This window comes from Brevibacillus sp. HD3.3A (assembly GCF_013284375.2).
Taxonomy (GTDB): Bacteria; Bacillota; Bacilli; order Brevibacillales; family Brevibacillaceae; genus Brevibacillus; species Brevibacillus parabrevis.
The window spans coordinates 1,340,858-1,571,543 of record NZ_CP085874.1 but is presented as its reverse complement, the minus strand read 5'-3'; the positions used below and the strand labels follow the sequence as shown (position 1 = coordinate 1,571,543).

The 230,686-nt window shown below is 52.5% G+C and carries 201 protein-coding genes, 1 tRNA gene, 4 pseudogenes, 1 CRISPR repeat array, 3 riboswitches and 1 other annotated feature (1 of these 211 only partly in view); of the genes and pseudogenes, 57 read left to right on the top strand and 149 right to left on the bottom strand.

Features of this window, described 5'->3' with window-relative positions; all coding sequences use genetic code 11:
* From HP435_RS07730 to HP435_RS07720, 3 genes are all read right to left on the bottom strand, one after another.
* Positions 1-467: the 5' portion of a transporter substrate-binding domain-containing protein gene (locus tag HP435_RS07730; RefSeq protein ID WP_173596165.1), read on the bottom strand. 1,480 nt of this gene lie to the left of the window's left edge; 467 of the gene's 1,947 nt are visible here — the first part of the coding sequence; its start codon is at positions 465-467; its stop codon lies off the left edge, out of view.
* A gap of 233 nt (positions 468-700) precedes the next feature.
* Positions 701-1,078 (bottom strand): VOC family protein, encoded by a 378-nt coding sequence (locus HP435_RS07725; RefSeq protein ID WP_173596164.1) that lies wholly within the window; start codon positions 1,076-1,078, stop codon positions 701-703.
* Between the two features lie 90 nt (positions 1,079-1,168).
* Entirely contained in the window at positions 1,169-2,095 is a 927-nt protein-coding gene (locus tag HP435_RS07720) for a helix-turn-helix transcriptional regulator (RefSeq protein ID WP_173598387.1), read from the bottom strand.
* A 181-nt stretch (positions 2,096-2,276) separates the two neighbouring features.
* On the opposite strand from HP435_RS07720, the gene HP435_RS07715 reads away from it, so the two are divergent.
* The 4 genes from HP435_RS07715 to HP435_RS07700 all read left to right on the top strand — a co-directional run bounded on the left by HP435_RS07715 (position 2,277) and on the right by HP435_RS07700 (position 7,241).
* A complete protein-coding gene (locus HP435_RS07715; protein ID WP_173596279.1) occupies positions 2,277-3,047 on the top strand; it encodes a YheC/YheD family protein in 771 nt (256 codons plus the stop codon).
* A gap of 180 nt (positions 3,048-3,227) precedes the next feature.
* Complete coding sequence (locus HP435_RS07710; protein ID WP_173596162.1) at positions 3,228-4,205, top strand: LacI family DNA-binding transcriptional regulator; 978 nt, start codon at positions 3,228-3,230, stop codon at positions 4,203-4,205.
* Positions 4,206-4,541: 336 nt separating this feature from the next.
* A complete protein-coding gene (locus tag HP435_RS07705; protein WP_122963049.1) occupies positions 4,542-6,269 on the top strand; it encodes an amidohydrolase family protein in 1,728 nt (575 codons plus the stop codon).
* A 270-nt stretch (positions 6,270-6,539) separates the two neighbouring features.
* Positions 6,540-7,241, top strand: a complete 702-nt coding sequence (locus HP435_RS07700) for a YczE/YyaS/YitT family protein (protein WP_173598388.1) — start codon at positions 6,540-6,542, stop codon at positions 7,239-7,241.
* Positions 7,242-7,372: 131 nt separating this feature from the next.
* Here the strand turns inward: HP435_RS07700 and mscL are convergent, their stop codons facing one another.
* The 3 genes from mscL to HP435_RS07685 are packed head-to-tail and all read right to left on the bottom strand — an operon-like array spanning position 7,373 to position 9,627.
* On the bottom strand, positions 7,373-7,837 hold the full coding sequence (gene mscL, locus HP435_RS07695) for a large-conductance mechanosensitive channel protein MscL (protein WP_063228617.1): 465 nt from the start codon (positions 7,835-7,837) through the stop codon (positions 7,373-7,375).
* A gap of 12 nt (positions 7,838-7,849) precedes the next feature.
* A complete protein-coding gene (locus HP435_RS07690) occupies positions 7,850-8,782 on the bottom strand; it encodes a nucleoside hydrolase (RefSeq protein ID WP_122963047.1) in 933 nt (310 codons plus the stop codon).
* Complete coding sequence (locus HP435_RS07685) at positions 8,779-9,627, bottom strand: nucleoside hydrolase (protein ID WP_173598389.1); 849 nt, start codon at positions 9,625-9,627, stop codon at positions 8,779-8,781. The genes HP435_RS07690 and HP435_RS07685 overlap by 4 nt, the downstream gene beginning before the upstream one ends.
* A gap of 235 nt (positions 9,628-9,862) precedes the next feature.
* Here HP435_RS07685 and HP435_RS07680 point away from each other — a divergent pair, with 235 nt between their 5' ends.
* Positions 9,863-10,195 carry a protein kinase family protein gene (locus HP435_RS07680; RefSeq protein ID WP_173596155.1) on the top strand — a complete coding sequence of 111 codons (333 nt, stop codon included), beginning with the start codon at positions 9,863-9,865 and terminating at the stop codon, positions 10,193-10,195.
* 405 nt (positions 10,196-10,600) lie between these two features.
* Here HP435_RS07680 and HP435_RS07675 read toward each other — a convergent pair whose 3' ends face one another.
* From HP435_RS07675 to HP435_RS07650, 6 genes are all read right to left on the bottom strand, one after another.
* Positions 10,601-10,816, bottom strand: coding sequence for a hypothetical protein (locus HP435_RS07675; RefSeq protein WP_063228613.1), 216 nt, complete (start codon positions 10,814-10,816; stop codon positions 10,601-10,603).
* Between the two features lie 53 nt (positions 10,817-10,869).
* Positions 10,870-12,087, bottom strand: coding sequence for an ABC transporter permease (locus HP435_RS07670; protein WP_122963044.1), 1,218 nt, complete (start codon positions 12,085-12,087; stop codon positions 10,870-10,872).
* Positions 12,084-12,806, bottom strand: a complete 723-nt coding sequence (locus tag HP435_RS07665) for an ABC transporter ATP-binding protein (RefSeq protein ID WP_122963043.1) — start codon at positions 12,804-12,806, stop codon at positions 12,084-12,086. The genes HP435_RS07670 and HP435_RS07665 overlap by 4 nt, the downstream gene beginning before the upstream one ends.
* A 3-nt stretch (positions 12,807-12,809) precedes the next feature.
* Complete coding sequence (locus HP435_RS07660; RefSeq protein ID WP_173598390.1) at positions 12,810-14,447, bottom strand: efflux RND transporter periplasmic adaptor subunit; 1,638 nt, start codon at positions 14,445-14,447, stop codon at positions 12,810-12,812.
* A 159-nt stretch (positions 14,448-14,606) separates the two neighbouring features.
* Entirely contained in the window at positions 14,607-16,013 is a 1,407-nt protein-coding gene (locus HP435_RS07655) for a HAMP domain-containing sensor histidine kinase (protein ID WP_122963041.1), read from the bottom strand.
* Positions 16,006-16,689 carry a response regulator transcription factor gene (locus tag HP435_RS07650; protein WP_122963040.1) on the bottom strand — a complete coding sequence of 228 codons (684 nt, stop codon included), beginning with the start codon at positions 16,687-16,689 and terminating at the stop codon, positions 16,006-16,008. The genes HP435_RS07655 and HP435_RS07650 overlap by 8 nt, the downstream gene beginning before the upstream one ends.
* 139 nt (positions 16,690-16,828) lie before the next feature.
* Here HP435_RS07650 and bluB point away from each other — a divergent pair, with 139 nt between their 5' ends.
* Positions 16,829-17,512, top strand: a complete 684-nt coding sequence (gene bluB / locus HP435_RS07645; RefSeq protein ID WP_063228607.1) for a 5,6-dimethylbenzimidazole synthase — start codon at positions 16,829-16,831, stop codon at positions 17,510-17,512.
* A gap of 156 nt (positions 17,513-17,668) precedes the next feature.
* Here bluB and hrpB read toward each other — a convergent pair whose 3' ends face one another.
* Positions 17,669-20,191 (bottom strand): ATP-dependent helicase HrpB, encoded by a 2,523-nt coding sequence (hrpB, locus tag HP435_RS07640; RefSeq protein WP_173598391.1) that lies wholly within the window; start codon positions 20,189-20,191, stop codon positions 17,669-17,671.
* A 174-nt stretch (positions 20,192-20,365) separates the two neighbouring features.
* Between hrpB and HP435_RS07635 the strand changes: the two genes are divergently transcribed.
* Positions 20,366-21,187 carry an MBL fold metallo-hydrolase gene (locus HP435_RS07635; RefSeq protein WP_122963038.1) on the top strand — a complete coding sequence of 274 codons (822 nt, stop codon included), beginning with the start codon at positions 20,366-20,368 and terminating at the stop codon, positions 21,185-21,187.
* Here HP435_RS07635 and HP435_RS07630 read toward each other — a convergent pair.
* Positions 21,184-21,633 (bottom strand): DinB family protein, encoded by a 450-nt coding sequence (locus HP435_RS07630; protein WP_173596151.1) that lies wholly within the window; start codon positions 21,631-21,633, stop codon positions 21,184-21,186. The genes HP435_RS07635 and HP435_RS07630 overlap by 4 nt on opposite strands.
* 187 nt (positions 21,634-21,820) lie before the next feature.
* Here HP435_RS07630 and HP435_RS07625 point away from each other — a divergent pair, with 187 nt between their 5' ends.
* Both HP435_RS07625 and HP435_RS07620 read left to right on the top strand, forming a co-directional pair.
* Positions 21,821-22,684, top strand: coding sequence for an S-layer homology domain-containing protein (locus tag HP435_RS07625; RefSeq protein WP_173598392.1), 864 nt, complete (start codon positions 21,821-21,823; stop codon positions 22,682-22,684).
* A 20-nt stretch (positions 22,685-22,704) separates the two neighbouring features.
* Positions 22,705-23,094, top strand: a complete 390-nt coding sequence (locus HP435_RS07620; RefSeq protein WP_063228603.1) for a VOC family protein — start codon at positions 22,705-22,707, stop codon at positions 23,092-23,094.
* A 68-nt stretch (positions 23,095-23,162) separates the two neighbouring features.
* Here the strand turns inward: HP435_RS07620 and HP435_RS07615 are convergent, their stop codons facing one another.
* The 3 genes from HP435_RS07615 to HP435_RS07605 all read right to left on the bottom strand — a co-directional run bounded on the left by HP435_RS07615 (position 23,163) and on the right by HP435_RS07605 (position 26,126).
* Entirely contained in the window at positions 23,163-23,993 is an 831-nt protein-coding gene (locus HP435_RS07615) for a prohibitin family protein (protein ID WP_122963035.1), read from the bottom strand.
* A gap of 65 nt (positions 23,994-24,058) precedes the next feature.
* Positions 24,059-24,274 (bottom strand): hypothetical protein, encoded by a 216-nt coding sequence (locus HP435_RS07610; protein ID WP_173596149.1) that lies wholly within the window; start codon positions 24,272-24,274, stop codon positions 24,059-24,061.
* A gap of 619 nt (positions 24,275-24,893) precedes the next feature.
* Positions 24,894-26,126, bottom strand: a complete 1,233-nt coding sequence (locus HP435_RS07605; RefSeq protein ID WP_122963032.1) for an MFS transporter — start codon at positions 26,124-26,126, stop codon at positions 24,894-24,896.
* A 147-nt stretch (positions 26,127-26,273) separates the two neighbouring features.
* Here HP435_RS07605 and HP435_RS07600 point away from each other — a divergent pair, with 147 nt between their 5' ends.
* A complete protein-coding gene (locus HP435_RS07600) occupies positions 26,274-27,155 on the top strand; it encodes a LysR family transcriptional regulator (protein ID WP_122963031.1) in 882 nt (293 codons plus the stop codon).
* Between the two features lie 60 nt (positions 27,156-27,215).
* On the opposite strand, the gene HP435_RS07595 is transcribed toward HP435_RS07600, so the two are convergent.
* Positions 27,216-28,067: an ABC transporter substrate-binding protein gene (locus HP435_RS07595; RefSeq protein WP_229049849.1), complete on the bottom strand. Its 852-nt coding sequence runs from the start codon at positions 28,065-28,067 to the stop codon at positions 27,216-27,218.
* A gap of 287 nt (positions 28,068-28,354) precedes the next feature.
* On the opposite strand from HP435_RS07595, the gene HP435_RS07590 reads away from it, so the two are divergent.
* A complete protein-coding gene (locus HP435_RS07590; protein ID WP_122963030.1) occupies positions 28,355-28,621 on the top strand; it encodes a CD3324 family protein in 267 nt (88 codons plus the stop codon).
* 83 nt (positions 28,622-28,704) lie between these two features.
* Complete coding sequence (locus tag HP435_RS07585) at positions 28,705-29,445, top strand: MBL fold metallo-hydrolase (RefSeq protein WP_173598393.1); 741 nt, start codon at positions 28,705-28,707, stop codon at positions 29,443-29,445.
* Positions 29,446-29,846: 401 nt separating this feature from the next.
* Here HP435_RS07585 and HP435_RS07580 read toward each other — a convergent pair whose 3' ends face one another.
* From HP435_RS07580 to HP435_RS07570, 3 genes are all read right to left on the bottom strand, one after another.
* Complete coding sequence (locus HP435_RS07580) at positions 29,847-31,694, bottom strand: ABC transporter ATP-binding protein (protein ID WP_173598394.1); 1,848 nt, start codon at positions 31,692-31,694, stop codon at positions 29,847-29,849.
* Between the two features lies 1 nt (position 31,695).
* Positions 31,696-33,432: an ABC transporter ATP-binding protein gene (locus HP435_RS07575; protein WP_122963026.1), complete on the bottom strand. Its 1,737-nt coding sequence runs from the start codon at positions 33,430-33,432 to the stop codon at positions 31,696-31,698.
* Between the two features lie 295 nt (positions 33,433-33,727).
* Complete coding sequence (locus HP435_RS07570; RefSeq protein ID WP_229049848.1) at positions 33,728-34,888, bottom strand: M24 family metallopeptidase; 1,161 nt, start codon at positions 34,886-34,888, stop codon at positions 33,728-33,730.
* A 200-nt stretch (positions 34,889-35,088) separates the two neighbouring features.
* Here HP435_RS07570 and HP435_RS07565 point away from each other — a divergent pair, with 200 nt between their 5' ends.
* Together HP435_RS07565 and def are read left to right on the top strand one after the other, a co-directional pair.
* Positions 35,089-35,331, top strand: a complete 243-nt coding sequence (locus tag HP435_RS07565) for a helix-turn-helix domain-containing protein (protein ID WP_122963024.1) — start codon at positions 35,089-35,091, stop codon at positions 35,329-35,331.
* Between the two features lie 26 nt (positions 35,332-35,357).
* Complete coding sequence (gene def, locus HP435_RS07560; RefSeq protein ID WP_122963023.1) at positions 35,358-35,876, top strand: peptide deformylase; 519 nt, start codon at positions 35,358-35,360, stop codon at positions 35,874-35,876.
* A 68-nt stretch (positions 35,877-35,944) separates the two neighbouring features.
* On the opposite strand, the gene HP435_RS07555 is transcribed toward def, so the two are convergent.
* The 18 genes from HP435_RS07555 to HP435_RS07470 all read right to left on the bottom strand — a co-directional run bounded on the left by HP435_RS07555 (position 35,945) and on the right by HP435_RS07470 (position 56,139).
* Positions 35,945-37,270 (bottom strand): hypothetical protein, encoded by a 1,326-nt coding sequence (locus HP435_RS07555; RefSeq protein ID WP_173598395.1) that lies wholly within the window; start codon positions 37,268-37,270, stop codon positions 35,945-35,947.
* A gap of 15 nt (positions 37,271-37,285) precedes the next feature.
* Positions 37,286-37,723: a hypothetical protein gene (locus HP435_RS07550; protein ID WP_063228592.1), complete on the bottom strand. Its 438-nt coding sequence runs from the start codon at positions 37,721-37,723 to the stop codon at positions 37,286-37,288.
* A 429-nt stretch (positions 37,724-38,152) separates the two neighbouring features.
* Positions 38,153-39,859, bottom strand: a complete 1,707-nt coding sequence (locus HP435_RS07545; protein WP_173598396.1) for a GmrSD restriction endonuclease domain-containing protein — start codon at positions 39,857-39,859, stop codon at positions 38,153-38,155.
* Positions 39,860-40,330: 471 nt separating this feature from the next.
* Complete coding sequence (gene purU, locus HP435_RS07540; RefSeq protein ID WP_122963020.1) at positions 40,331-41,206, bottom strand: formyltetrahydrofolate deformylase; 876 nt, start codon at positions 41,204-41,206, stop codon at positions 40,331-40,333.
* Between the two features lie 162 nt (positions 41,207-41,368).
* Positions 41,369-42,247: a lipoyl synthase gene (gene lipA, locus HP435_RS07535; protein ID WP_173598397.1), complete on the bottom strand. Its 879-nt coding sequence runs from the start codon at positions 42,245-42,247 to the stop codon at positions 41,369-41,371.
* A complete protein-coding gene (gene gcvPB / locus HP435_RS07530) occupies positions 42,228-43,712 on the bottom strand; it encodes an aminomethyl-transferring glycine dehydrogenase subunit GcvPB (protein WP_229049940.1) in 1,485 nt (494 codons plus the stop codon). The genes lipA and gcvPB overlap by 20 nt, the downstream gene beginning before the upstream one ends.
* Positions 43,713-43,737: 25 nt before the next feature.
* Positions 43,738-45,072 carry an aminomethyl-transferring glycine dehydrogenase subunit GcvPA gene (gene gcvPA, locus HP435_RS07525; RefSeq protein ID WP_217365621.1) on the bottom strand — a complete coding sequence of 445 codons (1,335 nt, stop codon included), beginning with the start codon at positions 45,070-45,072 and terminating at the stop codon, positions 43,738-43,740.
* Between the two features lie 23 nt (positions 45,073-45,095).
* The gene (gene gcvH / locus HP435_RS07520; protein WP_122963016.1) at positions 45,096-45,485 is read right to left on the bottom strand and encodes a glycine cleavage system protein GcvH; all 390 of its coding nucleotides are present in this window, start codon (positions 45,483-45,485) and stop codon (positions 45,096-45,098) included.
* A 53-nt stretch (positions 45,486-45,538) separates the two neighbouring features.
* Positions 45,539-46,654 carry a glycine cleavage system aminomethyltransferase GcvT gene (gcvT, locus tag HP435_RS07515; RefSeq protein WP_173598398.1) on the bottom strand — a complete coding sequence of 372 codons (1,116 nt, stop codon included), beginning with the start codon at positions 46,652-46,654 and terminating at the stop codon, positions 45,539-45,541.
* Between the two features lie 20 nt (positions 46,655-46,674).
* Positions 46,675-47,547, bottom strand: a complete 873-nt coding sequence (sdaAA, locus tag HP435_RS07510) for an L-serine ammonia-lyase, iron-sulfur-dependent, subunit alpha (RefSeq protein WP_173596138.1) — start codon at positions 47,545-47,547, stop codon at positions 46,675-46,677.
* A 1-nt stretch (position 47,548) separates the two neighbouring features.
* On the bottom strand, positions 47,549-48,067 hold the full coding sequence (locus HP435_RS07505; RefSeq protein ID WP_122963013.1) for a serine dehydratase beta chain: 519 nt from the start codon (positions 48,065-48,067) through the stop codon (positions 47,549-47,551).
* Between the two features lie 15 nt (positions 48,068-48,082).
* Positions 48,083-49,336, bottom strand: a complete 1,254-nt coding sequence (gene glyA, locus HP435_RS07500; protein WP_173596276.1) for a serine hydroxymethyltransferase — start codon at positions 49,334-49,336, stop codon at positions 48,083-48,085.
* Positions 49,337-49,522: 186 nt separating this feature from the next.
* Positions 49,523-49,626, bottom strand: a riboswitch (glycine riboswitch).
* Between the two features lie 14 nt (positions 49,627-49,640).
* The gene (gene lpdA, locus HP435_RS07495) at positions 49,641-51,053 is read right to left on the bottom strand and encodes a dihydrolipoyl dehydrogenase (protein WP_173596136.1); all 1,413 of its coding nucleotides are present in this window, start codon (positions 51,051-51,053) and stop codon (positions 49,641-49,643) included.
* A 123-nt stretch (positions 51,054-51,176) separates the two neighbouring features.
* Positions 51,177-51,515 carry an iron-sulfur cluster biosynthesis family protein gene (locus HP435_RS07490; protein WP_173598399.1) on the bottom strand — a complete coding sequence of 113 codons (339 nt, stop codon included), beginning with the start codon at positions 51,513-51,515 and terminating at the stop codon, positions 51,177-51,179.
* A gap of 229 nt (positions 51,516-51,744) precedes the next feature.
* A riboswitch (glycine riboswitch) is annotated at positions 51,745-51,849 on the bottom strand.
* Positions 51,850-52,038: 189 nt separating this feature from the next.
* Entirely contained in the window at positions 52,039-52,455 is a 417-nt protein-coding gene (locus HP435_RS07485; protein ID WP_122963009.1) for a VOC family protein, read from the bottom strand.
* A 106-nt stretch (positions 52,456-52,561) separates the two neighbouring features.
* On the bottom strand, positions 52,562-53,671 hold the full coding sequence (locus HP435_RS07480) for a mandelate racemase/muconate lactonizing enzyme family protein (protein ID WP_173596134.1): 1,110 nt from the start codon (positions 53,669-53,671) through the stop codon (positions 52,562-52,564).
* 31 nt (positions 53,672-53,702) lie between these two features.
* Positions 53,703-55,109 carry a YfcC family protein gene (locus HP435_RS07475; RefSeq protein ID WP_173598400.1) on the bottom strand — a complete coding sequence of 469 codons (1,407 nt, stop codon included), beginning with the start codon at positions 55,107-55,109 and terminating at the stop codon, positions 53,703-53,705.
* Between the two features lie 163 nt (positions 55,110-55,272).
* Entirely contained in the window at positions 55,273-56,139 is an 867-nt protein-coding gene (locus HP435_RS07470) for a LysR family transcriptional regulator (RefSeq protein WP_173598401.1), read from the bottom strand.
* A 315-nt stretch (positions 56,140-56,454) separates the two neighbouring features.
* On the opposite strand from HP435_RS07470, the gene HP435_RS07465 reads away from it, so the two are divergent.
* On the top strand, positions 56,455-57,405 hold the full coding sequence (locus HP435_RS07465) for an ABC transporter substrate-binding protein (RefSeq protein WP_173598402.1): 951 nt from the start codon (positions 56,455-56,457) through the stop codon (positions 57,403-57,405).
* 314 nt (positions 57,406-57,719) lie between these two features.
* On the opposite strand, the gene HP435_RS07460 is transcribed toward HP435_RS07465, so the two are convergent.
* From HP435_RS07460 to HP435_RS07430, 7 genes are all read right to left on the bottom strand, one after another.
* The gene (locus HP435_RS07460) at positions 57,720-58,439 is read right to left on the bottom strand and encodes a YebC/PmpR family DNA-binding transcriptional regulator (protein ID WP_122963004.1); all 720 of its coding nucleotides are present in this window, start codon (positions 58,437-58,439) and stop codon (positions 57,720-57,722) included.
* A 211-nt stretch (positions 58,440-58,650) separates the two neighbouring features.
* The gene (locus HP435_RS07455; RefSeq protein WP_173596131.1) at positions 58,651-59,595 is read right to left on the bottom strand and encodes a metal ABC transporter substrate-binding protein; all 945 of its coding nucleotides are present in this window, start codon (positions 59,593-59,595) and stop codon (positions 58,651-58,653) included.
* A gap of 18 nt (positions 59,596-59,613) precedes the next feature.
* Positions 59,614-60,474, bottom strand: a complete 861-nt coding sequence (locus tag HP435_RS07450; protein ID WP_173598403.1) for a metal ABC transporter permease — start codon at positions 60,472-60,474, stop codon at positions 59,614-59,616.
* Positions 60,474-61,217, bottom strand: coding sequence for a metal ABC transporter ATP-binding protein (locus HP435_RS07445; protein WP_122963002.1), 744 nt, complete (start codon positions 61,215-61,217; stop codon positions 60,474-60,476). Before HP435_RS07445 ends, HP435_RS07450 begins: the two co-directional genes overlap by 1 nt.
* 294 nt (positions 61,218-61,511) lie before the next feature.
* Positions 61,512-62,951: an NAD-dependent succinate-semialdehyde dehydrogenase gene (locus HP435_RS07440; protein ID WP_122963001.1), complete on the bottom strand. Its 1,440-nt coding sequence runs from the start codon at positions 62,949-62,951 to the stop codon at positions 61,512-61,514.
* Complete coding sequence (locus tag HP435_RS07435) at positions 62,948-64,330, bottom strand: hypothetical protein (protein ID WP_122963000.1); 1,383 nt, start codon at positions 64,328-64,330, stop codon at positions 62,948-62,950. Before HP435_RS07435 ends, HP435_RS07440 begins: the two co-directional genes overlap by 4 nt.
* A gap of 14 nt (positions 64,331-64,344) precedes the next feature.
* Complete coding sequence (locus HP435_RS07430) at positions 64,345-65,490, bottom strand: iron-containing alcohol dehydrogenase (protein WP_122962999.1); 1,146 nt, start codon at positions 65,488-65,490, stop codon at positions 64,345-64,347.
* Between the two features lie 405 nt (positions 65,491-65,895).
* A riboswitch (glycine riboswitch) is annotated at positions 65,896-65,995 on the top strand.
* A 400-nt stretch (positions 65,996-66,395) separates the two neighbouring features.
* Between HP435_RS07430 and HP435_RS07425 the strand changes: the two genes are divergently transcribed.
* Positions 66,396-67,769, top strand: coding sequence for an amino acid permease (locus HP435_RS07425; protein WP_122962998.1), 1,374 nt, complete (start codon positions 66,396-66,398; stop codon positions 67,767-67,769).
* A gap of 101 nt (positions 67,770-67,870) precedes the next feature.
* Here HP435_RS07425 and HP435_RS07420 read toward each other — a convergent pair whose 3' ends face one another.
* Both HP435_RS07420 and HP435_RS07415 read right to left on the bottom strand, forming a co-directional pair.
* A complete protein-coding gene (locus HP435_RS07420; protein ID WP_173598404.1) occupies positions 67,871-69,472 on the bottom strand; it encodes a sigma-54 interaction domain-containing protein in 1,602 nt (533 codons plus the stop codon).
* Between the two features lie 20 nt (positions 69,473-69,492).
* Positions 69,493-69,831, bottom strand: a complete 339-nt coding sequence (locus HP435_RS07415) for a hypothetical protein (RefSeq protein WP_122962996.1) — start codon at positions 69,829-69,831, stop codon at positions 69,493-69,495.
* A gap of 124 nt (positions 69,832-69,955) precedes the next feature.
* Between HP435_RS07415 and HP435_RS07410 the strand changes: the two genes are divergently transcribed.
* The 3 genes from HP435_RS07410 (at position 69,956) to HP435_RS07400 (ending at position 74,750) form a co-directional block, all read left to right on the top strand.
* Positions 69,956-72,898, top strand: a complete 2,943-nt coding sequence (locus HP435_RS07410; protein ID WP_173598405.1) for a response regulator — start codon at positions 69,956-69,958, stop codon at positions 72,896-72,898.
* A gap of 146 nt (positions 72,899-73,044) precedes the next feature.
* A complete protein-coding gene (locus HP435_RS07405) occupies positions 73,045-73,761 on the top strand; it encodes a response regulator transcription factor (RefSeq protein ID WP_122962994.1) in 717 nt (238 codons plus the stop codon).
* 149 nt (positions 73,762-73,910) lie between these two features.
* Positions 73,911-74,750, top strand: coding sequence for a putative bifunctional diguanylate cyclase/phosphodiesterase (locus tag HP435_RS07400; protein WP_122962993.1), 840 nt, complete (start codon positions 73,911-73,913; stop codon positions 74,748-74,750).
* 39 nt (positions 74,751-74,789) lie between these two features.
* Here HP435_RS07400 and HP435_RS07395 read toward each other — a convergent pair whose 3' ends face one another.
* The gene (locus HP435_RS07395) at positions 74,790-75,494 is read right to left on the bottom strand and encodes a MerR family DNA-binding transcriptional regulator (protein WP_122962992.1); all 705 of its coding nucleotides are present in this window, start codon (positions 75,492-75,494) and stop codon (positions 74,790-74,792) included.
* 139 nt (positions 75,495-75,633) lie between these two features.
* Between HP435_RS07395 and HP435_RS07390 the strand changes: the two genes are divergently transcribed.
* Positions 75,634-76,380 carry a DUF5701 family protein gene (locus HP435_RS07390; protein ID WP_229049847.1) on the top strand — a complete coding sequence of 249 codons (747 nt, stop codon included), beginning with the start codon at positions 75,634-75,636 and terminating at the stop codon, positions 76,378-76,380.
* Positions 76,381-76,716: 336 nt separating this feature from the next.
* Here the strand turns inward: HP435_RS07390 and htpG are convergent, their stop codons facing one another.
* The 4 genes from htpG to HP435_RS07370 all read right to left on the bottom strand — a co-directional run bounded on the left by htpG (position 76,717) and on the right by HP435_RS07370 (position 82,861).
* A complete protein-coding gene (gene htpG / locus HP435_RS07385) occupies positions 76,717-78,597 on the bottom strand; it encodes a molecular chaperone HtpG (RefSeq protein ID WP_173598406.1) in 1,881 nt (626 codons plus the stop codon).
* 211 nt (positions 78,598-78,808) lie between these two features.
* The gene (locus HP435_RS07380; protein WP_173598407.1) at positions 78,809-79,567 is read right to left on the bottom strand and encodes a MerR family transcriptional regulator; all 759 of its coding nucleotides are present in this window, start codon (positions 79,565-79,567) and stop codon (positions 78,809-78,811) included.
* Between the two features lie 370 nt (positions 79,568-79,937).
* Positions 79,938-81,473, bottom strand: a complete 1,536-nt coding sequence (locus tag HP435_RS07375) for a 2-isopropylmalate synthase (protein WP_122962989.1) — start codon at positions 81,471-81,473, stop codon at positions 79,938-79,940.
* A 182-nt stretch (positions 81,474-81,655) separates the two neighbouring features.
* Positions 81,656-81,890 (bottom strand) — a binding site (T-box leader).
* Positions 81,891-82,054: 164 nt separating this feature from the next.
* On the bottom strand, positions 82,055-82,861 hold the full coding sequence (locus HP435_RS07370) for an alpha/beta hydrolase (RefSeq protein WP_173598408.1): 807 nt from the start codon (positions 82,859-82,861) through the stop codon (positions 82,055-82,057).
* A 402-nt stretch (positions 82,862-83,263) separates the two neighbouring features.
* Between HP435_RS07370 and HP435_RS07365 the strand changes: the two genes are divergently transcribed.
* The gene (locus HP435_RS07365; RefSeq protein WP_122962987.1) at positions 83,264-84,001 is read left to right on the top strand and encodes a cyclase family protein; all 738 of its coding nucleotides are present in this window, start codon (positions 83,264-83,266) and stop codon (positions 83,999-84,001) included.
* Between the two features lie 72 nt (positions 84,002-84,073).
* On the opposite strand, the gene HP435_RS07360 is transcribed toward HP435_RS07365, so the two are convergent.
* Both HP435_RS07360 and HP435_RS07355 read right to left on the bottom strand, forming a co-directional pair.
* The gene (locus HP435_RS07360; protein ID WP_173598409.1) at positions 84,074-84,964 is read right to left on the bottom strand and encodes a hypothetical protein; all 891 of its coding nucleotides are present in this window, start codon (positions 84,962-84,964) and stop codon (positions 84,074-84,076) included.
* Positions 84,965-85,106: 142 nt separating this feature from the next.
* Positions 85,107-85,829, bottom strand: coding sequence for an SDR family oxidoreductase (locus HP435_RS07355; RefSeq protein WP_173598410.1), 723 nt, complete (start codon positions 85,827-85,829; stop codon positions 85,107-85,109).
* Positions 85,830-85,955: 126 nt separating this feature from the next.
* On the opposite strand from HP435_RS07355, the gene HP435_RS07350 reads away from it, so the two are divergent.
* Positions 85,956-86,315 carry a winged helix-turn-helix transcriptional regulator gene (locus tag HP435_RS07350; RefSeq protein WP_122962985.1) on the top strand — a complete coding sequence of 120 codons (360 nt, stop codon included), beginning with the start codon at positions 85,956-85,958 and terminating at the stop codon, positions 86,313-86,315.
* Positions 86,316-86,339: 24 nt separating this feature from the next.
* Here the strand turns inward: HP435_RS07350 and HP435_RS07345 are convergent, their stop codons facing one another.
* The 6 genes from HP435_RS07345 to HP435_RS07320 form a co-directional block, all read right to left on the bottom strand.
* Positions 86,340-87,179 carry an alpha/beta fold macrolide esterase gene (locus HP435_RS07345; protein ID WP_173598411.1) on the bottom strand — a complete coding sequence of 280 codons (840 nt, stop codon included), beginning with the start codon at positions 87,177-87,179 and terminating at the stop codon, positions 86,340-86,342.
* 639 nt (positions 87,180-87,818) lie between these two features.
* Positions 87,819-89,558 carry an ABC transporter ATP-binding protein gene (locus tag HP435_RS07340; RefSeq protein WP_173598412.1) on the bottom strand — a complete coding sequence of 580 codons (1,740 nt, stop codon included), beginning with the start codon at positions 89,556-89,558 and terminating at the stop codon, positions 87,819-87,821.
* Positions 89,558-91,369, bottom strand: a complete 1,812-nt coding sequence (locus tag HP435_RS07335) for an ABC transporter ATP-binding protein (protein WP_173598413.1) — start codon at positions 91,367-91,369, stop codon at positions 89,558-89,560. The genes HP435_RS07340 and HP435_RS07335 overlap by 1 nt, the downstream gene beginning before the upstream one ends.
* Positions 91,359-92,828, bottom strand: coding sequence for an ABC transporter ATP-binding protein (locus HP435_RS07330; protein ID WP_173598414.1), 1,470 nt, complete (start codon positions 92,826-92,828; stop codon positions 91,359-91,361). The genes HP435_RS07335 and HP435_RS07330 overlap by 11 nt, the downstream gene beginning before the upstream one ends.
* Complete coding sequence (locus HP435_RS07325) at positions 92,825-93,502, bottom strand: energy-coupling factor transporter transmembrane component T family protein (RefSeq protein WP_173598415.1); 678 nt, start codon at positions 93,500-93,502, stop codon at positions 92,825-92,827. The genes HP435_RS07330 and HP435_RS07325 overlap by 4 nt, the downstream gene beginning before the upstream one ends.
* On the bottom strand, positions 93,499-94,101 hold the full coding sequence (locus HP435_RS07320; protein ID WP_122962978.1) for an MptD family putative ECF transporter S component: 603 nt from the start codon (positions 94,099-94,101) through the stop codon (positions 93,499-93,501). The genes HP435_RS07325 and HP435_RS07320 overlap by 4 nt, the downstream gene beginning before the upstream one ends.
* A gap of 180 nt (positions 94,102-94,281) precedes the next feature.
* On the opposite strand from HP435_RS07320, the gene HP435_RS07315 reads away from it, so the two are divergent.
* Complete coding sequence (locus HP435_RS07315; RefSeq protein WP_122962977.1) at positions 94,282-95,274, top strand: helix-turn-helix domain-containing protein; 993 nt, start codon at positions 94,282-94,284, stop codon at positions 95,272-95,274.
* A 37-nt stretch (positions 95,275-95,311) separates the two neighbouring features.
* On the opposite strand, the gene HP435_RS07310 is transcribed toward HP435_RS07315, so the two are convergent.
* The 4 genes from HP435_RS07310 to HP435_RS07295 all read right to left on the bottom strand — a co-directional run bounded on the left by HP435_RS07310 (position 95,312) and on the right by HP435_RS07295 (position 99,066).
* On the bottom strand, positions 95,312-95,746 hold the full coding sequence (locus tag HP435_RS07310) for an SRPBCC family protein (RefSeq protein ID WP_173598416.1): 435 nt from the start codon (positions 95,744-95,746) through the stop codon (positions 95,312-95,314).
* Between the two features lie 88 nt (positions 95,747-95,834).
* On the bottom strand, positions 95,835-96,227 hold the full coding sequence (locus HP435_RS07305) for a DoxX family protein (protein ID WP_122962975.1): 393 nt from the start codon (positions 96,225-96,227) through the stop codon (positions 95,835-95,837).
* A 245-nt stretch (positions 96,228-96,472) separates the two neighbouring features.
* Positions 96,473-97,861 carry a TraB/GumN family protein gene (locus tag HP435_RS07300; protein ID WP_173598417.1) on the bottom strand — a complete coding sequence of 463 codons (1,389 nt, stop codon included), beginning with the start codon at positions 97,859-97,861 and terminating at the stop codon, positions 96,473-96,475.
* Positions 97,862-98,028: 167 nt separating this feature from the next.
* Complete coding sequence (locus tag HP435_RS07295; RefSeq protein ID WP_229049846.1) at positions 98,029-99,066, bottom strand: Gfo/Idh/MocA family protein; 1,038 nt, start codon at positions 99,064-99,066, stop codon at positions 98,029-98,031.
* A gap of 124 nt (positions 99,067-99,190) precedes the next feature.
* Between HP435_RS07295 and HP435_RS07290 the strand changes: the two genes are divergently transcribed.
* Complete coding sequence (locus tag HP435_RS07290) at positions 99,191-100,039, top strand: LysR family transcriptional regulator (protein ID WP_173598418.1); 849 nt, start codon at positions 99,191-99,193, stop codon at positions 100,037-100,039.
* A gap of 115 nt (positions 100,040-100,154) precedes the next feature.
* On the opposite strand, the gene HP435_RS07285 is transcribed toward HP435_RS07290, so the two are convergent.
* From HP435_RS07285 to HP435_RS07270, 4 genes are all read right to left on the bottom strand, one after another.
* Positions 100,155-100,397: a DUF2798 domain-containing protein gene (locus tag HP435_RS07285; RefSeq protein WP_217365623.1), complete on the bottom strand. Its 243-nt coding sequence runs from the start codon at positions 100,395-100,397 to the stop codon at positions 100,155-100,157.
* A gap of 174 nt (positions 100,398-100,571) precedes the next feature.
* Positions 100,572-101,012 (bottom strand): SRPBCC family protein, encoded by a 441-nt coding sequence (locus tag HP435_RS07280; protein ID WP_122962971.1) that lies wholly within the window; start codon positions 101,010-101,012, stop codon positions 100,572-100,574.
* Positions 101,013-101,123: 111 nt separating this feature from the next.
* Positions 101,124-102,689, bottom strand: a complete 1,566-nt coding sequence (locus HP435_RS07275; RefSeq protein WP_173598419.1) for a class I adenylate-forming enzyme family protein — start codon at positions 102,687-102,689, stop codon at positions 101,124-101,126.
* A gap of 2 nt (positions 102,690-102,691) precedes the next feature.
* Positions 102,692-103,537: an SDR family NAD(P)-dependent oxidoreductase gene (locus HP435_RS07270; protein ID WP_173598420.1), complete on the bottom strand. Its 846-nt coding sequence runs from the start codon at positions 103,535-103,537 to the stop codon at positions 102,692-102,694.
* 391 nt (positions 103,538-103,928) lie between these two features.
* Between HP435_RS07270 and HP435_RS07265 the strand changes: the two genes are divergently transcribed.
* The 9 genes from HP435_RS07265 to HP435_RS07225 all read left to right on the top strand — a co-directional run bounded on the left by HP435_RS07265 (position 103,929) and on the right by HP435_RS07225 (position 112,565).
* Positions 103,929-104,714: a Crp/Fnr family transcriptional regulator gene (locus HP435_RS07265; protein ID WP_173598421.1), complete on the top strand. Its 786-nt coding sequence runs from the start codon at positions 103,929-103,931 to the stop codon at positions 104,712-104,714.
* Between the two features lie 29 nt (positions 104,715-104,743).
* Positions 104,744-105,523, top strand: coding sequence for a class I SAM-dependent methyltransferase (locus HP435_RS07260; RefSeq protein WP_122962968.1), 780 nt, complete (start codon positions 104,744-104,746; stop codon positions 105,521-105,523).
* A 20-nt stretch (positions 105,524-105,543) separates the two neighbouring features.
* Positions 105,544-106,263 carry an ABC transporter ATP-binding protein gene (locus tag HP435_RS07255; protein WP_173598422.1) on the top strand — a complete coding sequence of 240 codons (720 nt, stop codon included), beginning with the start codon at positions 105,544-105,546 and terminating at the stop codon, positions 106,261-106,263.
* Between the two features lie 4 nt (positions 106,264-106,267).
* Positions 106,268-107,089 carry a substrate-binding domain-containing protein gene (locus tag HP435_RS07250; RefSeq protein ID WP_229049845.1) on the top strand — a complete coding sequence of 274 codons (822 nt, stop codon included), beginning with the start codon at positions 106,268-106,270 and terminating at the stop codon, positions 107,087-107,089.
* A complete protein-coding gene (locus HP435_RS07245) occupies positions 106,989-107,357 on the top strand; it encodes a substrate-binding domain-containing protein (protein ID WP_367304787.1) in 369 nt (122 codons plus the stop codon). Before HP435_RS07250 ends, HP435_RS07245 begins: the two co-directional genes overlap by 101 nt.
* Positions 107,332-108,102: an ABC transporter permease gene (locus HP435_RS07240; RefSeq protein ID WP_173598424.1), complete on the top strand. Its 771-nt coding sequence runs from the start codon at positions 107,332-107,334 to the stop codon at positions 108,100-108,102. The genes HP435_RS07245 and HP435_RS07240 overlap by 26 nt, the downstream gene beginning before the upstream one ends.
* Before the next feature lie 6 nt (positions 108,103-108,108).
* Entirely contained in the window at positions 108,109-108,414 is a 306-nt protein-coding gene (locus tag HP435_RS07235) for an AraC family ligand binding domain-containing protein (RefSeq protein WP_173598425.1), read from the top strand.
* A gap of 181 nt (positions 108,415-108,595) precedes the next feature.
* Complete coding sequence (locus HP435_RS07230; protein WP_173598426.1) at positions 108,596-111,721, top strand: GNAT family N-acetyltransferase; 3,126 nt, start codon at positions 108,596-108,598, stop codon at positions 111,719-111,721.
* Entirely contained in the window at positions 111,708-112,565 is an 858-nt protein-coding gene (locus HP435_RS07225; RefSeq protein WP_122962962.1) for an amidohydrolase family protein, read from the top strand. The genes HP435_RS07230 and HP435_RS07225 overlap by 14 nt, the downstream gene beginning before the upstream one ends.
* Positions 112,566-112,760: 195 nt before the next feature.
* Here HP435_RS07225 and HP435_RS07220 read toward each other — a convergent pair whose 3' ends face one another.
* The 10 genes and pseudogenes from HP435_RS07220 to HP435_RS07175 all read right to left on the bottom strand — a co-directional run bounded on the left by HP435_RS07220 (position 112,761) and on the right by HP435_RS07175 (position 123,519).
* Complete coding sequence (locus HP435_RS07220; protein WP_122962961.1) at positions 112,761-113,738, bottom strand: iron-hydroxamate ABC transporter substrate-binding protein; 978 nt, start codon at positions 113,736-113,738, stop codon at positions 112,761-112,763.
* Between the two features lie 260 nt (positions 113,739-113,998).
* The gene (locus HP435_RS07215) at positions 113,999-114,937 is read right to left on the bottom strand and encodes an NAD(P)-dependent alcohol dehydrogenase (protein ID WP_173596106.1); all 939 of its coding nucleotides are present in this window, start codon (positions 114,935-114,937) and stop codon (positions 113,999-114,001) included.
* 111 nt (positions 114,938-115,048) lie between these two features.
* Positions 115,049-117,694 (bottom strand): winged helix-turn-helix domain-containing protein, encoded by a 2,646-nt coding sequence (locus HP435_RS07210; RefSeq protein ID WP_173598494.1) that lies wholly within the window; start codon positions 117,692-117,694, stop codon positions 115,049-115,051.
* On the bottom strand, positions 117,685-118,455 hold the full coding sequence (locus HP435_RS07205; RefSeq protein WP_122962959.1) for a DUF4253 domain-containing protein: 771 nt from the start codon (positions 118,453-118,455) through the stop codon (positions 117,685-117,687). The genes HP435_RS07210 and HP435_RS07205 overlap by 10 nt, the downstream gene beginning before the upstream one ends.
* 195 nt (positions 118,456-118,650) lie before the next feature.
* The gene (gene tyrS, locus HP435_RS07200) at positions 118,651-119,910 is read right to left on the bottom strand and encodes a tyrosine--tRNA ligase (RefSeq protein WP_122963254.1); all 1,260 of its coding nucleotides are present in this window, start codon (positions 119,908-119,910) and stop codon (positions 118,651-118,653) included.
* Between the two features lie 382 nt (positions 119,911-120,292).
* A pseudogene (locus HP435_RS07195) lies at positions 120,293-120,397 on the bottom strand (formylglycine-generating enzyme family protein); the annotation flags it as partial.
* 38 nt (positions 120,398-120,435) lie between these two features.
* Positions 120,436-120,804 (bottom strand): DUF4180 domain-containing protein, encoded by a 369-nt coding sequence (locus HP435_RS07190; RefSeq protein ID WP_122962957.1) that lies wholly within the window; start codon positions 120,802-120,804, stop codon positions 120,436-120,438.
* A 27-nt stretch (positions 120,805-120,831) separates the two neighbouring features.
* Positions 120,832-120,993, bottom strand: a pseudogene (locus HP435_RS07185) (TetR/AcrR family transcriptional regulator); the annotation flags it as partial.
* Positions 120,994-121,080: 87 nt separating this feature from the next.
* On the bottom strand, positions 121,081-122,388 hold the full coding sequence (locus HP435_RS07180) for an NtaA/DmoA family FMN-dependent monooxygenase (protein WP_122962956.1): 1,308 nt from the start codon (positions 122,386-122,388) through the stop codon (positions 121,081-121,083).
* Between the two features lie 288 nt (positions 122,389-122,676).
* Positions 122,677-123,519, bottom strand: a complete 843-nt coding sequence (locus HP435_RS07175; protein WP_122962955.1) for an AraC family transcriptional regulator — start codon at positions 123,517-123,519, stop codon at positions 122,677-122,679.
* Between the two features lie 210 nt (positions 123,520-123,729).
* Here HP435_RS07175 and HP435_RS07170 point away from each other — a divergent pair, with 210 nt between their 5' ends.
* From HP435_RS07170 to HP435_RS07155, 4 genes and pseudogenes are all read left to right on the top strand, one after another.
* Positions 123,730-124,260, top strand: a complete 531-nt coding sequence (locus HP435_RS07170; RefSeq protein WP_063229229.1) for an ECF transporter S component — start codon at positions 123,730-123,732, stop codon at positions 124,258-124,260.
* A 251-nt stretch (positions 124,261-124,511) separates the two neighbouring features.
* Positions 124,512-124,703, top strand: a pseudogene (locus tag HP435_RS29240) (IS30 family transposase); the annotation flags it as partial.
* 289 nt (positions 124,704-124,992) lie between these two features.
* Positions 124,993-125,946, top strand: coding sequence for a hypothetical protein (locus HP435_RS07160; protein ID WP_148040610.1), 954 nt, complete (start codon positions 124,993-124,995; stop codon positions 125,944-125,946).
* A gap of 125 nt (positions 125,947-126,071) precedes the next feature.
* On the top strand, positions 126,072-126,488 hold the full coding sequence (locus tag HP435_RS07155) for a hypothetical protein (RefSeq protein ID WP_063229227.1): 417 nt from the start codon (positions 126,072-126,074) through the stop codon (positions 126,486-126,488).
* Positions 126,489-126,759: 271 nt separating this feature from the next.
* On the opposite strand, the gene HP435_RS07150 is transcribed toward HP435_RS07155, so the two are convergent.
* Positions 126,760-127,035 carry a hypothetical protein gene (locus tag HP435_RS07150; RefSeq protein ID WP_122962953.1) on the bottom strand — a complete coding sequence of 92 codons (276 nt, stop codon included), beginning with the start codon at positions 127,033-127,035 and terminating at the stop codon, positions 126,760-126,762.
* 122 nt (positions 127,036-127,157) lie between these two features.
* Here HP435_RS07150 and HP435_RS07145 point away from each other — a divergent pair, with 122 nt between their 5' ends.
* The 3 genes from HP435_RS07145 (at position 127,158) to HP435_RS07135 (ending at position 129,246) form a co-directional block, all read left to right on the top strand.
* A complete protein-coding gene (locus tag HP435_RS07145) occupies positions 127,158-127,610 on the top strand; it encodes an Lrp/AsnC family transcriptional regulator (protein ID WP_122962952.1) in 453 nt (150 codons plus the stop codon).
* Positions 127,611-127,632: 22 nt separating this feature from the next.
* Positions 127,633-128,538, top strand: coding sequence for an EamA family transporter (locus HP435_RS07140; RefSeq protein WP_229049844.1), 906 nt, complete (start codon positions 127,633-127,635; stop codon positions 128,536-128,538).
* Between the two features lie 180 nt (positions 128,539-128,718).
* Positions 128,719-129,246, top strand: a complete 528-nt coding sequence (locus HP435_RS07135) for a hypothetical protein (RefSeq protein WP_122962951.1) — start codon at positions 128,719-128,721, stop codon at positions 129,244-129,246.
* Between the two features lie 76 nt (positions 129,247-129,322).
* Here HP435_RS07135 and HP435_RS07130 read toward each other — a convergent pair whose 3' ends face one another.
* From HP435_RS07130 to HP435_RS07035, 20 genes are all read right to left on the bottom strand, one after another.
* Entirely contained in the window at positions 129,323-131,461 is a 2,139-nt protein-coding gene (locus HP435_RS07130; RefSeq protein ID WP_173598427.1) for an AraC family transcriptional regulator, read from the bottom strand.
* A 196-nt stretch (positions 131,462-131,657) separates the two neighbouring features.
* On the bottom strand, positions 131,658-132,473 hold the full coding sequence (locus tag HP435_RS07125; RefSeq protein WP_063229219.1) for an ABC transporter permease: 816 nt from the start codon (positions 132,471-132,473) through the stop codon (positions 131,658-131,660).
* A complete protein-coding gene (locus HP435_RS07120; protein ID WP_173598428.1) occupies positions 132,470-133,480 on the bottom strand; it encodes an ATP-binding cassette domain-containing protein in 1,011 nt (336 codons plus the stop codon). Before HP435_RS07120 ends, HP435_RS07125 begins: the two co-directional genes overlap by 4 nt.
* 361 nt (positions 133,481-133,841) lie before the next feature.
* Complete coding sequence (locus HP435_RS07115; RefSeq protein ID WP_122962948.1) at positions 133,842-134,312, bottom strand: PDDEXK family nuclease; 471 nt, start codon at positions 134,310-134,312, stop codon at positions 133,842-133,844.
* 97 nt (positions 134,313-134,409) lie between these two features.
* Positions 134,410-135,105, bottom strand: a complete 696-nt coding sequence (locus HP435_RS07110) for a hypothetical protein (RefSeq protein ID WP_173598429.1) — start codon at positions 135,103-135,105, stop codon at positions 134,410-134,412.
* Between the two features lie 347 nt (positions 135,106-135,452).
* On the bottom strand, positions 135,453-137,495 hold the full coding sequence (locus HP435_RS07105; protein ID WP_229049843.1) for a helix-turn-helix domain-containing protein: 2,043 nt from the start codon (positions 137,493-137,495) through the stop codon (positions 135,453-135,455).
* Positions 137,496-138,135: 640 nt separating this feature from the next.
* A complete protein-coding gene (locus HP435_RS07100; RefSeq protein WP_173598430.1) occupies positions 138,136-139,335 on the bottom strand; it encodes an MFS transporter in 1,200 nt (399 codons plus the stop codon).
* Between the two features lie 30 nt (positions 139,336-139,365).
* Complete coding sequence (locus HP435_RS07095) at positions 139,366-140,181, bottom strand: MerR family transcriptional regulator (protein WP_173598431.1); 816 nt, start codon at positions 140,179-140,181, stop codon at positions 139,366-139,368.
* 482 nt (positions 140,182-140,663) lie between these two features.
* Entirely contained in the window at positions 140,664-141,503 is an 840-nt protein-coding gene (locus HP435_RS07090) for an Ig-like domain-containing protein (RefSeq protein ID WP_122962945.1), read from the bottom strand.
* Positions 141,504-142,317: 814 nt separating this feature from the next.
* Positions 142,318-143,469: a CRISPR direct-repeat array (repeat unit 32 nt; unit sequence GTTTCAATCCACGCCTGCCTACGACAGGCGAC).
* Positions 143,470-143,654: 185 nt separating this feature from the next.
* Positions 143,655-143,945, bottom strand: a complete 291-nt coding sequence (gene cas2, locus HP435_RS07085; RefSeq protein WP_122962944.1) for a CRISPR-associated endonuclease Cas2 — start codon at positions 143,943-143,945, stop codon at positions 143,655-143,657.
* A 12-nt stretch (positions 143,946-143,957) separates the two neighbouring features.
* Positions 143,958-144,989, bottom strand: a complete 1,032-nt coding sequence (cas1c, locus tag HP435_RS07080) for a type I-C CRISPR-associated endonuclease Cas1c (protein WP_063229213.1) — start codon at positions 144,987-144,989, stop codon at positions 143,958-143,960.
* Entirely contained in the window at positions 144,986-145,678 is a 693-nt protein-coding gene (gene cas4 / locus HP435_RS07075) for a CRISPR-associated protein Cas4 (RefSeq protein WP_217364958.1), read from the bottom strand. The genes cas1c and cas4 overlap by 4 nt, the downstream gene beginning before the upstream one ends.
* A gap of 6 nt (positions 145,679-145,684) precedes the next feature.
* Positions 145,685-146,566: a type I-C CRISPR-associated protein Cas7/Csd2 gene (gene cas7c / locus HP435_RS07070; protein WP_122962943.1), complete on the bottom strand. Its 882-nt coding sequence runs from the start codon at positions 146,564-146,566 to the stop codon at positions 145,685-145,687.
* Positions 146,567-146,598: 32 nt separating this feature from the next.
* A complete protein-coding gene (cas8c, locus tag HP435_RS07065; RefSeq protein ID WP_173598432.1) occupies positions 146,599-148,455 on the bottom strand; it encodes a type I-C CRISPR-associated protein Cas8c/Csd1 in 1,857 nt (618 codons plus the stop codon).
* Positions 148,452-149,099: a type I-C CRISPR-associated protein Cas5c gene (gene cas5c, locus HP435_RS07060; protein WP_122962941.1), complete on the bottom strand. Its 648-nt coding sequence runs from the start codon at positions 149,097-149,099 to the stop codon at positions 148,452-148,454. Before cas5c ends, cas8c begins: the two co-directional genes overlap by 4 nt.
* 15 nt (positions 149,100-149,114) lie before the next feature.
* Positions 149,115-151,373 (bottom strand): CRISPR-associated helicase Cas3', encoded by a 2,259-nt coding sequence (gene cas3 / locus HP435_RS07055; RefSeq protein WP_122962940.1) that lies wholly within the window; start codon positions 151,371-151,373, stop codon positions 149,115-149,117.
* A 445-nt stretch (positions 151,374-151,818) separates the two neighbouring features.
* Positions 151,819-152,253: a DoxX family protein gene (locus HP435_RS07050; protein WP_173596103.1), complete on the bottom strand. Its 435-nt coding sequence runs from the start codon at positions 152,251-152,253 to the stop codon at positions 151,819-151,821.
* 513 nt (positions 152,254-152,766) lie between these two features.
* Positions 152,767-152,842 (bottom strand) — tRNA-Ala (locus HP435_RS07045).
* A 427-nt stretch (positions 152,843-153,269) separates the two neighbouring features.
* Complete coding sequence (locus HP435_RS07040) at positions 153,270-154,355, bottom strand: ankyrin repeat domain-containing protein (protein WP_173598433.1); 1,086 nt, start codon at positions 154,353-154,355, stop codon at positions 153,270-153,272.
* Positions 154,356-154,460: 105 nt separating this feature from the next.
* Entirely contained in the window at positions 154,461-157,085 is a 2,625-nt protein-coding gene (locus HP435_RS07035) for an Ig-like domain-containing protein (RefSeq protein WP_122962937.1), read from the bottom strand.
* 19 nt (positions 157,086-157,104) lie between these two features.
* Here HP435_RS07035 and HP435_RS07030 point away from each other — a divergent pair.
* Positions 157,105-157,824: pseudogene (locus tag HP435_RS07030) on the top strand (YdcF family protein); the annotation flags it as partial.
* Positions 157,825-157,902: 78 nt separating this feature from the next.
* Here the strand turns inward: HP435_RS07030 and dnaI are convergent.
* The 3 genes from dnaI to nrdR form a co-directional block, all read right to left on the bottom strand.
* The gene (gene dnaI, locus HP435_RS07025; protein WP_122962936.1) at positions 157,903-158,841 is read right to left on the bottom strand and encodes a primosomal protein DnaI; all 939 of its coding nucleotides are present in this window, start codon (positions 158,839-158,841) and stop codon (positions 157,903-157,905) included.
* 15 nt (positions 158,842-158,856) lie between these two features.
* Entirely contained in the window at positions 158,857-160,296 is a 1,440-nt protein-coding gene (locus HP435_RS07020) for a replication initiation and membrane attachment family protein (protein WP_122962935.1), read from the bottom strand.
* A 151-nt stretch (positions 160,297-160,447) separates the two neighbouring features.
* Positions 160,448-160,936, bottom strand: coding sequence for a transcriptional regulator NrdR (gene nrdR, locus HP435_RS07015; RefSeq protein ID WP_122962934.1), 489 nt, complete (start codon positions 160,934-160,936; stop codon positions 160,448-160,450).
* A 137-nt stretch (positions 160,937-161,073) separates the two neighbouring features.
* On the opposite strand from nrdR, the gene HP435_RS07010 reads away from it, so the two are divergent.
* Positions 161,074-162,204, top strand: coding sequence for an HD-GYP domain-containing protein (locus tag HP435_RS07010; protein ID WP_122962933.1), 1,131 nt, complete (start codon positions 161,074-161,076; stop codon positions 162,202-162,204).
* Positions 162,205-162,325: 121 nt separating this feature from the next.
* Here the strand turns inward: HP435_RS07010 and HP435_RS07005 are convergent, their stop codons facing one another.
* The 5 genes from HP435_RS07005 to polA all read right to left on the bottom strand — a co-directional run bounded on the left by HP435_RS07005 (position 162,326) and on the right by polA (position 168,291).
* Positions 162,326-163,372 carry a glyceraldehyde-3-phosphate dehydrogenase gene (locus tag HP435_RS07005; RefSeq protein ID WP_122962932.1) on the bottom strand — a complete coding sequence of 349 codons (1,047 nt, stop codon included), beginning with the start codon at positions 163,370-163,372 and terminating at the stop codon, positions 162,326-162,328.
* 193 nt (positions 163,373-163,565) lie between these two features.
* On the bottom strand, positions 163,566-164,129 hold the full coding sequence (locus HP435_RS07000; RefSeq protein ID WP_122962931.1) for a lytic transglycosylase domain-containing protein: 564 nt from the start codon (positions 164,127-164,129) through the stop codon (positions 163,566-163,568).
* On the bottom strand, positions 164,126-164,734 hold the full coding sequence (gene coaE / locus HP435_RS06995) for a dephospho-CoA kinase (RefSeq protein ID WP_122962930.1): 609 nt from the start codon (positions 164,732-164,734) through the stop codon (positions 164,126-164,128). The genes HP435_RS07000 and coaE overlap by 4 nt, the downstream gene beginning before the upstream one ends.
* 21 nt (positions 164,735-164,755) lie before the next feature.
* A complete protein-coding gene (mutM, locus tag HP435_RS06990) occupies positions 164,756-165,583 on the bottom strand; it encodes a DNA-formamidopyrimidine glycosylase (RefSeq protein ID WP_173596101.1) in 828 nt (275 codons plus the stop codon).
* 59 nt (positions 165,584-165,642) lie between these two features.
* Positions 165,643-168,291 carry a DNA polymerase I gene (polA, locus tag HP435_RS06985; RefSeq protein WP_173596100.1) on the bottom strand — a complete coding sequence of 883 codons (2,649 nt, stop codon included), beginning with the start codon at positions 168,289-168,291 and terminating at the stop codon, positions 165,643-165,645.
* Between the two features lie 140 nt (positions 168,292-168,431).
* On the opposite strand from polA, the gene HP435_RS06980 reads away from it, so the two are divergent.
* Complete coding sequence (locus HP435_RS06980) at positions 168,432-169,229, top strand: divergent polysaccharide deacetylase family protein (RefSeq protein WP_122962927.1); 798 nt, start codon at positions 168,432-168,434, stop codon at positions 169,227-169,229.
* On the opposite strand, the gene HP435_RS06975 is transcribed toward HP435_RS06980, so the two are convergent.
* Positions 169,207-169,965, bottom strand: a complete 759-nt coding sequence (locus HP435_RS06975) for an N-acetylmuramoyl-L-alanine amidase family protein (RefSeq protein WP_122962926.1) — start codon at positions 169,963-169,965, stop codon at positions 169,207-169,209. The genes HP435_RS06980 and HP435_RS06975 overlap by 23 nt on opposite strands.
* A 128-nt stretch (positions 169,966-170,093) precedes the next feature.
* On the opposite strand from HP435_RS06975, the gene HP435_RS06970 reads away from it, so the two are divergent.
* Positions 170,094-171,038 (top strand): DMT family transporter, encoded by a 945-nt coding sequence (locus HP435_RS06970; RefSeq protein WP_122962925.1) that lies wholly within the window; start codon positions 170,094-170,096, stop codon positions 171,036-171,038.
* Positions 171,001-171,141 carry a hypothetical protein gene (locus HP435_RS06965; RefSeq protein ID WP_167470232.1) on the top strand — a complete coding sequence of 47 codons (141 nt, stop codon included), beginning with the start codon at positions 171,001-171,003 and terminating at the stop codon, positions 171,139-171,141. The genes HP435_RS06970 and HP435_RS06965 overlap by 38 nt, the downstream gene beginning before the upstream one ends.
* 63 nt (positions 171,142-171,204) lie before the next feature.
* Here HP435_RS06965 and HP435_RS06960 read toward each other — a convergent pair whose 3' ends face one another.
* From HP435_RS06960 to citZ, 12 genes are all read right to left on the bottom strand, one after another.
* Positions 171,205-172,779 (bottom strand): DHA2 family efflux MFS transporter permease subunit, encoded by a 1,575-nt coding sequence (locus HP435_RS06960; RefSeq protein ID WP_122962924.1) that lies wholly within the window; start codon positions 172,777-172,779, stop codon positions 171,205-171,207.
* Between the two features lie 13 nt (positions 172,780-172,792).
* Positions 172,793-174,022 carry an efflux RND transporter periplasmic adaptor subunit gene (locus HP435_RS06955; RefSeq protein WP_173598434.1) on the bottom strand — a complete coding sequence of 410 codons (1,230 nt, stop codon included), beginning with the start codon at positions 174,020-174,022 and terminating at the stop codon, positions 172,793-172,795.
* A gap of 6 nt (positions 174,023-174,028) precedes the next feature.
* Entirely contained in the window at positions 174,029-174,688 is a 660-nt protein-coding gene (locus tag HP435_RS06950) for an efflux RND transporter periplasmic adaptor subunit (protein ID WP_122962922.1), read from the bottom strand.
* Positions 174,689-174,697: 9 nt separating this feature from the next.
* Positions 174,698-175,126 (bottom strand): MarR family winged helix-turn-helix transcriptional regulator, encoded by a 429-nt coding sequence (locus HP435_RS06945; protein WP_122962921.1) that lies wholly within the window; start codon positions 175,124-175,126, stop codon positions 174,698-174,700.
* A gap of 142 nt (positions 175,127-175,268) precedes the next feature.
* The gene (locus HP435_RS06940; protein ID WP_122962920.1) at positions 175,269-176,207 is read right to left on the bottom strand and encodes a VanW family protein; all 939 of its coding nucleotides are present in this window, start codon (positions 176,205-176,207) and stop codon (positions 175,269-175,271) included.
* A 65-nt stretch (positions 176,208-176,272) separates the two neighbouring features.
* Positions 176,273-177,361 (bottom strand): PRK06851 family protein, encoded by a 1,089-nt coding sequence (locus HP435_RS06935; RefSeq protein ID WP_122962919.1) that lies wholly within the window; start codon positions 177,359-177,361, stop codon positions 176,273-176,275.
* A 188-nt stretch (positions 177,362-177,549) separates the two neighbouring features.
* Positions 177,550-178,206, bottom strand: a complete 657-nt coding sequence (gene phoU, locus HP435_RS06930) for a phosphate signaling complex protein PhoU (protein ID WP_063229184.1) — start codon at positions 178,204-178,206, stop codon at positions 177,550-177,552.
* Positions 178,207-178,299: 93 nt separating this feature from the next.
* Complete coding sequence (gene pnpS, locus HP435_RS06925) at positions 178,300-180,063, bottom strand: two-component system histidine kinase PnpS (RefSeq protein WP_173598435.1); 1,764 nt, start codon at positions 180,061-180,063, stop codon at positions 178,300-178,302.
* A gap of 14 nt (positions 180,064-180,077) precedes the next feature.
* Positions 180,078-180,773 carry a response regulator transcription factor gene (locus HP435_RS06920; RefSeq protein ID WP_122962916.1) on the bottom strand — a complete coding sequence of 232 codons (696 nt, stop codon included), beginning with the start codon at positions 180,771-180,773 and terminating at the stop codon, positions 180,078-180,080.
* 263 nt (positions 180,774-181,036) lie between these two features.
* Positions 181,037-181,975, bottom strand: a complete 939-nt coding sequence (mdh, locus tag HP435_RS06915) for a malate dehydrogenase (protein WP_122962915.1) — start codon at positions 181,973-181,975, stop codon at positions 181,037-181,039.
* 54 nt (positions 181,976-182,029) lie between these two features.
* Complete coding sequence (gene icd / locus HP435_RS06910; protein WP_122962914.1) at positions 182,030-183,313, bottom strand: NADP-dependent isocitrate dehydrogenase; 1,284 nt, start codon at positions 183,311-183,313, stop codon at positions 182,030-182,032.
* Between the two features lie 150 nt (positions 183,314-183,463).
* The gene (citZ, locus tag HP435_RS06905) at positions 183,464-184,576 is read right to left on the bottom strand and encodes a citrate synthase (protein WP_063229179.1); all 1,113 of its coding nucleotides are present in this window, start codon (positions 184,574-184,576) and stop codon (positions 183,464-183,466) included.
* Between the two features lie 369 nt (positions 184,577-184,945).
* On the opposite strand from citZ, the gene ytvI reads away from it, so the two are divergent.
* Positions 184,946-186,076 carry a sporulation integral membrane protein YtvI gene (gene ytvI, locus HP435_RS06900; RefSeq protein ID WP_122962913.1) on the top strand — a complete coding sequence of 377 codons (1,131 nt, stop codon included), beginning with the start codon at positions 184,946-184,948 and terminating at the stop codon, positions 186,074-186,076.
* A gap of 88 nt (positions 186,077-186,164) precedes the next feature.
* On the opposite strand, the gene HP435_RS06895 is transcribed toward ytvI, so the two are convergent.
* Positions 186,165-186,560, bottom strand: coding sequence for an FxsA family protein (locus HP435_RS06895; RefSeq protein WP_122962912.1), 396 nt, complete (start codon positions 186,558-186,560; stop codon positions 186,165-186,167).
* Between the two features lies 1 nt (position 186,561).
* Positions 186,562-186,993 (bottom strand): acyl-CoA thioesterase, encoded by a 432-nt coding sequence (locus HP435_RS06890; RefSeq protein ID WP_173598436.1) that lies wholly within the window; start codon positions 186,991-186,993, stop codon positions 186,562-186,564.
* A gap of 138 nt (positions 186,994-187,131) precedes the next feature.
* Here HP435_RS06890 and HP435_RS06885 point away from each other — a divergent pair, with 138 nt between their 5' ends.
* Entirely contained in the window at positions 187,132-187,365 is a 234-nt protein-coding gene (locus tag HP435_RS06885) for a hypothetical protein (RefSeq protein ID WP_122962910.1), read from the top strand.
* Positions 187,366-187,376: 11 nt separating this feature from the next.
* The gene (locus HP435_RS06880; RefSeq protein WP_122962909.1) at positions 187,377-188,489 is read left to right on the top strand and encodes a GerAB/ArcD/ProY family transporter; all 1,113 of its coding nucleotides are present in this window, start codon (positions 187,377-187,379) and stop codon (positions 188,487-188,489) included.
* A 30-nt stretch (positions 188,490-188,519) separates the two neighbouring features.
* Here the strand turns inward: HP435_RS06880 and nrdJ are convergent, their stop codons facing one another.
* The 9 genes from nrdJ to HP435_RS06835 all read right to left on the bottom strand — a co-directional run bounded on the left by nrdJ (position 188,520) and on the right by HP435_RS06835 (position 202,028).
* A complete protein-coding gene (gene nrdJ, locus HP435_RS06875; RefSeq protein ID WP_122962908.1) occupies positions 188,520-190,781 on the bottom strand; it encodes a ribonucleoside-triphosphate reductase, adenosylcobalamin-dependent in 2,262 nt (753 codons plus the stop codon).
* 410 nt (positions 190,782-191,191) lie between these two features.
* On the bottom strand, positions 191,192-192,946 hold the full coding sequence (pyk, locus tag HP435_RS06870) for a pyruvate kinase (protein WP_122962907.1): 1,755 nt from the start codon (positions 192,944-192,946) through the stop codon (positions 191,192-191,194).
* A gap of 45 nt (positions 192,947-192,991) precedes the next feature.
* A complete protein-coding gene (gene pfkA, locus HP435_RS06865; protein WP_122962906.1) occupies positions 192,992-193,951 on the bottom strand; it encodes a 6-phosphofructokinase in 960 nt (319 codons plus the stop codon).
* A gap of 311 nt (positions 193,952-194,262) precedes the next feature.
* Positions 194,263-195,219 (bottom strand): acetyl-CoA carboxylase carboxyltransferase subunit alpha, encoded by a 957-nt coding sequence (locus HP435_RS06860; RefSeq protein WP_173598437.1) that lies wholly within the window; start codon positions 195,217-195,219, stop codon positions 194,263-194,265.
* On the bottom strand, positions 195,186-196,130 hold the full coding sequence (gene accD / locus HP435_RS06855) for an acetyl-CoA carboxylase, carboxyltransferase subunit beta (RefSeq protein ID WP_122962905.1): 945 nt from the start codon (positions 196,128-196,130) through the stop codon (positions 195,186-195,188). Before accD ends, HP435_RS06860 begins: the two co-directional genes overlap by 34 nt.
* A 21-nt stretch (positions 196,131-196,151) precedes the next feature.
* A complete protein-coding gene (locus HP435_RS06850; protein WP_122962904.1) occupies positions 196,152-196,334 on the bottom strand; it encodes a glutamate decarboxylase in 183 nt (60 codons plus the stop codon).
* Positions 196,335-196,416: 82 nt separating this feature from the next.
* Entirely contained in the window at positions 196,417-197,088 is a 672-nt protein-coding gene (locus HP435_RS06845) for a FadR/GntR family transcriptional regulator (RefSeq protein WP_122962903.1), read from the bottom strand.
* 98 nt (positions 197,089-197,186) lie between these two features.
* Positions 197,187-198,431 (bottom strand): NADP-dependent malic enzyme, encoded by a 1,245-nt coding sequence (locus HP435_RS06840; protein ID WP_122962902.1) that lies wholly within the window; start codon positions 198,429-198,431, stop codon positions 197,187-197,189.
* A 168-nt stretch (positions 198,432-198,599) separates the two neighbouring features.
* Entirely contained in the window at positions 198,600-202,028 is a 3,429-nt protein-coding gene (locus HP435_RS06835; protein WP_173598438.1) for a DNA polymerase III subunit alpha, read from the bottom strand.
* 177 nt (positions 202,029-202,205) lie between these two features.
* Between HP435_RS06835 and HP435_RS06830 the strand changes: the two genes are divergently transcribed.
* The gene (locus tag HP435_RS06830) at positions 202,206-202,517 is read left to right on the top strand and encodes a YtpI family protein (protein ID WP_173596094.1); all 312 of its coding nucleotides are present in this window, start codon (positions 202,206-202,208) and stop codon (positions 202,515-202,517) included.
* 220 nt (positions 202,518-202,737) lie between these two features.
* Positions 202,738-203,064, top strand: a complete 327-nt coding sequence (locus HP435_RS06825; protein ID WP_122962899.1) for a hypothetical protein — start codon at positions 202,738-202,740, stop codon at positions 203,062-203,064.
* A gap of 175 nt (positions 203,065-203,239) precedes the next feature.
* On the opposite strand, the gene HP435_RS06820 is transcribed toward HP435_RS06825, so the two are convergent.
* The 3 genes from HP435_RS06820 to HP435_RS06810 all read right to left on the bottom strand — a co-directional run bounded on the left by HP435_RS06820 (position 203,240) and on the right by HP435_RS06810 (position 206,771).
* Positions 203,240-203,878 (bottom strand): DUF2087 domain-containing protein, encoded by a 639-nt coding sequence (locus HP435_RS06820; RefSeq protein WP_122962898.1) that lies wholly within the window; start codon positions 203,876-203,878, stop codon positions 203,240-203,242.
* 210 nt (positions 203,879-204,088) lie between these two features.
* Positions 204,089-205,399, bottom strand: coding sequence for a DRTGG domain-containing protein (locus tag HP435_RS06815; protein WP_063229161.1), 1,311 nt, complete (start codon positions 205,397-205,399; stop codon positions 204,089-204,091).
* A 214-nt stretch (positions 205,400-205,613) separates the two neighbouring features.
* Complete coding sequence (locus tag HP435_RS06810; protein ID WP_122962897.1) at positions 205,614-206,771, bottom strand: DUF445 domain-containing protein; 1,158 nt, start codon at positions 206,769-206,771, stop codon at positions 205,614-205,616.
* Between the two features lie 93 nt (positions 206,772-206,864).
* Between HP435_RS06810 and HP435_RS06805 the strand changes: the two genes are divergently transcribed.
* The 7 genes from HP435_RS06805 (at position 206,865) to HP435_RS06775 (ending at position 214,649) form a co-directional block, all read left to right on the top strand.
* On the top strand, positions 206,865-208,298 hold the full coding sequence (locus HP435_RS06805; RefSeq protein WP_122962896.1) for a YheC/YheD family endospore coat-associated protein: 1,434 nt from the start codon (positions 206,865-206,867) through the stop codon (positions 208,296-208,298).
* A gap of 5 nt (positions 208,299-208,303) precedes the next feature.
* The gene (locus HP435_RS06800) at positions 208,304-209,395 is read left to right on the top strand and encodes a YheC/YheD family endospore coat-associated protein (protein ID WP_122962895.1); all 1,092 of its coding nucleotides are present in this window, start codon (positions 208,304-208,306) and stop codon (positions 209,393-209,395) included.
* A 2-nt stretch (positions 209,396-209,397) separates the two neighbouring features.
* Positions 209,398-210,774: a YheC/YheD family endospore coat-associated protein gene (locus tag HP435_RS06795; RefSeq protein WP_122962894.1), complete on the top strand. Its 1,377-nt coding sequence runs from the start codon at positions 209,398-209,400 to the stop codon at positions 210,772-210,774.
* Positions 210,775-210,816: 42 nt separating this feature from the next.
* On the top strand, positions 210,817-212,130 hold the full coding sequence (locus tag HP435_RS06790) for a YheC/YheD family endospore coat-associated protein (protein ID WP_173596093.1): 1,314 nt from the start codon (positions 210,817-210,819) through the stop codon (positions 212,128-212,130).
* 5 nt (positions 212,131-212,135) lie between these two features.
* Positions 212,136-212,618, top strand: coding sequence for a GNAT family N-acetyltransferase (locus tag HP435_RS06785; RefSeq protein WP_173598439.1), 483 nt, complete (start codon positions 212,136-212,138; stop codon positions 212,616-212,618).
* 105 nt (positions 212,619-212,723) lie between these two features.
* Complete coding sequence (locus tag HP435_RS06780) at positions 212,724-213,569, top strand: hypothetical protein (RefSeq protein ID WP_173598440.1); 846 nt, start codon at positions 212,724-212,726, stop codon at positions 213,567-213,569.
* Positions 213,570-213,980: 411 nt separating this feature from the next.
* Positions 213,981-214,649: a hypothetical protein gene (locus tag HP435_RS06775; RefSeq protein WP_173598441.1), complete on the top strand. Its 669-nt coding sequence runs from the start codon at positions 213,981-213,983 to the stop codon at positions 214,647-214,649.
* 203 nt (positions 214,650-214,852) lie between these two features.
* Here the strand turns inward: HP435_RS06775 and HP435_RS06770 are convergent, their stop codons facing one another.
* The 14 genes from HP435_RS06770 to HP435_RS06705 form a co-directional block, all read right to left on the bottom strand.
* Complete coding sequence (locus HP435_RS06770; protein WP_173596090.1) at positions 214,853-215,395, bottom strand: hypothetical protein; 543 nt, start codon at positions 215,393-215,395, stop codon at positions 214,853-214,855.
* 81 nt (positions 215,396-215,476) lie between these two features.
* Positions 215,477-217,156 (bottom strand): hypothetical protein, encoded by a 1,680-nt coding sequence (locus tag HP435_RS06765; RefSeq protein ID WP_173598442.1) that lies wholly within the window; start codon positions 217,154-217,156, stop codon positions 215,477-215,479.
* A 5-nt stretch (positions 217,157-217,161) separates the two neighbouring features.
* Positions 217,162-218,082, bottom strand: a complete 921-nt coding sequence (locus HP435_RS06760; RefSeq protein WP_173598443.1) for a hypothetical protein — start codon at positions 218,080-218,082, stop codon at positions 217,162-217,164.
* Positions 218,082-219,104 (bottom strand): bifunctional UDP-N-acetylglucosamine diphosphorylase/glucosamine-1-phosphate N-acetyltransferase GlmU, encoded by a 1,023-nt coding sequence (glmU, locus tag HP435_RS06755; protein ID WP_122962887.1) that lies wholly within the window; start codon positions 219,102-219,104, stop codon positions 218,082-218,084. Before glmU ends, HP435_RS06760 begins: the two co-directional genes overlap by 1 nt.
* The gene (locus HP435_RS06750) at positions 219,101-219,307 is read right to left on the bottom strand and encodes a hypothetical protein (protein ID WP_122962886.1); all 207 of its coding nucleotides are present in this window, start codon (positions 219,305-219,307) and stop codon (positions 219,101-219,103) included. The genes glmU and HP435_RS06750 overlap by 4 nt, the downstream gene beginning before the upstream one ends.
* 57 nt (positions 219,308-219,364) lie before the next feature.
* Positions 219,365-221,197 carry a glutamine--fructose-6-phosphate transaminase (isomerizing) gene (glmS, locus tag HP435_RS06745; protein ID WP_122962885.1) on the bottom strand — a complete coding sequence of 611 codons (1,833 nt, stop codon included), beginning with the start codon at positions 221,195-221,197 and terminating at the stop codon, positions 219,365-219,367.
* 34 nt (positions 221,198-221,231) lie between these two features.
* Entirely contained in the window at positions 221,232-222,593 is a 1,362-nt protein-coding gene (locus tag HP435_RS06740; protein ID WP_122962884.1) for a nucleotide sugar dehydrogenase, read from the bottom strand.
* A gap of 22 nt (positions 222,594-222,615) precedes the next feature.
* On the bottom strand, positions 222,616-223,407 hold the full coding sequence (locus HP435_RS06735; protein ID WP_122962883.1) for a response regulator transcription factor: 792 nt from the start codon (positions 223,405-223,407) through the stop codon (positions 222,616-222,618).
* 2 nt (positions 223,408-223,409) lie between these two features.
* Positions 223,410-224,846 (bottom strand): glycosyltransferase family 2 protein, encoded by a 1,437-nt coding sequence (locus HP435_RS06730; protein WP_122962882.1) that lies wholly within the window; start codon positions 224,844-224,846, stop codon positions 223,410-223,412.
* A 17-nt stretch (positions 224,847-224,863) separates the two neighbouring features.
* Positions 224,864-226,051 (bottom strand): HEAT repeat domain-containing protein, encoded by a 1,188-nt coding sequence (locus HP435_RS06725; protein ID WP_173598444.1) that lies wholly within the window; start codon positions 226,049-226,051, stop codon positions 224,864-224,866.
* Positions 226,052-226,075: 24 nt separating this feature from the next.
* On the bottom strand, positions 226,076-228,310 hold the full coding sequence (locus HP435_RS06720) for a hypothetical protein (protein WP_122962880.1): 2,235 nt from the start codon (positions 228,308-228,310) through the stop codon (positions 226,076-226,078).
* A 512-nt stretch (positions 228,311-228,822) separates the two neighbouring features.
* Positions 228,823-229,377, bottom strand: a complete 555-nt coding sequence (locus HP435_RS06715) for a peroxiredoxin (RefSeq protein WP_173596084.1) — start codon at positions 229,375-229,377, stop codon at positions 228,823-228,825.
* A 72-nt stretch (positions 229,378-229,449) separates the two neighbouring features.
* On the bottom strand, positions 229,450-229,698 hold the full coding sequence (locus tag HP435_RS06710; protein WP_122962878.1) for a glutaredoxin family protein: 249 nt from the start codon (positions 229,696-229,698) through the stop codon (positions 229,450-229,452).
* A gap of 28 nt (positions 229,699-229,726) precedes the next feature.
* Positions 229,727-230,650 carry an NAD(P)/FAD-dependent oxidoreductase gene (locus tag HP435_RS06705; RefSeq protein WP_122962877.1) on the bottom strand — a complete coding sequence of 308 codons (924 nt, stop codon included), beginning with the start codon at positions 230,648-230,650 and terminating at the stop codon, positions 229,727-229,729.
* Between the last annotated feature and the right edge of the window lie 36 nt (positions 230,651-230,686).

The following is a 230,686-nucleotide window of genomic DNA, read 5'->3' as shown; positions in this document are numbered from 1 at the left end:
CCGCCGCGAATGCTCTCCAATTGCGACACGCCTGCGTCGTCGCGCTGAATTGCCACGACTTTGCCCCGCAGGTCGCTGATCGCCGCAATATCCCGCATCGCTTGCGGAATGACGAACGCGTCCGCCGCGGTCAAATACGAGTCGCTAAAGTCGAACTGCGTATCGCGCGTACTCGTGTATTTCATCCCGACAACCACGTCCAGCTGTCCTTCTCTCAGCTTGATGACCGCATCCTCCCATTCGAGCGGAACATACTCGATCTGATAGCCATGCAAGGCGTCCATGCTGCGAATCAGTTCAATATCAAACCCGGCTGCTTCCCCGTTTTTATCCACGTAAGACAGCGGCGGCAAGCTTTTGTCAAAGCCGACGCGGATGAGCCGCTCTTCCTGCGCTTTCGTATGAGCGATTGGTACGAACAAGCAAACCAAGGTGAATAAAGCGATGAGCCATGCGAACCTGCGCAAAAAACCCGCCTCCTTTCTCCTGCTCTTCGTGCCGTCCAGACGGGTTGATGCAACAAGCTTATTATGGACGAAGGAAGCATGCTTGAAAAGAATGCATGCGCCCGAACGCCAAAACTACAGTTACAGCCAAAACCAAAACCAAACAAGCCGAGTCTCCTTTTGGCATGGAGAATCGGCTTGCTTTTCTTTCCTCTGCATCTGGCGGATCGCAGAATGCCGGACGCCGCTGAATCTCAGACGAACAGGCTGATCAAGTTTCCGTCCGGGTCTTTGACGATCGCATAGCGCTGGCCCCAGACGGCATCCCACGGCTCGCGGTGGCTTTCGTAGCCGCGCTCGACGATTTTTGCATACAAAGCGTCCAAAGCGGCGGCATCCTCGCATAAAAAGGCCAGCTCGATTCGGTGGCCGCTGGCAGGCTCCCAACCGCCGTAGACGCTTTTCGCGATCTCTACCGTGTCAAAAGCCAAGCGGACGCCATCCTGCGCCACTTCTACGTGGTGCTCCCCATTCGCCTCTTCTGGAATCGCAAGTCCGAGCGTGCGGTAAAAGTCCAGCGCTTTTTTCATATCCTGTACGACAATTCCTACCATATCGAGCTTGATTGTCATGTTTAATGTCCTCCTGTCCTTGTTCACAGCTTCTCCCGCCAGAGCGATCCAGGCGTCAGCGGGGGTCTTGTTCAACCATATCAGACAAGCCTAGTTGCCGGATTGTAAAAAACGGACAGCTTCGGGCGATTGCTGCACCTGCACACCTGTACGCTGGGGCTGGGCAAAAACTCCGCTTGGCGGCTCGCCGTAAAAGCTGCGAAAGCTTTTGATCACGTGCGACTGATCGTAATAGCCGCATTGCAAAGCCGCTTCTACAAAAGGCACCGCCTGATTGCGGGACAGCATTTGCAGCAAGCTTTGGAACTGAATGATGCGCATAAGCTCTTTCGGCCCCACGCCAAAAGCTTGCTGGAACAGCCTGCGCACGTTTCTTTCGCTGTACGCCACTTTGTCCGCCAAAGCCGCGATGGACAGCGTTCCGCGCTGCTCGTACATGTACTGCATGCTGGTCAACAGCAACGAGTTTGTCGGTGGCCTGTCGCGGTTCAGGCACTGCATAAGCATTTGCTCGACACGGGCGATCCGCTCCGCCGTATTCGCCGCCTCCAAAATTCTTTCCATAGCCCAAAGCGCCTCCATCCCCCACAAATCTTGCAAAAAGACATGGGCTGCACTCACTTCGGCTACGGGAAAGCGGAAAAAACGGTCTGCCTCCTCCACGAAAAAGCGAATGCCGAACATCGACTGCGGCCCTGCCAGTGGCATGACTTCATAGGAGGTCATCAACCCGGTGACAAAAGCTCCGCTGGCAAACGTCCCGGCTTGCAGATCGAAAATGATGTCGACGCAGCCATCCGGTATGACCCGGTGCAAGTGCGGCGTGCTCTGCCCGTGAAACTGCGGCGTGCTCTGCCCGTGAAACTGCGGCGTGCTCTGCCCGTGAAACTGCGACGTCCAATAGCAAGCCACATAGTTCGCCAGACGCTCGCTCGGCAAGTATTCGTGATAATGGTAACGGTCAGGCCAGTCCGGCTTTTGCAAGGTCGGCGGCTGCACAGGTCGGTATCGTCTCATCGTGTTTCTCCGTTCTTTTGGCGAGCCTGCTTCACTGGCTTTTGCGAAGCGAAGCGGGCTTCTTTGCTTCTAGAACCTATTTTCCCCACGATGGCCCAACTCCTGCTCACTTTTTCCCAATTTGTTGTATATGTTAGCAAGAATGGAACTTTGATCTTTGGAGAAAGGCGAGGTGCACGATTTGATCTCCTCATCCAAATGGAGTCTTCATCAGTTCTTTTCCAAAAGCCCGTACGTTCGCCCGTATTTGCCCCCCACGTCGCTCTACCAGCCTGCGCTTCTCGAAGACTATCTCGGCAAGTACGGCACGGTTTATATCAAGCCGACCAGAACCCACATGGGCAAAGGCATCATGCGCGTCTGGAAAACAGCAGACGGCTTTTCGCTCGTCAAAGAACGCGGAGAGCCTGTACAGGCAGGCTCCTTGTCCGAGTTGAAGCAACAGCTCGCTCGCCAATGCACGGAAAAAAACTACGTGATTCAAAAAGGGCTGGACTTGGCGGAGCTGGACGGACGACCGTACGATATACGCGTCATGATGATGCGAAACGGCCTCGGGAAATGGCAGTATGCCGGAATGCTGGCAAAGGTGGCTGGCAGCGACAGCATAATTACGAACGTCGCCCGCGGCGGCGGATATGCGGTTACCGTTCCGTATGCCTTGACGAAGTCGAAAGCCGTGGAGCCGGAACAAGTCAAAGCCATCGTCGCGAAGCTCATCCAGGTCAGTCATCGCGTCTGTGCGCACTTCAACAAGTACCGCCACAGCGCGCAAATCGGGGTTGATTTTGCCATCGACAAGCAAGGCCAGCTCTCGATCATCGAGGTCAACTACGACTTTCCGTCGCACGCGCTTTTTGCCAAGCTCAAGGACAAAACGTACTTCCACAACATCAAGCGGCTGCACTACCAGTACAAAAACCGGGTGAGGCGCAAAAAGAAAAAAGCGTGAGCGGGCCATTTTTCGGGATAGAGCTTTCAGATCGCCTCTGGATTCTCTATCTTTGCTTTTTTCGAAAAACAACAACAGAATTTTCTTGCAATTCCACAAACACAATGCTACTATTCTCTCAACAGAACAAGTTAATCGATTAACTGATACGTTTAACTAAGCTTTGGCAAGGAGGTTCCCATGGCTACTTTAAAAGACATTGCCAAGCATGCGAATGTCAGTGCCTGCACCGTCTCCCGATATTTGAACGATGATATCGTCATCAAAAAAGAAACAGAGGAACGCATTTTGCACGCCATCAAAGAACTCGGCTACGTGCGCAACGTGGTGGCAAAATCGCTCAAGCGCAAGGAGACGTTCAACATCGCTGTCATCCTGCCGAAAATCAACAACCTTTACTATTCCGAGATTACCTCCGGCATCAGCCAAACTTTGGGGAAGCATCACTACAATCTCTATATTTATGAAGTCGACAACCTGAACCTCCAGGAAGAAGCCATCCTCCAGCTCATGCGCGAAAACATGGTAGCGGGCATCATCTTCATCGGCTTGTTCTCGGACACTTCCTTTTCCGAGAGCATCCAGAACGTCATCGACTGGAACATTCCCGTCGTCTACGCCAATCGCTGCATGCCGTTCGAAGGCTTCCCGCTGCTGTACCCCGATTTGGTCCAGGCCAGCAAGCTAGGAACCGAATATTTGCAAGCCAGCGGCAAAAACAAGCTCGCTTTTGTCCACAAAAAAGTGCCCGATCAGCTGCTCGCGCTATTTTTGGAAGGGTATCGCCAGGCGACGAACAGCGACGAGAAGCCACTGCTCCTGGAAATCTCCGATGAGCTGGAGCTTGTCAAAGACTGCATTCCGACTCTTGTCGAAAACAGCATCGAAGGCGTTTTTGTGCTGAACGAGCTAAGCGCTGTCTATTTGACGAAAGCACTCGTTGAAGCCAACATTCGGATTCCGGAAGACATGGCTGTGCTGAGCTTGGGCAATTCCTTGATGTCGCAAATATCGACCCCTGAGCTGACATGTGTGGATTTGCAGAACCGCGAGCTTGGGATCAAAAGCGCAGAAATGATTTTAAGCCAGATTCGCAAAGAAGAGTTTGAACCTGTCACTGTGCTTGCGCCGTGCATCGTCGTGCGAAAATCAGCGTGACTGGATGGCGCGACAGTTGGTAGAACAGTTGGCAGCGCAGTTGGTAGAACAGTCACCAGGCCGCAAAAGGACCACACGTCTTTTGGCCTTTCGTTCCTCTTTTAGTTAAACGATTAACTGGAAGTTCCCTTCGTTTTTGGGCTTGCATGGAAAGCTGCTTTTTTACACCCACTTGGTTAATCGTTTAACTAAGCAAATTTTCGTCCCATGCAGCCAATCTCTTTTTGTTCCCTTTTAGTTAAACGATTAACTAACGATCATCACCCTACTCCCGATAAGTGCAGAGCCTAGCTCTACTTATATAAAATTTTTGCCAAGGAAAGGAAGAACTCAGCCATGAAGCAAACAGAAATCAACCACCTTGAAAAAGTCCGTGCGATCTTCGATATTTTGCACGGGAAAAAGGAAGCCGACCTGCTCCTGAAAAACCTGAACATTTTGGATGTTCACGGAGAAACCGTCTACCATGGCTCCCTCTTGATTTACGACAAACGAATCGTTGCGCTCAACCCGGACGAATCGGTCATCCAGGTAAAAGAAGTATTTGACGGTCAAGGACTGTATGCCATTCCGGGCTTGATCGATGCCCACCTGCACTTCGAATCGCAGCTCGCTCATCCGACGGCGCTTGCGGAAGCGATGGTGCCTTGCGGGACGACGACGATTTTTGCAGAGTGTCTGGACTTGTTAAGCGCGGCTGGCGAAGATGGCGTGCGCGCGGCGCAAAACTTGTTCCGCGATTACGACAAGCTGCCGTATCGCCTGTACGCTTTTGCGCCTGGCAAAAAGACCGCAGCTTGGGTGACCAAAGAAGTGCTGGAGATGGAGCCAGTCATCGGTTTGGGCGAGTTTGAGCATTTCACCTACAGCAAAGGCGATGAGGACGATTTCCAGAAAGCAGCGTGGGTGCGGGCCAAAGGCGGCTTCATGAATGGCCACTGGGGCTTGACCGCTCTGCCAGACATGGTGCTGAACTACTTGCCAGCCATCGGGGTATCGAACAACCATGACGTCTGGAACGGAGACGACATCGAAAAAAGCATCCGCTACGGCTTCCCTACCCAAATCAAATTTGGCGTCGGCAGCAGCGAAGTCATCAAAACATTGCTCCGCTCCATCGTCGACCGCAAGTTCCCGACGGAAAACTTCATGCTCTGCACCGACAACATCTCGATTGAGCGCTTGTTGAAAATGGGACACATGGATTGGATCATCTCCCTCTGCACCCAAATGGGCATCAATCCGATCAAGGCGATCAAAATGGCTTCCTACAACACGGCGAAATCGTTTAACATGGATCATCAAATCGGCTCTTTGACACCAGGCCGTTTTGCCGATATCGTGTTGACAGATAGCTTGTCGCAAATCAACCCGCTGTACGTCTTCAAGGACGGGGAATTGATTGCCAAAGACAGAAAAATGTTGAAAAATGCCGACATCGACTACTCTGCCATGTGCACAAAAGGCGTCACCGGGCTGGACGACTTGACGCCGGAGCAGCTTGACATCGTGCCGCTGGAACTGTCCGAAGACGGGCAACAAGCCAAAGTGTACCTGTTTGACGTATACGGCCGCGGCCATGCCAAGTTTTATCAGGAAATCTGGGTGCCTGTAGTAGACGGCAAAGTCGTCGCGGAGCATGAAGGCGAAAAATTGAGCCGCCTGTCTGTCATTCGCCGCTATGCCGATGGCAAACGCCATATTGTCAACGGTTTGTTCAAAGGCGTTTACGTGGAACACGGCGCTGTGGCAACCTCCTGGCCAGCACCGATCCCGTACTTCGTCGTCGTCGGGCAAGAAAGCGAGGAAATGTGCTATTGCGCCAAAGAAGTGGACAAGTATTCCGGAGCTTGCATCGTCACCGATAACAAGACCAACAAAAGCGTGCTGCCGCTGGAAATTTACGGGGTGATGGCGAACATGACTGTCAGCGAACTGACGCAAAGCGCCGATGCCATCGACGCCGCTCTGGAAGAGATGGGCAACCGCAACGAAGGCGAACCTGTTGTAAACAAGCTGCTCAGCCTGTTTATCTCCCTGCACCGCTTCCGCTTCATGGAATAATGGCAAAGCTCGTCAAGACTGTCATTCACTGTCTGAATCATCGGAATCTTTTTTGCCTGAATCCTTTTCACAAAAAAAGAAAGCGCTTTAACGTATGGGGGGATGATCTCTCAAAAAGCCTCATCTCCCCCATGCCTGCGCACATTTCGGGGGAACATTTGCTATCTCACGCTGTATCGTATCCTGCTCGCGCTACTTTCCCTCCCCATTTTCACGCCTGGTGGTTTGCTGTCAGCATCATAAAACTTCTTTAGAAAGAGGGATTGGTATATGCACACTCACGGGGATTCGACGGAACTGCAACTGAAGGGCAGTTTGACCAAACGGTGGATCATTTACTTGGTCGGCATTTATATCCTGACTCTTGGCATCAGCCTGGCGATCCGGGCGGGAATCGGTATTTCGCCGCAGAGCAGCCTTACCCGGACGCTCACTGTCATTTATCCAAACTTGACCCAAGGCACTTATTCTTTCATGCTGGAGCTGCTCATGCTTTTGCTTGCCTTTCTCGTCATGCCAAAGGCGTTCCAGCTCCAGTATTTTGCCGGATTGATCCCGGCGCTTGCCCTCAGCCTGTTTCTCGACCTGAACTTGCTGTTGACCGGCTTCATCCAGTTGGATTTGTACGCGGCAAAAGTCATGCTGCTGATTGTCGCTGACGCGGCTCTCGCCTTTGGACTGTTTCTCATGCTCCAGGCGAACCTGGTCCTGATTCCCGTCGATTTGTTCGTCAATACGCTGTTCCAAAAAACCGGGTGGAAATGGGGGAACATCAAGACCGCATTCGACTGCTCCCTTTTGGTCGCCTCGGCATGTATCGGCCTGCTGTTCCTCGGCGAAATCAAGTTCATCCGCGAAGGAACGATTATCAACGCCATCCTCGTCGGCCAATACATCAAGCTGTACACGCACCTGTCCAAAAAATCGCAGGCCGGAAAAGTCCCGCAAAATCCGAACATTATCAAAAACTAGCTGCATCCTTTTGACGGTAAACATTCGGTTGCAAACAAAACAAAAGCAAGCCGCTCCTTTTGGTCGGCTTGCTTTTGTCGTTTCCATGATCGTTGTGATTGTGTGATTGCGCGTTTGACTTGCGCCCCCGCTTACTCGTGCGCCAGTGCAGCTTTGTTCCCGTCCAGCATGGAGGTGCAATGCGGGCAGCGGGTTGCCTTGATCGGAATGGACGTGATGCAGTGCGGGCACTCTTTGGTTGTTACCGGCGCCTGAACGACTTCCTGCTTGCGCTTGAAGCGGTTCAGCTGTTTGATCACGATGAAGATCGAGAAGGCGATAATCAGAAAATCGATGACAGAATTAAGGAAAAGTCCGTAGTTCAGCGTCGCTGCTCCGCCTTTTTTGGCTTCCGCCAGCGTAGGGAAATCTCCGCCGCTCAACGTAATAAACAGATTGGTAAAGTCAACTTTGCCCAGCAACAGACCGATTAACGGCGTAATGATGTCGTTGACGAGCGAGGTCACGATTTTTCCGAAGGCTCCCCCGATGACGACCCCGATAGCGAGATCCAGTACATTGCCTTTTAAAGCAAACTCTTTAAATTCTTTTAACATGCAAATTCCTCCTTAATGTCCCAGTACATGCTGCAAAAAATGTTCGACAAACCGCTCGTGGTCTACTTCCAGGCACACTTGCACATTCGCAGGCTTGGCCGGATTGGCCCGTCTGTCGCCAATCGTGCGGGCATCGCTCGCGCCGCCGGACGTATCCACCTCGACGTGCATCGGCACTTTTTTCACGAAAGTCGGGTCGATCACCACACCGACCGCCAGCGGATCGTGCAAGCCGCAGCCGCGCAGGTTGCCGACTGTGGCATACGCGTCCATATACACCTGGCACATATCAGCGAACACATGGGCAAGCGGTGTATCCAGCGCTCTCCATTCCCGCAGATGATCGCGGGTGAGCAACGTCTGCATCGTCACATCCAGTCCGACCATCGTCAGCGGGATGCCTGATTGAAACACAAAGGCAGCCGCTTCCGGGTCGGCGCATATATTGGCTTCCGCGACCGGAGTGCGATTGCCGGGCACACTGACCGCTCCGCCCATTACGACGACCTGCTCGATGAGTGTCACGATTTCTGGCGCCGCCATAATCGCCCGGGCGAGGTTCGTCATGCTGCCTACCGTGATCAGCGTGACTTGATGGGGATTCGCCTTGATCGTCGAAATCAGAAACTGCGTGGCGCTCTCTGGCTGCGCAGTTGCAGTCGGTTCAGGCAACACGACGTTGCCAAGCCCGTTTTCCCCGTGAAACAGCCTCGCCTTGCCCGTCAGCTCGCGCACGATCGGACGAGACGATCCCTGGTAGACAGGTATGTGGGTAGCCCCGAGCAGCTCCAGCATTTGCAGCGTATTTCTCGTCGCTTCCTCCACTGTAATGTTCCCGAAGGTCGTGTTGATGCCGCACACTTCTAAATGAGGGGAATGTACGGCGTAAGAGATCGCGAGTGCGTCATCGATTCCCGTATCTACGTCCAGAATGACCTTTTTCATGCTCTGTCCTCCCCCTCCGTCAGCTGCCAGGCCCAAGTTTCGATCGCTTCGGATTGTATCGCCATGCAGACGTCGGCATCTGTTCCTGCACTTGGCTTGGCCCGCAGGTCGGCAATAAGAGCGCCGCGAGACAGTGGGCTGTGGCAATCGATGCTCAGCTTCAGCCGCTCGGTTTCGATCTGTTCAGGCGCTACAGCCGCAATCATCGCTCCCAGCACGCTTTTTACAGTGCCTGCTTTTCCAGTGGCTGTGGTTCCCCTTACCGTTTTCGCCAACAACGCCGCCTGTTCATCCGTCAAGCCGAGCGATTCGGTCGCATCAAGCGGAACGAACAAAAGCGGCCCTTTCGCAGCGAGAACAAAAGCAGCAGCCTCCGGGTCGGCATGCAAATTGGCTTCCGCAATAGCCGTCACATCTCCCGGCACGCGGATCGCTCCCCCGCGCACGACGATTCGCTGCACAGCTTGCAGCCACTCAGGCTTTCTGGCAATCGCCTTGGCCACGGTCGTCAGACGCCCTAAAGTAACGAGCGTGAGCGGGTTGTCCGGATCGGGCACAAGCTCAGTCAAAAAGGTGACCGCTTCACTGGTCATGACGGAATCAGCCGCGCGATCGGCTTCCCCGCGAAATAGCGGCTGTTGCGTTCCTGCCATGACAGGAATCTCTTCACCTGGCCGAACCTGATCTACCAGTCTGCGTGCCAGCTGGATGCCGCGATCTGGCTCGGCATCGCTCACGATAATTCCGCTCACTTGAACCTTTGGCGACTGTAGTGCATACAACAGCCCTATCGCTTGATCGGAGTCACCGCTAAAATCGATCAGCAGCCGCTGTTTTGATGCCATGGCTCTCAACTCCCGCATTGGTCTATGTCTTTTTTTGCAAAATGTGCTGTACTTATGCTAACGAAATCGGCAGCAGTCGTCAAATGTCAGCACACTTGCGCCAGCTATCCTCTTGCATCGCGGGGCAGTCTATTTTACACTTATCTTTATATTCGACAAAGTTCGTCAACTTCCATTTTGTAGGTTATACTCATTCTCCTGCGATTCGACAATCTTCACAAAAGGAGCAAGCGACATGCCCTCTGTGGAAAACCACCCGACTGACTCGATTTCCCTCGCCAAACAGCATTTGCTTCGCGCGATTATCCAATCCAAAACAAAGCCTTATTTACCCGTGTGGGGCGAGCTTTTTACCGCTTTGCGGGACATCGCCAAAACTGGGCGGCAACGCCGGGAAAACATCCGCCTCTATCTTCTTCAGCCAACAGGCTCCCTCTGGTATTTGCACAAGGAAGACTGTTTTCACGCCGATCTTCCCGATCCCGGAATCTCTATTTCGCTCTCACAGGAGCAGTTGATTGACGCCCTGCTCAAAGGCAGCTTTTCCCCCAAGACACCCGCATCGTAACAGCCAGCCAGATGAGCAACTTCGGGTGGCTGTTTGCTGTTTTTGGACAACAAAAAACCCAGGATATGCTCCTGGGAAGGGTAGTACGGAAGTATTCACGTGAATACGATTATTGTATATCCAAGTACCTATCGGGTCTAGCTGTATGTTTAGGCAAAAAAACCTGTTCTATCCACCTGCAAAGCCACATTCGCCCGCTCTTGAAAAAAAGTAGGCGGCCCTCCTGCACAGTTTGGGTACCGCCATCCCGAACTTCCCCAAGTTCGTTCATATTGGAATTGTACTATGAAACTCTTCTATCGAAAAGTGTCAGGTTTTGTTTTATAGCGAAATAGTGGGAAAATAGATAGAAAAAGCGGAAAAATAGCGAACCCCTGACCCGACTATCCGATCAGGGATTCCCTGCTACTTCGTATCCTTGTCCATCACATCAGCAGCTCTCGGCCCAAAGATGATGTACAAATAGACGTATTGGCTGACACTGACTCGCGGAAAGACAAAGGCGACGCCCGCTTTCCCCGCATGCTGCCTGACAACATACCGCAATTTGCTCGTTTTCAGCCGTTTCAAGATGCGCACTGCTTCTCGCCACGACACGGAAAATTGGACGTTTTTCTCCATCTGTACAAACACCTCACCGAAGCTAGTATGCCCCGATTGGAAAAAATACACACTTACTCATACCGCAGCGCATCGATCGGCTTTAACTGGGCTGCCTTGCGCGCTGGATAGACACCGAAGATGACGCCGACCAATGACGAGGTCAAAAAGGCGTACAAAATCGGGGTGAGACTGATCGAGGTCGAAAGCGATCCGAGCTTGCTGATCAACAGCGCCGCCCCTACACCGAAGGCGATCCCTAAAATGCCGCCAATCAGGCTGAGAGTGACCGCCTCGATCAAAAACTGGCGCAAAATGTCTCGGCGCTTGGCTCCGATCGCCTTGCGAATGCCGATTTCCCGGGTGCGCTCCGTCACGGACACCAGCATGATGTTCATGACGCCTATCCCGCCGACAATAAGCGAGATCGCGGCAATGCCGGACAACAGCGCCGTCATGGAGCTGGACACTTCCTGCGCTGTGCTCAAAATGTCGGACTGGGAGGTAATGCGGAAATCATCTTCTTTTTGCGGCCGCAAGTTATGTTTGGCGCGCAACGTCTGGCGGATGTCTTGCTGCGCTTTGTCCATGACATCAGAGGAAGCGGCGGACACGTAGATCGTGCCGACATTTTTGCCCCCCGTCAGACGGCTCATTGCGGTCGTAATCGGAATGAGGATTCTGTCGTCATTGTTCGTCATCCCCGAGCTGCCCTGACTTTTCAACACCCCGATGATTGTAAAAGGAACCCGGTTGATTTGAACGGTTTGCCCGATCGGGTTTGTCGTCGCGTTTTTGAACAGATTGCTGACGACCTCGGTCCCGACAACCGCCACGTTGAACTGCCTCGTCACCTCGAAGTTCGAGAAAAAGCGGCCTTGCGCTACTTCCGCATTGCGGACTTGCAGGAAGTCGGCAGTCGTTCCCTCCAGTGAGCTGGAGTAGTTGTTGCTTCCCCAGACGATTTGCGCGCGTCCGTTGACGCTCGGTGCCACTCCCGCGACCGAATCGTTCTCGGCGATCGCTTCGGCATCAGCCATCGTCAGCGTATTCAGCGACCCGGCCCCGAGGCTTACCCTGCCTTGTGTCGCCTGTCCCGGCGAGACGATCAAAAGATTGCTCCCCAGTCCATTGATTTGGGAAGCGACAGAAGAAGACGTTCCTTCCCCGATCGCAACCATGGCAATAACGGCTGCCACCCCGATAATAATCCCCAGCATCGTGAGCACAGAGCGCAAGCCATTTGCCCGGATGCTGCGAAACGAAACACGTACACATTCAATCAAGCTCATGTTCTCACTTCCTCTGCCTGCGCTATTCTGCGCTCTTGTACCACTTCATTGGAAATGATCTGACCGTCGCGAAAACGGACGATCCGTTTGGCATACTCGGCAATGTCCGGCTCATGCGTGACGAGGATCACCGTCTTGCCTGCGTCATTCAGCCGCTGGAAAATTCCCATGATCTCTTCGCTCGTCTTCGTATCCAATGCACCCGTCGGTTCGTCCGCGAGCAAGATGACCGGATCGTTGACCAGTGCCCGGGCAATCGACACCCGCTGCTGCTGGCCGCCAGACAGCTCATTCGGCTTATTGTTCAGCCGCTCAGCCAGCCCTACGCTGATGAGTGCCTTGATCGCTCTCTCCCGCCGCTCTTTGGCTGACGCACCGCCGTACAGAAGCGGCAGCTCCACGTTTTCTACCGCAGTCGTGCGCGGGAGCAAGTTGAAATTTTGAAAGACAAATCCGATCTTCTGATTGCGGATTACAGCCAGCTCGTCATCGTGAGCCAAAGACACAGGCTGCCCGTCCAAATAAAACTCTCCCGAGGTCGGTTTATCGAGGCAGCCGATGACGTTCATCATCGACGACTTGCCTGAGCCGGACGGCCCCATGATCGCCACGAAGTCGCCCTCGTCAATCGTCAGGCTGACGCCCCGCAAAGCCATGATCTCCTGGTCGCCAATCTGATACTGTTTCTTCAAGTCTTCGATTTGAATGACTGGTCTCATCTTTTATCGACCCCTCATCTGGACGCCGCCTCCGCCGCTAGGGAAGCCTCCGCCCATCCCCGGGAATCCGCTTCCGCCCATGCGCATATTACCCGAGTTGGCGGACGTTGAGGTTGTGCTTGTGCTGACCGGGATGACGACCCGATCGCCTTCTTTCAAGCCTTCCAAAACCTCTACCCGATCCGCCGCAAAAAATCCGATTTTGATCGGTGTGAAATGGTACGGCATCGACGCCATTCTGTTGGCCCGCTCACTTCTCGGCTTTTCTTGCGACTTGTCGGCAGCTTCCGTTTTTGTCTCAGTCTGCGCAGCCGTTGCGGTTGCATTTGCCGCCGTACCCGAACGCTCTCCGGCCATCAGGTAGACGCCGTCCTTGCCGTTTTGCGTTTGCAGGGCAGCAGCTGGCACGTAGAGCACATCCTTGTGCGTCCCAAGCTCAATCGTCACGTTCATCGTCATTCCGATCTTCAGCTTGTTGTCTTTGTTTGCCACAGACAGCAGCACATCATAGCTCGTCACACCCGAATCGGTTTTCGCCTCGGGGTAAATCAGCTTGACCTTGCCTGTAAAAGTATCATCCGTATAAGAGCTGGTCGTAAAAGACACAGGCAGACCTTCTTTTACTTTTCCGATGTCGCTCTGGCTGATTTGCGCCAGCACCTCAAGGTCACCCGAGTTGGAATTATCCATAATAATAAAATCATTACCGGGAATTTCACCTACGTTGCCATTCAACTGAACGATCACCCCGTCCATCGGCGCTTTCAGTGTCACAGCATTCAAAGCCTTCTGCGCTTTTTGCAGCTCGGCTTTCGCCTGTTCTACCGCTGCCTTCGCTGCGAGGATCGTCGCAGAATCCGGGCCTTCGTTCGCTTCTTTCAAAGCTTCTTGCGCCGTCTGGTAGGCTGCCTCCGCCTGATCGACTTTGACGCTGGACTGCGATGTCGTCTGTCCGGCTGTCAATGTAGCGGAGTTGTAGTCGCGCTTCGCTTGCTCCAAGGAGTCGCTCGCGTTGTCGTATTCAGTCTGCGAGATGGCTCCTGCCGCAAACAGCGCTTTTTGCGAGTCAAATGTCTTCTGCGCATTTTCGAGCGCCGCTTTGGCCTTCGCTACGTCGTTTGTCGCCTTCTTCCCGTCGATGTTTTGCTTCGCCAGCTCAAGCTCGCTTTTCGCTTGAGTGACCGCCGCCTGGAGCGAAGCAATTTCCGCTGTGCTCTTGCGCTTTTGCGCATCTTCCAGCTTGGCTTGCGCGGACAACAGATTAGCCTGCGCATTCGTCACCTGGATTTTCGCCACGGAATCATCCATCGTTGCCAGCACCTGTCCCGCTTTGACCTGGTCACCGATTTTCACCTGGATGGTCGAGATGGAATCTTTGGCGTCCTCTGCATCTGAAAACGATAGCGAGGAACGCTTGGAAGCCTGAACGGTCCCGGATGCCAGCACGGTTTCGGAGACGTCGCCTTTTTGGACCGTGACAACCTGAAAAGCTGCTTGCGCCTGCTCAGGGGTCACAAACGCTTTGTATCCATACACGCCCCCTCCCGCGATCACCGCGACCGCCAGTCCGGCGATGAGCCATTTCTTCTTGCTATTTCGCGCCGCCGAAAACAACGTCCGTTTCTTCTCCGATTGCGTCACATCAAATCCTCCTGCCTTGTGCGTAATAAGCGGGAAACACCTTGTCTTCCCTGTTGCGATCAATATACGGAACGAATACGTCAGGGATAAGTCAGATGAATGGGAATGATGTGAAAAACGACCAGCCGATTTGGCATGGTCGCTTGTGGCAAGCCTATGTTATTGGTGCAAAACAAGGGTGAAGGTACTGCCGTCCTTAGAGCTTTCCGCAAGCAGCAGCTTGCCCCCGAGCGCCTGCGCGATCATTTTGCTAAAAGACAAACCCAGCCCCAGCCCGCGAACGACCTGCTTCTTTTCCTCGCCACGGTAAAACCGCTCGAAAATCAGTGGCTGCTCCGCCTCCGGGATTCCTTGCCCCGTATCTTTGACATCTACGCGAATTTCTTCGCCGACCACCGAAAGCGACACGTCGATCTTCCCTCGCGAGCCCATCGCTTGTGCCGCATTGTTCAGCAGATTGTACAAAATTTGCTGCACGCGCAACGGGTCCGTGTTCACGATGATCGGTTCGGCTGGCTTCTGGATGGACAGCTCGATCTGCTCCGCCTCCTGCATAATCTGCCACTGGTGCGTAATTTCCTGCACCAGCTCGTACATGTTTTGCTGCTCGCGGCGAATGCGGATATCCCCGACCGCAAACGAATTGAAGTCGAGCAAATCCTCCACCATTTTTTGCAGGCGTACGGTTTCCTTCGCGCATATCTCCAAAAATTCCTTGGCTTCCTCGCCGCTGACGATATCATCCTTGACCGCCTGTACCAGCCCGCTAATCGACGTGACAGGCGTCTTCAGCTCGTGCGTGACTCCTGCCAGCAATTCGGTGCGCATCAGCTCCAGCTGCCGCAAGCGATCAGCCATCTCCTTGAACGAATGAATCAGCTCGTCAATTTCCTCTTCGCGCCTGTCTTTCTCGAAGTGAATCTCGTAGTTGCCCATGACGATTTGCTTGGCCGCGTCTGCTACGTCCTTGATCGGGGTAGACAGCTTTTTCGTCAACAAATAGATGACGAGCCAGCCGAGCAGTCCGAGACTGATCAGCATGATGAACATCAACTGAAACTCGGTCGTGCTGCGCATCAAGTCTTGCTTCGGGGTAAAAAGCATGACCCAGCCGACAGTTTGCTGGTTGACCCGGATGCTTTTTTTCACGAACAGCAACTCTTCGCCGCGTTCCAGCTTCACCTGTGACATGCTTTCGTCTGCTTCCACCAGGTCTTGGGCCATCCGCCGCAGTTCAGAGTTGAGCGGATCACGCCCGCCAAACACGGCCCGATGATTGGCATCCAAAATGACCATGAACGGTTTGTAATTGACGCGCAGCGACTCTTGCCGACTGTCGAGCAGGCGGAACAAAAACGGCGAAATGACGACTTTTCCGTCCGCATCCACGACGCGGTCCGATACTTCCGCCGCCATCAAGCGCATGAAGTCGAGCCGCTTTTGCTTTTCGCTGTAGTTGATCCAGAAGCTGGAAGCGATACCGATGACCAACAGGCCGATGCAAAGCGTAATCAAATACCGGGTCGTCCAATACCGGAACAAAGTAATCCGCTTTTTCTCACTCATAGACACATAGCTTGTAACCCAAGCCGCGGTACGTGCGAATTTCCCCTTCAGAAGCCGGCCAGTTCTCCAACGATCGGCGAATCCGCTTGATGGCGAGATCGACGGCCCGGTCGCTTCCCTCGTAATCCATCCCCCACACTTGCTCGATCAGCTGCTCGCGGGTAAATGTCTGGTTTTTGTATTGGGCGAGAAACAAAAACAGGGACAAGTCTTTCGGCGTAAACGCCAGCTCAATGCCATGCAAGGTAACGGTGTACGCCTTGAAATCGACTTTGAGACTGCCAAACTGCTTGACCTGATCGCCCTCGATAATTTGCTTGGAGCGGCGAAGCACAGCCTTGACCCGCGCAACGACTTCATCCGCGATAAACGGCTTGGTAATGTAATCGTCGGCACCTTGCTCCAGCCCGGCGAGCTTGTTGTCGATATGCCCGAGTGCCGTCAGCATGATGACGGGACAAGAACTTTTGGAACGTATGTATTCTAAGAGACTCCACCCGCTTCGTCCTGGCAGCATGACGTCCAGAAGGACCAGCGCCGGGTTGAAGGCATCGAATTTGCTCTGGGCTTCGTCTCCGGTAAAAGCCTGTTCGACCTGGAACTGATGCTTCTCCAGATACGCTTTTAGTACCCGAGAGATGGGCAGTTCGTCTTCCACGATCAAGATGTTTGTCATTGCACTTTCTCTCCCCTCGAAAACGACAGGTCTTCCCTCTCTAGCGTAGGACATGAATATGTCAAGCAAATGTCTAGATCAATAGCTAGACTGGCATTAAAATGAAGAAAGCTGTAGTAGATTTGGGGAGGCTATACTTATGAAACGTTTGACCGAGGAAGAAAAAACCGGCCTGTACAAGGCGATCAGCAATCGGCGGGATATTCGCACTTTTCGCCGCGACCCGGTTCCGCCTGAAAAAGTTGCCATGATTCTCGCCGCTGCTCACCACGCTCCTTCCGTCGGCTTCATGCAGCCGTGGAATTTCATTCTCGTGGAGGATGAGCAAATCAAGCAGGAGCTGGCAGACTGTGCAGACAAAGAACGGCGGGCGCTCGCGATCCACTACGAGGGAACCGGCCGCGAATCGGCTTTTCTCGACTTGAAAATTCAAGGGATCAAAGAAGCTCCCATTACGATCTGCGTCACCTGTGATCCGACGCGGGGCGGCGACCACGTCCTCGGACGCAATTCTATCCCCGAGACAGATATCATGTCTGTCAGCTGCGCCATCCAGAACATGTGGCTGGCAGCGTATGCCGAAGACTTGGCGATGGGCTGGGTGAGCTTTTACAAAAAAGCAGACGTCCGCCGCATTTTGCACATCCCGCCGCATATCGATCCGGTTGCCTTGCTATCTATTGGCTATACAGACCACTACCCGGATCGGCCGCTTTTAGAGCTGCACAAATGGGCACAGCGGCAAGACTTGCAACAACTGATCTATCGCAACAGCTGGGGAGAAAGTGCCCGGCACGCACAAAAAGGGCTGCCGGAAAACTAGGCAGCCCCAATCAAAGTGGAGGGTAGTACGTGAATCTCGGTATGTTCCTGACGTAACTACCCTGCCCGCAAGTTTCAGCGAAAAGCCGACTTGCTCACATGGAACTACAAAATTGGGAAATATCACCCGATCGTGCTGGCAGCGCAAGCAGATGAGTTAGTTCTGCGGGCGCGTCCTGTTTGTCGGAACAGCCGTCAGCGGGTCGTCCGGCCAGTAATGCTTCGGGTAGCGCCCTTTCAAGTCTTTTTTCACTTCGAAGTACGCTTGCTGCCAAAAACTCGCCAAGTCTTTCGTCACTTGCACCGGACGCTGTGCCGGAGACAGCAGGTGAAGCGTTAGCGGCACTTTTCCACGCCCGATGCGCGGCGTGTCTTGCCAGCCGAACAGCTCCTGCAGCCGGACAAACAGACTGGGCGCAGCCGGATCGCTGTAATCGACGGGAATGTTCGATCCGCTTGGAACTCGCACATGGGTGGGCGCATACTCGTCCAGTTGTCGCCGTTCGTCCCAGCCGAGCATCCCTTCCAAAATGGCAGCCAGAGACAGCTGTTGCAGCTCGTCTCTTTTTCGCATGCCGTACACATGCGGCGCAAGCCATTCTTCCAGCGTAGCGAGCAGAGCTTCGTCATCGACGCGAGGCCATTCCGGGAACAGGTCGCTCATGAACTGCAACCTCTCCCGGAGCTGGCGGGCGTGACGGCTCCATGGCAGTATCGCCAGGCCCTCTGTCCTGATGCCGGTAAGCAAGGCGTGCAACACGGCGTCGGCATCCCGGTCTGCCGCCGTCTCTTTTAAGATGAGCGCACCGAGCTTCTTGCGGGTACGCGACCGCACAGCGCCAGCGGAACGATCCCACCAGACGGCTGTTTCCTCGCTGATCTGCCCGGCCCAGTCCTGGTGCAGTTCGCTCTCTTCGATTTGCGCTGCCAGCATGATGCGGCTGTCTACTCCCTGATCGTCAAGAAGCGGCGCTACTACATACGGGGCAAAAGCCAGTGGCTGCTCCAGCCCAAACGCTGCTCCACGGCCATTGCGCAGCAAATATCGCCCGTCGCCCCTGCGCTGCGCGATCCGATCTGGATAAGCAAATGCCAGCAGTCTGCCTGTCTGGCTGATGTCGCCGCTCACGCTTGTCTTTGGCTCCCCGCTTTTTCTCCACTGCCGCTTCAACTGCGCCGCGTCGTTCCACAGCTTGCTGCAAACGGCTTCTTCCACTTGCAGCCCATGTCCGTGAACAGAACGGCCCTCCCCGCGATTTCCTGCCACGAGCCGCAAAAGTTCGACTCGCGAGCCAATATCCGCGTCAGCCGCAGCCCCTCTCCCGCGAACGATATCCCGCTCTTCCAGCAGCACAGCCAATTCGCAAGCCAAATCGAGCAGTCCCAGCTTGCTTGCTCGCTGAATCATCTGCCCAAGCCTCGGATGCATTCCCATCCCGGCCAGCACCCGGCCATGCGCCGTTATTTGCCCATGAGCGTCCAGTGCTCCCAACTGCTGAAGCAGCTCTTGCGCCTGGGCCAGTGCCGCTTTTGGCGGGATATCCAGCCATTGCAGCTCCTCGACATCCTTCACGCCCCAAGCCGCAAGCTCCAAAGCAAGCGGCGCTAGGTCAGCGTCGATGATTTCCGGCGAATCGTGCGCGGCAAGCATCCGGTCTTCCTGCTCGGTCCACAACCGATAGCACACGCCCGTGTCCAGCCTGCCCGCCCTGCCCATGCGCTGTTCTGCGGACGATCTCGATACACGCCCTGTCTCCAGTCGCGTCATCCCGGTGCGCGAAGAGAAGCGCGGATACCTTTTCAAACCGCTATCGATGACAATCCGCACGCCTTCTACGGTCAGGCTCGTTTCCGCAATCGAAGTCGCGAGCACGATTTTGCGCTCTCCTGGCTGCCCGGGACGCAACGCCCGATCTTGCTCCTGCTGCGAAAGCGCTCCGTACAACGGACATACGCGCACCTGTGCCCCAAGCTGACTTTTCGCCAACAGAGCTTGCGTCGTGCGAATTTCTTTGGCTCCCGGCAAAAATACCAGCATGTCTCCCTCATCCTGCATAAGCGCCGCGAGCGCGAGACGGACGATCTCTTCTTCCACGGAACCATTCAGCGGTTTGGGCAAAAAGCGCGTCTCGACCGGAAAAGCCCTGCCCTCGCTGACGATGATCGGAGCGTCACCGAGCAACCGGGCGACAGGCTCCGCCGCAAGCGTCGCTGACATGACCAAAATGCGCAGGTCGGGGCGAAACAGGCTTTGCGTCTGAAGACTGAGGGCAAGTCCGAGGTCGGCATGCAAGCTGCGTTCGTGAAACTCGTCAAAAATAAGCAGACCGACAGCTTCCAGACCCGGATCGTCCTGAAGCATGCGTGTCAGGACACCCTCCGTAATGACCTCAATCCGCGTGTTCGGGCCGATTCGCGTATCGTGCTTGACTCGATAGCCGACCGTCTCTCCCACTTGCTCCCCAAGCTTGCGCGCCATGTAACCCGCCGCCGAACGGGCTGCCAGACGCCTTGGCTCCAGCATGAGAATGCGCTTGTTGGACAGCCACGCCTGCTCCAGAAAAGCAAGCGGCACTCTGGTCGTCTTTCCCGCGCCGGGAGCTGCGACCAGCACCGCGCTGTTGCTTGCCGCAAGCGTCTCGATCAGCTGCGGCAGCACGGTATCAATAGGCAATGCCATGTTGTGTTTCACCTCATGTCCAAATCCATTCTGTAATCATCATACACGATTGGAGCGACAGGAAAAGAGATTGCCAAATGACTGAATAATCATTCAATAGTATAATGAGCATACGTTCACTGCAGGGCGGAAGCGGATCTCGCAGCAGGATGAAGAAAATACGGGGGTGTTAACGTGGTAGAAGTCCATCAGCATGAAAATGTTTTATGTCTGGAAGGCGTGGTGAAAAGAGCTGGCCGCGAATCCGGCATTTGCGTGTATGTGGCAGACGGCATGATGATCGATACTGGCCCGCAATCACTTGCCACTGATTTGATCGACTGTTTTTCGCAAGCCTCGTTCGACGCGGTTGTTTTGACACACAGCCATGAAGATCACAGCGGCAACGCAGCCTGGATCGCCAGCACCAAAGGCGTGCCCATTTTCATCCATGAAAAAGGGGTAGGGCAATGCTTGCAGCCAGCAGACTACCCGCTGTATCGCCAATTGGTTTGGGGAGTGCGCGAGCCTTTTGCCGCACAGCCTCTGGGAGAGACTGTTCATTCCCGTTCCATCGACTGGGAGGTCATCCATACACCTGGACACGCGCATGACCACGTCGCGTTTTTTGACAAACAAACAGGCCGCCTGTTTTCTGGCGACCTGTTTCTCGGGACGAAAACGAAAGTGATTTTGCAAGACGAATCCATCCCGCTGCTGATCCAATCGCTTCGCCAGGTGCTGACACGCGATTTTGGCGCCATGTTCTGCGCGCACGCGGGTTACATCGCCGAGGGAAAAGCTCTGTTGTCGCGCAAGCTGGACGACCTGCTCCATTTGCAGGGAGAGATCGTGCACTTGCACCAGCAAGGACTGACTGCCGCAGAGATCCATTCGAAGCTTTTTGCAAAAACATCTCCGATCATCGCACTGTCGGAAGGTGAGTTCGACTCCCGGCACATCGTTACTTCTGTGCTCTCGGATCAAGGAAGCAGCGAGCCGTCATCGCTATTCTAGCTGATTTGCCTCTGCAACTGGTCGAGGTGGTGCTCCATGTGCTCCACGTAATCTTGCACCAGCCACTGCAAGCTCACGGCTGTGCCATCGGCAGTCGTACAGGAATGGTCGTAGGCGGATGCTGGCATGACGGAGATCACGGTGATGATCGCGCGGTTCATGCTGCTGTAGAGCTGAACAATCTCTTCAACGGTCCGCTGCTGGTACGCCTGCGCCTTCACCCATTCATCCTGCTGATACGGAATAAGCACATACGGCTGTTCAGTCTGTGCCCGGACAAATCGGGGCAAATTGTTGATCGCCGAATCGCACAAATGACCCAAAATTTCCTTGGCGGACCACTTCCCGGGAGCAGGACGGCTTGCCGCCTTCTCCTCTCCGATCTGCTGAAATGTTTGGGCAACGGCAAGCAAATGTTTTTCCAGCCTAGCAATTTGTTGCTCCATGCTCATTCCTCCTCTGCTTTCTTTTCACCCTATCAGATCCGGCCCGTCTGCACCAATAGAAGAGTTCGATGGCCGTCATCGGTATTGGTGAAGTCTTCCTTTTTTTCGTTCAGGCGATATACTAGAAAGAAGCACTGATTCCATACCCGTATGATCCTCGCCAAACGCGATCAGCAAAGGAGGCAACATGAGAAGAAAGCTCTGGCTATTTTTTGTTTTCATTTTTGGCACTGTTCTGGCAACATCAGCTCCCGCGCAGGCTGCTACGCGCTTTTCCGACGTCAATCCCGCAGAGTACGGCTGGGCGGAGGACGCCATTTCCTTTATGGTCGGAAAAGGCGTGATCAGCGGCTATCCGGATGGCACCTTCAAGCCAGGGAGATTCGTAGACAAAGCGGAGATGACCGTGATGATTTATCGGCTGTTTGATCGCTACCGACCGAACAGCTCTGGTCAAGGTTCGAACGATAACAGCTATTCGATCAAGCAATTTGCCGATGTTCCTAGCAATCATTGGGCGTACAAAGAAATCAGCTCGCTCATCAACATCTCCTGGTGGAATGCCGTCCAATCCTCCCCGAAAGGGTATCTGTTCTACCCTGACGCCAAGCTGAATCGCATCGGAGCGGTCAACCTTCTCCCGCTGTTCATGCTGGCGGAGGAGGATCTGTCCAACGAAGAAGTGTATCAGATCGTTTCTGCCATGCGCGATGTTCCCATAGTCGTCAGCTCTTACTCAGATGACGAGCTGTTTATGGGCCATCCCCTTCAAGAGGATGGGCGCTACGACGAAAACGCGGGCAATAAAACGAACCTGCTGTTTCCTCTGTTGTTCGCCAAAGACGGCAATGAACTGCACATCCCGGATGATTACAGCGGCATTGTCGCCAGCGATCTCGCTCTCTTGCAAAAAACAGGCATCATGACAGCCTACAACGGAGAATTTGAGGCACAAGACATGCTGACTCGTGCGGAAGCGGTCACGATTTTGCACAGGCTGTACTTGCGCCTGAAGCAAACCGGAGCGCTTGCGGAGTATTCCAGCAAATAAATGTAACGGGGGAAATCAAAGTGGCGATCAAAAAAATCGAGCACGTCGGCTTGATGGTAAAAGATTTGGATGCGTCCATCGCTTTTTATACGAACGTGATTGGCATGGAGCTAAAAGGCACCTTGGTGCACTCCAACCAAGTTATCACGCTCGCTTTCCTCGGCTTCCCCGGCCGCCCGGAAACCGAGCTGGAGCTGATCCACGGCTACAACGACTCTCTGCCTGTAGAGGGCAAAGTTCATCATCTCGCACTCGCTGTGGACAACCTGGAAGAAGAAATCGCGCGGCTCAAACAGCTTGACGTCTCCTTTATCGACGAGGCGATCACCACTCTCCCCAACGGCTCCCGCTACATGTTTTTCCGCGGACCGGATGGCGAGTGGCTGGAGTTGTTTGAAAGCACCCGCTAACAAGCTTTTCACTGCAAAAAAAAAGACCATCTGGCCGACTGTAGCCCGATGGTCTTTTCGTTTGGGCGTTATTGATTCCCCACGTTGATAAACGGAGTGGCGCCTCCCGTGACGTTCGGCAGCTTGCCGTCCCATTTGCGGATCGCTTCCAGCTGTGCTTCGATCTGTCTGAGCTGGATCAGCTCCGGCGTCACTTCTTGTTTTTGCAGGCGCAAAGCTTCGGCCTGTGCCTGCGCTCGCGTGATTTCCTGCTCTTTCTCGATTTTGATCCGCTCCAGGTCGAGCTTCGATTTGAGCGCTTGCTGCTCCGCCACTTGCTTCGACTCGATCGCGCGGTTAAATTCATCGCTGAACGTAAATTCGCGAATGTTGATTTCATCCAGAATGATATTGTACGTGGACAGCTTTTGCCGCAAAACTTCTTTGACTTTGTTGCTCACTTCGGAACGCTTGGAAATGAGTTCTTCTGCCGTGTACTGCGCCGTAACCGCCTTCAAAGCCTCGGCGATAGCCGGGTCGACGATGCGGCTGTTGTACTCCAAACCTACTTGCTGGTACAGTTTGTTCACGTTGTCGCTGTCCAGGTGGTGGTTGACCGCGATGGTCGTCGATACGGTTTGCAAGTCACGCGAAGCGGACGTTTGACTCGTCTCCGATTTTTGCACCCGCACCTCCATCGGAACGATCGTTTGGATAAAAGGAATTTTGAAGTGCATGCCTTCCTGCAAAACTTTTGGCTGGACAGCACCGAGCTGCAAAACGACGCCGCTGTGACCAGCTGATATGATGGTAAACGATTGGGTCCCGAGCAAGACCAAAACGACAAGTACGAGAATCGTGACGATCAGCTTCCCCCCGGCTTGGAAGGGACTCATTTTTACTCCCTGATTTTCGCTCATGTTCCGCCTCCCCTTTTGTAATCGGTTCTCTTCTTACATACGTACGGATCAGCGGCCCAGAAGTTTCAAAAACTTTCTGTCTTCGCAGCTTCAAGCAGCACTTTGCCCATTCGCTCCGCCTCGATTTTGCACAACTCAAACTCAACCTCGCCCGATACGTGGGAGATCAGCTGGATGACTTCCTCGCACCCGTGACTGCAAATGAGGAACTGCTCCCACTTCACTTCGGAGCGCGGCACTTTTCTGGCTGAAAAGCCGCTTTGAAAACCGCCTAGGGTCATTTTGATCAGGTCCTTTCGGGATGAATAGAATTGGATATTGTCGTCTTCTCGTATATGGTGCTAATATTGAACGTTTTTACCAAGTTTGTGAATCCCTATCTCTCTCCACTTGCAATCCCGAGCGTTTCCCGGCTCTTTTTTCCTGAATCTCGTTGCTCCGGCAGTACAAAGTGTCCTATGTCGGAGGTTTTTATCGATCTTCTCGCACTTCTTCTTGTAATTATATTCATTCGGAATTTCCTGGTATATAATGAAAAGGAAAATAATTGCAGCAAAAAGCGCCCTTGTATTTGCAGCCGAAAAGAAACCCACCAGCCATCACTCAACCGTACAATACCTTGCAGATATAGAGATGGCATCCCCTGATTACGACAGCTTTGATTATGAAAAAGGATGGTCCCTTATGTGGAAAAAACTTCTGTACGGCCTATTGGTTTACATACTTGGCCACATCGTGGTAATGGCGTCCGTTTCTATTTACAACAATGATACTGGTGACCGCTCGTTCCTAAGAGCGATCGTTGCTGCGATTCTTTACTTAGCCGCAGTGATAAGTGTTACGAGGAGTCGCAGTTCATAAGAAAAAGCCCCAACAAGCCATTGGGGCTTTTCCTCATTATCACTTCATCTTCGCCACCGACCACTTCTTCTCCAAAACCGGAGGCGCCGGAATGGCTATCGCTTTGGACAATTTTGTGGCAAACACGAAGGCTACGGTCATGAATCCGGCGATCATCGCGACGACGCCACCCCAGCCGAGCGAAGACCAGAAAAGTCCTCCCATCGTCCCGCCAATGCTGGAGCCTGCGTAATAAAAGAACAAGTAGAGCGAAGACGCTTGCGCCTTGTCGTGGGTTGCGCGCTTGCCTACCCAGCCGCTCGCGATGGAGTGGCTGCCGAAAAAGCCAAAGGTGAGAATCGGCAGGCCCGCGACGATGACAGCCAAATGCGCATCGAGCGTCAGGCATGCGCCAATCAGCGTCAGCAACAAAGAGACGAGCAGCATTTTCGTCCGCCCGAACTTCTCGGCCAGCTTCGCCATCCAGACGGAAGCGAACATCCCGACGAGAAAGACGATGAAGATCCAGCCTACGAGCGTTTGGCTGAGCGAGTAGGGCGGCGCGGTCAGCACATACCCGATATAGTTGTAGAGCGCGACATTGCTGCCAAGGCTCAAAAATCCGATGCCAAACAGACAAAGCAGAGCCGGGTCCCGCAAGTGGGCGAGCATCGAGCCTGCCAGCTTGCGCAGCTCGGGAGCACGCGCGTGAAAATTTTGCGAGGCGGGCAAGCTCATCCAGAAAACCAGTGTGGCTACCAGGCTCATCAGGCTGATTGTCCCCATTGCCACGTGCCAGTTGAACAAGTCCGTGAGCGTCCCGGAGAGAATCCGCCCGCACACCGCTCCAAGCGAGTTCCCGCTGATGTATAGTCCCATCGCCACACCGAGACTTTTCGGTTCCATCTCTTCTCCGAGATAAGCCATGGCGATCGAAGGGAGTCCTCCCAATGAAATTCCTTGAATAATGCGGTACAGAAGTAAAGTCTCGTAGGAAGTGCTGCATGCCGTCAAAATCGACAAGAGCGACGCCGCCAGCATCGAGCTGATCATCACCGGCTTGCGCCCCCACACTTCGGACACCGTCCCGAAAATCAGCATGCTGATCGAAAGAGAGATCGTCGTCAGCGAAAGCGACAAGCTTGCCATCGTCGGCGAAATGCCAAATTCTTTCGTAAATTCAGGCATTAATGGCTGCGTGCTGTACAAAATGGCAAACGTATTGAAACCCGCTGCAAAAAACGCCAGGTTCGTCTTGCGAAAAGTGGCTGTGCCTTGCTTGATGTGTCCCATGATGGTGAAACCTCCCCGTGTTTCTCCCCGCTTCACTGTTATACTATCATTGACAATTCATAATGTATAATTTATTGTAATCATAATTTTGATGCACAAAAGTAATGAATCGACGACAGATCAGCGTCATACAGGGAGGTTGCTTCCATGGAATGGCAACAGCTCGAATACTTTCAGACACTTGCCCGCATCCAGCACGTCACCCGCGCAGCGGAAGCCATGTCGCTTTCCCAGCCTGCGCTCAGCCGCTCCATCGCCCGGCTGGAGGAGGAGCTTGGCGTCCCGCTTTTTGAGCGCCAAGGCCGGACGATTATGCTCAATCGCTACGGCCAGCTTTTTTTAAAGCGCGTCAACCGGATTCTCAAGGAATTTGAGGACGGAAAACAGGAGCTTCGCGATCTCGTTCATCCCGATCACGGGGAAGTGGCGCTTGGCTTTTTGCACACGCTCGGCACCAGCCTGATTCCCGACCTGATCGGTTCTTTCCGCGCCAAGTCGCCCTCGATCAGCTTCACCATGATCCAAAATCACAGCTACTCGCTGCTTGCGCATCTCGACGCCGGCGAGCTGGATTTGTGCCTGTTGGCAGAACCGACCGAAACCAAGCTGCCGATTTTGTGGACGCCGCTCTGGAGCGAAGAACTGTTTGCCATCGTTCCGCTCGGACATCCGCTGGCTGAACGGGAGAGCATCCTGCTCGCGGAAATTGCCGAGGAGTCGTTCATCTTTTTGAAAAAGGGCTACGCCCTGCGGCGAACGACAGACCAGTTGTTTGAGCAGCTGGGTGTAGTCCCGCGAGTGACCTTCGAAGGCGAAGAAGCAGCCACCGTAGCAGGGCTGGTTTCGGCGGGACTCGGCGTGTCCTTGCTGCCCGATTTGCGGGGCATCGACAAAAGCAAAATCGCGCAAATCCGCATCAGCAGCCCGAAATGCCAGCGCGTCATCGGCATGGCCCAAGTCCAGGGCGGCTACTTGTCTCCTGCTGCCGTGCGCTTCAAGGAATTTGTCCTGGACACATTCAGGAAATAACGGCAAAAGACCCTCGGACTGTAGGCTGTGCTCCGAGGGTCTTTCCGCATATTCGTTGCTTTATTTTGCCTGGTGCGCCAACAGCTGCTCCACGACCAGGTCGAGCTGGCCTTCAATCGCCAGCGGATCGTAATAGTACATTTGCTCAAACGTCATCTCGTAGATGTGGTTGTTTTTGACGGCTGGCAAATTTTTGTAAACCGCGTTCCCGAAAAACTTATCCTTATCCTCTTGCTTCGTCTCATACGTGGTCACAAACATGTGGTCTGCTGCGAATTGCGGTAACACTTCCTGGGAAATCAGCTTGGGCGGCGTGTTGGCATCTACGACTTCCTTCACGGCTGGCGGCGGTGTCAGCTTGAGCGCATTGTAGATGACTTGACCGCCGCGTCCCCAGTTGTCTCCGAGCACGTAAAACTTCTGAGAGCGCAGCTCGTAAATTCCGACCGTCTCCCCGTCTTTTACCGCCGTCTTGATTTTTTCGCGGGCACTCGCTGCTTTTTCATCGAATTGCTTGATCCAAGCCTCTGCCTCCGCTTGCTTGTCCAGCAGCTCGCCAAAAGCCCGTATGTCAGCGCGGATGTCGTCGTTGTACGTGCCGTATGGGATCAGCACAGTCGGCGCGATCTTGGAATAGCCAGTCGTTCCGATCGGCTTGACCCCGATGGACAAAAGCTGGCCCAAATACAGATCGGAGACGATACGCTTCGGTTCTGCAGGAATCTGGATTTCTTTTCCATTTGGCATTTTGTACGTTTTCATCTTCACGCTATCCTGTGCTGGCGCCGCTTGCTGAGCCGGGGTTTCATTGCTGGCCCCTTTTTGCTCCGTTGCCGCCCCGCATCCTGTCATGGCAACGAGTAAAGCGAGGATTGCCGTTCCTTTCGCGATCCATTTCGCGTATTTTTGCATAGTCCCCTCTGAATGAAAATGATAATTATTATCATAAACTATCTTACCAGCAGCTTTTTTCCATGTCCACAAGGGAATGTCCTTGCATCCCGCCAAACCGCTTACTACTATTAAAAGGGAAAGGAGTTGACCGTATGCTAGACCCTTACGTTCGAACTGCCGATTGCGGCTCTGGGCAAAGAGTCCTCCTTCCTCTTTACTCAGGGCCGACTCGCTAGTGTTAAAAGAAGGGCCTCTTTGCCCTGCTATATACCGACTTCACGTTATATAGACAGGAGCAGAGTCAGATGAGATACCAAAATGCCAAACTCGTTTTGCCGGAACCGCTTTTGCAGGAAATCCAGCAATACGTCCAGGGCAGCTATTTGTATATTCCGAAGCCTTCCGCTTCCAAAAGAAAGTGGGGCGACGGCACCGACACGAAGCAATTGCTTCGCGAGCGAAACCAGGCCATCTTGCAGGCTTATCGCCAAGGAACGGGCGTCAAGGAATTGGCCGAGCAATATTTTTTGACGAGACACAGCATCCGCCGCATCATTCGCGAACAGCCATAATCCAGAAAAGTAGTCGTCCGTGCAAGTACCGCACTTCCTGCGTTACACTTCGCTTATCGCTACGACAAATGGAGGTACGTTCCATGAATGGCATGCATCTGCTTTCGCTGTCTTTTGAGCAAAACGGACACAGTCAAGTCATCACACCCGTCCTGCTGCGCGACGAACACGAGCTGATCCTCGTAGACTGCGGCTATCCCGGATTCCTGCCGCTGCTGGCAGAAGCAGCGAACAGCCAGCAGCTCGACTTGTCCGCGCTGACCAGAGTGATCGCGACTCACCATGATGTCGACCATATCGGCGCGCTCGCCGCTTTGAAGCAAGCATACCCGCAAATTGAAATCATCGCCTACGAGTCAGATGCCCCATACGTAACTGGCGCCAAAACTTCGCTGCGAATTTTGCAGGCGCAAGCAACGCTCGCCTCCCTCACTGGCGAGGAGCTGGAGCGTGCGGAACAGTTCATCCGCTTTTTGCAGACGATCGAGCCAGCACCAGTCGAGCGCACGGTAGTCGATCAGGATCGTCTGCCCTGGTGCGGCGGGATCGAGATCGTTCACACGCCCGGTCACATGCCTGGACATATGTCTTTGTATCTTCCAGCAAGCCAGACACTGATTGCCGGAGATGCCGTGGTCATCGAGGACGGAAAACTCGCGATTGCCAATCCGCAGTACGCATTGGACCTTGCCGATGCCGTCCGCTCTGTCCGCCGCTTGCTCGACTATGAGATCAGGCAGCTCGTCTGTTATCACGGCGGGCTGTTTCAGGGCGATGTGAAGCAGGCACTGGAAGAGCTGCTTCACCGTTACCAGACAACATGACAAATTGATTACTCCCGACTGCAAAAAGCGCGCAGTCCGATGCCAGGCAACAAGTTGCAATGAGGACTGGCGTTGTTTTGCAACTTCGCTTTTTTCGCTTGCACAAGCTGTCACCGCCAAAAAGCCCTGTCGTCCGCCGAAGTGGATGCCAGGGCTTTGCTTTTGCCGTCGTTCGCTCGGTACCGCTTCGGTTTCACAAGAGTACAGCAGTCATGGTCGTGCAAAATCAAGCCGATATGTTCCAGGGCGTCATCAACCGAGGAGGGAGCGCATTCTCGTCCATACGACGGGGAAAAAATGTTCAGCGTCGCATCAAAGTCATAGGCGTCAAATCGCTGAGTCCGCCACAACAAAACACCCCGCCTGCACACGCACCAACGCGCGCCAGACGAGGCATTTTTCTACTGCGAAGCCGTCTCCAAGTTTTTGAACTGATTGTAAAACAATTGATGATACATCCCTTTTTGCTCGATCAGGTCGTCGTGGCTGCCTTTTTCCACGATCTGCCCGCGATCGACGACCATGATCGTGTCGGCATCGCGGATCGTTCCGAGCCTGTGGGCGATCACAAAGCTCGTGCGCCCTTCCATGATCGAAGCAAGGGCGTCCTGAATGATCAACTCGGTACGGGTGTCGATGCTGCTCGTCGCCTCGTCGAGAATCAACAGCGACGGCCTCGCGAGAAAGACGCGGGCAATCGCCAAAAGCTGGCGCTGTCCCTGACTCAGATTCCCCCCGTTTTCCGTCAGCGGCGTATCGTAGCGCTTGGGCAGGCGGTTGATAAACACGTCTGCATGCGCCATTTTCGCTGCCGCTTCCACCTCGGCGTCTGTCGCATCGGGCTTGCCGTACATGATGTTTTCCTTGATCGTCCCGGAAAACAAATACGTGTCCTGCAAAACGAAGCCGAAGCTGCGGCGCAGGCTGTCCCGCGAATATTCGCGAATGTCTTTTCCATCGAGGTAAATGGTTCCTTCCGTCACATCGTAGAAGCGCGTCAGCAAGTTGACCACTGTCGTTTTGCCTGCCCCCGTCGGTCCGACCAATGCCGTCGTGCTGCCCGCCTCCGCCTCGAAGCTGACGTTTTGCAAAATCGGCTGATCAGGGCGATAGCCGAAGCTCACCCGATCGAAGACGACATGCCCTTTCGGATTCGCAAGCACGACCGCATTCGGCGCATCGAGCGGCTCTTCTTGCTCGTCCAGCACTTCAAACACGCGCTCTGCTCCGGCGACTCCAGACTGGAGCACGTTGAAAATGCTGGCGAGGTCGTTCAGCGGACGGACAAACTGCCGCGAATAGCTGAGAAAGCTGGCGATCACGCCGACGGTAATCATCCCTTTGACCGCGAGCACGCCGCCGACAATCGCGACCATGCCGAAGCCGAGGTTGTTGATCACGTTCATGATCGGCATCAAAAAGCCCGACCACACTTGCGCTTTCATCCCGACCTTGCACAGTCGGTCGTTAATCGCCGCGAAGTCGGCAATCGCCTTTTCTTCATGGTTGAACGCCTTGACGACCTGGATGCCGGAAATCGTCTCTTCAATATGCCCGTTCAGCTTGCCCAGCTCGGACTGCTGATCTTTGAACAGCACACTGGTTCTTTTCGCAATCGTGCGGGTCAACAGGAACACAAGCGGAACCGTAATCAGGCAGGCAAGCGTCAAAATCGGGGACAGCACGATCATCATGATCAAAGACCCCGCAATCACGATGACGCCTGACATCAGCTGTGTCGTCGACTGCGAGATCGAGTTGCTGACGTTGTCGATATCGTTGGTCAGCCGGCTCATCAGCTCGCCATGCGTACGCGAATCGAAAAAGGCGACCGGGAGCTTTTGCAGCTTTTCAAACATCGCCTGGCGCATATTCGTCACGATCCGCTGCGTGATTCCCGCGACCATCCAGCCTTGCAAAAACGTCAAAGCCCCATCGAGCACATAAGAGCTGAGCAAAGCCAAAACGATGATCGACAACAGCGAAAGCGACCCGGGGCCGCCCGTCATCGCATCGATCGATTTTCCGATCAGGTACGGAGCCGAGAGCATCAGGAACCCATCTACCAGGACGATGACAAAGACGAGCGGTAGCCATCTTTTTTCCCGCCCGAACGATTGCCACAGTCTTTTCAGCGTGGCTTGGAAGTTTTTCGGCTTGCTCACCGGACCTCGCTGTGCCCCATGCCCAAACCCGCGTCCAGGCCGCGTCGGAAAAATCGGCTGCTGCTCTTTTTGTTGTTGCGACATGTTAGCTCACCTCCCTGCCGATTTGCGATAGGAAGATTTCCTGATAGACCTGACACGTAGCGAGCAGCGTTTCGTGCGAGCCAATCCCCGCCACTGCGCCGTTGTCAAGGACGACAATCTTGTCGGCATCCATGACAGACGTGATCCGCTGCGCGATCAAAATGCAGGTCAGCCCTTTCGCGTACGTTTTGAGCGCTTCCTTGATCCGGCTTTCCGTCGCCACATCAACCGCACTGGTGCTATCGTCGAGAATGAGAATGTCCGGCTTTTTCACCAACGCTCTGGCAATCGAGAGCCGCTGCTTTTGCCCCCCGGAAAAATTGACCCCGCCCTGGCCTACCCGCGTCTGGTAGCCTTCGGGAGTGGCAGCGATAAACTCATGCGCCTGTGCCATGCGCGCCGCCTCGATCGCCTCTTCCTCCGTCGCATCTTCCTTGCCCCAGCGAATATTTTCCAGTACCGTGCCTGTAAAAAGCGTCGTTTTCTGCGGCACGATCGCCATTTTTTCGCGGAGCTTGGCAGGCTCGACATCGCGCACATCCTGTCCGTCTACGCGAATCGTCCCTTCCGTCACATCGTAAAAACGCGGAATCAAGCCGACCAGGCTGCTTTTTCCCGACCCGGTAGAGCCGATGATCCCTACTGTTTCCCCCGGCAAGCATGTAAAAGAGACTTGCTTCAGGACAGGCTGACCATTTGTTCCGGCATAGGAAAAGCTGACGTTTTCAAAATCGATCCGGCCTGTTTCAGCCCCGGCTTCATCCGCCCCCGCCGCCGCTTCCTTCCAGCTCATCCGGTTTTCCTCGGCAAAAACTTCGCCGATCCGCCCAGCCGATGCTTTGGCCCGCACGAACATGTTGAAGACGAGCGAAATCATCATCAGCGAGAACAAGATTTGCGTCATGTAGTTGGTAAACGCGATGATGTGTCCAACCTGAATGCTCCCTTGCTCGACTCCCAAACCGCCCAGCCACAGCACAGCGACGATTCCGAGGTTGACCGTGAGCATGATCGCCGGGCTGAAAACCGACATGACGCGGGTCGCAGACAGCGATTTCTTTTGCAACTCTTCATTGGCCCCGGTGAACTTGCCCACCTCGAAGTCAAAACGGTTAAACGCCTTGACGACCCGCACGCCCGACAAATACTCGCGCATGGCACCGTTTACCTTGTCGAGCGCCTGCTGCACCTTGAGGAAAAACGGAAAACCGATTTTCAGATTCAAAAAGATCAACAGCCCGACAATCGGCACCACGACTGCGAGCACTACCGCCAAGTCGGCATTCAGTTGGGTCGCCATGAACAAGCCGCCGATGCACATCAGCGGCGCTTTGACGAAAATACGCATCATGCCGTTGACAAACACCTGCACCTGATTGACGTCGTTGGTCATGCGCGTGACGAGCGAGGCGCGGTCGAACTTGTTCAAACTGTCAAAAGACAGCGACTGCACCTTCGTGAACAGATCGGCGCGAAGCTGCGCTCCGAAGTTTTGCGACACGTACGTGGCAAGCAGATTGCGGACGGTAGCAGCCACAGCGCCCAAGGCTGTAATCAACAGCATCAGCCCGCCCGTTTTCAGCACGTAATCCAGATCGCGCTGCGCGACACCGATGTCGATGATTCGGGACATAATCGTCGGCTGCAAAAGGTCGCACAAAGCTTCCACCGTCAAAAAGATCATGGATACGCTTGCAACAAAGCCGTATTTTTTTATGTATTTTTGATAAAACCGCATTGAGTCACCTCATTTCTTGCTGCAAAGCTTCTACGTTCCACGATACCTGTTGCCATCCAAATTGTCACGAGGGGAGTTGTATCTCTTCACGATAAACAAGCAGCAGAGAACATGCTTGCTCTTTGCTGCTTGTGAGGTGTTTCTTCCATATATAAGGATTATTTTATATGCGGCGCTTTCCGATTATTGCTGCGACTTCCTATGCCTTGAACCCAAGCTTCGTCTCGAGTGATCTCCGGCTGGACGTCCGCTTTTTTCAGCAAAATGCGCTTGGCACCCGCCCATCATCGCTTTTTTACAAGGACAGAAGCTCTTTCGGCAAATTCATCAAATTGAGACAGCCGTCTTCCGTCACAATGACATTGTCCTCGATTCGGACTCCGCCTTTGTTCGGCAAGTAAATGCCCGGTTCAATCGTGAACGCCATGCCTGGCGCAAGCACCAGCGGATTGTTCTGGATCATGTACGGCTCCTCGTGTCCGCAAAGCCCGATGCCATGTCCAAGCCGATGCGTGAAGTATTCGCCATAGCCGCTATCCCGAATAATCGCGCGGGCTGTTTCGTCAATCTCATGCGCCGTGACGCCAGGGCGAACCGCCTCAACAGCCGCTTGCTGCGCCTGCCGCACGACCTCGTAAATGTTCGCAAGCTCCGCGTCCAGCTCCCCGACAGCCACCGTTCGCGTAATATCGGCCACATACCCATGAAAAATGGCTCCGAAATCGATGACGACCAGCTCACCGGACTGGATCAGCTTGTCCGATGCCCGTCCGTGCGGCAGCGCCCCGCGATATCCCGACGCGACAATCGTGTCAAACGGCGTGCCTTCCGAGCCTCTTTTTCGCATCTCGTATTCCAGCTCGGCGGCAACCTCCAGCTCCGCGACACCAGCCCTGACGCGAGGCAGGATCGCCTGAAAGCTGTCTTCCACGATGCGTACCGCTTGCCGGATCGTCTCGATCTCTTGCTCGTCCTTGATCACGCGCAACGCCTCAACCGTTTGCTCGATCTCGACAAACTCCTGTGCCCCAAGCTGCTCAACCGCTTTCCATTCCTTGACGCGCATGTGCCCATACTCGATTCCGACCCGGCCGAGCGTGCCCAGTTTTTTCTGCACCTCCGCCAACGCCTGTCCCGGACCTTGCTCGTCCGTGTACGAGAACAAAGCATCGTGCGCCACCTGCTCGACCTTGCTCACTTCCAGCTTGGGCATCAAAAACAACAGCTGATTCTCCTTCGTGAGAATAGCCAGGCTGAGCCGTTCGCTTTGATGCAGCGCCAGACCAGTGAAGTAGTACAGATTCGGGCCAGGCACCAAAATGCACGCATCCGTATTTTCCTGCTGCAAATGATGGGCAAGGCGTTGTCTTCTCGCTTCCTGCATCTCGTTCTCTCCTTTTTTGCCGTTGATGGCGCTTGCTCCGATATAGCCTGCGGCAAGGATGCTTTTTTCCACTTCCGCCTCTTTGCCTTTCCCCTTCAATACAACAGAACGGACGACAAATCCTGCCGAAGCCCTCCATTCTGCACCTGCGTACCGGAAAGCCGATGTCCTTTTGGCAAAATGGGGCGCCGTCCCGCTTGCTTTTTTCGCGAAATCCGTTATATTAGGTAATAACTTAAAATATTAGGCAACACCTAAAAGAAGGTGATCGAATGCTTGTGTGGATGTTGCGAAAAGTAATGGCTGACAGAGGGATCTGGTCCGGAGCAGCGCTCGCCCGTCTGCTGAAGGAAAAAGCCGGCTACGAAATATCGGCACCGTCGATCAGCGCTCTCTTGAACGGTCAGCCCAAGCAGATGAAGGCTGACACGCTCGATGCCTTGTGCACGGCATTGGACTGCACACCGAATGATTTATGGGTCTACACCCCACCCTCCCAACAAGATGGGGCATAATTACTACCTTTGGAGGTTGAAAGCAGATGGCAGTCAAAACAATCCTGCCTTTCGGAGAGCCGATTTTGCGCAAAAGCGCGAAGCCGGTGGTTGAATTTAATGACAGACTGGGAAAACTTTTGGACGATATGGCAGAAACGCTGTACGCCAAGGAAGGCCGAGCAGGGCTGGCCGCTCCGCAAGTCGGATTTTTGAAGCGGGTCATCGTCATGGATTGCGGAGACGGGCTGATCGAGCTGATCAATCCACAGATTCTGGAGATGTCCGGCGAGCAGCTCGGCCCGGAAGCCTGCCTGTCTTTTCCCGGCTACTCCGGCATTGTGAAACGCGCCCAGTACGTCAAAATCGAGACTGCGACCCGCACTGGCGAGACATTCACCATGGAAGCCGAAGACTTTTTGGCGCGCTGCATCCAGCACGAAATCGACCATCTGGACGGGATTTTGTTCGTGGACCGGATTGAAGGCGATAAGCTGTACCATGACCAGACGAAGCGCAAAGTGAACCTGATGGATGTGTGGAAGTTGACGCAAAAGCAAGGGTAATTCGGTTTTGATGGGAAAACGAAAAATCCACCTGATGATTTCAGGGTGGATTTTTCGTTTTATACGTTCTATACGCGTTCTGAAGTCCGTCGCTGTTCTTTGGAAACGATACCGCTGATGATGTAGACAGGAACGAACTCTTCGCTGGCATCCATTTTTCTGGCGAAGCCGTCAAGCTCCCACTTTTTCAGCAGTTTTGCCGCCTCCTCCATGCTGACCACTGCATTGTAAGCCAATTCGTGGACGGTCAGGCGACCATTCTTCCGCTTGGCTACCTGGAAAGCCACTCGCTCCATTTTTTCTGCTTCCTCCTTAGCCCTGATTAAATACAAAACTCTGTATCCGCCGATAACCGCCCCAATCCCCGCATAAAAGAGGAAATTATTCCAGTTCATTAAAGCGTAACCAGCCAATAACGAATAAAAGAAAGCATAACAACACGTCATCATCAGCTGCTCTTGCAGATGCTTGAACTTCGCTTGCGGCTTGTAATTGGGCTCCCGATTGTACACCATAGATTCATGCGAGCAATTCGGAAACAAATATATCGCTGTCCCGTCATTCTCGTACGATATCGTCACAAGATTGTTCTTGTGCCAGCGATCAATCATCGGCTGGAGGGATGACATGCTCTCATTGGTAAATTCTGCGATTTCTTGCGGATATAGCACGCCTTGGTTGTCCAAAACGTAACCCAGGACATCATGCTCGGTTTTCCGCACATAGTCTCGGTAAGCCAAGTAAACAACATGAATCAGGCGGATCACTGCTAACGTGCAGACGATGATGGCTCCTGTCAAAAATGCATCTGAATAAATCATCTGTTTATCCAATAGCCAGAGCGGAGCTATGATGGTCACAAGAACGATAAAGGTAATCCTCGGCAACTTTTTCCATGCTTTTTGTTTCTTTTCATCTTCTTCCGTTTCATCCACCTTGCCACAATAATCCCGCTCATCTGGCAGCCAATTCTCGTAGACGAGCGGCGCCAATTCATATACTGTGGCGTCGCCGACAGCAGATGAACTGCTTAGAATCTGCTTTTGTTCAAGTTCCTTTAAAATCCGCTCACATTCTGCCAGCTTCAATGAAGTTTTCAATGCCAGCATTGGCGCGGTAACCTCGTTGCCATAATCTAGCGCAATCCCGATCACATCTGCATGATACTTGATATCCTGACTCTTTTTCGCAAGCATTCGCTCAATCATCCGGGAGCCAATGTAGATCAGGGAAAGAATCACCAAGAGTAGACCTATGATGCTCTCATTGTCCATCAAGAGATGTATAGTAGTAAAAAATGGCTTCCATAGTGCAACACCAAGGATTATTAATACTGCACAAAGAATTAAAATACCCACCAAAATAAAAAAAGCCATCCCGAAGAAGTATTCCATTCCTTCCCCTCCCTTCTATTCGTCCCTATTGGAAAATCCGGGGAAGCAGTAAAGAATATCCCCTGTTTTCGCCACGCTCAAGTCTGCGTATCCCCTGTTATGCAGATCATCCAAAATTTTTTGCGATTCCGTTAAGGAAAGCGTAGTTTTTGCGGCAACATCCACGGCCGTAATGTATCCATCATTCTCATTCGCTACCGTCAAAACTCTTAAAATCGCCCAGTCTTCCCTTTTGAAACGAATCTTTTGCAGTCCTTTTGCGATCCATCCCTCCATGATTAATCCAAGTGGAAAGGCGATAGCGTAGGAGAGAATCAGGATCGCAACCGTGTCCGAATGAAACTGCTGGTAATAACCGAGCATTTCTGGATACCACAGATCGTCCTGCGTAACAGTAGGCAAATAATGCTGGAACACAAAAAACAGAATAATAGTTAGTGCGATAATACTCATGTAATTCCCTCGACTTTCATATTTTCCCATGCTCTTTCAATTTTACACGTTAGCCTCTATTTTCGGAATCATCTTCCAGCGTATGATTTACCAAAACTCGCTCAGGAACGCAGTATCGGATCAAGCTAACGTTGGTCGAGGAAACAGAAAAAACAAGCGGCAGAACTTTCGAACTCCCACCCAACTGGAGGAGAAAAAGGAAACCGGCTTTTCAGCAGCACGTGATTACGCTTCTTCGAGCACGCTGCTTTTGACGCGGTTTTCCTTTTTTGCCATAGGCGGACCAGTCCATGCTTCCCCGCAAGAGTCCAGGTGCCCTAAAGCAATTTCTCCTGTTTCCTCCCTCCACTACAGCACCGATCCCCAACGCACCAAAAAAGGCACCCACACCAAACCAGCCTGTGGATGCCCTTACTCTTCTACGCCAACCTAAATATACAACATCGGATGAAGCTTCTCCTTAATCAACTGAGCACGCTGCTCGTAAAACCGGAGAAACTGATCCGCATCCCACGTTTGCTCATCTCTTGGAATCAGATGCTGGTTGATGTAAAACGTTTTGTTCGTGACATGATTGTCAATCCATTCCTTCAACGGCTTCGCGTTTTTCACTCCGCGGTTTGTGCCGTAATCGAGGAGCTGATAGTTGAAGACGCTGTTGACCTGGTCCAGCGAATACCCTTTGCTCACAAGAATCGAGTACGGGTGGATGTGGTCCATGTCCTGTTTTCTTGTGACAGGTTCACGGTCGTAGATCAAATAGAACAAAAAGTTGCTGTCAAACTGGTTGCTGATGCTGGATGTATCGAGATTCCGCGTAAACCAGAGCGGGTGGCTGGTGTAGATGGAAAACAGGCGCTGCGTCGGAAAAGGCGCATTTTTGTGCTGCTTCATTTCCTCCAATATTTTTCGAATCCCCGTTTTATACGGAATCCATCCGGAGCCTCGGCTGAATACCCCGTTCAGCAGCGACCAGTACATCCATTCATAAATACTTGCGAAGTCCTCGTTGCTCGTATCGAATGTATCGAACAGATTTTCCAGCCTGTCCGTCGGCACATCCGTTTTGTGAAAAATATGATACGCGATGAAGTAGAGCGGGATAAAGGAACGGTTCCCTTCCCGGTAGTAGTTGAGCAGCTTGGCGGACTGCAAAAACTTCCGCAACGATTTTAACGTTTCAAGGATGCGCGCCCGATTTTCGATGGCGAATGTCGCGTCTGCTTCCTCGATATCGGTCATTTCCTTTTTGTGATTGTCGTTCAGCAAAAAGACGAGCTTGATCAAAACTTCTTGCGTCAATCCGATGTCCTGATAATCTTTCAGCGTGGACTCCAGAAATTCTTCCATTTTCCACTCGAACCCTTTCAGGATCGACGCCACCAAATCAAAGGAAGACAGCTTTGTCCCGCCGTCGTTCAGCCTTCTGAACAACTCGACGATCCGCTGGCGATTGGAGTTTTCGTTCAGCGAACGGTTGATGCGCACTTTCGAGAGGCCAATGCTTTCGTTATTAAAAATGCTGCGGTAAAAGCGGGCGATGTTTTTGCGAACGTAGTCCTTCTCAAGCGCTTCCGTGATCGCAAAGTTCTGGATGATTTCATCCGCTACTTGATCCTCGTCGTTTGTCTGTTTCAAGGAGCGGTACAGTTTGCTGACCGAATACCACTTGTACGTCTTCAATTCGCACTCTTCTTTATCCGTCGCCTGCTTGGGCAGCTTGTCGCTGTCTTTTTCGAACTTGAAGTAAAATACGAGATTTTTAAAGTCGCTAAACAAGTCGAAATACAAAATTTTTCCGTTAAAGCTTCCCAGCAATCCGAGGTAAAACGATTGGAGTCTTTGCTGACCGTCGATGATGAACAGGTGATCCTTTGAATTGGTTTCATCGTAGATCGAACTGATGGCCTGACCGTCCTTCGTAAAATGTCTATAGGCAAAGAGCGGCTTGTTGCCCTCTTCTTCCTCGATCGCCATAATCCCGCCGAACGAGTTTCCCTTAAGCAACGTGTCAAACAGCAATTCCATTTTCTCTTCTTCCCAGACGAGCCTGCGCTGGATGACAGGCAATACCAGGGTGTTGTCGTGGATACGCGTAACGATTTCGGATACTTTTTTTGTTTCCCAGTTAGCCATGTGCCATCGGACTCCTTTTTCCAAAAAGCGGGATTCAATATTCGTCTTTTCCTTTCATCTTAGTTAAAATGACCACGATTTTCCACAACCTTTTGCCATTTCAAAAGGTTTCTTGCCACCGCGGCGGAATAATCAAGCCAACTCCCACCATCACAATAAAAATATTCACCATCAAAACGCCAAGCACAGCTGGCAGATGACCTTTGCGCAACATAAAAAAGCCCCCTCATCCATTTTTTGGACAGGAGGCGAAAATTCCACGCGCAAATAAACAGGCACACTTTTCCCAGAGAAAAAGTCAAATGCCCTATCATTACGAGCAAAAGCCAACACCTATCCTGTCCAAAAAAATTCGTCATTTTCATACGAGTTTTTCCTGGAAATCGGATTAGGAGATCATCGGCTTTCGGTCACCCTTTCATTTTTCGATAGGGCAAGCGTAACAAAGCCTGAAAAATAAGCAAATATTTTTTAGGCAAACACGATCGTCTTGTTGCCGTACACGATGACTTTGTCCTCCACGTGCCAGGAGATCGCCTGGGCCAAAACGTTTCGCTCGACGTGGCGGCCTGCCACTTTCAAATCTTCTTCCGTATAGCGATGGTTGACGCGAATCACGTCTTGTTCGATGATCGGGCCTTCATCCAGATCGTTCGTGACGTAGTGCGCCGTTGCCCCGATCAGCTTCACCCCGCGCATGAAGGCGCGCTTGTACGGATTCGCCCCGATAAAGGCGGGCAGGAAGGAATGGTGAATGTTGATAATCTGATTGGGAAAATGGGTAATAAAGCGCGGAGACAAAATCTGCATGTACCGGGCCAAAACGATGAAGTCGACATTGCCCTGCAACAGCTCAAGCGCCTTGCGCTCTGCCTCTTCCTTGCTCTGGGTCGCAAGCGATATGTGATGGAACGGAATGCCGTACGCTTCCACCGTCTCTTTCGCATCCGGATGATTGCTGATGACCATAGGAATATCGACGAGAATTTCCTGCGATTTGACTCGCCAGAGCAGCTCGACAAGGCAATGATCCATTTTGGAGACGAAAATCGCCATGCGCTTTCTTTGGCTTTCCTTGCTGAGCCGCCAGTCCATCGGGTAATCCTCGGCCATTTTGGCCAAGTCCTGCTCCAACTGTGAAAATGCCGTTGGCAGAGAGTCGAGGTCAAACAAAATGCGCATGAAAAACATCCCGTCGCGCGGGTCTGTCGTGTGTTGGTCGAACTGAACGATGTTCGCTTTGTAGCTGAGCAGCAGATTGGAAACGGCAGAGATGATGCCCAATCTCTCCGGGCAAGAAATCAAGAGGACGGCGCGGTTCTCATTTTTTGCAGGCTCGTGGTTCATATGTATGTTCCTCCCATTCTGGATGCTTTTCCCTCTTCATAGACATAGACTGTCCAAAACCGTTGGAAAACCTGCGATCAGCTTTCATGGCATGGACAAACAAACAAACAAACAAACAAGCAAGCTCCCGCCCTGTCAAAGCAACAGGCGCGGGAGTCGCGTTTATTTGGCAATCGTCGCTTGCGCCACCTGCTCATGCGCATGGTAGGAGCTGCGGACGAGCGGCCCTGATTCCACATGGGCAAAGCCCAGCTGCATTCCCAGTTCCTTAAATTCGCGAAACTCATCCGGCGTGTAGTATTTCAGGACGGGCAAATGCTTTTTCGTCGGCTGCAAATACTGCCCGAGCGTCATAATATCGCAGTTGACGGCGCGCAAGTCGTGCATCGTCTGCACGATTTCCTCGTCCGTTTCCCCTACGCCAAGCATGATGCTGGACTTTGTTTTCTGCCCGGGCCGAAGCTTTTTCGCATTTTGCAAAAGCGTCAAGGAACGCGGATATTTCGCTCTCGCCCGCACCCGATCCGACAGGCGCTCGACTGTCTCGATGTTGTGGTTCAATATGTCCGGCTTTTCGGCCAAGACCGTCGCCAGCGCCTCCTCCGATCCGCCGAAGTCGGGAATCAATACTTCGATGCCTGTCAGCGGATTGCGCTCGCGAATCGCCCGGATCGTCTCTGCGAAAATCGAAGCTCCGCCGTCGCGCAGATCATCGCGCGCAACCGAGGTGACGACCACATGCTTCAAGCCCATTTTCGCTGTCGCAATCGCTACCTTTTGCGGCTCTTCCTTGTCAAGCTCGGTTGGCAGGCCCGTTTTCACGGCGCAAAAGCGGCAGGCGCGCGTGCAGATGCTGCCCAAAATCATGAACGTTGCCGTGCGGTTGCTCCAGCATTCGTAGATGTTCGGGCATTTCGCTTCCTCGCATACGGTGTGCAGGTTGCCGCCGCGCATGATCGCTTTCAGCTCTTTCATCTGCTCATTCGTATGCAGCTTGATTTTCAGCCATTCCGGTTTTCGCTCAGACGAGGGCACCTTCATTGGCTTGGCTCCCCTCTGCTTTCCGCACAGCGTTTTCCTCTGCCGGCTTCCGATAGCGCAATACGGGCTTGCGCGCCGCCGTCACCTCATCCAGACGCGAGACAATCGTCGTGTGCGGAGCTTCCTGCACAATCGTCGGATTTTCCTCCACTTCTTTTGCGATCGCAATCATGGCGTCGATGAACTGATCCAGCGTCTCTTTCGACTCCGTCTCGGTCGGCTCGATCATCATGCACTCATCCACGATCAGCGGGAAGTAAATCGTCGGCGGGTGATAGCCGAAATCAAGCAGACGTTTGGCAATGTCCAGCGTGCGCACGCCCAATTTCTTTTGTTTGCGCCCGGACAGGACAAATTCATGCTTGCAAATGCGGTCGTAAGGAAGATCGTAGTACGGCGCCAGCTTGCGCATCATGTAGTTCGCATTCAACACGGCTTCCTGGGAGACGCGCAGCAACCCTTCCGGCCCGTTGGCGCGAATGTAGACGAACGAGCGCAGCAAAATCCCGAAGTTGCCGTAAAACGCTTTGACCCGTCCGATCGATTGCGGAATATCGTAGTCGAGGCGATACGTGTCGCCCTCCTTGACCACCTGCGGACGCGGCAAAAACGGCACCAGCTCTTTTTTGCAGCCGATTGGGCCAGCGCCAGGACCGCCGCCGCCATGCGGCCCGGTAAACGTCTTGTGCAAGTTCAGATGCACCACGTCAAAGCCCATGTCTCCCGGGCGAGCGATGCCCATGATCGCGTTCGCATTCGCTCCATCGTAGTACAGCAAGCCGCCCGCCGCGTGGACGATCTCGGCAATCTCCTGGATGCTTTCCTCAAACAAGCCGAGCGTGCTCGGATTCGTCAGCATCAGTGCAGCCGTGTCTGCTCCCACGACTTTGCGCAGCTCCTCCAGATTGACGTTGCCCTGTTCGTCAGAAGAAATCGTGACCGTCTCCAAACCAGCGACTGCCGCGCTCGCCGGATTCGTCCCGTGCGCCGTGTCAGGCACGATCACTTTCGTCCGTTTTTCCCCGCGGCTCTCGTGGTAAGCGCGAATCATCATCAGCGCCGCCCATTCGCCCTGTGCTCCCGCCGCAGGCTGCAAGCTGACCGCATCCATCCCGGTAATCTCCGAAAGCTCCGCCTGCAAGTCGTACAATACCCGCAAAGCGCCCTGCATCGTTTCCTCCGCCTGGTACGGATGAATTTTGGCAAAGCCGGGGTAGCGAACGACATCTTCATTGATTTTCGGATTGTACTTCATCGTGCATGAGCCGAGCGGATAAAAGCCGGAGTCGATCCCGTGGTTGCGGTTGGACAGCCCGGTGTAGTGACGCATCAAGTCCAGCTCGGAAACTTCCGGCAGCTCCGCAGGCTGCTTGCGCAAATACTGTGCGGGGAAAACTGCGTCCAGCTCCACCTCTGGCACATCGCTCTCAGGCAGGCTGTAAGCGACGCGACCCGGCTTGCTCATTTCGAAAATCAGCTCTTTTTCCTTGTTAGTTTGCACGGCCAATCTCCCCCAATCCTTGGACAAGTGCGTCGATCTCTTCTTTCGTGCGTGCTTCCGTCACAGCCAAAAGCATGTGGTTGGCCAGCTCAGGATAATCCCGCCCGAGGTCGTAGCCCCCGACGATCTTTTTCCTCAACAGCTCGCGGTTGACTTCGCCTACGCTTTTCGGCACCTTGAGCACAAATTCGTTGAAAACAGGGCTGTGGTAAACGAGCTGGCAATTGTCCAGCTTCGCCAGCTCGCGCAGCGCATACTGGGTCTTTTGCACGTTCAGCCGGGCCATTTCCTGCACGCCGCGTTTGCCGAGGGCGGTCATGGCGACAGAGGCAGCCAGAGCGTTCAGCGCCTGGTTCGAGCAAATATTGGACGTCGCCTTCTCCCGGCGAATGTGCTGCTCGCGCGCTTGCAGCGTAAGCACGAATCCGCGGCGTCCTTCCTGGTCAACGGTCTGGCCGACGATTCTTCCCGGGATTTTGCGCATGAGCTTTTCCTTGACGGCAAAATAACCGCAAGATGGCCCGCCAAGCTGCATCGGGATGCCAAAAGGCTGCGCTTCGCCGACGACGATATCGGCGTTGTACGCTCCCGGCGGCTGCAACACACCGAGGGCCAGCGGGTTGGCACTGACGACAAACAGCGACTTGTGCTGATGCGCGATTTTCTCAAGCGAAGCCAAATCTTCGACTGCCCCGAAAAAGTTCGGGTACTGCACCATGACCGCTGCCGTCTGTTCGTTTACCGCTTGCTCCAACGCTTCCAGGTCGGTCACGCCGCCCTTGCAGCCAATCTCGATCACTTCATAGCCTTGAGCCTTGGCATTGACCCCGAGAATTTCACGCGCTTCCGGATGTACCGCTTTCGACACGATGACATTTTTTCCGGCAACGCCGCCGACAGCCAGATTCGCCGCTTCCGCCAACGCCGTCGGCCCGTCGTACATCGACGAGTTCGCTACTTCCATCCCGGTCAGCTCGCAAATCATCGTCTGAAATTCAAAAATCGCCTGAAGCTCTCCCTGACTGATTTCCGGCTGGTACGGCGTGTAAGCCGTGTAAAACTCCGAACGGGAAATCACGTGGTTCACGGTGCTGGGAATGTAATGGTCGTAGATGCCCGCTCCGAGAAAATAGGCGTATTCGCTGCTGTCGACATTTTGTCTCGCCAGCTTGGTAAAATGCCGCACAGTTTCCGGCTCGGACAGCGCAATCGGGATTTGCAGACTGCCTTGAAAGCGGATCGCTTCCGGGATGTCCGCAAACAGTTCCTCTACGCTAGACAGACCGAGAAACGACAGCATCTCTTGCTTGTCTTCCGTTGTCATTGGCAAGTATCGATAGTTCACACTTATCCCTCCAAGACAAAATCTGCATATTGTTCCGCAGAAAGCAGCTCGGACAGTTCATCCGGATTGCTGATTTCCACGACGATCATCCAGCCGCCGCTGTACGCATCGCTGTTGATGACTTCCGGGCTGTCTTCCAGCTCGCTGTTCACTTCCACCACTTTGCCGCTCACTGGCGAAAACAGGTCCGATACCGCTTTGACCGACTCGACCGAGCCCATGCTTTGATTCGCGACAACTTCGGCACCCACTTGCGGCAGCTCTACAAATACGAGATCCCCGAGCTGGTTTTGCGCAAAATCGGTGATTCCCACGCGCACTCTCGTTTCGCTCAGCACCTCGACCCATTCGTGTTCCCTGCTGTACAACCAACCTTTGACGACTTTGCTCATGTCCTGATCTCCTTTGACTCGTTCGTATTCGGATTCATCCGTTTCCTGATTTTTTAGCGCTTGTAAAAAGGGGATTTGACCGTTACCGCCTCGACCCGCTTTCCGCGAATCTCCACAGCAAGCGGCGTGTCTACAGCCGCGTACTCTGCGCGGATCAGCGCCAGCCCCAAGTTTTTCTTCAATGTCGGGGATTGCGTGCCAGAGGTGATGTAGCCGATCGGCTCATCCTGCTCCCCTGCTTCTTGCGCAAACACAGGATAGCCTGTGCGCGGAATCCCTCTGCCGATCAGTTCGACGCCGACGAGCTTGCGCGGCACGCCTGCTGCTTTTTGCTTTTGCAGCGCCTCTTTGCCGATGAAGTCCTGTTCCTTTTGCAGCTTCACGGCAAAGCCGATCCCGGCTTCAAGCGGCGTGATGTCGGCCCCCAGCTCTTGCCCGTACAGAGGCAGTCTTGCTTCAAAACGCAGCGTGTCCCGCGCGCCCAGTCCGCACGGCAGCACGCCGTCTGCTTTGCCCTCCGCCAAAATTTTTTCCCAGAGAGAAGGCGCATCTGCCGCAGACACGTACAGCTCGAAGCCGTCTTCTCCGGTGTAGCCTGTGCGCGATACGAGCGCCTTGATGCCCGCGACATCCACGTCTTGCTGGAACCAGAAATAGCGGATTTGCGACAGGTCAGTTGCGGTCAACCGTTGCAGCACCTGCTCGGCAAGCGGGCCTTGAATCGCCAGTTGAGCCGTCGCGTCGCTCACATTTTCGACCGTGACCTCGCCTTTTGCATGCGAGACGATCCAGTCTACGTCTTTGTCGATGTTGGACGCGTTGATCACCAGCAAAAATTTTTGCTCGCCCTGCTTGTAGACAAGCAGATCGTCCACTGTGCCGCCATCCGGGTAGCACATCGCCGCGTACAGCGCCTGATTCGTTTGCAGCGTCGTCACGTCGTTCGTAATCAGCGACTGGACAAACGCGCTGGCGTCAGGGCCTTCAATCATGACTTCACCCATATGGGACACATCGAACAGTCCTGCCTTCGTCCGTACCGTGTGATGCTCTTCGATAATACTGCTGAACTGCACAGGCAACTCCCAGCCGCCAAAGTCGATTACCTTGGCGCCGTGCTGGGCGTAGAGCGGGTAGAGCGGCGTTCGTTTCAAAGCTTGAGCTTGCATCCAGCCTCATCCCTTCGTCTTCATTTCATGATTCTCTCTTTGACCGCCTCTCCGGTTGGCGTCACGGCAAGTCCGCCGAGAGCCGTCTCGCGGTAGGCGCGGGGCATTTTTTTCCCGATCTCGTACATCGCTCCGATCACTTCATCGCACGGAATCTGGCTTTCGATGCCAGCCAGCGCGATATCGGCTGCGGAAAAGGCGATGGAAGAACCGATCACGTTGCGCTTGATGCACGGCACTTCCACCAAGCCTGCAACCGGATCGCAGACAAGTCCGAGCAACGATTTCAAGGCGATGGCAGCCGCATGAACCGCCTGGCGCGGCGTCCCTTGCTTGATCTCGACGAGCGCGGCAGCAGCCATCGCTGTAGCAGATCCTACTTCTGCCTGGCAGCCTCCCGCAGCACCCGAAATAAACGCGCGGTTGGCGATCACATAGCCGATGGCGCTTGCCGTGAACAGCCCCATCACCAGATGCTCAAACGTATATTTTTGATTTTCGTGCAGCGAAAACAGGCAGCCGGGCAAGATTCCTGCCGAGCCCGCTGTTGGCGTCGCGACGATGATTCCCATGCGGGCGTTCATTTCCGAGGTGGCAAAAGCGAACTTCATCGCATCCCCGACAATCGGCCCTGTCAGCTGCTCCCCTTTTTCCAAATAGCGCTCCAGCTTGTAGGCATCGCCGCCCGAGATGCCGCTTGGGGCGAGGGATCGATCGGACACTCCCTGATCGATCGCCTCTTTCATCCGGACGAGCCGCAGCTTCATCGTTTCCACAATCTCCTGCTCCGACCGACCGCTTTTCGCGCTCTCGCGGGCCACCATCACTTCTGCTATGCTCCTGTTGGTCGATTCACAGAGAGCGAGCAGCTCTGTCATTGAAGTAAAGTCCATGCTATGCTCCCCCTACCGCAGCCTCGCAGCGTGTATTGTGCCAAAGCTTGTTGCGCAAGTCATCCAGATCGTACGGCGCGTTCAACGGAATATCGACAGCGAACTCGTTCACGTAAAACACTTTCGAGATGCCGCCGCCGAGCGAGACGCCGCCGATGACGGCGATATCGCGTGCTGTGCGGGCCTGGATCATGACGGTATTGGGATGATCGTAGTACGGGCAGTCGCCCCGCTTTTCGAATACGACCTGCAGCCCTTTCGCCGCTGCCAGCTCCAGCGCTACGCGTATCCGGCTGTCATCCGTGTCCATCCCGAGCAAGCCGCCCACCACTGCCTTGTCTGTCCCGTGTCCTTTGTACGTTTCCGAAAAAGAGTCGTAAAACACAATCGTCGCTGACTCGATTTCGCCGCCGAGAAAATCGCGGACGAATTTTCCGATCGTGACGACTCCCGCTGTATGCGAGCTGGAAGGGCCAACCATGATCGGCCCGATAATATCAAAGCAGCTGTTGTATACCATCGTCGCTCCTCCTGCTTACCTCACTGCGAGCTGTTGATACAGCGGATACGATTCGCACAGCCCGCGAATTTCGCTTTTCACCCTGGCGGTCGTCGCTTCGCTGCCCTTGTCTTTGAGCACAGCGGCAATCGCCCGGCCAATCGTCTCCATATCCGCTTCCTTCATGCCGCGGGTCGTAATCGCAGCCGTGCCGATTCGCACGCCGCTCGTCACAAACGGACTTGCCGTATCGTACGGAATCGTGTTTTTGTTCACCGTAATGCCTGCCGCCTCCAGCAGATGCTCCGCTTCTTTGCCTGTCAAATCCCACGGCCGCACATCGAGCAAGACCAGATGGTTATCCGTTCCCCCGGACACGAGCGTCGCCCCTTCGCTTTTCAGCGTCTCCGCCAATGCCGCGGCGTTTTTCACCACTTGCTGCGCGTAGGTGACGAAGCTCGGCTGCAACGCTTCTTTGAAGGACACTGCCTTGGCGGCGATCACATGCATGAGCGGCCCGCCCTGGATGCCCGGGAAAATGGCTTTGTTGATCCCTTTGAAAATTTCTTCGTCGTTCGTCAGGATGATGCCGCCGCGCGGGCCGCGCAATGTTTTGTGCGTCGTACTCGTCGTGACATCTGCGTGCGGAACGGGCGAAGGATGCAAGCCTGCGGCGACCAGTCCGGCGATGTGCGCCATGTCCACCATCAGCTTGGCTCCGACTTTGTCCGCGATTTCCTTGAACCGGGCGAAATCGATCTGGCGCGGATAAGCGCTCGCTCCGGCAATCAGCAGCTTCGGCCGCTCGCGCAATGCAACAGCCTCGACTTCTTCATAGTCGATCCGGTGCGTATCTTCGCGCACGCCGTAAGCGACGACATTGAACCATTTACCCGACAGGCTGACAGGGCTGCCGTGCGTCAAATGCCCGCCGTGGGACAAATTCATCCCCATGATCGTATCGCCGGGCGAAAGCAGGGAGAAAAAGACGGCCGTATTCGCCTGCGCCCCGGAGTGCGGCTGCACGTTCGCGTACGTTGCGCCAAACAAGTTGCTCACCCGTTCGATCGCCAAACGCTCGACGACATCGACATGCTCGCAGCCCCCGTAGTACCGTTTTCCCGGGTACCCCTCCGCGTATTTGTTGGTCAGTACGGACCCCATCGCCTGCATCACTTCTTCGCTGACGAAGTTCTCGGAAGCAATCAGCTCCAATGTTTGATGCTGCCGCTGCCGCTCGTCTTCCATCGCCGCAAAAATTTCTTGATCGCGCTCCTGCAAACTCACGATATCTCCCCCGTTTCAACTTTTGCTCGCTACCTTTCCCAAGCGTACGAACGCGAAAAAAGGACAATGGAAAGATAGACTCCTTTTTCGGAAAAAATCTACCTTTCCTCTGTCCTTTTTACCTGAGAGTTTGGCTTCGGTTCGCGAAGCTTTCCCCTTGGGTGGCTTGTGCAGCGCTCTCCAGAGGTGCGTCCAATCGTGGTACTCTTTACCTGAGAGATTAATCCCAAGGGTTTTTGGGACTTGCTCCTTCGGTGCCAGCCAGTGCGGCCAGTCTCTCCCACGATCATCATCCGCCGATATGCAGTTATTTGTTCAGTTGATGAATGCCGTGCCCGAGCGCTCCTTCTGCCGCTTCCATGATGATTTCTCCCAGGCTCGGATGGGCGTGGATCGTCTCGGCAATATCTGTCAGCGTATGCCCTTTTTCAATCGCCAGGGCAACCTCGCCGATCAGATTGGACGCTTCCGGCCCGATAATCTGCGCTCCCAGCAGCAGCCCCGTCTCCTTGTCGCCCACGAGCTTCACGAAGCCTTCCCCGACGTTCAGAGACAGTGCCCGCCCATTCGCGGCATAAGGGAACTTGCCAACTGCCACCTCGTGTCCGCGCTCTTTGGCTTCCGACTCGGTCAGTCCCACACTGGCAATCTCCGGATCGGAGAACACGACAGCGGGAATCTTTTTGTCGGTGAGCTTGCTGTCTTTGCCAGCGATGGCTTCCGCCGCGATTTTGCCTTCGTACGACGCTTTGTGGGCAAGAGCCGGGCCTTCCACCAGATCGCCGATCGCATACAGGTGCGGAATGCTCGTTTGGCACTGTTGGTCGATCTGGATGAAGCCGCGCTCTGTCAGCTTGACAGCGAGCTTTTCCAATCCCAGCCCCTCGATGTTCGGCCGTCTGCCAACCGTAACGAGCACATAGTCAGCGGTCGCCTGACGCTCTTCGCCTTTTGCCGCATAGGTGACGCTGACCTGTTCGGCTGTTTGTTCCGCCCCTTTGGCCAGCGCTTCGGTGTGCACTTCCACGCCGAGCTTTTTCAGCTTCCTCGCCACCAGACGCGACAGTTCTTTTTCAAAGCCAGGCAAAATCGAGTCCGAGCCTTCCAAAATCGTCACCTTCGTGCCCAGCTTGGCAAATGTCTGCCCCAGCTCGATCCCGATATACCCGCCGCCAATGACCAGCAAGCTTTTCGGCAATTCTTCAAGCGCCAGCAGTTCTGTCGAGGAAAGAATGCGGCCCGCGAATGGAAAGGCTTTCAATTCGATCGGACGCGAGCCTGTCGCGAGAATCGCTTGCTGGAATTGCACCTGCGTGCAGTCGTCGCCATTTTTCACCTCAACCAGCTGCTCGCCGACAAGCCGCGCTTCCCCGCTGATTCTTTTGATCTTGTTGCCTTTGAGCAGCGAGCTTACGCCTCCGGTCAATTTGTCGACCACGCTGCGCTTCCATGCCTGAACCTTGGCGAAATCGACGCTCACTTCTGCTGCCTGCAAGCCGATGCTCGCGGATTGCGTCATCGCCTCGTATTGATGCGCCGCCGAGATCAGCGCCTTGGAAGGAATGCAGCCGCGGTTCAAACATACGCCGCCGACCGTGTCTTTTTCCACAATCGCGACCTGCTTGCCGAGCTGAGCCGCCCGGATCGCGGCTACGTAGCCCCCCGGCCCCGCTCCGATCACGAGGACATCCACCTGCTCTACTGTTCCGTTCGTTGTCATTTGTTCTCTCCACCTGTTTTTCTTTTTCTGTGTAAGGCGTCTCCCGCAGTTTTGCCCTGCAAGAAGATGCGCCTGCTTACAGTCGGCCAACTGCTGCTCGTGCTGTTCTGCCTGTTTCCGTTGTCAACCGCGACGAACAGCGAGCCGATCCGCAAAAGCTTCTTCCGGGCTGGACAAGGCGAAGCCCAGGGAAGGGTCGTAGTCCAGGGTAAGCACATCCCCGAGATGCCGTTTGGTCAACCGATCCATGCAGACCGGAATCCCGTTTTCGTACACGAGCGTGTCGTTTTTGCGCAGCTCATCTACTCCGAGCTGGACAAAAAATCCGCAACCGCAGTCGCCGGAGATCACCACGTCAATCCTGAGCGCGGTATCCTGCGGAAAATTCAGTTTTTTCAGCTCTGCTTGAGCCGCTTCCTTGATCGTAAGCTCCATTTTCGTGATCGCCTCCTCCTTTCCCATCGCGCCACCTTTCACTCGTATCCGTTTCGTTTGGCCGAAATGCAAGCGTCTGCGCCCGCTTTTGTGCAACTCGACGCGACGTTTCATTCAGCAAAAAAGGACAGAGGAAAGATAGAGTGACGAATACTCTACCTTTCCTCTGTCCTTTTTACCTGAGAGTTTAACTTCGGCAATCAATCGGTTCCGAAGTATTCCCCTTGGGTGGCTTGTGCAGCGCTCTCCAGAGGTGCGTCCGATTGTAGTATCTGGTACCTGAGAGATTAATCCCAAGGGTTTTATGGGACTTGCTCCTTCGGTGCTAAACGCGTCGTTTAGTCTCTCCTACAATCATCATCCGCCGCTATTCACTTGTTGGCTAACATTGACATTAGTAAATCACACTCCTTCTGCCGATGTCAATTCTGAAAAAAATTATTATTCAGGTAACCTTATTCGATTTGCGGCGGGCCGCCATGACGACTGGCATCGCGAACAGGCCAAAAGCGGTAACGCCTGCTTTTGGCCTGTTGATCCACCCTATTTTTTACTGTTGCGAAATCGCAGCCTCATCCATGTACACGTATTCCCACAAATGTCCGTCCAGATCGATAAAGCTCCAGCTGTACATGAAGCCGTGGTCTACCGGGTCTTTAGCCGGCTTGGCCCCTGCTTCGTGCGCTTTGTTTACGATCTCGTCGACTTGCTCCCGGCTCTCGGCTGACAGCGCCACGATGACCTCGGTGCTCTGGGCCGTATCCGTCACGGGCTTGTTCGTGAACGATTGGAAAAACTCCTCCACCAAGAGCATCGCGTAAATATTTTCGCCAATCACCAGGCAAGCGGCATTTTGATCCGTAAATTGCGGGTTGAACTCATAGCCCAGCGCTGTAAAAAAATCAATCGACTTGTTCAAATCTTTCACGGGCAAATTGACAAAAATTTGTTTTGATTGCAGTGCCATTGCGTATCCCTCTTTTCGATAAGTGTTGTGATTGATTAAATCGTACCATCTCTTGGGATACGATGCTTCTTATGGATTGCTAATTACGCCAACTGATTCGCCCCTCCTAAGAAACCTCCGCCGCAAAAACACTCAACTCGCGCACAACAGCCTCATCGACTTCCACGCCAAGCCCCGGACGATCTGCGAGCAGCAAGCGATCCTGCTCGTAGCGAAGCTGTCCGAAGTCGCGGGAGAACATGAGCGGCCCCACCATTTCGTTGGAAAAGATCATCCCTTTTGCCAAAGACAGATGCGCCCCGGCGGCGGTGGCCACGGCTGATTCGACCATCGAGCCAACCTGACATCCCATCCCCGCCATCTCTGCCTGCGCGACCAGCTTGAGCGCCGGATACAGGCCGCCGCACTTCATCAGCTTGATGTTGATCAAATCGGCTGCCTGGCGGACGATGACTTCCCGCATTTCTTTGTCGCCGTGCAAGCCTTCGTCGACCATGACCGGAATGAACGTTTTTTGGCGAACCTCTGCCAAACCGATCAGATCGTCCGCCAAAACAGGCTGCTCAATCCAGTCGAGCTGGCAGTCCTCTACTTGCTTCAACACGCGCATCGTTGTCGCCACATTGCGCCAGCCCTGGTTCGCGTCCACGCGCAGCTGGACGTCCGGGCCAATTGCCTCGCGGACGGCGCGAATCCGTTTGACATCGACAGCCGGATCGCCGCCGACCTTGATCTTGATGCTCGAATATCCGTCTTGCAAAGCTTGCGCCGCCTGGCGAGCCATTTCTTCCGGCGGCAAAATGCTCACAACATAAGGCACCGTCAAAAAGTCGTGCGCTTTTCCGCCAAGCAAATTGTAGACAGGCTGTCCCGCGGCTTTGCCCATGAGATCGTAGCAGGCGATATCGATGGCCGCTTTTGCAGATGGCGCGCAATAGACAGCCTGCTCCATGATTCGGTGAACTTTTTCAATATCAAACGGGTTAGCCCCGAGGACGAGCGGCGCAATGTCTTTCACCAGCATCTCGTACGTGCTGGAAAATGTCTCGCCCGTCACGTGCGGGTCGGGCATGCCTTCGCCGTAACCGACAAGCCCCGTGTCCGTCGTCATTTTGACAATGATGCTCGGAAGCTTGTGAAACGCATCGTAGGCCACGATAAACGGCCGCACCAAAGGCAGCTCGGTCGCAAATACTTCAATCGCAACAATTTTCAACAGGAAACCCTCCATTGCTCACACATTTTTCTTAAAACGGTCCATAGTGCATCCAATTGGCGATGATGACCGCTACCAGCCCAATCCCGAACTGCATCAAAATCAATGGCAAAATCCACTTCGCCCAACGAATCCACGGGATGCCCGCAAGCGCCAGCCCTGCCATGAAGTAACCCGAGGTCGGGAAAATAATGTTGCCGATTCCGTCTGCCAGCGAGAAAGACAGCACCGCCGTTTGCCGCGTCACTCCGACCAGATCAGCCAATGGCGCCATGATCGGCATGGTCAGCGCCGCTTGTCCGCTGCCCGAAGGTACGACGAAGTGAATCAACGCTTGCAAAATGTACATGCCAGCCGCGCTGAGCACAGGCGGAATTTCGTGCAGCATGCCTGACGCATGGAACAACAGCGTATCGATGACGTGTCCGTCGCCAAGCACGACCAGTGTCGCTCGCGACAACCCGATGATGAGAGCGCCCGTGAGCATCCCCGCCGCCCCTTTCATGAACGACTCGATCAACTGATCGGCAGACATGCGGGAAATGAGCGTAATTACGATGGCCAAAATGACGAACAAGGCAGAAATTTCGGTAATGTACCATTGGAATTGCAGGACGCCGTAAATCAAGGCGACGAAGTTAAGCAGGAAGCAGATCAGCACCCATTTGTGCGTTTGGGACAAAGGTTGGTCAGTTGTCGGTGCAGTCTGCTCAAACGCTGCGACCCCTTCGCCGTAAAATCCGAGCGAGCGATCTTTTTTCACCTTCATCGCGTAGCGGTAAATGAAGCCAACCGATACGGCATACATGATCACGAACAAGATGATCCGGTAGCCAATGCCCGAGAAAATCGGCAGCTGGGCGATTCCTTGGGCAATCCCCACTGTAAACGGATTCATGATCGCCGTCGTAAAACCGATCGAGGCTCCTACCAGGACAATCGCGGTTCCCGTGATGACATCAAAGCCGAGCGAGACAGCAAGCGGCACCAAAATCGGGATGTAAGCCAGCGTCTCCTCCGCCATTCCGGTAAACGCCCCGGCAAAGGCGAAAAACAGCATCATGATCGGGATCAGCCACTTTTCCTTGTTCCCGAGCTTTTTGGACAGCGAGCGGATAAAAGCGTCGACAGCTCCTGTCGCAGTCAGCACGCCAAACGCTCCTCCGATGATCAAAACAAAGAAAATAATTTCTCCTGCGTCCACCATCCCCGTGTGGATCGCGCTAAACAGGGAAAAAACGGAGACGGGCGTCTGTTCAATCGCTTTGTACGACTGTGGATCGACGACGTTTCTGCCGTTCACTTCCACGCGGGCGTATTCTCCCGCCGGAACGACGTGGGTGAGAAACGTCGCGATGAGCAGCACGCCAAACAACAGCACGAAAACGTTGATTCCTCTCTTGCGTCTTGCTGCTTGTTCTTTGCTGTTTGGAAGCACTTCCAACTCCCCCTTTTTTATTATTCTGTTTTTTTATCGTAGTCGATTTGATTCGGCATGAAAAATGAGGTTGTTCAATGATAACCATAAATAAATCCATACTTCGCCACACAAAAAAACGACCCCCGGAATCGCTTCCGAAAGTCGTATACCACGGCTTCATTCAAGCCCGAAAAGTCGGCCACACATCAAGCACCACGTCGACAAAGCTGCTGACGGTGCTGTAATCGCGCTGGTCGCGCGGATAAATCAAGTAAGTCAAAAGCCTTTTCGGAAAGCGGTGCAGCACTTGCAGCGTTCCCTGCCTTACTTCTTTTTCAATCATGACGTCGCTGATCAAGGCAATCCCCGTCTGGGACATAACCGCCCGCTTGATCGCCTCTTCGCTGCCGCATTCGATCGTCCAGAGCGGTTTGCAGCCGATTTCTTCCAAACATTCGCGAATAACGCCTTCCATATCGTACGTAATGAACGGATGCTCCGCAAAAAGCTCCTCGGCGCTGCGCGACTTGACCAGGAGCGGACTCGCTACCAGCACCAAATCTTCCTGATCGATCAAAATTTCCTCAATCCCCGGCCGATTGCACTTCCCGGCGACAATCCCGATATCCGCCCGGTTCGACTCCACCAGCTTGATCGTCTCCTTGCTGTTGTAACAGAGCAGCTTCATCTGCACTTGCGGATGCACCTTCACGTAAATGCTGAGCAGTTGCGACAAGTAATAGCTGCAATAAAACTCGGGCGCCGCGATGGTCAAATTGCCGTACGGCTTTTCCAGCCGCCGCAAGTCTTGTTCCAGCTCATCCAAATTTTGAAACAGCTTGTCTGTATGCTTTTTCAACAGCTTGCCTGTCGGCGTCAAAAACGTCCTTTTTCCCACCCGGTTCAGCAAGGTATGGCCGATGTCTTGTTCCAGCGCCTGAATTTGCAGGCTGATCGTCGGTTGCGTATAGCGCAAAATTTCCGCAGCCTTGGTGAGATTCAAACATTCCGCAACGACGTGGAACGTCTTCAAGTGGCGCAGCTCCATCCCCATCACCCCAAAAGCTCAGTTAGACTTTCGTTTCGTTTTGTATTTGTTCATCGTAGAACATTTGCTGTGAACAGACAATACGAAAACCGCACCGAAAAGCGTGCCTCGCAGGAGGGCGAAAAGCCGCTTGGCGCTGAAGGATACTGCTTCGTCATGGGGCGATGGCTCTTGGTGACGGAAAAAGCTTACGGGAGAATGTCTGAAAATGTTCAGGAATGAAGCAGCCCTGGCTCATTCGGGTACCCTATAATTTACTGTGATGATCTCCCCTGCCATAGACAGACCATATATGTACGATCGGAGTGACGAGAGATGTACAAAAAGCTACTGGCCATCCCTGTGACGGCTGTTTTTCTGTTGCTTGCCGCATGCGGCGCGGGTTCCGGAGGGCAAACCGCAGACGGCTCGCCTGCCGCAAAGCCGACCAGGTCCATTCAATATTTGGGCACTGCCTATAAAATTCCGGCGCGAACCAAACAAATCGCCTTTGTCGATTCGCGAAGCAGCTTTGAAGACTCGCTTTTGCTCGGCATACCGCCGTTCGCCGCAACGGTAGAAAAATCCGGCGCGTTCCCGCAGGAATACGCCTCGATTACGCAAAATACGCAAAAGCTCCCGGCAGACATCGTCGAGCGGATTGATGACCTGAAAGCTCTCTACCCGGACACTATCCTGACCTCTGACAAGACGCCTGCGGAAAAGCGCGCCACGCTGGAAAAGGCAGCGTCCGTGATCCCTATTTCCTCGAACGGAGCGCACTGGGAAGACAACCTGCGGCTTTTGGCTGAAGTGCGCGGCAAAGACGCAAACGTGGATGCGATTGTGAGCAAGGTAAGAACCAACATCGAAAATACGCGGGAAAAGCTTGCCCCGCTGAAGGATAAAAAGGTGTTGGCTGTCTGGTTCCACGAGGGCGCTTTTGTCGTCTCCCCGAAAAACGAACGGTACAACTATTTGCTCTACACCGATCTCGGGCTGGCGACACCAGACGTTGTAGAACAGGCAAAAGAGCCTGTATCGCTGACGCTTGAACAACTGGCCCAGACAGACCCCGATTATTTGTTTGTCATGGTCGACAAAAGCAGCGACCCCGGCGCAGAAGCTGCCTTTGAACAGTTGCAGCAAAAAAGCGAATGGAGCAACCTGCATGTGGCCAAAGAGGGCCGCGTATACGTCAACGCCGTCAATCCGGGCTTGGCCGGGGGCACTGCCTACAGCAACCAGTCCTTCATGAACGCGATTTCCGCCCGCATGTTGAAATGATGTATAAGAGCACAAAATCGGACCATACTATACTTATCGAGCTCGGTGGTGTGTTTTCAAACAGGCTGTAGTCCCTAACGGAGGCGATGTGCCATGGATGATTTACACGATCACCTAGTGAGTAAGGAAAACCGCAACACTGCAATAAGCTTCTAACTTCACACTGGAGGTAGATGCGTCGCACGTGATGATCGGTAACACCTCAAAACTAGCGAGCTCGATATATGCCGTCTCCTTTTAGGAGGCGGTTTTATTTTGCCCATGAAAAAAACCTTCGCAGCAACTGCCAGCAAAGGTTTTTTTCACGGACATATTTATTCTCCCAGATCAACGTTATGGTACACCTGTTGCACATCGTCCAGGTCTTCCAGCGCATCGATCATTTTTTCAAACTGGGCTTGCGCCTCTTCGTCCAGCGTTACTTCGTTTTGAGCGAGCATGGTCAGCTCCGCTACGGTAAACTCGGTAATGCCCGCTTTTTTCAGCGCTTCCTGTACAGCGTGGAACTGCTCAGGCTCGGCGTAGACGATGACAGCTCCGTCTTCGTCCAAAATGTCGCGCACATCGACTTCGGCTTCCATCAACAGCTCAAGCACTTCCTCGGCGGTTTTGCCTTCGAGGCCGAACACCGCAGTCGGGTCGAACATGTAAGCGACAGATCCGGTCACGCCCATGTTTCCGCCGTTTTTGTTGAAAGCGGCGCGCACTTCAGACGCTGTGCGGTTTACGTTGTTGGTCAAGGCGTCCACGATCACCATCGAGCCGTTCGGGCCGAAGCCTTCATAACGCAGCTCGCTGTAGCTTTCTTCCGATCCGCCCTTGGCTTTCTCGATTGCGCGGTCAATAATCGCTTTCGGTACACTGTATGTTTTGGCACGCTCCAGGACGACCTTCAGAGCGCGGTTCGACTCTGGGTCCGGCTCGCCTTGCTTCGCCGCTACATAAATTTCCTTCCCGAACTTGGCATATACGCGACTGGTGCTCGCATCCTTCGACGCTTTTTTCTCTTTGATATTGTTCCACTTACGACCCATAAATTCCCACTCTCTTTCAACGTCACAGATTGATTGCTTGCAAGACTCCGTAGTCCATTTTCACACTCAACTATTATACCTCAATCTCGTGTTTTTTTACGAGAAAATCATTTCGAAAAGTTCATCCGCCTCTTGTTGCGGACAACTCCTCCATCGGCTAAAAAAGCACAGCCCCCCTGGATGGAGAGCTGCGCCGTGTACGACTTGCTTTCTATTTTTTCGTCAAGCCTTCGTAGATTGTCTTAATATTCCACTCCATCATTTTGATGTACGTATCGCCATCTTCGCCTGGCTTGCCGAGCGAGTCGGTAAACACTTTTCCGACGATCGGCACGCCGGTTTCCCGGGATACCATCTCCATGCTGCGCGGGTCAATGCTCGTTTCCACGAACAGAGCCGGAATTTTTTTCGCGCGGATCGTATCGACTACCTGGCTGACTTGCTCAGGCGTTCCCTGGTTTTCCGAGTTGATTTCCCAAATGTAGGCGGCGTCGAAATCGTATGCTTCGCTGAAATATTTAAACGCTCCTTCGCTCGTTACGAGAACGCGCTGTTCACGCGGAATTTGATTGTATTGCTTGACTGCCTCTTCGTGCAAAGCGCGCAGCTTTTCGATGTACGCTTTTGCATTTTGCTCGTACGTGTCCTTGTGCGCCGGGTCGACCTTGATCAGTGCGTCTCTGGCATTTTCCGCGTACTTGATGCCGTTGCGCACATCCAGCCACGCATGCGGATCTTCTTCGCTCTCTTTGCCTTTTGTCGTCAAATGCTTGGCGGCTACGCCTTCACTCATGCGGAACACGGGTGCATCTTGTCCAGACTTGCCTGCTGTGTGCATCAGCTTTTCAAACCACGAGTTTCCTGCTTCCAGATTCAAGCCGTTGTAGAACACGGCATCGGCATCCGTCGTTTTTTGCACGTCGGCTGGCAACGGATCGTATTCGTGCGGGTTCGAGCCGACCGGAGCCAAGCTGTGAATTTCCACGCGATCTCCGCCCACATTTTTCACAATGTCATACAGAATCGAATACGTTGTCACTACGTGCAGCTTTTCATTTCCAGTTTTTACCTCTTGATTGGAACTTTGCGGCGCACCGCACGCGGCGAGCAGGACGGATGAGATGAGAAAGACGAGAAACAGATTCCATTTTTTCATGACGAGTTCTCCTTTTATTTACTTCGAAAGCTTGGCTCTTTTTTGCCGCACTCGAATGGATTTCCATACAACTCCGTGCTTTTTCGAGAACAGGAAGGCCAGAAGGAACAAACCTGTCGCCACCATTACGATGGTTGCCCCCGAAGCCAGGTTGTAGGTAAAGCTGAAGTACAGGCCGATAATCGCTGAAATGACTCCGAAGCTCGCTGCCAGGAAAATCATCACCGACAGTCTGTCTGTCAGCAAATAAGCTGTCGCTGCGGGAGTAATCAGCATGGCGACCACCAGCACGATTCCCACGGTTTGCAGCGACGCTACGGTGACCATCGTCAGCAACGTCATCAGCAAATAGTGAATCAGATTGTTGCGCAGACCGTACGCCGCCGCAATCGTCGGATCGAAGGACGTCAGCAGCAGTTCCTTGAAAAACGCGTAGACGGTCACAATCACAATCACGCCGATCCCGACCGTCACCCACATGTCGGACGGTCGCACTGCCAGAACGTTCCCGAACAAAATGTGATACAGGTCCGTGCTGCTTTTCAGCATCGTAATCATGATGATTCCCAAGGCAAAAGCGGAAGTGAACAAAATTCCGATCGCCGTATCGTTTTTAATCCGGCTGTTTTGGCTGACATATCCGATCCCGATCGCTGTAAGCACCCCGGTGGCGACTGCGCCCAGGAAAAAGTTGATCCCGAAGGCATACGAGAGCGCCACCCCCGGCAAAACCGCGTGGGAGATGGCATCGCCCATCAACGACATCCCGCGCAAAATGATGAAGCTGCCAATGACCCCGCAAATGATTCCCACCACGACTGATGTAAACAATGCCTTTTGCAAAAAATCATATTGTCCGATCGCATGTAAAAATTCCATTACGCAGTTACCTCGGCCTTCTCCAGAAATTGCAGTTGATGCGCGTAAGCTTTGGACATGACTTCCCGGTTCAGCACCTCATCGACTGCTCCAAACTTGATCAATTCCTTGTTCAAAAGCAGCAGCTGATCGAAATACGCATTCGCTTTGCTCAAGTCGTGGTGGACGACTACGATCGTTTTGTCCTGAAGCTGAAGCTCCTTCAAAATATGGATGATCGTCTCCTCGCTGGCGACGTCGATTCCGACAAACGGCTCGTCCAGAAGGAGCAATTCCGGTTTTTGCGCCAGTGCCCGGGCCAAAAATACGCGCTGCTGCTGCCCGCCTGACAACTCGCCGATCTGCCGCTTGGCGAAGTCCTCCAGTCCCACTTTTCGCAGGCACTCCATCGCCCACAACTTTTCCTTTTTTTTCGGAAATTTGAATAATCCGACGCTTGGATATGTTCCGATGAGAACCGTATCCATCACCGTGATCGGAAACGTCCAGTCGATTTGGCTTCGCTGCGGCACATAAGCGATTTTCTTGCGCACCTCGCTTACTTCTTTGCCGTAAAACAGGACGTCTCCCTTGTCTTTTCCGATCAACCCCAACATGGCTTTGATCATGGTCGATTTGCCTGCGCCGTTCGGGCCGATGATGCCCACCATGCTGCCCTGCTCAACCGCAAACGATACACCCTGCACGACCTCAACTCCAAAATAGGAAACGTGAAGCTCTCTGACTGACACAGCACTATTCATGAGATTCCCTCCAAAAATAATCAGTCGTTTTATTCTCGCTGTTGCGCTACATCATCCGCTCTGGTTGTCCCGACTCACTTATATATGCTTATACACAAAATTGTAGTTATTAACCAATAATATTCGCCATGGCAAAATAATATGCTTGTGTATAAAAATGTTTCCCTGATGCAAAATTTACTGGAAATCGTTCTCACTGTCAACCCTTAATTTCATTTTCTAGGGAATAAAGAAAAAGCACAGCCCGCATATCACGCGCTGTGCTCTTTGTTTATTCACTTTGCCATCTGTTGGTTACACCAGTTGCAGCGAAATGTATTTGACCTCCAAATATTCTTCGATTCCTTGGTGACTGCCTTCCCGGCCGAGACCGCTTTCCTTCATGCCGCCAAACGGTGCTTGCGCGACAGATGGCCCCCCGTCGTTTACCCCGACAATGCCGTATTCCAGATTTTCCGAGAACATGAATGCCCGCGTCAACGACTGGGTGAAAACGTAAGCCGCCAGTCCGTACGGTGTCGCATTCGCGCGTCTGATGACGTCCGCGTCGTCGGAGTACGTGCTGACAGGAGCAATCGGCCCGAACGTCTCCTCTTGCATGCAGAGCATTTCGTCTGTGACCTCCGAGAGCACAACAGGCTTCAAGAAATAGCCGACCGCACCTTCCAGCTCCGGATTGCCATGCAGCACAGCCCCTTTGGAGATAGCGTCGTCTACCTGCTGCCGGACTTTTTTGACCGCTCTGTCATCGATCAGCGGGCCGATCTCGACATGGTCCTCTGTCCCGACACCTACGCGCAGCGCAGCGACCGCTTCTGTCAGCCTTTGCAAAAATGGTTCTTTCACAGCCTCGTGCACGTAAATCCGGTTGGCGCAAATGCACGTTTGCCCGGCGTTGCGGAATTTGGACTGGATCAAGCCTTTGACAGCCGCTTCGAGATTCGCATCTTCTGCCACGATGAACGGCGCCAAACCGCCCAGCTCCAGAGACAGCTTTTTCACGGTGTCCGCCGCTTTTTTCATCAAGAGCTTGCCCACAGGCGTCGATCCGGTAAACGTCAGCTTTTTCACGCGAGAATCTTCCATCCAGACGTCGACCACTTCTCCCGCCCGCGAAGTAGTGACGATGTTGATCACACCTGCGGGGATGCCAGCCTCCTCGGCGCATTCCGCCAGCAACAGCGCCGTCAACGGCGTCTGTTCCGCTGGCTTGGCTACGGCCGTGCAGCCTGCGGCAAGCGCCGGAGCGAGCTTGCGTGCGATCATTGCCGCCGGAAAGTTCCACGGAGTAACCGCAGCCACGACACCGACAGGCTGCTTCTGGACGATGATCCGTTTGGAGACGGCAGACGACGGGATCGTCTCCCCGTAAATCCGCTTCGCTTCTTCCGCGTACCATTTGATGTAGCTGTTGGCATACTGCACCTCGCCCCGCGCTTCTGCAAGCGGCTTGCCCTGCTCCATCGTCATCACGTAGGCGATTTCATCGAGTCTGGCTTCAATGGCCTGATGCCAGCGCTCCAGAAGAGTGGCCCGCTCGTAAGCCGTCGTTTTCGACCAGCTTGCAAAAGCGGCTTGCGCGGCATCGACTGCCTGCTTCGCTTCTTCCGCACCTGCGTCCGGCACACTGCCAATCGTCGCGAGCGTCGCCGGATTTTGCACGATCATGCGCTTGTCCAATGTCAGCCATGTTCCATTCACGTAAATCCCTTTGTTCCACTCTTGTTGTTTCACGCCGCTTTTTCCTCCTGTTCATTGGCTGTAAACAATTTCTCTTTTTCTCCGCGCAACCAATCTTTTCCATATAATAAAACGCACAGCAAAATTCCCGCGCCAAAAGCCATCGCTGCGCCTTTGATCACCAGAATGGCTCCGACGACTCCGGCGATCCCCAAATCGCGCTGGCTGCGCGCCTGCATCACGCCAATTCGCACGCTGACGTAGCCTTGCACGAGCAAGGTCAATGCCACTGCAACACCGAGAATCGGCTGAACGAGGCTGACGATCGGCAACAGCAGCAGACCTGTATTCGTTCCCCAGCGGAAAGAGCCTGCGCCCCCGAAAAAGGAGTTCATCGCCTGCTTGCCTTTTTTGAACCGCTCCACGACCACGACCTGCATCGCTGCCCACATCGGGCCGCACATCGTAATATCTGGTCCGATCAGGCTCATCAGCATGTTGCGTCCGCCAAAAATCATGTGCGCCCGGTCAGGATTGTAGTCGACTTTTTCATCGAGACGCACCTGGTCAGATTCGGATAACAGCGCTTTCGTTTTCAGCACATCGCCAAAGACGACAAGGTAAGTCGCGAACACCGCAGGAAGCGCCGTGATGAAAAAGGACAGCGCCGGCAGCCCCAAGCCGAAAACCGTATACTGCGACCAGAGCGTGGCGAAGTCCGGTTGGCTGAATCCCCACTGAATGTCCGGCCACTTCGCTTCCCCGAAGATCGGCGCTACGAATACCGCCAACAAAATCGCAGGCAAAATCCCCAAATTGCCGAGCAGCGCCCACAGCTTGCCTTTTTGCTTCAATCCTTCAAAATGCTTGGAAAATACGAGATAAAAGCAGAAACCGATACAAATCGCAATCGTGTACGGGAACAGGTCGAACTTCCCGCCTTTTTCAAAAATCGAGGTGATCGCGCCAATCCCCGCGCCGAGGATAATGCCTGATTTGATCGCGTTCGGCACGAAGTTGACTACCCGTTTGGCAAGCCCGGTGACGCCCAAAATAATCGATAGCAGCCCAAGCGTCAACTGGAAGGCAATCAGGGCGTACACCCGATCCGGCCCTTCGGGAAATTGCCCGACAAACAGCACGATCAACGGAATCGCAGGGGTAATCCAGCCCGGAATGACCGGATCGCCCAGCAAGTGGTGCAGCAAATACAAGAAGCCATTTAAAATGACGACAGCCAAGCCGACCTCAAACGGCATGCCAAGGTGATCGGCAAGCAACGTGATGGCGCCGAGATCGACGGCGCACATCAGCAATCCTTGCAAGTAATCAGGCCATTCAAAACGATAATGCACGAACGGCAGGCGAATTTTGAACGGGCCAGCCGGAATATACGGAGTCTCTGCACCATCTTTGCGTTGCTTCCACTTCATGTGATATCCCCCTCTTAGTAAGCTGCGCGATATATATCTTCTATGTCTTTTTTCCGCAAGGTGCGGGGATTGTTTTTCAAAAGCCGGGTCTGCTTCATCGCTTCTTCCGCCATCTCGGCAAGCGCTGTCTCAGGGATGTTGAACTCGCGCAACGACTGGGGAATTTCCACGTAACGGCACAGACGCGTCATCGCTTCGATCGCTTTTTCCGCCGCTTCATCCAGGCTCAGGCCAGTTGTATTTTCTCCGAGCGCCTGGGCGATGTCTCCCAGCTTTTCCAGGCAGGCGATCTTGTTCGTGCGCATCACGTAAGGCAAAAGCAGCGAGTTGCTGACGCCGTGCGCCATGTGGAAGCGTCCGCCGAGCGGGTAAGCCAGGGCATGTACAGCTCCTACCCCTGCATTTCCGAAGGCAAGACCCGCCATCAACGCGGCTGTAATCATGGCTTCGCGCGATTCGATGTTGTCCGGGGCCGCGTACGCTTTTGGCAGGTGAACAGCGATCAGCTTCATCGCGCCAATCGCCAGCGCGTCCGTGACTGGGGAGGCAAACTTGGAAATATAGGCTTCCACTGCATGCACCAACGCATCCACGCCGCTCGCAGCGGTAACACTCGGCGGGCACGTCAGCGTCATCATCGGCGAGACGATAGCGACATCCGGCAGCAAGTAAGGGCTTACAATTCCTTTTTTTACTTGCTCCTTCGTATCGGACAAAATCGAGATATTGGTCACTTCCGAGCCTGTTCCCGCCGTGGTCGGAATCGCGATCAGCGGCAAGCCCGGCTGCTTGACCAGATTCGTGCCAAAATACTGTTCGATGCTGCCCTCATTAGTCGCCATGACCGCAGCCGCTTTCGCAATGTCGATCGCGCTTCCTCCGCCGACCGCAATCAGCCCGTCGTAGCTTCCTGCGCGAATCATGCTGACACACAGGTCGACGATTTCGATTTCCGGCTCCGGATTGACGTCCGGGAAGATGCCTGCCTTCATCGGCAAAAGCTCCTCGACTTGCGCTACCACCCCGGCCTGAATCAAAATATGGTCGGTGACGATCAGCGGACGCTGCACCCCCAGCCGGGCGACTTCCTCTGCAAGCAATGCCAGCGAATCGCGGCCTGTGACCAGCTTGTTCGCAGCAGCAAATGTAGAAATGTTCATGTTGTCACTCTCTCCCTTCTCTGTGCTGCCACTTAAAAGCAACTCCCGTGCCAAAGCCTTAAAATTCGCTGCACTCAACCTCGTTTGCTTCCGGCGAAATGGTAGATTTCCGCTCGCGAAACCACCTTTTCTCACATGTTCGTCACATTTTTCACTCTCGCTTTGCCCGGAACCAAAAGCAACCGTTTTCATCCGATCACCGATCATGTTTCAAATCAAAATACATCATATTGATTTGTTTTCGAATCAAATTGTTGTTGATTCTTGCCATCTCCCTTGTTTGTTGGACTTCAATCGGTCAAAAATGTTTTATGCTTAAAATAGTCTGTTAATTGGCAATTTTCGTTTGACAAGCTATTTGGAATAATTTACTATCAAAAGAACGCATGCGAATATCTATCGCGGATGAATATTGCGGGAGAGACTAAACTTACCGTTTAGCACCGAAGGAGCAAATCCTGACCCCCAGGACAAATCTCTCAGGTAAAAGGACCGCAATGGGACGCATCTCTGGAGAGAGCCATTGGCCACCAAAGGAGTTAAACACTCTCAGGTAAAAGGACAGAGGAAAATAGGAACCAGCCTATTTTTCCCGTTCCTTTTTTTATTGGCGAAAAATAGGATTGCTGCTAGAAATCGCTGCGCTTTCAGGGGAACAGCCACATCCCCACTCGGGCAAACAAGGAGGGAGCAACCGGAAGCAAACAGCAAAAAATAAGGACTCACTGAAAAATGTAAGCGTTTTTTCCGTTGGAAGTAACTTAATGATGTATTTATTCTGTACAGCTATGTTACTATGAGAATTATAAAGAACCATAAACTTTTGTGAAGAAAAAGTCGTCGAGCAAGTAGTTGTCTTTCCAAGTAACTGTGCAGAATCAGACAGAGAGAAAGAGGGGGATCACATGGAACAACAAAAATTGGCGAGAGGTCTGAAAAACAGACACGTTCAACTCATCGCAATCGGTGGAGCCATTGGTACCGGACTATTTCTGGGTGCGGGAAAATCCATTCACCTCGCCGGGCCATCCATTTTGTTTGCGTACCTGATTACTGGGATTATTTGCTTTTTGATCATGCGCTCGCTCGGTGAACTTCTCCTGAGCAACCTGAACTACCATTCCTTCGTCGACTTCGTAAAAGACTACCTCGGAAACATGGCTGCGTTCGTCACAGGCTGGACGTATTGGTTTTGCTGGATTTCGATTGCCATGGCCGATTTGACGGCTGTCGGCTTGTACACACAGTATTGGTTTCCGGGAGTGCCGCAATGGATGCCGGGGTTGATTGCCCTCGTAATTTTACTTTTCATGAACCTGGCAACCGTGAAGCTGTTCGGAGAAATGGAGTTTTGGTTCGCGCTGGTAAAAGTCATCGCGATTCTCGCCTTGATCGTCGTCGGTATCGTCATGATCGTCAAAGGCTTCTCTACCAACTCCGGCGCTTCCAGCTTCACGAACTTGTGGAGCCATGGCGGGATGTTCCCGAACGGAATCAACGGCTTCTTACTTTCGTTCCAGATGGTCGTCTTCGCGTTCGTCGGCATTGAACTGGTCGGGCTGACTGCCGGAGAGACAGAAAATCCTGAGCGCGTCATTCCAAAAGCGATCAACAACATTCCGATCCGCGTCTTGCTGTTCTACGTCGGTGCGCTGATCGTGATTATGAGCATCTACCCATGGAGTGCGATCGTTCCGACAGAAAGCCCGTTCGTGCAAGTGTTTGCCGCAATCGGAATTGCTGCCGCTGCGGGAATCGTCAACTTTGTCGTACTGACCTCCGCCGCTTCGGCATGTAACAGCGCCGTCTTCAGTACAAGCCGGATGGTCTACTCTTTGGGCAGAGAACAAAACGCGCCTGCGGCCATGACCAAGCTCACGACTCGCCAAGTTCCTGCCAATGCCCTGTTCTTCTCTACCGTCGTCATTCTCATCGCCGTTGTATTGAACTACATCATGCCAGAAGGCGTCTTCACGCTGATCACGAGTGTCTCGACGGTTTGCTTCCTGTTCATCTGGGGCATTACGGTCATTTGCCACCTGAAATACCGCAAGACAAGACCAGAGCTGGCAGCGCAAAACAAATTCAAAATGCCGCTCTATCCGTTTGCCAATTACTTGATTCTCGCTTTTCTCGCGTTCATTCTCGTCGTGCTCGCACTTGCTGAAGACACGCGCGTTGCCTTGTTCATCACACCTGTCTGGTTCATCATGCTCGTGGTGATTTACAAGCTGCGCAAAGCGAAAGTCGATCAGGTCAAAATTGCCGAAAACTCGTAAGCGGTAAGCGACACAACCAAAAACCACATTCATGAACGAATGTGGCTGCATGAGTAAAACAAACATCCCGCGATGGCGTCAGGCGCTCGCGGGATGTTTTCCTATTCGTTCAACTCCGGTTCGCTGCCGATGTGCAGCTGCCACTTTTTCATCTTCTGGACGAGCGCACTTTGGCTGATCCCAAGCGCTTCTGCTGCCAATCTGGTCGTCCGGTGCGTCTGGATCGCTTGGCTGATCATGCTGCGCTCCAGTCGTGCCACCGCATCGCGCAACGACGTCGGCTCCGTTTGCGGAAACACCTGTTGCAAAAAGCCGGGCAAATCTCCCACGTCAATCGTGTTGTGAAAAGTCGTGACAACCAGCCGCTCGACCAGGTTCGCCAGCTCCCGGATGTTCCCCGGCCAACTGTAGTTGGTCAGCCACTCGTAACACTCCAGCGTCATCGTTTTTTGCTCGTTGTACTTTTCGTTGAATTTTTCCAGATAGGACTCAAGCAGCGGGACAATCTCTTCCCGGCGCTGCCGCAGCGGTGGAACCTCGAAAGTGACGATGTTCAGCCGATAGTACAAATCCTCGCGGAACAACCCTTCCCGCACCAGCGTAGCCAAATCCCGATGAGTCGCCGTGATGATCCGCACATCTACATGTCGCACTTGCGTGGAGCCGACGCGCATGAATTTGCTTTCCTCCACGACCTTCAACAGCTTGACTTGCAGCTCCAGCGGCAAATCGCCAATCTCGTCGAGAAAAAGCGTACCGCGATGGGCGCTTTCCAAAATGCCGACCTTGCCTTGCTTGAGCGCTCCCGTAAACGCACCCGGCTCGTAGCCAAACAGCTCAGCCTCCACCAGATGGCCCGGGATTGCCGCGCAGTTCAACTCCATAAAAATTTCGTTGGCTCGACTGCTCCTGGCGTGGATGTATTTCGCAATCATGCTTTTCCCTACACCCGTCTCGCCCTGCAACAAAATTTTTGCATCTGTCTTGGCGACCTTGTCAGCCAGGCGGAAAAGCGAGCGCGTCGCTGGCCCGAGCACAACATCTTCCAGCCCCATCTGATCGGCAGGGGGCACATCGCTTTGCAGCAGCTTTTGACTATCCAGCTCGTGCTTCAAGCGGATCAGCTCGGTGATGTCCCGGACACTGCTGATGATGTATAAAATCTCGCCTGCGGACGACAGCACAGGCGTCGCGGAAACGATGATTTTGCGGCTGTTGCGTATCGTCTGGATCAGCGTCACGGGCCTTCGCGTGCGGATCGTCTCCAGCGAAGCGGACACGGAGATCATGCCTTGCTTGATCAAATCGCCCATATGCTTGCCGATGACCTCTTCTTCGCGAATCCCGGTAATGCGCTGGTACGCCTGGTTGATGAACAAAGTAATGCCCGCTCCGTCTGTAATGTACACGCCGTCATACAGCGCATTGAACACGATTTGGCAGATCGGACTCTCGAAAAAAGCGTGAAGCTGCGCCTGCGAGCTTGCCTGCCGCTTTCGATCCGGCAAGCTCACTTCCGGCACCACGTATTCGACAATCGGCCGCGTCAATTCCCCGCGATGAATCGCATGGGCGATCGCTTCTACCGTCAAATAGCCGATAAATTCGTCTTCTTCACTGTATACTTCCTGCACTTCGTTCCGGTCTGGCGTAAAATGGGCGACGGCTTCCTCGACCGTCATCGTTGGACGCAATGGATGCATGTGCGATTCTCTCCATGATGTCATGACCTGATCTCGCTCTCTTCAAATGGTTCCAATATTCCTTCGATCTTTATTCCTTGCTTGCGTTTGAGAAAAGCCATAAAAGGAAAATAAGAAATAAGACTGATAACCGCGGCGCCAAAAGTATAGACGATGACAGTGCCTGCCGCATTCGCCAGGCCGGCAAGCAAGCTGTCCCACATGCCGCTTGCTCCTGAATGTCCCTCTGTGGCACGCATCAAAAACAGAAAAAGCAGTTGAACAAGTCCGATCAAGAGACCCAGTGAAAAACCGGCTCCCACACATAGTTTGAGGTAGGAAGATATTTTCAAGTATTTCACTTTCCATACGGTGTACATGACTGTCACCCCTTCCTCTCTATTTTACTAGATGAATCGGGAGCAAGCCGCGCTTTTTCCGGAAGATTTTGAGATTTGTGTTGTAAAATGAAAACAACGTACATCACAGATTGCGAGGTCGTTCATGAAAACTTTTCACGTCAGCCATGCCCGAAAACTGACCATTCTCATCCTCCTGATCATCGTGGTCGCCTTCTCCCTGTCCGGCTACATTATGCGCTCCCAAACCAACCGGATCATGAAAGTCGAGATTGAGAACAAGCTGACCCTGCAAAGCCAGGCTCTGGCCGAACGGATGGACGCTTTCTTTGCGCAAAAAGCGTTGCTGATCAGGCAAATGAGCACCAACCAGGCAATCTTGCGCTACCTGCAAACCGTGCAGACGCGAGAGCATGCCTTCACCAGCCCGCATTACTTGGACGTAGCGACCGCATTGGACGGCATCCAGCGGCTGGACCACAACCTGGGCCTTGTATGGGTTTCCAGCAATGCGGGCAACTTCACGATCGGCAACACCGACACGCTCTCAGGAAAAGACTGGTCGCTCACCAAACGCCCCTGGTATCCAGACGCCGTCCGTTCCAATGACGTCGTTTTTTCCGAGCCGTACGCCGATTATCTCACGAAAAAAATGGTGACCAGCGGCACCATGAAGATTGAGGAAAACGAAAGGCTGCTGGGCTTCGTCGCCATCGATATTTTGCTCGACGACATTCCGCAAATGCTCGGCACGTACCCGATCGGGGAATCGGGCTACGCCATCCTGGTTTCCAAAGACGGAACGATCATGTACCATCCGAATCCGGAGCTTGTCAGCCGGCACAAGCTGACGGAACAACCAGGCGATCTGGCCAAAATCGGACAAAGCATGGTCGCTGGACAAAAAGGGTTGCAACTCGTCTCCATCGACGGCAACAACTATTACATCGGCTACTCCCCTGTCTCTTCCACGGGCTGGTCTGTCGCAGCCGTACTGCCTGCCAGCGAAGCGCTCGGACAATTGAACTCTGTACAAGACTTGTCCAGCCTGATTACCAAAGTTTCCATTTTCGTTCTGGTCAGTCTGCTCTCGCTTTTGCTGCACTTCATGTTAAAGGAACAGCGGCGGATTCAGGCCGAACTGCGGGCAGCCAAAGAAGAAGCGGAGGAAGCGAGCAAGGCGAAAACCGACTTTTTGGCGCGGATGAGTCACGAAATCCGCACCCCGCTCAACGGGATCATCGGACTGTCCCAACTGATGCAGAAAACGGTGATGACGGTGATGCAAAAAGATTACTTGGACAAGGTGCTGTCTTCCTCCCAAGTATTGCTCCGCCTCATTAACGAGATTCTCGACTTTTCCAAGATCGAGGCTGGCAAGCTGGAGCTGGAAAAGGCAAGCTTTGACCTCGACGATTTTGTCCGGCGGCTCTCGCACATGCTGAGCATTTACCTCGGGACGAAGCAAATCGAAATCATTCTCGATCTGCCGCCGAAAATGTTGCCCAAACTGATCGGGGACCAGCATCGGCTCGAGCAAGTGTTGCTCAATCTGTGCCACAACGCCATCAAGTTTACCGAGCAAGGATACGTCTCTGTGCGAATCACGCTGGAAAAAGAAGAAGGACGACTGCTGTACTTGCATTTTGCCGTAGAGGATACAGGCATCGGCATGTCGGAAGATCAGCTCGACAAGCTGTTTGAACCGTTCACACAGGCAGATGGCACGACGAGCAGAAAATACGGCGGCACAGGACTTGGTCTGGTCATCTCGCGCAGTCTCGTCGAGATGATGGGCGCCACTCTCGAAGTGACTAGCGCAATCGGCAAAGGAAGCTGCTTCTCCTTCACCCTCCCGTTTGAACACGCGCCTTGGCGGGAAAGCGAAAGCCCTGGCTCCATGCTGCCACCGGGCTACGAAGGCCAGCGTGTCCTGATTGTGGAAAATCACGACAAAATGCGAAGCAGCATGGCTGACATGTTGTTTGGCTTAAACTTTTCGCCTATTTGCGTCGCCACCTGGCGAGAGGCTTTCGAGCTGTTGGAACACGCTGAAGCGCACAACCCGTTTCGCTTTGTGTTCGTCGACATGGAAGCGGAAGACATGTACGGCGTAGAATCGTTGCAGCGGCTGCACGCGCTCGCCGAGCTATGCGACGCAGCGACAATTGCCATGACGACGGAGTACGGCCGCGACGAGCTGGCCTCCCTGGAGGAATCCGCCCAGCCTGACGCTGTTCTGATCAAGCCGATTAACCGGATGGATGTAGCGCGCGCGATACTGGGGGCACAGGAGCACAAGGAAACACATGTGACCGAGACTTTGCAGAAGCCGCAGTCCGCTCCTTACGAAAACGTCCTCTTCCCCGGATATCGCGGCAAAATTTTGCTGGCAGAGGACAACGAGATCAATCAGCTGGTAGCGGTCGAGTTCCTCCGGCGCGAAGGTTACGCTGTGACCGTTGCCAAAAACGGGCAAGAAGTGCTGGAGCTTTTGGAGACGAGAAAATGGGACCTGATTCTCATGGATGTCCACATGCCGGAGATAGACGGTTGTGAAGCGACGATCCGCATCCGCCAGCACAAACAGTACGCCAGCCTGCCCATTATTGCGATGACGGCGAGCGTCATTAAAGCCGAACACGACAATTGCTACCGTTCGGGGATGAACGGCGTCATTACCAAGCCGATTCATTTGGGCGAGATGAAGGAAACATTGAAGCGAGCAATTCCCGTACCTTGTCTGGATGTTTCGCTCGCACTGGAGCGACTGGATGGAAAAATCCCGATATACACGCAAATTCTCCGTTCATTCACTAAAGAATATTCGGATTTTACATCAAACCTCCAAACGGCGTTTCTCGCAGGAAACTTCCAGGAAGCAAGAAGAATGATTCACACTCTCAGTGGTGTTGCGGGAAATTTGTCTGCACAAAGATTGCTTCTTTTATCAAGAAAAATGGAGGCGCAGCTTTCTGCTTCTGTAAATCCGAACGATTATCAAGAATTTATGAGCGAGCTGGAATGGCAGTTGAACGAAGTGTTAGCGTTAGCAAACGAATGGCAAGAAACTCTGGCAATCTCCTAACATTTTTTTAGCATTTTTCATGAAATTAGGTCCATTCTCCTCGCTTTTTTGCTAAAATATGAGAAAAGTATTAGGAAAAAACGAAAAATTGCTAGCTCTTTCCCATTTTTACGAATAACTTTCTCCCAGAAAGAGTGAGGAATCTGATGTACAACCTATTGATTATCGAAGACGATCAGATTATGGGCGAAATGCTGGCCATGTATTTAACCGAAGAAGGCTATTCTGTAAAAATAGCGGATCATGGACAGAAAGGCTTGGACATGGCGCAATCATTTGCTCCGGATGTCATCCTCGTGGACATGATTCTGCCGGATATGAGCGGTACCAGGATATGCAGCGAGCTGCGCACCTTTTCCGTTGCTCCCATCCTGATTGTCTCGATGAAGACAGACGTATCCGATCGCGTAGAGGCTTTGCAAGCTGGAGCGGACGATTATATTTGCAAGCCTTTTTCCTTGCGAGAGATTTCCGCAAAAATCGGAGCCATGATCAGACGAACCCACCAATACCAACAGCCTGCTGCCCCAGAAAGCGGGGAACAGGCTGACACAGCAGTCGCGAGTTCCGAGAATACTTTCCTGCTCGATTTGGAGCGCAGGGCGATCTTTGTCAATCAGTTTCACGTCGAAACGACTTTTTCCGAATTTGAGATTATGCGTCTGTTCATTACAAATGAGGGAAAAGTATTCAGTCGGGAGGAATTGCTCTACGAACTGCGCGGTTTCGATTCTTTTGTGACAGATCGGGCCATCGATGTTCACATCGCCAACCTGCGCAAAAAAATCGAAGACAATCCGAAGGAACCGAAATACATCCGCACCGTTTGGGGTGTAGGATACAAGTTCGTTTCTAAAAACTAGCAGACAAATGGCATCGTCTCCTGCGAGATGGTGCTATTTTTTTGAGATTATTTCACACTATCCTAATACATAGACAGAAACTTATCTAATACATCCCGTGCATAATCAATCCCAGAAGAAATGGACGCAAAATGGAGGGTAAATAAAACATGGAGTTTACATCGTTACTGACGAGCGAGGATCTGGAGCACAAGCTGAGACTGGCCAATGATTTGCAAGAAGCAGTACGGCTTGAACAGCTGACTTTGCATTACCAACCGCAGTTCGAAACCGTCTCTGGCAACGTACGCGGTTTTGAAGCTTTGCTCAGATGGCACCATCCGCTCTTCGGACCGATCTCCCCTACGGAATTTATCCCGCTCGCCGAAGAGATCGGACTGATTTATTCCATCGGTGACTGGGTCATCCAGACCGCTTGCCAAAAAAACAAGCAAATTCAAGAAAAGTACATGCCCACTTCCGTCATGTCAGTCAACATCTCGGGCCTGCAATTGCAAGACTCTCTCTTCTTCGATCGGGTATGCGGCATTTTGCAGAAAACAGCTCTCTCCCCTCAATCATTGGAGCTGGAATTGACAGAACGGGACAGAATCTCGCTCAAGGACAGACGGATCGATACTTTGAAAAAATTCGCTAACCACGGCATCAAAATCGTATTGGATGATTTCGGGACGGAATACTCCTCGCTTGAATACATCACGACTCTCCCCCTCTCAACTATTAAAGTCGATCGGTCATTTGTCGCTCATATTGCCAATCATTATGAAGGAACGGTACTCGTCGAATGGATCATTTCACTGGCGCGCAAACTGGGGCTCACTGTCGTCGCTGAAGGCATCGAGACGTTTGAACAGCTCCATAGCCTGCAAAAGTGGAAATGTGATTTTGTGCAAGGCTTTCTGATCAGCAAACCGTTGCACGAAAGCGAGTTGCCCCTGTTTTTCCGCAAAGTAGAATGGAAGCAGGAAAACAAGTTTCTGCATACATGATGAAAAAGCTTCGGTTACCGAACCGAAGGCACCCTCCTCTCATTCAACCAGCTTTACCAATCGGCACAGATCATAGAGAGCATGGATTCCGCGCATTTGCCAGCAGTTGACCCGATGCAAATACTGCAAGGAGTCCGTGGCGATTTTTCTCGCCTCTAAAACATCGTCTTCCCTCATGTGAGCAATGGCATTTTTCAGCTCTACAACCGTTGGCGAATACACCTGCGCGCGCAACGCTTGCAAAAGCATAATTTTTCGGATATGCGAGCGATTGAACAACCGATAGCCATTTTGCGGATCGCGCGTGGTTGTAATCAGCCCTGTTTTCTCCCAATGGCGAATCGTCGAGCTGGGAAGCCCTGTTTTTCGGGAAGCTTCCTTGATCGTCAGCCACGCTTCGCCAGATTCTGCTTGCGTTTGCTTGCCATCCAGCTCGCAGAACATCCGCATGTTGCTTTCTGCCAGTTGCTTGTCCCGTTGCAAAAGGGCTTGCACCTCATTCACGCGCCATAGCGCCGCATCGAGCTGCCTTGCTTGAACGTTCCGCACAACTTCCGCAGTCACCTCCATCCCGAACCCGGGCGACATAGCCTGTATACAAGTAAAATAGGCAACGTGCTCGGCGGTATACAAACGATAGCCGCCCGCAGACCGTTCCACTGGCGGAACAAGTCCTTGCGCTTCGTAGTTGCGCAAGGCGCTTGTGCTCAGCTTCAATTTTCGCGCAATGTCAATCGGCCGCATTTTTCCGTGGACCCCTCTCTTCATTTGTTCCTGGTTTAAAGCCCGCTTATAACGTTTGAGCAACTCTCCCCTATTTATTCAACAAAACTTCTGACCAAACCTTCGAATTAGCATCCATGTTGTAAGATGAAAAGGAAAAATGTCCTCGTTAGTGATGCGCATATCGAAGGAGGGGTTTCCCATCGTCTTTGACCTGTTGGAAATGGAATTTGAACGCCAAGTTACCAATCTCGTTGCAAAAGGGTATCCTGGCATTGCCCGGATGACAGAGAGCGCATTCCGCAAGCAACTGGAACCGTTGAAGGACAAAGCAGCCTCGCTTCCTCCGTGGACGAATGAGACGGAACTGCCTGAAGGCTATGCTCCTTTTGCCCTCGTCGTAAAAAGCGAGTGGGTCGACAGCAGCCGTGCCATCCAACTCGTGGAGCGCCAGAAAAAGGCAGGCTTTAGCGTCATGGATGAGCAGGATATGTGCCGCTTCAAGCCGATCGATGGAATCGCGTTGCCTGCCGGAGTCGCCTATCTTTTGGCTGACATTGATACCGGACGACAAACGCTCAACGTCACGCCGAACGACGCCCTGCCCCGCCTTTTGGCCCAAGGGCGCTCTCCGCTTACTCTGGAGGAAGGCATTGCCCTCGTTACCCACTTTCCTGAGCTGTTGAAAAAGAACAACGGTTTTTCCCTGCTCGGCTCCCGTTGTGGCGATCGGCGCGTAACGGCCCTGTGGATCAGTCAAGGCAAGCCGAAGCTCGGATGGTGCTGGGCAGGTAACCCGCATACGTGGCTAGGCTCAGCCTCATGTCTGGAGCGCATAGGAACGGACAACATCGCAAACGAAAAAAACCTTGAAGGCAGCTTTAAGGTTTGCTCCCACAACAGCTAACGGTTTTACTTTAGCGTAACTCCGTTGATGACGTGCGCTTCCACCTGGGCAATGCTTTTTCGCTACTGTCGCGTGCGGAACTCCCGCAAGGCTGCGCAGTTCATCTGCATCGGTCGCAAGCGCCTTTTGCAGCTGCTCAGCCCGCATTTTCCGACCTCCATCACGAACCGGACTGGATCGCTACACGCCAAGAGCGCTTGGGAACGATTCTCCTTTGTTGCTTCCATCTTCCCGTCCACACTCGGCGAATGCAAGAAAACCGCGATGCGCGATGTGCTTTTCGCAAGCGATTATTTCCAGCCAAAAAAGGGGATGCCTCATGCATCCCCCTTTTTGCTATACCATCATTTTGCAAATATCGTTCGTGAACGCGACCGGATCTTCAATCGGCAAGCCTTCGATCAGCAGCGCCTGATGGTAAAGCACCGCTGTGTACAAATTCACTTTTTCCTTGTCTTGACCGAAAGCGGCCTTCAGCGACTGGAACACGTCATGGTTCACGTTGATCTCCAGCACCTTTTGCGCCTTCACGCCTTGGCTGTTCGGCATGGCGTTCAGCACTTTTTCCATCTCGATCGTGACATCTCCTTCTGTCGACAGGCAGACTGGATGGGATTTGAGACGCTTGGATGCTTTTACGCTTGCAACTTTGCCTTCGAGCAGGCTCTTCATGTAAGCGAACAGCTCCTGGTTGTCTTCATTTTCAGCGTCTGCGGCCTTGTCCTGCTCGTCCGGTTCAATTCCCAGGTCGGCGCTGGAGACGGAACGGAACTCCTTGTCTTTGTAGGTGCGCAGCATCTTGATCGCGAACTCGTCGATATCCTCTGTGAAATAAAGGATTTCATAGCCTTTGTCGGATACCAGCTCGGTTTGCGGCAGTTTTTCGATGCGCTCGTTGGATTCCCCTGTCGCATAGTAGATGTACTTCTGGTCTTCCGGCATTCTCTCGACGTACTCGGCCAGCGTCACCAGCTTTTTCTCTTTGGAAGAGTAGAACATGAGCAAGTCCTGAAGCGTGTCCTTGTGTGTGCCAAAATCGCTGTATACGCCGTATTTCAGCTGTCTGCCGAACGCTTCGTAAAACTTTTCGTACTTCTCCCGCTCATTTTTTTGCATGCTTTGCAGTTGGCCCTTGATTTTGCTGGAGATGTTTTTCGCGATCAGCTTCAACTGGCGGTCATGCTGCAGCATTTCCCTGGAAATGTTGAGAGACAGGCTTTCCGAATCGACCATCCCTTTGACGAAGCTGAAGTAATCTGGCAGCAGGTCGGCACATTTGTTCATGATCAGTACACCATTGGCGTACAGCTCCAGACCTTTTTCATACTCTTTGGAGTAGTAGTCGAACGGAATGCTTTCCGGGATGTACAAAATCGCCTGATAGACGACCGCTCCATCCGCGCTGACGTGAACGTGTGCAAGCGGCTTGTCGAAACCGTAATGCTTGCTTACATAAAACTGTTCGTAGTCTTCGTCAGTCAGCTCGTTTTTGTTCTTGCGCCAGATCGGCACCATGCTGTTGACCGTCTGCTCTTCTTGCACTTCCTCAAACTCGCTGTCGCTGCCTTCTTTCGGCTGATGCTTCGTCACGTCCATCTTGATCGGGTAGCGAATGAAGTCCGAGTATTTTTTGATAATCGCCTTCAAGCGATACTCTTCCAAAAACTCATCGTAGCGTTCTTCTTCCGTATTCTCTTTGATTTTGAGAGTGATCGTAGTGCCGACCTCATCTTTTGCATAAGGCTCGATCGTATAACCATCGGTTCCGCTGGATTGCCATCTGTAGCCTGTGTCTGCCCCCAGCGCTTTGCTCGTGACCGTTACGACGTCAGCGACCATGAAGGCAGAGTAGAAGCCCACCCCGAATTGCCCGATAATATTGTAGCCGTCTTTGGCATCGTTTTCTTTTTTGAAGGCCAGGGAACCGCTTTTGGCGATCACGCCCAAGTTGTTTTCCAACTCTTCAGCGGTCATGCCGATTCCCGTATCGGTAATCGTCAATTCGCGGGCAGCCTTGTCCACGCTAATTTTAATGAAGTAATTGTCTTTATCGAACACCAGCTGATCATCCGTCAGCGAGCGGTAATAGATTTTGTCAATCGCATCGCTTGCGTTGGAAATCAGCTCACGCAGGAAAATCTCTTTTTGCGTGTAAATGGAGTGGATCATCATTTCCAACAGTCGCGTCGATTCAGCCTGAAACTGCTTTTTTTCCATCGGCCATTCTCCCTTCTATTTTGCCACACACAATTGTTAGCACTCTCACCGCGAGAGTGCTATCCACTATTTTTTATAACAGTCCTAGATTTTTCTGTCAATATACCGCCCCTGTTTTTTGTAAATTATTCCCTGAACGCCGCACAAGCTTTTTGCCCAAAAGACCAAAAGAAAAAGGACCATCGTTCTCAATGGTCCCTTCTCTCTTTCCCTACTCTGCTTTTGCATGAGCCGCATACGCTTCGGCTGCGATCGCCAGAAAATAGGCAAGTCCTGTCTGCTGCCCCTCCAGCATCTGCAAATGGAAGTCGTCTTGCAGGAAAAACCGAGTCTGCCCGGCAAACTCGTACGGAGTAAGCGAATGCCCGTGCTCATGCATAAAGCGCAGATGCTCCCCGATCAACTGATGCAGCTTCGCATCCGTATGCTTGACTCCATCGCGCAATGCGGCAGCCATCTGCGCCATGAACCGTTCGGCTTCCTGCGCTTGTTCATTCATCTTCGCCACGTCGATGGAAGCTTCCTGTGCCAGATCGTATCCGTACGTTTCCTGCAAATGCTCGCTTTGCTCCTGCAGAGCTGCTCTCCACTCTTCCTCACTGCTGAACCCTTGAAACATCGCTTGGTTATCCATTCCTTTTCCTCCTCGCAGGCACGCCAGCGTTTTTTGCAGCGTGCGTATAACCTCTTCCAACCTGTTTTGTCGGGCCAAAAGCTGCTGTTCCTGTTCTTGCAACACAAGCTCTCGCTCCGGCTCTCCATCAAGCAGCTCGCGAATCTTTTGCAGCGGAAAATCCAGTTCGCGGTAAAACAAAATTTGCTGCAAACGCGCAAGCTCTTTGTCGCCGTACAACCGATAGCCCGCTTCACTGATCTCGCCCGGAATGAGCAGGCCAATCCGGTGGTAATGGTGCAACGTCTTGATCGTCACGCGGGAAAGCTCCGCTACTTCCTTAACTGTGTACAGCACGCTGTCCGCCCTCCTTTCTCCTCTAGTGTAAAGACTCCCCCAAGCGGAGAGTCCAGCGTTTTTTTCATAAAAAAAGCCCCCGCAAACATCCGCGAGGGTTGAAAAAGGTGGTTAACAGTGTATGGTAATCAGTTTTTCCAAATTTTCCATTCCTATACTTGCAGGCTCGCTGCCAAATCTGCTTTGCCATCAGTTGGCAGCCATTTCTACCGATACAGATCAGCCTTATTGCCTTTGCAGCCCGCTTTCCTGTTCGAGCAGCCTTTGGACATTCGCCTGAGTTGGCAGCAGTCTCTTTACATGCTTGATTCTCGGCGTTTTTCAGGCAGGGATCGCCTAGTCGTCTCGCGCCTGCTCTTGCTTTATCCGACTATCCGACCGCAACCAGATCAAGCACCGCAGCGTTGACCCCGTTCAAAAACGCAAGGGCGCTCGCCTTGATAATATCGGTATCCATCGCCCGACCGGAGTACGTTTTCCCCATGTACTCGATGCGAATATTGACACGGCCTACAGCGTCTTTGCCGCGGGAAATGCTGTTGATCTTGTAATCCTTCAGGTGGACATCCAGCCCGACCAACGTTTTGATCACGTCGTACAACGCTTCGATCGGCCCTTCGCCTACTGCGCTGCCTTTCAGCATTTCCTCGCCTTTTTTCAGCTTGACCGTCGCAGTCGGGTACAAATCGTTGCTGACGACCTGGAACGACTCCAGCTCATACAGATGCTTGCTGCTATCTGCGAGCGTGCGGTGATTCGCCACCAAATAAAATACGTCGTGGTCGTACACTTCTTTTTTGGCGTCTGCCAGCTCCAGGAACTTGGCGAACAACACCTCGAAATCAGCCGCGTCGTTCGTTTCAAAGCCGAGCTTCTCAACAGCATTTTTAAAAGCGTGGCGCCCAGAACGCGCTGTCAAAATCAGCTCCATGCTGTCTGCCCCGACTTCTTCCGGCGACATGATTTCGTACACTTGCTTATCTTTCAAAAGACCGTCCTGGTGAATCCCCGACGAATGGGCAAAAGCATTCGCGCCCGTAATCGCCTTGTTCACCTGCACATCCAGACCAGTCAAATGGCTCACCAGCATCGAGGTGCGCAGCAACTCCTTCGTGTTGATGTTCGTATGGCACTGGTAAAAATTCTCGCGCACCTTCATCCCCATCACGACTTCCTCCAACGAGGCATTTCCGGCACGTTCCCCGAGTCCGTTGATGGTACACTCGACTTTTTCCGCTCCGTTTTTGATCGCGGCGAGCGTATTGGCCGTAGCCATGCCCAAATCGTTATGACAGTGGACGCTCAGGATGACATCCGGGTTGAGGTTTTTCAGGCGATCGTTGATGCGGCGGATCAAATCGCCGAACTCATCCGGCACCGCGTAGCCCACCGTATCCGGGACGTTGATCATCGTCGCTCCCGCTTTGACGACGGCTTCAATCGTACTCCACAAATATTCAAAATCGGACCGCGATGCATCCTCAGTCGAATACTGAACGTGCGGCAGCAATGTTTTGGCGTAGCGTACTGCCTCCACGCCCATTTCCATGACGGCGTCCTTGGAGCGGTTGAACTTCTTCTCTACGTGGATGTTGGACGTTCCCAAAACGATGTGGATGAGCGGGTCCTGGGCGATCTTGACACTTTCGTACACCGCATCGATGTCGCTTTTCACGGCACGGGCCAAAGCCGTGATCGACACGCTGTCACCGACACTGCGGGCAATCTCCTGCACCGCACGAAAATCTCCCTCGGACGAAGCCGGAAAGCCCGCCTCGATGATGTCCACCCGCAATTTTTTGAGCTGTTGGGCGATCTCGATTTTTTGCTGGACGTTCAACTTCGCTCCCGGCACTTGTTCTCCATCACGCAGCGTTGTATCAAACACGATAATTTTACGGCTCATTTTCTGTTCCTCCCCAAAATGGTTTGTTTTTGCAACTCGATTTATGGAAAGCGGGGCCGGCTAAACCCGGTCTTCAGCCAGCAAAACGGTCATGACCCGTTTTATTGATCACTCGCAATCAACATCCGCTTTTCTAAAAAAACGTCGCGACGTTTTTCACGCAAAAAAACCTCGTCTCTGCGCATAGAGACGAGGTTGAACTCGCGGTACCACTCTAATTCATTTCCAAATAGCGGAAACGATCTTTTTCGATGGCCATCACCATCTATCCCTGTAACGGTGGAACTCCGGCTTACCCTACATTGTCAGGCAGCTGTTCATAGACGAGTTCGAAATAAACGACATTGCCGTTTCACACCACCCAACGGCTCTCTGAAAAGTCTTTTTATTTCTACTATTTCTAATCGCAACATTTGTTTTATCATTTTTTGTAATTATATGGGCAGAAAAATGCCACTGTCAACAAGCAAAATACTGGAGGATCGATCAAACATTTTTGATTGAAGGAAATAAAGCGAGAACAATCTGGCGGACAAATCGAAAAAACGCCTCCGCAAAGAAGGCGCTCGCTTTTGTCGCTGCTAAATCGTTTCCCTGTTCGACTCGCGCGTACGGTCGCGGGCAAATTCCCTTTTTTCCGCTTCCGTCCCTTCCGCAAACAGCCATCTCAGCGCATGAATAAACTTCATGGCGAAGAAAAAGCTGTCGTGCGTGCCGAGCGGATCTGTCTCGAATTTCACGTTTTGCTCCGGGAAGCCTTTGTCCAGCAAGATGCGGTACGCTGCTTTCGTCTGTGCGACCATTTCCGCTTGAATCGTCGTCTTGTGGATGCCTTCCAGCTCGCCCACGTACATGTACAGCCGATGATCGGCAGCGGGAAGCGGTGTTTCCTGCATGTGCTTGACGTAGCCCTCATACCAGAAGGAGGCGGACAGCCAGGCGCTTTTGCCAAATGTATCGGATCGCAAATAATAGGCGTGCGCACTGACCAGACCACCGAACGAACATCCGGCGATTGCCGTGTGCTCCGGTTCAGGCATCGTCGCATAATGCGCGTCGATATATGGCTTGATCTGATCGGCAAGCACTTGAATGTAATCGTTCGCTCCACCGCCAAACAACACTCCGCCAGGCACCAGCGTGTCTGCCGGCCACGGCGTGTATTCATAATTGCGGTCGTGCGGGGTGATTCCGACAAAAATCAGTTCCGGCAGCTGCTTTGTGATGAACAGATGATCGAGGTAATTAAACGCATTCAGGACGACATTTCCCCCGTCCTGCACATAAATAGCCGGATATCGCTTCTCGCCTTCCGCATAGCTGTTCGGCAAATAAATGGTCAGTTCAAAATCCGCTACTTTTTCCTTGATGATTCGATGTTGCTGCATTTTTGCACCTCTCTCCCACTCATTCCTATCAAATTATAAGGAGTAGGGCAGCGAGTTGCCATGTACTAAATCCAGATCGGAGATGGACAAAACGCCAAAAGCCGCTTGCCTGAGCTTGCCCGCCAACCTTCGCGCCCAAAAATCCCTCGCTCACGCCTCCACCTCTATCGTCGCCACTCTCCCCTGTCGATTTATTCATCTCGTTAATTCCCTTATTGACACTCGGAATTATAACGCATAAAGTAATGGTATAACAAATCCTTCCAACAAGTTGCAGGCAGACATGCAAAAACCGGACAACCTCTGGACGCCCTGGCGCCTGGCAAGATTCGTCTTGGCAGACAAGGACTTGTTGCCGAAGGATTCGGGCGAAAATTCCAAAAACGTTGATGAGGTGGGCGCATGGCAAACGACTTGATCCAAGCAATCCAACTGCTGAAAGAGAAAGAATGGGTAGACTTGACTCATACATTCGGCCCGGAATCACCGCATTTTTCTGCCTTTGAATCAGCCGAGTTCAAAACGCTGTTTACGCATGACGACGGCTTTTTCTCGCAAAGCTTCACTTTTGCCGGACAGTACGGCACGCACCTGGATGCGCCGATCCACTTTGTGCGCGACAAGCGGTACCTGGACGAGCTGGACTTGAAGGAACTCGTGTTGCCCCTCGTCGTCATCGACAAATCGAAGGAAGCCGAAGCAAACAACGACTACAGCCTGACGATAGAAGATATTTTGCAATTCGAAGCCGAGCACGGCAAAATCGAGAGCGGCAGCTTCGTCGCCCTGCGCACGGACTGGAGCAAACGCTGGCCCGATGTGGCGGCGTTCAACAACAAAGATGCAGATGGCAACAACCACGCTCCCGGCTGGGGCCTGGACGCCTTGAAGTTCTTGTTTGAAGAAAGGCAAATCAAAGCCGTCGGCCACGAAACATTCGACACCGACGCCAGCGTGGACTTCCAGAAAAACGGCGCGCTGCTTGGCGAGTATTACGTGCTGGCACAAGATACGTACCAGGTCGAGCTGCTGAAAAACCTGGACAAGCTGCCAGCCAAAGGCGCCGTCATCGTCAACATTACCCCCAAACCGGAAAAAGCGTCCGGATTCCCGGTGCGTTCGTTTGCGATTTTGCCTTAGTCGCAAGCATATAAAAACAAGGACAGTTCGCGCGGAGTTTGTTCAAAACCGCGGAGCTGTCCTTTTTTCTGCTCAATCTCCATCGTTTACTCGCGCTACCTCGATGTAGCTGCCGAGGAACCAGGAAAGAAAACCTGCACAGCACCAGTAAAAGATGGCCCAATATGAAAAATCCCAATAAACAAGCCACATAGCGAAAATAATTTCACAGACGATGATTCCGAATGCATTGCCGTGCTCGCGCAAATGCTTGTATGATTCAGTGTAGTCCGTTCGTTCTGTGTGTTCCGTCTCGTTTGAATGCCTCCATGATTTCTTTGTTCTGGACAAACTTAGTGCTTTATAAAATTCCCGGATAAACGGTCCACTCAATGCAACAAACATATAAAAGGTGATTAAACTCAACACTGTAAAAAAGTGCTTTAAATCTGGCCAAGACTTGTTGGCCACCCCTAGTGTAATTATCAGGGAAACTATCAACATCGCTTGCCAAACACTGAGAAAAGTAAGTCCCGGTGTGCGCTTATCTGTTTGCAATCTGAAAAAAAGCATTGCTCTTAAACCATGAAGAATTAAGATAAGCATGCTGGAAAAATACATGAACAAAAAACCTGATACTGCTAGGATAATGGCAGCTAAAATAGGAAAGCCCGTTTCTTTTATTTCTATGTATCGGCTTTGAGGTTCAATAGAATAGCTACTCCCCAAAACTTTTAGTATATCATTAGCATCCCCGGCTTTTAAGCCATAAGTCGTACTGAACAACAAGCTTTCAATATCTTTTTTTATACTTTGACAGCCAGCAACATCGCACTCTGCACATAGAAAATCTGATTTGGGATAAAAAGCTTTCGTTATCAGCCCATCATAATTAATCACCAAATAAAACAAAATCACAATCCCAAAAATCGTGCCCAGCAAGTAGCGCACCAAATAAAACTCCCAAAACCGCGTCCCTCCCATGCTCCCCTCCATACTCTTTTTTCCATTTTCCATTCCGCTACACTCAACAATCATGCAAATTACCAAATATTGTACCATACTCCCAGGACTTTTGATCCAAAAAAAGAACCCCCAGTCAACCATCTGGGGGTTCCGCACTCTATTAACCTTGCTGCCTCGTCGGCGCCAGCGCTATTTCTCGGATGTTGACACTTTGCGGCTGGCTGAAGGCGAAGTAGATCGTCTCCGCTACTGTTCTTGGGTCGAGGCCGCCTTCAATCGACTGTTTCCAATCGGTGTAATTCTCCTTGATCGTCTCATCGGTCGTGTGGCTCAACAGTTCCGTCTCGACAACGCCGGGGGCGATCGTCATGACGCGGACGTTGTGCTTCGCCACTTCTTCCCGCACGTTTTCGCTGATGGAATGAACGGCGAACTTCGTGCCAACGTAAGCCGCATGGTCCGCGAACGTTTTTTTGCCCGCAATCGAGCTGATGTTGATGATCGTTCCTGTCTTGCGCTCGATCATGGATGGAAGCACGGCCTGCATGCCGTTCAACACGCCAATGACATTGACCGCGTACATGTCCTTCCATTCACTGCTGTCCTGGGAACTGATATCGCCCAGGAGCATCCGTCCTGCATTGTTGACGATCGCCTCTACCGGACCAAATCGTGCCTCTGCATCGGCAATCGCCTGCTTCAACGCTGGCTCGTCAGTAACGTCAACCTGCGCCTTGATGATATTGGCTCCCTGAAATTCCTCCAGCCGCTCCACCCGTCTCGCGATCAAAAGCACGTTGAATCCTTTTTCAATAAACAAAGCAGCGGTCGCTTTGCCGATCCCGGAAGAAGCCCCGGTTACTGCTACAAATCCCGTTTTCATTCCTGTCTACCTCTCTCCCTATCGTTTCGTGTTTCATGGTAAAGTGAGTATAAAAGGAATGCCCGCGCTTCGCTAGTAAGCACTTTGAAGTGAGCTAGTAACCTTGAGGTAAGAAAGGACGCAGCCATGACGAAGAAAAAGTACCTGAACGAATTTGACGCCACCCTGCAAATCATCCAGGGTAAGTGGAAAGTCATGATTCTTTACGAGCTGTATGAAAACTCTCCCAGACGCTTCGGAGAGCTGCACCGCTACATCCGGGATATTTCGCACAAAACATTGACCAATCAATTAAGAGAGTTGGAAGAAGACGGCCTGGTAATTCGAACCGTCTACCCCGAAGTTCCGCCGCGCGTCGAATACGCGCTGACAGCAAAAGGACTCTCGCTCATCCCGCTTTTGGAAATGATTTGCGACTGGGGAATTGCGCACGTCGATCACGGGCAAATGGAGCGTCTGCTCTGCGACGAAACAGAAGAAAAGTGACGCAGGGCGCTCTCGCTGCTACCTTTAGCCCTTTCTGGAATGCTGCAAAATTCCGCCAAGGACGGCAGCCCAATCGCCATACGGAAGCTCGTGCCCTGTCCCTTCCAGCGTCAGCAGCACAGCTCCGGGAATCGCCTGAGCAAGCGCCACTCCATGCGGATACGGAATGATCGGGTCCTCTGTGCCATGAATGACCAAAGTAGGCACCGCGATTTCTTCCGTCCGGGCCAAATAAGCTTCGCAGCCTGTGATCAGGGCATGATTGTTGATGTTTGCCATCTTGCGGCTTCTTTTAAATTCCGCCGCTGCCAACTCTCGCGTGCGCTTCTCATCCAGCGGATACTTGGAGCCGACGAGCACTTCGCACCTTGCAATGCAAAACGCAATCACCGCCTGCTCATTCGCCCAGTCGACCTCTTGCGCATTGCTGAAAAATTGTATCACCTTGTCCTCCATCGGGGGCAAATCAGGAGCGAAATTGGACGTTGCCAGCAAACTGATCGCCTGCACCCTCTCCGGGTTTCGCAAAGCGATCATCTGGGTAATAATCCCTCCCATCGACATGCCGACGATGTGCGCCCGCTCGATTTTGTAAGCGTCCAGGATGCAGATCGCATCGTCCGCCATGTCCTCGAACGTATACCCCGGATTGCCAAGCTCAAAAGTCGTGGAGCGCCCGACATCGCGATTGTCGTAGCGAATGACAAACCGGCCTGCATCCGCCAGCCGCTGGCAAAACTCTTCCTCCCACCAAACCAGTGACGCCTGAGCCCCCATAATCAGCAAAATAGCCGGATCAGCGGGGTTCCCAAAGCTCTCCGTGCAAATCTCCGCGTTCTTCACCTTCACCATTTGTTCAGTCATTCGTACATCTCCCTTCAAAGTCCGTGTTATCATTAGCTCGCTTGGCTGCTACGAGAACCAGCCAGTATGGATCGCTGCCTCTGCCAAGCCTGCACAGTTGTTTCGCTTCGCTCATCACATTTTGCCAACAAAAAAACACAGGCTGGTTGCCTGTGCTTGTGTAATCGAAACATACAAAGAAAAAGAACCGCGCAAAAAACACCCTGCTTTCCGCGCACGATGACAACAGCCACGAGAAAATGGCCGTTCCGTTCTCTTTTCCATTGTTTGTTGTTTTCCAGGGCAAACAAGTGTCGCATTCACCTGCTTTTCACGCGTTTTCACACGCTTACGCACTTGCGCCCTGCAAACAGGTTACCTGAATGGCAAACCATTTTTCGATTACCGTATGCACACAACATAGCCTTTTTGTGCTATTCAAAATCATTGTGCCAGGAATCCAATCGAAAAATTAATTTGCCACACGTAACCCTCCGTTCCATTCAAGTGCCTACAGCTTATCATGCGCTGCTTTTGACTGTCAATAACTGGTGCTCGCCCAGCGATTGGCTTCCTTAGCTCGTTCCTTTGTCAGCTACGCAGTAACTCTCCAATCGCTTCGTTCTTTGCTGCCGATCCAACAGCCCATTCCTTCGCGTGCTACGCGGTAATTCTCCAGCCGCTCGTTCTTTGCTGCAGCTCCCACAGCCGCGCGTAAAGCCCGCCTTTTTCCAGCAGCTCCTGGTGACGCCCCTGCTCCACGACTTTGCCCTCTTCCAGCACGATGATATTGTCCGCATTCACGACTGTTTTCAGCCGATGAGCGATCATGATGACCGTGCGCCCTTTGACCAGACGGCCGATCGCCTGCTGCATGACCGCTTCATTTTCCGGATCGAGAGAAGAAGTCGCTTCGTCCAGCAACAGCACAGGCGCATTTTTCAAAATCGCCCGCGCAATCGAGATGCGCTGCTTCTCCCCGCCAGACAGGGTAGAACCTCCCTCTCCGACCATCGTGTCGTAGCCGTCCGGCAGCTTCATGATGAAATCGTGACAGCACGCTTCCTTGGCGGCTGCCTCAATCTCCTCTTGCGTCGCATCTTCTCGGCCATAACGTATATTGTTGCGGATCGTGTCCTGAAACAAATATACATCCTGAAAAACCATGGAGATTTTTTTCAACAGCTTCTCCGGGTCCAGCTCGCGCTCATCTTTGCCGCCGAACAGCACTCGTCCGCCGAGCGGGTCGTAAAACCGCGCCGCCAGCCGCAGCATGGTACTTTTCCCGCTGCCGGATGGCCCGACAATCGCCGTCAACGTGCCTTCTCTCATTTCGACAGAAACTTTGTCGAGCACAAGCGTATCGTCATAGCCGAAGCTGACCTCCTCGAACCAGATGTCGTGCCCGTGCGGCGCATCCTGTTCTCCTTGCATGATCGGCTGGGCAAGCAGGTTGACGATGCGCTCGCCTGCCATCGCATCGTATTTGAATGAAGGCAAGCGCATAATCGCGACGGAAAGCGGGTCGAAAATACGCGCTCCCACGAGCAGAAACATCGCGAACAAAGGAACGGTCATTTCCCCGCCGAGTACGCGATACACACCAACAATCGTCACGAGCGACACACCCGACTGCATGAACGCCATCGCCACGAGAAAAAACGGGCCGAGCACCCCTTCGATGCGGATGCTTTCCTTCATGAACTGATAAAACGATCGCTCCAGCCGGGTAAAGTTGTCCATGCGCAAATTGTACGCTTTGATGACTTTCATCCCGTACAAGTATTCTTGCAGACAGTTGGCGAGTGTGACTTTTGCCTGGGAATGGCTCGTGCCAAGCTGTCGCTCCACCCTGGAGACTCCCCACAAAATCAGGATCGTGACAGGAAAGCCGGCCAACATCGCCAACGCCATGCGCCAATCCCAAAACAGCAAGCCAAAAAACGCGAAGAACGGAATCAGTATCCCACTGACCAGTTGCGGCAACACCGAAGTGCTCGCATTTTCAATTTGAGTAAAATCGTTCATGATGGTGTGGCCCAGCTCGCCAGCATCCTTGCGCATGAGAAAGCCAAGCGGCAGCTTGCGCAAATGCTCGGCCAAGTTCGTCCGTCCGGCGGCAGACGCTTCATAGGCGCCGCGATAAATGGCGCGATACGCCTTCTGCTCGCAGAAATACACCACGCCGAGAAACACAACCATACCAGCCGCTGCGAGCCACAAACCTGTCGTGTCAAGCACGGCCTGCTCCCCCGCGTAATAGGCGTACACGAGACTGACAGCCCAAGCCAGACAGCCAAAAGGCAGCATGTTCGCCAGATTGGCAAGCACAGCCCAGATAATCGGCTTCGCCATTTTTTCCGGGTGGCCGGCCGTAATGTTATACAACATGTTGCGCATCAGCCGAACACCTCCTTCTCTTGCCTGAGATCGACTGTCCAATCCGTCGAACTCGTGTAGGATACCCACATGTTTTTGTACAGCCCGCCTCTGGCCAAAAGCTCTCTGTGCGTACCTCTGTCCGCGATCGTTCCGTCCCGCAGCACGATGATCTGATCCGCCTCGCAGATGGTCGTCAACCGATGAGCGATAATCAGTACAGTCTTGCCCTTGATCAGTTCCCCCAAGGCGAGCTGCATCTCGTACTCGTTCTCAGGATCAGCGTAAGCCGTCGCTTCATCGAGAATTAAAATCGGCGCGTTTTTCAAAATCGCCCGGGCAACCGACACACGCTGCGCCTCTCCACCCGACAGATGCACGCCGCCCTCGCCGATCAGCGTGTCGTAGTCTTTTGGCAACCGCTCGATAAACGTGTGGCATTGCGCAGCCCTCGCTGCCCGGTATACGTCCTCTCGCGTCGCAGACGGCCTTCCCGCCAAAATGTTGTTGTACAGCGTATCGGAAAACAGGAACGTATCCTGGAATACAAAGGACATCGCATCCATCAGCTCGCCAGTTTTCATCGCACGGATGTCTACCCCGCCAACGGAAATCGTCCCCTTTTGCACATCCCAAAACCGCGGAATCAACTGGGCAATCGTCGATTTTCCGGAGCCGGACGGGCCGACCAGTGCCGTAATTTTTCCTTGCTGTGCCACGAAGCTGATGTCTCTCAGCACTTCGTTGCCCCCCTGCTCGTTATAGGAGAAGGAGACATGTTGAAACGCGATGTCATAGCCCGTCGGCTTGTGTCCGTTGTCCGGTTCCGGGATCGGCTGCTCTTTCAGCATGTCGTCAATACGGTTGACTCCCTCCGCGATCGTCGTCATGGCCGAAGCGAAGCTGTTCAGCTTGAAAATCGGCGTAGAAATCCCTGGCGCCAGCACGAGAAACAGCATCAGTGTGGCGGCGAAAGCGACATGATCCGGGTCTTTGCTGAGAAAATACACCCCGACCGGAAAGAAAAAAGTCGCAAGAGACAGCAAGACGACCTTGAAGGAGACGTAGCCCCGTTCAAAATTGTCCGTATAGCGCAGACTGAAATCGCGATAATGCAGCATGTCTTGATAAAACTTGCGAAATGAATGCACGGTCTGCCCAAACACTTTGATCGCCGGCATCCCGCGGACGTACTGCACAGAAGAGGTGCTGATCGATTCCAGCGCGTCAAAATACTCCTTCAGCCCCGCCTTTGCCTTTTTGCCAGCCATCATCGAAAACTGGGCGGCAAATCCGAGCACCATCGGGATGATGCAGGCCAGAGCCAGCCAAACGTCGAGCGAGAACATCGCCACGATGATCACGACTAGCATGACTGCCGTATTGATCAAATCGGGAAGCTGATGGGCAATAAACAGCTCAATTCGCTCCACGTCCAGCTCCACCACTTTTTTGATTTTTCCCGTCGCATTTTTATTGAAGTATCCGAGCGGCAAAGAGCCGATATGATCAGCCAGCTTGACCCGGATGCCGTACAAAATACGAAAAGCGGCAATGTGCGAGCACATCCCGCCAACGTACATGAACAAATAGCCGAGGAGCAGTCCAACCACGCCCCATACCGCCCATGTGATGACATACGCGGCGTCGACAGCGGCAATGTCATCCGCATGGCGCAAAAGCTCAGCCAAAACGCAGTAAATCGACAAGTACGGGACGAGCAGCAAAAAGACGCTCACGGTAGACAAAACGGCCGAGCAAACCATCAGCGTCTTTTTCTCGCCTGCCAGTTCCATAAGCCGGGCCAGTCCTTTTTTGGGCTTACGTTTCAACGGTTCTCACTCCTTGTTCTGTGAAAATCGTCTCCTCATCATGAGCCGCTTTCAACTCCACAACCTGGTCGCTTGCCAGTCCAGACAAAATCTTGTCGTGTGTAATAATCACAACAGTCTTTCCTGCCCGGGCCAGCTGCTTGACCCACGCCGCGACTTTCAGGACACCGTCACCGTCCAGCCCGCTCGTCGGTTCGTCCAAAATAATCCACTCGGCATCCGAGCAGTAGGCGGCAGCCATCGTCACCCGCTGCTTTTCTCCCCCTGACAAGGAAGCAGGGTGACGGTCGCGCAGTCCTTCAATGCCGAACGCTGCCATCGCTTCATAGGCCCGCTTGCGCAAGTTCTCGTCCAGCGCTCTGCCCATGACAATCTCGTTGCCCACACTGTCCGAATACAGCTGGTAGTCTGCGTCTTGCATGACCAAGTAGCTGGCCGAGCGCCGCTTGCTGGCGGAATAACGGGCAGAACCGTAGAAGACCGCTCCGCTTCGCTCGCGCAACAGCCCGCACAACACTTTGCAAAGGGTCGTCTTCCCCGATCCGTTTTCACCCGTCAAGGCCGTCACTGTGCCCTTCGGAAGCGTGACGTTCAGATTCGAGATCCCATCTCCTTTTTTCCGGTAGGAATACGACAGCTCCCGGGCTTCCAGCGCCATTTCCGCCGTGCGTACGGTCTCCCTGTGCTCCTGCTCCCCCATCCGAATCATATCGGGATGGCGCAAACCGTACGGGCGAACCGCTTCCATCGGCAGTTCGGCAAACTCGTCCCGCGACCACGTCCGGGCGATTTGGCCTTGATTCATGCAGATAAACGAGTCCGCGACAGGCAAAAACGGATTCAGCCGATGCTCGCAAATGAGCAAAGTCGTGCCGTTGTCCTTGAGTCTCCCCAAAATCTCGATCAGATTTCGCGTAGAGGATTGATCCAGATTGGCTGTAGGCTCGTCTAGCAAAAGCAGCGGCGGGTTCAGGACAGATGCCGCCGCGATCGCGACACGCTGCTTTTGCCCGCTGGACAGCTTGTGCAGCGAGCAGTCGAGCAAATGATCTACCCCCAGTTGTTTCGCCACACTTTCAATCCGTTCGATAATTTCTGCCGGGTCCATCCCGATGTTCTCCGCCGAAAATGCCAGCTCATCCCGCACCTTTTCCATAAAAAACTGGCTGCGCGGGTCCTGAAATACGACACCCATCAGCATCGTTCTCTCCTGCGGCAAAAGCTCGGCCGGACTTTTCCCGCCCACACTCACCGTACCGCTGAGCGTCCCTGGATAAAAGCCGGGAGCCAGCCCGTTGACCAGCCGCATCATCGTGCTCTTGCCGCTGCCGGAGCGCCCGCACAACACGACGCACTGTCCGGCTTTGACAGACAAATTGATCTGCTTGACTCCCGACTCGCTGCCGGGCTCTCCGTCATCACTTGCATAATGGAAGGTGACATCGCGCAATTCGATCATCGAATAATCCCTCCCCCGTAAATCGCTGTTCCTGCGATGATATAAATGAGCAAAGCCACTGCGTCCACCGATTTGAAATGATACGGATAGATAGATGTCCTGCTGCACTTGCTCTCGATCCCGCGCAGCTCAGCCGATGAAGCCAGCTCGGCTGACAGTTTCAGGCAACGCACGACCAGCGGCATGAAATAGCACTCGTAAGCCATAGCCGGATGAAGCAGCGCGCTGTACCAGTGCGGGAAAATGCCCCGAGCGCGAATCCCGTCCCGAATCGCCTGCATTTCCATGATGACAACCGGGAAAAAGCGGAGCAAAACGCAAATCATTACCGTGATCGGCCGGGGCACAGCCATTCTCTCCAGCACGCACATCAGACTGCCAGGAGGCGAGTACATCAGCGTCGCCCCGATCATGACCAGCGGCATCATTCTGGCAAAAGAATAGAAAACGAGCTTCATCGTGCCCAGCATCTGCGGCATGATATACGCAATAACCAGCGACATCACATAGACGAGAATAAATGGCACGACCTTTCTGGACAGGTGATTTAAGACCAAGTACACTACACTTAAAGCAACCATCATATGTACTTGCCATTCTTCCTTGATCAAAATGGTCAGGATCGTTGCCAGCAAAAGCACCAACAAGTGTGTCTTTGGACCCGGTTTTCTCATGCCAGCTTCGCCTTTTTCACATGCTTCTTGAACAACACGTTTCCGATCAGGCATCCAAGCAGCCCGCCTGCTGCTGAAATCGCTAACATCGTAATCGCCATGCTCGGCGTACTGTAGTAATAGAGCATCTTATCCATGGCGGCTTTGGAATAGCTCTTGGACAAAGTGGCAATATACGCATCGCGGAAGAAAATGAGCGGAACGATGGCGCAGAGCGAATAGCCTACGTAAAACAGGGCGTAGGCAATGGCGTTGCGAACAGGATTTTTATAGCCGTCCTTGCCCCACAAAACCAGTTCGCCCACGATTCCCATGCAGGCCAATACGAGCAAAAAATACGCGTAGCCATAGGCGATAAAATACAAGCCTGTAATGACGGAAGTGAAGAACAGGACACCTCTTTTGTTGATTTTGTTGGACATGACAACGTAAAGCGGCGCATTGAGCAAAGCCGTAATCCCGCCAACCACCAGATACGAGGCGAAGGTAAAGATCGGGCAAATCGTCATAATAATGAGCATGACTACGTTAAAAATAGCGAGTGTGATAAAGTCCCGCAAAGTCCATCTGTTTTGCAGGGGTGAGACGGCGGCTTCCATGATAAATCCTCCTTTTGTTCATACTCTGAGATGATAGGGCTGTAAATGAGATCAATTTTCATTTGCAGTAACTTGGTTCCATTTTATTTTTTTCCAACTCGGGGGGTCAATGAGCTAACGGCAGGTGTGTCTTTTCATGGCATCATTTCGTCTGATCAAAGCATTGGGAGGTGAGTAGAAATGAAGGATCTTGTAGCTGACATGCACGTGCCTTGCCTGGCAAAATGCGGTTTTTTCCGCGATGACAGCCCATCTCCTTACAGTCAGGCAGGAACGTGCTTCTCCATCTCGCCGGAAAAAGGCTCCGGGCATTACTGGACGTATTCCCGCGAGAATCTGTTTTCCATCTCCATCCTCGACTTCGTTTTTTACGAGGATTTGTACCTGGAATTTGAGCAGCCGAAATATATGAGCCTGAACTACTACGACTCCGTGGCGGGAGAAGAGCTGCATCCGCCGAAGCGTCTCTCCTCCGGATACATCCGGGTGCATTTTGGCTGCAATAACGTGTATCGGGCGCGATATGAGAAAAATGTGCCGATTCGTTCCACTGGGTTTGAGATTACGCCGGAGTATTACGAAGATTATTTGCAGACCAAATACCCCGATGAGTACACAGACCTTCGTTCCGCTTTTGTCAGCGTGGACGGCCTGACTCATTTCCCCGAGCTTGTCTTTTTGCTCAGGCAAATCAGACAATTTCGCGGTACGGGAATCGCCGCGCGACTGTACTACGAGAGCAAGGTTGCCGAAGCGGTTTCCCTGATCGTCGAACGGGCCAAACAGCAAAAAAAGGCTCATCCGAGCAAGTTTGTGTCCAGAGAGGATTTGGATAGTCTTCAAGCTGTGACTGCGTATATGGATGAACATTTTGCCGGAGAACTTCACCTGGAGCATCTCGCCCGCATTGCCTGCATGGGTACGACAAAGCTCAAGTACACGTTCAAGCTCGTCTATAAGTGCACGATTACCGAATACATTCAAAACAAGCGAATGAGCCATGCGGAACAGCTGCTCAGCACGACTGACTTGCCGATCAGCCAGATCGCCCAGATCGTCGGCTATCACAATTCGAGCCGTTTTTCCGAGCTGTTCCGCAAGATGACTGGTCTTTTGCCCAACGAATACAGAAGACATTGCGCCACCCCTCTGCTCGGCGTAGCAAAAAAATAAGCTGTGGCCGCTTCTGTGACGGCTACAGCTTATTTTTTCAGCAAACGTGCGTCTTTAGTTGCTCGATCACGCTTTCCCAATGTTCCTTCATCTGCTCGCGCATGTCGGCATCCGCCAAGTTTTCCTGATGAAAGCTGACGGTAGTTTTCCCGTTTTTGGCGGAAATCAAGCGGATTTGCAGCGTCGAGAACTTTTCCCAATCGCTTTTTTTCCACCTTAGGCGAAGCTGCTGATAAGGCTTGACGATTTTGAACTGTCCGGATATTCCTTGCTGCGATTCAAAAGCTGCTTCTGCTGCAAGCGACAGCGGCGGCAGGTCGCCCAGCCAAAGCTTCGTTCCCTCCGGGGAGGTCAGAAAAAGCCAGATTGGCTCCGCCTCTACGGGAAGCGTTCTCCTCACGCCGATCTGAAACCCGGCAGCAGCGGTTTGCCCCACCACCTTAGGAGTGGCAGCGGACTGCTTTTTGTTCATCTGTACTTCCCCCTATCCGTTCGAAATGTGCGTGCTAATGCTCACAAACTTGTCTTTCTAGCATACTTTCATTTTTTGGAAATATCAATCAATCCACAGAGGAAAACAAGTTGCGTACCCGCTCATCCCGCAGCCAAAGCCCGCCCCAGGCCAAAATGGCCAGGTAGACAGCAAACAGCGTGTGCGTCAAAAGCGGCGCATCTACGCGAACTTGTGTAGCGATGACGCCACCGAAGTAGCCTGTCAGCAAAATCGCTCCCAACACTGCGGTTCGCGGCAAAGCGTACAAAACAGTAGAGATAATCGCCAAAATGCCCAAGAGCGCAATATGGTGCTGCGCAAATCCGAGTACCAGTGTGCCTTCGACGACAGGAGCGGGTTGGATCAGCTTGAACACACCGTCAAACAGCATGAAGAGGATGACCAGCCAGCTCATGATCCGCGCTACCCACAGTCGCGTTCGGGAAATTGTTTTCGCCATGTTTTCTAACCGCCTTTCTTTATTTGCCAAAATCCTTTTGTTAAAAGAAGCGTATCATAAACCGCTCAACAACGTTTCTTCTCGTTTGCTATGTTCAGCGTCACGGCTTGTGGACCGCATGCCGCTCCGCTCACTCTCCTGCCAAAACATCGAGACATTTTTCACAAGAAAAAAGCAGTCCGTGCAAAAGGCTGCTGCCTCGCTGCTCGAACTGCCTGCGTTCTTCTGTTAGTTTGCTGTGTCGCTTACTTCAGCCGCTCCACCTGATAGCCTTTTTCCTTCAGTTGGTCAAGCACCATGCCTTTCAGCGCGTAGTGGGCAGAGCCTACGACGACAAAGGAAGTGTGCTCGCCTTCCTGTTCCAGCAACTGGGCCAGCTTGTTCGCCATGTTTTTGTCCCGTTCACCAACGAGGCGCTGGTTCAATCCTCCGGCATCGAATTGTCCTTCCACGCTCAAAACGCGAGTCATGCCTTCCAGATCGCCTTGCACCCACTTCGTCTGCATGTCTTGCAACACCTGATAGCTTGCTGCCGGCTCTTTTCCGGAAAGCAAGCTGTCCAGAATGACGTTCAATTCCTTTTCCTGCTGCTCTGCGGGTACGCCCGAGAGCAAATCGGCTTGCAGCTTGATGCCTTCCAGCTCGTGGACCGGCTTTTGCTCAAGCATCGCTTTGGCCAGGAAATAGCGGTCGATCCCTGTCAGCATCGCCAGTTCGCCTTCCTCCGGGCTTCCGGTATAGCCTACCGTTACCAGGGAAAGACCAACGGCAAAAGGCTTGTAGCCATCGAACGCATTTTCAGGCAATTTCATGCTTGCCAGCGCCTTTTGCAGCTTGCTGTATGTGGCGGCTGACACGTGATCCTGGAGTGTCGTTCCGTCGCTGTAAATCATTTTCTCCAGCATGTAATTCATGTCGCCAGCAAGGATATCCGCCTCGACCCACAGATCGTCTGACGCTTCATAAGCGTCGCGGATTGTTTTTTGCATCGGGTACATGTCGGTTGTGCCCATATGAATCGAGCCGAGCAAATAGAGCGTATTTTGGCCTTTGGTCACTTTCCACAACAAGCCTTTGGCTCCGCCGCCCGCCAAATCATTGGCGAACTCGACCACCCGGCTGGCCATGACCGCAGCCTGCTCTACTGTTGCTGACTGATCCAGCTCCAAACCTGTGCTCGTCCCTTTGACAAGTCCATGTTTGCGCATGTACTCCAACGGAGCGAGTGCAGTCACATCGGCTCCCTTTCCGGCTGGCCACTCATAGTTTGCCAGCAGCTTGTGCAAGGAAACGGCTACTGCTTCGCGCGTCGCCACACGGTTGTCTGACCAGGACAAAGCTGCTTTTTTCTTCAAGCCAAGCTGATCGAGCTTCTTCTCTGTCGCTTTCAGCAAATCCGCAAACTTATCGGCAGGAATCGGTTGAAGGAACGATTCGTCTTTGTACCAGGCTAACGGAAAAATTCCGTATTTCTCGCCTTCATTCAATGTCGAAATGGACCATTCACTGAGAAAAGGCACCTGAACAGGCTCTGCGGCTTTCAGCGGGTATACGTGGCCGAGCAAAATCGTCAGGCCAAGCACTCCCGCCCCTGCCCATCTGCCAAGCTTCTTCCAGTGGTTGTTTCTTTGCATTTTCAAGATCTCCTCTCATGCTGTCTGCAACTTGCCTGCATGTTTCTAGTAAACAATGGTAGATTATACCACAGTTGAAAATGGTAGGTAAACGTCAAAAAGTCTGCCTGCTCCCTGTGGCAGCCGCCAGTCTGATCGCATCCAGAAGCCGATGCAGGTGGAGTGCCTCAAAAAAAATCGGGAACGGTGAACGTCCCTGTCTGAATGTCCTTGGCAAAAGCTTCATGAGCACTAGCCACATATTGCCTGACTGCTTCGCCTTCTGCCGCATCTTTTGCAACCGAGACGAAGTGGTCCGGATTGCTTGCTGCAACACGGCTTGCAGAAGAGTAGGCTGTCATGTGCGCTTCCAGGTTGCCGAACTGTACATGTCCCGCCGAATTGTGCTGCACGATGCGAATGACTCCCAGCTCTCCCTGAATTTCCAGCTCAAAGGCGGGATACGTGCCTGCCTGGATATGAACGAATGCCGAAGCCCCGCTTTTCAGCACTCCTTGCACCATGATCTGATCTGCTGTGTCTTTTGCAATGATTTCATTCGTCGCAAGCACAGTCGCAGTAGAAAAATTCCGGTTCATCATCGCGGACAGCTCACGAAAATCGCCAAGCAAGTAGCACAGGGCATCCAGGGAATGGCCGCCGTTGATCGCAAGCAGTGTCGCACCGTGTTTTTCGCTCAGCAAATACGCCCCCTGCCGATCGGTGACTCCGCCTTTTCCTTGCGTGGAAACGCGCATGTGACAAGACAAGATACGGCCAATCTCGCCTCGCTCCAGACGCTGCTTCACTTGCCGCAGCACAGGTGACTGTCTCGCCTGAAGCCCTGCTGCGTGATGAACGCCTGCCTGTTTTGCCAGACCAGCCAACTGTTCTGCTTCGCTTGTCGTGACAGCTAGAGGCCACTCGCAGTACACATGCTTCCCGGCAAGGATGGCGCTGCGGACTGCATCGTAATGATCAGGAACCTTGACGCTTACAACTACCAGCTCCACAGCTGACGAGCCGCTTACGGCGCGATGGTCTGTCGCAGCGAGCGTAGCCCCGGTCACTTCCGCACTCTTTCGCGCACTCGCTTCGTTTGTCGTGGCGATTGCGGTGATGCGGTGTCGCTCACTTTGCAAAAGCACAGGAATATGCGTCTTGCTTGCCCACTGATTGTTCAACGACCCGCCGATAATCCCGGTGCGAATTTGCTTTGTATCCATGTCTTTCCCTCCTGCTTCACGCGTGCAATTCTTTTTTGTGAAAAGTATACTAATCCAAAGACATCTCGAATAATGTTAATTTTTGATTGCTCTATCACTTTTTTTGATGGAAGGAGTTGAAAACATGGACATCGATACAATCCGGGCGTTCGTGACAGTTGCCGAGCTGAAGAGCCTGTCCGCCGCTGCCTTTCGCATGAACCATCTGCAATCCAACATGACGGCGAAAATCAAAAAAATCGAAGCTCATTACGCACAGCAACTGTTCATTCGCAGTTCCAAAGGCATGGAGCTGACGGTGGAAGGCAAGCGGCTTTACACGCACTACAAGAAGCTCTTGAGCTTGTGGGAAGAAGCCGAACAAGAGATGAAACAGCTTGAACCGAAGCTTCGGCTGGGCACGATGCAATCCGTGATTGGCTCGGAAATTACCGCTACGCTTGCCGGCTTGTATGAAAAATACCCGCAGCTGTCCGTTACTTTACAGACTGGCTCAACTGCCGAAATGGAACAAGCGCTGATGAATGGCACGATCGACCTGGCTTTCACGATTGGCGCATCCAGCAAGACGGAACAGTTGCACTATAAAAAAATCGGCTTGGAGGAAGTCGTCCTGGTTGGAAAAGGAGCCGTGCCAGGCATGTCGCTCAAAAGCATTTTGCCAGGAGCAACGGTACTGATTTTGTCCGAACAATGCCTGTATACATCGCGCATGGCACAACTTTTTTCCGATTTCGGTCTGCCAAAAGCACCCGTGACACAGGTTGCTGTAGTGGAAACTCTGCTACAATTCGCCGCGCTGGGAATGGGCATTACTCTCATGTCCAAACGCATTGTCGAGCGGCTCGGTGTGACGAACTATTTGGAGCTGCCTGCCGAGCAGCGTTTTCTCGATAAATATGTGGTTACCAGGCAAGGCTATGAGCTTTCTCCGCTGGAAAAGCAATTTATAGAAGCCAGCCACTTTTTATAGTCCGACCTGGTTTGCTCCGCTTTTTTCCTGCTTCTTGTCCCGGTTCGAGGTACTGGGACAGCGCTGAAAAAAAAACACACAGCTTTGCCCCTGCTGTGCGTTCCCGATCCGCTCTTTATTTTCCCTCGACAAACGTAATCTTCTTCATGAGCAGCCTGATGCCTTTTGGCAAAAAATAAGCGACTGGAAAAGCCAGTGAAAACGCCATCGGCCACGCCTTGAGCCAGCGTGCGAGCAGCATGGAGTCGAAGCCGAAATTAACCAGCATCATGAAAAACGACAAAAGACAGGACATGCCCAAAGCCATCAGAAAAGTAAAAAGAATGTGTTCGTATTTTTTGTTGATTTTCACAAGCATCACCCTCGTTGTGATTTCCTGTTATTTCCTATTATAAGGTACCTATTTTGCGAAATAGTTACCTCGTTAACTATGGTAGATTAAAGCATAATGGCAAAGTCGTCAATCGCGTAAGTGTCGGCTGAAAAAAAAGAAAAAACCCTTGGCAATCAAGGGTTTTTAGACATGTCTTCGCTATTGTTCTTTCATCCGGCTGGCTACCGCTTCCGCCAGTTCGGTTGTCAACTGGGGAACGTGCGATTTCAGGATGGAATTTACCATCGGCGCCTTCAAACCTTTGGCTGTAATATCGAGAAAGCCGGTCATTTTCGTACACTTCTCGCCCAATTCCTGTGCCTTGAAGTAGCCTTCGCCCGTGAAATTCTCGTTGATTCCGGTCAGCATGAATTTGACTTCGGTCGGCTCGTTCCATTCCGTAATATCTACCTGCAAGCTGATCTCCTTTTTCAAGATGCCGATGTCTCCGGTAAAGCTCCAGGTCACGCGGCGCTCGTTAATGACTTCGTGGCTGATGTAGCCCGGAACCAGCACTACCCAATGATCCAATACACGGACAAACTCCCAAACCGTTCGGATTGGCAGCGGCACTTCGATATCGTGGATGCCTTGAGGCATGGCTTTTCATCCCTTTCCCCGTATGATTTCTCTGTCTCGTAATATGTATGGTTTGTTTTGACAGGATATATCGGGAAAATGTGGCGAAGCGTTTGCCCATGCCAGGCCATTTTACATGAGCTGCTTTCGGTCCGGCTTGCCCAACTCGGTGTACGGCAGCTGCTCGACAAAAACGATTTCTTTGGGCATTTGATATCTGGCTACTTTTTGCCGCAGCCATTGCTGCAATTGTGCCTCGGTAAGCTCCACATGGCTCACAGGCTGGACGAACGCCTTCAGCCTTTGCCCAAACGCTTCATCCGGGATGCCGATCACAGTCGCGTCTTCGATGGCCGGATGCTCCACAAGCACTCGCGCAAGCTCGACTGGATACACATTTTCGCCAGCGGACACCACCATGTCGTCTGTTCGCCCGCACAAGTAGTAATAGCCCGCTGCATCCCGATAACCGACGTCGCCTGTCTCGATCCAAGCCTGTCGCTTGAAAAACAGCGAGCCGCCCGCCTTCACGCACAGCTGGCCGATTTCGCCTGCCTTGCATGGACGCTGATCGGAGTTTCGCACATTTCGCACATGCAAACGGACACCCGGGATTTTTTGCCCGATCGTGTGCGCACGATGCCAGAGGTCGCTGGGAGTTGCGATCACACATAGTCCCGCTTCCGTTGTCCCGTATAAATTGTACAGACAGTCGCCCAATTCGGCGGACACCTCGGCTGCGAGTCCGGTGGCAAGCGGCGCTCCGCCTGATGCGATGCAAACAAGAGACTGCAACGCTGTCGGATCGTGATGCAGCATTTTTCTGAGCATCAATGGGACAACGGATACGACCTCTACTTTGTGTCTGGCAATCAGCTCACACGCTTTGGCGGCAGCGAAGCCGGGAGTGATCACTGTTTTTTTGCCCAAAGCGACAAACAACAGCAAGATAGCCAAACCGTATCCATGGTAGATCGGCGTCGCAATATAGGCTGTATTCAGCCGAAGCAGCCCAAGCTGGCTGAGCAGAGCCAAAAACGGCGGCAAATAATGAAACAGCGACGGCTTGTGCGGCACTTTTTTCGCACGCCCCGTCGTTCCGCCTGTCAGGAGCATGATCTTGCCCGCAGAACTGCGCGCTGGTACTGGCACTGACGCCAGCCTTTCGTCCGACCAGTCCGAGCATTCTCCCAGCAACTGGTTGATCGCGGGAAGATGCTCGTGATAGCTGTACAGACTCGCTCCCGCGTATCCCGCCTGCTCGATGGTCGCCGTCTGCTTTTCGTCGTGGATAAGCAGGTCCAGCTCCACTTCGTCGAACAACTGCCTGAGCTGTCCCGCACTCATTTCGGGATTGAGCAAATATACATCGCAGCCCGTACCGGACGCCGCGAAAATGGCTCGCACCAACGCGATGTGGTTTTGGCATAAAAAGCCGACCTGTTTGCTTTTCGCAAGACCGTATTTTTCCTTGAACACCCAAGAGAGCCGCAGAGAGTCTGTCCAAAGCTGCTGAAAGCAGACCGTTTCCCGCTCGTCGACCAATGCGACCTTTTGACCGTGGGTGCTTTGCGCGAGCTTCAGCAGCGTCATCAGGTTCGTTCCGCATCGGAACAAGGCGGCGAGCAGCCTGCCGATGCCTGCTGGCGTCAAAAGCTTCATTTTGGCAAGCACAGCGAGCAAATACATCAGGCGCATCGTCATTCCCCCCTTTTGCGTAGCCAGCGAGGAAGCAATCGCTCCCATAGCCCTCTGCCAAACAAGGAAGCCAGCTCGCCCCCCAAAAGCCACCACGGGCGGATCGTGGTCCGTTTCGTGTACAGCGATTTGGCGATGAGCCTCGCAGCGTGCTCTGCGCTCATGGCAGGCATGCTCCGATAGGCAGTCGTGGGCAAAATCATCGGCGTTCTCACCAGCGGCAAGTAAATCGATGTCGTGGCAATCCCCTTCGCGCTCCACTCCGGCGCGGCCGAGCGAAACCAGGTGTCGAACGCGGCTTTCGAAGCTTGATACGCCGCCCAGTAAGGCAACGGGAGCAACGATGTGTTGATCGTGGAGACGTTTACGATCTGCCCTTTGTTTCGGGCGAGCTGCTCAGTAAGCGACAACAAGATTTTAACCGGAGCAAAATAATTGATCGCCATCGTCCGGGTAAAATCGTGATAGCGCTCCAGAGAGTCCATGATCGGTCGCCGGATGGACAAGCCTGCATTGCTGACCACGATGTCGATCCCGCCAGACTGCTCGTGCAAAAACGCAAGAAATGCCTCCAACTGAGCCGGATCGCGAAGATCGGCCCCGCACACACTGACTCTCGCCCCGTCTCGCTCGATTTCAGCTTTGATCCGGCGCAGCTTTTCCTCTCTTCTCGCCACCAGCAGCAAGTGCACTTGGCAGCGCCCCAGCACATATGCCAGCTGCTCCCCGATTCCCGAGCTGGCCCCGGTAATGAGAATCGTCTTGCCCGCAACAGCCGCCGCGAGCTTGCCCTCATCCAGAGCCGTTGGCCAAAACAGCATGTTTTCCCACAACGTATAGGCAGGCATCCGCATCGTCCTTTTTTCTGTGAAAAACGTCTCGCCGTTTTTCATGAAATGGGATGTGACCGCTTGCGGTCAACAAAACGGTCATGTTCGTTTTGGTTAGTCGTCCGTTCTCCTTTATTTTCCTCGACCTAGCCCGCAGAAACAAGAATGAGATAAATTCTCAACTGTGATATTGGTCACAAGGCATCGCTCTGCACATGTCTTATACTTGGCTCGTAATCAATCAACTACCTGCTCCCATTAAAACGCGTGAAAGGTTGTGAAAGTGCGCCTCAGTGCGATTGCTCTGGCCTTTGCTTCCTTTTCTCATTTTTTTCCGTTCACACAATGCTATAATTGAGAATGATTATTATACTCAATTATAACAATGCGAGAAAAGGAGTGCATTCCTATGCTGTCTACTGGCCCGATCTCCTCCGTTTTGCGTTGCTTTCATTTGTTTCGCAATTTGTCCGAGCATGAGTTGAAAGCTGTTGCGGCTACGTGCAAATCCGGTGAATTTGCAAGAGGCGACTACCTTTTCTATCAATCGGAAGAAATCTTGCAGGTGTACTTCGTCATTTCCGGCCGAGTCCGTCTGTTCAGTACGAGTGAAGATGGAAAAGAACAAACTTTCCTGCTTGCCGATCAGGGCGACATGTTCCCTCACCTCGGATTTTTTCGCACAGACAGCTATCCGCACCACGCCGTCGCGCTGGATGACGTCCATTGCCTCGTCATTCCCGTGCGCACTTTCGAACAGCTGCTGCTCGCTCATCCCGCCATCAGCTTCAAAATCATGCAAGTGCTGGCGGACAAAATTATCGACCTTCAGCAGCGTCTGGAAGACAAGACGTTTTATCCGGTGGAAAGCCAGCTCGTGTCTTTGTTGCTGCGCCTGAGCGAGACACACGCAGCCAGGCTCGACGCAGAATGGCTCCGCTTTTCCACCACTTTTACCAATAGCGAGCTGGCCGGGATGCTCGGCACGACGCGAGAGACGGTCAACCGCACGATCCAGAAGCTGAAAAAGCAGCAAGCGGTCGTGATGGCCCAGGGCGGCAGCATGCACATTCACCTGGAAAAGCTGAGAAGCTTGCTTCCTGACACGCCTGTTGTACCGATCGATCCCCAAAAAGACCATTTTATCCGCACTCACGCCCAGGCATGCTGCGTCAGAGGCTGCCATGAGGTGTGAACGTGCGATCATAAGAAAGGATGTTTGACATGACCGAAAAAGCAAGCCGCAAGCCTACTCACCTGTTTCTCGCTTCCCTTGGGAAAACCCGGCTGCGTCCGGGCGGAAAAGAAGCGACCGAGCGCATTTTGCAAGCATGCCGCCTCACCGCCGATACGAAAGTGCTGGAAGTAGCGCCAAACATGGGCACGACCGCCATTCAGATCGCCAAGGAGTACGGTTGCCAGGTGACCGGAATTGATATTCACCAGCCGAGCGTCGAGCGGGCGCAGGAAAACATTCGCCAGCACGGACTGGAAGAGCGCGTCCAGATTGCATACGGCAATGCATTGGAGCTGCCTTTTGCCGCTGAAACGTTTGACGTGGTGATCAATGAAGCGATGCTCAGCATGCTGCCGCTGGAACAGAAAAAGCAGGCGATCGCGGAATATTTCCGCGTCTTGAAGCCGGGCGGCAGACTGGCGACCCACGATTTGCTGCTGTGCAAGGACCCGGAAACGCCGGAAGTGCAGGAGCGCCTGGCTGCTTTGCGCCAACTGCTCGCGGTCAACGCCCAGCCGATGACCGAAGCGAACTGGCGCGGTTTGTTCGAACAGGCTGCCTTCCGCCAAGTCGATTGCCAGACAGGAAAAATGTCGCTTCTGTCGCTGAAAGGCTTGCTCACAGACGAAGGCTGGGAAGGCACGATCCAACTTTTGACCAACGCGTGCAAAAACCCGGCGGATCAAGCCCATTTGTTTGAACTGATTCGTACATTCGATGCCAACGACGACCTGTACGGACACATCACCTTTACGGTCGTGAAATAACAAAGTCAGGAGGCGAGCCGATGGAAGCCTTGCTGGAATTTGCCTCCGTCACGAAGTCGTTCAACGGGACGACTGTACTCGCTGGCTTTTCCTTCTCTCTCGCGGCGGGAGAGGTCGTCGCCATCCTCGGCCCTTCCGGCTGCGGCAAAACAACGATTCTCAACATGGCAGCCGGATTGATCAGGCAGACTTCCGGAACGGTGACCGTCCGCACGGAACAGCTCGGCTATGTCTTTCAGGAGCCGCGGCTGATTCCGTGGAAAACGGTCACGGACAACATTCGTTTTGTGCTCGGCCGCATGGACCAAGACACGATGAACGAAAAAGTGACGACGGTGTTGCAAAAAGTCGGGCTGTTCCATGCCCGCGACTACTATCCGAAGCAGCTCTCCGGCGGGATGAAGCAACGCGTATCCATCGCACGCGCGCTGGTCACAGACCCGAAAATGATGCTGATGGACGAGCCTTTTTCCGCGCTCGATCTCGCCCTCAAGCGCGAGCTGCAACAAGATGTCATCCGTTTGATCGAGGAACGCCGCATCGGAATGGTCTATGTGACACACGATCCGGAAGAAGCGGCCCGCCTGGCTGACCGCGTCCTGTTGTTCAGCAAAAGCAACAACCTTGCAGCGGCAACAGTCATCCGGGAATACCCCCTCCCCGGACAAAGAGCAGGCAGAAGCGAGGATCAGATTCAACAAATCAAAGCCGTGCTGCACCAGCACCTGACAGGAGGATAGACAATTGTCACGCACATCCAAAACCAGCTACATCATGATGTCCCTGATTGTCGCCATCACCAGCGCCCTGATCGGCTGCTCCACTCAAACGAATCAGGCTGCCACCTCAAGCCAACAACCAACCGCTGAGCAACAGCAACCAGCCGCGACTGCGCAAGCGACGAGCACGCAAGAGGTGCAAAAACGCGAGCATTTGACCATTCAAGCACCAGTGGGAATCTCGCTCTCTTCTCCTATCTATAAAATGATCGAGGACAAATCGCTCAGCCCGTTCGCCGAAAACGTTGAGTACAAGCCGTGGAAAACACCGGATGAGCTGCGCGCCCGAATCAGCAGCGGCCAGGCCGAAGTATCCGCCGTACCTACTTATGTCGGCGCCAATCTGTACAACCGGGGAATGGATGTCAAGCTGATCAATACGCTGATCTGGGGCATCCTCTATATGATCGGCCCCGACGGTGAGGCAGTCAGTTGGGACAGCCTGCGCGGGCAGACCGTTCACGTTCCGTTTAAAGGCGATATGCCCGATCTCGTCTTCCGCTACTTGCTGAAAAAAAAACAATCTCGACCCGACCAAAGATGTCAAAATCGAATACGTCAGCGCGCCGCAGGAGCTGGTCGGCTTGCTCGTCGCAGGCAAGGCGAAGTACGCCATCTTGCCGGAGCATATGGCGACCATGTCTGTGATGCAAGGCAACAAGGCAGGCAAAAAACTGGGCAAAGTCATGAGCTTGCAAGCCGAATGGGCGAAAGCGACAGGCAAATCGCCGCGCATCCCGCAAGCTGGTATCCTCGTCTCAGGCGAACTGATCGCCAAGCATCCTGAACTGGTGGCGGAACTGCAAAAACAGTTTGAGCAATCCGTCCAGTTCCTGAACGAGCAGCCAAAAGACGCTGCCGCGATGATCGCGAAATACCAGGACGGGCTGACCCCGCCAATCATTGAAAGTGTCATTCCTTCCTTGAACTTGCAGTTCGTCTCGGCCAAGGACGCCAAGGAAGAACTGGAATTTTTCTTCACCGAGCTCTCCACTCTGTCCCCGGAGATTATTGGGGGGAAATTGCCGGATGCAGGATTCTACTACGCTCCGTAATCGCCGCCTGCTCGTACAGGGCGTGACAATCCTGATCCTGCTCGCCATTTGGCAAGGCTTATCGATGTCCTTGCCCTCTATCCTGTTCGCTTCACCACTGGACACCGCAGCCGCTTTCGTTCGGATGGTCGAGAGCGGGGAGTTCACCGAGCAGTTGCTCCAGTCCGCTTCCCGCATGTTTATCGGACTTTTTAGCGGAATGATAGTCGCGATTTGCTGCGGGCTTGTCGCAGGACGTTCTCCCGTCCTGTACGATGCGATGCGTCCGGTTCAGTCGATGCTCATGGGGATTCCGCCGATCATCGTCGTCGTCCTGGCGATGGTCTGGTTCGGCACAGGCTCGATGGTTCCCGTGTTTGTCGTCGCTGTGCTCGTTTTCCCCGGCATTTACTTGAATACGGCGGACGGCTGGCGCAATATCGACCGCCAGCTGCTGGAAATGGCGGCGATCTACAAAAGCACTCCGTGGCACACGTTGAGACACATCATTTTGCCCGGACTTGCCGTGCCGATTTTCACTGCGATCTCGCTTGCGACTGGCTCTGCCGTACGCATCGCGATCATGGCAGAGCTGCTCGGCGCAGATGCGGGAATCGGCTATTCGCTCGCCTTTGCCAGAGTCAACATCGATACGGCAAAAGTGTTCGCCTGGACACTCGTCAGTATTTTCATCATCATTTTGCTCGACCATCTTGTCATATCTCCGCTGCGGAAATTTATTCTGCGCTGGAACCGTGAGGAGTGATCATTAATGCAAACGTTCGACCTGAAAAACTATCTGGAGTCCGCGCCCAAGCATATTGGCGCGTTGATGGGCTTTGAACGCACCAAAGTGCTGCAACTGCAATTACGCGCTGGCAGCTTTATCCCGGAACACGACACAGACGCCGACGTGTTGATTCTCGTGCAAAAAGGCAAAGCGGTCTTTGACTTTTCCGGGAAGCAGATCGAGATTGATCCACAGTCGCTTTTGTACATGCTGCCAGCGGAGAAGCACAGTGTGCGCGCTTTAGATGAAGACGTGGAAATGGTCGTCATCCGCATCGAGCGTGCGTAAGTGCACACATTCGGTTGCCACAAGTGAACAGTGAAAAAGCCAGTATCGTTAGAGTTTGACCGAGCGATACTGGCTTTTCGCGTTGACAAGAAAAAACTGCCAGAACGAGAAACCGATGCTATCTTCAAACGTATCTCTATTAATAGGCAAAAACTGACATGAGATCGAGGTGCAAGCAAACATGGAATCTATCTCTATCGTTCTCTACCGACCGGAGCTGGCTGCGGCTGTCGCTGATATGTGGAACGCCAGCCGAGACAGCTGGGGAGGCGGCAATTCGATTACGACAGCGGAACAAATCAGACAGGAAGAAGCTCGCTCCGACGCGCTTGCTGTGTACCTCGCAATGGACGGCGAATCGGTAGTCGGCTATTGCAGCCTGGCGGAATACAGGGAAGATACGGGCGCCCTCTACATCCCCCTGCTCAACGTTCGTCCTGACTATCACGGAAAAAAAGTAGGCCGCATGCTGCTTGCCCGCGCCCTGGACCAGACTGTCCAGCTTGGTTGGCCGCGGCTTGACCTGTACACATGGGCTGGCAACACGAAGGCGGTTCCTTTGTATAAAAAATTCGGTTTTTTCTGGGAAGACCGGGATGACTCGACGCACTTGATGAACATGATGCCCACTGTCCTGCGCACAGAAGCTATCGCGCATTATTTCGATACGCTGGACTGGTACCAGGATTCCACAAGACAAATTGTGGTCGAACCGGATGGACGGAAAGAAAACGGCTTTGATTACTTCACCTACTCCTGGAAAAAAGCCGACCTGAGCTTGCGCGTGGAGTTTGAACGACGCGGCCGCGGGCTGCGCCTGATCGAAACGGAAGACTACTTGCTGTCCGCCGAGGTCGAGCAGCTGGAGCTGGTCTTCGGCCGCGACTACCAGATTCACTACCGGATCGTCAATAAATCGGGCAAGCCGTTGCAGCTTTCCTTGACGGGAGAGTCGAATGAAAACATTCAGTTTGACTACCAGCAGGAGCTGTCCGTCACGGACGAAACGAGCTTGTCTGCAAGCTTTACGGTCGGAGCAATCACGGAAGAGCAAAGCATTTGGCGCACGCATCCAAGAGTTTGCACACACATTCAAATCAACGGCAAAAAGGCTCTGTTCCAGGTCGGCATCTTGCCCAAATTCCCTGCTTCGCTCACCATGCACGTTCCTGGTCTGACTTATCCGGGTCAAACCGCACACTATTATTTGGACATGGAAAACAATTTTTCCGAAGAAGCGCAGTTTTCTTTTGAACTGGCTGACTCGCCATTCTTGCGCTTCCACGAACACAGCCATTCGCTGCGGTTGTCCGGCAAAGAACGCGTCTCGCTTCCGCTTCGCGCCGATCTGATCGACCACGGATTTTACAGCGCCGATGTGCAAATCGTGGGGCAGCTTGCAGACGGCAAGCAAGTCTCCTTCGTGAAAAAGCTTGGCGCTGCCTTTACCGGATTGGGAGCGCTCCTGGCAGGCGAAACAGAATTGACGTGGCAAGTGCATCACGGCCGCCATACGCTCACCTTGAACAAGGACGACAACGAACTCACCATTTCCGGCGGAAACGGCGGAGCGCCGACGTACATCGCCTATCCGAAGCTTGGCAAGCCGTATTCCAGCGAGTTTTCCAAAAAGCGCGCGGAGCACGTCGACTTCTTTTCCGAAAAAGGCGCCATCGGTATTCGCGCCGCTTACCGTTCCGATGCCTACCCTGCTCTTTCGCTGATCAGCAAAACGCTGCTGCACGGCGATGGCACCGTTGAACACACGCTGGATATAACCAACACTTCCACGGAAAAACTGGCTGCTGAGCTATGGCTGACACAAAGCCTCATCCACTCGATCCAGCACCCGATCTTGCCCTATCAAGGCCGCTATGTAGACGTTCCCACTTCTTACGGCAGCGACCTGGAATATTGGGACGGCAAGCTGCTCAGTGAAAACTGGCTGTTTTCCCGGGAAGATGCAGCCCCGTGGGGATTGTGCTGGCCGCCATCTTGCCAGATGGATATTCAAGGCTGGCAAATCGCCCTGGAATCGTGCATCGGAGAGCTGGAGCCGCAGAGCAGCGCGACGTTCGGCCCGATATGCGTGGCGCATGGAGCGTATACGGACTGGAAAGAATTTCGTGCTTTTGCCCGAAAAGAAGCTTTGGCCAAAGACTTGTCGCTGACCCCTCATCTGGAGCTGATTGCCAACGATCACAACCCATTTTTGGCAAACGGCGAAGTGAAAGTTGAGGTAAAAGAATACAAACAGCAGTACCTGGACGGGGAACTGACGGCCTTGCTTGCGGGCGAAGAAGCTCTGGGACAGACGCAACGCTTCACGGAAGAAGCCGAGGAACAGGAAGCGCACTTCGCTTTGCCTGCTTCGGCCAAAGCGTACGAGCTGGTTCGTGTGGACGGTCAGTTCGCTACCCACGACATTTGCTTGCAAAGCGCCCTTTTCCCGGTTCAACCAGGCTCCATCTCCATGGAAGTGACCGAAGAGCAAGGCCAGCAAGTCTACAGCGCAGACAACGGCTCCATCCGCATCAAAGCAGCACCGGATTTTTACCCGTCGCTGTTCTCGCTCGTTTCGAGCGGACAGGAATGGCTGGCCAGCTCTTTCCCGCAGCGACAACCGAAATCGTGGTGGAACCCGTGGACAGGCGGCATCGGCAACCACATCGAAGAACTGAGCGCTTTTTCACTGGTCAAGGAAGAACGCAGCGCCGCCTTCGTCCAGCTGACCGACAATCGCCAGAACGTCTGGCAAGGCATCAAGCTCAGCTATCACGTCAAAAAACAGGAGAAGTATCGCGGCCTCACCTGCCACCAATATTTTCTTTTGCTGCCGGGCGTCCCGCTCCTTTGCCATACGGTCGAAATCGTGCAAAAAACCGGAACGTACTTTGCCCACAAAAGCTTTGCAACCGAAGTCTTTTTGCAAACGGAAGCGGCTGACGAAACGGTTTGGCTGAAAACAGCGGGGAAACACGGGGAGCCGCTGACCTACAAGCTGGCGCAGGGAGATTTGACCGTAACGGAACAATCCGACTATACGTTTGGCGCAGCTTCCCGCGCCGAGCAGCTCACGATCTTCACCGATCTGGGCACCGCAGATGTCGAAGTGTACGCCAACAAGGAAATCGCGATGACCACCATCCTGCGCGAACTGAACTTGCCGGACAACAGCACGAGCTTTACGCCGCCTGTCTTTTTCCTGTTTGCCGACAAAGAGCTGCCTGCCGATTCCTTGGCGGCTTTGCGGGCGATCCGGTTTACCAGCGAAGGCGAAGGGGGAAATTCAGATGAAGATCATTGATGCGCACATGCATTTATCGCATATCGAAGAATTTAAGCGGACAGCCGCGGAGAAGTCGTTTGTCGACTACTCTGTCCAAGGCATTTTGCAGGAATATAAGGACAACGGAGTGGTGCTCGGAATCGGCATGGGCTTGACGGAAACAAAGCAGGACGGCTTTCCCGATTACGAAGCGATCACGCCGATGGGTCTGGACTTGACCGCTGAACTGCCACCGCAGCTCGTCTACTGCCTGGGAATCAATCCGTACACGCTGGACGATGCGGCGGTTGCTCGCCTGGAGCAAGATTTGCAACACCCCCAGGCGGTCGGCTTGAAAATTTATCTCGGCTACTATCCGTTTTACGCCTACGACAGCGTCTACGATCCGGTCTATGCACTCGCCGCCAAATACGGGGTGCCGGTTGTTTTCCATACGGGTGACACTTACTCGGAGCGAGGTCTGCTCAAGTATTCGCATCCGCTCACTCTCGACGAGGTAGCGGTGAAGCATCGGGACGTGAACTTCATGATGGCCCATTTCGGTGACCCGTGGGTGCTGGATGGCGCAGAAGTCGTGTACAAAAACCGCAACATGTTTGCCGACCTGTCCGGCTTGATGGTCGGTGACGCAGACAACTGCCGCAGACTGGCCGAATCGCCGCTGTTCTTCGCTCATCTGCGCCATGCGATTACGTACTGCGATCATTATGACAAATTTTTGTTCGGCACCGACTGGCCGCTCGCCCCTGTGAAGTCGTACATCCAGTTTGTGCAGGAGCTGATTCCGGCTGAGTATCATGCGGATGTGTTTTACAAGACGGCGTTGAAGGTGTTTCCGAAGGTGCGGGCTTTTGTCGAGTAGTAAACTGCAATGAATTTCCTTTCACGTCCATCAAAAAAATCCCACATGTCTGCGCTCATTCGCGTGAAGACACATGGGATTTTTCTTTTGCCACAAGGGGTTTGTGCGACCTTTGCGCCCCCCTCATGCCCGCAAAATAAAAACGCCTGGTTCCCCAGACGTTCTCGTTCTTTTTTCGTATGCAGCTGCCTCTCGTTACGACTGGGAGAGAAAGCCTTCCTTGAAGATTTTCAGCAAATATTCCAGCGTAATCGGGTCGCTGTACGTCGATGCTTCCATGTCGATCACGATCACATGGTTATTTTTCACAGCAGGAATCTTTTTCCACGTCTCCGAGGTCAGGAACGGATTTTCTCCGCCCTTGCGCTGGCTGAGCACGATGTAGTCTCCAGCGTACTCCGGAATCACTTCCAAAGAAAGCGTGTAGTAGCCAGGGCCAAGTGCGTCTTTCTTGACTTTTTCCGGCATGGCGAGGCCCATTGCCTGATACAGGATTTCCGTTCCGCGAGCCCAGTTGTTGCCGAAGACGTAAAAGTCTTTCGTATCATGCTCGAACACGGAGACGGTCGTATCCTTGCCGATTTTCGCCTTGATTTCTTCGCCAGCAGCTTGCGCGCGCTTCGTGAAATCGTCGATCCACGCTTGCGCCTCTTTTTCCTTGTTCAAAAGCTTGCCAATCTCGCGTTGCTGCGCCAGGTAGTCCAGCTTGCCCCACGTGTAGACGACTGTCGGTGCGATTTCCTTCATCTTGTCGAGGTTTTTCATCCACGATCCGGCAATAATCAGGTCGGGCTGGAGAGCCAAAATCTTCTCCATCGTCTCGTCCGATACGACTTCGACATCTTTGACTTTGTCGGTGAACAGTGGATTTTTCTTCGTCCACTCGTCGATCCCGACCAGTGTGCCGCCAAGCGCAACTACGTTAGGCGCGTTGGTCAGGCCCACGATTCTTTTTGGCTGGGCAGGAACCTCAACCGGACCGTTCTCCGACTGGTACGTGATCATTTCAGGTTTGGCCTCAGCATTCGCATTCGGCTTTTCTTCGGTTTTTGTTGCCTGCTGTTGATTTGTCTCACTGCCGCCCGCATTGTTTGGTGTCGGCGTCGATGCATTGCCGCAAGCGCTGACCATCAGCGAAAGCGACATCAGGAAAGGAATGAGCCACTTTTTCATGTTGCAGTCTCCTTTTTGGCAAATAAAAACTTGTAGATGATAATGATAATCATTTCTGACAATTACATACTATAAACAGTTCTCACCTGCCTGTCAATACGGTCACTCTCTTTCCCCTGACATGCGGTTGGAACCGCTTCCACCCATGTGTTGCGGCAAACAATAACGTCATGTCTGCTTGGCTGACCAGAAGCGGTCACATGCGTTTTCGCGATAAATATCGAGACGTTTTTCCATACAAATACAAAAAAACGGCCTTTTCAGCCGTTGTGTCCGTTCGCGGAGTCATCTGCTACCGTAATGACTACATTTCCTTTTTTGTGCCCTTGCTCTACGTATTCATGTGCCTGCGGAATCTGTTCCAGCGGATAGCGTCTGTCGATGACCGCCCGGAGCTGGCCCGACTCCATCAGCTCGGCGAGAAGCTGCATGTCTTCCACGCGCACTTTTGCCACTCCTTGCCCTTCCACGGTGAGGTATTTGCCATGGGGAGCCAGCACCTGCTTGCAGCGGGATTTCGCGCATTTTCCTACAGCGTCAAAGACGATGTCGTACTGCTTGCCGGATTGGGCAAAGTTTTCTTTTGTATAGTCGATCACCTCATCCGCGCCAAGCTGCCTGACCAGTTCTACATTGGCGGTACTGCACACTCCGGTCACCTCGGCTCCGAAGTATTTGGCGAGCTGCACCGCCGATGTGCCGACCGATCCCGAGGCGCCGTAGATCAAGACTCGTTGCCCGCGCTGCAACTGTCCTTTGCGGAAAAAGTGCAAGGCGGTAGTTCCGCCAAACGGCATCACTGCGGCTTCTTCATAAGTGGCATTAGTCGGCATGAGGGTGACGTTGGCGTCCTCGTGCAAGCATTTGTATTCGGCATACGTGCCAAAGTCCATCTCGGTGATCGCATACACCTTGTCTTTTGGCTTGAAGCGCTTGACTTGCTTGCCGACCGCTTCCACCTCTCCAGCCAGCTCGACGCCCAAAATCGGGTTTCGCGGCTTGTTCCATCCGATCAGCAACCGCATAGGCAGCCAATACAGCAACGGACAGCGAAAAGCGCGCACCCGGCAATCCCCGGAAGTGACCGTGGTCGCATATATTTTCACGAGAATCTCATGCTCTTTCGGAACGGGCTTGGCTACCTCCTGGAGCGAGAGGACATCCGGTGCTCCATAGCTGGTGCAGACGACAGCTCTCATGGGCTTCCTCCTTTTTCCTGTTTGCCATGAGTATAGCCGCAATGAACTGTCTCGCTACAGCTACTAAAGTATGGTTTTGCAAAAACAATCACGGCTGAAAAACAGCACCGCCTACAACAGTCCAAGCTCGCGTGCCCGCGCGACTGCCTCCGTGCGCCGCTTCACTTGCAGCTTTTCAAAAATGACCCGGTTGTGCCCTTTTACAGTCGGCAACGCAATAAACAGCCTTTCGCTGATCTGCTGGTTGGAAAAGCCTTGGGCAATCAGGCGGAGCACTTCCAGCTCGCGATTGCTCAACGGCTCGATCAGAGACTCGGCTTGCTGCGCTTGCGCTGGCTGACCCGTCCCGTGTACTGGCGCCAACTGGTTCATGGCAGCGAGAAGCTTGCCACAATACTCAGACGCCGCTTCGGCTGCTGTCCACTCACGCAACAGCGGCAGGAGCAAAGCAGCTTCATCGACAAACGTCCGCACCAGCCCGCCCGGCTCAGCCAGTGCCAAAGCTTCGCGAAGCAGTTGTACCGCCTGGCGCTTTTCCCCATGCCCAAAAAGCGCGACAGCCAAAAGCAGCTTGGCCTCGATCCGCTCCCGCTCTTGGCGGGTCTGCTCCAGCTCTGCATGCCACGGTTTGAGAATCGCCACGGCTTGGGCGGAATTGCCCTTGGCCAAATACACCCGGGCGCGAGTGCTTGCGAGCTGTCCATTCGCCGTCGCCAGGCGCTCGGCAGCAGCCAGATTGCCTTTATGCAGTTGCACCATGGTCTGGACCGCCAAAAGCTGAGGAAGCTGGACTGTGAAGTTTTGCCGCTGGACCGTGTGATCGCTTTCTGCCAGCATGCGTGCTGCCCCGCTGGCATCGCCTTGGGCAAGCTTTAGCCTGGCTAAAAAAATCTCGCTCTCGACCACGCAATCCGTCTGTTCCAGCTGTTTTGCCCACTTCACGCTCTGACGAGTATGCTCCAACGCTTTTTCCCGTTCATCCCACTCGTAATACAGGCGAGCCAAACCAAGATGCGCCTTGCAAGCTGCCGGCAGCGGCGGATCGCCTGCGAGCTTCAGCACCCGCAGATAGCTTCGCTCCGCCAGGTACAGCCGGGATTCCATCTCCTGAATCATCCCCAGGCCAAGTGTTGCCAGCATGGTAATCAGGACATGGCCGACCCTTTCACTGTTCGCCAAAGCTTGCGTATAAGCCACGCTCGCCTCTGCCCATTCGCCCCGAAGCTGGCAGCCGTACCCGCGTGTCCATAGTGTCGCAGTGCGCACAGGCACGTTTTCCGGATGCAAAAGTTCCAGAGCACGGTGCGACTCCGCTACGATCCGCTCCGCGTCGTGCTTGCTCACCGCCAGCGAAGCGCGGATCGCCGCGATATGACCGAGCAAATCACGGGTCATGTCGCTTTGCTCCACCGCCTGCAACACTTTTTCGGCAGCTTGCAGCTTTGGTTCCACGCCTGTTGTTTTTCCAGTCATCAACAGCGCAGACGCTTGCATCACCCACAAACCGGGCAGCTCGTTCTTTTCCTGCTCGCCCAATGACTCCAGCCATTGCAGAACAGGGGTCACTGCCCCGCGAAAAATCAGGGGCAAGCCAGCACCTTCCGCCAGCCGCGCCGCCCTTTTTGTATCGTGGGCGCAAACAGCATGGTGAAACGCCTCAAACGCAAAGCCGTTCGCTTCATACCAGCTGCTTGCGCGAATATGCAAGCTTGCAGCGACGGTTGGATCAAGCCGTTTGCGCAAAAGCTCGGCAAAAAGATGGTGGTAGCGATACCAGCGCCGTTCGCTGTCCAAGGCGACAAGAAACAGATTGGCGCGATCAAGCAAGGCCAGCGTCGCTTCGCCAAAGCCAGCCCGGACTGTGTGCTCCCCGTCGCTCAGAACAGCATCGCACAGCGGCCCGCTCATCCGTTCAAGAACAGACGTCTGGAGCAAAAACGACTGGATGCTCTCCGTTTCCTGATTCAACACTTCCTCGACCAAATAGTCCCACACATAAGGATGATTAGGCGGAAAAGACCGAATCAACCCATCCGGCTCGCCTTCCCTGCGCAAAGCAAGCGCGACCAGCTGCAATCCGGCAATCCAGCCTTCTGTGCGTTCTGCCAAAATCCCGACGCTTGTCTCGGAAAGAACCAGCCCCATCCCCTGGCACAAAAATTCGCCGGCTTCCCGCTGGGCAAAGCGCAGATCGCCAGCATGAACTTCCGTCAGCTGATCCTTCGCGCGCATCCTCGCCAAAGGCAACGGCGGCTGCGCGCGGGTCGTGATGACGAGATGAAGCTGCGGCGGCATGCGTTCCACCAGAAAAGCAACCGCCTCATGAATACTCGGAGAGCGGAGAAGATGATAGTCATCCAGAACGAGAACCATCGCCGGGGATAAAGAGTGGAGATCGTGCAACAAAGACAGCAGCATCGCCTCGCTTGGCGAACTTTCCGCAGCCTTGAGCATGGGCAGCAGCCCTTTTCCAATAGACGGCTCAATCGTCTGCATAGCTGCGATCACGCAGCGCAGGAAACGCCCCAGGTCGTCGTCTCCCCCATCGAGCGACAGCCAGGCGACAGAGACGGGAGCATCTGCCAGCCATTCACTGACAAGCGCCGTCTTGCCGTAGCCTGCTGGAGCAGAAATCAGCGTCAGCTTGCGATGCATCCCTTCGCTCAATTTTTCCACGAGCCGCGGGCGTCGGACCGCTTTTGGCCGCGGTTTGGGGATGTACAGCTTTGTCAAAAGAATGTCCTTTTCTAATCCCACCAAAAATACCACACGTCCTGCTTCAGCAAGTAATCGGCGTAATGACCGAGCGTCTGTTGATCGTCCAAAACGTACTGGCAAAAAATAAAATGCTCTTTTGCCAATTGCAGCGCTTCTTCAGCCGTTTGCGGACGCCGCTTCGCTTGCAGCACCCATGTATCGCCTGTCACAGCGAGGATGCTTGCGCCGTACTGTTCCTGAAAATGCTTGAAGATGACCGACTGGTACACAGGCAAAGGGCATTCGTTGTATCCGCCCATCGGAATCCACAGCGGAGCCTCATGCCCGCGCTCCTGCGGCAAGTTCAGCACGACGAGCGAATCTCCATCCTCGATCCGGTCCTGTGCCCATTCCCGATCGAGCTGAAACGGTTCTGTCGATGCTTCTGTTGCGACCAACTGCTCGTGAACCAGCTCGCTGCCTTCCCACATCGCTGCGTACGCCTGATAACATTCGGAAAAGTTTTTGCCTTGCAGCTGCTTCTCCTCAGCTGGCAAATCAGTGTAGACCAGCCGGGACTCCACGATTTTGCGGAAGGTATCCTCTACGCTCAGGCTGCGGGCTTCTTCCAGCTGCTGCGCGACAAAAGCGGACAACGTTTCTGCTTCCTCGCACACTTCTTCCATCATTTCCAGCAGGTTGTAGCCCGGCAACACCAAAATGCGGTGCTTCCCCTCTGCTTGCAGCGGCAACGCCAATTGTTCTACTGCGACGACTTCTGTTTCGCATTCATCCAAATACTCGACCAATTCTTCAACCATGACCGACACCTCTTTTTCTTCACGCATTCATTCGCTTTATCGATTTATGCAAATGGCTTGTTCGCATTTTTGGAAAAATAAGCCACACTTGTTCATCGTACACCATCTATCCAGAAGAATGTAGAGCTAACCTAAAAAAAGCTTCCCTCGCCAGTCGGGAGGGAAGCTTTCCTTTTTTCGTGCGATTTGCTTGTGTTACGACAGCTTAACCAGGCTGTAGTTTTTCTTGCCTTTGCGGATGATGATGAAGCGTCCGCCGATGGCGAGGTCAGCCGTTACTTCCAGCTCCAGATCGCTCACCTTTTCGCCGTTCATGGAAATCGCGCCTTTGGTAATGTCCTCGCGCGCCTGGCGCTTGGATGGCTCGATGCCCAGCTCTACCAGCCAATCCACGATGTTTTTCGCTTCTTTCGTCGCTTCATAGGTCGGCATTTCTTTGAAGCCTTGCTCGATTTCATCTGCCGTCAACGACTTGATGTCTCCCGTGAACAAGGCAGCTGTAATGCGTTTGGCCTGCTCCAGCAGCTCTTCCCCGTGCACGAATCGGGTCATTTCTTCTGCGAGCATTTTTTGCGCTTCGCGTTTATGCGGTTCGGTCTGGACTTTTTCAGCCAGCTCCTCAATTTGCTCTTTGGACAAGAACGTGAAGTAGTTCAAGTATTTCACAACATCACGGTCATCGGTATTCGCCCAGAACTGGTAAAACTCGAATGGCGTCGTTTTGTTCGGATCGAGCCAGACAGCGCCGCCAGCCGTTTTCCCGAACTTCGTGCCGTCTGCTTTCAGCATCAGCGGAATGGTCAAGCCAAACGCTTTCGCTTCTGGCCCTTCTTTTTTGCGGATCAAATCGAGGCCGCTCGTAATGTTGCCCCATTGGTCCGAACCGCCGATTTGCAGCTGCACGTCTTCGTGTTTGTACAGGTGCAAGTAATCGAGCGATTGCAGGATTTGGTAGGAGAACTCGGTAAAAGAAATCCCGCTGTCCAGTCGGCTTGCCACCACGTCTTTGGCGAGCATCGCGTTGATGCTGAAATTTTTCCCGTAGTCGCGCAAAAATTCGATGACGTTGATTTTATGCGTCCAGTCGTAGTTGTTCACCAGGCGGATTTGATTGTCGCCTTCTGTGATGAACAGCTTTTTCATTTGCGCAGTCAGCGCATCCACATTCGCCTGCACTTGCTCCAATGTTTGCAGCGAGCGCTCCGATTGCCGGCCGCTCGGATCGCCGATCGTTCCTGTCGCGCCGCCGATCAAAATAACCGGGCGGTGACCAGCCAACTGGAAGCGTTTCAGCATGATGAATGGGATCAAGTGACCGATATGCATGCTGTCGCCTGTCGGGTCCACGCCACAGTAGAGCGAGATCGATTTTTGCTCGGTCAATTCGCGAAGTCCCTCGGCATCTGTTTGTTGATTGATGGCGCCGCGCCATTCGAGTTCATCAATAATGTTCACAGCCAATTCACTCCCTCAGGTTCGTAGTTCTCCTATACCGGATCAACGTTGTGCGTGACAACAAAAAATCGCCCCTTGTCATATAGACATAGGGACGATTGAATAACCGTGTTACCACCCAGATTGCACCAATGCCGCACACGCCTTCCTTTTGCGCGCCATTCATGCCACTCTCGGCGAGATATCGTTCGCCGCTTCCGCTCAGCATTACCCGAGATACTCCAGAGTTGTAATTCGCTTGCTTGGTGTGTGCCGGGTTTCATCATCCCCCGGCTTTCTGGGACAGGGACCAATCTGCTACTGGGCTCTTTCAACGTATGTCGCATATAAGATTACAGACAGTATAGTGAATTGGAAGATCGGTGTCAACTGGCGTTTGCCCTCACACCGCCCGGGCAAGCCGAAAGCCGAGATCATCGATGCGAAACGTCGGATGACTGCGCCTGCGGCATGTCGCGCCGACACCTCTAGCCGCTTCCGCCCAAGCCTGCCTGCCTGTCATCTGGTTCCCTCCGCTTTCCACTTTTATTTAGCCAAGCTCAGCTTTTCGATCGCCTGCTGCTCAGTCGGCAGGAAAAAGATGTCGTTGCCGTTGTTCGACTCATAGATGAAGTCTTTCAAGCTTTTGCTTGCATACACGGAAAAATCGCCCACGATCGCCAGCTTTGCCTTGTAATTGATGAACTTTTGCAAAATGTCGCCCGCCAGTCGCGTCTTCAGATCGAAAAAACTCTCCGCAAGCATCGTTTTATGAATGACGATGCGGTCGCATTCGGCTTCGTACCATGCCGTCGCGATCAGATCCAGTGCCGCCTGGACATCGGCGATGACGTGTTCCTCGCTTGTTACGACAGCAATATTGACTCCGTTAACGGTGTGCTTGGCAATGTTCATCGTCTACCTCCCTGTTTGATCAGCCACTCATTTGGCATGGGCCTGGAAAAGTCTTTGGACATACTGCTCGCCTATATAGCGATTGTCTTCGCCCTGCGGCGGCACAATCCCCGCCACCCAAAAAAAGCTCAGCCCGACTACCATCGCCATCAGCCCATAAGCGGCCCCCTGAGCATCTTCTTCCGCCAGCTGGCAAAGACTGATTTTTTAGGGAAAAAGAAGGACAGGAGGCGGGGCAGGGTGGCTAAAGCAGTTCATTCCCGGCAACGCACGATTTTATTGGATTCCCAGATGCTCGCGCAAGGTGGCGCCTGCGTATTCCCGCTTGAACAAGCCTTTTTCCACCAGCTTGGGCATCAGTTGTTCGAAAAAGATGTTCATCGATTTTTCCGATCCGCCCGGCAGAGCGATGAACCCGTCAATCGCTCCCGCCTCGTAACGCTCGATAATATCAGCCAGTACATCGTCGACAGTTCCGACAGACACCCAATGCGCCGATCCGACTACCTCAGGGCGTGCCAGCACTTCTTGCAAAGTCGGCTCGTACTTCGTGATAAATCGGCGCAACAGCTCGGCATGTGTCCGGCTGCGGACGGGCAGGTTCGGATCAGGGAGCATGTCAGCTGTTATGCGTTGATCCAGAGCCAGATGGCTTGCTTCCATTCCGAGTACGAATTTCAGCGAAGCCAGCCTGCGCTCCGTGCTCAAATTGGCATGCGCCACTTTATGCAATTCCTCTGCCTCCTCGCGCGTCTCCCCCAAGAAAAAGTACAGGCCCGGCAGCACTTTGACTGCATCCGGATTACGTCCATGCTCCTCCGCCCTTTTGCGCAAGTCGCTTCGCAGTTCGACTCCTGATTCAATATCCGGCATGGCTGCAAAAATCGCATCCGCGACGGAAGAAGCAAAATCACGTCCCGTATCCGACGCACCCGCCTGGAAAAACGGAATCGAGCCGGAGGCATGGGCTGGCATCGTCAGCGGCCCTTTGACACTGAAAAATTCGCCCGAATGGTTGATCGGCGTTACCTTGTCCCGATCGGTAAAAATGCCTGTCTCCCGATCCATGACAATCGCTTCGCGCGGGTAGCTATCCCACAGCTTGCGTACGACCTCGATAAACTCTTTTGCTTTCGCATAGCGCTCTTGCGGTGATGGCATCGGAGCATCGCCGAAGTTCTCGGCCCCTTCAATCGATGTGACGATATTCCAGCCAGCTCGCCCGTTGCTCAGCCAGTGCAACGACTGAAGCTGTCTCGCCACGATGAACGGCGGATTGAATGTGGTGGAGATCGTCGTCACCAACCCGATTCGCTCGGTTTCCCGGGCAATAGCGGAGAACATCAGTGTCGGATCAACGCTGCCAAAGCTGACGGCGTCTCCCAGCATCTGCGGACCGACGTATAAATAATCGGCTTTGAACAAAAAATCGAGCTTGGCTTGCTCGGCCATTTTCGCCAAATCAATATAGTAGTCGATCGTGTCCAGTTTCTCGATATCACTGTCAGGACGCCGCCAGCCTGCCCCTTTCATCCACGTAGTATTAATCGCCAGTCCGATGCACAATTGTCTATTTTCAGCCATACGTATCCACCTCTCCTGGATTGAGATTCGTTTCGCGATTAGGACTTGCCCCGCTCTTCCGTCATGTTGGCAAAAGCGCAAATACGCGCCTTTTTCCAACAATGATAATCATTATCGTTAAATAGTGTAGCAAGGGCAGAAGTAAAAGCAAATGCACAAATCACGAAAACGATATGCAAGATTGTCTAATCCAGTGCTTTTCTTTGAAAAACGTCCCGGCGTTTTCAGCGCAGTTGGTGGGCGGTTTGCAGCTCGCAGCTTGCGGTTTCTTGCAGTCAGCAATCACAGTCATGACTGTCCGACGTCCTTATGACTCTCTTCTTGCTCTCTGTACGCGGAAGGCGACACGCCGAATTTCTTTTTAAACATCCTGCTGAAATAGAGCGGATTGGCATACCCGACACTGACGGCGATATCGCTGATCGGATAGCTGCCTGCTTTCAGTAGCTCGCGCGCTCTCTCCATCCGGTAATGAATCACGTAGTCGATAGGGCGGTATCCTGTGTATTTATGGAAAAAGTAAGAAAATTGCTTGGGGCTCATACCGTGCAACTCAGCCAATTCGCCGAGCGTCAGCGGCTCCATGTAGTGCCCGCTAATGTACGCAATCGCTTCTTCGATTATTTTTTGGCCTGGAGAACGTCCTTCCTCCCGACTCTTGCAGCCCACCAGCACTTGATGCATGATGCCTAAAAACAGCTCTTTGACATGCAGCTTCCCGATCCCGCCTGTAGCGCGGGCTTTTTGCTGGATCATGATGAGCGCTTCAAGCAGCCGGGGATTCGCGCCGGATTCGAGCTTGAAGTGAGTATCCAGTTCAACAGCCGCTGTGTCATTTGCGTGTTTGTTCCACCTGTAAAAGACAATGAAATACTCCAATTCTGACTGACCAATGACCCGCGAGTCCATTTGCATGCCTGGAGCAGCATGAACGACCGTTCCCGGCAACAAATCGTAAGCGGTTCCGTTCACATGCATCTTCGCCTCTCCACGCACAATAAACAGAAATCCGTATTGGACAGTCTTGAAACCGCGCAAAATACTTTTCGGCTGAATGACCAAGCGCTGCACATTGGCTATCTCATAGGAACCGCCGGCGAATATTTCCGCTATCTTGTCCAAATCCATCATGAAAGGAAACCTGCTTTCTGTCCATATCGTGTACCCCTGCTTATTTTATCATAGGATCGGGCCTGATTTTGCCGTAGGAACATCGCATGCGCTCCATCCCCGGGTTTGCCGTACCATCTGGCGCTCCCTGCCCAAATAAATCGCGGGAAGCATATTTATTTAGGAACCGTTTGCGGGTATGATAATAGAAAAAAAGAAAGAGGCTGTTATATGGATTCAACTTACTCACCAAGATCTACTTCGAAAACAAAAATGCTTGTGATTCATGCCCTTTTTATCGCTTTTACCCTCGCAGCTACCATGTTCATCAACATCCGCCTACCGATCATGGGCAACGGCGGCCTGATTCACCTCGGTAACGTGCCTCTTTTTATTGCTGCCTTTGTGTACGGCAGAAAAACGGGAGCGATTGCCGGAGCTTTCGGCATGGGTCTCTTCGACCTGATCTCCGGCTGGACAGCCTGGGCGCCTTTTACGTTCATCATCGTCGGTGCCATGGGTTATGTCGCTGGCCTCATCGGGGAAAAAATGCCTGGCAAACGCACACTGGCTTACTGTGTGGCGATCGCCGTCGCGCTGATTATTAAAATCGTCGGCTACTACTTCGTGGAAGTGATTTTGTATGGCAACTGGATTCAGCCGTTCGGCTCCATCCCTGGGAACTTCCTCCAGGTTATCGTTGCCGGAATTATCGTGCTGCCACTCGTAGGGCGGTTGAAAAAGATTGTGGGACAGGTGTAAGTAGAAAATCACTTTCTCGTAAAACTTGCAAAAGAGCGATTCATGTGATGCCCCAATAGAGCTGTAACTATAAAAATCGCCCAGGAGATTCTGATTCCTAGGCGATTTTTTTTCAAGGATGTGTCTGAAATTCTCGAACGATTCGGTCAGACAAAGGCGATAAATTTGTGCTCGTATGTGTAACGATGGAGCCGGATGGGCTGAGCTGGAGCCGGAGACATCGATGGTACGGCAAAGGGAATACGGCTGTCTTGCGTCATAAGAGCAAACGCCGAGATCCTGTTGAAACACGTGGCCGATTCAACGTAGGGAAGTCCATCCAGCAGCGCCCTAAAGAAGTGAGAAAACGTCTTAGTTTTGGTCACTGGGAACTGGATACGGTTGTTTCCAGTCGGGGAAAAAGTAAAGCATGCGTCGCTAGGTTCGCTGAGCGTAAGACTCGCCTTTGCCAAGGTCTCTGAAGAAGAACTTGCTCAAGCCTTGTATCTCATTAACAACCGACCAAGAAAATGTCCGGGCTGGAAGACGGCTCACGAATCATTCATGGAAGCTCTGTCGCACTTGGCTTGACAATCCGTCTGAATCAAAAGATTTTATATAAAATAACTTAATTGTAAAAATATGTTTACACAAACTAAACAAGTTGCTATAATCCCTAATTGACCGGTCAAAAATACCAATATAAGGGAGGTTAAAAATCATATATTGAAAATATATATGATTAACTTTTTTATGAAGATGAATGTGTTTTTAAAGTTTCTAATAACTGTCGCATTATTGCTTGGTAGTGTTACAAATGTAGCTGCAGCTGAAAACTCAAGTCAACAAACTACTAGCATTACAAGTGACACGGAGAATCTAACAGATCTTTTTAAGCAGAGAAACAACGTTCAGTTCGAGCAAATTGGTAATGAACAAGAAGTTTATTTTGAATCTAACGAGATAGAAATAAATGAGGAATTAATTGAAGAGTTTCATAGTATCGACGTTGAAGCGCAAAGTTACTTTGATACTTACTTTGACTTTTATAAAGAACACGGATATTTTCCTGAAAAGAAAGTCCTTACTAATAGATTAGCTTCGTCTGCCTCTTATGATGTAGCCTTAAATCTATTAAAAGGTTACGGCGTGAATTGGACTAAAGATCAACTAATTGCTAGACTCGCAACTTTAGGTGCTATCGCATCTCTTGATGGTCCTATTCCTATTGGAGATTTTGTTGCTCTCCTTGCAGGGGCTGTGATCCTTAACCCGAATCTTGACAACTACATTGCAAATTTAGATGAAATTACAAACTATTTAAAATCAGTTTCCCTAAGAAACGCTATTAGTAAAGTCACCGGAGCTGTTTCATTAAGCATTGCAACCAGAAAAGAAATTAAGAAAGGAAAAAAACACTTCGAAGCTTGGCTATCCACTGGTGGATGGGGCGGTATTTTTATTGGACGGTCGATTAGTTTATCTGAAGCGCAAAGTCGGGCTCGAAATGGTTTGGATACATTTAGTGTAAGTAAAGAGAGTGCAAAAAAAGTAGTAAAGCAAACAAACTATTGGTATTATGATGAAGGCGGTCACATTACATTGGGATATCTCGCCAATTTACCTCATTATCATATGACCACTGATGAAGCTCGTCGAAATAAATTGCCTGGTCACCATTTCTTCCCCTACGATCCACTTGATTAATAATTAGTCTGGGACTGGAAACGACATATAAGCTATAAATGTATATGTCGTTTCCGATATTTCACTAAAAAACAGTTGCTTCATTTTTTAACCTCCTATTTCGAACATAGCTAGGTGATAATTTCATGAATCAGGATGACCTTCATTCGAATCAGAATTCCATCCATCTCGAAAAGCTCTACAAAGACATTGACGAACAGTCAGCCAAGTTCTTTCACCATAACTATCAACATTACCTGGATGAAAATGTGTTTCCCGAAGACGCATGCTCCATTCCTCAAGATATCGATCTGTCCGCAGCTACTATTGTGTTAGGTGAACTCAAATGGGAGTGGACGGAAATTGAATTGTTATCCAGATTGAGTCTGTTAGGTGCAGAAATTGGAATCAATCGCCCGATCCCCGTCTTGGATTTCTTTACATTGCTAGAAGGGAAATCCGTAGTCTGGTCCAAATACTGCGATCATTATATAGAGAACTTTGAATCGCTTATCAACTGCTTAAAGCGATTTATCCCCGATCAAGATGAATCGAGTGAATAATTTTTAAAGTGCTCCCTTTTAAGTACCATCTTCGGACGAAGGAGGGGGCACTTTCGATCATGTGCCTCCTTCGTCCGAAGGGCTAGCAATTGGTTGCATAGGTCATGTCAGTTTCACATGCTGCTATTAGCTATAACACGTTGTTTTTTGATGACTTTTAAATTCCTCCACAGACCAGGTTTGAACTGCACCACATTTGTTGGGCCCTCCAACAGTTGGAAGTGCAGTTTTTCTATGACGAAATTTAGTGAAGATTTTAAACGTCTCCACTTCAAAGATACTTAGGAGGGATGGAGAGCAGCGTTCCCTTCCCTTCATGAAAAACGCCAAACCGTTCCGTTTGATACTGTGCATCATCCAAATACACTTGTGATCGCTCCGCGAACATAAACATGTTGGCAAGCATCTGATAGTGGCGAATTGACTCGTCCGGTCGCAGCAGCCGATGCGGGATATCGGCAATCATAATGGTCGCATTTTCCCACATCCACAACGCATTGTGGAGCGCCCCTCGAAGCATTCTCTGCCCACCATACAGCTTGTCCATGCGTTCACGCCCCTTTTATCCAACCAAACAATCATAGCTGATAATCATTACTACAATGCGATTATAGAAAAGAGTCGCGATTATGCGTAAAACATTCGAAAAGATTCTGCAGGAGGTACGCCATGGACGATATCGATATCAAAATTTTGCAACTCCTTGAGGAAAAAGGGAGACTCTCGCACGAAGAACTAAGCAAACTTTTGCACATATCCCGCCCTGCCGTTCATCAGCGGGTGGCAAAGCTGGAAAAGAGCAACATCATCAAAGGTTACCGCTGCATTGTCGATTGGAGCAAGCTGGAGCAAAAACTGAAAGTGCTGATCTTTATCAAAATGAAATGCCAAAACTTCAAAGAAATCGCAGGCAAGATTGTCGATTTGCACGTTCCGGGCGCAACGATTCTCGAATGCCAACGCCTGGCTGGGGAATGGTGCATGATGCTCAAAGTGCGGGTATCCTCCCCTGAGGATATTACGAATCTGATCGATGAAATGGTCAAATTCCCTGACGTTCAGGAGACTTCGACGACGTTTGTTTTATCTACCCTTTACGAAAACGGGATGAAGGAGAATTGAGAAAGAAGAGAGGCGACCCTGGATGATGCAAGGGAAAAAAGCAATGCAAATCGGCGAGTCAGAAAATTCAAATATCACTCTCGTTGTAATCGCTTTACTCTCCGTGTACATTTTTTGGGGAGGAACGTATCTCGGGATGAAGGTTGCGATTGAAACCATCCCGCCTTTTATCATGGCAGGCATTCGGTTTTTTGTGGCTGGAACTGTCCTCTATGTGCTTGCGCGGTTAAAGGGTGAGCAGCATCCGAGCGTTGCCGAATGGAAAGGCGCAAGAATCGTGGGCGCTCTCTTGCTCTTGGGCGGGAACGGGCTGGTCGCCTGGGCGGAACAAAAAGTCCCGTCAGCCATCGCCTCCCTGCTGGTAGCAACTGTTCCTTTATGGATTCTTGCTTTCAACTGGCTTGGCGGCAACAAAAAAAGACCTGCGCTCGGCGTCCTCGCTGGCGTACTGCTCGGCTTTTCCGGCATTGCCGTGCTCGTCCTGAACACAGGCGGAGCGAACAGCCAAAGCATGGACACAATCGGCATGATCGCCCTCTTGATCGCTTCGGTTTCTTGGTCAATCGGATCTTTGTATTCTCGCAGGGCAAAACTCCCCGCGTCTCCCCTGCAATCGACAGCGGCGCAAATGATGGTAGGCGGCGCTTTGCTGATCTTTGTTTCATTTTTCCTCGACGATTGGACGAAGCTGCACCTGTCTGAGCTATCTGTCCGCTCCGCTCTCGCCTTGGGCTATCTGATCGTGTTCGGCTCGATCATCAGCTACACAGCGTACATTTGGCTGTTGAAAAATGCTGACCCCGCCTGGGTATCGACATATGCTTTCGTCAATCCGATCGTCGCCGTATTTTTGGGTGGTTTCTCGCAAACGAGCGACTCTCTCCCCACGCCTGGGCCGCCGCTATCATTATCGTTGTCGCGGTCATGATGATTACGGTTTTTGGCGGGCAGAGGAAAGCCATCGAGCGGAAAGAAGTGGTGAGAGGGGAAGGGGAGGGCGTGTAACTATTAGTTTGAGAAAAAGGTGAAATTACCCTCATAATCCAATTTTTATAATAAAGCAAAAACAAGTCATGTTTGCTTAGAAAAAAGCAGAGGGGCGAATCATTTGGACAAAGAGAACCAGGGACTTCAAACTAAAATTTTCGACCTTATTGAACAAGAGGGACTGGAGGAACAACTGGAGTCATTGACCAGAAATGTATTTGAAGATTGCATCTCCAGAAATACAATCGAGTTAAGCCGCATAAATCCAAGCTTCATCCGTCTCATAGCGATGTTGCTTAAAAAGAGTTCTTTCCATGTCATTGGCCGAATTGAAGATAGCTTTATCAAGGACAAAAAGACAGCTACAGGGTCGCCGCCAGCGGCAGGGTATCGGTTTCAAGAGGGGTTTGGGAAGTGGTATGATCTCAGAGTGGAAGATGCCCTCTTGCTTGTAAAATACGGTAATGTCACCAACCTTGAAATTAATCCCAACGAAAATTACTTCATTGGGAAAGGAATCGATCTAAGGAAACTGCCAAGAGTAGCTACAGCCCCCGGCACTATTTTCACTGATGAAGAGATGCAGAACTACTTAGTATGGTTTAAAGGGATTCAAGTTCAGATGGGTATCCAGCCTACCATCATTTAAAAAGTAGCAAAAGCAGCCCTCTGCCAGTCGAATACAAGGAGGGCTGCTTTTGGTTTCGCGTATCTCTCAACTTTTACTACTTACTGATCGTTTCCTCACCAAGCAATTTCCCCGCAATATAATCAAACTGCTTTTCCAACGACAGCGGATCATTGAAATAAAATGTATTCGAATCAATCGTATACACGCGCTTGTTTTTGACGGCATCCAGCTGTTGCCACAACTCGTTCTTGCTTATCTCCTTCTCCAGCGAATCCTCGATAAACAAAAAATCTCCCGCATATTCCGGCAGTTTTTCATGCGAAAGCGCAACGTAGCCTTTGCCGATATCCATCGTTGCTTTCTGGATGATCTCCGGCGCTTTCAACCCAAACTCGCGATATAAAATCTCTCCGCCTCGTCCGTAAAAATCTCCGAACGCACCAAGCGATTTCATGTCTCCCCCCAAAATCGCCACTTTTTTGTCACCCACGACCTCGTGCACGGCTGGCTTATACTTCGCCACTTTGCTATCCCAGTTCGCAATCCACGCTTCTGCTTCCTGCTCCCTGCCAAACGCTTTGCCAAAAGCCCGAAGCTGCTCCCGCAAATTTTTTTCCCCGTATTTGATCGCGACAGTCGGCGCTATTTTTTGGATGTTCTCCAGGTTTTTCGCGTTGTCCAAGGCGATAATGACGTCAGGCTTCAGCTCCAACAGCTTTTCCAGCGAGTTGCTGTCATCGCCATAGCCCCCGATATTTTCAATCCCGTCCACTTTTCCCGCGTAAAAAGGATGATTCAGGGCAAACTCCGACAACCCTACAGGCTTGATGCCCAAAGCGAGGAAATAGCCTACGTAACTGTCTGCCAAAACGATAACCCGCTTCGGATTTTTCGGAATCGTCACCTCTCCGCTTGTCGTCTTGTAGGTGATCGTCTCTACTTTTGCCACGTTGTTCGCATCCCCTTGTGCCGGGGCTGCTGCCCCATTACTCGTGCTGGTCGCGCCAGAGCAAGCACTCAGCAACAGCATGATGCACAACAGCGCAGTTGCCGCCAGTGACGCTCGTGAACCTCTGCTCATCGGAAAATCCCCTTTTTTTGTATATTGATAATAATTATCACTATCAATGTACCGATTCAGCATCCGTTCCACAATAGAATATGTAGGGAATTTTGCCGGACTATCTGCAACTTTGCTCTGTTGCCAATTCCTTCTCCGATACTCGGCAGGCGACACGCCCAGCTTTTTCTTGAACAAGCGGCTGAAATAGTACACATCTTTGTACCCGACACCTGCCGAAATCGTCCGCAGCGAAGCGTCCGTCTCCGTCAGCAGGCTCGCCGCTTTTTCAAGGCGAACGCGAATCAAATAATCGATCGGACTGTAGCCTGTGCTTTGCTTGAATGTCGCGGATAAATGGTATGCACTGTAACGAAACATCTCCGCCAAAGACTCCAGCGTGATCGGCTCCGCATAATTTTTTTCCATGTACAGCATGATTTGTGCCGTCAAATCGGGATAGGTCACTTCGCTGCCCTCCCGCTCCAACTCTGCCAGCACCTGATAAACAAATTGGTAGAAAAGAGCTTTGATCTGAAACCGCCTCAGCGACTCTGGGCCCTGCCATTGCTCGTGCATTTGTTGCAAGTGGTGAAAAAGCAAAACCGGGCTGCTCGGGATCAGGCTGTATTGCGCCAAAAACGGGTTGCTGCGCTTTAACAGTTCAAGCAAACTCTGGCTTGCGGGTGCCGGAATCGTTGCTTTGTAAAAAATCGAGTAATATTCAAACGCTTCACCCGCAGGCACAATCTGGAGCGTGGCTCCTTTTCCGCTGTGCATGAGCTGAAACCCTTTTGCCATGTACGCCGTCCCATCCAACAAAACCTGCGCGTTGCCCCGTGTGGAAAAAAGAAACATGCTGGCCGGGAGCGTGTACGGTCCAACCCCTTCCCCCGGTGCCATCGCTGTGTGACGGATGTCCAAAATTTTAATGGCAGCCTGGTTCCATAGCAGCGCTTGGGTGTTTTCTTGCTTCAATGTGACCAGTCCTTTTTGTTTGGTTGCTTTATTATAATTGATAATAATTATCAGTTGAAGAGCAAGAACAGCAATCTGGCTAAAGCGAACCGGAGCCATCGCTTTGCTGTGCTCATAGCTTTTTCCGCTGTTTATCCGTCTCCCATAAGAGTGGTCGAACCAGCGATTGACGGCATTATAAATGCATATAGTCATGAAAAACTGTCTTCCCAACAACAACAACCGCTACATGCCAGACAGCTCCGGCATATAGCGGTTGTTTATGTCTCTTGTTAGTTGGATGAACCGTACAATGTACAATTGCCAAATGATAGTTACACCGAGCCTGAGTCTAAGTCTGAGCAAGCCTTGCAATCCCTTGTTGATCCGCTTCCCGTCCCTACAAAATTCACTACGTCCGCCGCATGTAAGCCCGCACCGTCAGCGGAGCGAAAATAGCCACGATAACGGCAGCGCTCGCGAGCGACAGAGCGAACTCCGTACCAATCGTGCCGCTATTGACCAATTCGCGAACCGCGCTCACCAGATGGGAGATCGGGTTGAGTTGGACGAACCACTGGAGCCACGTCGGCATCGTTTCAACTGGCACGAACGCATTGGAGAGAAAAGTCAGCGGAAACAGCACCAGCATGGAAATCCCTTGCACGCTTGCCGCCGTCCTCGCAATAACCCCGAAAAAGGCGAAAATCCAACTGACCGCCCACGAGCAGGCAATGACAAGAATCCCCGCAATCGCGACGAATCCCAGTCCGCCCTCTGGCTGGTAGCCCATGATATACCCCATCGCAAAAGTAAGCACGGTCGCAATCGTATAGCGGATCGTATCGGCGAGCAACGCCCCGGCCAAAGGCGCGATCCGGGCAATCGGCAGCGACTTGAATCGGTCGAAAACTCCTTTGTCCATATCTTCGCGGAGCTGGACGCCCGTCACGATGGACGTCGAGATAACGGTCTGCACGAGAATGCCAGGAATGATGATCGGCAAGTAGTTTTCCACGTTTCCTGAAATCGCGCCGCCAAAAATATACGTGAACATCAGGGTGAAAAGGATCGGCTGAATCGTGACATCAAACAGCTGCTCGGGAGTGCGCCGAATTTTCAGCAGCCCCCGGTAGGCCATCGTCAACGAATGGCGGAGCGCCTGAGCGAAACTGGCGCGGTTTTTCAACGAACGATCAAGCTCTTGCGTCAATGCTGCGCTTTTCATACAGTGGCTTCCTCCGTTCTGTTCGGGTGTTCTGAGGCTTGCTGTGCATTTTCGCTGGCACCGTGCCCCGTAATCGTTAAAAAGACTTCGTCCAGCGTCGGCTTTTGCACGCTGATCTCCGTCAGGTGAATGCCTCTCGTCCGCAGAGCGATCAGCAAATCGGTGACTTGGTCGGCGTTCGCCATTGGCGCCGTAATCTTGCCTGCTTCTGCCGTTACGCTGGAGCGAACTCCGAGCACTTGCTCCACCATTTCACGAGCATTGGCAATGTCCTGTACATTTTGGACTCGCAGATGCAGGGCGGAGTTCCCGACAGATGCTTTCAACTCATCCACCGTACCTTCTGCCACGACCCGCCCACGGTCGATCACCGCGATTCGGTCGGCCAGCTGGTCTGCTTCATCGAGGTATTGCGTGGTGAGCAAAACTGTCGACCCCGTTTCTACCAGGCGGCGAATCGTATCCCACATTTGCGAACGCGTTCGCGGGTCCAGCCCGGTCGTCGGTTCGTCCAGGAAAATGAGCGGTGGCTGCGCGATGAGACTGGCAGCCAAATCCAGCCGACGGCGCATCCCCCCGGAAAAGTGCTTCAATGGACGTTTGGCAGCCTCCGTCAGACCAAACTCTTCCAGCAGCTCAGCAGCTTTTCGTTTCGCCTCGGCGCGCCCCAAGCCGAGCAAACGGGAGAAAATAATCAGGTTCTCTGTGGCGCTTAACGACTCATCGACCGAAGCGTATTGCCCCGTTACCCCGATCAACTGCCGCACGACATGCGCCTCTTTCGTCACATCGTGCCCGAAAATGCGCGCCTCTCCGCCATCCGCCCGGAGCAAAGTCGCCAACATGCGAATCGTCGTAGTCTTGCCCGCCCCATTTGGACCAAGCACGCCGTAAATCGAGCCTGCCCGCACGTTCAAATCCACGCTATCTACAGCGCGATTGTCTCCGAACACTTTGACAAGCCCACGGGCTTCGACTGCCCATTCATTGCTGTACTTCTTGTTCATTCTGGCATCTCCTTACCCACTGTTATTTGATATCGCAACAATACCGTGCGGATTTAAACTGAATGTAAACTGGTTGTCGTTTTTTTATTTTAGGGCTTTTTGTCCGGTTGTTACACGTACATGGGAAGGGGGTGGAGGTCAGTCTGGAGGCGGAGAGGGAAGTGTTTTGCCGAGACATAAAAAGAGAATGATTGTCCAGAGACAATGTGGAATGTTCTTGGTTAGCTACAACAATCCGCTTTTAACTCCAACAAAAAAACGGCATCTCGGCCGTTTTTCGTGCCTTTTATATGCTGGCGCACGTAAGCGGGAGCGAACGAGCACCATTGGCAGTATAATCAATGTAGCAATGGCGGTGATATTACTGAAACCACCGCTGCTTGCCGTATTCAAGGGAAAACAAAACGGTATTACGATCATTTTCAAGCTTCTTATAATTCCAGTTTTGGCTTGATGCACTGCTGTGCCCAAACATGTTAATGATGTTTTCCTTCGAAGTTATATAAGCGTTAATGACATTCTCCTGATCAATAACAATCGCAAAATAAGGTTTGCAAGCAAAATGCCCACACGCCTCGTCTACTTTTCGAAATTCATCACTCGGTCTGGTAATTGTCAGTGCGTTATCAATTTGCCCCGCTGCCCTGCTTCGCGATTTAACGGATATGCCCAACCGTTCACCTGTTGACTTCCTCGTTGCAATGATGTCAATTCCCGTATGAGTGACATGCACACACTCGAATCCATGTCGAGACAACCAGTACATAATTAAATGTTCGGCAAAATCCCCCGTAATTTTCGAGTGATTGCTGCTCTTGTCAACGCTTTGCATTTTCTGTTGTGCCTCCCGATCCTAACGTTATTTCGTTCCTCATCTCTCCAAAATCACCCGTCAGCCAATCTGCTTTTTCCAGTCAAAAAACATTTTATCATCTCAATGCTTGGATAAGTTTATCGATCTGCGCCCGGCTGGCAAATGACTCATCAATTGATAGGAAAGACAACATGGAGACGGGCATTTTGGCATGAGCAGCCGCAAACATTTTGTGATGTCCGTCTAGCAAGTAGTGCGTATGCAGCCAAAGCTCATCGAAGTGTATATCATTAAGCGGAAATTTCGTGTCTAGAAAAGAAACACATACTGCCGTCGGATTGACGTTCCCTTTCCCCGTCTTCATGTACTTCTCAATGACTGACTGGTCCAATGATCCACTCGGTTGAATCGGCACGATGTATTCCTCTATTTTCTTTCCAGAACCCACTCGTCGGGAGCCGATTTGATAATATTCGCTTCCATCTGCCTGTCGTTTCAATCGCGGATATGCTTTGAACAAAGCGACAACATACTGACCATTTGGCACGATACATGATAATTCCGACACAAAATCATGGTTTAGCTCGGTTAATCCATTATTCAAGTTTGCTGAAATTCCCCTTGGATTCTTCCACTCCGCGCCCGATACTTCCACATAAAACAGGCACGTTTCACAATCGATCCCTGTATTGGCAATCTCTTCTCCGTTGATCGTTAAATATCTTTGATGATAGCCAGCCCGTTTATATTCGATAGGGGATGTAGAATCACTGATTGCAAAATCATTTATGTAGCTCACAATTTTGGTCATTGTGCCACTGCCTCCCATTCATGCTCCCCTGCCTAATCTCCTTGCCCACTTCTATTTTTTTCGAGTCAAGACGTAAAAGAAAAGCAAATTTCACCTATTTTATGCAGGTTATAGCTGTGTCATTTTGTGAATCCCACTCATCTTAACAAAAGAAAAAAAGAGTGAGAACCGCAGTTTTCGCTCTTTTTTCTTCACGAGATGATTTTTGAGGATTCGCAACACCCGTATTTTCTCCAACTATCGTAAAACGACGCGTTAAATTAAACTGTCGCACGAGAATGCCAAATCGCCGTCACCGATAATCGTCACATCGTACATTTGCTCTTTCGGCATGAAACGCTCTCCCTCTACTTTTTGGCGGCTTTGGTAATCCACTCAGCCAAACTGTTTATTTGCCCTTCCACAGCAATCGGATCGCGGTACCACGACTGATTTTCATTCCACAGGAACACTTTTCCATCCCGGATCGGCGGCAATTTGCCCCAAATCGGGTCAGCCTTCAACTGCTCCAGCGTCGAATTTGTCGTCAAAATCAAGTAATCCCCGGTATATTCAGGCAGCTTCTCCAGTGAAAATTCATAGTAGGAGTCCGCCAGCATATGTTCAGGAATGGCCGCAGGCGGCTTGGCGCCCAAGATTTCATACATGATCCGGCCACCACGTCCAGACTTCGGCCCGAACAAAAACACGGTGCCGTCGTATTCCTGCATGACAGACACTGTCTCGCCCTCATGAAGCGCTCCTTGTACTGCTTCGCGCAATTTGCCGGTTTTACGCTCAAAATCGGCAATCCATTGCTCCGCAACGTCCTTTTTGTCCAACAAATCGCCGAAGTAACGCATCTCCTCCTGAATCGATGCAAAGCGGTTGTAAGGCATCGCCACTGTCGGCGCAATCTTCGCATACTTGTCCACTGTTTCTGCTTGGGCGATTTGGGTAATGATCAAATCCGGTTCCACTTCAAGCAATGCTTCCAGCGAATCGCCCACATCCGTCACACCGTCGAGCTTGCCTTCCAAGTACGGACTATTCATCAAAAAAGTTTCCGAGGCAACTGGCTGGACGCCGAGCGCCAGCACGGTTCCCAAAAAAGCCTGTGCCGCTACGCGTTTTGGCTGCGCAGGCACTTCCACCTCTCCGGTCGCCGCTGTAATCGTTCGTTTTTCGGCAGTGGTAGGTGCCTTTGTCTCTGCTTGACTCGGATCCCCTGTGTTATTCGCCGTTTGGTTCGTTGCGCTGTTATTCTTTCCCCCTGTGCCTTCCGGTGCTGTCTCGCATCCCGATGCTGCCATAGTCAGGCACAGCAGAGCCGTGGCCAACCATTTTCTTTTGCTGCTTGCCATATCATTTCCCCCATCTGACAATAAATGATAATGAATATCATTATTATCAACATGATACATTGCCGGATGAGGAGCAACAACGGATGAATTTGACCGATTTCTTGTATCTTTCGAAACTGCATCCCGATATTTTTGGCGGTATTGGCCGGGAGTTACGCCTGTTTGCTTCTTGAACACGCGATTAAAATAAATCACGTCCGGATAACCTACGTAAGCAGCTATTTCCTGTTGCGTCGCTGCGGTATCACGCAGCAAATTGCGCGCCATATCCATGCGCAGACGAATGGCATATTCGAGCGGACTGCATCCCATCTGCTCTTTGAATTTTCTCGAAACGTACTGCGGGGTGTAATTCATTTGCTGGGCCAGCTGCTCCACGGAAATCACCCCGCGATAATTCCTTGCCATATAACGGATCACTTGCTCAGCCAGCGACGGGACGCACGGATGCTCCGCCCGCTCCCGCAACGCCGCATAGGTGAACCGGATGAAATCCCCTTTGGCCTTCAGCCACCGTAATCCGTCGTCCTTCCCGCTGCTCTTCTCTTGGTCGAACTGCCCTCTGCCCCCGCCGTCTGCCTGCTTCCAATCGTCAACCATCGCTTGGAGCATCTCCAGCAAGACGAGCGGTTCGGAAGGCGCCAATCCCCAACTTTCCATAAACGGATTCTCGGTTTGCATCATCATGTGAAACTCCCACAATGCAGAAGCTGGCAGCGATGCTTTGTATAAGATCATATAGGCGTCAAGCGAGCTGGCGGATTGAACCGATATCCGTTTCCCTTTGCCGATATGCTGCAAATGAAACCGCTCAGCCAGCCACACGTCGCCGTCTGCCCACAGCTCTGCGCTCCCATTAGCCAAATACATAAACATGCTTGTCGGCGCTACATAATCGCGAATTTCGTCGCCATGCCCGACCCGTTTGATCCGAATATCCAGCACGCGAACGATGACTTGATTCCACAGTTGAATTTGCTCGTTTATGTTCATCAAAATGCGGCGTAACGAACTTGAGCCAGCCAGTCCGTCACTCGCTCCTCCCACAGAGTATGTAACCAAAAGACCGGGTTGGTGATTATAATTCTCACTAATAGTTTGATGTCAACGATAGCGAAAAGCACTAGACGGTGTCAATGCGGGGTATTTCGAGTGATTGGCTATCCCTTGCTTTCCCGTGTGTCAGGACTGTGACAGAGCTACATGCCACTTCCATTCAACGAATCTGCAGCTCCTATTCAGCCGTCTTTCCTCATGTACACATTGCGCATACAAAAAACAGCCGACGCTACACGCACGCATCGGCTGCTGTTGTTTATGATGAAAAAACACCGCTTTCCATTGGGCTTGAGTCTTTTGGTCCATCTTTCTCCTCCCAACTGCATAAGGCTACTTCTTCAGCAAAGCAATTCTGCATAGCGGTTGCCGTATCAAAGAGCGCCAACGGTAACTTGGCGTCAAATAGCTCATGACTGATTCAGGCAAAGTGAGGATCGGCCACACTTTTACACAGGAGAATCTATCAAAAGTTTTCCTCATAGTAGCATAACCTAGTATAGTCAGCTAGGCTGCCGACTTTAGTGCCTGGCACGGAAAATCGTTTGGTTAAAACATTGTTCGCAGATCATTCGCGGAAGCCGTCATATCCAACAAAAAAACGGCACTTCTGCCGTTTTTGCAAGATCCATCAAATCGTTTCTTTCATGTGACTGCGGTAGCGGCTGGCTTTACGGTCCAGCTGATAACTGACAAAGGTCAACAATGATGCAGCCACCGCAACGATCCCGCCTGCCCAGGATACGTCGATAAGTTCCCTGTTCACCGTGACGATTCCCCCGAGAGCCGCTCCAAATGCGATTCCGACGTTTATAGATACAGGAGCCAACGACGAAGCCAACTCCTTCGCTGCCGGATAATACTTATGTGCTACATCAATGAAATACAATTGCATGGTCGAGTTCATCATGTAAACAACAAGAGCAATGAGTGCGATACTAATTAAGGCTGCGACAATCGAATGGGAAGAAAAGTACAACGAAGCAAGGATAGCAGCTTGAATCAGAAACACATACCTCAACTTGCCAATCCCGTTTCGGATCGCCAGCTTCCCGCCAATGAGCGTGCTAAAAACGGAAACAACACCGTACAGCAAAAAAATGACGCCGATGTAACGCTCAGGCACGAATAGCACTTCTTGCAGCAAAGGAGCCAAATACGTATATACCGTATAGGTAGCCCCAATACTTAATGCGGGAATAAAAAAGCCGATAACAATACGCGGATTGGTTATGAGACCCATTTGTTTTTGCAAGGAACTCTTTGTTCCCCTCAGCTGTTTGGGAATGGTTACAGCGCTTACGATTAAGGATACGATACCCAATACGCTGGTAAACCAAAAAGCCATTTGCCAGCCGCTCCATTGCCCGATATACGTTCCGATCGGCACCCCGACTACGCTTGCTATCGTAAACCCCGCAAAAATAATCGATATAGCTGGCCCCCGCTTGTCGGCAGGCATCGTTTCATTCGCCACACTCATTGCAAGTGCGATCAGTACCCCGGTAACTACCGCTGTGACGATTCTGCTGGCAACAAGCAGTGCAAACGATCCCGATAAAGCCGTAATGACATTTGCGACAATAAACACCCCGATCAGGGCAAGCATCAACGGATACTTGGAAAATCGGCTCAAAACAGCCGTCAAGATCGGCGTGCTTATGGCAAACGTGATGGCAAAAACCGATACAAGCGAACCCGCCGTTGATATCGCTATTTTCAAATCTGCTGACACTTCATTGAGCAACCCGACAATCACAAATTCACTCGTTCCCAAGACGAAAGTTAATAAAAACAAATTGAAAATCAGTCGCTTATGTTGTTTCGCCATTCATTGAATCTCCTCTCCAGATGAACTTCCTCATGCTCTTTCTATGGCAACCTGCAACTCGGCAACGTGAGCTTCCGGATCGTTTGACTTTTCATGCGGCAAACAAATTTCGCGCCGCGGTTCATTCTCTTTCATGCGATATCCGTTCCGTTCAATCCACGCTGCCAATACCGCGCTTGCACTACAGGGGCGAGTCGTCCGGCAAAGGTGGATAAGCGTAGCCATCATCGGAACTTCCGACAATTGTTTCACCGTAAAAGGAGGCTGGCTCGGCATATCAAGAGTCAGAGGCCGTGCCACTTCCATGTCAATTTCGTCCTCGCTTTCTTCACAACCGTGCCAAAGTACAATTTGAGGCGTAGATGGCTGAACGGAATTTCCCAATTGATCATCCACCTGTTGGAAAAGCTCCGGAATTTGCTTGAGCGAAGCTTTTTGGCGGTAAGACAGCACAAGTTGAGGCCCGACTTCCTTTACAATAACGTCGTGCGACTTTTGATTCTCGCCTTCATTTTCGATGAAAGACAGCCGTTCCTTAATTTGCGTCAGTTTTGCCTGCTCCTTAGCCAAATTGGACAAAATCTCGCTTTCCTTCAACCGAAACATTCCCCGAATTTGTTCTTGCGAGATTTGCTCTCCTACCAACTGGCGAATTTGCTCTAACGAGAAGCCCAGTTCTTTAAAGGCCAAAATCCGATTGAGTTGAAACATTTGGTCAGCCGTATAATACCGATAACCTGTAAATCGGTCGGTGTGATTCGGCTTGAGCAAATTTAACTGGTCGTAGTAACGAAGCGTCTTTACGGACACCTGGCTGATTTTTGAAAACTCGCTGATTTTAAACATCCATCCATCTCCTTGCACGGGTCATTCTATTCTCTCCCTGGTCTTTTCCGAGTATAACGTTCCAGTTGAGGGGAGAGTCAAGGGAAGCGATCTAGGAGAAATTTTCGTATAAACCGGAATTTCTGCGTCTTCGCCATTTCTACCTGGAGCCGCTGAACCTGTCATTCGTCTCACCGTTTTAGTAGAAGACACTAGGTTGGCAACAAGATTCCTGCATCATTCAGAGGAGAATCCTGTTCGCGAGTCTTTCGTTGCTCTAACGTATCACGATTGCCCCTGCATTTATCTGAAAGTAAACAGGCCGCTCCCGACACAGAAAAAAGCAGCCTTCATTTTGGCTGCTTTGGATGTTTAAGTATGGTTAACCTACTAGCGCCTCCTTCACTCATACGTTTTCTGGCTGCTAAAACGTTTTGAGGGCTGCGGTTTGAAATGAAAAAACCCAGGATTTCTCCTGGGGAATTGTGGTGCATGCAACAGAACTATGGGGTAGTGACAAACAAGATCGTGTATGTGGCTGTTGTCGTTCCATCCGTTGCTGTAACCAGCACATAATCTCCTGTTTCCAAAAGGTCGAAGGAACCTTTTTCGACGTGAGAAGCAGAGAACAGCTTGACCGTTGCGCCATCTGGGCCTTCAAGATGACCCATCAATGCAGATCCGACATAGGTAGAACCACTGAAGAAGACAGCACTTCCATCAATCACTTTTGCGGCACTGTCGATTGTGAACATCGCAGTAGGTTTCGCAGTCAATGTCACATCATTGTTGATGGCAAAATCAGCGGTAACGGTCACAGAGCCCTTCTGTACCACATGATGATCAGCATCATCAGTAATCACGTAGCTAATCACTGCCGAGCCTCCACCTTGCCTCGAAATCTTGCCCTCTGTGTCGACTGAAATTTTGCTTGGATTGCTTGATGTCCAAGTAATGGTTTGTCCGGAACCTGCCGTGATCGTTTGATCCGGGGATATAGCCGTATCGCCTTCAGCAAGGTTTCCATTCGTTCCAGTACCCGAGTATGAAGGGTTGGTTTCTTGCGCTGTAGCGTAGACTGTCACAGTGACACTGTTTACAGCTCCATTAGAACTTGTATATTGGATCGTTGTCGTTCCAGGTGAAACTGCCGTGATCACTCCAGTGAAAGCATTCACAGTCGCTACTGACGGATTGCTCGATGACCAAATCTTGGTTCCTGGTTCTGTTGTTGTTGCTGTTCTCGTAATTGTCTCGCCAATCTGTAAAACTGTTGCAGATGTACCTACTCCTGTAATTGCTTGTCCGCTATTTCCGGCTAACCCAAAAACGGGCTTTTGCACAGACCAACACCGTGCAGGCGCCTTTCAACGCACACGGCGTTCCATCAACACTAAAGAAGGACTCCTTTCCTAGGACTTTAGAACTCCTACAACGGGCAATTTGATTGTATCATAGATTTCATCGGCTATAAAAGTAAATACTGAAAAATCAGTTTTGGGGGCTAGGCGTGAGGAGTTCGTGTAATTATTCTATCATTTTCGAATTATCGAGCCTCAGCAGATCAAATGAGATATCTGTATCAAATCACTGCTTATCAAAGTGAAATGGACAAGTTGTCATTCGCATACAGAGCTATTTGAAACTCGTCCATTTTTTTACATAAGCAGCTATAATGTGATGGTATCTCGATTTTTCCCACTTGGGAGGGCGTATAAGAATGGGATTGTTAGTTGATGAAATAAAAATACATATCAATGCGTATATTAACTATCTTACATTTAGAATTCGAAAATTGCTCTTCTACTTCTTTCCTGCCAATACATCGAGGACTAAACCATTATTGATATGCTACTTAGTAGCATCGCAGCCATCTTTGCTATACAGTAGAGTGTTAATGTAGAGCAACCATAGCTTCCCATCCCAAAAAGCAGGTACACTTTCCAGAAAAGTCTAGGATCAAGCAAAAAATTGGCGATGAACAAAATGTAAAACAGCATTACTGCCGTTTCCGTAGTTAAATGGTGAACTATTGAGATCAAACTACCGGCCTATGTCTACTAGCTGAGCTAACTTCTCTGTATTTGGTAGTACATCTGACCAGTTCGGACTTCCACCAGAGTCAGGTGTCACTGCCCTAAACAGGTCCTCAAATTCTCCAGTAATCACGCCTGCCTACGACAGGCGACGCGAAGGCGGTTGTAGAGGAGGGAACGGCATGACCGTTTCAATCCACGCCTGCCTACGACAGGCGACTGCCAAGACTCGACGCTGTATGCAGTTGTGTGATGTTTCAATCCACGCCTGCCTACGACAGGCGACTAGGGGACGTAGACAGTACAGGAGACCTCTCAGGTTTCAATCCACGCCTGCCTACGACAGGCGACTCAGGAACTTCACCAAAATTTAACGCCCTCCTTGTTTCAATCCACGCCTGCCTACGACAGGCGACGTTGGTTGACCTTACTTCTTGCGTTGATCGGAACTGTTTCAATCCACGCCTGCCTACGACAGGCGACGGAAGAAGGCTGGTGTAAGTCGGAAAGTATCACTGTTTCAATCCACGCCTGCCTACGACAGGCGACGCAGCAGTACGCGAAACGAGATCGAATATGCAAAGTTTCAATCCACGCCTGCCTACGACAGGCGACTACTATCTTGGCACTGAGTACGGGGAGGTCCAAGGTTTCAATCCACGCCTGCCTACGACAGGCGACCCGACGGTGTATACGAGTAACGTGACGATCGAGGTTTCAATCCACGCCTGCCTACGACAGGCGACGGAAAGTGGCTCAAGGCTACTTACGAAGAGACAGTTTCAATCCACGCCTGCCTACGACAGGCGACGGTGCGTGCGGTAGATGATGCGGATTTTGGTGCAAGTTTCAATCCACGCCTGCCTACGACAGGCGACATCCACCGATGCCAGCATAGTCGGCATCACACTTGTTTCAATCCACGCCTGCCTACGACAGGCGACGAGATGTTTCTCTTTTGTTTGATTACTCCATGTGGTTTCAATCCACGCCTGCCTACGACAGGCGACGAAACAAGCGGGCTGTCATATCGCTACACCGTTGTTTCAATCCACGCCTGCCTACGACAGGCGACTCAAAACCATATCCGCCGCCCTAATTGACGAGGAGTTTCAATCCACGCCTGCCTACGACAGGCGACATATCAGTCGCGCTGATCGAGATTGCTGTCCACATGTTTCAATCCACGCCTGCCTACGACAGGCGACGTAGTAACCTGCTGATCCATTAAGATGTCTTAAGTTTCAATCCACGCCTGCCTACGACAGGCGACTGCAATACCTAGGAAGCTTTGTCCTGACTAGGGATTTCACGCGATTTCCGCGAACCTCGTTTATACGGTCGCATAATACGCAGCAGCATATACCAAAAACACCTCGAATCCCAGCAACGGCAGGCATTTGCGAACCTCCCTGAAAATCGATGTGAGCCTAGTGTTCGCAAATGCCATATCCACTGCTAAATCATCAAAAACCCCTCTGGATCATACCCTTGTTTAGCGCCAACATGTTCAACCTTACCTTTCCAATTACTCCCAATCCGATAGAAGCGCAAGCTGTCCATCTCCGGATCTATAGTCTTTTTCAGCTTAATCTGCAATTCCTTCAGCTGCTGCGAATCAATCAAACATTCAAACACCGAATTTTGCACTCGCTGACCGTAGTCCTCGCATGTTTTGGCAACCTGTCTCAAGCGTCTTTGCCCATCAGCAGAGGTTGTATTCACATCGTAAGTAATTAACACCATCATCCCACATCACTCCTACTTCCAGAAAAATGGCGGGTAATCATCCAGGTCGCCACGCATATACCTGGCCAACAACATCGCTTGCGCGTAAGGAAGAAGTCCAACAGCAATCTTCTCTTCAAAAAATGGATGATAAATCTCGTCCCGCTTCCTCTGCTGCCACTCCGTCAAAACAAGCTTTCTGGCCTCATCGATCAATATAAACGCCCCGGACTCCTTCTCTACAAAGTCATCCTTGGTCACCTGTTTCCGGTTGATAAGCGTCAGCGCCGTTCTATCCGCCATATAGACCCGAAACTCCTCCATCAAGTCCAACGCCAGGCCATTCCGCCCCGGACGATCCCGATGCAAATATCCGGCCTGAGGATCAAGTCCGACCGTCTCCAGTGCATGAGTAACATCATTCGCAAGCAACGTGTACAGAAATGATAGCAGTGCGTTCACCCGGTCCCGAGGAGGACGTTTCACTCGGCCCCTAAACTCGAAGTCCTCTTTATTTGCCAAAATTTGCTCTGGCAACACCGAAAAATAATGCCGCGCCGCCAGTCCTTCGATTCCTCGCAGTTCATCCAGTGACTTTGCCTTCACGACTTCCCTCATTTGCCGATCCAGCCACGTCACAACTGACTGACAATGTTCCGCCTGAATACGTTCTGCGTAGTCACGGAGCGTACGCTTAACGGACACTCTTGCATTGACAAGCTTGGAATAGATGAACCGTTTCGCCAGCAGCAGCGACTGGTCCTCCCTGTCGCACCAGCGGTACTGCGTACGCCGCAGGTGAATATTGCCGGATACCTCACCCGTCACCCGTGCCTTGAACCGGCCCGAGGGCGTCAGAAACACAAGTGAAATTCCGTTGTCCACACATAAGTTCATCGCTTCCGGACTGACGCCGACATAGCCAAAAATAACAATCGACTCCAAATTAATTCGCGGCACCTGCAATTCCTTGACGCCTTCAGCGCTTACAAGCAGTGTTTCGCCTCTCGCCCTCAGATAGGCATTTTCCATCGTGATATACAAGGTGTTCAACAATCGCCTCATTGTCTATGCCCTCCGATCCACTGCTCCACATAAGCGGCAGCCGACTTTGCACCTCTGCTGCTCCACTTCGGCTGGCATAACGATACAAGCGAGCATTGGCGGCAATGCGTCTTGTACACCGCCTTGGGCGTCCGTGACTCCGCATGCATTTTCGTCATTTCAACCGTAATTTTCGCTACGCGCTCCCGCAGTCCAGAGGTAAGTTCAATCTTCTCGCGCTTCCTGACCTCGTGATAAAATATTTCTCCCTCAGAAATGGATACACCCATCATTTCCTCCAGACAAATTGCCTGCGCGCATAGCTGAAGCGCATCGCGGTCATCTCTCTTCGGCTTACCCCGTTTATACTCCACCGGTATGACCGACCAATAGCCTGCACGCCCTTCCAGCACAACCGTTGCCGACGAAGGCTGCTCCTGCCGTCTAAATTCCACCATATCCGCCGTCCCACGAACGCGCAAAGCCTCGGATACAAGCGGCATAGAACGCACCACCCTTTTGTCTCCCCGCGTCTCGTCAAATTGCGGATCGTCCACCATACGATGCACATCGTTGCCTTCTGTCGTCAGCACATTTTCTTTCCACTGTTGCTCCACATGAATAAGCGCCCACTGTCTAGGGCAAAAGGCGAAATGCTGAATGCCCGACAGCATCAGATAATCGTCAGGTTCCAATGCCGTAACCGTCATATGAACCTACAGCTTTTCCAAAATACGAACCCCGTCAGGAGCCGCGTAAATATCAACGACATAATCGTCGAAAGAGCGAGGAATATCCGATCCCGGCTTGCGGTATACCTGGACGAGTTGGAACAGCTTATGCGCCGGCGCGTTGCCCAGCCGGGTCTCATGCTCGAATACGATCAGCTTCTGTGCAGCCATCTTGCCCCTTGCAGCCGAGCGGTCATGGTCGAACATGTTGACAAGCGCACTCCACAGCAGCTCCAGGTCCTCTTCACCAAAATTCGTCTGATTCGCCAACGGCGCGGAAATAAAGCCTTCCATTCTGTACAGTCCGTACGGAACGATGCTCTTGCGTCCCATCGTGCGCTCCTTCTCCGCGTCCTTCTCGTTCGTCACCGCCATCCGCGTAATCGTAACATCCATCGGCGAGATTGGATCGATGCTCCGCGCAAAGCTGAACTGCACTGGTCCGCGCACTTGCCCGCAATTGACTCCGGTCGTCATGACCGCGCCGAAAGCGCGAATATCGTAGTACTTGTCGCACATCCAGCGAGCTAGCGTCTGCTGGTCCTCTCTTTTCTTAGCGGCCATCTTGTCCGGCTTGTTGTCCTTCAATTCCATGTCCGGATGATGGAGGAAGGCTTCTTTGTTCAAATTGTTCAGCACAGCGGCTTCCTTGACATAAATACCGTATGAATCCCGATCACCCTGCGCCAGTTCAATATAGTTGCGCACTTTACGCTTGATGGACACATCTGTTACAAGCCCGCAACCAGTCTCTGGATCAATGCGTGGCAGGTTGCCTGCATCTGGGTCGCCATTCGGATTTCCGTTTTCTACATCGAACAACAGCACAAATTCATACCGTTTTGAAAGCGGTGTTTTTTCCGGCATAATCAAATCCCTCTCTTTCCAAATATATAGTGCTATTCGTGCGTCTCCGTCTGCTCAACCTGCTGCAACGCATCCGCAGGCTCCGATGATGAAGATGTATAGAAGCTTTGCCGCTTATGATAATAGCCGATGGCAAATATGCCCTGCTCCTCCAATGTGAGACGGCGGGGGAAACGGTCCGGCAGCGAACCCATCACATCCTGTATCAAATGGTTGTTGTAGCCGCCCCATTTCTCGTCCTTAGACACATGATGCTGGGCCAGATGAAGCAGCCGTGGAAATACATTAGCCGGGGAAGCCGATGCCGCTCCCCAGAAACGGTCGCGAATCGTTGCGTTAATGCCTGCTCCTAATGCGCTCGCCTGTGTCTTCTCCAAGCAAGCGAACAGCCTTCCCAAATTGTACGCCACGTTCGTAGAATCTTTATTTTCCGCCACTGACAATTCTCCTTCCATCGTCTTGTCTTGGTTGCTCCGGTAAGCTCGAAGCAAATATGCCTTGATCATCGCCGCCCGAATGCTGCCAATTTTGTACAATCCTTTGCGCGGATCGTCCGAATCCACCCTGACGCGATTCATCAGCTGGGCGAACACCGCCTTCGAATACGGCAGTCCTTGCAGGATCGAGCGGAGCATCTGGCCTTCCATATTGGGCGGGATGTTGCTCCAGTCATGACCGACGGCCAGCTCCTTCAACAATTGCCGCACCGTTGGCGTTCGATCCAGACCGACAATGGCAAGATCCTTGTAATGGCGCCACACTCGCTCCCCGATCTCCCCAAGCGTACCTTTGTAGAAGAAACGAATGGACAAACGCGCTGCATTAGGCGATATTCCCAACACGTAAAACGTTGTCTCAAAATGTAAATCCCCGAATGTATCCCGAAACTCCTGGCCGTTCCGCACTCGGGACATCGCACTTTTCACCCGCTCGCGCACGCTGTCGGGATCGGGCGGCTGCCCGTTCTCTCCATCCCCGTCGCCTTGATACTCCTGCATCAGGCTTGCCAGGAAGATCTGCTCATGATCGAGCGACGACTCCGCCCAGAACACAACTGTCATATCGTTCATTCTGACGCGGTGCCTGGGATCGGCAAGCAATTTGTTCAGCACATAACCGTAAGCATCGGCCGCTTTCTTCGAAGTAGGCGCATTAAACGACTTCTCCCTGCCGAAGGAGATAAACGAATCTTTGTTGAACGATACAAGTGCTGCTCCTGATGATTGGGCTCCGACTACATTTTTGATGTTGGGGTGCAACCGCGCAATTTCTCCTACGGATACAGTTTCACCGGATACAAGACATCTCTGCGTCACATCGGAGTGGTCCGTATCGGCCTGTGCCTTCAAATAGCGCTCCCACGCCTTCTGCAGCAAACGGTTGTCTTGCAAGAAGCGGCCTGTTGGCGCATACTTCAGCACGCACAGTCCGCCTGACGAAAGCAATGTGCTTACATCCTCTCTTAGCAACCTTTCGAACTGTCCTGCCAATTCCTCCGTATCCCATTCTATGAAGCGCAACAAAGCCTCCAACTCCGGCGCATCGGCATCCGTATCCGCATAAGCCAGCACCTTGCGCCAGAGCGACTGCAGCTCTTTGCGACACGTTTCCCGCAGCGAAAGCGCCGCCCCGAACAAATAGTCTGCCTTGTCGCAGAGAAAATAGGGGAAGACATTCACAGATCGCTTCACCTGCTCTGGCACATTAAAGGTTCTCTTGATCGGCTTCCCCTTCTCGTTCACATAAGAAATAACGTCAACAACCGTACCGCTCTCATCCAGATGCACTTCGAACGAAACGTCAGCTGCGGAGTAGCCTTCCCTTGGCATGTTATCGCCGTCCTGCCCCAGCAAAATATGATAATAAGAATGAAGCGCCTGTAAAATCATCCGATCACCTCCCGGGGACTCGGAACGCTGATAACTCCATCCACCATTTGAGCCCGGAAGAAATACGGCGTTACCTCCTTGACCTCCCCCTTCTCATCCAATTGGAAGGACTGATCGTATAGCATGTATCCAAGATCAACGGTTCCTTGATGCGGATTGGAAGGTACTGTTGGCGTTCCCTCTATCAGCTCAAAGCTAACGGGAAACTCCCGTGTCCCAAAATACGGTCGATGGAAGCACTGACCCTGCCGCGCTCTTCGCAGAAAAATGTTGTAATGCTTTTCAGGACTTTCTTCACTTCCGCGCCGGTCCGTCATTTCAAAGTGAGCTTCAATGATATACTCCACATTTCTAAGTACCAGGGACGCTCTCTGCTGCCGCTCCTCCGAGGCGTAAATCGCCGCTTTCCGCGCAGAAGCTTTGGTTTCCACCTCATTACGCCGAATATTCTCGAAGCGGATAGGCTGCAGCACATGAATCCGGTCCACGATCCAGCGTATGGCCGGCTTCCAGTGGATGGCCTCCAGTATGCCTCGCGCCGCCGATGGCGTTATTACATCGTAGCTAACCCTCTCCACCTTCATCTCCGGCCTTGTAAAGCAAGCATAATCGCCCCAAACCTTCAACTTGATCCCATACCCCATTGACGCAACTCCTTCCTAAAATAATAAAACCTCATGCTCCACCAAATCCTCAGGCTGAAGCAAGCCCGTCTCTTTGTTGTAATAGGCGCTTTCCGTTAAATAAAGAACGCCACCGCTGCTCGCAAGCAGATCAGCTCTGAGCATGGCAGCCAGCTCGAATTGATAGACCTGCACCGAGTAAGTCTGCAGCTTGCGCATAATACCAGCGGGATGAGCACTGTATCTCAATGCCTCAATGGCTTCCGTCGCTTTGGCATCATAAGGAACGACGATACTTTGCATCTGACCATCAATAAACTGGAATCGATCCGCAATCTCTTCATACGGAATTTGGAGATTCATATTTTTGAGGCTAAGTAGCTCCATGATGCCTTTATCGTCCGTTTTCTGGAGAACGGTGTTGTCATTGAATCCATAGATTCGGTCAAAATAGTTCCGCATGGCTGACAGCGAAAGCGCGTCACCCTCATACCGCAGTACATGCTGCGCTTCCGCCGCCGTCTCCTTCATCCAACCTTTTGTCGGCATGCCGTGCCGCTCCGGGTAAAATACACGCACCTCGCCCAGTACCGCCCCCCCTTCGCGATTGCATCTGCCAGCGGCTTGCGCAATGGAATCCAATCCGGCCATCGCCCGAAACACCTTAGGGAAGTCGACATCGACTCCCGCTTCTATTAATTGCGTGGATACGACGCGACATGGCAGCCCTGCCGCCAACCGTTTCTTTATCTCCTCCAATATGCTCTGGCGATGGGATGCGCACATGCGGCCACTCAAATGATAGATGCCATCTATATGCAGCAACTTTAGATGTTCGAACAGCAGTCTGGCATGCTTGCGCGTATTGACGATACAAAGGACTTGTCCCGCATCCGCAATCCAGTCCACGACAGTTTCGTCAGTGACTGCATCGTCGACTGCACCGTAAACGGAGACTTGAACTCTTTTGAACATATCCATTAATTGCACGGGTGTCGGATCATCCAAAATTTCTTTAGTTTGAACTCCCAGCTTGTCCCATGGGGGCTGTGTTGCCGTACATAGCACCACCGAACACTGGTAATGCTCCACAAGCTCCTGAATCGCATGCAGACATGGCATCACATAGCCTCGCGGAAGACTCTGTGCCTCATCGATCACGATGACGGAGCCGGCAATATTGTGCAGCTTGCGGCACTTGCTTCTTCGGTTCGAGAACAACGATTCAAAAAACTGAACAGATGTCGTGACGACAACAGAAGCATCCCAATTTTCCGAATTCAGCTTGAGCAACCGTGCTTCCTTCGGATCATGATTCTCTTCGTACTCTTCCATATTGAAATTGCTGTGATGCTCAAGTACGGCATCTTCACCAAGCGCCCTCCGAAACACTCTCGCATTCTGTTCTATTATGCTCGTAAAAGGGATGACATAGATGATGCGGCGTAGTTTGCAAACCTTGGCATGCTCCAAGGCGAAAACCATAGACGATAGCGTCTTGCCGCCGCCCGTCGGCACCGATAGCGAGAACAGTCCTCGGGCCGACTGGGCCTGCCGTCGACACACATCTTGGATTTGCCTGCGCTGTCTGTTGATTTGGGTATCTTCGGCCTGCTTGAAAGGACGCAGATAATTGTTCAACCGCTCCAGCAATTGTTCCATCGACGGTTGATTTCGTTCCTGTATCATAAGACGGTCGGCATCACTCGCGAAATCTCTCGTATCGATAGAATCCGCATCGACTAAGCAGGAATACAGCATTCTGCCAAGAAAACTGTATTTCCAAGCTAAAAGGTGCTTATGCTTCAGCAGCAGCTCCGGTTGAAAGACTGGTGGAATCGGTACCTTACCCAACGGAACTTGTATTTCGTCCCATGCGGAAGACCATGACGGAATTTCGGCATCGCTCTTGGACACGCGCTTCTTGAATGAACCCTCTTCGTCCCGAGTACCGTAGTTTTGCAGGCCGCCATGATGACCAGAAATAGACATCGCAGCCAGCGTCGCCAAATATGCGGCCGCACCGCTCGTTCCAATGTGCCTGCTGTACGACTGCTTGTCCAGCATCCATTTCGCTCCCGCAGTAGAATGATCTACCCGCACATTTTTCCCTCTCACCCGTTCCTGGAAAAGCTCTGAATATTTGCCGACATCATGCATGAGGCCGATTATATAGCCCAATTGGCCTAGTCCAAATATATCCGCGTTGCTTTTGCACCTTTCCGCAACCGCTTCCAAATGGATCTTCAATAGCTGATAATCTCCGTTGTCCTTGCTGTGGGCGTAAAATTCCATGGATCTCCTCCTGTCAAAAAAGGGATGCACATAGATATTATTGTTGGAATTTGTAGCAAACTGTAACAGGATTAAATGAACATTTCTACGCCTAAAGTCTCATTCCTTTTAAATTTAATTATTTTTACATAAATGATAGATTATGGTACAAATTGCGGCACCCAAACCATTTCTAGCCCCACCCATTTGTTAGAGCTTCGAATTTACGTCAAACTTGATACTCCTTTATTTACAATAAAAAACGGCATCTCTGCCGTTTCCGTAGTTAACATTATGATGGAACATAGCCGGATCGAACCGCTTACCTCTACATTGCCAGCGATGCGCTCTCCCACAATAGTTTGTTTCACTCCCCATAAATCCGAAACAAACTAAACGACACATAATGAACGAGGCACCTGGAACATCGTTTTATTATAGTGAGAAAGTTATGCAAGCCACATGTTTACCCCGCCAACAGGACTGCTGCTAAAAAGACGAACTGAAGCCCTGTACGAAGAAGTAGCTTAGGTACAGGTCTCCCCCCAATCGTTAAGGATTCCCTGGCCGCACGCACATTGGCTGGGAACATCGCCACCAGCAGCACGGCCAAACCTATGGAAGCCGCCTGAGAGGTGGCAGGGAACAGAATGCCGATGGCTCCGGCAATTTCCAGCAACCCGGTAGCTGTCACGATCCAACCTGGCTTCGGAAAAATCGGCGGAACCATGCGGATTAGGTCAGGACGTTTTGCCCCCCAGTGGGCAGAAGCGGTAAGCAGCAGCATAACAGCTACCGCTCCCTGAAGCGAGGAATGCCACCCTTCGAAATAAGACAAGCCGATTAACCCGAGAATCTTGAACAGCAGAAAAGCTCCGACAAGCACGTAAAAAGGCACCATTTTCATCTCTCCCTTTAGGAATCTGCTTATTAAGGAACGTGACGAGGGTCAGACCCTTGTTCTATTCGCTGTTGTCCCCAGCCTTTTATAGAAGCCTGTCACTGCCAAGAGGTATACCATCAACCATCACGATGGGCGGTCGCCGTAATGGCGATGCCGAAAACTGCCCAAGAGCGGGAAGTCTCACGATACTCCTTGGAGATTTTGCCGCTTTTGATGTGGTGGAAGCCGTAGCGAATCATTCTGAGCTGCAACGGAATAAGTACGGCTAACCAGGCTAGTTTTTATCTTTATGCCGAGCATTTGGTGTCTATATGCCAATTATAAAATACCGACCGTCGGTTTGTAAATGAGCAATTTCTTTTTTGGAGATATTTATCATTGCGCTTTTCTTCTCCTCATAAAATTGAAGTATTTTAGGGAACCATGCTATTTTAGGTTCCTAAGATATGCTCATAGAACGTTTGAATCACAACAAAAAAACGGCATCTCTGCCGTTTTGACGATTAAGTATGGTGGAGACAAGGGGGATCGAACCCCTGACCTCTTGACTGCCAGTCAAGCACTCTCCCAGCTGAGCTATGCCCCCACGATAAAATTAAAGCTGGTATTCATTTTTTGGTAGTACATTTGACCAGCTCGGACTCCCAGCTGAGCTAATGCCCCATTATGTATTCTTCAGCGATATTACTGCCTCAGTGTTCTAAGTATAGCACACGGTCCGTTTACACTGCAAGCGAAAAAACAGGAAAAATTCCCACTCCTTTTGAAAAATCCTTCGGCCATTCCTTCGCCTTTTCATTTAAAGAAGGGAGTCGTTAGTTTGATGGCCTGATGGTGTGTCAGCTGTGCTAATCGTGCTTTCTTTTTGGGGAGCAGCCGAGTGGCGAAGAGGAATAGGGGGCAAAACTGGTGGGTGACCCTTCCGCCCCAGTTGCTCTCTCTGACTCACCCCACCAAGCCGCAAACATTTACTCCCCAGACCCCTTACCTGCCTCCCTCTCTCTTCCCACGCCCTACTCTCCCAACTCCCCCTCCATAAACTTCATCAAATAAACCTCCGGCCGCTTCATAAATTCTGCAAAGCTGGCCAGGTCGGCATATTCCTGGTGCTCCTCGTCGTAGCAGCCGATCATGCCTTTTTTCTGTGGGTTCCATACCAAAACCAAACCGGAGTAGTTGTCGACGCAGGCGGAGATGCGCAGCAGCTTTTTGCGACCGATTTTCATTTCGACCGTATCTGTCAGGGACAAAAAATCGATGTGCTTTATCTCGAAATCATTGTCTGCAAGCTTCACGTGCAAGTTGTCTCCGGTGAGGAAGGCGATTAGCTCGGCGGACAGCTTGTGCTTTTGCAGTTCGTATTTTCTGTTCTCCAGATCATGCAGCTCGGCGGGCTCCAACGATTTTAAATAGGCGGCCAGTTCGTCCTGCTTGTTGCTGACGGCAATCGTGTAAGGGCGCTCGCCGCCTTTTTCCGCGAGGGTGACGTCTGCGCCGCGCTCGACCAAGTATTTGACCATGCCGACGTTGCCCATGCGGGTTGCGACGGTCAGCGGTGTTGCCTTGTACGGATAGACCATGTCTGGCTGATTGTAGTTGATGTCTACGCCATGCTCCAGCAAGTAATCGATTGTTTTGCGGTCGTTGTCCGCTGCGGCCTTGCGCAGCACCTCTCCTGCGTGCTGTCTGATGTCCAGACCGAGCTCGTGGATCAGCGGGATATTGCTTTTTTGGCCGTAGTAGGCTTGCTCATATGCGCCGGATTTGACCCGGTTCAGCATATCCATGCGAGCGCCTTGCTCTGCAATATAGCGGACGATGTTTTCTTTGCAATAGCGGACAGCCAGCAAAAAAGCAGGCTTCTCTTTCGCATTGAGGTTGGCGCCGTGTTCGACGAGAAGCTTGACTACTTCCAGCTTCTCCGCCATTAACGCCAACTCCAGCGGGCTTACTGTCGTGTATTGGCTCAAGACGATTTCTTTTTCCAGATCCCAGCCGGCTGCCAAGGCTGCCTGCAAAGCGTCGACATTTCCTTCGTAAATGTGCGCTGCGATCTCTGGCAACACCTCAAAATTCCCTAAGTCCTTGATCTTGGGCATGTGTGGCCCCTCCCTTTTCTCTTTTCCCTAAAAAAAGGGGGTCTCCTGCCGAATACTCGGCTGATGAGACCCCCCCCCTGGAGCTAATGCTTCTATAGATCAGATCTAGCGTACGGTTACGACGATTGGCGTTTTCTTGCCGCCGTAGCTGACGTAAATGGTAGCTTTGCCGGAGCCAGTCGCCTTGATGATCCCGTCCTTCACGTCTGCTACGAGCAGGCGAGAGGTGGTCCACAGGGCTGGCTTCGTGACGTTCGCTTCGGTGCCGTCCATGTAAGTCGCGATCGCGCTGACTTGCTTCGACTCGCCTTTGCTCATGACGACTTGAACGACGTCTGTTTTCAAATATTTCAGCGTGTCCACATCGACCGGGATGCTCACGCTCTTGTCGCTGTATTTGGCGCTGATTGTCGCTTTGCCGAAAGCCAGACCTTTGACCAAGCCTTTGGATACGTCGGCAATTTTATAGTTGCTGACCTTCCAGTCTGCCATGTTCGTGACGTCCATCGTGCGGCCGTCTGACATGGTTGCGGTCAGGGTGATTTGTACCCCGCCACCGTTTGATTTCAGGCTGACAAAGCGCTTGTCCGCCTCCAGCTTGGTCACAATGCCTACTTCTACCGGAAGCGATACAGACTTGCTTCCGTATTTGAAAGTGATTGTCGCGCGGCCGTTGGCAAGCCCACGCACTTTGCCGTTTTCCACATCCGCTACCTTCAGGTTGGTCGAGGTCCAATCTGCGGTTTTGGATACATCGATAGTGGCGCCGGAAGCGTCTGTCGCTTTCAATTCGATTGAGGCCGTGTCATTGACGTTGATGATCAAGATTCGCGGATTGATAGTCAAGGTCTGTGCCTGGTCTACCTCGACCGTCACGGTCACGCTCTTGCCTTCAAAAGAACCTGTGATCGTCGCTTTCCCGGAGCCGATTGCTGTAATTTTGCCTGCGTTCACTTCGGCTACTGCCGCAGAAGTGGACGTCCAAGTCGCTTGCTCATTGATGTTGTTTTTGACTGTTCCATCCGCATAAGTGGCGGTCAGCTTGACTTCCTGGCTGTCGCCTTTGCTTAAGACCACTGACTTTTTGTCTACCGTCAAAGATTGCAGGACACCGACCGATACCGGAATGGTGATCGAGCGTGTGCCAAACGTCGCTGTGATCGTTGCGGCACCCGTCGCTACACCTGTGACCAGACCTTGGCGCACGGTTGCAACTGCTGGCGCGCTGGATGTCCAGGTGACTTTTTGTGTCACATCTTCACTGCTTGCGTTCGGGAAGGCAGCCGTTACTGTGATCTGCTTGACGTCGCCTACCTGAATTGCCACTTTGGAAGGATTCGCTGTCAAGCTTTGCGGTACATCCACGTCTACCACGAAGTTCGCTGTCTTGCCGCCGTATTTCGCCGTCAATGTCGCGGAGCCCGCTTTGTAAGCCGTAATGGTTTTCCCGCTGGCAAACACGATGTCCGGTTGATCCGAGGACCATTCCAGCTTGTCCGTAATATACTCACTTTGTCCATCTGCAAAATAAGCTTTTACCACTACGTTGTTGCCATTTGGTGCCGTTCCTACTTCCACGCTTTTGCCGCTTTGCATCGTCAGGTAGGACGGAATGATATCCAGCGAGCGCGGCACTTCTACATCAACGAGAATTTGCACCGTTTTGTTGCTGTATTTCGCCGTAATGACGGCTTCGCCTGAAGCTACAGCATGAATTTTCCCGTTGCTGTAGTAAGCGACGTTTTCCTTGTCCGAGGACCATTCTGCCTTGTCCTTCACGTCGACAGGAGTGGTGGAGTTGGCATAGGTAGCTTCCAGCTTGACCGTCTGCTCTGCGCCAACTTTCAAAAAGACGTTTTGTGGCGAAACGACCAGTCGTTGCGTATTGTCCACATCCACCTTGATCGTAGCTGTTTTTGTCCCGTATGTGGCGGTAATGGTGGCAGTACCCGCGCTGTAGGCGGTAATTTTTCCTTTGATGGCGTCTGCTACTGCAGCGTTATCAGAAGACCATTCTGCTTTTGCAGCGACATCCTTATCTTCGGAGCCATCCGGATAAATCGCGGTCAGCACGATGTTTTGCGATTCTCCCAAAAGCAGCGACAGTTGGGTTTTGTCCGGGTCGAGTCGATGCGCAATCTCGACGCTTACCTGCATGCTTGTAGACTGACTGCCAAACTTGGCAGTAATCGTTGCCGTACCGGAGCTAAGCCCTCTGATCTTGCCGTTGATCACGGTGGCGACGGCCGGCTTGTCGATCGACCAGTCTGCTTTTTCTGTTACTTTTTCCGGTTCGCCTTCGCTGTAATACGCAGTCAATTCAACCGTTTTCTCTTCCCCGATGCGGGTGTTGACCGACTGCTGATTCAACGACAGCGCCTTGACTTTTTTCGTGACGGTTACATTGACGATGGCTGTCTGGCCCATATATTCCGCAGTAACTACGGCGTTTCCAACAGCCTTGGCCGTGATTTGTCCTGAGTAGACGTTAATCACTTTGCCCTGGTCAGGGCTTTGCCAATTCGTCTTTACCGTAACATCTTCTGTTTTTCCGCTCTCGTAAAGGGCTGTGGCTCCTACGGATACCGTGTCACCCAACTCTACCGTTACCTCGTTTTTGGTCAGCACCAGGCGGTTGATTACTTCCGCAGCCAATCCGACCCCTGCGCTCCCGGTTCCCACAAAAAGCAGGGCGGCCAGAAACAAGAGCATTGTTTTTTTCCAGAACATTGCCAGCCTCCTCGCAAGTATGACATTTGCTGTTTTTCGAAACCATTCCACCATTACTATATCGGCATTTGCGAGAAATAATTTACCAGTGATTTATGTCGGCCATGTGTCGAAGGGTGTAACTAGACAGCTGTTTCCACGTCTAATGAAAGAGAAAGAACTAGCATTTGTGCGAAAAAGAGAGATACAAGGGAGCAGCAAAAAAATGAAGAATCTAGCAAAACGACTGCAAATATTTTTTCCGCGAAGAGTTTTGATCGCGTTGGCTATCCTTTTTCTGATCGGCGGAGTGTGGGTCGGCTATCATTGGTGGCGGATTGAACAAGCAGCCGCACAGGCGATTCCTCGCCATGCCGATATCGGAATTGTCCTCGGCGCTGCTGTGTGGGGGGAAGGCCCCAGTCCCGGACTGCGCGAACGACTGGAGCAAGCCGTCCGGCTGTACGAAGATGGGTACGTTTCCACTTTGCTGGTCACTGGCGGGCTTGGTGAAGGCAAGACGCGAACAGAAGCAGAGGTCAGCCGCGAGTATTTGATCGCCCACGGCGTTCCGTCCGGGCAGATTCTCATGGAAGACGAATCTACCAGTACATACGAAAACCTGCTGAATAGCCAGCAGGTTTTGGAAAAGCACTCTATTCGACATGTGTTGATCATTAGCCACGACTACCATTTGGCGCGGGCGATGACGATGGCTGAATCGCTGGGAATCAACGCCTCTCCCGTCGCCGTCCATTCGCACGTCCTGTTTGGACCGTACCATCGCGGCAGAGAAGTGCTGGCTCTCTCCTATTGGGAGGTTTCCAGCCTGTTCTCATTAGTTGCCCGCTCGGTGGTTCTGGCGGCGGATTTCGTAGACGTCCACAAAATGGCGAATCCGCTCCATGATCCGGGCCGCTTTCGTCTGTTCAATCCGGTTGCCGTTGGAGATAGACAGATGCTCCTGTAGTTCCTCCAGCGAGTAATTCGATGTAAACAAAGTCGGCAGGTGATTGTTCGCCCGCTGGTTCAGGATGACTCCCAAAATCTCGTCGCGCACCCATGGCGTCAAGTTTTCCGCGCCAATATCGTCCAAGATAAGCACGGGCACTTCTTTGAGCAACTCGAGCTTTCCGGCATACGATTGATCCGAGATCGAGTCTTTCATTTCGCGGATAAAATCGGGAACGTAAACGAGCAGGGAAGCCACGTTCTTCTCGGAAAGCTCGCGGCCGATCGCGCCCATGATGTAGCTTTTTCCTACGCCGAACGGGCCGTGAAAATACAGACCTTTTACCCGCTCGCCCGTGCCGATCTTTTCACAAAACTGCACGGCCGCTTCCACCGAGGCCAAATTGTCTGTGTCGATGACCATTCCTTCAAAGCTCGCGTTCAATGTCTCTTCTGACACGTAGTAGCTGCGCATGAGGCGGCGGCGGCGCACTTCTTCCTCATGGGCAAGCTGCTTGGAACAGGGAGTGATGGAGCTGACGATGTTCTGGTGGGCCACTTCCAGCTGCGTGCTGTGGCCCTTGACCAGATTCGGGCACTCTTTCAGCCCTGGACAACGCTCGCACCAATACTGTTCTTTGACCGCTGTATATATACTGGAGAGCGAGCGCAGGTAATCGTCTCGGGTCAATGCCGGGTGCTCCGCTTGAAATGCTTTCAGATAGGCGGACGAACGAAACATTTTATCCAATTGCTGATCGGGTGTCAGCAGCTGACGCGGTGTTCGCTTGGCAAGCTCCTGCATGAACTCACTGATAGATTCCATTTTCCCTCACGCTCCTTACTTCCGTTTTCGCAGTGTTTCCAGTCTCTTCTGCAAGTCCGGAAAATCTTGAATCGACTGTCCTTTGGCAACGTCTGGCGCTGCCTTTTCCTGCGACATTTGCCACTCCACCGAAGCCGGCAGCTTGTCTTGCAAAATCGCCCTGCCGTTGCGTCTGACTGGCGTCGTTTCCTTTTTCGCTGTCTTGGCTTTCTCGGCCGATTGCGCCCGTTGCTCGGAGCGCTCTACGATCTGCTTCACCGCTTCATCGACCGTGGCGATCCGCTTGGCCTTCCAGCTGTCGCGAATCGTCTCCATGTACGCTTTTGGCAGCTCCATTTGCATGCTGGCGAGCGTGTGCAAAAGCAGTGCGTTCACTACTTCAGCGGACATGCCGTCTGCAAAAACGAGCGTCTCCGCCCGCTCCAAGTACACTTTGCTCACGCGGCCGCCCACGACCTTTTCGAGCAGCGCAAGCGGGGAAAGCAAGCGGCATGCACGGACAAACGCTTCGCTGCCCGGCTCGGGCAACTTGCCTGGCCCCCAGTCGTCATCCAGCGATGCAGGCGCCGAATCGCTGCGGTACAGCTTGTCTTCCGTGTAGCGCTGCATGAGCCGTTTGCGCAGCACATCCCCGTCCAAACTCCGATCCGTATTGTACAACGTCCAGTCCCGCAGTTCCTGCCCCATTCCCCAACTGTCCAACTGATAAAAATGGCAGAGGGAAAACAACAGCTCCATGCTTTTGCCATCCAGAACCTTGGCAGGATCGGCATTGTCCGGCAAATAAAGCCGCAGCGACGACACGCTCAGCGAGTGGTTCACCTGGGCCTCGAAGCCGGATTTCATCGCAGCCTGCGGGAAGCTCGTCTCCATCTCGCTCAAAAAGCGCTCGCGCTCCGAACCTTTTTTCACTTCCAGCTCCGACGGTTTCAACGATTGGAACACTTCATGAAAATCTTTCGTTATGTTTTCGACCTGCGAATATTCTTCCGCCAACTGGCTGCCCAGCCCATCCGCATACTGCTGGCGCAGCTGGGAGAAGCGGACGTTTTCGATCTTGTTGAGCAGCATCAGCGAGAGGACGTAATCGGCAAAAAACTCTCCGGGTGCAAGCGGAGGTTTGATCAAGTATTCGTAGTAATAATCGCGCTGCTGGTTTTCGCGGCGGCGCACTTCTACAAGTCCGATGGCCTCCAGACGTTCACGCGCATCCAGCAAACGATCCAGGGACAAGGAAGACGCAAGCATGAGACTGCGGTGGGTTCCCTCCGCAGAGGCCCCGCTCGCTTCCTGCATGCTATGGACAAGCATTTGGTAGAGGGCGTACGATTCGACGCCAATGATCGGCAAGTACAACTGCGTGACAAACCCCATTTCCGAAAAACTGAGAGGTCTTGCCAGCCGCACCAAATAACGATCCTTGGGCAACAATTCGTTCCAGACTAAACGGCGCATCCGATCTTTCCTTCCTGACAAAATTCGATTCTTTTATTATAGCATGGCAAACGAATGTGCGTAGAAAAATAACTGGAAAGCAAAGAAGCCCTGGCGTTTTTTCGCAAGAGCGTGAGGAGAAATCTATAGGAGCGGACGCGTCCGCCTTTCTCTATGATTCTTTTGGGGATGATGGCTGGCTGCCCCTCGCCTGCGTCAGAAGCTCCTCCAGCTCTTTCATGAATACATTGATATCTTTGAATTGGCGGTAAACGGACGCGAAACGGACGTAAGCGACTTCATCTACGTGGTACAAACGTTCCATGACCTTTTCCCCGACGTCGTTGCTCGGGATCTCGGCCTGGCCGCAACTGCGCAATTCTTTTTCGATGTCGTTTACCACATTTTCCAGGACTTCCAAAGGAACGGGCCGCTTCTCGCAGGCGCGCACCAATCCGCGCAGCACCTTTTCACGGCTGAACTCTTCGCGGGTGCCATCCTTTTTCACAATCAACAGCGGGGTCTCCTCGACCATTTCAAATGTAGTAAAGCGACGCTCGCACGATTCGCACTCACGGCGGCGACGGATCGATTTATTATGATTAAACGGACGCGAATCCAGGACTTTAGTCCCGTTGTATTCACAAAATGGACAACGCATATCAGAATCAACTCCAATATTGACAATACATGTCTACAGTGTCCCTCATATTCCAGTCAGAAGTCAAGTCAATCCTTGTACCTATTTATATGATAAGTCGTTTGGAGTACAATATGGGTACTGTTGGAGGGATTGCAATGCGTTTAGTTTCTTTAAGACAAGTCCAGCCGGGAATGAAGCTCGGCCGTACCGTTTTCACGGAAGATGGCAAAGTGCTGCTTGGCGTCGGTATGCAATTGACAGAGCGCTTGATTTCTGGGCTCCAGCGATCTGGTGTGGACTCTGTGTACATCGATGACCCGCGTACAGAAGACATCGTGGTGGAGGAAGTCATTCGCCCCCAGACTAGACAAATCGCGGTCGAAGTCATCGAAAAGACGATCAAGCAGATCACCAACTCAAACAAGCTCGCCCGTAAAATCTCCTTGAAAGAGATGGGGTTGCATTTTCAACGGGCTTTTAGCTCCATTCTGGACGACCTGATGCAAAATAAACAAATGGTCGGCCACCTGACGACAATCTCTTCTCACTCTCCGTCCTTGTATCATCACTCGGTCAACGTGGCCGTGCTCGCGACAGCCGTCGGCATGTCGATCGGCTACAACCGGACACAACTGATGAACCTGGGCGTTGGGGCCATGCTGCATGATATCGGCAAAGTCAGCTTGCCTGAAGAGTTGTTGCAGAAAAAAGAGCGCTGGAACGCGGAAGAACAAGAGATTGCCAAGCAGCATACCACGCTCGGATTTAATCTGCTCCGCAAGCAGCATGACATTTCTTTGATGTCCGCACACGTCTGCTTGCAGCACCACGAACGGCTGAACGGAAGCGGATATCCTCAAGGACTGGTCGGAAAGCAGATTCACGAATTTGCCCAAATCGTGGGCATCTGCGATATTTACGATTCATTGACTTCGCCTCGTCCTTGGCGTAAACGATACATGCCGCAAGATGCCGTCGAATACTTGCTCGGCTCGGGCGGTCACCTGTTCGAGCACCATCTCGTGAACGCCTTTATCAAGCATATCGCCATCTTCCCGATCGGAAGCAGCGTCGTTCTCAATACAGGCGAGACAGGAGTAGTCAGCCGTGTTGACCCGGACTATTCGCATCGGCCAACGGTGCGTATCCTGAGAGACGGCCGCGGCAACGATGTCATCGCTCCTTACGATCTCAACCTCAAGGAGAACATCAGGCTGTTTATCATCGGGTTCGAAGATGACCAGTTGTTTAACATCAGTGGATTGTCTGAATCCGAATCCTCGTGACTTGCTTGCAAACATATCCGGCTTCGCCCACTTGCGGCGAAGCTTTTTCTTTTCCCTTCTCATGTCATGAAAAAACCCTCTGCCCGTTCAATCGGGACAGAGGGTTCTCCATAGCAGCAACTTAGTTTACACCAGCTGTAGCCGCTTCTTTCACAGTTGTTTGGTTGTGCATCTCAGATACGTGGCGAACCAGGTCAACAACGCGGCAGGAATAGCCCCACTCGTTGTCGTACCAAGCGATCACTTTTACTTGGTTGGTTCCCATTACCATGGTGGACAAACCGTCTACGATCGAGGAGTTGTCGTTTCCGTTGAAGTCGCTGGATACGAGCGGCTCGTCGCAAAATTCCAGGTAGCCTTTCATATGGCCTTCGCTCGCTTCGCGCAGCACGCGGTTCACTTCTTCGACCGTTACAGGCTTTTTCGTGTTGATCACCAGGTCCACAACCGACACGTTAGGAGTTGGGACACGCAGCGCGAAGCCGTTCAGCTTGCCGTTCAGCTCAGGCAACACTTTGCCTACCGCGCGGGCAGCACCTGTAGTGGTCGGGATGATGGACTCGCCAGCAGCGCGGGCACGGCGCAGGTCTTTGTGTGGGTTGTCGATGTTTACCTGATCGTTCGTAATCGAGTGAATGGTTGTCATCAAGCCTTGCTCGATGCCGAATGCATCATTCAGCACTTTTGCCACAGGAGCGAGGCAGTTGGTTGTGCAGGAAGCGTTGGACACGATATGGTGATTCGCATGGTCGTAGATGGTATCGTTTACACCCATCACAATCGTTGCGTCTTCTTCCTTGGCAGGAGCGGTAATGACTACTTTTTTCGCTCCGCTTTGCAGGTGCTTGCCAGCGCCTTCGCGGTCTTTGAATTTGCCTGTCGCTTCTACGACGATTTCCACGCCCAGTTCGCCCCAAGGCAGTTTCAGCGGGTCGCGGTCAGACAGGACAACTGTCGCTTTGCCATCTACGATGATTTTGTTGTCTTGTACTTCTACTTTATTTTGCAGGCGTCCGTGAATGGTATCGTATTTGAGCAAATGTGCAAGCGTCTCCGCTGGGTAGCTAGCGTTGATCGCTACGATTTCAATGTTGGGGTCCTGAATAGCGCGGCGGAATACCATGCGCCCGATACGGCCGAAACCATTAATACCAATTTTGATTGTCATAAATAGAAACCCCTTTCGCGATTAAGTTACGCTCATCTGTTACTTTCATTATAATAAGTATAACACAATTATCAATGTGTTTTACTGAAAAATAAATATTTGGACGATTTTCCCCTCCTATTTTTTGTCCGTTTTGTTTCTTAGCCTGCCCTAAACACGAACAAAAGCCGCCCTCATACACGAGAAGCGGCTTTTACCTCAATTGGAAGTCATATATGCGCTTGTAACGGTCATGATAATAGAGGACTCGCTGCACGTACTGGCGCGTCTCCCCGAACGGAATGTCTTCAATCGTCTCGCGGTGCCCGCTCCACTGCTCGGTCGTCAGCCAGCCGTTCACTTTTCCCGGGCCGGCGTTGTAGGCGGCGACGACCTTGATCAGATCGCCCTCATACCGATTGAGCAAAAAGTTCAAATACCATGTTCCGATCTCGATGTTCATGACCGGATCGTACAAGTATTGCTCGTCTTTCGGTTGAAATTTGGCCTGAGTGACGATCCATTCAGCGGTGTCGGGCATGATTTGCATCAAGCCAACTGCGCCCTTTTTCGAGACGCGATCCGTCTTGAAGCCACTCTCCGAACGGATGACGGCCAACACGAGATAAGGGTCCACATTGTATTTGATCGCTGCTGTCAAAATTTCCTGCTGATACTTGATCGGGTACATCCACTTCCAAACCATAGGCGTGCCTTGCAGCAAAAAAACGCTCATCAAGACGAGCAGGATGAATGCTGCGCGTTTGCCTGATTTCATGATCGCAGCTCCGCCCGAATCTCGGCGAGAAGGGCTTCCACTTGTCGCTCTGTCTCTTCGCGTGAAAAGGAGTTGTCGATCAAAAAGTCGGCTTCCAGCTTCTTCTGGTCAATCGGAAATTGCGCTCGCAACCGTTTTTGCGCCTGTTCTTCTTCCAACTCGTCCCGTTCCATCATGCGGGCGAGCTGCATATCGCCTGGCGCGTAGACCACGACGATTTTCTCGACCATGTGTTGCAGCTTGCTCTCGAACAACAGCGGGATGTCCATAAACACGATGTCAGCCCCGTTGGCCTCTGCTGCTTCCGCTTCCTCCCGCATGACTCTCCGTACCTCAGGATGGACGATGGCATTCAGCTTTTGTCGCTCGGATTCGTCTGAGAACACGATTTCTCCCAGCCCTTTTCGATCAATCTGACCGTCTTCCAGCAAAATGTCTCTTCCAAAATGACGCACAATCGCTTCATAGGCTGGTTTCCCCGGCTCTACGACTTCTCTGGCAATCTGATCCGCATCGATCACGGGAATCCCGCGTTCTCTGAGCATCCCTGTGACTGTGCTCTTGCCAGTGGCGATCCCGCCTGTCAATCCTAAAATCATATCCATCCTCCTCCCTCGGCAAAAATGTTACTTCTTCTGGCACACCGGACAAATATGGGTTCCTCTGCCACCCACGACAAAGCGGACGATCTCGGCTCCGCAGCGGACGCAAGCCTCGTTTTTCCGTCCATACACCGTAAGCGATTGCTGGAACATGCCCATCTCGCCCTGGCCGTTCACGTAGGACTTGATGGAGCTGCCTCCTTGCTCGACAGCCTCGGACAAAGTAGCGACGATGCTCTCGTGCAGTCGTTCGACCTCTTCGCGCGTCAATTCTCCTGCCGGCTTCTCCGGGTGGATTCCTGCCTTAAACAGCGACTCGTCCACATAAATATTCCCCAGCCCGACAATACATTCCTGGTTCAGAAGGAGCGGTTTGATTTTTGTTGACCGCCCTGCCAAAAGCTTGGCGAGAACATCGGGAGTAAAGCTCTCTTCAAGCGGCTCTACTCCCAGTTTTGCCAACGGCCCGGTCGCTGTTTCCATTCCTTTTGGAAAAAGATCCATCGTCCCGAACTGGCGCACGTCGCGATAACGCAGCTCCGACTGATCTGTAAAATGGAACACGACATGCGTGTGCTTTTCCATCGGCTCTTCCGACTGGTACAATCCGTACCTTCCTTCCATCCGCAGATGGGAGATCAGCACATCCTGATCCATGAAAAATTGAATGAACTTGGCCCGGCGCGAGATGTCCTGAATCGTTTGTCCCGCCAATTGGGCCTTGAATTGTTCGATATCATCCGGCTGGCGAATGATTCGGGGCAGATGGACACTGACCCGCTCAATCGTTTTTCCCAGCACCAAACTGCGCAGTGTGCGCACAACGGTTTCTACCTCTGGCAACTCCGGCATGGTGCCTCCTCCTCTCGCTGTCTCTTTGCTTCTTCTATTGTTTACGGCGACACGCCTGCTTACTTCGCTTCGTACCAGCTGCGTCCGTCACTCACGTCCACTTTGAGCGGAACATCGAGCGCAAGCGCCCCTTCCATGACTTCCGGCACGAGCTTGCGCATGATCTCAAGCTCGTCTTTTGGCACTTCAAACACAAGCTCATCGTGCACCTGCAAAAGCATGCGGCTGGACAGCCCTTTTTCCACCAGACTCTCTTGCATGCGAATCATCGCCAGCTTGATGACATCCGCCGCTGTCCCTTGAATCGGCGTGTTCATCGCTGTGCGCTCTGCAAAGGAACGCAGATTGAAGTTGCTGCTGCGAATGTCCGGCAAATAACGGCGGCGGTGCAGCAGAGTGGTCACGTAGCCATCCTGCTTGGCCTGCTGAACGATCTCTTCCATCCAATGTTTCACGCCGGAGAAAACGGCGAAGTAACGCTCGATAAAATCGGCCGCTTCCTTGCGGGTGATGTTCAAGTTTTGCGACAATCCGTAGTCGCTGATCCCGTAGACGATGCCGAAGTTGACCGCTTTGGCCTGACGGCGCATCAGCGAAGTCACTTCGTCTTCGCTCACTCCGAACACGTCCATCGCTGTCCGCGTATGAATGTCCATCCCTTTTTGGAACGCGTCGATCAGATTGGCGTCGCCGGAAATATGGGCGAGAATCCGCAGCTCGATCTGCGAGTAGTCCGCCGCCAGCATGTACCAGTCCTCCTCGGACGGGATGAACGCTTCGCGGATTTTGCGGCCTTCCTCCATGCGGATCGGGATGTTTTGCAGGTTCGGCTCCGTACTCGACAAACGTCCTGTGGCGGTAGTGGCCTGATTGTACAACGTGTGCACCTTGCTCGTCTTCGTATGAATTTCTTTAATCAAGCCTTCAATGTACGTAGAGCGAAGCTTCCCGAGCTGGCGGAAGTTTAGGATCGCGTCGATAATCGGGTGATACGGTGCCAGCTTCTCCAACACGTCTGCGCTGGTCGACGGACCTGTTTTCGTTTTTTTGATCACAGGCAAAGACAGCTTGTCGAACAAAATTTCACCCAATTGCTTCGGCGAGTTGATGTTGAACGAACCGCCAGCCAGGTCGTAAATCTGGGTGGTCAAATCAGCCAGCTTTCTGTCCAGCTCTTCCCCCATCTGTGCCAGGCGCTCGCTGTTGACCTTGATGCCCTGCTTCTCCATTTGCGCCAACACCATGCTGAGCGGCGCTTCCAGATCGCGGAGCAGCTCCACCATTTCATTTTCCACCAGCTGCTCGCGCAGGACGGGAACGCTTTGCCAAATCGCGGCGGCCTTGTGCGCTACATGCTCACTGAGCACATCCATCTCTGGAACAAGCCGTTTGGCTCCTTTTCCATATACCTCTTCGTCGGACAGTACGCGTACGTGGGCATATTGCGAAGCGATGCTGTCAAGCGTAGGGTTGCTCTCCGCAGCGTTGAGCAAATAAGACGCGAGGTACACGTCAAAGCTGATCCCTTTCGCCTCCAGCTCATGCCAGGCTAGGCCGACCGTGTCGCGCTTGCCGTCAAACGCCCACTTTTCCTGCGCCGGGTCAGCCAGCCACGTACAGAATGCCTTCCATTCGCGTGCCACGTCCCACGGTACGAACAGGACGTTCTCTTCTGACGCCAGACCGAAGCCAAGAATCGGCGCATGGTGGTAGTTCTCCCCATCCATTTCGATGTACAGCGCCATTGGCGAGGTCAGCTTGTCTGCATGCTTGTCGGCATTTTCCTCCGTGACCACTTCGAAGTGGAACGGCTTCGCCTCTGCTTGCTCGCTGCCTTCTCCTGGCTGTGCCACCTTGATTTTGGAGAGCAGCGACTTAAATTCCATCTTTTTAAAGAAGTCGCTGACGAGCGCTCCGTCATAGCCGGCGTACGCTGTCTCTTCGACTTGCAATTCGACCGGAGCTTCGCGCAAAATCGTCGCCAACGCCTTGCTCATGTTGGCCTTGTCCACGTTCTCGCGCAAGTTTTCTTGCAGCTTTTTGCCGGAGATGCGATCGATGTTTTCCAGCACCTTCTCGACAGAGCCGTATTCGTGCAACAGCTTCAGGGCTGTTTTCTCGCCGACGCCGGGAACACCCGGAATGTTGTCGGACGAATCGCCCATCAAGCCTTTCAGATCAATGATTTGCAGCGGCGCAAGGCCGTATTTTTCCTGAATTTCCTGCGGGGTGTACAGCTCGATTTCACTGACGCCTTTGCGAGTCAGCGCGACCGATATGTGATCGGACACGAGCTGGAGCATGTCTTTGTCCCCGGTAATGACGGTCGTTTTCCAAGACTGCTCGTCCGCATGCTTGGTCAGCGTACCGATAATGTCGTCGGCCTCGTAGCCCTCCAGCTCAAATCGCTTGATGGAAAAGGCGTCCAGAAGCTCGCGAATCAGCGGAAACTGCTCGGACAGCTCAGGTGGTGTCTTGCTGCGTCCACCCTTGTACTCTGCGTATTCGCTGTGGCGAAACACAACTTTTCCGGCGTCAAAAGCAACCATGATATGCGTTGGCTTCATTTCTTCCAGCACTTTCAGCAGCATGGTGGTAAAACCGAGCACTGCGTTCGTATGCAGTCCAGCTGACGTGGACAACAAAGGGAGCGCGTAAAACGCCCGGTTAGCAACACTGTTTCCATCAATCAACACAAAATGACTCAAGGAATCCGACCCCTCTCGTGGCGAAACTACTATCTTTTATCGTAACATAGGGCGATTGCATAAGCCAAGCCGCAGATGTCGCGGGTAAACACGGGCATGGTTGAACAGACTATGAAAAAAATGACAAGGAAGGCGATTGCATGCAACTGCTCAAAAAAATCCCGTTGATTGTAGCGCTTCTGCTCTCGTGTTTTGCCTTTTCCACGGCGACAACGGCAAATGATACGCCTTCGCCCGAACAGCCAAAGCCGAAGCCAAAGCACCTGATTGCTTTTGTTATCGATGATTTTGGCAACAACATGGCGGGAACAGAAGAAATGCTGAACATGCCCGTACCGCTGACAGTTGCGGTCATGCCGTTTATGCCCAGTACGAAGCAGGACGCCGAGCTTGCCCACCAAAAAGGGCACGACGTATTCGTCCATATGCCGATGGAGCCGGTAAAAGGCAAACGCTCCTGGCTCGGCCCCGGGGCGCTCACCACGGATTTGTCCGATGAAGAAATCCGCAAGCGCGTGGAAAAGGCGATTGATGACGTGCCGCACGCGATCGGGATGAACAACCATATGGGCTCAAAAGTGACGGCGGACGAGCGAATCATGCGCATCGTGATGAGCGTCATCAAAGAGCGCGGTCTGGTTTACCTGGACAGCAAAACAACCGACAAGAGCGTCGCAGGCAAGGTCGCGGCTGAAATGGGGGTTCCCCATGCAGAAAACCGGATTTTTCTCGACGACCAGTACACCGTGCCGCACATCACCAAACAAATGGAGAAAATATGCAAGCTGATCGATAACCACCCGGTTTGCATCGCGATCGGGCATGTCGGCCCTCCTGGCAAGAAAACAGCCTCCGTTCTGCGCCAGTACATCCCGCGGATTCAGAAGGAGGCCGAATTTGTAACTATCTCGAAGCTTATTCAACAATCCGGCCATTGATTTGCTCAATCAATGGCTCTTGCCACCAGCTTTCTTCTGTGGACGCCTCCATTTTCAAATTTCCCGTCAAGGTCACGTACTCGCTCACGGCATCGCTGATCGCCTGGGCGATTTTTTCTTGTGACTGGGGATGGGTAAGCATATGTCGGTCAGAAGCGTTGCTGATAAATCCCATTTCCACAATGACGGACGGACAGTATTGGTGGCGAAGTACGTAGTACGTTTTGCCTTTGACTGGTTTGTCATTGGTGTTCGCCAGACGGTTGAGGGAGCTTTGCAAAAGATCCGCCAGCATGTAGCTCTGCTCGTTGCTCTGGTAGAGCACGACAGGGCCGCGGCGGCGCGCATCTTTTGACCAGTTGACGTGCAGGCTCAACATCATTTGCGGCACCATTTCTTTCGCCAAGTTTTTGCGCTGGGCCAGGTCGCGAATGTGCCGGGAGCGATTCCCCAGCCAGCGGTTGTCGTCGCTCAGCGCGATATCCTCGTACCGATTGAGCGCGACGCTGTACCCCGCTTTGGTCAATTGCTCATACAAGCGCTTGGCGATTTGCAGATTGATGTCCTTTTCGTAAAGGTCGCCATACGACGTGCCGGAATCAATCCCTCCGTGACCGACGTCAATCAAAATGTGGATGGGAGTCAGCGGGATCGCTTCTGTCCGGGCCGGAAAACTGACGACGACGAACAGGAACAGCAGGACAGCAACACGGAAAAAGAAAGGTAGATATCTCATGCTTGTAGGATTGCCTGATTGAAAAAAAACCTTTCAGGCAACTGGGTAAGCATAACATTGTGAATTTTTCAGGCGGACGTTACAATAGAGAACATCGTGACTTTTAGCAGACATAAGAAGGTGTACTCATGAATCATTCATTGGAAAAACCGCCTTTTCCCCCGTATCTCGCGCTGTTGATCGGGGTGATTGCGATTTCTTCGTCCGCGATTTTCGTCAAACTGTCCAGTGCACCTGCACCGATCATCGCCACGTATCGGCTGATTTTTTCTGTCGTGCTCACGCTTCCTTTTTTGCTCTGGAATCGCGGTGCCATCGCCGAGATCGGAAAAATGAGCAAAAAAGTGTGGCTACTCTGTCTATTGTCTGGCGCATTTTTGGCCAGCCACTTTCTGTTGTGGTTCGAATCGTTGAACTACACATCTGTAGCCAGTTCTACGGTTCTCGTAACGTTGCAGCCCTTGTTCGCCTTTATCGGCGGTTACTTTTTCTTCGGGGAACGCGTGCGGCTGCTCGCGCTCTCTGGCGGACTGCTCGCGATCGTGGGCAGCTTCGTCATCGGCTGGGGTGATTTTCAGGTCGGGGGAATGGCTCTTTTTGGCGATGCCCTCGCCTTGCTCGGAGCGGTGACCGTTACAGGCTACTGGCTGGTCGGCCAATACGTCCGCCAGCACATGTCTTCGTTCTCCTATACACTCGTCGTCTACTCTGCGACGAGCGTGATTCTCGTGGCGTACGATCTCGCACTGGGCTATCCGCTGGTCGGCTATCCCGCGCAAGACTGGGGTTGGTTTTTCTGCCTCGCCCTGTTCCCGACTTTGCTTGGGCACTCGATCTTCAACTGGGTGATCAAGTGGCTGAGTACGACCACGATTTCGATGGGAATTTTGGGAGAACCGATCGGGACGGCCATCCTGGCTTACTTTATTTTGGGAGAGATCGTTACGGTGCCGCAATGGGTAGGCGGCCTTGTCATCATCGCAGGTATTTATTTGTTCATTCGCTATAACCAACCAGCTAAAGGAGTGTCCCAAGGTGAACAAGCACCCCCAACACCGAAAAAGCTTGCGTGAATTTGTCAAAGGACTGAACGTCTGGGCCAAGATCGGCTGGACGATTCTTTTGGGCTACATCGTCGGAAGGATCGTGTACTGGTTGTGGAAGGTTACTTCCTGACTGGATGAAAAGAGGGTCACCCCCGCAGCCTGACACAAGGCTTGCAGGAGTGACCCTTTCTTCTTAGGCAGCCGCCTTTTGTTGCTCGGGCGCCTGCGGAGCTTTCTTCGGTTTTTTATGCAAAAAGTACAAGAGTGGGATCGACAAGGCAATCGGGATGACAGAGACGAGGAACGTGTCTCCGATCCCTTGCACCAGCGCTTCTTTTGCCATCATCCCGTACAGGATCGTGCTCGCTCCGCCTGTTGCGCTCGCTGTATCTACCCCTGCCTGAACGTACAAGCCGGAAATTCCGCCGATAAACTGCGTAGCCATATCCGAGTTCAGGTTGTCGGCAATGGAAGACATGTGGAACGTTTGCCGCGCCTGCATGATCACGGTCAAAATCGCAATCGCGAACGAGCTCATGACCTGGCGCAGCACGTTCGAGAGCGGAGAAGCATCCCCGACACTCGTCCGCGGCACCGCGTTCATCCCGACCGTCGACAGCGTCATCATGCACAGGCCAATACCCACACCGCGGATGGTCAAAATCATGTCCATCCAGGAATGCATGCTGTCTGCCGCAAGATTGTGCAGCTCATAAGTCGTGATGGTCATGATCGTCAGCCCGACCAGTCCGATTGGTCCGATGCCGTATTTATCCATCAGCTTGCCGCTGATCGGCATCATGACTGCCATCGCAATCGACTGCGGCATCAGCAATATCCCTGACTCCATGGCCGTCATCCCCTGAATGTTTTGCAGGAAGATCGGCATCAGGAAGATCCCGCCCATCATCCCCATCATGACAAAACCGGACGTCAGAATACTGATGGAAAAGACAGGAATTTTCAGCAAGCGCAAGTCAAGCAGCGGCTGTTCTTTTCCAAGTTCCACCCAGACGAACAGCGCAAGGCTCGTGATGGCAACGAAGAACAGACTGACAATAAAAAAGGACGTCCATCCTTCCGCTTGTCCTTTACTGAACGCGAGCAGAAGGGCACCAAAGCCGACAATCGCCAGAAAAGCGCCGAGAAAGTCGAACTTCAACTCCGGTTTTTTCGGTGTTTCCTTGAGCAAAACCATACTCATGATTACCGCAAAAATCCCGAAAGGAACACCGACCAAAAACAGAAACTGCCAGCTCAAAAACTCAATGAGGTAACCGCCAAGAGTCGGGCCCAATGCAGGCGCCGTCATCGAAGCAATCCCGAAAATCCCCAGAGCCATCCCGATCTTTTCCCGGGGAACGATCATGTAGATCATCGACATCCCGATCGGCATGATCATCCCGCCACTCACCCCTTGCACGACGCGAAACGCAATCAAGGAAGAATCGCTCCAGGCGAGCGCACAAAGGACGGATGAGATCGTAAAGGCAGACAATGACAGGACGAATATTTTCTTTGCCCCGAATTTGGCTGACAGCGAACCGCTCATCGGAATCATGACGGCGTTTGCCAGCATGTATCCTGTCAAAACCCATTGCATGGTCTCTGTCGTGGAGCCAAAAATACTGACCATGGTGGGCAGGGCAACGTTGATCAAACTGTTATTCAAAATCGCAACGAAGGTTCCCGAGAGAATCGCGATCAATGACAGCCACATGCTGCCGTTGCCGCTCTTTTCCTCCCGCTGTGCCACCGCTTCCGCCATGTCATCACCCCCGTTAGTTTGCGATCACCTTGGTGCCCTCGGACAGTTTGTCTGTCGGGTTCAAAACAATCTGATCGTTGTCTTTCACACCTTGGGTCACAGTTGTCCAGTCACCGCTTGCGTTGTCTACAGAAACTTCCACCTGGTGAACGACGTCGTTGTCCACGGTGTAGATGTAATGCTTGTTTTCTTTGGCAAGAACAGCTGTCGTCGGTATTTTCATTCCTTGGGTCGCCTGACCTTGCAGGGCCACTTCAGCTACCATCCCGGCGCGCAGCAGTCCTTCTTGATTGCTCACCTTAACCTTGATCGGGAACGAGCTGCTGTTAGGGTCAGAAACCGGGGAGACGAACTCTACTGTACCTTTCAACACTTTTCCGCCCAGGCTGCCGACTTTTACGTCAACTTCAGAGCCAACTTTGACGCTGTTGATCTGATCTTGCGGTACGCTTGCCTCTACTTTCACGTCAGCCATGTTGACGAGGACGAGCAATGGCGTGCCTGCTCCAGCCATTTCACCCGGATCGATGGAACGCTTCGCGACGATGCCGCTGATTGGCGCGCGAATGATCGTGTTGTCATAGCTGCTTTTTGCCAGCTCCAAGCTGGAATTGAGACGGCTTACCTCTGCTTGAAGCGCGGCAACCGTGTCAGCGGTCGGACCTGCTTTTGCCAGATCGTACTGCGCTTGCGCCTGCTCCAGTCCTGTTCTCGCCTTTTCCAGATCGAGCGAGACTCTTTCCAGTTCAGCCTGTGACAGCGCCCCTGCATCGAACAAAGCTTTCATGCGATTGTAGTTGCTCTCTGCCACCTTCAAGCCGGCTTGCGCTTGCGTCACGATGCTCGACAACTGTGTGAGCTGCTCGTTGCGGGCGCCTGCTTTTGTATCGCGCAGCTTGGCGCTTGCTCCGGCAATAGCCGCCTGCGCCTGATTAATTTGTTGCTGATAGTCTGCCGCCTCCAGCGTAACCAATACATCGCCTTGCTTGACGACAGAGCCTTCTTTTACGTTGACGCTCGCCGCTTTGCCGGACACTTTGGACACGACCTGAATTTCATCCGAAGCGGCGATTTTACCGTTCGCAATGACTCCTGTCTGGGAAGGGGTCACCTTCCATGTCTTCACAACCGGAATGCTTTCGCCTCCGGAAGACGCGGAGGATGTATCGCTACAGCCTGCTGTAATGAGCGAAATCGCCATCATGACAGCGGCGATGGACTTCCATTGAGCTGTTTTTTTCATGCCAGATTACATCTCCTTCACTTGCACTTTGATCTCGGCGTTCAAACCGGCAGCCAAATGAAGACCTGCTGTGTCATCAATGGCAATTTTAATCGGAATACGCTGGGTGACTTTGGTGAAGTTCCCGCTTGTGTTGACGGCTGGCATCAAGGAAAACGTGGAGTTGGTCGCTTTTCCGATCTCCATCAGATGACCAGTCAGTTTTTTGCCCGGATAGGCATCCAGCGAAAATTCTACCTTTTGGCCCAGCTTCAGCCGCTCGATCTCGGTTTCTTCCAGGTTTGCGGAGATGTACAGCTTGCTCTCGTCAATCACCAGCGCAACGGATTGCCCTGTGGAAACAATTTCGCCTTCCTTCGCCTGCGTTTTGATCACGGTTCCTGTAATCGGAGAACGCAGGACGCTGTTTTCCAGCGAAGTAGTCGCGAGGTTGCTCGTATCTTGCTGTCCGACAATTTGATCTGCTACAACCGCGTCGCCTTCTTTTACAGCGAGTCCGGTCAGCTTGCCTGTCATTTTAGGCATAACCCGATAAATATCCCCTGCGACTCTGGCATCCTGCGTCGTAACGTAGTGTTCACCTTGATACCAGTAGTAGTAACCGATGCCCCCGCCCCCTGCGACAAACAGGAGCAAAATGACATACAAAACCAGTTTTCGCTTCATGATTTCTCCTCAACTTTCTCTCTCTTCTAGTTTCGTAATCAACGTTTCCATCGAATAAATAATGCCATCTAGGTCTTCATCCGAAAAACCGTGGAAAATCCGCTTGTAAAATTCTTCCGAGAAAAAGTCAACCTTGGCAAACAGTTCGGTAATCTTCTCCGTTTTCTGAATCCAGACAACTCGGCGGTCCTTCTCATCACGCACTCGCTCGACCAGCTGCTCCCTTTCCAGTCGGTCAATGATGCCGGAAACGGTGCTGTACGACAAATCGACAGCTTTGCTCAACTGGCCGATCGTTTTGGGCTCGCAATGAATTTGCCGAATGATCATCAATTGGGGAACGGTCAAACCGTATTTGCTCAGTTCCTTGGTAGCCATCGTCGCGAAGGTCTTGTTCAGACGCTTCAGCAAGTCCCGTATATGCAACGGCTTGTTCATGATGCACTCCTTTCCTAACTAATATTTCGGACACGAAATTTTTATCACAGAAAACACTATACGACTTTTTTTATTCCGTGGCAACTATTTCTTTACATTAAATTTTAACTAGGTAATAAAAAAACCAACATGCCCGTCAAGCTCAAGGCAGTGTTGGTTCCGTGATGGTTTCCGGGCTGGCTGGCCCTTCTTCCGGTGTGTTCTGGCGCACGCTTGGAACATGTCGAGGCTCGTATTCAATCTCGGGAAACGAATGCACGGTCACATACATCGCTCCGTTTCCTGCGATAGCCCTGAGCATGATCGGGTAGGCGTATTTGTTCTGAAACACAAAATCCGGCCCGTACCAGCTCACGGTCGCATCCCGGCCAGGCGGGACGTAGGCGACGTTTCTGCTATGGGAATAGCGCTGCATGATATGCAATCCAGCCTTGTCCACGGCGTTGAACAAAGTCGAGGATACTTGGCAAATCCCGCCGCCAATTCCCTCCGACAGCTCTCCCCTGACGATGATCGGTGCCTGCATGTACCCTTTTTCCTTCGTTCTTTGGCCGACTACTTTATTGAAAGAAAAAATCTCTCCCGGCAAGACGACGTAGTTGTTGATCGCTTGGGAAGCGAGTTTGATGTTGTGAGAGCGGTTTTTGTTCCGCGAATTGAAATAGGTGGCATACTGCCCGATCACTTTTTTCCGGACCTGGCTGATGAGAGCCTTGTCCACTTTTGGATGGACTTCCTGGAAGGAAACTTGTAGAGTCGAAGCGCCCTCGCCGTAGTAATACTGGTAAAACTGCTGCAAAAAAGCAGCTTCATCCAGCTTGCGCCCTTTTTTCTCGGCAACGATGGACCCTTGCGCATTAATCGTCGCATTGATCGGCTCTACATACGCCTGTTTGGCGACATCGTCTATTACTTTTTGCAAACGGTAGTCATCTGCCACTGGGACACCGTCAACAGGCAAGGTATAATCCGCTCGGTCCAGGATGGCTACTGTTTTCTCTCCCAACTCGATGTGCAAAAAGTTGGTCGGATCGAGGGGATTGGCTAGCAACAGCAAAGCCAGCGTCAAAGCAAAACCCATCCGGCCGCTCACCTCCTTCTTGTAGTATGAGCAGCCGAACAGGTTTCATTCGGGTCGATATTGGTTTATCCCATCCGCGCCAGCCTGCTCATGATCGCTTGGGCAACCGCTTTGAGCCTGGACTCATCTGCCAGTTCGGCGTACACATTGTTCAGCTGATCGCGCAGTTCCTTGGCAGCCAAAAGCGATGCTGTCGCTTCCTTGATTTTTTGCGTGTAGCGCGACTTGATCTCAGCCAGCTCATCGTGATACAGCTCGTCGGTGTCAGGGTCGATCGCCCGTGCGTACATGTCGATCACTTCATCTGTTTCTTTGCTGGGGAAGTATTCGTGTGGAGCCGTGCTGTCAAAAATCGCCACGCTTTTCTCCGGCACGATCACCATGTCCAGGCTGTGCGGGTCAAGTCCGCAGTGGTATACCTCCACATCGAAGCCGCGATTCTCCGCCTCTGTCACCAGCTTTTTCAGCATGGTCGACTTGCCTGATCCCGGTCGGCCTTTGATGAAATAGCGCTTCTGCAGCGAATCGGTCAGCTTCATGATGTGATCCACCGGACCGTTCGGAGTGGCGGCGCCAAGGTACATTCTGCGCACCTGCGCCCGCTTGTTCTGCTTTTCCTCTCCGAAAAACAGCTCCACGACCTCTTGCGTGACGAGATTGGCTGCCTCCCGGTTCAGGTTCTCGATGTAGGGGGCTTCCCATTCATCGTGGATGCGCAGCGCCTCCCCGAATGCCTGATAAGCTTCTTCGCTCTTTTGGAAAATCTCTTCGTACCACGCCGCGATATGCCTTTTGTACAAAGCCAGCTGATCGGTATCGAGCGCCGACTGCAAGTTGACGTGAATCTCGGTAACGCCGGGCGCAGCCGGTCTCCAGATGCGGGGATAGCTGCCGTCCATAATCGCTACCCGCCATTCGTGAAAGACAACACCATCGTACTGCCCGTTCACGAACGGTGAATGAATCCACTCCACCTGATCGGTCTTGCGAGACATCTCCTTGCCAATCGTCTCGATGAGCGGCGATGTAACCCCCTCCACCACTCCTGACAGGATGTATACGCGCTCCATGCCTTGCAAGACCGAGTCGTAAAATGTTTTGTATCCTCGCGCCGTGTTGCCCGCAGCGTATATGTGACGCACTTTTTTAGCCATGCACATTCCCTCCAGTCACTCACTGATCGAAAATGGATCGGATCGATGTATTGTATGCAGCGAGGAGGAAATGGGCATCTGTCACGACAGGAAAAAGGAAAAAAGCCGCTGCAAGCGCGAACGGCTCACAGCGACTTTTATTCCGTATCCAGAGCGCCCGCTGGCAAAAGCTTTGAGCGTCCTCGATCCTATTTGTTCAAGTCCGTCATTTTGCCTGTGGACATGTAGATGATCCACTCGCAAATGTTCGTGACGTGATCGGCAATCCGTTCCAAATATTGCGCCACCAGGAGCAGATGCGTGCCTTGGGAAATCGCATTGCCATTTTTCGTCATGACCTCGATCAGATCACGGAAGATCGTAGCGAATAGCTTATCGACAATATCGTCTCGCGCAGCGATCTCTTCTGCCGCTTCTTTGTTGCGAGCGATATAGGCATTCAGGCAATCCCTCACCATCGCTTTCACATGATCCGCCATCAACGGAATATCGATCAGCGGCTTGACGTATGGCTCCGCCATCAGGCGACGTGTCGTCTTGGAGATGGACACGGCATGATCGCCCATTCTCTCCAGATCAGTCACCAGCTTCAGCATGGTTCCCAGGCGGCGAAGATCGCTCCCGACAGGCTGCTGCAAGGCGATCAGGCGGAAGCATTCGCTCTGTATTTCCTGCTCCAGCTCATTGATAACCGGATCGGCCGCAATCACTTGTTCCGCCAGATGGACATCCCGTTCTACCAAACTTTTAATCGATTTATGAATCGCTTCCTCAACCAATGTTCCCATGGACATGAGTTTGCGATGCAGTACATCCAGCTGCTCTTCGAAAGCGTGCCGCGACATGTTCCTCGTCCCCCTTCATTTGTCTGACACGACAAATAGTACAAGGGGATTGTAGTCTGCGGGTAAAGCTACTATTTTGTTTGTGTAAATATTTCAGGTGAGCGGCAAGATGACTGTGAAGGTGGAGCCTCTTCCTTCCACGCTCTCTACCTTGATCTGGCCGTGCAAGTTTTCGACCAGATGCTTCACGATGGCCAGACCAAGCCCTGTGCCGCCCGAGTCGCGGCTGCGAGCCTTGTCCACCCGGTAGAACCGTTCGAAAATTCTTGCCAGGTCTTTTTCCGGAATGCCGATCCCTGTATCTGCCACCTGAATGGTGATCTGCTTGTCGTCCGCTTCTGTCCTGATCGTGATCTCGCCCTCTTCCGGCGTGTAGGCGATCGCGTTTGTCATCAGGTTCAGCACGATTTGCTGGAGGCAATCTTTGTCCGTCATCAGCCAAATGTCCGGCTGGCTCTCCGGCAGCGTCACTTTCAGCTGCTTTCTTTGCGCCTGATCGTGCATGATCGCGGCCGCAGAACGGATCAGCTCCTGTACGTGCACGTGGCTGAGATGCAGCGGAATGCGCTTCTGCTCGATTTTGGACAAATCGAGAATGTCGCGGATCATCCGGTACAGCCGTTCACTTTCATCGGAAATGATTTGCAGGAAGTTGCGGCATGTCTCCTCATCTTGCATCGCGCCTTCCAACAGCGTCTCGGTAAACCCTTTGATCGACGTAATCGGCGTGCGCAGCTCGTGCGACACGTTGGCGACAAAGTCGCTGCGCATCTTTTCCAGACGGCGGATTTCCGTGATGTCATGCAGGACGACGACTACTCCTCGCGACTCGCCCTTGAAATTGATGTACGGGGCAAAATTGACGTCGAGCACGCGTTCCTGCGGGTAGTAAATGTGAACCTCCTGCCGAAACTTCTCGCTCTTGTCCAGGCATCTGTCGATGTACTGGGACAGTCCAAAGCTTTTGCCTGCCTCGATGTGCAGCTTGCCTACCAGCTCATGCCCAGCCGTCCCGAGAAGCTTCTCGACCGCAGGGTTGACGAGCATGATTCTGCGCTGCTCCGATATGAAGATCACACCGCTCGTCATGTTGGTCAAAACCCCGGCGAGCCTCTGCTGGTTCTCGGAGATTTCGTACATTTGCTGCTCCAAGCTGGAAGCCATGAAGTTAATCGCCCCGGCGAGCTGACCGATCTCGTCCTTGGCCTTGATCCGTACCCGGCTCTCGTACTGACGCTGGGTAATGTTACGGGCTACCCTGGTGATTTCCTCAATCGGACGGATGATGGAAAAAGAAATGCGTGAGACCACGATGGAGCCGACCACCAGTGTGACCAAAAGCCCTGTAAGCAAGCTGTACCACATGTTGTGAATCGTGTCCGTAATGTCTTTCATCGACATGGCGGAGCGAACAGCCCCGACAATGTTTGTGCCTTGCTCGACTGGCACCGCCACGTACATCATGTCATAGCCGAGCGTCTCGCTGAACCGGCGGGAAATGCCTGTTTCGCCCCGCAGCGCAGCCTTCATCTCCGGCCTGTCGTGATGATTTTCCATCTCCTCTACATGGGAGGAGTTGTCGTACAGCACCTGACCTTCGCGGTTGATGATCGTCAGGCGGACTTCGTCGGAAGGAGCCACTTGCTTGACGCGATCCGCCAGCGTAACCTGATTGTCAAAAACCGTCGGGAAGCGAACAGCCTGGGCAACAAGCTTGGACTCGCGGGATAAAAGCTCATGCAAAGATTGCAGGTAAGAGTTCTCCAGTACCTTCGCAAAGTACATTCCCATCAAAAGGAGAACCAATGAGATTAATCCCAAGATAGTGAAGGTGAGTTTGATACGAAAGCGAGTCAAGGTCGTGCCTCCTGTTATCCTTCCAGTTTGTATCCCAAGCCGCGGACTGTTTTAATGTAGCGCGGATTTTTCGTGTCTTCTTCCAGTTTTTCTCTCAGGTGGCTCACATGTACGTCCACAATCCGCGAGTCGCCGATGAAATCGTAGTTCCAGACGGCATTCAGCAGTTGATCGCGCGTCAGGACACGTCCCTGGTGGCTGGCCAAGTAGTTGAGCAGCTCAAATTCTTTCGGAGTCAGCTCGATTTTGGCGTCTTTGCAAAACACTTCATATTTTTCCGGATAGATGCGGATGTCGCCAAACTGAAGCACGACGTCTTCAGGAGCAGTAGCCGCTTCCGGTGTCGATTGGATTCGTCGCAAAATGGCTTTGACGCGTGCCACTACCTCTCTCGGGCTGAATGGCTTGGTCAAGTAGTCGTCAGCCCCAAGCTCCAGGCCGAGAATCTTGTCCAGCTCGTCATCTTTTGCGGTCAGCATGAGAATCGGTGTATTGATGCGTTCCTGCCGCAATGTTTTACAGACATCCATGCCGTCCATTTTTGGCAGCATCAAGTCGAGAATGATAAAGTCAGGCTGCTCGCTTTTCACCATATCCAATGCCTGTCTGCCATCAAATGCAGTAACGACCTGAAATCCCGATTTTTCCAGATTGAATTGCAGCAGCTTCACGATAGAAGCTTCGTCATCCACTACCAAAACCTTGATCATTTTGTCCGTTTCCCCCTACCAATGCGATGCTACAGATTGAATGTTGCAGACCTTCGTCCTCTGATTTGTTTCTTCTCTCTACACTACTCAGTCTGCCAATGCTGAAACCGGAAGACAAGTAATTTTTTTGTAAAGGTGTTTAGCGACAGGCTACTCTGGGCATGAAATTTGCTTTGGACTGTAGTATTCCTCGAAATCGGCTTTGGCATGAAAAAAGACGCCCTTCACGAAGAAAGGCGTCTTTCGTATTCCGATCAGACAAACTATTTCAATACAGCCATGACATTGCGCACCGAGTCGGCCGATTTGTCGAGCGCGGCTTTTTCTTCTGCGGTGAGTTCCAGCTCGATGACTTTCTCGATTCCGTTTGCACCCAGAAGGGTCGGAACGCCGAGGTAAATATCTTGATAGCCGTACTCGCCTTGCAAAAGCGCAATGGATGGAAGGATACGTCGTTTATCCTTGATGATCGCTTCCGCCATCTGTACGAGAGCGGCAGCCGGCGCATAGTAAGCGGAGCCGTTGCCAAGCAAGTTGACGATCTCGCCGCCGCCTTTGCGGGTGCGTTCGACGATGGCGTCCAGACGGTCTTTCGGGATCAACGTTTCCAGTGGAATGCCACCCGCATACGAGTAGCGAACCAGCGGAACCATGTCGTCGCCGTGACCGCCGAGCACGAAGCCTGTCACGTCCTCAACAGAAACGTTCAGCTCCATGGCCACGAAGGTACGGAAACGCGCCGTATCCAGCACGCCGGACTGCCCGATGACACGCTCTTTCGGGAAGCCGGACGTTTTAAAGAAAGTGTAAGTCATTGCATCAACGGGGTTGGACAGGACGAGCACGATCGAGTTGGGAGCATATGTCTTCACTTGCTCCGCAACCGACTTCATGATGCTTGCATTGGTGTTTACAAGGTCATCGCGGGACATGCCTGGCTTGCGGGCAATCCCTGCGGTGATGATCACCAGATCAGCGCCTTGAATATCCTCGTAGCTTGCAGTACCTGTAATCTGGGCGTCGAAGCCAAGCACAGGGGAAGACTCCATCATATCCAGCGCTTTCCCTTTTGTCGGGTTCTCCAGTTGCGGAATGTCAACCAAAACTACGTCGCCTAATTCTTTTTGCCCCAAAATAAATGCTGTGGTTGCACCAGTGAAGCCACTACCGATAACAGCGATTTTTTTACGGTTGAATGCCATGACTTAACTCCCCTCCAAACTGTAAGTGTAAATAGTTGCCAAACTATCTCTATCTTACATGTTTTGAATCAACGCGTCAGCAAACTCGGAGCATTTCAGTTCAGTTGCGCCATCCATCAGACGAGCGAAATCGTACGTTACTGTTTTCGCGGAGATGGTTTTTTCCATGGAGTTGATGATCAGATCAGCTGCTTCGTTCCAGCCCAGGTGACGCAGCATCATTTCTCCGGACAGGATCACGGAGGATGGGTTCACTTTGTCCAGACCAGCGTATTTAGGAGCTGTACCGTGTGTTGCTTCGAAGATCGCATGACCAGTCAGGTAGTTGATGTTCGCTCCCGGAGCGATACCGATACCGCCTACTTGTGCAGCCAGAGCGTCGGAGATGTAGTCACCGTTCAGGTTGAGGGTAGCTACTACATCGTACTCAGCCGGACGAGTCAAGATTTGTTGCAGGAACGCGTCAGCAATCACGTCTTTTACGATGATTTTGCCAGCTGCTTCTGCTTCTTTTTGCGCTTTGTCAGCGTCGCCGCCTTCTGCTTTGATGCGGTCGTATTGTGCCCAAGTGAACACTTTGTCGCCGTATTCTGCTTCAGCCACTGCATAGCCCCAGCTTTTGAACGCGCCTTCGGTGAACTTCATGATGTTGCCTTTGTGTACGAGGGTAACGGATTTGCGTTTGTTGTCGATCGCGTAGTTGATCGCTGCGCGAACCAGACGCTCTGTACCGTCTTTGGAAACAGGCTTGATCCCGATACCGGAAGTTTCCGGGAAGCGGATTTTCTTCACGCCCATTTCGTTTTGCAGGAAGTCGATTACTTTTTTCACTTCTGGAGTGCCTTCTGCCCATTCAACACCAGCGTAGATGTCTTCTGTGTTCTCGCGGAAGATCACCATATCTGTCAATTCAGGATGTTTGACAGGGGATGGAACGCCATCGAAGTATTGAACAGGACGCACGCAAGCGTACAGATCCAGCTCTTGACGCAGCGCTACGTTGATGGAGCGGATACCGCCGCCTACTGGTGTAGTCAGAGGACCTTTGATTGCGATCAAGTATTCGCGAACAGCAGTCAGCGTATCTTCTGGCAGCCACTCGTTGTATTGGTTGAACGATTTTTCGCCTGCGAACACTTCGAACCAAGCGATTTTTTTCTCGCCGTTGTACGCTTTTTCTACTGCTGCATCCAGAACGCGAACGGAAGCGTTCCAGATGTCAGGGCCAGTACCGTCACCCTCGATGAAAGGAATGATCGGGTTGTTTGGAACGACCAGTTTGCCGTTATCTACGGTGATTTTTTCACCAGCAGTTGGTTGAGTAAGGTTTTTGAACACAAGAATCCCTCCAGTGTTGAAGATATTGGGTGATTATGAATATTTCCAGACGTAGGAGAACTACCACTTCTTGTGGTAGTTCTCAAGCTTGCACTTAGGGCTGGTCAGCATGGCTGCACACGGCCCTCCACGCTCGAAAATAGCGGGTTTTTAGCGGCGGTCAATCGGAACGTAATGTTGGTTGACCGGACCGATGTAATCCGCGCGAGGACGGATCAGACGATTGTTTTCATACTGTTCCATGATGTGTGCCGTCCAACCGGACATGCGGCTGATGGCAAAGATCGGTGTGAACAGGTCTGTTTCTAGGCCGAGAGAGATGTACACGGATGCGGAGTAGAAGTCAACGTTTGGCTTCAATCCTTTTTCCGATGTAATCATGTTGTCGATTTTCACGGACATTTCATACAGCTCAGGACGGCCGATTTGCGCCGTCAGCTTTTGAGACATTTGCTTCAGCCATTTCGCACGCGGGTCGCCATCTTTGTAAACGCGGTGTCCGAAGCCCATGATTTTCTCTTTGTTGTCCAGCTTGCTGCGGATGTAAGATTCCACGTTGTCGAGTCCGCCGATTTCCACCAGCATTTTCGCAACCGCTTCATTGGCGCCGCCGTGCAGAGGGCCTTTGAGCGTGCCGATTGCGGACACGATACCGGAGTAGATATCTGTCAGGGTCGCAACGGTTACGCGAGCAGCAAAAGTAGAAGCATTGAACTCATGGTCTGCGTGCAGAACCAGCGCAACATCAAACGCTTTCACAGCTGTTTCTGTTGGCTCTTCGCCAGTCAGCATGTAAAGGAAGTTTTGGGCAATGGTGAAATCTGCACGAGGAGCGATTGGCTCCAATCCTTTGCGCATGCGCTCGTAAGCAGCAATCAGAGTAGGAGTTTGAGCCATCAGACGGATGGATTTGCGATAGTTGGCTTCAGGAGACATATCTTGCGCTTCTGTGTCGTAGAGCGCTAACGAAGAGACAGCTGTGCGCAACGCCGCCATTGGGTGCACGCCTTTTGGGTAATGGCGAATGCTTTCCAGCACTTCTTTTGCTACTGCTGCATTTTCACCCAATTGTTTTTTCAAAGCGTCCAGCTGATCACGCTTCGGTAACGCTCCATGCCAGAGCAAGTATACAACCTCTTCAAAAGTTGCATGTTCTGCTAACTCATCGATGTTGATCCCGCCATAGCAAAGAACCCCATCGACGATCGAACAGATCGATGATTGAGCGGCAACGACGCCTTCAAGTCCACGTGTTGTTGTCATAGAACTCCCTCTCCTTTTCCACTCAAGTAATAGTGCTTATCCAGTCCTTCGCTTGTCCTCGTGACTGATAAACGACCTCTTCTTAAAGAAATTGATAGCAGCGGTTTCTTTCATCCACCACTCTTGTCAGGAAATATATCCACGCAAATCCTTGAGCATGCCAAGGGGGAGAGGCGAGAGAAAAGAATCCACTATAAGTCGACCCAATTATAAAAGATTATTGCGATTTTGTGAATAAGATTGGCGAAAAAATGTTTCAAAGGATGAAACCCAGTTTTGTTTTTTCGCGCGCTTGCTCCATTTGTCCCGATTGCTGCATAATAGTTCCATAAGCATTTGTTGCTGTTTTTTGGCAGAAAGGAGACCTTTTTGAATCAGGAAAACTGGGTGGAGCGCGTCTTTCAGATCATTCGCTTTTTCTGGGTATGCCTGCTTGTTTATGTAGGAATCTGGCTGTTTCAGTTTGCAACACCATTACTGTACCCATTTATAATCGCTTTAGTCATTGCGCTCATGATCCACAGACCCGTCACTTTCATCACGAAAAAGTTCAAAATTCCCCGCTGGCTGTCGGTTACGATCGCCCTGCTTGTACTGATGCTTCTCGCCATCGGCCTGGCTACCCTGGTCGTAACGGAAACGGTCGTAGAGATCGGCGAACTGGCAAAACGGCTGCCGGTGTTTGCCCAAGAGCTGTCCGAGTATTTGCAGCGGACGATTTCCCAAGACTTCTTGCTCGGCATCTACAACCAGGTTCAATGGATTTACGACCAGCTTGATCCGAACTACAAGGACAAAATCAGCAACACGGTCGGCAGCGGCATCACTTCGATCACACACGCCGGACAAAATCTGATTGTCAGCTTCCTGGACGGCTTGAAAAACTTGCTCGTCTCCTTGCCGAACATGGCTACCGTCTCGGTCATCTCCATCATGGGCGCTTTCTTTATTTCAAAAGATTTCTTCCTCTGGGAATCGCGCTTCCGCCGCCTTTTGCCAAGCGGGGTCAACAATCGCCTGGATCAGATTTTTCGCGATCTGCGCGCCGCTTTGTTCGGGTTCATCAAAGCTCAGGTGACGCTTATTTCCCTGACTGCGGCAATCGTGATCATCGGACTGTTGATCATGCGCGTGGAATACGCGATTACGATCGGCCTGATTACCGGATTGGTTGATCTCCTGCCGTATCTCGGCACGGGAACCGTTTTCGTTCCCTGGATCATCTACATGTTTTTCAAAGGCAACTACACCATGGTCATCGGTCTGTCGATTTTGTACGCTGTCGTGCTCATCTTCCGCCAGATCATCGAGCCAAAGGTTGTAGCAGAGAGCGTCGGCCTCGATCCGCTGCTCACGCTGGTCGCCCTGTTCGTCGGGTTGCAGCTGTTCGGGTTCCTCGGACTGATCATCGGCCCCGTCTCCCTCGTGTTGATCAACGCCCTGGTCAAAGCCAATGTGTTCGTCGACATCTGGATGTACATCAAGGGAAAACGCATCTAAAGAAAAAACCGCTTGCGAGCTGCCTGCTGGCGCAAAGCTCGAAGCGGTTCTTTTTTTGCCATAACCTGTCTGTCTTCTACCTAGCGACTTAGCGACGGAACAAAAAGCGAATCCGTCCCGAAGAAATCAAATACCACAGCCATTGCTTCAGCAAGTGCCGCAGCATCATCCGGGTGTAAGGGATGAGAAAAATCAAACCGATCACATCCGACACAAACCCTGGGAGCAAGAGCAAAATGCCGCCAACCAAGATCAGCACACCGTCGATGATCGTCTCTGTCGGCATCTGCCCGCGAGACAGTTGGAACTGAAGCGTGCGAAACACTTGAACCCCTTGTTGCTTCGCGAGCCAAGCGCCCAACAGCCCCGTAACAATGACCAGCAAAACGGTGTTCCATCCGCCGATCAGCGAGCCTACTGTAATCAATCCCCATAGCTCCAAACCAAATCCGATCACAAACAGGATCACGAGAAAGCGCAACATGCTATTCCCCTCCTTTGTGCTGGGCATCCAGCCAAGCGTAAACTTCCGGCTCCGTTTTGGCCAGGCGTATCGGTCTAAGCTCGCTGTTCGTGAAGACGTGCATCGTCTCCCCCGACACAAGCAGCTCCTGATCCGACACGCGAATAGCTTCGTAAGCAAACGTCAGGCGAACGGCAGTCAGTTCTTTGACCCGCGTCCTGATCTCCACCATATCATCGTAACGAGCAGGCTTTTTGTACGAGATGGCGGCATCCGTAACCGGCAAAAGCACGCCTCTTTCCTCCAGCTCGCGATAGGTGAGTCCCGCTTGGCGGATCAACTCTGTTCGCCCCACCTCAAACCAGTTCAAGTAATTCGTATGGTAGACCACACCCATCTGATCGGTTTCGCCGTAGCGCACTCGCAATTGATGAGTATGAATAATTGGACTCACAAACCATCGCCCCTTTCTCTCTAAGGCTATTGTACCATAGACAAACTGCGCTTGCGGTTGACGATGGTATGGCATTTTTTCATTCGGTCAATACTCGAAGAAAAGACTGCCTAAATCAGGAAAGTAGGAAAAAAGGGAATGTGGGGAGCAGCGTTTGTTTTGGTCACAGCGGCCATCATCGCCTGGTTTGAAGTCCCGAAGCTTGTTCGAAGACGCTATCATCGGGAGCTCGTCGTGTTTTCCCTCTTGCTTCTGCTAGGCGCCATTACAGGAACGCTCAAGATATTGGACGTACCTGTCCCCAATCCGGGCGACTGGGTGAAAGTCATCTTGAGTCCCTTCGGAGAATTTTTGCAGAAACTGTTCGAATAGGAGGACGTCAGGTGCTGTCCACAGTCAAAATCTCGAATCGGCAAATGACGATCATTACTTGCCTATTCAGCATCGGCACGACGATTCTGGTCGCCCCTTCCACTCTGGCTGCGAACGCACAACAGGACGCCTGGATTTGCGCCCTCTTGGGAAATGCAGTCGGCTTGGGCCTGGCCTGGCTGTACATCTCCGTCGGCTTGTTTTATCCAAAAAACAACCTGCTGGAAATAAACGAACGGATCTTGGGCAAATGGCTCGGCTGGCTTGCTTCGTGCTTCTTTCTGTTCACCATGCTGCTCTCCTCCGCTCAGGTGCTTTTTTACATCGGCAATTTTTTAAAGACAAACATGTTCCCGGAGACGCCCATCATCGCGCTGCACATTCTTTTTTTGCTCGTCGTCATGCTCGCTGCCCACCTGGGACTGGAGACGTTTGCGCGAAGCATCGAGTTGTTTGTGCCGCTTTTGCTCTTGTTGTTTTTCTCCCTGATCTTTTTTCTTTTTCCGAGCATGGAGATCGAAAATATCCAGCCGATTCTGGAAGCGGACGGGAAAAGCCTCGTAAAAGGAACCTTGACGTTTGCCAGTATGACGTATTTGACACTTCCCACCTTGCTCGTCTTTTTTCCCGTTTGCCTCACTGATCCCCGCTCCGCGCGCAAATATTTTATTGCCGGAGGGCTGATTGCCGGTTTGAAATTATCCATGGTCATCCTGGTCAGCATTTTGGTACTGGGGCCGGATGGCTCGATCCTTTACGCCTACCCCAGCTATACGCTGGCCCAGCGGATCAGTATTGGAAATTTTTTGCAGAGGGTGGAGGCGATCGTCGCCATCCTCTGGTTCTTTACCATTTTTGTCAAACTGAGCATGTACTTTTACGCCGGATTAATCAGCATGACCCACGTGTTTCGGCTCCGCACCTACAAACCGTTGATCATCCCGACCGCTTTCGTCGTAGCCGTTTTTTCGCTGATTGTCTACCCGAACACAGCGTACATGGCAAAATGGGATGTCGATGCCTGGTTTCCCTACAGCCTGATCTTCGGACTGTTTTACCCGCTGCTCCTGCTCGTCGTCGGCCTGATCCGGGCCAAAACAAAACCAGGGAGAGACCCATCGTAACGGTCTCTCCCTGGTTGATGACTGACTGGATTAGCGAATCGGGCAAGCGCCGCCTTCGCAAGATTCTGCGGTCGACAGGTCTGCATCTGTGCCTGTCTCGTATTGCTGCAAAATAGCAGGATCGAACGGCTTCATCGACTGCTTGAGCGCTTCGTACTGCTCTTTGCTGCATTCCTCGTACGGAGCCAACTGGTAGTTTCCGCCATCGAGCTGCAAGAAAGACACGCCGACAAAATTGTCCCAGTTTGCATAGACGATCTCTTCCACTTCGTTCCATTCTTCCTTGCGAACGGTAATCGTATTAGAAGAATTGTGCTCGGTGTACTCCTTTTGGAAACGGAAGTACGTATCGAATTGGCGCTTGGCGCTCACTTCGTTTTTCGTTTCCTGCGCACCCGACGCTACCGGGAAGTCAATCACGAGCGTGCGGGCATTCGCCATGCGCTCCTCGTGCGTCTCCCCTTGTGTGCCGACCTCCGGGTGAACTGTCCAGCCGAGAGCTTGTACCGCTTTTGCCAACGGGTCTTGCGCGTTGATGCGAATGCGGCGGATGTAGTACGGCGAGTGCGACCAGTGCAAGCCGCTGGAAACCCCGCCAGCCACCTGTGACAGCGTTCCTTCCGGCTTCACTGTCGTGACCAGCAGCGGCGAATTGACGCGCAGCTCGTACGCATAGCGGTTCGCTTCGTCGCGGGCAGCATTTCCGAGCTGACGCAGCAGTTCAAGCTCCTGCTCCTCCGTATAGCCGAGAGACGCGAGCGCATCTTTCAAGCCAGTCAGCGACGTTCCTAGCAAACGGTCGCGCTGTTGCACCGTATCCCAATGTGGCAGCTCCAGTGTAACGAGCGTCATCCGCAGTCCTGCACGGGCAGATTTGCGTTGCGCATCCAAAAGTCCATCCAGATCCAAATACTTGGAGCCGTCTTCGTTCTCACGCACAAACTGAACGAGATTGACCGTAGTCAAGTTGCAAACGCCATATGAATCAAGCAAAATTTCCGCACAAGGATTCAAGCCCTCCGCATTTGGACGACGGCGATTGGCTTCTTCCAAGTTGATAAAGCCAGGCTCGCCTTCCAGTTGCATCAAGGTGAACACGAGATGCAAAAACTCTCTAGACGGTTGTTTCGTAAAGGCGATGGAGTTGTTGGACATGCGGCGGTGATCCAGGCCGAATCGTCCGTCCCCTACCTTTTCAATGCTGTCAAACCATACAGGCTTGTGCTCGCCCAAAAGTTCGCCGACGCGGCGGTGATGCGCCAACTGCTCTTCCGTCCAGAAGCCGTTGATGCCGTATTTCGCCAGCATGCACTCGTAGTCGTCGTGATCGAACAGGAAAATTTCCGCTGTGCGGCGCACGCCCCCAACTACGACGTTTGCTCCGATCAGATTGCCAATGTCGAGAATATGTACGGGGCGAATCTTGCCGTACCCTTTTTCGTCACTTTCAATCGGGGCCAGATGCTCGTCGATCTGGTTTTTCAGCACTTTGTCGATGCCTTCAAACATCTCGCGAAGCGGCTCATGTCCGCTTGCTGTACCGCCAAAACGCTTCAGTCGCTCTCCTTTTGGACGCACGCTGTTGTAGGAGATTTTCACTGTATGAATATGCTCGTAGGAACCGTCGGTCAAAATTTGCAGGTACAAGCGCAGCGACTCTACCCAGCCCTCTTTGCTGTCTCCCACGTAAATTTTGGCGAAACCGTTATCCAGCACATTCAGCTCGGAACGCTCCAGTCGCTGATGCTTGGGCAATGGGCGGTACTCGGAAGAAAGCAAGGCCACGTTGGTCCGGATCGGACCGAGTCCTGCTGCCATCGCTTTCGTGCATTTGAAGCCGACACCTGTTCCTACCAGCAGCAGGTAGAACAAATCGCCAAGGTCGTCCCACGATTTGATGTTCAGGAAAGAGCAGTTGAAGTTGGCCAGCGGGTACAAATCGGCCACGCCGTTTTCAGCTCCGCCCACCCACAGCGTCCGGCCGGACAAAAACTGACGCAGGTTGAACATGTTGTCAAACAGACCTTCCGCTTCTGCTTCCATCGCACGCTCATCCGGGTACAGGCCGATTTTTTGCAAATGTTGATACGCAAGCTTCATATTGTAATCCACCGAACGGCGGCATGTTTCTTTCCATGTTTCCCGTCTGCCTTTTTCCGGGATAAAACGAGAATAAGTCCGATAGTACACAAATTGTCCCAGAGGATTCATATGATCGGGAAAGTCTTTGTATTGTGCTAAAAATTCATCCCTCAAGAAAGCGGTGCGGGATACAGTTTCGGTCGCCAGCATAACGTTCCTCCTTCGAATAGTTCCTCTCTAGTTAACTATCTTTATGGGAAAAACTCAATAGTTTTATCTATATCTTGTACGCAATAAAATTCGACAACACTATATGTTGTGTTTTGCTTAAAAATAGTTCTTGACATCGCTCATCCTGCAACGGGAAGCGATTTTCGGTGTTTTCGCTCCTTGCAAACAGGCCATTACAGTGAAAACTCAACACTTTCCCGGCGCTTGCTCAGACGAACACCTGATCGATTTTATCAGATTCCCTCCCCGTTTGCACCACCTAAAAAACACCGTATTCTGGAAAATGCTATCAGCGAAAATCGCGTTGCCACCAGTCTGCCCAATGCAAAAAGGGGTGACAAGATGCCACCCCCAAAAAGTGCTTTTGCTATAAAAATGAGTCTGATGACCTACAGAACCCGCGTCTGCCCTGAATAAATATGCCCACGCTCGGAGTCAACCGTAACGATTTGGCCTTCCTTCAGCAAGTCGGTGGCAAACTGCACGCCTACGATCACTGGGACGCCCAAATTGAGCCCGACGATCGCTGCATGGGATGTCAGCCCGCCCTCTTCGCAAATGACCGCTCCTGCCTTGCTGAACGCTTCAATCATGTCCGAGTCCGTTCCGATCGTCACCAGGATCACGCCGTCTTCTACTTTTTGCAGCGCTTCTTCTGCCGAACGGGCGATGACGACTTTGCTCGTCACGACTTTGCGACCGATGCCTTGGCCTTTTGCCACGACATCGCCGATCACGTGAATCTTCATGAGGTTGGTTGTCCCTACTTCACGCACAGGCACACCCGCGGTAATGACTACGAGGTCGCCGTGACGCACGAAGCCTGCGTCGATTGCTTCCTGGACAGACATCTCCAGCATCTCATCGGTTGTGTTTGCCAGCACGCCTTTGACCGGATATACGCCGTTTACGAGCGCCAGTCGGCGAATGACAGCTTCGTGCGGTGTGACCGCTACGATGGGAGCTTTCGGACGGAATTTGGATACCATGCGCGCCGTATGACCGCTCTCTGTCGCCGTAATGATCGCTGTCGCATCGAGATCGAGCGCTGCATTGGAGACAGCCTGGCTAATCGCATCGGTAATCGTCACTTGCTTGAGCTGCGCTTGCGCATACAAAATCTCACGGTAGTTAAGCTCTTGCTCTGCTCGTACCGCGATGCGGTCCATCGTTTCGACCGATTCTACCGGATATTTGCCCGCAGCCGTCTCACCGGACAGCATGATCGCGTCTGTGCCGTCAAAAATCGCATTGGCTACGTCGCTTGCTTCTGCGCGAGTAGGACGAGGGTTGCGCTGCATGGAATCGAGCATTTGCGTCGCCGTGATGACAGGTTTGGCCAGCTCGTTGCATTTTTTGATCAGCTTTTTCTGGACGAGCGGCACTTCCTCCGCAGGAATTTCCACGCCGAGGTCGCCACGCGCTACCATGATGCCGTCTGTTACGACGAGGATTTCATCGACATTGTCGACGCCTTCCTGGTTTTCGATCTTCGCGATGATGTCAATGCGCACGTTGTGGCGCTCCAAAATTTGGCGGATTTCGAGAATGTCGCTCGCCTTGCGGACAAAAGAAGCCGCAATGAAATCGACTTGCTGCGCAATCCCGAACTCGATATCTTGTGCGTCCTTTTCCGTAATTCCCGGCAAATTGATTTTGACGCCTGGCACGTTGACGCCTTTTTTGCTTTTCAGCGTTCCGCCGTTTTTGATTTGGCAAACGATCTCGTTGCCTTGCACTTCCAGAACCGTCAGCCCGATCAGGCCGTCATCAATCAAAATCGTGTCGCCCGGATTGACATCCTGAGGCAGTTCCGAATAAGTGATCGAAACTTTCTCTGCCGTTCCTGCCAGTTCTTCTGTCGTCAAAATCAGCGTCTTGCCTTCTTCCAGCTCGACCGAATCTGTAGCAAGCGTGCCTGTGCGAATTTCCGGCCCTTTTGTATCCAAAAGAATCGCCACCGGCTTGCCTGTCTCTTCGGACGCACGACGAATGTTCACGATCCGCGCTGCGTGCTCTTCATGGCTTCCGTGGGAAAAGTTCAGACGGGCTACGTTCATCCCCGCATGAATCAGCTTTTTCAACGTTTCAACGGACTCACTCGCCGGTCCGATTGTACACACGATTTTTGCTTTCCTTAACATAGGAATTATGCCTCCTCTATACACTGCTACCCAGGCTTTGCCTGATCAAATAGACAGTGTGCGCGCCAGTTGATATACGGATAAATCCAGTTGGTGTTTCTGGGACAATGCTTCATTGAAATCGACGTCGACGATTGTGTTGTTCTGGATGCCAACCATCCGGTCTTTTTTGCCTTCCAGGAGCAAGTCGACTGCGGCTGCTCCCATCCGGCTCGCCAGCATGCGGTCCATCGCGGTAGGTGAGCCTCCGCGCTGAATGTGTCCGAGCACGGTCACGCGCGTCTCCCAGCCTGTTTCCTTGGTGATGGCTTCCGCGTACGAAGCAGCGCTGCCTACGCCTTCCGCCACTATAATGATGGAATGCTTTTTGCCACGGCGCTGTCCGGCATGCAGGCGTTCTATAATATCGCTCATGTCCTGGGATTCTTCCGGGATGATAATCGACTCGGCCCCAGCAGCAAGTCCTGCCCACAGTGCCAAATCGCCTGCATCCCGGCCCATTACCTCGATAATGTAGGTACGCTCATGAGAGGTTGCCGTGTCGCGAATTTTATCGATCGCTTCCACAATCGTATTCAGAGCGGTATCGAACCCAATCGTAAAATCGGTGCACGGAATGTCGTTGTCAATCGTTCCCGGCACGCCGATGGTCGGGAAGCCTTTTTCCGTCAGCTTCTGTGCGCCACGGAACGACCCGTCTCCACCGATGACGATCAGCCCTTCAATCCCGAATTTGCGCAGCTGCTCCACTGCTTTTTGCTGCCCTTCCTCTGTTCTGAAGGCTTGGCTGCGGGCAGAGTAAAGGATGGTTCCTCCTCGCTGGATAATGTCCCCAACGGAGCCCAGTGTCATTTCCTGGATATCGCCATTCATCAGACCTTCGTAGCCGTGATACACCCCGTACATTTGCACTCCGTGGTAAGCAGCACGACGAACTGCCGCACGCACCGCGGCGTTCATGCCGGGCGAATCTCCTCCGCTGGTCAGAACCGCAAGCTTTTGCATGGAATCCACCTCTCCAATCCATTTCGTCTTTAGCATGTCATGAAACGGAAACAGTATGTACCATAACGGCTATGAAACATGCTGTATCACTCCATTTCGTATATCTGTTATACACAGAACAGAAATGTGCCATACTTTTTGAAAGCTCTGATAACTCGCTTGTTCGAAATCGATTGTAGCAGATTTTCCGTGCCAAAAAAAGATAAGAAAACTTGGCTGTGCCATGATTTTATTGCGGTCTGTGTTCAGACCATACGATCGTCCATCAATAGACTCAGTCTTTTTACCGCACAAAAAACGCCCCCTGTGACTTACAGGGAGGCGTATTCGCCGATTCGTTTGAACTTCTCATATCGGTCCTGTATCAGTTCATCCGGGCTCAAACGACCCAACTGTTCCAATTGCTCGGCAATCACCGTCTTGACCGCTGTTGCCTGCGCAATCAAGTCTCGATGCGCCCCGCCGAACGGCTCGTCAAGGATGCCGTCGATCACGCCGAGCGCGAGCAAATCAGGAGCCGTAATTTTCATCGACTCCGCTGCGCGCATGCCAAGGCTGGAATCTCTCCACAAAATGGCCGCCGCGCTCTCCGGTGCAATCACGGAGTAATAGGAATTCTCCAGCATATAGATGCGATTGCCGACGCTGATCGCCAGCGCACCGCCGCTGCCGCCTTCGCCGATGACGATACAAATAATCGGCACGCGAAAAGTAGCCATTTCCCGCAAGTTGCGAGCAATCGCTTCGCTCTGGCCGCGCTCTTCTGCCGCTTTACCCGGATACGCTCCCGATGTGTTGATGAAACAAATAATCGGACGTCCGAATTTGTCGGCCTGCTGCATGATGCGCAGAGCTTTTCTGTACCCTTCAGGATGCGCCATCCCGAAATTGCGCTTGATGTTGTCCTTGGTGTCTTTGCCTTTTTGATGGCCGATCACAGTCACCGGACGACCGTCCAGCTTGGCGATGCCGCCCACGATCGAATGGTCATCCCCGTACAACCTGTCCCCGTGTACTTCTATAAAATCAGTAAAAAGAAGTTGAATATAGTCCAAAGTCGTTGGTCTTTCCGGGTGACGGGCCAGTTGGACGCGCTGCCACGGCGTCAAGTTGCCATAAATTTGTTCGGCAAGCTCTTTTGCCTTTTGCTCCAGACGCTTTACTTCGTCGGAGAAATCAATGCCTTTTTCTTCGGTAAAGCGGCGCAATTCCTTAATCTTGTCTTGCAATTCTACTAATGGCTTTTCAAAGGGGAGTTCGCCTGCCATATTTCCACTCCTTCCCGTGACGTGTGCATCTCTACCAGTTTGGACAGCGTTTGACGCATGTCCTTGCGATGTACGACCATGTCGAGCTGACCGTTTTTCAGCAAAAACTCCGCAGTCTGGAAGTCTTTTGGCAGCTCCTGGCGAATCGTTTGCTCAATGACGCGACGTCCCGCAAAGCCGATCATGGCTCCCGGTTCTGCGATATTGTAGTCGCCAAGGGAAGAGAAGCTTGCAGATACACCGCCATATGTAGGATTCGTCATGACCGAAACGAACAGCAAGCGCTCGCGGTCCAGTCTGGACAAAGCGGCACTGGTCTTCGCCATCTGCATCAGACTCAGTACGCCTTCCTGCATGCGCGCACCGCCGGATGCGGAGAACAGGATGAAAGGCAGACGCCGTTCGATCGCTTGCTCAATTGCACGCGTAATTTTTTCCCCGACAACCGAGCCCATGCTGGCCATGCGGAAGCGGGAATCCATAACCCCGATCACGATGCGGTTGCCGCCGAGCAAGCCCTCGCCAGTGATGATCGCTTCGTTCAAATTCGTGTTTGCCATATCCTGCTCCAGCTTTTCCAGATAGTCAGGGAACCCGAGCGGATTGGACGCGATCAGGTTCGCGTCAAACTCCTCTGTCAGGACACCTTCATCCAAAAGGGATTGCAACCGCTCTGGCGCGGACATGGAATAGTGAAACTGGCAGCCTTTGCATACGCGCAAGTTTTTTTCCAAATCCTTCGAGTAGTGGATCGTCCCACAATGTGGGCATTTATTCATCAATCCCTCAGGGACTTCCTTCTCCTTCGTACCCGCTTCCTTGCTAGCGTCGGTGGAAGCAGGGACACGTGCCAGCGTCTCGGAAGGGACAGTGGCAAATTTGCGCTTTTTCCCAAAAAGATCTTTTAGCACAGGTACACCCCACCTTTCTCATCAGTGAAGGATCGAGCCGAGTACATCCCGGACTTCGTTCAGTTCGCCTTCGGGCACAAGAATCTCGTATTGCTTCGAAACTCTCGCCTCGCGAACCTTGACCAAAAATCCTTCATCTGTCAAACGTTGCTGTATCCGTTCAGCTATTCTAGCGCTAGGAGCGATGTAGATGACCGTCCACATGCTGGCTTCCTCCTTCATCGTCCAATACAGGTCTGCATCATCATATCACAGCGCCAGCGCCCCTCGCAAATAGGAGTAAAATCTAGAGCTTGCTGTTCTCCAAGTGGTGCCTCATTCTCTCAACCGCGACAGTGACATCGCCTTCGCGAATCGCTTCCATGATCTCGCGATGCTCCTCCAATGCCATGCGCGCCCTGCCTTCCCGCGACAACGATTCAATCCGCACACTGTTGCTGTACTCTACCAAAGGCGTCCAGATGCGGTGCAAAATGGAGTTGCGGCTGGATCGGCAAATCACGCGGTGGAACTGGTAGTCTTCTTCTGTAGGAACCTCGCCTCTCTCTACCCGCTCTTGTGCGATCGCGAGAATCCGTTCCATTTCCTCGAAATGCTTGGGCGTGGCCCGTCTACAGGCGAGACGGACAGCATCGATCTCCAGCATCTTGCGCATTTCGATCAAGTCCTTCTTGGTTTTCGTATCCCGTAGGATAAAAAAGCCAAGAATATCGATCAGTCGGTTGTGCCGATAATGCTTGAGGAAAGTGCCTTCCCCGCGGCGCGTCTCGATGAGCCCGAGCAGCTCCAGCGCACGGAGGGCTTCGCGTACAGAGGAGCGACCAGCCCCTAATTGCTCAGACAACTCTCGCTCCGACGGAAGCTTGTCGCCAGGCCGTAAGTTTTGCTCCTGAATGATTGCATGCAATTGCAGGAGTATGCCTTCGTAAACCTTTCGATCTTGAGTCGAGTCGAGCACAATGATCCCCCTTAATGGCTGCTACTGGTGAAGTGAAGCACCCCCCACATATTCACGTCTGATACAGATGCTCGTGGAGGGTGTTTGACTGCACTTCCTTACACTTGCTGATAGGAAATGGCTGCCAGACTGGCTGTTTTCTCTTTTACTGCTTCCGGATCGACAGTGATGCGGGCAACGCCGCTCTCCATCGCTGCTTTGGCTACGGCTGCCGCCACATTTGGAGCGACGCGCGGATCAAACGGAGCAGGGATGACTTTTTCTGCGGAAAGCTCTTCTGGCGTGATCAGGTCCGCGATTGCGTACACGGCTGCCAGCTTCATGTCCTCGTTGATTTCAGTCGCGCGCGTATCGAGCGCCCCACGGAAAATGCCCGGGAAGGCAAGTACGTTGTTCACCTGGTTCGGGAAGTCGGAACGGCCTGTACCGACTACGGCTGCCCCTGCTTCTTTCGCCTCGCTCGGCATGATTTCCGGAGTCGGGTTCGCCATCGCGAAGATGATCGCATCGCGGTTCATGGAGCGAACCATGTCAGGAGTTACCGCGCCTGCTACCGATACGCCGATGAAGACGTCAGCGCCTTTCATCGCGTCAGCGAGATCGCCTTGCAGCTTGCTGCGGTTCGTGATTTTCGCCATCTCTTCTTTTACCGGGTTCATCCCGAATTGACGGCCTTCGTACACGATTCCTTTTGTATCAACCATGATCACTTCTTTTACGCCCATGGAAATCAAAAGTTTCATGATCGCGATACCAGCAGCGCCCGCACCGTTCGCTACCACGCGGATATCTTCGAGCTTTTTGTCAACCACGCGCAGGGCGTTGATCAGGCCCGCAGCCGTTACGATTGCTGTACCGTGCTGATCGTCGTGGAAAATCGGAATGTTTGTTTCGCGCTTCAGGCGCTCTTCTACCTCGAAGCATGCCGGAGCTGCGATATCTTCAAGGTTAACACCGCCAAAAGTCGGTTCGAGCAGCTTCACAGTTTCTACGATTTTGTCTACATCAGTCGTGTTCAGGCAGATCGGGAATGCGTCCACGCCTGCGAACGATTTGAACAGTACAGCTTTTCCTTCCATCACCGGCATAGCGGCTTCCGGTCCGATGTTGCCGAGACCGAGAACAGCGGTACCATCGCTCACGACTGCAACGAGGTTGCCCTTCATGGTGTATTCGTAAACTTTGGATTTGTCGTCAAAAATGTCTTTGCAAGGCTCAGCAACACCAGGAGAATAAGCAAGGCTCAGATCGCGAGCATTGCGAACGGGAACCTTGGTCACTGCCTCCAGCTTCCCTTTATTTTTTCGGTGAAGTTCCAGCGCTTCCTCTCTCAAACTAGACATCCATTACCACTCCATTTCACGATAGTCTTTCTATGATTGCCTGAACAGCCTCTTTATTGCTTGAAAGCCCTAAGTGGTCTGACCACTTAACGAGTTATGAATTCAATATATAGCAAAACCTGTTATCCTGTAAACCTGCCGAAAACGGCGAAAAAGGGAGGACATTCCTCATCCTCCCCAATTTATGGGCAATTCTTTCTGGATTACGCTGTCACGTCCCACAATATCTCGCGCTTGCTCCAAAAATGACTCGTCCACCTCGACCCGAATGTCCTCCGGCAGGCGAATTGTCTGTCTTTTTCCCTCGTAAAACAGAATCACAGGAATCGTTCCTTTTTTTTCGACAAACAGCCGTTGCAAACGTTGCAGTGTCGAATCGTGCTCCTGCTGGGCGGAAATTTTGACAAACAACACCGTCTCGGCGGTCGGCGCTTGCAGTGTCTCGGCATCCCAAAAGCGCGATGCGAGCAGCTTCACCATGTCATCCTGATGATCCACCCGCGCTTCGGCTACGACCATCCGCTCTTTGCCGAGCAAGTCGCCGTACTTGGCAAACACTTGCGGAAAGACGACCAGCTCCACCTGCGCGGTTTTGTCCTCCAGCACCAAAAACGCCATCGGGTCGCCCTTTTTCGTCTGGATGCGCTTTTCTTCCGTAATCATTCCGAACACTTTCACCGTTTTGTCGCGGGCCAGCTCGCTGAGCGCCGAAATAGCCGTCACTTCGGGGCGGGCAGCCACGTGCGCATACTGGTCGAGCGGATGGCCGGAAATGTACACGCCGATCAGTTCCCGTTCTTCTTTCAGCTGCTGGGCGCGTGACATCGGCGGCACTTCCGGGTATTCAGCCGGCTCGCGCAATGGCGCCGCTTGTTCTTCTCCCGCAAACAGGTCGAGCTGATTCGCGTCGCGCTCGATCCGCTTCGCATTCGTCTTGCCGACCGCCTCGTCCAAAAGCAGCAGCAACTGGCTGCGGTGACCAGGCAGCGAATCCAGCGCCCCGCAGAGCGTCAGCGATTCTACCACTCGTCTGTTCACGAGACGCGCATCTACTCTGGCGCAAAAATCGAAAACGTCCCGATACGGACGCACAGCCCGTTCTTTTACAATCGATTCGATCGCTCCATAGCCGACGTTTTTGACGGCAGCAAGCCCGAAACGAATCGCATCTTGTTCGACTGCAAAGGACGCCGTGCTTTTGTTGACATCCGGCCCCAGCACGCGAAGCCCCAGGCGCCGCGCCTCCTCCGTGTACTCGGCGATTCTCGTCTGCGAGCCGATCGACAGCGACAAAAGGGCTGCCATAAAAGCAAGCGGATAGGTCGCTTTCAAATACGCCATCTGGTAGGCGATGACCGCGTAGGCGACAGAGTGCGCTTTATTGAAGCCGTAATCGGCAAAGCGGACGATCAGATCGTACACTTGATGACCAAGCTCTTCGCCGTAGCCTTGACGGACGCAACCAGCCACGAACTTTTCCCGCTGCTCGGCCAACAGCTCGCGTTTTTTCTTTCCGACCGCCCGGCGCAAAATGTCTGCCTCACCCAAACTGAAGCCAGCGAGCGTAGACGAGATTTGCATAATTTGCTCCTGGTAGATCATGAAGCCGTGCGTCTCGCGCAAGATCGGCTCAAGCACCGGATGCGCGTAATGCACAGCGCTCTGGCCGTGCTTGGCGGCGATGTACTGCGGGATAATTTCCATCGGTCCCGGCCGATACAAGGCCAGCACAGCGATAATATCGTCCAGACTGGTCGGCTTCAGGTCGCGGAGCACGTTGCGCATCCCGCCGGACTCCAGCTGGAATACCCCTGTCGTCTCGCCGCGCGACAACATGCGGAACGTATTCGGATCATCCGTCGGAATGCTCTCCAGCTCAATCGCAATCCCCTGTTCATGCAGATGACGAAGTGTCTCCTGAATGATCGTCAAGTTGCGCAAGCCGAGAAAATCCATTTTCAACAGACCGACTTCCTCCAGCACCTCCATCGGATACTGCGTCAGTGCCAAGCCTTCGCTGCCCGTCTGCAACGGAACATAGCTGGTCAGCGGCTCCCGCGAGATCACGACGCCCGCCGCATGTGTCGAAGCATGGCGCGGCAAACCTTCCACGCCTTTTGCCGTCTCGATCAAAAGGGCGGCCTGTCTGTTTTCCTGGCACAGCTTGCCGATGTCCGGAATGAGCTTCATGGCGCGGTCAATCGTCATGCCGGGAGATTGCGGAATCATTTTCGCTACCCGGTCGACGATCCCGACGGACAGGCCGAGTGCCCGGCCTACGTCGCGCACCGCAGCGCGAGCCGCCATCGTTCCAAACGTAATAATCTGAGCCACGCGGTCGTGACCGTATTTTTTCGCCACGTAATGGATGACTTCGTCGCGCCGCTCCACGGAAAAGTCGATATCGATATCGGGCATCGTCACCCGCTCCGGATTGAGAAACCGTTCAAACAGCAGATTGAAATGAAGCGGGTCTACGTTCGTTATTTTCAATGCGTAGGCGACGAGGCTTCCGGCAGCAGAGCCTCGCCCTGGTCCGGTCGGAATCCCGTGCTGATGGGCGTAGCGCATGAAGTCCCAGACGATCAGGAAGTAATCGGTAAAGCCCGTGCCCGTAATGATCGACAGCTCGTGATCGAGACGCGCCTGTATGTCCGGCGTGATTGTCTTGTACCGCTCCCGGCAGCCTTGCTCGCATAGCGAACGCAAATATTGCGTCGAATCCTGGCCCTCCGGCAAGGGAAATTCCGGCAAAATGTGCGCCCCAAACGACAATGTGAGATTGCATCTGTCCGCGATTTTTCCCGTGTTGGCAAGCGCTTCGGGTGCGTAAGAAAAGGCGGCGGCCATTTCTGCTTCGCTTTTCAAATAGTATTGGTCGGTTTCGTAGCGGAAGCGGTTTTCCTCGTCGATGGTCTTGCCCTCTTTGATCGCGAGCAAAATATCGTGCTGGCGATGCTCGTTTTGCTTCACGTAGTGCACATTGTTCGTGACGACCAGCGGAATGCCCGTCTCCTGGCTCAGCTTGACCAGACGGGCATTGAGTCTGCGCTCGCTCTCCAGGCCGTGGTCAGCCAGCTCCAAAAAGTAATTCGCCTCGCCAAAAACGCGAAGGTGCCACAAGGCTGCTTCTTTCGCTGCCTCGGCTTCGCCAGCCAACAAAAGCTGCGCAACCTCGCCATGCTGGCAGCCGCTAAGGGCGATCAACCCTTCCGCATGCCGGGCCAGCACTTCTTTGTTCAGGCGGGGAATCATGTAGTTTCCATCCGTATTGGCGATCGTGGCGAGCTTCAACAGATTGCGATAGCCCGCCTCATTTTCGGCAAGCACGATCAAATGGCTCGGGGGAGGCGCATTGCGCACGCGATCTTGCAAGTTTCCTTCGATCACATACAATTCCATCCCGATAATCGGCTTGATCTGGTTTTCTGTACATGCTTTATAAAAAGGGACAGCGCCATACAGATTGGCGTGATCCGTAATCGCCAGCGCAGTCATGCCCAGCTCTTTGGCACGCTCCACCAGCGCATCAATCCGCGCCGCTCCGTCTAGCAGGCTGTACTCCGTATGAACATGCAAATGGACAAAGGAGGTCATCTGGTTCCTTCCTCTCCTGTTTACGACTCGAATCGTGTAGTAGCTTTCTCTCTATCATTATACCGAAAGTAAGAGGATCGTGGGGAAACAAGAACGAACGTTCTTGTTTGAATTTGACCTTTCTTGCTTTGATTTGGTAGGATAATACCAGATTTGTTGGAAAGGATGAAGCCATCTATGTGGTCGGCCTTTTATTTGACCGGCGTTCTCGCTTCACTTGTAGCCAGCGTCTACTTCAGCATCCACGCACGCAGAAGAGGCATCCACCCGCTGGAATCCAGAATGACGCTGGGCAAAATGAACATCGCACTCGGCATTCTCGTATCTTTGTTCGGGCTTAACCAGTTTACGTTTGATACGCTCGATACGATCCGCATCGTGGTCGCGATCATCATGCTGATCGTCGGTGTGCTGAACCTGTACCTGGGAACCCGCAACTTTTTGCACTATCGCAGCGCCTGGCAGGCAGAATTGAAAAAAGGCAGCTGAGAGCTAAAAAAGCATGAGAACAGAGCGATTGTTCCACATGCTTTTTTCTGTATGGGGGCCTATGTGAAGCGAAGCCGAGAACAACAGGCGAGCAGCTTGCTACCAGTTCTGCATCGCTTGTGCTGCTGCTTTTTGCCAGCAACACGTTCCTTCTCACGTCGAATACGCGAGCCCTTCGCTAAATGGGAAAATCGTGCGTTTTTGAAAGAGGGTGACCAACGTGAAATTCAATTTTATGTTCAGCCTGTCGCTGATATGTGGTTTGCTTGCTTCTGTTGGAACCATGATTCTTTGGTACTTTTTGCTTTACAACAAACCAACTGTTTCTGTCTTTACTGCACTTTGTTTGTTACTTCCCGCGATATTCGGTTTACTTACCTCGTTCCTTAAACAACCGCTGATCATTATTTCTTTTGTGATTTCCTTACCTTTAAGTCTTTACTTATTGATGACCGGAGATATGTTTACTCTATTTTTTATTGCTTCCATCCTGTATTTCATCTCTGCGGCTCTTAAATGGAAAATATCAAAAGTGAATTGGAATTAAGCGAAGAAGCAGCATGCTGAAATACTTTTCCTGTTTTCCCAATCGTTTGCCATGGCTAAACGCAATTAGTTCTCGCTATAATCAGTTTGTGTGACATTCTATTGTTTCCGACAACCTGAGCGCAGTGCCGACGGTTGTCTTTTTTTATGCTTTTTCAAAAGGAATCATTTTCCTGTTAGCGCAATTCTTCTGCCTTGGCCCACATCTCTTCCGGATTCAGCTCGTAGATGCCCTCTTCGCGATACATATAGTGGTTCATGACAAATTCGCGGCGAATCGTCGCGTAATCGTCGTGAAACTGGCGGATGTAGTCATTGATTTCCTGTTCCTTGTATTTGCGGCCAAACTCCAGCCCCCGCACCATGTATTCGAACACGATCAGCTTTTTCTTGCGCTGGGCCGGAATCTGCTTGAGCTTGCCGTCGGGGGTCAAGAAGCTTTTGATTACGTGCATCTGATCCGCTGCCATCTGGGACCTCCTCTGCTCCTGGATCGTTTTGGTTTCCTCATCTGCAAAAAGGTCTTCCTCCATCGTACCTTTCGCCCGTTCCAACACATTCAAAATCGCCTGGGTTTGCCGCTTCATGTTCGCTTCGTGCAAATAAAAGTAAATCGTGTTTTTGTCACGCCGCTCGTAGACGATTCCTGCATCGCGCAGCTTCGCCATATGGTGTGTAATCGTCGGCGGCGTCACTCCGAGCTTCCCTGCCAGCGCCTGCCCGTGCAGCGGTCCATTTGCCAACATGGCCAAAATCCGCACACGAGTCGGGTCGCCGAGCGCTTTGTAAAAGGTGACGAGTTTATCGAGTTGCAAAAGAGATGCTCCTTTCTTCGGGAAAATGTGCTTTCGGTTCTAATTAGATACTTTTCTAATTAGATGATAGGTTATTTTTGTTTGGTTTGTCAATCAGGAGGGCGGAAAGACGCCACGGTTCGCGAAGCCCTGCACTGCGGCCACTTCCCCAAGCAAAAAACAAAAAAAGAGCAGCCCCCCAAAGAGACTGCCCTCACCAACGATCCACTATTACCGATCAATAATCTGCGCCGTAATCATAGCCTGCCCCACAAGCTGCTCGCCGTGGTAAACCGACACCTCGACCTTACCGAAGCGGCGGCTGATGTCCAAAAGTCGCGGCTGCACCTGTATGTGGCTCTCCATCTGCACCGGCTTCAAAAAGTACACCGTAATATTTTCCGGCACCATGTCGCCGCGGCGATGCTGACGCAGCAAGTTACAGGCCGCTTCGACCATCACTGTCGTCATGATGCCACTGGCGATCGTTCCCAGGTGATTCGTCATCTGCGGCGTGACGTCGCCCAAGTAAATCAGCTCGTCTGCCTGACGCTCCTCGCGGAAATGCGACATGATCAGGTTCGGAAATGTTTCACTCATCTGCGGCTGCTTCGCCGTAAACTGGAGCGCCTTCAACACGTCGTTGCGGCTCAGCACGCCCACCAGCTTGCGATAATTGTCCACGACCGGCAACAGCTCGATCCCTTCCCACACCATCATGTGCGCCGACGAAGCGACAGACACGCGCGGCGAGGTCGTGATCGGATTTTTCGTCATGACCTTGTCGATCGTCGCCGTCTCCTCGTGGCCGATAATATCTTTCGAAGTCACGATCCCGATGAGCCGCATTTGCTCATCGACAACCGGAAAGCGCGTATCCTGATACAGCTCCGTGTACTGGTGCCATTTGGCGACTGTGTCGGACGGCAGCAGCACGGGCGTTTCCGCCAGCGGCTTCAGCACATCCTCGACCATGACGATTTCTTTTTTGATCAAACGGTCGTAGATGGCCCGGTTGATCATCGATGCTACCGTAAACGAGTCATAGCTCGACGAAATGATCGGCAAAGCCAAACGATCCGCCAACTGCTTGATTTCCTCGCTCGTATCGAAGCCACCCGTGATCAGGACGGCCGCTCCTTGCTGCAAGGCAATTTTGTGCGCCTGATAACGGTTTCCTACAATTAATAGACTGCCCGCGTCGATATAGCGCATCATCGCTTCCAGCTGCATCGCACCGATGACGAATTTGTTCAGCGTCTTGTGCAGCCCTTCCCGTCCGCCAAGCACATGGCCGTCGACGATGTTCACCACTTCCGCGAAAGTCAGCCGCTCTATGTTTTCTTTGTGCTTCTTCTCGATTCTCACTGTGCCGACACGTTCGATCGTACTGACGTATCCTTGTGTTTCCGCTTCCTTGATTGCGCGGTAGGCCGTACCCTCACTCACATCCAGGTCTTTGGCGATCTGCCGCACGGAAATCTTCGAACCGATCGGAAGGCGATCAATATGTTGCAAGATTTGTTCATGTTTCGTTGCCATATTGCTAATCCCCCTTCCTGGTCTCCCACCCGTTCCAATGTACGTGCGCTCCTTCGACCAATATACCCGAAGGCGCGACAAAAAAAAAGGGTAGCTTTTTTCAAGCTACCAACTCAGAAAGTATATCATTAAGGGGGTTTTCATCGTGCTTTTATCTTACCCAAGGAATATTACAGGATTATTACAGAGCCGTTACAGTTTCGTTTCAGTTTTCCTATCCCAGCCAATTCGCCAAAAGTCCCTGAACCAGTCCGATAATCCCGCCAAGAATAAAGCCGAGGACCGTAATCATCCGGAACTCTTTTCCCGAGATGCCGACCACCATTTCTTCGATCCGTTCGATCGGGAAGCCTTCCACCTGTCTCGTAACAATATCGCGAATCGCTAGACGGGAAAAGATTTTCTCGACGTTTGTCTGCAAAGACTCTACCATCCATTTCGCCAGGCGCGGAACGAGATCGTTTGTGACGGTTTGCTGAATCGGCGCGGTCAGGCGCGACATAGGCTGATCCACGAGTTGCAGGCTCTGCGCTTCGATTCTCGCAAAAAGCGCGCGGGACCAGTCGTCGAGCTGATCGTGGCCGAGCCACTCCACCAGTTCCCCGACCGTTTTATCCAGCAGCTTGTCCGCCTCTTTGCGCAAAAACTGTTGCAAGCGCTCAGCCATCTCCGGGCTTTGCAAAAGCTCATCGAGATGCGGAACAATTTTGCCAATGATCTTGTCGTCTCCAAGAAACATGCCGACCAGCCCGCCGAACATGCCCCCGCCTCCGCCGAGCATGCCTTTGACCATGCCTTGCAACGTTTGCTGTCCTTGCGGGGAGTACAAATACTCGCGAATCCGGCCCAACATATGGTGACTCGCCGAAGTCACCGCCCCGTCCAGGCGATCTATGCCTGCTTGTGGAAGCAGATCGCGCAGTTTTGTTTCTTCATATTGTGTAAACAGCTGCTGGACAAAAGAATGCCATTTTTGCTGGACAGGGACGCGTACCGCTTCGCTCCATCCTCCGTCCTCGGTAAAAAGCTGGGGCACTGCCCGTTGCAGCGTTTGGCGCAACGTACGCTCATCCGCCATCCAGTCCGCAGCCAGGTTGTTCATCCAGCCCGCCAGCGTATTTTCCAGGTCGCCCTGGGCCAGTGCCCGCCTGACGCCTTCTGTCGTAAGCAAATGCTCCTCCACTAATCTGCCCATTTGTATCGCGATGTCGTCCCGCCTTCTCGGGATCAGTCCCGGGGTGAACGGAAGCTTCCAACTGCCGATATACCAAGGCTTGAGCGGTCGAAACAGCATGCGGATGGCGAGTTCGTTCGTAACGCCGCCGATCACAGAGCCTACGCCGATATTCACTAATACTATCCACAAGTTCATAAATACTAACAACCTTTCTTCTCTGCATGGCACCAAACGATTTGGCTACTCATACCATAGACTAACTTTATGCCTGATGGGAAGGGGATAGCCATGTCTTACGTTCCAACCATCGTCGTCGGATACGAGCCAAAGACGGAAGTAGACCTTTACCTGCCCCAGGCGCAAATGCGCAAATGGAATCTTTCTTCGCCCACAGCTACTGTCCAATTCGGAAGCAAAACGGTTCGCGCTCGTATCAGCGGCATTGATCGCAGCAACCAAACGCTTATCCGGCCTGCCTTGGCCCAGTCGCTCCGGCTGCCTACAGGAGGGCCCATGCTTGTGCGCTACAACGCAGATCAGCAAACTCTTGTTGTCGGGCCGTATGTAGGGATTCTCGTATCCTCTTACAATGCCCAATTTCCGCAATCCCCGTTTGGACCATTGTCCCCTTTTTTCAACGAAGTAGCCGATATTTGCCGCAAGCGCGGAGGGATTATCTGCGCATTCCGCCTACAGGACGTCAACTGGGATGCCGGGATCGTGCGCGGTCTTGTTCGCCGGGGCGGAGTGTGGCGCCAAAGAGTCTTGCCGTTGCCCCAATGTATTTACAATCGGCTCGTATCCCGTCAGCGGGAGCGCAGCGAGCAGATGGCCAACTGGTTGCAGCGGTGCAAAGACGCCAACATTCCGTTTTTCAACGAGCACTTTTTAAACAAGTGGCACGTGCATTCCGCTCTGCAAGATCAGGAGAGTGCTTCCGAACATCTTCCAGCCATGGTTCGCTATCAAAGTCTGGAAGATTTGCGGACGATGCTGTCCGAGCACCGGACGGTTTATGCAAAGCCGGCAAACGGCAGCATGGGTCGAGGGATTATCCGGCTGCGCCGAACGCAGGAGGGATATCAGCTCGCTCGCCCGGGCGGGTTTGGCAAAACATTTTCCAGCATAACGGGCTTGCATCAATATTTGAGCAAACAGACAAAAGGCAAACCTTATTTACTGCAACAAGGTTTACCATTGATCGGCCTTCACGGACGGCCGACTGATTTTCGTGTATTGGTGCAAAAAAACCGGGCAGGCGAATGGGCCGTTACATCTATGGTTGCCCGTTTGGGATTGAATCGCATCGTTTCCAATATATCCAGAGGCGGCCAGATGATGACGCCCCTCCAGGCTCTGCGTGCCTGTGGGCCTTGGGCCAGTTCGGTTCGCCCATCCCCAGCCACACTAAAAGCTGTGGCGTTGAAGCTGTCTGTCTTGCTCGAAGAGGCGCTGCCCGGCCATTACGCTGAATTTGGTGTCGATCTCGGCGTCGATGTCCGCGGGCAAGTATGGCTATTGGAGGTTAACAGCAAGCCGTCCAAAACGGCCAATACCGTTCCTTTGCCTGAAGGCGTGGAAGAACCGCCCCGCCGCGCCCGGCCTTCCGTCGTACGCATGCTGGAATACGCATCATACATCAGTGGTTTTCCCCGGTCAGCCAAAACTAAAACCAGAACGGCAGCAGGAAAACCGAAGAGCAAGAAAAACAGGCGAAGGTGACCCACATGAGAGCAGACGAGCGAAGTCTTGGCATCATGACGCGCTGCCAAGGCTCCCACTTTGTAGACAAAGGCTATTACAAAAAGCTGACGCTTTACGGACGCAAGCACGGGATGCGTGTCTTCGTGTTCTCGCCGCGTCAGGTCAACTTTTCCTCGCGAACCGTAAGAGGCTTCGAGTACCGCAACGGATCATGGCAGCCGAACACTTTCCCGCTCCCCGCCTTGATCTACGATCGGTGCTTCGTTGGCCCATCTTATCGCCACTATAAACCATTTGTGGAAAAGTTGCAAAACGATCGCAACATTACATTTTTGGGGCATGGCCTGTCCGGCAAGTGGCAGGTGCACCAGATGCTGACCCAATCGCCGCAACTGGCTTCCCTGTTGCCGCCGACCGAAATTTTATCGCTCGCCACGGTGAACGACATGCTGCAACAATACGGCGCCGTCGTCATCAAGCCAATGGCGGGAACGCATGGAATCGGCGTCGTGCGCATCAAGGAAACCAAAAGCGGCTACGAGGCCACAGGGCGGAACCGGGAGAACCAGCCGTTCCGCAGACTGATCCGCGACTCCGCCGGATTGAAAACTTTTATCGCCTCGTTCACTTCTGGTCGCAAGTTCCTTGTACAGCCCTATCTGAAGCTGCACACACCGGACGGCACCCCTTTTGATGTGAGGGTGCTCGTGCAAAAAAACGGGCAGGGTGATTGGGAGACAACCGGCAAGGCGGTCCGCTTGGGCGACAAGCGAAGTATCACCTCCAACCTGCACGGAGGCGGTAAAGCACAGCCGCTCTCCGCTTTCCTATCTCGTCATTTCAAGCCTGCCGTCCACTCCAAAATCGAGACGACCATCAATCAGGTGGCAGAAAAATTGCCACGCTTTTTGGAGGAGTGCCACGGCAGACTGGTGGAGCTGGGAATCGATGTCGGGATTGATACATCCGGAAACGTCTGGATTATCGAAGTCAACAGCAGGCCCGGCAGGACTGTCTTTCGCTTGATTGACGACCCGATCGCCAAACGTCACTCGATTACCCAGCCCGTACGATACGCCCACTATCTCATGAAAGAGCGCGTAGGAGGTTACTAAGCATGGAAACGTTCAGAATGCGACTCCGCTTCCTTTCCAATCCCCGTGTCAGCGGGATCATCCTGCCGACTAATCTCTTCTCCAAGCTACAGCTGCGCCATCGGCAAAAAATCAAGGTCATGCTGGGCAAAAAGGAAGTCGTCGCAACCGTACTGCAAGACAAGCGGAATCCGGAAGCAAACGTCATCAAGGTGACGACGCTGTTGCAATCCGAGCTTGGCATTCCTCACGGCGGCTTGATCCAGCTCAAGCAAGAAGACTCGGCGCTGCGCATCGGTCCGGCTATCGGGATTGTCACCACAGGAATCCGCAGGGACTCGCGGCAGCCAATCGGCCCGCGCACCTCTTTTTTCTACAAGCTGCTACAGGCTCAGGAAGGAAAAGGCGTCTTTTACTACATCTTCTCCCCGCACGACGTGGACTGGAGCACGAATACCGTCAATGCCTGGTTTTTGCGCAAGGGCAAAACAGGCGGATACTTCTGGAAAAAGATGGTCACAGCCATGCCGGATGTGGTCTACGACCGAATCCCTTCCCGTTCAGCGGAGAAGCATGAAGCTGTCAGGGAGTTCAAATACAAGCTCGCCAGCTACCCGAACATGCCGATGTTCAACCAGGGCTTTTTCAACAAGTGGGGAGTTCACCAATTGCTCTATCCGAACCCGGAAGTCAATGAGCATATCCCGGAAACGTACACCTCTCCGTCCCTCACCACTGTGCGCAATTTGCTGCGCAAGTATCCGATCGTCTATTTGAAGCCGAAAAACGGCAGCCTCGGTTACGGCATCGTGAAGGTCGTCAGACAATCCGGCGGCGGCTATACCGCTTCTTACCACAACGGCAGCGGAAATGTGAAACGACAGTTTTCCAAGCTGTCCAGTCTGTACCAGCATGTGTTCCGCAGCCGTCGCGTAGGCGGTTATTTGGCGCAGCAAGGCATCCCGCTCAAAACATTCCACGGACGCCCGTTTGATTTCCGCGTCCATTTGCATAAAAACCAGCAAAACGAATGGGTCGTGTCCTGCACGGCCGCCAAAGTAGCCGGTTCCGGCAGCGTGACGACACACGTGCGCACAGGCGGCACCGTCATCCCTGGCGACGAATTGCTGCACCATTTGTACGGAAAACAAAAAGAATTGATGTCCGAGCGGGTCAGCGAAGCATCCATCCGCCTCGCTACCGCGATTGAGCAGGCAAAAGGAATCGACCTTGGCGAACTCGGTCTGGACATGGGAATCGACATCCACGGCCATGTCTGGATGTTCGAAGCTAACTCCAAGCCGGGACGCTCCATCTTCAAGCATTCCAGACTGAGGCAGGCAGACCAGGAATCCCGCAAGCTTCTCGTCGACTACAGTTGTTATTTGGCCAATTTCTAGGCGCATGCAACTAGCACCGTTTTTCAGGAAGGAGGAACACCCATGCTTCAGCAGCGCTCCGGGTGGCTGACCATCCTCCCAAGCGGCAAATGGTTCATACAGCTACCTCGGCAAGCTCTAGGCAAGCGGTCGCAAAAAAAGTTATTCGCAAGCCTCGGCCCCTTTTCTCATCACAAACGGGTGTACACGGGCTTGCCGGCGATGCAGCCAGGACGTTTTCGAACGAGAATCAACTGGAAAATGATCAACAGCGAGTCACTGAAGCTAGGTCCGCTCATCGGCATTTTGACCGTTGGTGAAGGCACGGCCTTTGTGGGAAATCGCGAAAACTTCAAAGACATCTCACAATCCGGCAAGCGATGGGGCGCACTCGTGTACGTCTTCACTCCCCAAGGCATCAACTGGGAGAAAAAGAAGGTTCGCGGCTATTTGTACAACCAAAAGCAAAATTTGTGGCAAGAAGTCATCCTTCCTTTCCCGCATGTCGTCTACAACCGCATCCCAACCCGCAAAGCCGAGCAGCGGCCCGACGTCAAAAAAGCTTTGGCCCGCATCGACGAACTGCCTAACGTCACCTTGTTCAACCGTTGCTTTTTTGACAAGCAAGAGCTTTTCTCCATGCTGAAAAAACACCCTGAGGTGCAGACCTATTTGCCGGAGACGAAAAAGCTCGATACGCTCGCCCGCTTCAAAGGCTTTTGCAACGAGCATCGCTTTGTGTACCTCAAGCCCGTGCGCGGCAAAGCCGGAGAAGGAATCATGCGCATTGAATACAAAAATGACGGCTGGCGTCTTCAGCGGCTGAAGGAACAAAAGGCCGTCACGCGCCGTTTTTCCAATCTGGACGATTTATGGAAGCATGTGAAGAGCCATGTGCGGCAGCAGCGGTACATCATGCAGCAGGGGATACGCAGGGCACGCTTCAACGGCAAGCCGTTTGACGTTCGGGTGCTGGTGCAAAAGGACGGCAAAGGCGAATGGGGCGTAACCGGGGTCGGCATCCGGCGTTCCGGGTCGCAAAGCATTACTACGCACGTGCCTCGCGGCGGCTCCATCCACTCTTTGTCTTCCGTTCTCCAGTCTTTGTTCAAGGCAGATCCGGAAAAGATGGAAAACTCGATTCACGAGACAGCACTTGCCATCGCCCGCGCTTTGAATGAGGAAATCCCGGATCTGGCGGAAATGTCGATGGACCTCGGCCTGACAGAAGACGGCAGTCTGTGGTTTTTTGAAGCCAATGCCAAACCGGAGAAGTTCGATGAGCCTTCCATCAGGCGATTGTCTTTGTCCAACCTCATCCACTACGCTCAGTACGTGTCGCGATTGCAAAACGGGCGTGAAGCAGCCGCAGGGTAATCGCCATGAAAAAATCGTTGAAATACGTACTCCTGCCTCCACAAGCACTGGCCGAATCTCAGGCAACCTTGGTGAGATTTGCCCGTCAGGAAGGGGAGCGGCGCATCACCCAGCACGCAATCGAATGGCTCGCGCGCCTGACCCCCAAGATGCTTTCCAAACAGGAAACCAGTGTCGCTCTTGCCATGAACGGGAAGCACGTAGTCGGACTGTTCGCTGTTTCTCGCTGTGGACTGGGTCATTCCTTCCTGGTTGTAGATAAGCGCTACCGCCATCGCGGAATCGGCAAGGCACTGACGGAACACATCTGTCAGTGTCTGCCCAAACTGTATGTGCGCGTAGGTCTGGATAATGAGGCAAGTCTTTCCTTTTTCCGAACGTTGGGCTTTGAGCCTGTCAAAGCGAGCATCGGGCCAGCGGGCAAACCTACGCTTTGGCTCGCCTATGGCCATTGGACTCTCACCGATTTACAGGAACATGCCGGCTGATGGTCCGGCATGTTTTTTCTTCCTAATGCGAATTCTTTTGCTTCATCGATTCGTGCATGAGTAAAACCACCTTGGTAAAAATACCTCGTGGAGGTGGTCTTACCCATGACCTACACAAACAACCAAAATCAAATGCAATCTGGACAACAACAATTTCTCGGAGCGATGACTCCAGCAGGGGCTATGCTTCAACCAGGGTACGCCGGAACAAACGTTCAGGAGGTACAACACTGGAATCACGGTGGACATGCCCAATCGATCGGGACTCCTACATACGGCATGCCTGCGGGCGGCGGTATCGGCCAAGGACAGTCCATTTTCTCTCCAGGCTTCGCGGGCACCAATGCACAGGAGGTCAGACAGCTGAACCACAGCTATCAGGCTCCGCAAGCACAAGGCTACAACCAGCAACAAGCTTATGGTCAGCAACAGCAAGGCTATGGACAAAACCAGGCATTGCAATCCATCATGCACCAATCGGGAGGCTACATTCCGGCTCAGCCTGCGTACCAGCAATCGTACGGCGCCGGCATCAATTCGATTTTCTCTCCCGGTTTTGCCGGAACAAACGCGCAGGAAGTGCGCCAGCAAAATCAACCGGGATACGCTGGCTACACAGGTCAGCAGCACTATGCTGCACAAACTTCCTATCCTCCTGCGCTGACAGGCAGCATCTTCTCTCCTGGATTCGCGAATACAAACGTTCAGGAAGTGCGTCAGCTCAACCAAAGCGGCTATGCTTCCCCAACCGCGCAAGGCGGATATGGCATGCAGGCAAACTACAACCAGCCGCAGCAATATCAGCAACACCAGCCTTCGATCGGCCTTGGGGCACAATCGATTTTCTCTCCTGGCTTCGCTGGAACCAACGTGCAAGAAGTTCGTCAGTTGAACGCGCCTGGTCAGGCAGCAGCGCCACATACAGGTTCGATCTTCCCGGGATCTTACTAGACTGCGACTTCTTCACACTATCGAGAAACGTAACAATCAGCTAAACATTGTATAGGAACGAAAAATAACAAAAAGAATGCTGGCGTAACTTTCTACGTGCAGCATTCTTTTTTTGTTAAAGTAATCCGTTACTTATTACTTGGGACGGTTCAGTTTCACAATCAAAGCTACAATTGCTGCTATAAATAGGATCAGGATTATGATTCCTGGCACCCCAATAGCCGACATTCATACCCCTCCTTTCACAGCCCTTATAAATACCATTTTTCACCAAAAATACTAGAAAGTAAAGTTGTCATTATATTTTATCAATTAATAATTAACAAAAATCAACTATATTATTTACAAATAAATAAAATTAAGGTTAATATTGTAAATGGAAATATTTTCATGAATAGGAGGATGATTAATTTGAAAAAGATTTTTTCAGTTATGTCTGCAGCAACATTGTCTCTAGCACTATTAACAGGAAGCGCTTTTGCTGCCGAAACACCCTCTACAAAAGCCTCTGCTAGCATAGATTATTCAACCGTAAGTAACGAAATGATTAAAAAAAAGCTTATAGAAATTGCTAATAAATATGATATTAACGAAGTAATTGAGGGTGAGGATCTGGAATTTATCAAGACGTACGGAACTAGAGTTATTTCAGTCCCCCAAAAAACCACCAGTAACCAAATACAAGCAAAAGCTGTTACTGATTCGGTAAAAACACACAAAGTAAAAGGTGCAGCCGACAATGACGTGTTCGCTGGCTCTATAAAAGGTACTCTCGAAACAGCTCTAGGCATTTGGCAAAATACTATTGAAGGGGATATAACCACCAAAGTGACCAGCGGAACTCCTGACTCCTATAAAACAGATGTACGGATTGTGGGATACGGTGTTGTTGGTACTAGCGGTACATATATTGGCAAAACTGTTGACGAGACTTACACAAGTGGTTGGACAAAGAGCAAGAAAAAATCTTGGACATATACTTTAGATCGAGTTTTTTACGGGAGTGTAGCTTACCTTACAATTGATGTTGTTGCTTCTGTAAGTGGAGAAGATGGTGAATTAGAAATTACATCTGACTAAAGTGTACCTTTCGTAAAACACCAGGTTCAACTTGCCTATAACGAAACAATGCAAATTACACGACAATCAATGAACCGAATAAAAGGACTACTGCCACCTGAAACGGAACCAGCAAGGTTAACTATACAGACCGTCCCCTCACATTGGCATCAACAGACCGCAAGCCTGTCGATCAAAAAAAGCGTGACCGCCCTTAAAGACGGTCACGCTTTTTCACTTGTAGACATGGTGCGCTGTTCCTCGACGGCGGCAAACAGGGCGTGCAACTGCGCCAGGCTCGTCTCGTCGACTGTGAACGTGAAGCTGTCGAACAAATAGGCGTCGCGTTCCACCCCGACACAGGACAAGCCGGAGCTTCCCGCTGCGAATTGGGCGGCTACACATGCCTCTGTCTGCTCCAGTTGCTCGCGGACAGCCACATGTGTCTCCAGTGCAGTCCGAAACGTATCCATCACCTTCGCCAGCCGCTCATCCTGACGGGCCAAGCGGTACAGCGCCAACTCGATTTGCAGCCAGCAAGTCGTGTAAAAATGAAATTCCAAAAACAGAGTCGCAAGAGCGGCACGCAACGGCTGATCGTCACCAGTAGCTTGCATCTGTTCAAAACAGGCGTAAGCCTCCTGCTTTTTCTCCTGGATCAGGTCGTAATGGCTGACGGCACCGCGGTAAAACTTGCGAACGACGTTGTACAAAAGCTCAGGCGTGCGAGGCGGGAGACCCCGATGTCTGTTGGAACTGTCACGCATGATCGTTTCCCCTCTCTTCCACCGACCTTCCTCTCTTCATTGTACAACACTCGCCAGCTCGTAGCGCGTCTTGCCTGCTTTTTACTCTTTCCCGTTTTTCCAGTAATCGTAAGCGTGGATGGCGTGGCCCATGTACGATTCGTACGGCGCAAGCGATTTCGTCACCTGCTTTAGCTGCCGCTCCATCTCGGTCATCCCTTCCTCGTAAAACGAGATGCCGCTCCCTTCGTGACTTTCCTTCGTTTCCACGGCGACGACAATATTTTTCTGGATGCTTTGCGCGTACGCCAGCTGCTGCTCTACCAGTCCGACGATTCGGTCTGCTGAATCGCGAAAAGCCATTAAAGTCGTATGATCCAGCTGCTGAATCATCCAGTGGGAAAACGGCAGATCAGGCTGTCCCGGCACTGGCGTATGATCCAGCCACGCTGCGAGATCGACGCTTGCTTCCAGTTCGCCGTCTCGCTTCGTCTCCTCCACGAACGCTTCAATATTGCCCATCCACTGGCGCAATACCTCGTCCTTGTCTTCCCGCCAGACAGGCATGACATATGGCTCGATATCGAGATGGATGCCGTGAAACTGTTCGTCCTCGCTGACGGAGCGGTTGTACGCCTTCACCCAGTTGACGAGCTTCATGATTTTCCCTTTGCTCTCAGCCAGCGCCCAGATCGGATGACCGCCCATGGCGTGCACTTCGATCCCCGCAGCTTTGGCTTGGCGGACGAAATCACGATAATAGGAAGGCGGCTGTTCCAAATCAAGCCGGACGTACAACAGGTTGACCCCGTTCTGTTTGGCAAAGGCGAGAATTTCCGCTTTTTCTGTGCCGATCAATTCGGCTCGCCATATATAGGTGCCTCTGTAACGCGCTTTCGGAACCGGCTCCAACGGCGCAGCCTCCTTCCAATGCCGATAATCGTGGATCGCCACACCGGAAAAGGAGGGATGATCTCCCAGCTTTTCCGGCAAAAGCGCAAGCTGGCGGTTCATCTCCATCGCACCTTCTTCGGCGAAGGAAGCGTGATCGTCGCTGAGCTTTTTCATGTTGACTGCCACCATCACCCGTTTGCCCAGCTTGTCCGCTTCTCTCAGCTCATCCTCGACCAGCGCAAGGATGCCGTTGTTCCCGGCGAGCGTATCGCGGTACGCCATGATGCACACCGTATCAAACTGCTCGATCATCCACTCGGACACAAAAACATCTTTTTGATCCGGCATGGATATATCGTCGAGCCAAAAAGCGATCGCCGCACTCGCCACAAGGTCGGGCTGCCGTTTCACTTCCCGCGTGAATGCCTGCATGTTCGCTTGCCACTCGCGGAGCACCCGTTCGCGATCGGTGTCCCAAAACGGCAGCAAATACGGCTCGATATCCAGTTGAATACCGCGGATTCGCTCCTGATCAGTCGCCTCCAGATTGTATGCCTTCACCCACTTGACGATGTTGAGCATTCGCTTTTCGTTGCTGGCAAGCGCCCAGGCGGGATGACCAGCGACAGCGTGAACCTCGATCCCCAGCGCACTTGCTTCGCGAATAAAAGCCTGGTAGTAATCAAACGGCTTGTTCATTTCGATCCGCAAGTAAATCAAATTGATCTCGTTTTCCTGGCAAAAGGCCAGAATTTCCCGTTTCTCGTCTCCAATCATCTCGGATTGCCAAATCCACGTGGCCTTACTCTTTTTTTCCGCTGGGGAAAAGCCGAACAGAAAGCCGAGCGTCAGGCAGAGTGCACTAAGGTAGATGGGCGCGGCTTTCATGTATGTTAGCTACTCCTCTCGTTGGCTTCTATACTTTGCTTCCAGCTTTCGTAGTCGTGAATGGCGCTTCCCGCGAAGGCAGGATTGTCTGACAGCACTTCTTGCAAAATGACCAGCTGGTTTTTCATCTCCGTCGGGCCGTCAGCAAAAAAGCTGACATGTGCGCCTTCCGCCGATTCCATGATGTTGACCCCGACGATGACGGAGCCTTTTTTTCGGGAATTGGCATCGGCGACGATCTTTTTGACAAGCTCCACAATGCCGTTGTTCCCCTCGGCACGATTGCGGTACGCCATGAGCGTGATGCTGTCGAGCCGTTCCACCATCCAGTTGCTCACTTTTTCTTCGCTCCCCGGAACCGACACGGAGTCGATCCAGAACGGCAAGTCCGCGCTGACCGTCAAATCGGTGTCTTTTTTCGTCTCAGCCACCAAGTATGTAACATTTTTCAGCCACTCCCGGACGACTTCTTGCCGGGATTCCTTCCAGTCCGGCAGCAAATACGGCTCGATGTCGACATGGATGCCTGAGAAGCGTTCGTTTGCCTTCGCCTGCTTGTTGTACGCCTTCACCCAGGAGATCAGCTCATCGATACTTTGGCGATTCTTGGTCAGCGCCCAGTTGGGATCGCCGCCAAGCGCCTCCACCAAAATGCCAGCCTGTCCCGCTTTGCGGACGAAGGAGCGGTACGTGTGCGGAGCAACCGCAGTCGGTTCAATGTGCAGGTAAATCAGATTGATCTCATTTTGCCTGGCGAAGTCGATCATTTCGTCGGTCTGTGTCTCGATCTGTTTGGCATCCCATATCCAGGTAGCTGTCGTCAGGGCTTGACGGGTTTGATTTGCGAGTGTGAGCATGAGAATGGAGGCTGCCACGAGCAGCACAACGCCTGCCCAGAGCGGGCCGTATTTGCGTAGTGCGCGCATCATTTCTGCTCGTAGCTCTGCCCGCTTGTCGCCGCCCCTGCATATGCCAATGCCCTGTCTGTGTGCCTGTTCCCGTCAAACGCCGAAAATGGCGGAACTCTCGTGTAATCCTCGATATTCATGTCTTTTACCTGGGCATGCGGCCCAATCTGGCAGCCTTCCCCGATCCGGGTTTGTCCCAGCAAAACGGTGCCGGGATAGAGCACCGTGTCACGGCCAATCGTCACGGTAGAATCGATATAGGTGGCGTTGGGATCAACCATCGTTACCCCTCTGCGCATGTGGCGCTCGTTGATTCGCTTGCGCATGAGCTGCTCCATGTAGGCGAGCTGCACCCGGTCGTTGACTCCCGCGCCTTCTTCCGCGTCCGCTGCCACCGATGCAGCCACCAGCTCGCCTTGCTCCTGCAACAATGCGAGGACGTCCGGCAAGTAATATTCACCTTGGGCGTTCTCGTTGGAAACATGCGGGAGAGTGGCAAACAGCTTCCGGTTGTCGAAGCAAAAAATTCCTGTGCTGATTTCGTTCACCTTTTTTTGTCCCAGCGTCGCGTCTTTCTCCTCGACGATTTTGCGGACGGCTCCATTCTCATCGCGGATAATTCTCCCGTAGCCTGTCGGGTTGTCCACGACGGCGGTCAGCACGGTCGCCGCAGCCTGTTTGGCCTGATGGCAGTCGAGCAGCTCCTGCAATGTTTCGCTCTGGACGAGAGGTGTATCGCCGTTCAGGACAATCGTTACACCTTCTTGCTCCCCGAGAATGCCGCTGCTCATCCAGAGGGCGTGCGCTGTGCCAAGCTGCTCTTTTTGCAAGGCGTACTGCACGCGGTTGCCCAGCTGCTCTTTCACCGCTTCCGCTCCGTGTCCGACGATCACCACCAGATTTCGCAATGCCAATGGAACAAGCGCATCGACAACATGCTCAATCATCGGCTTTCCGCACAGCGGATGCATCACTTTGTAGAGCGATGAGTTCATTCGGGTGCCTTTTCCTGCTGCAAGCACTACTGCGTGTATGTTCATCCTGTCGCCTCCACTTTGGCCCCTTGACTGGATGCAAGCGGGCCTTGCTGGATTTGTGGTTCCAAATACGGTTTCAATTCATACGTCAATGTGTGGATCATCATGTTCAAATCAACATCTTTCCTCTGCACGCCCAGCTGATAGGCTTGGAGCATGATCGCAAGCAATACTTCCTGATTCAACTCCGGCTTCGAGGTGCTCATTCGCTCGTTCCTCCCAGTCAGTCCCGTATTGTGGTTCTTAACCATGGACGGATCAGCCTACTCAACTGTTACACTTTTGGCCAAATTGCGTGGACGGTCTACATCATTGCCCAAGACGACTGACGTGTAGTAAGCGATGAGCTGTAGCGGAATGACGCTAAGCACAGGGGAGAGCAGCGCATCTGTCTTCGGAATCAGGCACACATCATCCACTGTCCGATGCAAGTCGAGATGGTCTTCGTGCGTAATGCCGAGCACGTTGGCGCCGCGCGCTTTTACTTCCGTAATGTTGCTGATCATTTTCTCATGCAGCGCGTCCTGCGTGGACAGCGCGATCACCCGCGTCCCTTCTTCGATCAAGGCCAAGGTGCCGTGCTTCAACTCTCCCGCCGCGTACGCCTCGGAGTGGATGTAGGAGATTTCCTTGAGCTTGAGCGAGCCTTCCATGGAAACGGCGAAGTCGATTCCGCGCCCGATGAAAAACAACTGGCGCTCGTCCTTGATCGACTCGGCAAAATGCCGCAACTGCTTGGCATGGGTCAAAATCTCTGCGACTTGCTCTGGCAACTCTTTCAGCTTCCCGAGCAGCGCAGCAATCTCTTGCGGGGCCATCGTCGCTTTTTGTTGCGCCAAATACATTCCCCACAAATAAAAGGCGATCAGCTGGGAAGTGTACGCTTTCGTGGAAGCGACGGCGATTTCTGGCCCGGCATTGGTCGTGATCACATCGTCTGCTTCACGGGCAATCGAGCTGCCGACCACGTTGGTGATGGCGAGGACAGCCGATCCGTTGCGCTTCGCCTCTCGCATGGCAGCGAGCGTATCCGCCGTTTCCCCGGACTGGCTGACGGCAATCGTCAACGTATTTTTCGCAAACAACGGTCGGCGGTAGCGGAACTCGGAAGCGACATCCACCTCGACCGGGATTTGGGCAAGACTCTCGATGACGTGCTTGCCGATCAAGCCCGCGTGATAGGCGGTGCCGCATGCGACGATGTATATTTTCTCGATTTGCTTGACAGATCGAGACGATAACTGAAGATTAGGAAAAATAACCTTCTGTCCTGTCTCGTCGATCCGCCCTGTCATCGTATTGCGCAGAGCGCGCGGCTGCTCATGGATTTCCTTTTCCATGTAATGGGCGTACCCGTCTTTTTCCGCCTGCTCCTTGTCCCAGTCAATGCGGACGAGTTCGCGCTTGACAGGATCGTCTGTCAAAAGGCTCATGACCCGCACAGAATCACTCGTCAGCACAGCCAGATCGCCGTCCTCCAAAACGTACACATCGCGCGTATGCTCCAGAATAGCGGGAATGTCAGAGCCGATAAAATTCTCGTTCTCCCCCACTCCGATGATCAGCGGACTCGCCACGCGTACCGCGACGAGCTTGTCTGGTTCGTATTCCGACATGACTCCGAGAGCAAACGCTCCGCGAATTTTCCCTGCCACTGCGCGTACCGCCGCGACCAGATCGCCAGCGTATTCCCGCGCCAGCAGGTGGGCGATCACTTCCGTGTCTGTCTCCGAGCGAAACGCGACACCCTGCTCGATCAGCTCCTGCTTGATCTCCAGGTAGTTTTCGATAATGCCGTTGTGGACAATCGAAAACTTGTTGGTCGCATCCAAGTGAGGATGTGAATTTTCATCGGAAGGACGCCCGTGCGTAGCCCAGCGCGTGTGCCCGATGCCGATGGAGCCGGATAGCCCGGATTGCTCGGTCTTTTGCACCAGCGCATCGATTCTTCCTTTCGCCTTGCGCACGGCGATAGACTCTCCATCGCAAATCGCGATGCCAGCCGAGTCATAGCCTCTGTATTCCAGCTTTTTCAGGCCGTTGATCAAAATGGGTTGTGCTTGTCTGTACCCGATGTATCCCATGATTCCGCACATGTTCGTAACTCCTCCTTCTGTTGCCCGGCGCTGTTTACGCCAGCAAGCTTACAATCTGTTTTTCCTCCTGGATCGCTACCGAGGTGCCGATGCGATACACATTCGGATTCTTGATTCCGTCGAAGGCATTGCGTGTATCGATAATCGCGATGCCCAAATCAGCCAGCTCCTGATAATCAAAGCATTTGTGGTTGGTGATGAGCACCATGCAATCGTACGTTTTGAACAAGTCGTAGTCATTATTAATGGAAGAAACAACTTGCCCCTTTTTGTCGAGGAAGCTTTGCGCGTACGGATCGAAATAGTCCACCTGCGCACCGCTCTTTTTGAACAGCTCGTAAATTTCCAGGCCCGGGGACTCGCGCAGATCGTCGATATCCGGCTTGTAGGCCATGCCCAAAATGAGGATGCGCGAGCTGTTGATCGCCTTGGCGTAAATGTTCAGCACTTGTGCCGTCTTGTTCAGCACGTAGTCTGGCATATTGTCGTTGATCGATTGGGCAATTTCGATGAACTGGCTGTGGAAGCGATAGCCTTTTGCTTTCCAAGACAGATACATCGGATCGAGCGGTATGCAATGCCCACCGATCCCAGGTCCCGGATAAAACGGCATGAACCCGAATGGCTTGGTCGATGCGGCCTTGATTACCTCCCAGACGTTGATGCCCATTCTGTCGCACATCATCGCCATTTCATTCATGAACGCGATGTTGACGCTGCGAAACGTGTTTTCCAAAAGCTTGGACATTTCCGCCACTTTTGGCGAGGAGACAGGAACCACTGTTTTGACCAGATTGCCGTACAACAGCGTTCCCAGCTCGATGCAACGCTCCGTTGTCCCTCCGATAATTTTCGGCGTGTTGTACGTGTTGAACTTGCGATTGCCCGGATCGACCCGCTCCGGCGAGTAGCAAAGGAAAAAGTCGACACCTGTGACATAGCCGAGCTTCTCCAGCTCGCGTCCGATCAGCTCGTCGGTCGTTCCCGGATACGTCGTGCTCTCCAGAGTGATGAGCAGCCCTTGTCGCATGTACGTTTTAATTTGTTCCACGACATTCGTGATGTAGGACGTGTCCGGGTCCTGATTCGGACTGAGCGGCGTCGGAACGCAAATGCTGATCGCGTCCAGCTCCCCGATGACGCGATATTCGCTCGTTGGCAAAAAGCGCTCGGTTGCCAGGCACTCCTGCAACGTTTCATTGGCGATGTCCTGGACGTAGGACTGTCCGTTTTTCAAGCTCTCGATTTTTCCTTCGTGCAAATCAATTCCTACTACGGTGTACCCGCTTTTCACAATTTCCACTGCGAGCGGCAGCCCGACGTAGCCAAGTCCAATTACGCCGATTCTCGCTGTTTTGTCGGCAATTTTTTTCTGTAGCTCCTCGTATCTAGTCATCCCGGTTTCTCTCCCTTTTTCTTTATGAAATCAAGCGCTTGACTCTGGCTTCCAGCTCTACTGGCGAAAATGGCTTCGTCATGTAGTCGGACGCCCCGAGGGCAAACGATTTTTGCACGTCTTCTTCCAGCTTTTTGTCCGTCAGCACCATGATTTTGCTCATCGCTTCCTGACCGAGGTGGCGAATTTTTTCCATCAGCTGGTAGCCGTTTAATACAGGCAAATTCAGATCGGTAATGACGAGATCAAAAGCGGCCTGGCGCAGCTTTTCCACGCCGTCTCCTCCATCGTGGGCGACCGTGATCTGGTAGCCTTTGCGCTGCAAATAGATGCGCAAAAACTCGTTGACCGTCTCATCCGGATTGACGAGCAAGATGCTCGCCTGCTCCTGCTGTCTCTGATTGCCGTGCTGCTCGTATACGCTGATGCTGCCCGGCTCGCTCTGCTCCTTCATTTCCTGGATCATTCGCATCAGCATTTGCGCTGTGGAACGGGAGCTTTCCGGGAAGCTGGCGATGTACATGCCGCCAGTCAGCAGCTTGCGCGAGAGCATGTAATCCCTGATTTGCAGGGCGTAAAAATGGGTATCTGCCAGTTTCTTCTGTTCTAGCAAAATACCGAGAATTTGCTTGTTTTTGTCGTATGCGGCATGCAACGTGAGCCCGTCTTTTAGCTGTGCCTCCATGTCCCGTTTGACCAGCTCCAGCGACTCCGCCGAAACGTTTTTGCAAGCAGCCAAAATGACGCCGCACGCCACGCTTCGCTCTTCCATTTTGCTCAGAAGCTCATAAAAAGCAGGTACGAGATTACTCATGATCAAGCCTCCAGACTGGAAATGTTTTTATTGCTTTTCGACTGCCAGCTCGTCCGGGTCATCGTTCCCCACGAATTGTTGTTCCGCAAATATTCAATGTGTCCGAGGAATCTCCAGATGACGCCGATTTGCCGATAGCCGAAAAACATGAGTATGGTATAGAAAAGCATTTTGACGATGTCCTGAAAACGGGGATAGCGTCGAAATGCGATTTCCTCTAGCAACAGGGACCCGATGCCGAGCAGTACGCCGTACAGCACGTTGAGCAAGCCGTAAATCAGAAGAACGTGGCTGTTCGTCATGTCCAAAAGCGTATAGCCGATCAGCGCCAGCAGTCCCGTAATGCGGAAATACGGATTCAATGTCTCAAACAAAATGTTGAAAGGCAGCGTCAGCATCCCGAACAGCTTGTATTTCGGGCGCAGTACCATATGCTTGCCGTATTCGATCATGTTTTTCAGGTTGCCCCGCCCCCAGCGGCGGCGCTGACTGCCCAAAATTTTCAACGAGTCGGGCGCTTGCGTCCAGCAGACGGCGTCCGGGCAAAACGCTACCCGGTACGGCAGCTTGTTTTCCAGCATGTATTTGTGCAGCTTGATGATGATGTTCATGTCCTCGCCCGGATACCCCTCGCGATAGCCGCCGACTTTGACCACGTAGTCTTTGCGGAAGACGCCGAACGCCCCCGAGACGATGATCAGGCCGTTGATCGCGCTCCAGCCGATGCGTCCGCCGAGAAACGCCTTCAAGTATTCCACCGACTGCATCATCGGCAAAAATTTGTCCGGCAGGCGAATTTCTTTGACCACGCCGTTCTCGATTTTGCAGCCGTTGGCAATCCGAATGTCGCCGCCGATCGCCACGGTTTCCTCCGGGTTTTCCATGTACACCTTGGCAATGCGAATGAGCGCATCTTTTTCCAGCAACGAGTCGGCATCAATCGAAGCGATCAGCGGATAGTGCGACAAATTGATTCCGGCGTTCAGCGAGTCCGCTTTGCCCCCGTTTTCTTTGTCGATCAAGTACAAGTTGGGGAAATCCGGGTTGTGGTAAATGCCCCTGACCTGTGAAGTGTGCAGCAGCGGCTGAACTGGCAAATGTTTGGATATCGTCAAGGAAAACTCTTGGATCAACACTTGCAAAGTATCATCCTTGGAGCCGTCATTGACCACGATCACCTCATACCGCGGATAGTTCAGCGCAAGCAGCGATCGCACATTCTCAATGATTGTCAGCTCTTCGTTATAGGCAGGCACGAGAATCGAAATCGGCGGTACGTGCTCCGAGCCGGACAATGCCTGGAAGCGCGAATAAATCGAGCTTTTCAAAATCCCCATGATGCTTTTGAACGAAAACAGCATGATGATAAAATACAAGGAATTGATCGCCATGACGTAGTAGATGGCAAACATTCCGTAGTACAGCAAAAACTCTCTCATGCGGGCCTCCTTTCTGCTTATCCTTCCATCGCCTGAACGGTGGAAATGGTTTTTTTGCACGACTTGCGGTACAAATGCAGCTTTTCATTGTAATCCAACAGCTTTTCTGTGCTTGGCTCGCCACCGAGGCTGCGCTCTGCTTTTTCCAGCTCTTCCTGGATAATTTGCTGAGCCATCTCGCTTTTCGGATTGCTGCCCTCTTCCCGCAATATGTCGCACAGAGCCGAAAAGCCTTTTGCTTGCAGCTGCGTCAAGCTGCGGGCGCTGTGATGCCGCACCCACCAGTTGGCATCGCCAACCGCTTTTTTCAGGGCGGGCACATAGTCCGCAAGCTGCATCGCCCCGATTGCTTTGACGATCAAGGCGCGTATTTCCCAATCTTTGTGGTTCAAAAAGTCTTTGATCGTCTGGTCGTTCAAATAGCGGATGTCGCGGCACATGAGCTTCACGGCCTTGATCCGCACCTCTTTGTCAGCAGAGAGCGCCAGCCTGGACAATCCCGGCTCCAGTTCAGGCTGAGCGTGCACGGCGAAGCCGATCAACCCGATTTTGACCAATTCCGGATTTTTGTCGCGGATCCATTCGGTATAAAACGAAGTCGTGTCCAGCTGCGAGTCGCTGATCATGTCGACAATGAGCTGGTGAACGTTCTTTTTCATCCGCACGACATACTCCGCCATCTGCCGCAGGTCTTCCGCATCTCGGGCGCATTTGGCAATCGCCCTGGCAAAGATGAACAGGCTCGGATCGTTTACCCCGCTTTTTTGCAACAGAACGAGCAAATCAGGCGCTGCCTGGCCGGATCGCATGACCCCCAAATTGTAGGCGGCGTCGACTCGCGTCCATTTCCAGCCGCTCCGCAGCCGTTCGAGATCGTGTGCAACGAGTCCCATATCTTCGCAGAGCTGGATCAATTTCTGCCTATGGACGCCCGTAAAGCGTTCCATCAGTTCAAACAGCTTTTTTTGAATGAGCTGCTTTTCCTTTTGCGTCACCTCGCCGTAGGGCACCTTCAGGCGTTCTTCCTCTTCGCCGTAAGCTTGCAAGTAGACGAAGTAATCGCGGTATTTTTCTTCGCACATGCGTGCCTGCTTCTCTGCCGATAAATTTCGCAGCTTCAGTGCGAACAAGGCAAGCAATCCCAGCACGGTAATCCCGCTTAGCGTGTACACAAAAACAATTGCTGTCGCCAAAGGTGTTTGCACATTTGCCACTCTCCTGTCCAACATTTAAGGTTGAGCTTTGTCTGTCACGGGAGCCTGTATCTGTTTCCATGCTTTTTGGATGATCGAATAGCTTTGCTTTTTCCGCTCGTGGTAACCGACCTGCTCCCAGGCTGGCCAGGAGTAGATCGGAAGCTGCGACACCGGATAAGGGGAAGGCAGCTCGTTTTTCCCGACAATGCTTTGCGTCGAGCGCTCGACGAGAATGGGCAAAAGCCTGATTCCTTTGCTCGTCTCTGATGAAAAGCTTTTGCCAGCATCCTTGTAGCTCATGACCGCAAGCGAACTCGGATCGGTGAATCCAAGCAGCATCCACGGCACTCTCAGCTCTACCACATCGCCTTTTGCCTGCCAGGCCGTCCGCGAGTCGTACTGCGGGTCCTGGGCATCGGTCGTTCCCCGCAAAAGCTTCCCGACCAGCACTTCTTCCAGCGGATGGTACGTCTTGCTGTCGGGCGGCTCCATCTCCAGTCCCACGGCGAGTTTCCACGGCTTGAATACACCGGAATCGTCGCGCAGTTCCTCTTCCTTCACTTCAAGCATCCCGTACCGTTTCCCGTAAAGCCGCGTGTGGAAGTCGTAGTTTGCCGCAATCTGAATCTGGCTCTCCTCGGCTTTGCCCAGCTCGATCAGCGTCTCCCATCCTTCGTCCAGCGTAAGTCCGGGCAGTTGTGCCGTGTGCTTGTTGCCTCCCTGAATCGTATCGACACCGAAATACAGCTTTGCTTTTTCCGGGTCAAAAGGGTGCGCAAGCTTCGCCAGCATATACACATAGCCTTCGTCGTGCGTCATCCAGATTTCGTCGATACCGGGAACACGGATGTCGAGCTTCTGCTTCTCCTCCGGTTTGAGCTGATCCCAGTCGGAACGATCGCCATCCATGACGAGCACGCCTTCTTTGTTCGGATACATCCCCAGGACGCCGAACAACGACTCGTTGGTCAGGACGTTGAGCCAAAAGGAACGGCGATCTTCCGGCAGTTCGAAGCGCATCGTGTTCCACGTTTTCTTGAACCATTCATCCTGCCAGACGAACAGGATGCCGCCGGCGTATCCTTCCTGATGAATTTCGCGCATGAGCGCCGCGTCGATCTCGCCTTGCTGCCGCTCGGAGTGCCCGCCCTGATTGCGTCCGAGATTGCCCAGGTGAGCGATTCCGACTGACGCCGGGACACCGAACTCCGTAACCATGACTGGCATGTTTTTGTGATGCGCCTTCAATTGCCGCAAATACGCCTTGTACGTGTCGATTTGCCCTGCGTCGTTTTTCACTTGTTGCAGGGCCGGATCGTAACGGAACAAATCCGGATAGTACGGATAGACGTGGTAGGACGCGAAGTAGCCCGCCTCCCATTTCACTGGCTGAATATGCATAGGGTCCACACTGACCAAATCTTCGTGATGCAACGGTTCTCCCGGATGCGACAGCGGATCGGTCGTCACCCAGTTGGTAAACGTCATCGGGTGCTGCCAGCCGTACTTGCTTTCTTCTGTTGCGACCGTATCGACCATTTCGGCGATCCAGGTCTCAAAAGCGGTAGCATCCGCCGTGGCGTTAAAATGCTTCCCCTGATACGGCGGCAGCTTCTGGTGCAAACGGTTTGTGTTTTGCACCATGACCGGGTCCCACTCCGTTCCGGTGTGCCAGCCAATCAAGTATTTGCCTGCATTCGCCGCATATTTGCCGCTCGCCTTGCCTGACTTCTCCGGCAGAGTGACCTCGCCGTAAACAGCCCCGACCGCGTCCTTGATCTCTTGGCGAAACTGCTCGCGAATCTCTGGCAAATACGCGTCTTTTTTCTCGATCAACAACTCCTCCGGGCTCCAGATGCCCTGCATCAAATAGAGCGGTGATCCTGCCTTGCTGCGATTGAACTCAACGAGCGCCTCATAAAAAGCAGGCGGGTGAATCGTGTATACGCGGATGACATTCGCGCCCATCTCGTCGATCATCGCGAACCAGCGCAAGTAGTCTTCTTTTTGAATGGGCAGCTCTCCCGGATAATGTCCTGGCAGCGACGCCCCCAGATTGACGCCTTTTGCAAAGAACGGCTGCCATTTTTCCGCTTGGAATACCTGGAGCTGATCGCCTTCCGTGCGAAACTTGATTTGGATGCCAGACGTCGTCTCCATGCTCTCGACCCGGTCTGCGTCCCAGAACCACCACACCGCGCTTGCGCCTATCACCATCAGGGCCATGAGACTCGCCCAACGCTTGCGTCTATTCTTTTTTGGTTCCAATTCCCGTCAACCTCCGATAAGCTGCCGCTGCCGCGAGCGGCTGCCGGCTCTCTCGCCCAACATCACTGTCATTGTAAACATAGGGGGCAAACGGTTCCCATAGACGAAATTCACTAATGTCTCTTTTGCCTATTTGTCATGAAAATGTAATGCAAAAGCATATTCGCCCCCATCGGCCTACTTTTTTTGGTGCGAAGTCCTGCAACCCGACCGTCCATCTGACCCATATTTTTCTGACAATTAGGTATATGTGCTTGAAGTTTTCCATTTGGGAAAGGCAGGAAAAATAGTAGGTTGCTACTATTTGGAAATGACTGATTTTTGCCGATATCGTCTGATCTTTACATAAAAATTACAGGAGAAAAGTTGTAAAAGCCGTTTCGAATCGGCGAATAGCCCTACTCTTCTGTTTTTCGTGGTAAGGAAGACTGCAAAAAAAGAGGCAATCTCCGCCTTACCAGGACGGTGAGATTGCCTCTTTTTTCACGCTTATGCTGTTTGACTAGACGAAATTACAAAGTTTTCATGCCAGGCTTCCAGTTTGCAGGGCACAGTCCGCCTGCCTGGAGAGCTTGCAGCACGCGAGTTGTTTCGTCGACGCTGCGGCCTACGTTCATGTCTGTAACGACTTGATAGCGCAAGATTCCTTCCGGGTCGATAATGAACAGTCCGCGGTGAGCTGCGCCTGTTTCTTCATCCAGTACGCCGTACGCACGCGCTGTGTCTTTGTTGAAGTCGCTCGCTATCGGGAAGTTGACTGGACCGATTCCGTTTTGGTCGCGCGGCGTTTTGATCCATGCGCGGTGAGTGTGTACGCTGTCTGTGGACACGCCGAGCACTTCGCAATCGAGATCCTCAAATTCTTCCATGTTGTCGCTGAAGGAAGTGACTTCGGTAGGGCAAACGAAGGTGAAGTCGAACGGCCAGAAGAACAGGATCAGCCATTTGCCTTTGTAATCAGCCAGCGTCACGCGCTCTTCCAATGTCTCCAAGTTTTTCGTGGAGAGCATGTTGAAGTCTGGTGCCGGTTTTCCTACTTGCAGTTGTACAGTTTGTTGCGTTGTCATCATCAATCGCTCCTTTTCCTGTTGCGCTTTTTATAGTCAGTGGGCGTAAGTGATCGAAACAGCGGCGATGAATTACTGTGCAGTCTCTTCCAGAGCTGCCAGCGCTTTTTTGATGCGGGTCGGGTTGAAGCCGAGGATTTGCTTTTCACCGATGACCGTCAAAGGGACGGACATCACGCCGAGACGGTTCAGTTCTTGGGCAAATTCTTCTTTTTCGTCAATGTTGCGCTCTTCAAAAGCGATGTTTTGTTCGGTCAAATATGTTTTCAGTTGTTTGCAGAAGCTGCAGTTTGTGCTGGAGTATACGATTGCTTGTGCCATGAGAAAATCTCTCCTTTATAGTCGTCGATTATTTGTATTGGGGAACCACTTTGGAACGTTTGTTGATGTACTTGTCGACAGCCATCGCCGCAATCGCTCCGTCAGCCGCAGCCACGACAGCTTGCTTGACCGGAGTTTTGCGAACCTCTCCTGCTCCGAACACGCCCGGAACAGAAGACTGCATGTATTCGTCGAGGATCATGAAGCCTTCGTCGTCGAGCGGAACCTGTCCGTCCAGAAAATCCGTCCCGGGCTTGCTGCCGGACAAAAAGACGAACACACCGTCTACCGCAAGCAGCTCTTCGTTGCCTTCCGCTGTGCGGACGCGCAAGCCCTCTACTGCCTTTTCACCGACAATCTCCAAAGGTCGGGAGCGGAAAAAGATTTCCGTATTAGGCAGCTCAGGCACTTCTTCGACTCCTTGCAGGTCGCCACGCGGTACGAGGAAAGTAATTTTATCTGCAAATTTGGTCAGCGCATGCGCTTCTTCCAACGCTTCCTCCGAATCGCCGATCACAGCGACATGCTTTCCTTCATAAAAAGCGCCGTCGCATGTCGCACATGTGCTGACACCGCGACCGAGCAGCGCCTCTTCGCCTGGCAGCATCCGGTTGCGACCTTTGGAGCCGGTAGCGACGATGACAGCCTTCGCTTCAAAAGTGCCATGCGCCGTGAAGATGCTTTTCACCTCATCTTCGACATCGACAGCGGAAATCGTCGTCTGGATAAATTCAGCGCCGAAGCTCTCTGCCTGTCTGCGCATTTTATCCAGCAGTTCTTTTCCAGTCATTTCGCCTTCTACACCAGGGTAGTTGGCGATTTTATGTGTCAGGGCAAGCGCACCTGTGCCGGGTGCCTTGTCGATTACGAGTGTTTTCAAATTTCCCCGGGCTGTGTATATGGCAGCGGATGTACCAGCCGGACCGCCACCAATGATGATGACATCATACATGTATGGCTCCCCCTTTCTCGCATCCAAATTATAATT

Coding starts and splice junctions, on each gene's coding strand:
- HP435_RS07145 (WP_122962952.1), top strand. CDS start 127,158: ATGGACGATATCGATATCAAAATTTTGCAACTCCTTGAGGAAAAAGGG.
- HP435_RS07410 (WP_173598405.1), top strand. CDS start 69,956: ATGAAAACTTTTCACGTCAGCCATGCCCGAAAACTGACCATTCTCATC.
- gcvPB (WP_229049940.1), bottom strand. CDS start 43,712: ATGAGCAAGCCGGGTCGCGTCGCTTACAGCCTGCCTGAGAGCGATGTG.
- HP435_RS06705 (WP_122962877.1), bottom strand. CDS start 230,650: ATGTATGATGTCATCATCATTGGTGGCGGTCCGGCTGGTACATCCGCT.
- HP435_RS07285 (WP_217365623.1), bottom strand. CDS start 100,397: ATGCTTGTGAAAATCAACAAAAAATACGAACACATTCTTTTTACTTTT.
- HP435_RS07575 (WP_122963026.1), bottom strand. CDS start 33,432: ATGCGGTTTTATCAAAAATACATAAAAAAATACGGCTTTGTTGCAAGC.
- HP435_RS07040 (WP_173598433.1), bottom strand. CDS start 154,355: ATGCCCAAGATCAAGGACTTAGGGAATTTTGAGGTGTTGCCAGAGATC.
- HP435_RS06760 (WP_173598443.1), bottom strand. CDS start 218,082: ATGCGCGCACTACGCAAATACGGCCCGCTCTGGGCAGGCGTTGTGCTG.
- HP435_RS06795 (WP_122962894.1), top strand. CDS start 209,398: ATGGAAACGTTCAGAATGCGACTCCGCTTCCTTTCCAATCCCCGTGTC.
- HP435_RS07445 (WP_122963002.1), bottom strand. CDS start 61,217: ATGAATAGTGCTGTGTCAGTCAGAGAGCTTCACGTTTCCTATTTTGGA.
- nrdR (WP_122962934.1), bottom strand. CDS start 160,936: ATGCGTTGTCCATTTTGTGAATACAACGGGACTAAAGTCCTGGATTCG.
- glmS (WP_122962885.1), bottom strand. CDS start 221,197: ATGTGCGGAATCATGGGATACATCGGGTACAGACAAGCACAACCCATT.
- htpG (WP_173598406.1), bottom strand. CDS start 78,597: ATGGAAAAAAAGCAGTTTCAGGCTGAATCGACGCGACTGTTGGAAATG.
- gcvT (WP_173598398.1), bottom strand. CDS start 46,654: ATGCAAGCTCAAGCTTTGAAACGAACGCCGCTCTACCCGCTCTACGCC.
- pyk (WP_122962907.1), bottom strand. CDS start 192,946: ATGTTAAGGAAAGCAAAAATCGTGTGTACAATCGGACCGGCGAGTGAG.
- HP435_RS07345 (WP_173598411.1), bottom strand. CDS start 87,179: ATGACTGAACAAATGGTGAAGGTGAAGAACGCGGAGATTTGCACGGAG.
- HP435_RS07655 (WP_122963041.1), bottom strand. CDS start 16,013: ATGAGTGAGAAAAAGCGGATTACTTTGTTCCGGTATTGGACGACCCGG.
- HP435_RS07465 (WP_173598402.1), top strand. CDS start 56,455: ATGTACAAAAAGCTACTGGCCATCCCTGTGACGGCTGTTTTTCTGTTG.
- glmU (WP_122962887.1), bottom strand. CDS start 219,104: ATGAACATACACGCAGTAGTGCTTGCAGCAGGAAAAGGCACCCGAATG.
- HP435_RS07485 (WP_122963009.1), bottom strand. CDS start 52,455: ATGGCACTGCAATCAAAACAAATTTTTGTCAATTTGCCCGTGAAAGAT.
- hrpB (WP_173598391.1), bottom strand. CDS start 20,191: ATGGCATTGCCTATTGATACCGTGCTGCCGCAGCTGATCGAGACGCTT.
- HP435_RS07140 (WP_229049844.1), top strand. CDS start 127,633: ATGATGCAAGGGAAAAAAGCAATGCAAATCGGCGAGTCAGAAAATTCA.
- HP435_RS07255 (WP_173598422.1), top strand. CDS start 105,544: ATGGAAGCCTTGCTGGAATTTGCCTCCGTCACGAAGTCGTTCAACGGG.
- HP435_RS07395 (WP_122962992.1), bottom strand. CDS start 75,494: ATGCGGCCGATTGACATTGCGCGAAAATTGAAGCTGAGCACAAGCGCC.
- HP435_RS07550 (WP_063228592.1), bottom strand. CDS start 37,723: ATGAGTATTATCGCACTAACTATTATTCTGTTTTTTGTGTTCCAGCAT.
- HP435_RS07280 (WP_122962971.1), bottom strand. CDS start 101,012: ATGCCTCAAGGCATCCACGATATCGAAGTGCCGCTGCCAATCCGAACG.
- HP435_RS07305 (WP_122962975.1), bottom strand. CDS start 96,227: ATGGCGAAAACAATTTCCCGAACGCGACTGTGGGTAGCGCGGATCATG.
- HP435_RS07035 (WP_122962937.1), bottom strand. CDS start 157,085: ATGTTCTGGAAAAAAACAATGCTCTTGTTTCTGGCCGCCCTGCTTTTT.
- HP435_RS06780 (WP_173598440.1), top strand. CDS start 212,724: ATGACCTACACAAACAACCAAAATCAAATGCAATCTGGACAACAACAA.
- HP435_RS07300 (WP_173598417.1), bottom strand. CDS start 97,861: ATGCAAAGAAACAACCACTGGAAGAAGCTTGGCAGATGGGCAGGGGCG.
- HP435_RS07580 (WP_173598394.1), bottom strand. CDS start 31,694: ATGTCGCAACAACAAAAAGAGCAGCAGCCGATTTTTCCGACGCGGCCT.
- HP435_RS06895 (WP_122962912.1), bottom strand. CDS start 186,560: ATGTTGCGCTTTCTCGTGATCCTGTTTGTGATCGGATTTGGTTTGGAG.
- HP435_RS06810 (WP_122962897.1), bottom strand. CDS start 206,771: ATGAACTTGTGGATAGTATTAGTGAATATCGGCGTAGGCTCTGTGATC.
- HP435_RS07020 (WP_122962935.1), bottom strand. CDS start 160,296: ATGCGCCGTTTAGTCTGGAACGAATTGTTGCCCAAGGATCGTTATTTG.
- HP435_RS06710 (WP_122962878.1), bottom strand. CDS start 229,698: ATGGCACAAGCAATCGTATACTCCAGCACAAACTGCAGCTTCTGCAAA.
- HP435_RS07460 (WP_122963004.1), bottom strand. CDS start 58,439: ATGGGTCGTAAGTGGAACAATATCAAAGAGAAAAAAGCGTCGAAGGAT.
- HP435_RS07295 (WP_229049846.1), bottom strand. CDS start 99,066: ATGGATACAAAGCAAATTCGCACCGGGATTATCGGCGGGTCGTTGAAC.
- HP435_RS06715 (WP_173596084.1), bottom strand. CDS start 229,377: ATGACAACGCAACAAACTGTACAACTGCAAGTAGGAAAACCGGCACCA.
- HP435_RS07555 (WP_173598395.1), bottom strand. CDS start 37,270: ATGGAATACTTCTTCGGGATGGCTTTTTTTATTTTGGTGGGTATTTTA.
- HP435_RS06935 (WP_122962919.1), bottom strand. CDS start 177,361: ATGGCTAAAAAAGTGCGTCACATATACGCTGCGGGCAACACGGCGCGA.
- HP435_RS07155 (WP_063229227.1), top strand. CDS start 126,072: ATGAATCAGGATGACCTTCATTCGAATCAGAATTCCATCCATCTCGAA.
- dnaI (WP_122962936.1), bottom strand. CDS start 158,841: ATGGAATCTATCAGTGAGTTCATGCAGGAGCTTGCCAAGCGAACACCG.
- HP435_RS07375 (WP_122962989.1), bottom strand. CDS start 81,473: ATGAGCCGTAAAATTATCGTGTTTGATACAACGCTGCGTGATGGAGAA.
- HP435_RS07160 (WP_148040610.1), top strand. CDS start 124,993: ATGAAGATGAATGTGTTTTTAAAGTTTCTAATAACTGTCGCATTATTG.
- HP435_RS07470 (WP_173598401.1), bottom strand. CDS start 56,139: ATGGAGCTGCGCCACTTGAAGACGTTCCACGTCGTTGCGGAATGTTTG.
- HP435_RS07325 (WP_173598415.1), bottom strand. CDS start 93,502: ATGAGAAAACCGGGTCCAAAGACACACTTGTTGGTGCTTTTGCTGGCA.
- lipA (WP_173598397.1), bottom strand. CDS start 42,247: ATGAAGGTGCCCTCGTCTGAGCGAAAACCGGAATGGCTGAAAATCAAG.
- mutM (WP_173596101.1), bottom strand. CDS start 165,583: ATGCCGGAGTTGCCAGAGGTAGAAACCGTTGTGCGCACACTGCGCAGT.
- HP435_RS07000 (WP_122962931.1), bottom strand. CDS start 164,129: ATGAAATCAGGCAAACGCGCAGCATTCATCCTGCTCGTCTTGATGAGC.
- HP435_RS06790 (WP_173596093.1), top strand. CDS start 210,817: ATGCTTCAGCAGCGCTCCGGGTGGCTGACCATCCTCCCAAGCGGCAAA.
- HP435_RS06750 (WP_122962886.1), bottom strand. CDS start 219,307: ATGAGCACCTCGAAGCCGGAGTTGAATCAGGAAGTATTGCTTGCGATC.
- HP435_RS07235 (WP_173598425.1), top strand. CDS start 108,109: ATGCAAACGTTCGACCTGAAAAACTATCTGGAGTCCGCGCCCAAGCAT.
- cas3 (WP_122962940.1), bottom strand. CDS start 151,373: ATGGAATTTTACGCCCACAGCAAGGACAACGGAGATTATCAGCTATTG.
- HP435_RS07700 (WP_173598388.1), top strand. CDS start 6,540: ATGCACACTCACGGGGATTCGACGGAACTGCAACTGAAGGGCAGTTTG.
- gcvH (WP_122963016.1), bottom strand. CDS start 45,485: ATGAGCAAAGTCGTCAAAGGTTGGTTGTACAGCAGGGAACACGAATGG.
- HP435_RS07315 (WP_122962977.1), top strand. CDS start 94,282: ATGAAGGATCTTGTAGCTGACATGCACGTGCCTTGCCTGGCAAAATGC.
- HP435_RS07265 (WP_173598421.1), top strand. CDS start 103,929: ATGCTGTCTACTGGCCCGATCTCCTCCGTTTTGCGTTGCTTTCATTTG.
- HP435_RS07360 (WP_173598409.1), bottom strand. CDS start 84,964: ATGGGAGGGACGCGGTTTTGGGAGTTTTATTTGGTGCGCTACTTGCTG.
- HP435_RS07610 (WP_173596149.1), bottom strand. CDS start 24,274: ATGACCCTAGGCGGTTTTCAAAGCGGCTTTTCAGCCAGAAAAGTGCCG.
- HP435_RS07390 (WP_229049847.1), top strand. CDS start 75,634: ATGTCCTCGTTAGTGATGCGCATATCGAAGGAGGGGTTTCCCATCGTC.
- HP435_RS07680 (WP_173596155.1), top strand. CDS start 9,863: ATGCCCTCTGTGGAAAACCACCCGACTGACTCGATTTCCCTCGCCAAA.
- HP435_RS07665 (WP_122963043.1), bottom strand. CDS start 12,806: ATGAGACCAGTCATTCAAATCGAAGACTTGAAGAAACAGTATCAGATT.
- HP435_RS07405 (WP_122962994.1), top strand. CDS start 73,045: ATGTACAACCTATTGATTATCGAAGACGATCAGATTATGGGCGAAATG.
- HP435_RS07425 (WP_122962998.1), top strand. CDS start 66,396: ATGGAACAACAAAAATTGGCGAGAGGTCTGAAAAACAGACACGTTCAA.
- HP435_RS07415 (WP_122962996.1), bottom strand. CDS start 69,831: ATGTACACCGTATGGAAAGTGAAATACTTGAAAATATCTTCCTACCTC.
- HP435_RS07545 (WP_173598396.1), bottom strand. CDS start 39,859: ATGGCTAACTGGGAAACAAAAAAAGTATCCGAAATCGTTACGCGTATC.
- HP435_RS07585 (WP_173598393.1), top strand. CDS start 28,705: ATGAATGGCATGCATCTGCTTTCGCTGTCTTTTGAGCAAAACGGACAC.
- HP435_RS06835 (WP_173598438.1), bottom strand. CDS start 202,028: ATGACCTCCTTTGTCCATTTGCATGTTCATACGGAGTACAGCCTGCTA.
- HP435_RS06860 (WP_173598437.1), bottom strand. CDS start 195,219: ATGGCAGGCGAACTCCCCTTTGAAAAGCCATTAGTAGAATTGCAAGAC.
- HP435_RS06950 (WP_122962922.1), bottom strand. CDS start 174,688: ATGAAGCGAAAACTGGTTTTGTATGTCATTTTGCTCCTGTTTGTCGCA.
- HP435_RS07340 (WP_173598412.1), bottom strand. CDS start 89,558: ATGCGCAACATGTTGTATAACATTACGGCCGGCCACCCGGAAAAAATG.
- HP435_RS07220 (WP_122962961.1), bottom strand. CDS start 113,738: ATGAAAAAGTGGCTCATTCCTTTCCTGATGTCGCTTTCGCTGATGGTC.
- HP435_RS07630 (WP_173596151.1), bottom strand. CDS start 21,633: ATGGAGCAACAAATTGCTAGGCTGGAAAAACATTTGCTTGCCGTTGCC.
- HP435_RS07455 (WP_173596131.1), bottom strand. CDS start 59,595: ATGAAAAAATGGAATCTGTTTCTCGTCTTTCTCATCTCATCCGTCCTG.
- HP435_RS07010 (WP_122962933.1), top strand. CDS start 161,074: ATGCGTTTAGTTTCTTTAAGACAAGTCCAGCCGGGAATGAAGCTCGGC.
- HP435_RS07595 (WP_229049849.1), bottom strand. CDS start 28,067: ATGCAAAAATACGCGAAATGGATCGCGAAAGGAACGGCAATCCTCGCT.
- HP435_RS07050 (WP_173596103.1), bottom strand. CDS start 152,253: ATGGTGCCTTTTTACGTGCTTGTCGGAGCTTTTCTGCTGTTCAAGATT.
- HP435_RS07725 (WP_173596164.1), bottom strand. CDS start 1,078: ATGACAATCAAGCTCGATATGGTAGGAATTGTCGTACAGGATATGAAA.
- HP435_RS07435 (WP_122963000.1), bottom strand. CDS start 64,330: ATGAAGTGGAAGCAACGCAAAGATGGTGCAGAGACTCCGTATATTCCG.
- HP435_RS06735 (WP_122962883.1), bottom strand. CDS start 223,407: ATGAGTAATCTCGTACCTGCTTTTTATGAGCTTCTGAGCAAAATGGAA.
- cas1c (WP_063229213.1), bottom strand. CDS start 144,989: ATGAGGCGATTGTTGAACACCTTGTATATCACGATGGAAAATGCCTAT.
- HP435_RS07605 (WP_122963032.1), bottom strand. CDS start 26,126: ATGGGACACATCAAGCAAGGCACAGCCACTTTTCGCAAGACGAACCTG.
- HP435_RS07420 (WP_173598404.1), bottom strand. CDS start 69,472: ATGCATCCATTGCGTCCAACGATGACGGTCGAGGAAGCCGTCGCCCAT.
- HP435_RS07115 (WP_122962948.1), bottom strand. CDS start 134,312: ATGCAAAGCGTTGACAAGAGCAGCAATCACTCGAAAATTACGGGGGAT.
- HP435_RS06765 (WP_173598442.1), bottom strand. CDS start 217,156: ATGAAAGCCGCGCCCATCTACCTTAGTGCACTCTGCCTGACGCTCGGC.
- HP435_RS06920 (WP_122962916.1), bottom strand. CDS start 180,773: ATGATCAAGGTTTTGGTAGTGGATGACGAAGCTTCTATCGTGAAGCTG.
- purU (WP_122963020.1), bottom strand. CDS start 41,206: ATGAACCACGAGCCTGCAAAAAATGAGAACCGCGCCGTCCTCTTGATT.
- pfkA (WP_122962906.1), bottom strand. CDS start 193,951: ATGCAAAAGCTTGCGGTTCTGACCAGCGGAGGAGATTCGCCCGGCATG.
- HP435_RS07290 (WP_173598418.1), top strand. CDS start 99,191: ATGGACATCGATACAATCCGGGCGTTCGTGACAGTTGCCGAGCTGAAG.
- nrdJ (WP_122962908.1), bottom strand. CDS start 190,781: ATGCTGGCGACCGAAACTGTATCCCGCACCGCTTTCTTGAGGGATGAA.
- HP435_RS07180 (WP_122962956.1), bottom strand. CDS start 122,388: ATGGCTGAAAATAGACAATTGTGCATCGGACTGGCGATTAATACTACG.
- HP435_RS07215 (WP_173596106.1), bottom strand. CDS start 114,937: ATGAGAGCTGTCGTCTGCACCAGCTATGGAGCACCGGATGTCCTCTCG.
- HP435_RS07330 (WP_173598414.1), bottom strand. CDS start 92,828: ATGATCGAATTGCGCGATGTCACCTTCCATTATGCAAGTGATGACGGA.
- HP435_RS06805 (WP_122962896.1), top strand. CDS start 206,865: ATGTCTTACGTTCCAACCATCGTCGTCGGATACGAGCCAAAGACGGAA.
- HP435_RS07650 (WP_122963040.1), bottom strand. CDS start 16,689: ATGACAAACATCTTGATCGTGGAAGACGAACTGCCCATCTCTCGGGTA.
- HP435_RS07005 (WP_122962932.1), bottom strand. CDS start 163,372: ATGACAATCAAAATTGGTATTAATGGTTTCGGCCGTATCGGGCGCATG.
- HP435_RS07490 (WP_173598399.1), bottom strand. CDS start 51,515: ATGGGAAAGGAGGAGGCGATCACGAAAATGGAGCTTACGATCAAGGAA.
- HP435_RS07590 (WP_122963030.1), top strand. CDS start 28,355: ATGAGATACCAAAATGCCAAACTCGTTTTGCCGGAACCGCTTTTGCAG.
- HP435_RS07175 (WP_122962955.1), bottom strand. CDS start 123,519: ATGATGGATTTGGACAAGATAGCGGAAATATTCGCCGGCGGTTCCTAT.
- def (WP_122963023.1), top strand. CDS start 35,358: ATGGCAGTCAAAACAATCCTGCCTTTCGGAGAGCCGATTTTGCGCAAA.
- HP435_RS06840 (WP_122962902.1), bottom strand. CDS start 198,431: ATGTCTAGTTTGAGAGAGGAAGCGCTGGAACTTCACCGAAAAAATAAA.
- HP435_RS06970 (WP_122962925.1), top strand. CDS start 170,094: ATGAATCATTCATTGGAAAAACCGCCTTTTCCCCCGTATCTCGCGCTG.
- HP435_RS07275 (WP_173598419.1), bottom strand. CDS start 102,689: ATGCGCCTGATGTATTTGCTCGCTGTGCTTGCCAAAATGAAGCTTTTG.
- citZ (WP_063229179.1), bottom strand. CDS start 184,576: ATGACAACAACACGTGGACTTGAAGGCGTCGTTGCCGCTCAATCATCG.
- HP435_RS06815 (WP_063229161.1), bottom strand. CDS start 205,399: ATGGCAACGAAACATGAACAAATCTTGCAACATATTGATCGCCTTCCG.
- HP435_RS07190 (WP_122962957.1), bottom strand. CDS start 120,804: ATGAACATTGCCAAGCACACCGTTAACGGAGTCAATATTGCTGTCGTA.
- HP435_RS07320 (WP_122962978.1), bottom strand. CDS start 94,101: ATGGAAGCCGCCGTCTCACCCCTGCAAAACAGATGGACTTTGCGGGAC.
- HP435_RS06960 (WP_122962924.1), bottom strand. CDS start 172,779: ATGGCGGAAGCGGTGGCACAGCGGGAGGAAAAGAGCGGCAACGGCAGC.
- HP435_RS07450 (WP_173598403.1), bottom strand. CDS start 60,474: ATGGAATTTTTACATGCGATCGGACAATATGATTTTTTGCAAAAGGCA.
- HP435_RS07625 (WP_173598392.1), top strand. CDS start 21,821: ATGAGAAGAAAGCTCTGGCTATTTTTTGTTTTCATTTTTGGCACTGTT.
- HP435_RS07260 (WP_122962968.1), top strand. CDS start 104,744: ATGACCGAAAAAGCAAGCCGCAAGCCTACTCACCTGTTTCTCGCTTCC.
- HP435_RS07710 (WP_173596162.1), top strand. CDS start 3,228: ATGGCTACTTTAAAAGACATTGCCAAGCATGCGAATGTCAGTGCCTGC.
- HP435_RS06830 (WP_173596094.1), top strand. CDS start 202,206: ATGTGGTCGGCCTTTTATTTGACCGGCGTTCTCGCTTCACTTGTAGCC.
- HP435_RS07095 (WP_173598431.1), bottom strand. CDS start 140,181: ATGTTTAAAATCAGCGAGTTTTCAAAAATCAGCCAGGTGTCCGTAAAG.
- HP435_RS06770 (WP_173596090.1), bottom strand. CDS start 215,395: ATGCGTGACAGTTCCAACAGACATCGGGGTCTCCCGCCTCGCACGCCT.
- HP435_RS07355 (WP_173598410.1), bottom strand. CDS start 85,829: ATGAAAACGGGATTTGTAGCAGTAACCGGGGCTTCTTCCGGGATCGGC.
- HP435_RS06850 (WP_122962904.1), bottom strand. CDS start 196,334: ATGTGGACGGTCATCTACATCGCTCCTAGCGCTAGAATAGCTGAACGG.
- HP435_RS06730 (WP_122962882.1), bottom strand. CDS start 224,846: ATGAGAGAGTTTTTGCTGTACTACGGAATGTTTGCCATCTACTACGTC.
- HP435_RS07690 (WP_122963047.1), bottom strand. CDS start 8,782: ATGAAAAAGGTCATTCTGGACGTAGATACGGGAATCGATGACGCACTC.
- HP435_RS07170 (WP_063229229.1), top strand. CDS start 123,730: ATGGATTCAACTTACTCACCAAGATCTACTTCGAAAACAAAAATGCTT.
- HP435_RS07240 (WP_173598424.1), top strand. CDS start 107,332: ATGCAGGATTCTACTACGCTCCGTAATCGCCGCCTGCTCGTACAGGGC.
- cas4 (WP_217364958.1), bottom strand. CDS start 145,678: ATGACGGTTACGGCATTGGAACCTGACGATTATCTGATGCTGTCGGGC.
- HP435_RS06785 (WP_173598439.1), top strand. CDS start 212,136: ATGAAAAAATCGTTGAAATACGTACTCCTGCCTCCACAAGCACTGGCC.
- bluB (WP_063228607.1), top strand. CDS start 16,829: ATGAAACGTTTGACCGAGGAAGAAAAAACCGGCCTGTACAAGGCGATC.
- HP435_RS07565 (WP_122963024.1), top strand. CDS start 35,089: ATGCTTGTGTGGATGTTGCGAAAAGTAATGGCTGACAGAGGGATCTGG.
- mdh (WP_122962915.1), bottom strand. CDS start 181,975: ATGGCATTCAACCGTAAAAAAATCGCTGTTATCGGTAGTGGCTTCACT.
- cas8c (WP_173598432.1), bottom strand. CDS start 148,455: ATGATTTTACAGGCGCTTCATTCTTATTATCATATTTTGCTGGGGCAG.
- phoU (WP_063229184.1), bottom strand. CDS start 178,206: ATGTCGCGGCACGCTTTCGAAGAGCAGCTGGATGTACTGCATCGCAAA.
- HP435_RS07110 (WP_173598429.1), bottom strand. CDS start 135,105: ATGACCAAAATTGTGAGCTACATAAATGATTTTGCAATCAGTGATTCT.
- HP435_RS06885 (WP_122962910.1), top strand. CDS start 187,132: ATGTGGGGAGCAGCGTTTGTTTTGGTCACAGCGGCCATCATCGCCTGG.
- HP435_RS07720 (WP_173598387.1), bottom strand. CDS start 2,095: ATGAGACGATACCGACCTGTGCAGCCGCCGACCTTGCAAAAGCCGGAC.
- HP435_RS07120 (WP_173598428.1), bottom strand. CDS start 133,480: ATGAACAAGAAGTACAGCAATGAATGGGCAGTCGAAGCCCGTGGGCTT.
- lpdA (WP_173596136.1), bottom strand. CDS start 51,053: ATGACAACGAACGGAACAGTAGAGCAGGTGGATGTCCTCGTGATCGGA.
- HP435_RS07365 (WP_122962987.1), top strand. CDS start 83,264: ATGGCAAACGACTTGATCCAAGCAATCCAACTGCTGAAAGAGAAAGAA.
- cas7c (WP_122962943.1), bottom strand. CDS start 146,566: ATGCCGGAAAAAACACCGCTTTCAAAACGGTATGAATTTGTGCTGTTG.
- HP435_RS07505 (WP_122963013.1), bottom strand. CDS start 48,067: ATGGTATACAACAGCTGCTTTGATATTATCGGGCCGATCATGGTTGGC.
- HP435_RS06945 (WP_122962921.1), bottom strand. CDS start 175,126: ATGAACAAGCCGTTGCATATACGGGACTTGCTGAAGCGTCTGAACAAG.
- HP435_RS07350 (WP_122962985.1), top strand. CDS start 85,956: ATGACGAAGAAAAAGTACCTGAACGAATTTGACGCCACCCTGCAAATC.
- HP435_RS07675 (WP_063228613.1), bottom strand. CDS start 10,816: ATGGAGAAAAACGTCCAATTTTCCGTGTCGTGGCGAGAAGCAGTGCGC.
- HP435_RS07670 (WP_122963044.1), bottom strand. CDS start 12,087: ATGAGCTTGATTGAATGTGTACGTGTTTCGTTTCGCAGCATCCGGGCA.
- sdaAA (WP_173596138.1), bottom strand. CDS start 47,547: ATGGACTTTACTTCAATGACAGAGCTGCTCGCTCTCTGTGAATCGACC.
- HP435_RS07130 (WP_173598427.1), bottom strand. CDS start 131,461: ATGACTATATGCATTTATAATGCCGTCAATCGCTGGTTCGACCACTCT.
- HP435_RS07685 (WP_173598389.1), bottom strand. CDS start 9,627: ATGGCATCAAAACAGCGGCTGCTGATCGATTTTAGCGGTGACTCCGAT.
- HP435_RS07615 (WP_122963035.1), bottom strand. CDS start 23,993: ATGAGCGAAAATCAGGGAGTAAAAATGAGTCCCTTCCAAGCCGGGGGG.
- HP435_RS06955 (WP_173598434.1), bottom strand. CDS start 174,022: ATGAAAAAAACAGCTCAATGGAAGTCCATCGCCGCTGTCATGATGGCG.
- HP435_RS06980 (WP_122962927.1), top strand. CDS start 168,432: ATGCAACTGCTCAAAAAAATCCCGTTGATTGTAGCGCTTCTGCTCTCG.
- cas2 (WP_122962944.1), bottom strand. CDS start 143,945: ATGATGGTGTTAATTACTTACGATGTGAATACAACCTCTGCTGATGGG.
- HP435_RS07705 (WP_122963049.1), top strand. CDS start 4,542: ATGAAGCAAACAGAAATCAACCACCTTGAAAAAGTCCGTGCGATCTTC.
- HP435_RS07230 (WP_173598426.1), top strand. CDS start 108,596: ATGGAATCTATCTCTATCGTTCTCTACCGACCGGAGCTGGCTGCGGCT.
- HP435_RS07400 (WP_122962993.1), top strand. CDS start 73,911: ATGGAGTTTACATCGTTACTGACGAGCGAGGATCTGGAGCACAAGCTG.
- HP435_RS06800 (WP_122962895.1), top strand. CDS start 208,304: ATGAGAGCAGACGAGCGAAGTCTTGGCATCATGACGCGCTGCCAAGGC.
- cas5c (WP_122962941.1), bottom strand. CDS start 149,099: ATGGGGTATGGGATCAAGTTGAAGGTTTGGGGCGATTATGCTTGCTTT.
- coaE (WP_122962930.1), bottom strand. CDS start 164,734: ATGGATATGATTTTAGGATTGACAGGCGGGATCGCCACTGGCAAGAGC.
- HP435_RS07310 (WP_173598416.1), bottom strand. CDS start 95,746: ATGAACAAAAAGCAGTCCGCTGCCACTCCTAAGGTGGTGGGGCAAACC.
- HP435_RS06975 (WP_122962926.1), bottom strand. CDS start 169,965: ATGAGATATCTACCTTTCTTTTTCCGTGTTGCTGTCCTGCTGTTCCTG.
- HP435_RS07125 (WP_063229219.1), bottom strand. CDS start 132,473: ATGAAAAGCGCAGCATTGACGCAAGAGCTTGATCGTTCGTTGAAAAAC.
- HP435_RS07370 (WP_173598408.1), bottom strand. CDS start 82,861: ATGCAGCAACATCGAATCATCAAGGAAAAAGTAGCGGATTTTGAACTG.
- HP435_RS07600 (WP_122963031.1), top strand. CDS start 26,274: ATGGAATGGCAACAGCTCGAATACTTTCAGACACTTGCCCGCATCCAG.
- HP435_RS07270 (WP_173598420.1), bottom strand. CDS start 103,537: ATGCCTGCCTATACGTTGTGGGAAAACATGCTGTTTTGGCCAACGGCT.
- HP435_RS06740 (WP_122962884.1), bottom strand. CDS start 222,593: ATGACTAGATACGAGGAGCTACAGAAAAAAATTGCCGACAAAACAGCG.
- HP435_RS07245 (WP_367304787.1), top strand. CDS start 106,989: ATGAGCTTGCAAGCCGAATGGGCGAAAGCGACAGGCAAATCGCCGCGC.
- gcvPA (WP_217365621.1), bottom strand. CDS start 45,072: ATGACAACGGAAGACAAGCAAGAGATGCTGTCGTTTCTCGGTCTGTCT.
- HP435_RS07205 (WP_122962959.1), bottom strand. CDS start 118,455: ATGGTTGAAGAATTGGTCGAGTATTTGGATGAATGCGAAACAGAAGTC.
- HP435_RS07430 (WP_122962999.1), bottom strand. CDS start 65,490: ATGAACATTTCTACATTTGCTGCTGCGAACAAGCTGGTCACAGGCCGC.
- mscL (WP_063228617.1), bottom strand. CDS start 7,837: ATGTTAAAAGAATTTAAAGAGTTTGCTTTAAAAGGCAATGTACTGGAT.
- HP435_RS06940 (WP_122962920.1), bottom strand. CDS start 176,207: ATGGGTTTTGCTTTGACGCTGGCTTTGCTGTTGCTAGCCAATCCCCTC.
- HP435_RS07150 (WP_122962953.1), bottom strand. CDS start 127,035: ATGGACAAGCTGTATGGTGGGCAGAGAATGCTTCGAGGGGCGCTCCAC.
- HP435_RS07100 (WP_173598430.1), bottom strand. CDS start 139,335: ATGGCGAAACAACATAAGCGACTGATTTTCAATTTGTTTTTATTAACT.
- HP435_RS07225 (WP_122962962.1), top strand. CDS start 111,708: ATGAAGATCATTGATGCGCACATGCATTTATCGCATATCGAAGAATTT.